At 73.5% G+C, this 230686-nt stretch carries 192 protein-coding genes and 6 tRNA genes (1 of these 198 cut by a window edge); 117 read left to right on the forward strand and 81 right to left on the reverse strand.

Features of this window, described 5'->3' with window-relative positions; translation table 11 throughout:
• Positions 1 to 186: 186 nt before the first annotated feature.
• From K7862_RS08355 to obgE, 5 genes are all read left to right on the forward strand, one after another.
• Positions 187 to 939, forward strand: a complete 753-nt coding sequence (locus tag K7862_RS08355; RefSeq protein ID WP_222961809.1) for a TIGR03936 family radical SAM-associated protein — start codon at positions 187 to 189, stop codon at positions 937 to 939.
• A 215-nt stretch (positions 940 to 1154) separates the two neighbouring features.
• The gene (locus K7862_RS08360) at positions 1155 to 5474 is read left to right on the forward strand and encodes an Rne/Rng family ribonuclease (protein WP_222961810.1); all 4320 of its coding nucleotides are present in this window, start codon (positions 1155 to 1157) and stop codon (positions 5472 to 5474) included.
• A gap of 309 nt (positions 5475 to 5783) precedes the next feature.
• The gene (rplU, locus tag K7862_RS08365) at positions 5784 to 6104 is read left to right on the forward strand and encodes a 50S ribosomal protein L21 (protein WP_069463337.1); all 321 of its coding nucleotides are present in this window, start codon (positions 5784 to 5786) and stop codon (positions 6102 to 6104) included.
• A gap of 14 nt (positions 6105 to 6118) precedes the next feature.
• Entirely contained in the window at positions 6119 to 6373 is a 255-nt protein-coding gene (rpmA, locus tag K7862_RS08370) for a 50S ribosomal protein L27 (protein ID WP_069463338.1), read from the forward strand.
• Positions 6374 to 6523: 150 nt separating this feature from the next.
• Positions 6524 to 7963: a GTPase ObgE gene (gene obgE / locus K7862_RS08375; protein ID WP_222961811.1), complete on the forward strand. Its 1440-nt coding sequence runs from the start codon at positions 6524 to 6526 to the stop codon at positions 7961 to 7963.
• Positions 7964 to 8072: 109 nt separating this feature from the next.
• Here obgE and K7862_RS08380 read toward each other — a convergent pair whose 3' ends face one another.
• Together K7862_RS08380 and K7862_RS08385 are read right to left on the reverse strand one after the other, a co-directional pair.
• The gene (locus K7862_RS08380) at positions 8073 to 8534 is read right to left on the reverse strand and encodes a GtrA family protein (RefSeq protein ID WP_222961812.1); all 462 of its coding nucleotides are present in this window, start codon (positions 8532 to 8534) and stop codon (positions 8073 to 8075) included.
• Positions 8531 to 9529 (reverse strand): glycosyltransferase family 2 protein, encoded by a 999-nt coding sequence (locus K7862_RS08385; RefSeq protein ID WP_222961813.1) that lies wholly within the window; start codon positions 9527 to 9529, stop codon positions 8531 to 8533. Before K7862_RS08385 ends, K7862_RS08380 begins: the two co-directional genes overlap by 4 nt.
• Positions 9530 to 9817: 288 nt before the next feature.
• Between K7862_RS08385 and K7862_RS08390 the strand changes: the two genes are divergently transcribed.
• From K7862_RS08390 to K7862_RS08400, 3 genes are all read left to right on the forward strand, one after another.
• Positions 9818 to 11428, forward strand: coding sequence for a glycosyltransferase family 2 protein (locus K7862_RS08390; protein ID WP_222961814.1), 1611 nt, complete (start codon positions 9818 to 9820; stop codon positions 11426 to 11428).
• 139 nt (positions 11429 to 11567) lie between these two features.
• Positions 11568 to 14441 (forward strand): bifunctional glycosyltransferase/CDP-glycerol:glycerophosphate glycerophosphotransferase, encoded by a 2874-nt coding sequence (locus tag K7862_RS08395; protein ID WP_222961815.1) that lies wholly within the window; start codon positions 11568 to 11570, stop codon positions 14439 to 14441.
• The gene (locus tag K7862_RS08400) at positions 14438 to 15580 is read left to right on the forward strand and encodes a glycosyltransferase (RefSeq protein ID WP_308011902.1); all 1143 of its coding nucleotides are present in this window, start codon (positions 14438 to 14440) and stop codon (positions 15578 to 15580) included. Before K7862_RS08395 ends, K7862_RS08400 begins: the two co-directional genes overlap by 4 nt.
• Here the strand turns inward: K7862_RS08400 and K7862_RS08405 are convergent.
• Entirely contained in the window at positions 15514 to 18132 is a 2619-nt protein-coding gene (locus K7862_RS08405; protein ID WP_222961816.1) for a YfhO family protein, read from the reverse strand. The two genes, K7862_RS08400 and K7862_RS08405, sit on opposite strands and share 67 nt — an antisense overlap.
• The gene (locus K7862_RS08410; RefSeq protein ID WP_222961817.1) at positions 18132 to 20318 is read right to left on the reverse strand and encodes a PIG-L family deacetylase; all 2187 of its coding nucleotides are present in this window, start codon (positions 20316 to 20318) and stop codon (positions 18132 to 18134) included. Before K7862_RS08410 ends, K7862_RS08405 begins: the two co-directional genes overlap by 1 nt.
• Positions 20319 to 20635: 317 nt before the next feature.
• Between K7862_RS08410 and galE the strand changes: the two genes are divergently transcribed.
• The 6 genes from galE (at position 20636) to K7862_RS08440 (ending at position 26526) form a co-directional block, all read left to right on the forward strand.
• Positions 20636 to 21607 (forward strand): UDP-glucose 4-epimerase GalE, encoded by a 972-nt coding sequence (gene galE / locus K7862_RS08415; protein WP_222961818.1) that lies wholly within the window; start codon positions 20636 to 20638, stop codon positions 21605 to 21607.
• A gap of 43 nt (positions 21608 to 21650) precedes the next feature.
• Positions 21651 to 22784 (forward strand): glutamate 5-kinase, encoded by a 1134-nt coding sequence (proB, locus tag K7862_RS08420; RefSeq protein WP_308011903.1) that lies wholly within the window; start codon positions 21651 to 21653, stop codon positions 22782 to 22784.
• 155 nt (positions 22785 to 22939) lie between these two features.
• Positions 22940 to 23434 carry a DUF8830 family protein gene (locus tag K7862_RS08425; protein ID WP_222961819.1) on the forward strand — a complete coding sequence of 165 codons (495 nt, stop codon included), beginning with the start codon at positions 22940 to 22942 and terminating at the stop codon, positions 23432 to 23434.
• Between the two features lie 75 nt (positions 23435 to 23509).
• Positions 23510 to 24796, forward strand: a complete 1287-nt coding sequence (locus K7862_RS08430; RefSeq protein ID WP_222961820.1) for a glutamate-5-semialdehyde dehydrogenase — start codon at positions 23510 to 23512, stop codon at positions 24794 to 24796.
• 106 nt (positions 24797 to 24902) lie between these two features.
• On the forward strand, positions 24903 to 25322 hold the full coding sequence (locus K7862_RS08435) for an SCO2583/SCO2584 N-terminal domain-containing protein (protein WP_222961821.1): 420 nt from the start codon (positions 24903 to 24905) through the stop codon (positions 25320 to 25322).
• Between the two features lie 64 nt (positions 25323 to 25386).
• Positions 25387 to 26526, forward strand: coding sequence for an SCO2583 family membrane protein (locus tag K7862_RS08440; RefSeq protein ID WP_262412854.1), 1140 nt, complete (start codon positions 25387 to 25389; stop codon positions 26524 to 26526).
• Here the strand turns inward: K7862_RS08440 and K7862_RS08445 are convergent.
• Entirely contained in the window at positions 26450 to 27559 is a 1110-nt protein-coding gene (locus tag K7862_RS08445) for a M48 family metallopeptidase (protein WP_222961822.1), read from the reverse strand. The two genes, K7862_RS08440 and K7862_RS08445, sit on opposite strands and share 77 nt — an antisense overlap.
• 140 nt (positions 27560 to 27699) lie before the next feature.
• Here K7862_RS08445 and K7862_RS08450 point away from each other — a divergent pair, with 140 nt between their 5' ends.
• The 8 genes from K7862_RS08450 (at position 27700) to K7862_RS08485 (ending at position 34356) form a co-directional block, all read left to right on the forward strand.
• Positions 27700 to 27852, forward strand: coding sequence for a hypothetical protein (locus tag K7862_RS08450; RefSeq protein ID WP_222961823.1), 153 nt, complete (start codon positions 27700 to 27702; stop codon positions 27850 to 27852).
• 1 nt (position 27853) lies between these two features.
• Positions 27854 to 28456 (forward strand): nicotinate-nucleotide adenylyltransferase, encoded by a 603-nt coding sequence (gene nadD / locus K7862_RS08455; protein WP_222961824.1) that lies wholly within the window; start codon positions 27854 to 27856, stop codon positions 28454 to 28456.
• Positions 28457 to 28485: 29 nt separating this feature from the next.
• A complete protein-coding gene (locus K7862_RS08460; protein ID WP_222961825.1) occupies positions 28486 to 30369 on the forward strand; it encodes an LCP family protein in 1884 nt (627 codons plus the stop codon).
• Positions 30370 to 30517: 148 nt separating this feature from the next.
• Positions 30518 to 30952 (forward strand): ribosome silencing factor, encoded by a 435-nt coding sequence (gene rsfS / locus K7862_RS08465; protein WP_222961826.1) that lies wholly within the window; start codon positions 30518 to 30520, stop codon positions 30950 to 30952.
• Entirely contained in the window at positions 30949 to 31602 is a 654-nt protein-coding gene (locus K7862_RS08470) for a histidine phosphatase family protein (RefSeq protein WP_222961990.1), read from the forward strand. Before rsfS ends, K7862_RS08470 begins: the two co-directional genes overlap by 4 nt.
• A 147-nt stretch (positions 31603 to 31749) precedes the next feature.
• A tRNA-Ala gene (locus K7862_RS08475) sits at positions 31750 to 31822 on the forward strand.
• Positions 31823 to 32058: 236 nt separating this feature from the next.
• Positions 32059 to 32697, forward strand: coding sequence for a TetR/AcrR family transcriptional regulator (locus K7862_RS08480; RefSeq protein WP_222961827.1), 639 nt, complete (start codon positions 32059 to 32061; stop codon positions 32695 to 32697).
• A 105-nt stretch (positions 32698 to 32802) separates the two neighbouring features.
• Positions 32803 to 34356 carry an MFS transporter gene (locus K7862_RS08485; RefSeq protein ID WP_222961828.1) on the forward strand — a complete coding sequence of 518 codons (1554 nt, stop codon included), beginning with the start codon at positions 32803 to 32805 and terminating at the stop codon, positions 34354 to 34356.
• 167 nt (positions 34357 to 34523) lie between these two features.
• Here K7862_RS08485 and K7862_RS08490 read toward each other — a convergent pair whose 3' ends face one another.
• On the reverse strand, positions 34524 to 35471 hold the full coding sequence (locus K7862_RS08490) for a helix-turn-helix transcriptional regulator (protein WP_222961829.1): 948 nt from the start codon (positions 35469 to 35471) through the stop codon (positions 34524 to 34526).
• 102 nt (positions 35472 to 35573) lie between these two features.
• Here K7862_RS08490 and K7862_RS08495 point away from each other — a divergent pair, with 102 nt between their 5' ends.
• Positions 35574 to 37058, forward strand: coding sequence for an MFS transporter (locus tag K7862_RS08495; RefSeq protein WP_222961830.1), 1485 nt, complete (start codon positions 35574 to 35576; stop codon positions 37056 to 37058).
• Here the strand turns inward: K7862_RS08495 and K7862_RS08500 are convergent.
• Both K7862_RS08500 and K7862_RS08505 read right to left on the reverse strand, forming a co-directional pair.
• Complete coding sequence (locus K7862_RS08500) at positions 37037 to 38107, reverse strand: alkene reductase (protein WP_222961831.1); 1071 nt, start codon at positions 38105 to 38107, stop codon at positions 37037 to 37039. The two genes, K7862_RS08495 and K7862_RS08500, sit on opposite strands and share 22 nt — an antisense overlap.
• A gap of 118 nt (positions 38108 to 38225) precedes the next feature.
• Entirely contained in the window at positions 38226 to 39473 is a 1248-nt protein-coding gene (locus K7862_RS08505; protein WP_308011904.1) for a glycosyltransferase 87 family protein, read from the reverse strand.
• Between the two features lie 128 nt (positions 39474 to 39601).
• Here K7862_RS08505 and K7862_RS08510 point away from each other — a divergent pair.
• The 9 genes from K7862_RS08510 to K7862_RS08550 all read left to right on the forward strand — a co-directional run bounded on the left by K7862_RS08510 (position 39602) and on the right by K7862_RS08550 (position 53190).
• Positions 39602 to 39674 (forward strand) — tRNA-Ala (locus K7862_RS08510).
• Between the two features lie 490 nt (positions 39675 to 40164).
• The gene (locus tag K7862_RS08515) at positions 40165 to 42105 is read left to right on the forward strand and encodes a S53 family peptidase (protein ID WP_222961832.1); all 1941 of its coding nucleotides are present in this window, start codon (positions 40165 to 40167) and stop codon (positions 42103 to 42105) included.
• A 253-nt stretch (positions 42106 to 42358) separates the two neighbouring features.
• Positions 42359 to 45241 carry a leucine--tRNA ligase gene (leuS, locus tag K7862_RS08520; RefSeq protein WP_222961833.1) on the forward strand — a complete coding sequence of 961 codons (2883 nt, stop codon included), beginning with the start codon at positions 42359 to 42361 and terminating at the stop codon, positions 45239 to 45241.
• A 203-nt stretch (positions 45242 to 45444) separates the two neighbouring features.
• Positions 45445 to 46041, forward strand: coding sequence for a hypothetical protein (locus K7862_RS08525; RefSeq protein WP_222961834.1), 597 nt, complete (start codon positions 45445 to 45447; stop codon positions 46039 to 46041).
• A 281-nt stretch (positions 46042 to 46322) separates the two neighbouring features.
• Positions 46323 to 47168 (forward strand): DegV family protein, encoded by an 846-nt coding sequence (locus K7862_RS08530; RefSeq protein ID WP_222961835.1) that lies wholly within the window; start codon positions 46323 to 46325, stop codon positions 47166 to 47168.
• Positions 47169 to 47351: 183 nt separating this feature from the next.
• On the forward strand, positions 47352 to 48227 hold the full coding sequence (locus K7862_RS08535; RefSeq protein ID WP_262412855.1) for a ComEA family DNA-binding protein: 876 nt from the start codon (positions 47352 to 47354) through the stop codon (positions 48225 to 48227).
• A 533-nt stretch (positions 48228 to 48760) separates the two neighbouring features.
• On the forward strand, positions 48761 to 51103 hold the full coding sequence (locus K7862_RS08540; RefSeq protein ID WP_262412856.1) for a ComEC/Rec2 family competence protein: 2343 nt from the start codon (positions 48761 to 48763) through the stop codon (positions 51101 to 51103).
• Positions 51104 to 51175: 72 nt separating this feature from the next.
• Complete coding sequence (locus K7862_RS08545; protein ID WP_222961837.1) at positions 51176 to 51790, forward strand: winged helix-turn-helix domain-containing protein; 615 nt, start codon at positions 51176 to 51178, stop codon at positions 51788 to 51790.
• A complete protein-coding gene (locus K7862_RS08550) occupies positions 51790 to 53190 on the forward strand; it encodes an MFS transporter (RefSeq protein ID WP_222961838.1) in 1401 nt (466 codons plus the stop codon). The genes K7862_RS08545 and K7862_RS08550 overlap by 1 nt, the downstream gene beginning before the upstream one ends.
• 3 nt (positions 53191 to 53193) lie before the next feature.
• On the opposite strand, the gene K7862_RS08555 is transcribed toward K7862_RS08550, so the two are convergent.
• Complete coding sequence (locus K7862_RS08555) at positions 53194 to 53409, reverse strand: hypothetical protein (RefSeq protein WP_222961993.1); 216 nt, start codon at positions 53407 to 53409, stop codon at positions 53194 to 53196.
• Between the two features lie 132 nt (positions 53410 to 53541).
• Between K7862_RS08555 and holA the strand changes: the two genes are divergently transcribed.
• The gene (gene holA / locus K7862_RS08560; RefSeq protein WP_222961839.1) at positions 53542 to 54528 is read left to right on the forward strand and encodes a DNA polymerase III subunit delta; all 987 of its coding nucleotides are present in this window, start codon (positions 53542 to 53544) and stop codon (positions 54526 to 54528) included.
• 326 nt (positions 54529 to 54854) lie between these two features.
• Here the strand turns inward: holA and rpsT are convergent, their stop codons facing one another.
• Positions 54855 to 55121, reverse strand: a complete 267-nt coding sequence (rpsT, locus tag K7862_RS08565; protein WP_222961840.1) for a 30S ribosomal protein S20 — start codon at positions 55119 to 55121, stop codon at positions 54855 to 54857.
• A 193-nt stretch (positions 55122 to 55314) separates the two neighbouring features.
• Between rpsT and lepA the strand changes: the two genes are divergently transcribed.
• The 4 genes from lepA to hemW all read left to right on the forward strand — a co-directional run bounded on the left by lepA (position 55315) and on the right by hemW (position 63161).
• Positions 55315 to 57198: a translation elongation factor 4 gene (gene lepA, locus K7862_RS08570; protein WP_222961841.1), complete on the forward strand. Its 1884-nt coding sequence runs from the start codon at positions 55315 to 55317 to the stop codon at positions 57196 to 57198.
• Between the two features lie 129 nt (positions 57199 to 57327).
• Positions 57328 to 59211, forward strand: a complete 1884-nt coding sequence (locus tag K7862_RS08575; protein WP_222961842.1) for an AMP-dependent synthetase/ligase — start codon at positions 57328 to 57330, stop codon at positions 59209 to 59211.
• Between the two features lie 230 nt (positions 59212 to 59441).
• Positions 59442 to 61232 carry a SpoIIE family protein phosphatase gene (locus K7862_RS08580; protein WP_222961843.1) on the forward strand — a complete coding sequence of 597 codons (1791 nt, stop codon included), beginning with the start codon at positions 59442 to 59444 and terminating at the stop codon, positions 61230 to 61232.
• Between the two features lie 696 nt (positions 61233 to 61928).
• Entirely contained in the window at positions 61929 to 63161 is a 1233-nt protein-coding gene (hemW, locus tag K7862_RS08585; RefSeq protein ID WP_222961844.1) for a radical SAM family heme chaperone HemW, read from the forward strand.
• Positions 63162 to 63226: 65 nt separating this feature from the next.
• Here hemW and K7862_RS08590 read toward each other — a convergent pair whose 3' ends face one another.
• Both K7862_RS08590 and K7862_RS08595 read right to left on the reverse strand, forming a co-directional pair.
• On the reverse strand, positions 63227 to 64066 hold the full coding sequence (locus tag K7862_RS08590) for a DUF3097 domain-containing protein (RefSeq protein ID WP_222961845.1): 840 nt from the start codon (positions 64064 to 64066) through the stop codon (positions 63227 to 63229).
• A gap of 94 nt (positions 64067 to 64160) precedes the next feature.
• A complete protein-coding gene (locus K7862_RS08595; protein ID WP_308011905.1) occupies positions 64161 to 64916 on the reverse strand; it encodes an MBL fold metallo-hydrolase in 756 nt (251 codons plus the stop codon).
• Between the two features lie 182 nt (positions 64917 to 65098).
• On the opposite strand from K7862_RS08595, the gene hrcA reads away from it, so the two are divergent.
• The 9 genes from hrcA (at position 65099) to K7862_RS08640 (ending at position 74981) form a co-directional block, all read left to right on the forward strand.
• Positions 65099 to 66115 (forward strand): heat-inducible transcriptional repressor HrcA, encoded by a 1017-nt coding sequence (hrcA, locus tag K7862_RS08600; protein ID WP_222961846.1) that lies wholly within the window; start codon positions 65099 to 65101, stop codon positions 66113 to 66115.
• A complete protein-coding gene (gene dnaJ / locus K7862_RS08605; RefSeq protein ID WP_222961847.1) occupies positions 66116 to 67252 on the forward strand; it encodes a molecular chaperone DnaJ in 1137 nt (378 codons plus the stop codon).
• Between the two features lie 196 nt (positions 67253 to 67448).
• On the forward strand, positions 67449 to 68510 hold the full coding sequence (locus K7862_RS08610; protein ID WP_222961848.1) for a nitronate monooxygenase: 1062 nt from the start codon (positions 67449 to 67451) through the stop codon (positions 68508 to 68510).
• On the forward strand, positions 68507 to 69250 hold the full coding sequence (locus K7862_RS08615; protein ID WP_222961849.1) for a 16S rRNA (uracil(1498)-N(3))-methyltransferase: 744 nt from the start codon (positions 68507 to 68509) through the stop codon (positions 69248 to 69250). Before K7862_RS08610 ends, K7862_RS08615 begins: the two co-directional genes overlap by 4 nt.
• A 35-nt stretch (positions 69251 to 69285) precedes the next feature.
• Positions 69286 to 69729 (forward strand): NUDIX domain-containing protein, encoded by a 444-nt coding sequence (locus K7862_RS08620; protein WP_222961995.1) that lies wholly within the window; start codon positions 69286 to 69288, stop codon positions 69727 to 69729.
• A 135-nt stretch (positions 69730 to 69864) separates the two neighbouring features.
• A complete protein-coding gene (locus K7862_RS08625) occupies positions 69865 to 70248 on the forward strand; it encodes a hypothetical protein (protein WP_222961850.1) in 384 nt (127 codons plus the stop codon).
• A 19-nt stretch (positions 70249 to 70267) separates the two neighbouring features.
• Positions 70268 to 73588, forward strand: coding sequence for a S41 family peptidase (locus tag K7862_RS08630; RefSeq protein ID WP_372461521.1), 3321 nt, complete (start codon positions 70268 to 70270; stop codon positions 73586 to 73588).
• Between the two features lie 112 nt (positions 73589 to 73700).
• Complete coding sequence (locus K7862_RS08635) at positions 73701 to 74057, forward strand: histidine triad nucleotide-binding protein (protein ID WP_222961851.1); 357 nt, start codon at positions 73701 to 73703, stop codon at positions 74055 to 74057.
• Between the two features lie 18 nt (positions 74058 to 74075).
• Positions 74076 to 74981: a ribonuclease Z gene (locus K7862_RS08640; RefSeq protein ID WP_222961852.1), complete on the forward strand. Its 906-nt coding sequence runs from the start codon at positions 74076 to 74078 to the stop codon at positions 74979 to 74981.
• A 70-nt stretch (positions 74982 to 75051) separates the two neighbouring features.
• On the opposite strand, the gene K7862_RS08645 is transcribed toward K7862_RS08640, so the two are convergent.
• Positions 75052 to 75831 carry an HAD family acid phosphatase gene (locus tag K7862_RS08645; protein ID WP_222961853.1) on the reverse strand — a complete coding sequence of 260 codons (780 nt, stop codon included), beginning with the start codon at positions 75829 to 75831 and terminating at the stop codon, positions 75052 to 75054.
• 141 nt (positions 75832 to 75972) lie between these two features.
• Entirely contained in the window at positions 75973 to 77322 is a 1350-nt protein-coding gene (locus K7862_RS08650) for a family 4 glycosyl hydrolase (RefSeq protein WP_222961854.1), read from the reverse strand.
• Between the two features lie 58 nt (positions 77323 to 77380).
• Between K7862_RS08650 and K7862_RS08655 the strand changes: the two genes are divergently transcribed.
• From K7862_RS08655 to K7862_RS08670, 4 genes are all read left to right on the forward strand, one after another.
• Positions 77381 to 78490, forward strand: coding sequence for a carbohydrate kinase family protein (locus K7862_RS08655; RefSeq protein ID WP_222961855.1), 1110 nt, complete (start codon positions 77381 to 77383; stop codon positions 78488 to 78490).
• A 219-nt stretch (positions 78491 to 78709) separates the two neighbouring features.
• On the forward strand, positions 78710 to 79753 hold the full coding sequence (locus tag K7862_RS08660) for a PhoH family protein (RefSeq protein ID WP_222961856.1): 1044 nt from the start codon (positions 78710 to 78712) through the stop codon (positions 79751 to 79753).
• A gap of 13 nt (positions 79754 to 79766) precedes the next feature.
• Positions 79767 to 80261, forward strand: coding sequence for an rRNA maturation RNase YbeY (ybeY, locus tag K7862_RS08665; protein ID WP_222961857.1), 495 nt, complete (start codon positions 79767 to 79769; stop codon positions 80259 to 80261).
• A 40-nt stretch (positions 80262 to 80301) separates the two neighbouring features.
• Positions 80302 to 81594, forward strand: a complete 1293-nt coding sequence (locus tag K7862_RS08670) for a hemolysin family protein (protein WP_222961858.1) — start codon at positions 80302 to 80304, stop codon at positions 81592 to 81594.
• A gap of 220 nt (positions 81595 to 81814) precedes the next feature.
• On the opposite strand, the gene K7862_RS08675 is transcribed toward K7862_RS08670, so the two are convergent.
• Complete coding sequence (locus K7862_RS08675) at positions 81815 to 82741, reverse strand: LysR family transcriptional regulator (protein ID WP_222961859.1); 927 nt, start codon at positions 82739 to 82741, stop codon at positions 81815 to 81817.
• 100 nt (positions 82742 to 82841) lie between these two features.
• Between K7862_RS08675 and K7862_RS08680 the strand changes: the two genes are divergently transcribed.
• The gene (locus K7862_RS08680; protein ID WP_222961860.1) at positions 82842 to 83195 is read left to right on the forward strand and encodes a YybH family protein; all 354 of its coding nucleotides are present in this window, start codon (positions 82842 to 82844) and stop codon (positions 83193 to 83195) included.
• Positions 83196 to 83239: 44 nt separating this feature from the next.
• Here K7862_RS08680 and K7862_RS08685 read toward each other — a convergent pair whose 3' ends face one another.
• Positions 83240 to 83434 (reverse strand): hypothetical protein, encoded by a 195-nt coding sequence (locus K7862_RS08685; RefSeq protein WP_222961861.1) that lies wholly within the window; start codon positions 83432 to 83434, stop codon positions 83240 to 83242.
• A gap of 116 nt (positions 83435 to 83550) precedes the next feature.
• On the opposite strand from K7862_RS08685, the gene K7862_RS08690 reads away from it, so the two are divergent.
• On the forward strand, positions 83551 to 83907 hold the full coding sequence (locus K7862_RS08690; protein ID WP_222961862.1) for a cytidine deaminase-like protein: 357 nt from the start codon (positions 83551 to 83553) through the stop codon (positions 83905 to 83907).
• A 134-nt stretch (positions 83908 to 84041) separates the two neighbouring features.
• Here K7862_RS08690 and K7862_RS08695 read toward each other — a convergent pair whose 3' ends face one another.
• Together K7862_RS08695 and K7862_RS08700 are read right to left on the reverse strand one after the other, a co-directional pair.
• Entirely contained in the window at positions 84042 to 84380 is a 339-nt protein-coding gene (locus K7862_RS08695; RefSeq protein WP_222961863.1) for a P-II family nitrogen regulator, read from the reverse strand.
• Positions 84377 to 85642, reverse strand: a complete 1266-nt coding sequence (locus tag K7862_RS08700; protein WP_262412877.1) for an ammonium transporter — start codon at positions 85640 to 85642, stop codon at positions 84377 to 84379. The genes K7862_RS08695 and K7862_RS08700 overlap by 4 nt, the downstream gene beginning before the upstream one ends.
• A gap of 414 nt (positions 85643 to 86056) precedes the next feature.
• Between K7862_RS08700 and era the strand changes: the two genes are divergently transcribed.
• Positions 86057 to 87004 carry a GTPase Era gene (era, locus tag K7862_RS08705; protein WP_372461523.1) on the forward strand — a complete coding sequence of 316 codons (948 nt, stop codon included), beginning with the start codon at positions 86057 to 86059 and terminating at the stop codon, positions 87002 to 87004.
• 53 nt (positions 87005 to 87057) lie between these two features.
• Here era and K7862_RS08710 read toward each other — a convergent pair whose 3' ends face one another.
• Entirely contained in the window at positions 87058 to 88086 is a 1029-nt protein-coding gene (locus tag K7862_RS08710) for an Lrp/AsnC family transcriptional regulator (protein ID WP_222961866.1), read from the reverse strand.
• A gap of 253 nt (positions 88087 to 88339) precedes the next feature.
• Between K7862_RS08710 and K7862_RS08715 the strand changes: the two genes are divergently transcribed.
• On the forward strand, positions 88340 to 89764 hold the full coding sequence (locus tag K7862_RS08715) for an MFS transporter (RefSeq protein ID WP_222961867.1): 1425 nt from the start codon (positions 88340 to 88342) through the stop codon (positions 89762 to 89764).
• Between the two features lie 95 nt (positions 89765 to 89859).
• Here K7862_RS08715 and K7862_RS08720 read toward each other — a convergent pair whose 3' ends face one another.
• Positions 89860 to 90129: a hypothetical protein gene (locus K7862_RS08720; protein ID WP_222961868.1), complete on the reverse strand. Its 270-nt coding sequence runs from the start codon at positions 90127 to 90129 to the stop codon at positions 89860 to 89862.
• 195 nt (positions 90130 to 90324) lie between these two features.
• On the opposite strand from K7862_RS08720, the gene K7862_RS08725 reads away from it, so the two are divergent.
• On the forward strand, positions 90325 to 91278 hold the full coding sequence (locus K7862_RS08725) for a DUF2797 domain-containing protein (RefSeq protein WP_222961869.1): 954 nt from the start codon (positions 90325 to 90327) through the stop codon (positions 91276 to 91278).
• Positions 91279 to 91298: 20 nt separating this feature from the next.
• On the opposite strand, the gene K7862_RS08730 is transcribed toward K7862_RS08725, so the two are convergent.
• Positions 91299 to 92978: an alpha/beta hydrolase gene (locus K7862_RS08730; RefSeq protein ID WP_372461525.1), complete on the reverse strand. Its 1680-nt coding sequence runs from the start codon at positions 92976 to 92978 to the stop codon at positions 91299 to 91301.
• Between the two features lie 96 nt (positions 92979 to 93074).
• On the opposite strand from K7862_RS08730, the gene K7862_RS08735 reads away from it, so the two are divergent.
• Together K7862_RS08735 and K7862_RS08740 are read left to right on the forward strand one after the other, a co-directional pair.
• The gene (locus K7862_RS08735; RefSeq protein ID WP_222961871.1) at positions 93075 to 93995 is read left to right on the forward strand and encodes a helix-turn-helix domain-containing protein; all 921 of its coding nucleotides are present in this window, start codon (positions 93075 to 93077) and stop codon (positions 93993 to 93995) included.
• A 191-nt stretch (positions 93996 to 94186) separates the two neighbouring features.
• Positions 94187 to 95281, forward strand: a complete 1095-nt coding sequence (locus K7862_RS08740; RefSeq protein WP_222961872.1) for an extracellular catalytic domain type 2 short-chain-length polyhydroxyalkanoate depolymerase — start codon at positions 94187 to 94189, stop codon at positions 95279 to 95281.
• Between the two features lie 69 nt (positions 95282 to 95350).
• Here K7862_RS08740 and K7862_RS08745 read toward each other — a convergent pair whose 3' ends face one another.
• Together K7862_RS08745 and K7862_RS08750 are read right to left on the reverse strand one after the other, a co-directional pair.
• A complete protein-coding gene (locus K7862_RS08745) occupies positions 95351 to 95611 on the reverse strand; it encodes a protealysin inhibitor emfourin (RefSeq protein WP_222961873.1) in 261 nt (86 codons plus the stop codon).
• Between the two features lie 7 nt (positions 95612 to 95618).
• A complete protein-coding gene (locus tag K7862_RS08750) occupies positions 95619 to 96737 on the reverse strand; it encodes a M4 family metallopeptidase (RefSeq protein WP_222961874.1) in 1119 nt (372 codons plus the stop codon).
• A 300-nt stretch (positions 96738 to 97037) separates the two neighbouring features.
• On the opposite strand from K7862_RS08750, the gene leuA reads away from it, so the two are divergent.
• The 7 genes from leuA to K7862_RS08785 all read left to right on the forward strand — a co-directional run bounded on the left by leuA (position 97038) and on the right by K7862_RS08785 (position 106559).
• Positions 97038 to 98801 carry a 2-isopropylmalate synthase gene (leuA, locus tag K7862_RS08755; RefSeq protein WP_222961875.1) on the forward strand — a complete coding sequence of 588 codons (1764 nt, stop codon included), beginning with the start codon at positions 97038 to 97040 and terminating at the stop codon, positions 98799 to 98801.
• Positions 98802 to 99056: 255 nt separating this feature from the next.
• Complete coding sequence (locus K7862_RS08760) at positions 99057 to 99764, forward strand: TerB family tellurite resistance protein (protein ID WP_222961876.1); 708 nt, start codon at positions 99057 to 99059, stop codon at positions 99762 to 99764.
• Between the two features lie 193 nt (positions 99765 to 99957).
• A complete protein-coding gene (locus K7862_RS08765) occupies positions 99958 to 102036 on the forward strand; it encodes an MMPL family transporter (protein WP_222961877.1) in 2079 nt (692 codons plus the stop codon).
• A gap of 794 nt (positions 102037 to 102830) precedes the next feature.
• Positions 102831 to 104135, forward strand: coding sequence for a sensor histidine kinase (locus K7862_RS08770; protein WP_222961878.1), 1305 nt, complete (start codon positions 102831 to 102833; stop codon positions 104133 to 104135).
• Complete coding sequence (locus K7862_RS08775; protein ID WP_222961879.1) at positions 104132 to 104824, forward strand: response regulator transcription factor; 693 nt, start codon at positions 104132 to 104134, stop codon at positions 104822 to 104824. Before K7862_RS08770 ends, K7862_RS08775 begins: the two co-directional genes overlap by 4 nt.
• A gap of 103 nt (positions 104825 to 104927) precedes the next feature.
• Positions 104928 to 105674 (forward strand): DNA repair protein RecO, encoded by a 747-nt coding sequence (gene recO, locus K7862_RS08780; protein ID WP_222961880.1) that lies wholly within the window; start codon positions 104928 to 104930, stop codon positions 105672 to 105674.
• Positions 105675 to 105701: 27 nt separating this feature from the next.
• The gene (locus K7862_RS08785; protein WP_222961881.1) at positions 105702 to 106559 is read left to right on the forward strand and encodes an isoprenyl transferase; all 858 of its coding nucleotides are present in this window, start codon (positions 105702 to 105704) and stop codon (positions 106557 to 106559) included.
• Positions 106560 to 106604: 45 nt separating this feature from the next.
• Here K7862_RS08785 and K7862_RS08790 read toward each other — a convergent pair whose 3' ends face one another.
• Complete coding sequence (locus K7862_RS08790) at positions 106605 to 107075, reverse strand: Fur family transcriptional regulator (protein ID WP_222961882.1); 471 nt, start codon at positions 107073 to 107075, stop codon at positions 106605 to 106607.
• 227 nt (positions 107076 to 107302) lie between these two features.
• On the opposite strand from K7862_RS08790, the gene K7862_RS08795 reads away from it, so the two are divergent.
• Entirely contained in the window at positions 107303 to 108685 is a 1383-nt protein-coding gene (locus K7862_RS08795; protein WP_222961883.1) for a glycine--tRNA ligase, read from the forward strand.
• Positions 108686 to 108748: 63 nt separating this feature from the next.
• Here the strand turns inward: K7862_RS08795 and K7862_RS08800 are convergent, their stop codons facing one another.
• The 3 genes from K7862_RS08800 to K7862_RS08810 form a co-directional block, all read right to left on the reverse strand.
• The gene (locus tag K7862_RS08800) at positions 108749 to 109321 is read right to left on the reverse strand and encodes a hypothetical protein (protein ID WP_222961884.1); all 573 of its coding nucleotides are present in this window, start codon (positions 109319 to 109321) and stop codon (positions 108749 to 108751) included.
• A gap of 314 nt (positions 109322 to 109635) precedes the next feature.
• Entirely contained in the window at positions 109636 to 110649 is a 1014-nt protein-coding gene (locus K7862_RS08805; protein WP_222961885.1) for an aldo/keto reductase, read from the reverse strand.
• A gap of 390 nt (positions 110650 to 111039) precedes the next feature.
• A complete protein-coding gene (locus K7862_RS08810; protein ID WP_262412857.1) occupies positions 111040 to 112509 on the reverse strand; it encodes an MFS transporter in 1470 nt (489 codons plus the stop codon).
• Positions 112510 to 112634: 125 nt separating this feature from the next.
• Between K7862_RS08810 and K7862_RS08815 the strand changes: the two genes are divergently transcribed.
• Positions 112635 to 113573 carry a helix-turn-helix transcriptional regulator gene (locus tag K7862_RS08815; protein WP_222961886.1) on the forward strand — a complete coding sequence of 313 codons (939 nt, stop codon included), beginning with the start codon at positions 112635 to 112637 and terminating at the stop codon, positions 113571 to 113573.
• A gap of 33 nt (positions 113574 to 113606) precedes the next feature.
• On the opposite strand, the gene K7862_RS08820 is transcribed toward K7862_RS08815, so the two are convergent.
• Positions 113607 to 114098, reverse strand: a complete 492-nt coding sequence (locus K7862_RS08820; RefSeq protein ID WP_222961887.1) for a MarR family winged helix-turn-helix transcriptional regulator — start codon at positions 114096 to 114098, stop codon at positions 113607 to 113609.
• Complete coding sequence (locus K7862_RS08825; protein ID WP_222961888.1) at positions 114095 to 115525, reverse strand: MFS transporter; 1431 nt, start codon at positions 115523 to 115525, stop codon at positions 114095 to 114097. Before K7862_RS08825 ends, K7862_RS08820 begins: the two co-directional genes overlap by 4 nt.
• Positions 115526 to 115631: 106 nt before the next feature.
• Between K7862_RS08825 and dusB the strand changes: the two genes are divergently transcribed.
• The gene (gene dusB, locus K7862_RS08830) at positions 115632 to 116810 is read left to right on the forward strand and encodes a tRNA dihydrouridine synthase DusB (protein ID WP_222961889.1); all 1179 of its coding nucleotides are present in this window, start codon (positions 115632 to 115634) and stop codon (positions 116808 to 116810) included.
• A 435-nt stretch (positions 116811 to 117245) separates the two neighbouring features.
• The gene (ppdK, locus tag K7862_RS08835; RefSeq protein ID WP_222961890.1) at positions 117246 to 119984 is read left to right on the forward strand and encodes a pyruvate, phosphate dikinase; all 2739 of its coding nucleotides are present in this window, start codon (positions 117246 to 117248) and stop codon (positions 119982 to 119984) included.
• Between the two features lie 170 nt (positions 119985 to 120154).
• Here ppdK and K7862_RS08840 read toward each other — a convergent pair whose 3' ends face one another.
• Positions 120155 to 120799 carry a PhzF family phenazine biosynthesis protein gene (locus K7862_RS08840; RefSeq protein WP_222961891.1) on the reverse strand — a complete coding sequence of 215 codons (645 nt, stop codon included), beginning with the start codon at positions 120797 to 120799 and terminating at the stop codon, positions 120155 to 120157.
• A gap of 145 nt (positions 120800 to 120944) precedes the next feature.
• Between K7862_RS08840 and K7862_RS08845 the strand changes: the two genes are divergently transcribed.
• Entirely contained in the window at positions 120945 to 122006 is a 1062-nt protein-coding gene (locus tag K7862_RS08845; RefSeq protein ID WP_222961892.1) for a LacI family DNA-binding transcriptional regulator, read from the forward strand.
• Between the two features lie 316 nt (positions 122007 to 122322).
• Positions 122323 to 123765, forward strand: a complete 1443-nt coding sequence (locus K7862_RS08850; RefSeq protein ID WP_222961893.1) for a glycoside hydrolase family 10 protein — start codon at positions 122323 to 122325, stop codon at positions 123763 to 123765.
• A gap of 101 nt (positions 123766 to 123866) precedes the next feature.
• Here K7862_RS08850 and nirD read toward each other — a convergent pair whose 3' ends face one another.
• From nirD to K7862_RS08865, 3 genes are read right to left on the reverse strand one after another with little or no spacing between them, the layout of a single operon-like run.
• Positions 123867 to 124259 carry a nitrite reductase small subunit NirD gene (gene nirD, locus K7862_RS08855; protein ID WP_222961894.1) on the reverse strand — a complete coding sequence of 131 codons (393 nt, stop codon included), beginning with the start codon at positions 124257 to 124259 and terminating at the stop codon, positions 123867 to 123869.
• On the reverse strand, positions 124256 to 126922 hold the full coding sequence (gene nirB / locus K7862_RS08860; protein WP_222961895.1) for a nitrite reductase large subunit NirB: 2667 nt from the start codon (positions 126920 to 126922) through the stop codon (positions 124256 to 124258). The genes nirD and nirB overlap by 4 nt, the downstream gene beginning before the upstream one ends.
• A gap of 2 nt (positions 126923 to 126924) precedes the next feature.
• On the reverse strand, positions 126925 to 128199 hold the full coding sequence (locus K7862_RS08865) for an NAD(P)/FAD-dependent oxidoreductase (RefSeq protein ID WP_222961896.1): 1275 nt from the start codon (positions 128197 to 128199) through the stop codon (positions 126925 to 126927).
• 203 nt (positions 128200 to 128402) lie between these two features.
• On the opposite strand from K7862_RS08865, the gene K7862_RS08870 reads away from it, so the two are divergent.
• Positions 128403 to 129101, forward strand: a complete 699-nt coding sequence (locus tag K7862_RS08870; RefSeq protein WP_222961897.1) for a cysteine hydrolase family protein — start codon at positions 128403 to 128405, stop codon at positions 129099 to 129101.
• Entirely contained in the window at positions 129098 to 130018 is a 921-nt protein-coding gene (locus tag K7862_RS08875) for a GlxA family transcriptional regulator (protein WP_222961898.1), read from the forward strand. Before K7862_RS08870 ends, K7862_RS08875 begins: the two co-directional genes overlap by 4 nt.
• 60 nt (positions 130019 to 130078) lie before the next feature.
• Here the strand turns inward: K7862_RS08875 and K7862_RS08880 are convergent, their stop codons facing one another.
• From K7862_RS08880 to K7862_RS37425, 5 genes are all read right to left on the reverse strand, one after another.
• Entirely contained in the window at positions 130079 to 131614 is a 1536-nt protein-coding gene (locus K7862_RS08880; RefSeq protein ID WP_222961899.1) for an alkaline phosphatase family protein, read from the reverse strand.
• 224 nt (positions 131615 to 131838) lie between these two features.
• Complete coding sequence (locus K7862_RS08885) at positions 131839 to 132321, reverse strand: OsmC family protein (protein WP_222961900.1); 483 nt, start codon at positions 132319 to 132321, stop codon at positions 131839 to 131841.
• Position 132322: 1 nt separating this feature from the next.
• A complete protein-coding gene (locus K7862_RS08890) occupies positions 132323 to 132967 on the reverse strand; it encodes a GntR family transcriptional regulator (RefSeq protein WP_222961901.1) in 645 nt (214 codons plus the stop codon).
• 66 nt (positions 132968 to 133033) lie between these two features.
• Entirely contained in the window at positions 133034 to 135139 is a 2106-nt protein-coding gene (locus K7862_RS08895; protein WP_372461532.1) for a molybdopterin oxidoreductase family protein, read from the reverse strand.
• A 187-nt stretch (positions 135140 to 135326) separates the two neighbouring features.
• Positions 135327 to 136055, reverse strand: coding sequence for a SanA/YdcF family protein (locus K7862_RS37425; RefSeq protein ID WP_308011907.1), 729 nt, complete (start codon positions 136053 to 136055; stop codon positions 135327 to 135329).
• Between the two features lie 615 nt (positions 136056 to 136670).
• Here K7862_RS37425 and K7862_RS08905 point away from each other — a divergent pair.
• The 4 genes from K7862_RS08905 (at position 136671) to K7862_RS08920 (ending at position 141059) form a co-directional block, all read left to right on the forward strand.
• Positions 136671 to 137090, forward strand: coding sequence for a gamma-glutamylcyclotransferase family protein (locus K7862_RS08905; protein WP_308011908.1), 420 nt, complete (start codon positions 136671 to 136673; stop codon positions 137088 to 137090).
• Between the two features lie 116 nt (positions 137091 to 137206).
• On the forward strand, positions 137207 to 138130 hold the full coding sequence (locus K7862_RS08910) for a sirohydrochlorin chelatase (RefSeq protein WP_222961905.1): 924 nt from the start codon (positions 137207 to 137209) through the stop codon (positions 138128 to 138130).
• Between the two features lie 143 nt (positions 138131 to 138273).
• Positions 138274 to 139587: a deoxyguanosinetriphosphate triphosphohydrolase gene (locus K7862_RS08915; protein ID WP_222961906.1), complete on the forward strand. Its 1314-nt coding sequence runs from the start codon at positions 138274 to 138276 to the stop codon at positions 139585 to 139587.
• A 209-nt stretch (positions 139588 to 139796) separates the two neighbouring features.
• Positions 139797 to 141059: an NAD(P)/FAD-dependent oxidoreductase gene (locus K7862_RS08920; RefSeq protein WP_222961907.1), complete on the forward strand. Its 1263-nt coding sequence runs from the start codon at positions 139797 to 139799 to the stop codon at positions 141057 to 141059.
• 33 nt (positions 141060 to 141092) lie between these two features.
• On the opposite strand, the gene K7862_RS08925 is transcribed toward K7862_RS08920, so the two are convergent.
• Positions 141093 to 143021 carry a glycoside hydrolase family 9 protein gene (locus tag K7862_RS08925; RefSeq protein WP_222961908.1) on the reverse strand — a complete coding sequence of 643 codons (1929 nt, stop codon included), beginning with the start codon at positions 143019 to 143021 and terminating at the stop codon, positions 141093 to 141095.
• 180 nt (positions 143022 to 143201) lie between these two features.
• Between K7862_RS08925 and dnaG the strand changes: the two genes are divergently transcribed.
• Together dnaG and K7862_RS08935 are read left to right on the forward strand one after the other, a co-directional pair.
• Entirely contained in the window at positions 143202 to 145115 is a 1914-nt protein-coding gene (gene dnaG, locus K7862_RS08930) for a DNA primase (RefSeq protein WP_222961909.1), read from the forward strand.
• Positions 145116 to 145283: 168 nt separating this feature from the next.
• Positions 145284 to 146465, forward strand: coding sequence for a sigma-70 family RNA polymerase sigma factor (locus K7862_RS08935; protein WP_308011909.1), 1182 nt, complete (start codon positions 145284 to 145286; stop codon positions 146463 to 146465).
• Positions 146466 to 146507: 42 nt separating this feature from the next.
• On the opposite strand, the gene K7862_RS08940 is transcribed toward K7862_RS08935, so the two are convergent.
• A complete protein-coding gene (locus tag K7862_RS08940) occupies positions 146508 to 147200 on the reverse strand; it encodes a response regulator (RefSeq protein WP_222961910.1) in 693 nt (230 codons plus the stop codon).
• Complete coding sequence (locus K7862_RS08945) at positions 147197 to 148822, reverse strand: sensor histidine kinase (protein WP_222961999.1); 1626 nt, start codon at positions 148820 to 148822, stop codon at positions 147197 to 147199. Before K7862_RS08945 ends, K7862_RS08940 begins: the two co-directional genes overlap by 4 nt.
• Positions 148823 to 149010: 188 nt before the next feature.
• Here K7862_RS08945 and K7862_RS08950 point away from each other — a divergent pair, with 188 nt between their 5' ends.
• A complete protein-coding gene (locus K7862_RS08950) occupies positions 149011 to 150531 on the forward strand; it encodes a cation:dicarboxylate symporter family transporter (RefSeq protein WP_222961911.1) in 1521 nt (506 codons plus the stop codon).
• Between the two features lie 43 nt (positions 150532 to 150574).
• Here K7862_RS08950 and K7862_RS08955 read toward each other — a convergent pair whose 3' ends face one another.
• The 5 genes from K7862_RS08955 to K7862_RS08975 form a co-directional block, all read right to left on the reverse strand.
• Positions 150575 to 152395, reverse strand: a complete 1821-nt coding sequence (locus K7862_RS08955) for a phosphatidylglycerol lysyltransferase domain-containing protein (RefSeq protein WP_222961912.1) — start codon at positions 152393 to 152395, stop codon at positions 150575 to 150577.
• Positions 152396 to 152532: 137 nt separating this feature from the next.
• Positions 152533 to 154449: an ABC transporter ATP-binding protein gene (locus tag K7862_RS08960; protein WP_222962000.1), complete on the reverse strand. Its 1917-nt coding sequence runs from the start codon at positions 154447 to 154449 to the stop codon at positions 152533 to 152535.
• Between the two features lie 47 nt (positions 154450 to 154496).
• On the reverse strand, positions 154497 to 156233 hold the full coding sequence (locus K7862_RS08965) for an ABC transporter ATP-binding protein (protein ID WP_222961913.1): 1737 nt from the start codon (positions 156231 to 156233) through the stop codon (positions 154497 to 154499).
• Between the two features lie 297 nt (positions 156234 to 156530).
• Complete coding sequence (locus K7862_RS08970) at positions 156531 to 157982, reverse strand: FGGY family carbohydrate kinase (RefSeq protein WP_222961914.1); 1452 nt, start codon at positions 157980 to 157982, stop codon at positions 156531 to 156533.
• Positions 157983 to 158063: 81 nt separating this feature from the next.
• A complete protein-coding gene (locus K7862_RS08975; RefSeq protein WP_222961915.1) occupies positions 158064 to 158360 on the reverse strand; it encodes a YtxH domain-containing protein in 297 nt (98 codons plus the stop codon).
• 177 nt (positions 158361 to 158537) lie between these two features.
• Between K7862_RS08975 and K7862_RS08980 the strand changes: the two genes are divergently transcribed.
• The 3 genes from K7862_RS08980 to K7862_RS08990 all read left to right on the forward strand — a co-directional run bounded on the left by K7862_RS08980 (position 158538) and on the right by K7862_RS08990 (position 158930).
• Positions 158538 to 158610 (forward strand) — tRNA-Asn (locus K7862_RS08980).
• A gap of 5 nt (positions 158611 to 158615) precedes the next feature.
• Positions 158616 to 158688, forward strand: a tRNA-Asn gene (locus K7862_RS08985).
• 168 nt (positions 158689 to 158856) lie between these two features.
• Positions 158857 to 158930: transfer RNA gene (locus K7862_RS08990), tRNA-Ile, on the forward strand.
• A 113-nt stretch (positions 158931 to 159043) separates the two neighbouring features.
• Here the strand turns inward: K7862_RS08990 and K7862_RS08995 are convergent.
• Positions 159044 to 159994 (reverse strand): esterase/lipase family protein, encoded by a 951-nt coding sequence (locus K7862_RS08995; RefSeq protein WP_222961916.1) that lies wholly within the window; start codon positions 159992 to 159994, stop codon positions 159044 to 159046.
• A gap of 330 nt (positions 159995 to 160324) precedes the next feature.
• Between K7862_RS08995 and K7862_RS09000 the strand changes: the two genes are divergently transcribed.
• The 4 genes from K7862_RS09000 to K7862_RS09015 all read left to right on the forward strand — a co-directional run bounded on the left by K7862_RS09000 (position 160325) and on the right by K7862_RS09015 (position 166082).
• The gene (locus tag K7862_RS09000; protein WP_222961917.1) at positions 160325 to 161515 is read left to right on the forward strand and encodes a PucR family transcriptional regulator; all 1191 of its coding nucleotides are present in this window, start codon (positions 160325 to 160327) and stop codon (positions 161513 to 161515) included.
• 139 nt (positions 161516 to 161654) lie between these two features.
• Positions 161655 to 163859 (forward strand): iron uptake transporter permease EfeU, encoded by a 2205-nt coding sequence (efeU, locus tag K7862_RS09005; protein WP_222961918.1) that lies wholly within the window; start codon positions 161655 to 161657, stop codon positions 163857 to 163859.
• Positions 163860 to 163960: 101 nt separating this feature from the next.
• Positions 163961 to 165268, forward strand: a complete 1308-nt coding sequence (gene efeB / locus K7862_RS09010) for an iron uptake transporter deferrochelatase/peroxidase subunit (RefSeq protein WP_222961919.1) — start codon at positions 163961 to 163963, stop codon at positions 165266 to 165268.
• Between the two features lie 160 nt (positions 165269 to 165428).
• Positions 165429 to 166082, forward strand: coding sequence for an SCO2400 family protein (locus K7862_RS09015; protein ID WP_222961920.1), 654 nt, complete (start codon positions 165429 to 165431; stop codon positions 166080 to 166082).
• Between the two features lie 89 nt (positions 166083 to 166171).
• Here K7862_RS09015 and K7862_RS09020 read toward each other — a convergent pair whose 3' ends face one another.
• Entirely contained in the window at positions 166172 to 166660 is a 489-nt protein-coding gene (locus tag K7862_RS09020; RefSeq protein ID WP_222961921.1) for a MarR family winged helix-turn-helix transcriptional regulator, read from the reverse strand.
• Between the two features lie 176 nt (positions 166661 to 166836).
• Here K7862_RS09020 and K7862_RS09025 point away from each other — a divergent pair, with 176 nt between their 5' ends.
• Together K7862_RS09025 and K7862_RS09030 are read left to right on the forward strand one after the other, a co-directional pair.
• Positions 166837 to 167844, forward strand: a complete 1008-nt coding sequence (locus tag K7862_RS09025; protein WP_222961922.1) for an NADP-dependent oxidoreductase — start codon at positions 166837 to 166839, stop codon at positions 167842 to 167844.
• A gap of 83 nt (positions 167845 to 167927) precedes the next feature.
• Complete coding sequence (locus K7862_RS09030; RefSeq protein ID WP_222961923.1) at positions 167928 to 168356, forward strand: organic hydroperoxide resistance protein; 429 nt, start codon at positions 167928 to 167930, stop codon at positions 168354 to 168356.
• A gap of 49 nt (positions 168357 to 168405) precedes the next feature.
• Here the strand turns inward: K7862_RS09030 and K7862_RS09035 are convergent, their stop codons facing one another.
• A complete protein-coding gene (locus K7862_RS09035; RefSeq protein ID WP_222961924.1) occupies positions 168406 to 169068 on the reverse strand; it encodes a TetR/AcrR family transcriptional regulator in 663 nt (220 codons plus the stop codon).
• Between the two features lie 99 nt (positions 169069 to 169167).
• Here K7862_RS09035 and K7862_RS09040 point away from each other — a divergent pair, with 99 nt between their 5' ends.
• Complete coding sequence (locus K7862_RS09040; protein WP_222961925.1) at positions 169168 to 171732, forward strand: beta-glucosidase family protein; 2565 nt, start codon at positions 169168 to 169170, stop codon at positions 171730 to 171732.
• Between the two features lie 114 nt (positions 171733 to 171846).
• Here the strand turns inward: K7862_RS09040 and K7862_RS09045 are convergent, their stop codons facing one another.
• The gene (locus K7862_RS09045) at positions 171847 to 172779 is read right to left on the reverse strand and encodes a GDSL-type esterase/lipase family protein (RefSeq protein ID WP_222961926.1); all 933 of its coding nucleotides are present in this window, start codon (positions 172777 to 172779) and stop codon (positions 171847 to 171849) included.
• 268 nt (positions 172780 to 173047) lie between these two features.
• Here K7862_RS09045 and K7862_RS09050 point away from each other — a divergent pair, with 268 nt between their 5' ends.
• A complete protein-coding gene (locus K7862_RS09050) occupies positions 173048 to 173542 on the forward strand; it encodes a DUF3145 domain-containing protein (RefSeq protein ID WP_222961927.1) in 495 nt (164 codons plus the stop codon).
• A gap of 117 nt (positions 173543 to 173659) precedes the next feature.
• The gene (locus tag K7862_RS09055) at positions 173660 to 174616 is read left to right on the forward strand and encodes an NAD(P)-dependent oxidoreductase (protein WP_222961928.1); all 957 of its coding nucleotides are present in this window, start codon (positions 173660 to 173662) and stop codon (positions 174614 to 174616) included.
• Between the two features lie 55 nt (positions 174617 to 174671).
• Here the strand turns inward: K7862_RS09055 and K7862_RS09060 are convergent, their stop codons facing one another.
• Positions 174672 to 175277, reverse strand: a complete 606-nt coding sequence (locus tag K7862_RS09060; RefSeq protein WP_222961929.1) for a TetR/AcrR family transcriptional regulator — start codon at positions 175275 to 175277, stop codon at positions 174672 to 174674.
• 89 nt (positions 175278 to 175366) lie between these two features.
• Here K7862_RS09060 and K7862_RS09065 point away from each other — a divergent pair, with 89 nt between their 5' ends.
• Positions 175367 to 176308 (forward strand): beta-ketoacyl-ACP synthase III, encoded by a 942-nt coding sequence (locus K7862_RS09065; protein ID WP_222961930.1) that lies wholly within the window; start codon positions 175367 to 175369, stop codon positions 176306 to 176308.
• A 113-nt stretch (positions 176309 to 176421) separates the two neighbouring features.
• Here K7862_RS09065 and fabF read toward each other — a convergent pair whose 3' ends face one another.
• From fabF to K7862_RS09090, 5 genes are all read right to left on the reverse strand, one after another.
• The gene (fabF, locus tag K7862_RS09070) at positions 176422 to 177690 is read right to left on the reverse strand and encodes a beta-ketoacyl-ACP synthase II (protein WP_222961931.1); all 1269 of its coding nucleotides are present in this window, start codon (positions 177688 to 177690) and stop codon (positions 176422 to 176424) included.
• Between the two features lie 95 nt (positions 177691 to 177785).
• Entirely contained in the window at positions 177786 to 178031 is a 246-nt protein-coding gene (locus K7862_RS09075; RefSeq protein ID WP_069464013.1) for an acyl carrier protein, read from the reverse strand.
• A 65-nt stretch (positions 178032 to 178096) separates the two neighbouring features.
• Positions 178097 to 179131 carry a ketoacyl-ACP synthase III gene (locus tag K7862_RS09080; protein WP_222961932.1) on the reverse strand — a complete coding sequence of 345 codons (1035 nt, stop codon included), beginning with the start codon at positions 179129 to 179131 and terminating at the stop codon, positions 178097 to 178099.
• A gap of 24 nt (positions 179132 to 179155) precedes the next feature.
• The gene (locus K7862_RS09085) at positions 179156 to 180076 is read right to left on the reverse strand and encodes an ACP S-malonyltransferase (protein ID WP_222961933.1); all 921 of its coding nucleotides are present in this window, start codon (positions 180074 to 180076) and stop codon (positions 179156 to 179158) included.
• 89 nt (positions 180077 to 180165) lie between these two features.
• Positions 180166 to 181371 carry a PucR family transcriptional regulator gene (locus tag K7862_RS09090; RefSeq protein ID WP_222961934.1) on the reverse strand — a complete coding sequence of 402 codons (1206 nt, stop codon included), beginning with the start codon at positions 181369 to 181371 and terminating at the stop codon, positions 180166 to 180168.
• Positions 181372 to 181551: 180 nt separating this feature from the next.
• Between K7862_RS09090 and K7862_RS09095 the strand changes: the two genes are divergently transcribed.
• Positions 181552 to 182262 carry a pirin family protein gene (locus tag K7862_RS09095; protein ID WP_372461528.1) on the forward strand — a complete coding sequence of 237 codons (711 nt, stop codon included), beginning with the start codon at positions 181552 to 181554 and terminating at the stop codon, positions 182260 to 182262.
• Between the two features lie 48 nt (positions 182263 to 182310).
• Here the strand turns inward: K7862_RS09095 and K7862_RS09100 are convergent, their stop codons facing one another.
• A complete protein-coding gene (locus K7862_RS09100) occupies positions 182311 to 183126 on the reverse strand; it encodes a serine hydrolase domain-containing protein (RefSeq protein ID WP_222961935.1) in 816 nt (271 codons plus the stop codon).
• Between the two features lie 101 nt (positions 183127 to 183227).
• On the opposite strand from K7862_RS09100, the gene K7862_RS09105 reads away from it, so the two are divergent.
• Both K7862_RS09105 and K7862_RS09110 read left to right on the forward strand, forming a co-directional pair.
• Positions 183228 to 183704, forward strand: a complete 477-nt coding sequence (locus K7862_RS09105; RefSeq protein WP_222961936.1) for a MerR family transcriptional regulator — start codon at positions 183228 to 183230, stop codon at positions 183702 to 183704.
• Positions 183704 to 184717, forward strand: coding sequence for an aldo/keto reductase (locus K7862_RS09110; protein WP_222961937.1), 1014 nt, complete (start codon positions 183704 to 183706; stop codon positions 184715 to 184717). Before K7862_RS09105 ends, K7862_RS09110 begins: the two co-directional genes overlap by 1 nt.
• Before the next feature lie 102 nt (positions 184718 to 184819).
• On the opposite strand, the gene K7862_RS09115 is transcribed toward K7862_RS09110, so the two are convergent.
• From K7862_RS09115 to aceE, 4 genes are all read right to left on the reverse strand, one after another.
• Positions 184820 to 185572, reverse strand: a complete 753-nt coding sequence (locus K7862_RS09115) for a DUF4429 domain-containing protein (protein WP_222961938.1) — start codon at positions 185570 to 185572, stop codon at positions 184820 to 184822.
• 45 nt (positions 185573 to 185617) lie between these two features.
• Positions 185618 to 186004, reverse strand: a complete 387-nt coding sequence (locus K7862_RS09120) for an MmcQ/YjbR family DNA-binding protein (RefSeq protein ID WP_222961939.1) — start codon at positions 186002 to 186004, stop codon at positions 185618 to 185620.
• A gap of 110 nt (positions 186005 to 186114) precedes the next feature.
• Complete coding sequence (locus tag K7862_RS09125) at positions 186115 to 187236, reverse strand: alpha/beta hydrolase (RefSeq protein ID WP_222962002.1); 1122 nt, start codon at positions 187234 to 187236, stop codon at positions 186115 to 186117.
• A gap of 326 nt (positions 187237 to 187562) precedes the next feature.
• A complete protein-coding gene (gene aceE / locus K7862_RS09130) occupies positions 187563 to 190310 on the reverse strand; it encodes a pyruvate dehydrogenase (acetyl-transferring), homodimeric type (protein ID WP_222961940.1) in 2748 nt (915 codons plus the stop codon).
• A gap of 411 nt (positions 190311 to 190721) precedes the next feature.
• Here aceE and K7862_RS09135 point away from each other — a divergent pair, with 411 nt between their 5' ends.
• From K7862_RS09135 to K7862_RS09160, 6 genes are all read left to right on the forward strand, one after another.
• Positions 190722 to 191162 carry a DUF3052 domain-containing protein gene (locus K7862_RS09135; protein ID WP_222961941.1) on the forward strand — a complete coding sequence of 147 codons (441 nt, stop codon included), beginning with the start codon at positions 190722 to 190724 and terminating at the stop codon, positions 191160 to 191162.
• A gap of 186 nt (positions 191163 to 191348) precedes the next feature.
• The gene (locus K7862_RS09140; protein WP_222961942.1) at positions 191349 to 191807 is read left to right on the forward strand and encodes a peroxiredoxin; all 459 of its coding nucleotides are present in this window, start codon (positions 191349 to 191351) and stop codon (positions 191805 to 191807) included.
• 112 nt (positions 191808 to 191919) lie between these two features.
• Positions 191920 to 192495, forward strand: a complete 576-nt coding sequence (locus K7862_RS09145) for a TerD family protein (protein WP_222961943.1) — start codon at positions 191920 to 191922, stop codon at positions 192493 to 192495.
• A 49-nt stretch (positions 192496 to 192544) separates the two neighbouring features.
• A complete protein-coding gene (locus tag K7862_RS09150; RefSeq protein WP_222961944.1) occupies positions 192545 to 193120 on the forward strand; it encodes a TerD family protein in 576 nt (191 codons plus the stop codon).
• Between the two features lie 60 nt (positions 193121 to 193180).
• Positions 193181 to 194362 (forward strand): DUF475 domain-containing protein, encoded by a 1182-nt coding sequence (locus tag K7862_RS09155; RefSeq protein ID WP_222961945.1) that lies wholly within the window; start codon positions 193181 to 193183, stop codon positions 194360 to 194362.
• Positions 194363 to 194460: 98 nt separating this feature from the next.
• Complete coding sequence (locus K7862_RS09160) at positions 194461 to 195192, forward strand: Tellurium resistance (RefSeq protein WP_222961946.1); 732 nt, start codon at positions 194461 to 194463, stop codon at positions 195190 to 195192.
• Positions 195193 to 195246: 54 nt separating this feature from the next.
• Here the strand turns inward: K7862_RS09160 and K7862_RS09165 are convergent, their stop codons facing one another.
• On the reverse strand, positions 195247 to 196206 hold the full coding sequence (locus K7862_RS09165; protein WP_222961947.1) for a TerD family protein: 960 nt from the start codon (positions 196204 to 196206) through the stop codon (positions 195247 to 195249).
• Between the two features lie 181 nt (positions 196207 to 196387).
• Here K7862_RS09165 and K7862_RS09170 point away from each other — a divergent pair, with 181 nt between their 5' ends.
• The 3 genes from K7862_RS09170 to K7862_RS09180 all read left to right on the forward strand — a co-directional run bounded on the left by K7862_RS09170 (position 196388) and on the right by K7862_RS09180 (position 201004).
• Positions 196388 to 197560 (forward strand): HpcH/HpaI aldolase/citrate lyase family protein, encoded by a 1173-nt coding sequence (locus K7862_RS09170; RefSeq protein ID WP_222961948.1) that lies wholly within the window; start codon positions 196388 to 196390, stop codon positions 197558 to 197560.
• Between the two features lie 70 nt (positions 197561 to 197630).
• The gene (locus tag K7862_RS09175) at positions 197631 to 200156 is read left to right on the forward strand and encodes a phosphoribosyltransferase (protein WP_222961949.1); all 2526 of its coding nucleotides are present in this window, start codon (positions 197631 to 197633) and stop codon (positions 200154 to 200156) included.
• Entirely contained in the window at positions 200156 to 201004 is an 849-nt protein-coding gene (locus K7862_RS09180; RefSeq protein ID WP_222961950.1) for an HAD family hydrolase, read from the forward strand. The genes K7862_RS09175 and K7862_RS09180 overlap by 1 nt, the downstream gene beginning before the upstream one ends.
• Before the next feature lie 117 nt (positions 201005 to 201121).
• Here the strand turns inward: K7862_RS09180 and K7862_RS09185 are convergent, their stop codons facing one another.
• Positions 201122 to 201754, reverse strand: coding sequence for a nucleoside/nucleotide kinase family protein (locus K7862_RS09185; RefSeq protein ID WP_222961951.1), 633 nt, complete (start codon positions 201752 to 201754; stop codon positions 201122 to 201124).
• A 47-nt stretch (positions 201755 to 201801) separates the two neighbouring features.
• On the opposite strand from K7862_RS09185, the gene K7862_RS09190 reads away from it, so the two are divergent.
• Positions 201802 to 202461 (forward strand): O-methyltransferase, encoded by a 660-nt coding sequence (locus K7862_RS09190; RefSeq protein ID WP_222961952.1) that lies wholly within the window; start codon positions 201802 to 201804, stop codon positions 202459 to 202461.
• A 35-nt stretch (positions 202462 to 202496) separates the two neighbouring features.
• Complete coding sequence (locus K7862_RS09195) at positions 202497 to 202715, forward strand: FmdB family zinc ribbon protein (protein ID WP_222961953.1); 219 nt, start codon at positions 202497 to 202499, stop codon at positions 202713 to 202715.
• Between the two features lie 119 nt (positions 202716 to 202834).
• Here the strand turns inward: K7862_RS09195 and K7862_RS09200 are convergent, their stop codons facing one another.
• Positions 202835 to 204076: a hypothetical protein gene (locus K7862_RS09200; protein WP_222961954.1), complete on the reverse strand. Its 1242-nt coding sequence runs from the start codon at positions 204074 to 204076 to the stop codon at positions 202835 to 202837.
• Positions 204077 to 204186: 110 nt separating this feature from the next.
• Here K7862_RS09200 and K7862_RS09205 point away from each other — a divergent pair.
• From K7862_RS09205 to K7862_RS09215, 3 genes are all read left to right on the forward strand, one after another.
• Positions 204187 to 204258, forward strand: a tRNA-Val gene (locus K7862_RS09205).
• 132 nt (positions 204259 to 204390) lie between these two features.
• Complete coding sequence (locus K7862_RS09210; RefSeq protein WP_222961955.1) at positions 204391 to 204924, forward strand: DinB family protein; 534 nt, start codon at positions 204391 to 204393, stop codon at positions 204922 to 204924.
• A 355-nt stretch (positions 204925 to 205279) separates the two neighbouring features.
• Complete coding sequence (locus K7862_RS09215; RefSeq protein ID WP_262412861.1) at positions 205280 to 205618, forward strand: hypothetical protein; 339 nt, start codon at positions 205280 to 205282, stop codon at positions 205616 to 205618.
• Between the two features lie 1065 nt (positions 205619 to 206683).
• Here K7862_RS09215 and K7862_RS09220 read toward each other — a convergent pair.
• Positions 206684 to 207019, reverse strand: a complete 336-nt coding sequence (locus K7862_RS09220; RefSeq protein ID WP_222961956.1) for a hypothetical protein — start codon at positions 207017 to 207019, stop codon at positions 206684 to 206686.
• 108 nt (positions 207020 to 207127) lie between these two features.
• Here K7862_RS09220 and K7862_RS09225 point away from each other — a divergent pair, with 108 nt between their 5' ends.
• Positions 207128 to 207877 carry a bestrophin-like domain gene (locus K7862_RS09225; RefSeq protein WP_222961957.1) on the forward strand — a complete coding sequence of 250 codons (750 nt, stop codon included), beginning with the start codon at positions 207128 to 207130 and terminating at the stop codon, positions 207875 to 207877.
• A gap of 115 nt (positions 207878 to 207992) precedes the next feature.
• Here K7862_RS09225 and K7862_RS09230 read toward each other — a convergent pair whose 3' ends face one another.
• Both K7862_RS09230 and K7862_RS09235 read right to left on the reverse strand, forming a co-directional pair.
• The gene (locus K7862_RS09230) at positions 207993 to 209414 is read right to left on the reverse strand and encodes a family 2B encapsulin nanocompartment shell protein (protein WP_222961958.1); all 1422 of its coding nucleotides are present in this window, start codon (positions 209412 to 209414) and stop codon (positions 207993 to 207995) included.
• 168 nt (positions 209415 to 209582) lie between these two features.
• Complete coding sequence (locus tag K7862_RS09235; RefSeq protein WP_222961959.1) at positions 209583 to 210263, reverse strand: DedA family protein; 681 nt, start codon at positions 210261 to 210263, stop codon at positions 209583 to 209585.
• A 356-nt stretch (positions 210264 to 210619) separates the two neighbouring features.
• Between K7862_RS09235 and K7862_RS09240 the strand changes: the two genes are divergently transcribed.
• Both K7862_RS09240 and K7862_RS09245 read left to right on the forward strand, forming a co-directional pair.
• Positions 210620 to 211402 carry an ABC transporter permease gene (locus K7862_RS09240; protein WP_222962003.1) on the forward strand — a complete coding sequence of 261 codons (783 nt, stop codon included), beginning with the start codon at positions 210620 to 210622 and terminating at the stop codon, positions 211400 to 211402.
• Between the two features lie 224 nt (positions 211403 to 211626).
• On the forward strand, positions 211627 to 212208 hold the full coding sequence (locus K7862_RS09245) for a TMEM165/GDT1 family protein (RefSeq protein WP_222961960.1): 582 nt from the start codon (positions 211627 to 211629) through the stop codon (positions 212206 to 212208).
• A gap of 138 nt (positions 212209 to 212346) precedes the next feature.
• Here K7862_RS09245 and K7862_RS09250 read toward each other — a convergent pair whose 3' ends face one another.
• From K7862_RS09250 to K7862_RS38190, 3 genes are all read right to left on the reverse strand, one after another.
• Entirely contained in the window at positions 212347 to 213000 is a 654-nt protein-coding gene (locus K7862_RS09250) for an HAD-IA family hydrolase (RefSeq protein ID WP_222961961.1), read from the reverse strand.
• Between the two features lie 84 nt (positions 213001 to 213084).
• Entirely contained in the window at positions 213085 to 213636 is a 552-nt protein-coding gene (locus K7862_RS09255; RefSeq protein WP_262412862.1) for a hypothetical protein, read from the reverse strand.
• 53 nt (positions 213637 to 213689) lie between these two features.
• Entirely contained in the window at positions 213690 to 214823 is a 1134-nt protein-coding gene (locus K7862_RS38190; protein ID WP_222961962.1) for a peptidoglycan-binding domain-containing protein, read from the reverse strand.
• Positions 214824 to 215031: 208 nt separating this feature from the next.
• Here K7862_RS38190 and K7862_RS09265 point away from each other — a divergent pair, with 208 nt between their 5' ends.
• Positions 215032 to 217107: an MDR family MFS transporter gene (locus tag K7862_RS09265; RefSeq protein ID WP_222961963.1), complete on the forward strand. Its 2076-nt coding sequence runs from the start codon at positions 215032 to 215034 to the stop codon at positions 217105 to 217107.
• 60 nt (positions 217108 to 217167) lie between these two features.
• On the opposite strand, the gene K7862_RS09270 is transcribed toward K7862_RS09265, so the two are convergent.
• From K7862_RS09270 to K7862_RS09305, 8 genes are all read right to left on the reverse strand, one after another.
• Positions 217168 to 218049 carry an ECF transporter S component gene (locus K7862_RS09270; RefSeq protein WP_222961964.1) on the reverse strand — a complete coding sequence of 294 codons (882 nt, stop codon included), beginning with the start codon at positions 218047 to 218049 and terminating at the stop codon, positions 217168 to 217170.
• A complete protein-coding gene (locus K7862_RS09275) occupies positions 218046 to 219659 on the reverse strand; it encodes an ABC transporter ATP-binding protein (RefSeq protein WP_222961965.1) in 1614 nt (537 codons plus the stop codon). The genes K7862_RS09270 and K7862_RS09275 overlap by 4 nt, the downstream gene beginning before the upstream one ends.
• Positions 219656 to 220912 (reverse strand): CbiQ family ECF transporter T component, encoded by a 1257-nt coding sequence (locus K7862_RS09280; RefSeq protein WP_222961966.1) that lies wholly within the window; start codon positions 220910 to 220912, stop codon positions 219656 to 219658. The genes K7862_RS09275 and K7862_RS09280 overlap by 4 nt, the downstream gene beginning before the upstream one ends.
• Positions 220909 to 221556, reverse strand: a complete 648-nt coding sequence (locus tag K7862_RS09285; protein ID WP_222961967.1) for an SCO2322 family protein — start codon at positions 221554 to 221556, stop codon at positions 220909 to 220911. Before K7862_RS09285 ends, K7862_RS09280 begins: the two co-directional genes overlap by 4 nt.
• Positions 221556 to 222800 (reverse strand): SCO2321 family membrane protein, encoded by a 1245-nt coding sequence (locus tag K7862_RS09290; RefSeq protein ID WP_222961968.1) that lies wholly within the window; start codon positions 222798 to 222800, stop codon positions 221556 to 221558. The genes K7862_RS09285 and K7862_RS09290 overlap by 1 nt, the downstream gene beginning before the upstream one ends.
• A gap of 64 nt (positions 222801 to 222864) precedes the next feature.
• Positions 222865 to 223068: a DUF397 domain-containing protein gene (locus K7862_RS09295; protein WP_222961969.1), complete on the reverse strand. Its 204-nt coding sequence runs from the start codon at positions 223066 to 223068 to the stop codon at positions 222865 to 222867.
• Between the two features lie 12 nt (positions 223069 to 223080).
• Positions 223081 to 223935 (reverse strand): helix-turn-helix domain-containing protein, encoded by an 855-nt coding sequence (locus tag K7862_RS09300; protein WP_222961970.1) that lies wholly within the window; start codon positions 223933 to 223935, stop codon positions 223081 to 223083.
• A 378-nt stretch (positions 223936 to 224313) separates the two neighbouring features.
• A complete protein-coding gene (locus K7862_RS09305; RefSeq protein ID WP_222961971.1) occupies positions 224314 to 224904 on the reverse strand; it encodes a TetR family transcriptional regulator in 591 nt (196 codons plus the stop codon).
• A 259-nt stretch (positions 224905 to 225163) separates the two neighbouring features.
• Between K7862_RS09305 and K7862_RS09310 the strand changes: the two genes are divergently transcribed.
• From K7862_RS09310 to K7862_RS09320, 3 genes are read left to right on the forward strand one after another with little or no spacing between them, the layout of a single operon-like run.
• Complete coding sequence (locus tag K7862_RS09310) at positions 225164 to 226615, forward strand: glycosyltransferase family 4 protein (RefSeq protein ID WP_222961972.1); 1452 nt, start codon at positions 225164 to 225166, stop codon at positions 226613 to 226615.
• Complete coding sequence (locus tag K7862_RS09315) at positions 226615 to 227373, forward strand: class I SAM-dependent methyltransferase (protein ID WP_222961973.1); 759 nt, start codon at positions 226615 to 226617, stop codon at positions 227371 to 227373. Before K7862_RS09310 ends, K7862_RS09315 begins: the two co-directional genes overlap by 1 nt.
• Positions 227370 to 228467 (forward strand): prenyltransferase/squalene oxidase repeat-containing protein, encoded by a 1098-nt coding sequence (locus K7862_RS09320; protein WP_222961974.1) that lies wholly within the window; start codon positions 227370 to 227372, stop codon positions 228465 to 228467. The genes K7862_RS09315 and K7862_RS09320 overlap by 4 nt, the downstream gene beginning before the upstream one ends.
• 55 nt (positions 228468 to 228522) lie before the next feature.
• Here K7862_RS09320 and K7862_RS09325 read toward each other — a convergent pair whose 3' ends face one another.
• Complete coding sequence (locus K7862_RS09325) at positions 228523 to 228810, reverse strand: hypothetical protein (protein ID WP_222961975.1); 288 nt, start codon at positions 228808 to 228810, stop codon at positions 228523 to 228525.
• Between the two features lie 207 nt (positions 228811 to 229017).
• Between K7862_RS09325 and K7862_RS09330 the strand changes: the two genes are divergently transcribed.
• Positions 229018 to 229587, forward strand: coding sequence for a hypothetical protein (locus tag K7862_RS09330; RefSeq protein WP_222961976.1), 570 nt, complete (start codon positions 229018 to 229020; stop codon positions 229585 to 229587).
• A gap of 151 nt (positions 229588 to 229738) precedes the next feature.
• On the opposite strand, the gene K7862_RS09335 is transcribed toward K7862_RS09330, so the two are convergent.
• Together K7862_RS09335 and K7862_RS09340 are read right to left on the reverse strand one after the other, a co-directional pair.
• Positions 229739 to 230539 carry a DUF5336 domain-containing protein gene (locus K7862_RS09335; protein ID WP_308011912.1) on the reverse strand — a complete coding sequence of 267 codons (801 nt, stop codon included), beginning with the start codon at positions 230537 to 230539 and terminating at the stop codon, positions 229739 to 229741.
• A 138-nt stretch (positions 230540 to 230677) separates the two neighbouring features.
• Positions 230678 to 230686: the 3' end of an N-acetylmuramoyl-L-alanine amidase gene (locus K7862_RS09340; RefSeq protein ID WP_308011913.1), read on the reverse strand. It continues 927 nt past the right edge of the window; 9 of the gene's 936 nt are visible here — the last part of the coding sequence; its start codon lies beyond the right edge, outside the window; its stop codon occupies positions 230678 to 230680.

A 230686-nucleotide genomic window follows, 5' to 3' on the forward strand; every position in this document is an offset into this window, starting at 1 on the left:
ATGTTCGTCCACAAGCCGTGGCAGCGCGGCACGGAAGACCGGCGACGCGGCGTAACCTTGGACATGCGGTACGGACGACGTGCCGCACCTGTACGCGGCGCGCACGCGCGTCTCGCCGGACACATCACGAGGGACTGAACGACTCTGGGCAAGCGACAGCCCGAAGGCCCGCCGCCCGCACCCGCGGTGCAGCGCATCCGACTGCGCTACACCAAGCGCGGCCGCCTCCGGTTCACCAGCCACCGCGACTTCCAGCGTGCCTTCGAGCGGGCGCTGCGCCGCGCCGACGTGCCCATGGCGTACTCGGCCGGCTTCACCCCGCACCCGAAGGTGTCGTACGCGGGCGCCGCACCCACCGGCGTCGGCAGCGAAGCGGAGTACCTGGAGATCGCCCTCGCCCAGTCCCGTGACCCCGAGCAGCTCCGGCTGGTCCTCGACGAGTCGCTGCCCCCCGGCCTCGACGTCGTCGAGGCGGTCGAGGCCCACACCTCCGGCCTCGCCGAGCGCCTCGAGGCCTCGGTCTGGCAGCTGCGGCTCGACGGCGTCGAGCCCGAAACGGCCCGCAGGGCCGTCGCGGCGTTCCTCGCCGCGGACAGCGTGGAAGTACAGCGCAACACCAAGAACGGCATCCGCACCTTCGACTGCCGGGCCGCGGTCACGCGACTCGACGTCGTGGACACGGACGCCACCCGACAGGGTGCCGATGGGCCGGACGACCATGCTTGTGCGATACTGCGGCTGGTTGTGCGGCACCTGACACCTGCCGTACGACCCGACGACGTACTGTCCGGCCTCCATGCGACGGCCGACCTCGCGCCGCCGGTCCCCGCAGCGGTGACCAGGCTGGCACAGGGGCCGCTCGACGAGGAGACCGGCACGGTCACCGACCCGCTCGCGCCTGATCGCGACGCTGTGGCGGTACCTGCCGGTTCAGCCTAAGTACGCCGTCACGCGTCGCCGACGCACCAGGGAGCCACCCGGGTCCGGCGGCGCTGACCACACGAGACTTTCGTCAGTCCGCCGAGGAGGCGGGCCGACGAGCGACACAGCAGCTCCCGTGCGGCGCCCACGCCCCGGAGGCCGGCCCCCGACCAGGCGGCCACCGGCCCCGAACACGGCGCGGCGCCCGGGAGCATGACGGGAGCACTGCCCGAATGCCCGACCAGACCGACCCGACCACGCCCTCCACCTCCCAGGAACCCGCGGAAGCCGCGCCCAAGCGCCGCCGTCGCGCGGCCTCCCGCCCGGCGGGCTCGCCGGGTTCCGCCGCCGACGCGGCCGCGCCGGCCCCGGCCGACGAGAGCGCCTCCGGCGCCGGCGCCGAGGAGACCCCGGCCCCCGCCCGCACACGGCGCAGGGCCACCCGCAAGACCGCGGCCGCCGCGGAGACCACCGAGACGACCCCCGAGGCCGCGCCCGCTGAGGCCGAGGCTGCTCCGGCGCCTGCTCGTACGCGTCGCCGTGCGGCGTCCCGCCCGGCGGGTTCGCCGACTGCCGCCGAGACGCCGGCCGCCGAGCCCGAGGCCGCGCCCGCTGAGGCCGAGGCTGCTCCGGCGCCTGCTCGTACGCGTCGCCGTGCGGCGTCCCGCCCGGCGGGCTCTCCCGCCGCCGCGGAAACCCCGGCTGCCGAGCCCGAGGCCGCGCCCGCTGACGCCGAGGCCGCTCCGGCCCCTGCCCGTACGCGTCGCCGTGCGGCGTCCCGCCCGGCGGGTTCGCCGACTGCCGCCGAGACGCCGGCTGCCGAGCCCGAGGCCGCGCCCGCCGAGGCCGAGGCCGCTCCGGCCCCTGCCCGTACGCGTCGCCGCGCCGCGTCCCGCCCGGCGGGCTCTCCCGCCGCCGCGGAAACCCCGGCTGCCGAGCCCGAGGCCGCGCCCGCTGAGGCCGCCGCCGAGGCCGAGGCTGCTCCGGCGCCTGCTCGTACGCGTCGCCGCGCCGCGTCCCGCCCGGCGGGTTCGCCCGCCGCTGCGGAGACCACCGAGGCGACCCCCGAGGCCGCCGCCGAGCCCGAGGCCGCGCCTGCCCCCGCTCGTACCCGTCGCCGCGCCGCGTCCCGCCCCGCGGGTTCCCCGGCCGCCGCCGAGGGCGTCGAGGAGACGTCCGCCGGCGTCGAGGCGGTTGCCGAGGCCGCGGCCGACGTCGCGGAGGGCGAGGAGACGGCCGCCCCCGCGCGCACCCGCCGTCGCGCCACCCGCAAGAGCGCCGCGCCCGCCCCCGCCGAGCCGGCCGGGACGACCGCCGCTGCCCCGGCCGAGCCGACCAGGACCGAGCCCGCCGAGACCCCGGCCGAGCCCCGCCGCCGTGGCGGCCGGAGCCGCAGGGGCGAGGTCGCCGCGACCTTCTCCGCCGCGGACGGCTCGCGCCGCCTGAAGCCCGGAGCGCTCGCGCCCAAGGAGTCCAAGGACTCCAAGGAGCCCAAGGAGGGGGCCGCCGATCAGGCCGCCGCCGGGACCGCCTCGGCCGCCTACACCGGCCAGGCCCAGCGCGAAGGTGACGGATGGGTCGTCGAGATCGACGACGCCTACGAGATCCGCGGCTACGGCGAGACCCTCGAGGAGGCCACCGCCGAGGCGGCCGGCCACCTCGCCGAGGCCTTCGACCTCGCCGCCGGCACCGTGACCATCGACGTCCGCACCGAGGAGCCCGCCGAGCCCGCCCGCGGCGGCCGTCGCCGTGCCACGCGCCCGGCCGTGGCCGTCTTCCAGCAGCCGGTGTTCCAGGCCCCGCAGGCGACGCCCGCCGTCGCCGAGCCGGCCGAGGAGGAGACGGCAGCGGAGGAGGAGGGCGACGAGCGCACCTCGCGTCGCCGCCGTCGCCGCCGTGGCGCCGCCGCCGAACAGGCCACGGTGACCGTGGCCGACGAGCCCGAGGTCGAGTCCGCGGAGGACGCCGAGGGCGACGAGGAGGCCGAATCGGCCGCCGACGAGGGCGACGAGCGCCCGTCGCGCCGCCGCCGTCGCGGTGGCCGCCGCCGTCGCCGGGGCGAGTCCGCCGAGCACGAGGACGGCGGGTCCGACGAGGACGCCGAGTCCCACGACGAGGACGAGGACGAGGAAGGCGCCGAGGCCGACGAGCACGGCGACGAGGGCCCGGCGTCCAGCGCCGGCAGCCGTCGCCGTCGCCGTCGCCGCCGTCGCGGTTCCGACGGGGCCGGTGACGAGGGCGCGGCCGACGACCCGGAGCGGACCGTCGTCAAGGTGCGCGAGCCGCGTCCCCGGACCGAGGGCGGCACGGGCGCCGACGAGGTGCAGTCCATCAAGGGCTCGACCCGTCTGGAGGCCAAGAAGCAGCGCCGCCGCGAGGGGCGCGAGCAGGGCCGCCGTCGCGTGCCGATCATCACCGAGGCCGAGTTCCTGGCCCGCCGTGAGGCCGTCGAGCGCGTCATGGTCGTCCGGCAGAACGGCGACCGCACGCAGATCGGCGTGCTGGAGGACAACGTCCTCGTCGAGCACTACGTCAACAAGGAGCAGGCCACCAGCTACGTCGGCAACGTGTACCTGGGCAAGGTCCAGAACGTGCTGCCGTCGATGGAGGCCGCGTTCGTCGACATCGGCAAGGGGCGCAACGCCGTCCTGTACGCCGGTGAGGTCAACTTCGAGGCGCTCGGCCTGTCCAACGGGCCGCGCCGCATCGAGTCGGCGCTCAAGTCCGGCCAGTCCGTGCTGGTGCAGGTCACCAAGGACCCGATCGGCCACAAGGGCGCCCGCCTGACCAGCCAGGTCTCGCTGCCCGGCCGCTACCTGGTCTACGTGCCCGAGGGCTCGATGACCGGCATCAGCCGCAAGCTGCCGGACACCGAGCGGGCCCGGCTGAAGACCATCCTGAAGAAGATCGTCCCCGAGGACGCCGGTGTCATCGTGCGCACCGCCGCCGAGGGCGCCAGCGAGGACGAGCTGCGCCGCGACGTCGAGCGGCTGCAGTCGCAGTGGGAGGACATCCAGAAGAAGGCGAAGAGCGGTGGCGGCGGCAACGCGCCGACGCTCCTCTACGGCGAGCCGGACATGACCGTCCGCGTGGTCCGCGACATCTTCAACGAGGACTTCTCCAAGGTCATCGTGAGCGGTGACGAAGGGTGGGAGACGATCCACGACTACGTCACCAACGTCGCCCCCGACCTCGCCGACCGGCTGTCGCGGTGGACCTCCGAGGTGGACGTCTTCGCGACGTACCGCATCGACGAGCAGCTGCTGAAGGCGCTGGACCGCAAGGTGTGGCTGCCGTCCGGCGGCTCGCTGGTGATCGACAAGACCGAGGCCATGGTGGTCATCGACGTCAACACCGGCAAGTTCACCGGGCAGGGCGGCAACCTCGAGGAGACCGTCACCCGCAACAACCTGGAGGCGGCCGAGGAGATCGTCCGTCAGCTGCGGCTGCGGGACCTCGGCGGCATCGTGGTGATCGACTTCATCGACATGGTGCTGGAGTCCAACCGCGACCTGGTCATGCGGCGGCTGCTGGAGTGCCTGGGCCGGGACCGGACCAAGCACCAGGTCGCCGAGGTGACCTCGCTGGGCCTGGTGCAGATGACCCGCAAGCGGGTCGGCCAGGGCCTGCTGGAGTCGTTCTCCGAGACCTGCGTGCACTGCAACGGCCGCGGCGTCATCGTCCACATGGACCAGGCGACGACGTCCGGCGGCGGTGGCAAGCGCAAGCGCCGCGGTGGCCGCGGCGCCGGTGCCGGCGAGCACGAGCACGTGCACGAGGTGGAGCCCGCCGCCGGGGCAGAGGCCGAGGAGGCCGTCGCGGAGGCGGAGGAGCTGCCCGAGCTGGAGCCGATCGAGGTCGGCGAGTCGGACCTGGTGCCGGCCGTGGGCGACCCCGAGGAGGAGTGGTTCGGCAGCGCCGCCGAGGCCGAGGCCGCCGCGAGCGCCTCTCGGGGCCGCGGCCGCCGCCGGGGGAGCCGCAAGGCCACCGCGCCCGAGGGCGCGCCGGCCGCCGCGGCCGCCGAGCCGGAGCCGGCCGTCGTGGTCGTGCCGGTCAGCGAGCCGGTCGTGGAGCCGGTGGCCGAGCCCGTCCCGGTCCCGGAGGTCTCCACCGAGCCCCCGGCCCGTACCCGGCGCCGTGCCACCCGCAAGGTGACGGCCCCGGCCGGCTCGCCGGCCGCCGCCGAGGACGCGATCGTCGTCGTCGCGACGGAGCCGCACACCGGTTCCGCCGAGACCGAGCCGGTCCCGGTCCCGGAGGTCTCCACCGAGCCCCCGGCCCGCACCCGGCGGCGCGCCACCCGCAAGGTGACGGCCCCGGCCGGCTCGCCGGACTCCGCGGGCGCGGAGGACGCGGCGGTCGTGGTCGTGCCCGCCGGCGGCGCCGCCGGCGCGGACGAGCCCGACGGCGCGGAGCCCGCGGCGAAGCGCACGGCTCGCAAGACGGCCAAGAAGGCGGCCGCGAAGAAGACCGCGAAGAAGGCGGCGGCCAAGAAGGCCACCACCAAGAAGGCGGCCTCGGCCGCCAAGAAGTCGGCCGCCGCGGCGGAGTGACCGCCCCCGGACCGAGCGACCGGACCCATCCGGTCCGGTCGCTCGGTCTCGCCCATCGGGCGATCGCCGCCTTCCCGGGGCGCCCTCTCCACCGAGCGGGCGCCCCGGAACCGTGTGCGGTTCGTCCCGGCCCGGGGCGGATTTGACCCGGCCGGAGGCACTCCGTAACCTTGACCTTCGGCGTTTCTGCGCCCATTCCTGAGCAACTTCCTCTCCGAAGGTCCGTCGGGCCCAGGGGAGAGGCCGCCCGGCGCACCATGGGGACGGCTGGCATCAGGGGTCCGAATCGAGCGAGAGAGTGAGTTCCGCGTGTACGCGATCGTGCGTAGCGGTGGCCGCCAGCACAAGGTTGCTGTCGGCGACATCGTCGAGGTTGACAAGATTTCCACCGGCAAGGTGGGCGACGCGGTCGAGCTCTCGACGCTGCTCGTCGTGGACGGCGACGCCGTCACCAGCGACCCGTGGGTGCTGGCCGGGATCAAGGTCGAGGCCGAGATCGTGGACCACCACAAGGGCCAGAAGATCGACATTCTGCGCTACAAGAACAAGACCGGTTACCGCCGGCGTCAGGGTCACCGCCAGCAGTACACGGCGCTGAAGATCACCGGCATCCCCACGGCTGCGAAGTAAGGGACTGAGAACACATGGCACACAAGAAGGGCGCATCGTCCACCCGGAACGGTCGCGACTCCAACGCTCAGCGGCTCGGCGTCAAGCGCTTCGGCGGCCAGGTCGTCAACGCCGGTGAGATCATCGTCCGCCAGCGCGGCACCCACTTCCACCCGGGCGCGGGCGTCGGCATCGGCAAGGACGACACGCTGTTCGCCCTCGCCGCCGGCGCGGTCGAGTTCGGCACGAAGCGCGGTCGTCGCGTCGTGAACATCGTTCCGGCCGCCTGAGTCCCGCAAGGGACCCGGCAGCCGAGCACTTCGAGGGCGGACTTCGCTCCCGGCAACGGGACGCGGGGCCGCCCTCGGTGTTTGTCACCACCCCCGGACACCGGTCGGACCGGTCCGGGGACATCCCGTCAGCAACTGGAGGAAGCACCGATGACCACCTTCGTGGACCGCGTCGAGCTGCACGTCGCCGCGGGTAACGGAGGCCACGGCTGTGCCTCCGTGCACCGGGAGAAGTTCAAGCCGCTGGGCGGCCCGGACGGCGGCAACGGCGGCCGTGGCGGTGACGTGATCCTGGTCGTGGACCAGAGCGTCACCACGCTGCTGGAGTACCACCACAGCCCGCACCGCAAGGCCACCAACGGCAAGCCCGGCGAGGGCGGCAACCGGTCCGGCAAGGACGGCACCGACCTGGTGCTGACGGTGCCGGACGGCACGGTGGTGCTCGACAGGCACGGCAACGTGCTCGCCGACCTCGTCGGCCAGGGCACCACCTTCGTCGCGGCCCAGGGCGGCCGCGGCGGCCTGGGCAACGCCGCGCTGGCCTCGGCCCGCCGCAAGGCCCCCGGCTTCGCGCTGCTCGGCGTGCCCGGCGTCGACCGGGACGTCGTGCTGGAGCTGAAGACCGTCGCCGACGTGGCGCTGGTCGGCTACCCCAGCGCCGGCAAGTCCTCGCTGATCTCGGTGCTGTCGGCCGCCAAGCCGAAGATCGCCGACTACCCGTTCACCACACTGGTGCCCAACCTCGGTGTGGTGACGGCCGGTTCGACCGTCTACACGATCGCGGACGTGCCCGGGCTGATCCCGGGGGCGAGCGAGGGCCGCGGCCTGGGCCTGGAGTTCCTGAGGCACGTCGAGCGCTGCAAGGTGCTGGTGCACGTGCTGGACACCGCGACGCTGGAGTCGGACCGGGACCCGGTGAGCGACCTCGACGTCATCGAGGCGGAGCTGCGGGCGTACGGCGCCGGTCTGGAGGACCGGCCGCGGCTGGTGGCCCTCAACAAGGTCGACGTGCCCGACGGCCGGGACCTGGCCGAGATGATCCGCCCGGAGCTCGAGGCGCGCGGCTACCAGGTGTTCGAGGTGTCCGCGGTCGCCCACGAGGGCCTGCGGGAGCTGTCGTTCGCGCTGGCGAAGATCGTCGCGGAGACCCGGGCCGCCGAGCCGGTCCAGGAGTCCACGCGGGTCGTCATCCGGCCGCAGGCGGTCGACGACGCCGGTTTCACCGTCACCCACGAGGGCGACCTCTTCCGGGTCCGCGGCGAGAAGCCCGAGCGCTGGGTCCGGCAGACCGACTTCGCCAACGACGAGGCCGTCGGCTACCTCGCCGACCGGCTCAACCGCCTCGGCGTCGAGGACCAGCTGGTCAAGGCAGGCGCCAAGGCCGGCGACGGCGTGGCGATCGGCCCGGACGAGGACGCGGTCGTCTTCGACTGGGAGCCCAGCATGGCGGCCGGCGCCGAGATGCTCGGCCGGCGCGGCGAGGACCACCGCTTCGACGCCCCGCGTCCCGCCGCCTCGCGCCGCCGTGACCGGCAGGCCGAGCGCGACGACGCCGACGAGGAGTTCCGGGGCTTCGACCCCTTCGCCTGACCGTCCCCTGCCTGATCCCCTGGCTCAGGCGTGCCCCACGTTCCCGGCCCGGCGCGATGATCGCGCCGGGCCGCGGTGTTCCCCGGGCCGTGGACGGGGCGGGCCGCCGTCAGCCGCGACCGGCGGGAGCGGCGTAGTCCTGGGCCGGCGCGGAGGGCTGCTCCGGGAGCACGGCCTCGTCCTGCGCCCCGCCGCGGGTGAGGATGCGGCGGGAGAGCAGGTAGGTGAAGGGGATGGCCGCGGCGGCGGCGACCAAGGGTGCGATCTTGTCGTTCATGTGCGCCCACTCGACGAAGACGTAGACGCCGACGCTGGTCACCACGTAGTTGGTGAGGTTGGTCAGCGGGAAGAGCAGGAACTTCCGCCAGGTGGGCCGCGTGCGGTAGGTGAAGTACGTGTTGAGGAAGAACGAGCCGATCATGCTCAGCACGAACGCGACCGTGTAGGCGAGGAAGTACGGCATCCACGGGTGCAGGGCGAGGTAGAAGCCGTAGAAGGTGCCGGTGTTGACCACGCCGACCAGGGCGAACCGCACGATCTGCCGGAGCTGGGAGGAGCGGAGCAGGGTCAACGCATCTCCAGCCGGGACGGCACGGGGTGGTCGCCGGCGCTCGCGGTGGCCTGCACGCCGACCCCGAACGAGCGTGGGGTGTTGGTCTCCTTGACGAGGAAGTGGGGGCGCTGCTTGGTCTCGTAGTAGATGCGGCCGATGTACTCGCCGATGAGGCCGAGCATGAGCATCTGGAGTCCGCCGAGGCCGACGATGGCGACGAGGAGGGTGACATAGCCGGGGACGTCGGGGCCTTCGATCATGGCGAGGGCGGTGACGACGACGGCGTAGGCGGCCGCTATGGCGGCCATGAGCATGCCGAGGTAGATGGCCAGGCGCAGGGGGCGGTTGTTGAAGGAGATCAGGCCGTCCATGCCGTAGTTGACCAGCGCGCCGAAGCGCCACTTGGTCTCGCCTGCTTCGCGGGCGGCGTTGCGGTAGTCGAAGGTGACCGTGTCGAAGCCGATCCAGGAGAACAGGCCCTTGGAGAAGCGGTTGTACTCGGGCATGGACAGCAGGGCGTCGACGGCGCGGCGGGAGAGCAGACGGAAGTCGCCGACGCCGTCGGTGAGTTCGACGTCGACGAAGTTGTTGATGAGGCGGTAGTACAGGCGGCTGACGGCTGAGCGGAGGGGTTTGTCGCCTTCGCGGGTGCGGCGGGCGATGATCTGGTCGTGGCCGTTGCGGTGGAGGTCCAGCATGGTGCCGATGAGCTCGGGGGGGTGCTGGAGGTCGGCGTCCATGATGACGACGGCGTCGCCGGTGGTCTCGCGCAGGCCGGCCAGGATCCCGGCTTCCTTGCCGAAGTTGCGGCTGAAGGAGACGTAGCGCGTGCTGGCTTCGCGGCCGGTGGCCAGTGCCCGGAGCTTGTCCAGGGTGGCGTCCTTGCTGCCGTCGTCGACGTAGCAGAGTTCGTAGTCGACGTTCAGGGCGTCCAGGGTCTCGCGAATGCGCACGTCGAAGAGGTCGATGACCGCTTCTTCGTTGTAGCAGGGAACCACGATCGACAGTCGCATGAAAGTCACTTTCCGCGCAGGTGGCCACGATGGCCGAGTGCTCCGGCGGCGAGGCTAGGAGCCGTGGATGAACGGGCTGAAAACCTCGTTTCGTCTAGGGGGATAACGTTCGATGGCCATGAGTTGTCTGATGTGACACAGATCACAGTGGGGAGATGGCGGGCCTCCCGGGGTCATCCTGCTGCCGAATGTCCGGTTCCGGGGCGATGACCTGGCGGGATGCCCCGGGGCGCCCGCCGGATATGATCCGAAAGGCGGATTCGAGGGCATCACGGGAATGAGGACCGCATGGCACGCGTCACCGTCGTGGTGATCGTCTTCAACGACGCGGACCGGCTGCCGGTCGCGGTGCGCTCCGTGCTCGCGCAGTCACTGGCGGACGTCGACGTGGTGATCGTCGACGACCACAGCCCGGACCGCAGTTACGAGGTGGCCCGGGAGCTGGCCGCCGCGCATCCGGGACGCGTCCGCGCGGTGCGGCTGGACGAGAACAGCGGCTCGGGCGGCGAGCCGCGCAACCGCGGCATCGCCGAGGCCACCGGTGAGTTCGTGATGTTCCTGGACAGCGACGACGTGCTGGAGCCCGACGCCGCCGAACTGCTCGTGGCCGCCGCCCGCCGGCACGACGCCGACGTGGCCAGCGGCACCTGCCTGCGGGTGGAACTGCCCGGCGGCCGCACCAGCGTGTGGGCCCCGCAGCTGTACGACGTGGCCGCCGGCGCCAAACTGCCCGGCACCGTCCTGGACGGCATCGGCGGCCACCCGGAGATGCTCTGGGACACCCTGGTGGTCAACAAGCTCTACCGGCGTGACTTCCTCACCCGCACCGGCCTGCGCTTCCCCAGCGGACTGCTCTACGAGGACTTCGTGTTCACCGGCCGGCTCTACGCCGCGCGCCCGCGGATCGCGGTCATCGGCGCGCCCGTCTACCGGTGGCACGTACGCCGCGACGCGGCCAGCCTGTCGGTGTCGCTGCACCGCTCGGTGGTGGAGAACTGGCAGGACCGGGTCACCGCCCACAGCATGGTGGTCTCCGACCTCACCGACGCGGGCCTGACCCGGCTCGCCGACCAGGCCCGGGCGAAGTTCCTCGACTACGACCTGCCGATGTACCTGCGGGAGCTGCCGCAGCGCAGCGCCTCCTACCGGGCCGCCTGGTGGCAGATCACCCGCACCCACCTCGCCGGCTTCCCCGCCGCGGCCGTCGAGCGCGCCCGCCCGGTCTCCCGCTGGCTGGCCGCGGCGGTCGGGCAGTTGTCCGCCGTGCCCTCGGGACCGGAGCTGGGGCGGCTGGTGGAGCTGTCCGCGGTGCCGCCGCGGCTCGTCCCGCCCTACCAGGGCGACGCCCAGGCGCCCGTGCTGGAGGTGGGAACCGCCTCCGTCCCGCTGGACGGTCTCACGGACCTGCCCGCCGATCTGCTGCCGGTCGCCGTCGAGGGCACCGTCACCGTCGGCTCGACGGTCCGCGTCACGGTGCTGGTACGCGAGTTGTACGGCCGGCTGGCCGCGTTCGGGCCGCAGAGCGTGCGGCTGGAGCTCGCCGAACGGTCGGGCCTGCGCCCGTCCATCACCGCCGAGGGCGACCTGCGGCAGGTGCCCGGCGGCTGGGCGGCGCACGTGTCGTTCGCCGCACGGGACCTGTCGATGCCCGGGCGGCTCACCTCGTGGTCGGTGTGGGCCCGCGTCGCCTACGCCGACGGCTCCGCGACCGAGACCGAGGTGCGCGCCGGCGCGGGCCAGCGCACCCGGCGCGACGCGGTGTTGCTGCGCCCCGGGCGGGTACTCCTGGTACAGACGCACGTCACACCCCGCCGGGCGCTGCTCTTCCGCGGCGCCAGCGGTATGGACGGGGTGCGCCGGGCGGTCGGGTCCGCGCGGCGGAGGCTGATAAGCCGCTGATCCGGCGGGTGATCCGGCGGGTGATCCGGGGGTGATCGCCCGCTGTCCTTCGGGCCCGGAAGCACCTGTCGAACATGGGTCCGACGGGTTGACAGTGGGCAAACAGTGGGGCAACGCCGCTCTTGTAGGATGACGCCTGATGAGCGAGAACATTGATCCTGTCGTCAGCGTCGTGGTCATCGTCTACAACGATGCCGAGCGCCTTCCGACCGCGGTGCAGTCCGTCCTGGACCAGACCCTGCACAGCGTCGAAGTGGTGATCGTCGACGACCACAGCCCCGACCGCAGTTTCGAGGTCGCCCAGGAACTGGCGGCGGCGCACCCCGGCAGGGTCCGCGCCTACCAGCTGCCCGAGAACAGCGGCGCCGGCGGTGAGCCCCGCAACCTCGGCATCACCAAGTGCGCCGGCCGGTACGTGATGTTCCTCGACAGCGACGACGTCCTGGAGCTGAACGCCTGCCGCAACATGCTGGAGGCCGCGCAGCGCACCGGCGCCGACATGGTGTCCGGGCTGTGCGTGCGCACCTTCCTCGACAGCCGCAACGGCAAGATCGACAAGTGGTACGAGTGGCTGTACCGCAGCACCCGGGTGCTGGACTCCGTTCTGGAGCTGCCCGACCTGTTCGTGTTCGACACCCTGTCCACGAACAAGTGCTACCGGCTGGAGTTCCTGCGCGAGAACGATCTGCGCTTCCCCAAGGGCCTGCTCTACGAGGACCTGTTGTTCGCGGCGCGCGCCTACCTGGCGGCGCAGCGGATCACGCTCATCCCCAACGAGGTCTACTACTGGCACGTCCGGGAGAAGGCCAAGGAGAAGTCGGTCACCAACCGCCGCCACGAGCTGACCAACTTCACCGACCGGATCGAGATCCACCGGCGGATCGACGGCCTGCTGCGCGACGGCGGCCACGACGAGCTGCGGCTCGCCAAGGACATCAAGTTCCTCAAGCACGACCTGGTCCTGCACCTGCGCGACCTGCCGTTCCGCGACCAGGGCTTCCGGCACCAGTTCGCCGAACTGGCCCGCGCCTACATGTCCGGCATGGACGACGCGGCCTACGACGCGCTGCTGCCGATCCACCGCATCTGCGCCTACCTGCTGATGCAGGAGGACTGGCCGAACCTGATCACCGCGGTCGACACGCTCATCAACCGCAGCAAGGTCTCCTCCACGCTCACCGAGCGCGACGGCCGCGTCTACTGGTGCGCCGAGCACCTGGACGACCCGCGCGCCCGGGAGATCCTGGACGTCACCGAACTCGGCTACCACGCCGCGACCGTCGACGCGATGGTGCTGCGCAACGCCCTCACCGCGTACGACCAGGACGCCAAGGGCATCCGGCTGGCCGGGCGGATCGTCAACCCGCTGGGCGTCATCCCGCCCGACGCGCGGCTCAGCGCCCAGCTGGAGTTCAAGGCGCGGCGCAAGTCGCTGCAGCAGTTCTCCTTCCCGGTGGACACGCTGCAGCACGAGGGCGACTTCATCGGCTGGTCCGCCCAGGCGGAACTCGCCAGCAAGCTGCGGCCGCTCGGCTTCATCGACGCCGTGTGGGACGTCCGTCTGGTGCTCAGCGTCAACGGCAAGAAGACCACCACGCGGCTCACCGTCGGCGACACCTCGCTGGAGGGCCGCGACCGCCTGCGGTCCCGGCCGCGGCTGACCCGGCTGGTGTCCGACACCCTGGAGCCGGAGATCTCGGCCAAGGGGCACCTGGCGTTCCAGCTCGTCGCGGCCGGTTCGATGAGCCGCCGCAGCCGCAAGGCCATCGACCAGGCGCTGCAGGGCGCGCCGGGCGCGGTGGCGCGGGCCGGCCTGCGCAAGGCCAAGCAGGTCCGCAAGGACCTGAAGTCCGGCGTCACCAAGATCCGCGCCTACCACGAGGTGTTCCTCAAGCTCCCGGTCCGCAAGGGCACGGTGGTCTTCGAGAGCCACCTGGGCAAGCAGTACAGCGACAGCCCGCGCGCGATCTACGAGGAGATGCGCCGCCAGGGCATCAAGTTCACCCCGATCTGGTCCTACGCGGGCAAGCCCGACGACTTCCCCAAGGACGCCGAACTCGTCAAGCGCTGGTCCTGGCAGTACCTGCGGGCCCTGGCCCAGGCCGAGTTCTGGGTGGACAACCAGAGCTACCCGATCAAGCTCGCCAAGCGTCCGGAGACCACGTACATCCAGACCTGGCACGGCTCGGCGCTGAAGAAGATGGGCTTCGACAGCCCCGAGTTCCGGACCAAGACCAAGGACCAGCAGGCGTCGCAGCAGGAGATCCTGGACCGCTTCGACCACTTCCTGGTCCGCACCGAGCACGACGTGCGCACCCTGGTCCCGGCGTTCCGGCTGCCGGAGTCCAAGGTCGTGCGCACCGGCTACCCGCGCAACGACGCACTGGTCGCCGCCTGGAAGGCGGAGACCGAGGGCGGCTCCCGGGTGCGCGGGCCGCTCGCCGAGGAACTCGGCATCCCCGAGGACCGCAAGGTGCTGCTCTACGCGCCGACCTTCCGCAGCGGCCCCGACGGACGGGTGCGGCGCTTCGAACCGCCCTTCGACGTCGAGGAGTTCGCCGACCGCTTCGGCGACCGGTACGTGCTGCTGATGCGGTCGCACTACCTCAACAACGTGGTACTGCCGCCGTCCGTCCGCGGCCGCGTGATCGACGTCAGCCGCATACACGACGTGACCCCGCTCTACCTGATGGCCGACGCGCTGATCACGGACTACTCGTCGGTGATGTTCGACTACGCGCTGCTCGACCGGCCGATACTGTTCTTCGCCTACGACCTCGACGAGTACGTCAACAGCCTGCGCGGCACGTACTTCGACCTGACGAAACACGCGCCCGGTCCGGTGCTGCAGGAGAAGGACGAGCTGTACGCGGCGCTGGACGACCTGTCCGGGACCGACATCGCCTGGGCGGACGCCCGCAAGCGCTTCGTCGCCGAGTACGGCGAGTACGACCGCGGCGACGCCGCGCGCCAGATCGTCGACCAGTTCTTCCGCCGCGGGAGCAAGAAGTGAACCGGGACATCTTCATCGTCTGCAACAGCGTGGACGAACTCGGCGGCATCACCACCTGGTCGCACCAGATGGCGGGGCTCTTCGCGGCCCGCGGCCACCGGGTGCACCTGGTCGGGATCACGCCGTCGACCGTGCGCCACAAGCTCGCCGACGACCTGCCGTACGACACCACCACGCTCTACGACGAGCACCCGCCGCAGGCGTGGTCGCCGCGGACCTTCAAGGACAAGGCCAACGTCAAGGCCCGCCGGATGCAGCAGAAGCGCCGGCAGGGCATGCAGGAGCAGGCCGACAAGATGTCGGCGATGTTCCGGGGCGCGGGTCAGGGCGCCGTCGTCATCGTCACCCAGGTCTGGGCGATGGAGTGGGTCAACCTCTCCGACACCTCCGGCCTGAAGGTGATCGGCATGAGCCACGAGTCGTTCGAGGCGTGCCGGCAGTCGTCGCGTTTCGCGCGCGTGCAGCGGCACTACAAGGACGTCGACCGTCTGCTGCCGCTGACCGCCGAGGACGCGGACCTGTGGATCCGGCAGGGCATGAACAACGTGGACTTCATGCCCAACCCGCTGCCGTGGGTGCCCGAGCGCACCTCGCCGCGCAGCGAGAAGGTCGTCACCACGGTGGCCCGGCTCGCGCAGGAGAAGGGCATCGACATGCTGCTCGACGCCTGGGCGATGGTCTCCCCGAAGCACCCCGGCTGGACGCTGCGGATCTACGGCGCCGGTGAGGACGAGCAGCTGCTGAAGCAGCAGGCGCACCGGCTCGACATCGACGGCACGGTGGAGTGGATGGGACGTACCGGCGACGTCCCCGGCGCGCTCTACGGCGCGTCCGTGTTCGCCCAGCCGTCCCGTGCCGAGGGCTTCCCGCTGACGCTGCTGGAGGCCATGGTCACCGGGCTGCCCTGTGTGGCCTTCGACGTCGCCCCCGGCGTCCGGGAGATCATCCAGGACGGCGAGGACGGCCTGCTCGCCCAGCCCGGCAACATCCAGGCGTTCGCCCGGCAGCTGGGCGTCCTGATGGGCGACCAGCAGCTGCGGGACACCATGGGCGAGCGTGCCGTCGTCAACATTCAGCGGTTCTCGGCGGACACCATCGTCAACCGCTGGGAAGAGCTCTTCGCCTTCCTGGAGCTCTGAACCCGGGTCCACACCGGGCGGCCCGCCACCCCGAGCAGTGCCAGCAGCCCCACCCCGCCGAGCGCCAGTCCCCTGGACAGGCCCGGCGGGGTGAAGCCGCACGAGACACGGGAGGCCCCGGCGCCGAGCGGCACCCCGATCAGCCCGCCGTAGGACACCGGCCGGTGGGCCCGGCCGCCGTCCGCGGAACAGCTCCAGCCGTCCACCGCCGGGGTGGTGATCACCGCGAACCCCCGGCTGCCGCGCGGCAGTTCGGCGCCGACCTGGTGCCCGCCGACGTGGATCGAGGTGGCGGCGGCGGCCCGGAGACGAGCGACCGCCGTGGCCAGTCGTGAGGTGCTGAGGCAGCCGAGCGCCTGCCGGGGGATCTCCTGCGGGCCGAGCCGTCCGGCCACCGCGATGTCGATGCGACCGCCTGCCGGGGTCACCCCGAGCGGCATCAGCGCGCTGCTGGTCACCGGACGGATGGCGTGCGAGGTGAGCTGCCGGCCCAGTCCCAGCACCCACCCGCGCAGCCACGGCGTGCTCACCCACACCTGGGTGCCCGGGGCGCAGGTCGCGGAGAAGTGCGTCCACGGCTGGCCCTTGCGGGCCTGCGGGACCAGCCAGGTCGAGCCGTCCGCGACCGGTGGGGCGCCGGCGGCCGGACGCAGGACCGGCACCTGGTAGACGCGTGAGCCCAGCAGTCGCTCCTGCCGGGCGAAGACGGAGTCGCCGGGCGATCCGCCGGCGGCCGGCAGCGCCGGGCGGACGGTGACCAGGGGTGCGGCGCCGCCGGTGGAGCGCACGGCGTTCGTGGTGCTCGGCAGGTAGGAGCCGATGCTCATCACGGCCCTGCTCACCGGGTCGCCGGGACTGATGGTGTGGCGGCCCTGGATGTACCAGCCCATGCCGAGCGACTGCATCAGCCGTGCGGTGACGGCGGGCACGTAACTGCTGTAGTAGGCGCCGCCCTCGGCGTCCACCAGCATGGGGTCGTTGTTCGCGAAGCGCTGCTGCCCGGGGTCGGTACGTGCGACCGGCCACGTGGCAGCCGTCCGCAACTGCCGGTACTCCGCCGCCGCCTGGGCGTTCATGGTGAGCTTCGGGGTGAACCAGGGGCTCTTGTCGCGGATGACGGTCGAGGCCCACACCGACTGCACCGAGCCGAGCAGGACGCCCGCCGCCAGCGCGGCCCCCAGCGTCCGGCGGACCCAGGGGGAGTGCCGGCGTCCGCGCACCCGCGTCAGCAGCAGCAGACCGGCGAGGAAGAACAGTCCGCCGCCGGCGACCGCCGGCCAGGTCTGGCCGTGCACCGCGGGCCGGCCGTGGACCAGCAGCACCAGGACGGCGAGCAGTCCGGCGCCGGGCAGCAGCGCGCGCGCTCCCGGCCGGGCGGCCAGGCACACCCACGCGGCCATCACGAGGATCCCGCTGAGCACGAACGCCGCCCGGTAGGGGCTGCCGTTGGGGACGGCCATGCCGTGCCAGAGCAGCACCGTCGGCTTCCAGACGAACGACAGCGCCACCAGCGCGGCCAGCACGTACCAGCCGACGCGTTCGCGCAGGGCCACCGCGCGGTGGAAGGGCAGCGCGGCGACCAGCAGCAGCACGAGCATGCCCGCGGCGATGTTCGGGGCGTTGAACGGCGCGCGCCCGGCGGGCAGGAGCTGCGCCAGGTAGTCCAGCGGCCCGAACGCCCGGGTGTACGGCATCGTCGGCGCGGGCTGCGCCGACCGGGTCGCCGCCAGGCTCACCGTCAGGACGGGCGCGGCGAGCAGGACGCCCACCCCTGCCATCGTGGCAGCCCGCAGCAGGACCCGCCCGGCCACCCGCGGGGGAGCGGCCGCGACGGTCAGCCGCAGCACCAGGACGAGCGCGGCGGCGAGCGTGGCCATCGCGCCGGTGTAGAAGTTGCCCACCCACACCGCCGCCACCAGCAGCACGCCGACCGCCCAGCGGCGCTCGCGCAGGCACCAGTCGGAGGCGATCACCAGCAGCGGCAGCCCGACCAGCCCCCACATCCACATCGGGTCCGGCGAGGCGTCGTTCACCGCCCAGGCGCACAGCGCGTACCCCACCGACAGCAGCGCCCGCAGCCACGGCGAGCCCGGGCGCAGGCAGCGCAGCGCCGCCGTCATGACGGCGGCGGCGAGCCCGGCGCTCAGCAGGGTCACCAGGAACACCGGGAAGTCGACCATGTGCCGGGGGAACAGGCCGGTCAGCCAGGAGAACGGGTTGCACAGGTAGGCGAAGAAGTCGGGCAGGAACGGCGTGCCGAACGCGCTGTTCCAGTTGAAGAACAGGTCGCCCGAGCCGGTGCCGTGCTGGAGGTCCCACAGGTGCGCGTGGAACGGCACGAACTGGTTGCCCAGGTCGTTGACCGCCCGCGAGCGCGGCCCGAAGGGGTACATGCCGTGCACGGCCATCGCCAGGCAGTACGCCGCCATGGTGAGCACGGCCGAGCCGAGCGCCGCCGCGGTCTCCGAGGTGCGCAGCGGCCGCAGGCCGATCCGCGGGACGCCGCGCGGGCGCGTGGTCACGGGGTGGGCCGTCGCCTCGGCGATCGCCATCACGCCGTCCTTCCGGTGCTGTGCGGTCCGGACGAGCCGGCCGCCCTGGTGACCGCGGTGCCGCCGCGGGCGTTCGGGACGGCCGGGGCCCAGCGGGCGGTGCCGCCCCCGGTGCCGCCGTCGTCGGGGCGCACCGTCCACAGCGCGCCGTCCGCGCCGACGGCCAGGGCAACCATGCGCCCCTGGGCGTCCTCGGCCAGCGCGGGTGCGTGGACGTGCGGGGCCGAACCGTGGGACCACGGGCCGAGCGCGGGTCCCGCGGTGGCGACCGAGACGCAGCCCGCCGAGTTGCGGGTGGCCAGCGCCACCGCGCCGGGCGCGGCCTGAGCCGGTCCGGAGTGCGCCATCGCCACCCGCCCGAAGCCGCCGCCCGGCTCGCTGAGGGCCAGCGGCCGCGCGGTGCCGCCGGACGCGGGCAGTTCGGCGAGCGTCACCAGGGCCGAGCGTGGCTCGCGGTAGGCCAGCCGCACCGAACCGTCGTGCATCGCCAGAGCGCTTATCGGACCGGAGGAACCGGACAGCCCGGTGGGCCGGGCGAGCGCGAACGGCCGCCCCCGGCCCGGGGAGGTCCAGTGCAGGATGCTGCGCTGGCCGGGCGCGAACACATGGGCCCGGCCGGCCGAGTCCACGGCCACCCCCAGCCCGTCCAGCACCCGCACGCCCGACTCGGCGGCCTTCGGCAGCCGCGCCCAGTGCGACCACACGCCGTGCGGTGACTGGACGCGCACGCTGACGCCGCCCGCCTGGTCGCGGACGGCCAGATACACCGAACCGTCGGGGCCGGCGGCCGCCTCGGGGAAGCCCATCTCCATGGAGGCCACCGGGTTCACCTCGCTGGTGCCCAGGCTCACCCAGGCCGAGAACAGCGGCCGGCCGTCCCGGGCGGTGCCGGTCTGCACCGCGGTGACCACCTCGCGGTGGTGGACACCCGTCCCGCGGGTGTCGGGCAGATGGGTCCTGACAGAGAAGAGCTGCAGTGCGCCGCCCTCGCGGACGACCACCGAGACCTGGCCCTCCAGGCCCCGGCCCTCCAGCGGGACCGGCCCGGCCCACTGCCCGCCGCCCGCCGTCGTCTCGTACCAGACCACGGCCTGGCCGCTGAGCAGCGCGAAGCCGGCGAGCCTGCCGTCGGTGGTGCGGGCGGCCCACGAGGAGGCGCCGGGCGCGCGGTAGCGGGTGCTCTGCACCCACGCGCCGTGCAGCGCGCCGCCGCCCACCTTCAGGTCGCCGCACCCCGACGGGTCGCCGCAGCTTCCGTGGTCGCTCCAGCCGTAGACGTCCAGCAGACGGGCCTTGTGGCGGACGGCCGTGCCGTCGAGGTTCCACGGCAGGTGGGCGTTGACGTACCCCAGGTAGTGCTCGACCGACATCTGCGGCCGGGCCTGCGTCGCCCAGTGGGCGGCGAGCGCCTGCTGCACGAAGTAGGTGGCGTGGGTGTGGTCCTGGTGGTCGTAGTACGCCAGGCCGTGACCGGGCGCGTAGCCGCGGTGGCCGGTGTGCACCGGGTCGTGCTCCGGGTTGGGGTCGAGGGTGCGGACCACAGTCGGCCGGTACTCGCGCAGTATGGCCTGCAGGCACGCCACCAGCCGGGTCCGGGTGACGTGGGTCGCCTGCCGCATCGGCGAGTGCGCGGGCAGCAGTTGGGGGAGTGAGAGCACCGCGTTCTGCCACAGGCCCTTGAGGCTCTGCGGCCGCCAGGCCGCCACCCCGCGGGCCTCGACCAGCGCCAGGAACAGCAGCTGGACGTGCGGCGCCGCGCGCAGGCTGTGGAGTTCGGCCTCCCAGCCGCTTATCGGCCGGACGACCCGCACGTCCCAGGGGCTCGTCTCGTCGCCGGTGGCCATCACCGCGTGCGCGCGCCGCAGCCCGTTCATCCGGGCGCGGACGAAGCCCGGACGGTCGGGCCTGGCGTGGCGGGCACGCGGGTCGTGCGGGGCGAAGTTGCGGCCGTCGGCCTCGCCGCCGGTCAGACAGACCGTCAGCACCGTGTGCCCGGCGGCGATCTCCTGCTCGGCGTCGGGGTTCATGAAGTACAGCCCGTCGTCCGGGTGGGCGACGAACTGCACGACCGTGACCGGCGACCCGCCGGTGGCCACGGGGAGCTGGACACCCTCACCCGGCACCGGGACGATCCGGCCGCCACCGCTTCCCGTGCCACCGCCGCTCCAGCGGTGCAGAGTGGCCACGGCGGCTCCTGACATCCCGGCGACTCCTGCGGCGAGCACCCCCCGCCTGGCGATCCGCGAGGATCGCCCCCCATGCCGCGACATGCTCTCATGACCTCCGATAAGGCGCATACATCCCTGTTCACGACATGCGCCACGATGAGTGATCATTCGCCGGAACAGGGGATGTCGACCGTTCACACACGACTTCCGATCTGTTTGACGGACATTCACTGAGGCGCGTTGTCCGGAGGTGGGTCATGGTTCGGTAACGGCCGTCACGCCAGCCCCAGCAGGCGCCAGGGAGGGCGGTCCGGGGCGGCGGATAGACTGGCCGAATGACCTGGATGATCACTGGCGGCGCCGGCTACATCGGCTCGCACGTCGCGAAGGCACTGGCCGACAGCGGACACCGGGTCGTCGTGTTCGACGACCTGAGCACCGGCGACCCGGCGCGGCTGCCCGAGGGCGTGCCGCTGGAGCGCGGGAGCGTCCTCGACCGCGCCGCGCTGGACCGCGTGCTGCGCGAGCACGAGGTCGAGGGCGTGGTGCACGTCGCGGCCAAGAAGCAGGTCGGCGAGTCCGTCGAGCGTCCCCTCTGGTACTACCGGGAGAACGTCGAGGGGCTGCGCACCGTCCTGGAGGCCGCCGCCGACGCCGGGGTGCGCCGGTTCGTGTTCTCCTCGTCCGCGGCCGTCTACGGGATGCCGGACGTGGACCTGGTGACCGAGCAGACCCCGTGCGAGCCGATGAGCCCGTACGGCGAGACCAAGCTCGCGGGGGAGTGGCTGGTCGGCGCGACCGGCCGGGCCCACGGCATGGCCACCGCGAGCCTGCGCTACTTCAACGTGGCCGGCGCCGCCCGCCCCGAACTCGGCGACCCCGGCGTGTTCAACCTGGTCCCGATGGTCTTCGAGCGGCTCACCCAGGGGAAGGCGCCGCTGATCTTCGGCACCGACTACCCGACCCCCGACGGCACCTGCGTGCGCGACTACATCCACGTCGAGGACGTCGCCGCCGCCCATGTCGCCGCCGTCCGCCGGCTCACCGAGGACCCGCAGGCCCGCCTGGTGCTGAACATCGGCACCGGCCAGGGCGTCTCGGTTGCCGAGATGGTCGCGCTCATCGCGGAGGTTTCCGGCCACACTGATCTCGAACCCGAGGTGGCGCCGCGCCGCCCCGGCGACCCGGCCCGGGTCGTCGCCTCGGCCGAGGCGATCACCAAGGAACTCGACTGGACGGCACAGCACGACGTCCGCTCGATGGTGACCTCGGCCTGGGCGGGCTGGCGGCTGCGGCACCCCGCGTAGGGCGGAGGTCGGGGCGGCAGACGGCGACACGAGGACGGCGCAGGTGACACCGGCGGCACGGCAGGACGTGGCGGAGGCCCGCAGGATTGTGGTGAAGGTCGGGTCGTCGTCACTGACTACGGCCTCCGGCGGGCTCGACGCCGACCGGGTGGACGCCCTGGTCGACGTGCTGGCCAAGGCCCGCGACGGCCGGGAGGTGGTGCTGGTCTCCTCCGGGGCCATCGCCGCCGGCCTCGCGCCGCTGGGCCTCGACCGCCGGCCGCGCGACCTCGCCCGGCAGCAGGCCGCGGCCAGCGTCGGCCAGGGACTGCTCGTCGCCCGCTACACCGCCTCCTTCGCCCGCTACGGGCTGCGCGTCGGCCAGGTGCTGCTCACCTCCGACGACGTCAGCCGCCGCACCCACTACCGCAACGCCTTCCGCACCCTGGAACAACTGCTGAGCATGGGCGCGCTGCCGGTCGTCAACGAGAACGACACGGTCGCCACCGACGAGATCCGCTTCGGCGACAACGACCGGCTCGCCGCGCTCGTCGCCCACCTCGTCCGCGCCGACCTCCTGGTCCTGCTCTCCGACGTCGACGGCCTGTACGACGGCGACCCCAGCACCCCGGGCACCAGCCGCATCGACGAGGTCACCGGTCCCGCGGACCTCGAAGGGATCTCCATCGGCAGCGCCGGCCGCGCGGGCGTCGGCACCGGCGGGATGGTCACCAAGGTCGAGGCGGCCGGGATCGCCACCGGCGCCGGGGTGCCCGTCGTGCTCACCTCGGCGGTGCACGCCGCCGACGCGCTGGCCGGGCGTCCCACCGGCACCTACTTCCACCCCACCGGCAAGCGCTCGGCCGGCCGCCTGCTCTGGCTGGCGCACGCCTCCGCACCGCGCGGTGCGCTGCGCCTGGACGCGGGTGCGGTCCGCGCGGTGACCGAACGCGGCAGTTCGCTGCTGCCGGCCGGACTGACCGCGGTCGAGGGCGAGTTCACCGCGGGCGACCCGGTCGACCTGCTCGACGAGACGGGCCGCGCGGTCGCCCGCGGGCTGGTCAACTTCGACGCCAGGGAACTGCCGCGGCTGCTCGGGCGCTCGACCCGGGACCTCGCCAGAGAACTCGGTCCCGCGTACGAACGCGAGGTCGTGCACCGCGACGACCTGGTGCTCCTGCGGGCCGCGCGCCGCTGATCGCCGGAGCCGGGCGCTCCTTCGGGGCTTCTTGGGGAAAACCGCCCCGCGGCCCCCGTGGGCCTGGTCAACTGGGGGGTGGATTCGATGCGCAGGGGCCGCCCGCACCGCCAGGCGGACGGTCCCGGGAACGTCACCCCCCAGGGAGGCCGCCGGTGAAACGAGGGCGTCCAGGGCCGTCGTCCAGGAGTGCCGCGGAGCGGGCGCTGGTCAGCGTCGACAGCGGTATCCCGGCACAGACGCGGCACGCACAGCACGGGCAGCAGGGGAACCACGAACCCTCCGGGCAGCAGGAGCCGGAGCAGCCGGCCACCCGGCTGTGGCACGTCACCCTCAGCGTCTCGGGCCCGATGGCGCCGCTGCCCGAGGTCAGACGGGGGCTGGAACAGCTCGCCCACGACCACCCCTTCCTGCTGACCAGCCGCTACGCCGGCGACCACGCCGAGATCCGGTACTGGGAAGAGGCCCGCGACCTGCACGACGCCGCCGCGCTGGCCCTGCGCCTGTGGGGCGAGCACCGGTCCACCGCGGGTCTGCCGCCGTGGGAGACGGTCGGCCTGGAGGTGATCGACCGCGAGACCTACCACCAGCGCCTCGCGGAGGGCTACGGTCCCGCGCCGGCCGTCCCGGTGGGCGTCCACCCGTTCTGAGCCGGGCCCCGGCAGGCCCGTCCCCCTGGTGGACAGCGGCGGCACGGCGGTCCGCCCACGCACTACCCTGCACTCATGGACCTGCCCTCGCCGCTGCCGAAGTCCCCCGTGATGCTCGCCGCCTACCGCGCCCGTGCCGCCGCGGGCGAGCTCGGGCCGCTGCCGCGGTCGGCCAAGGACGACGCCCTGGAGGCCATCGCCGACGCCCTGATCGTCCGCACCCAGGAGATCGTGGCCGCCAACGCCGAGGACGTGGCGCGCGGCGAGGAGGCCGGCACCAGCCCGGCGATCATCGACCGGCTGACGCTCACCCGCGAGCGGATCGCCGCCATCGCCGCCGACGTGCGGCACGTGGCGACGCTGCCCGACCCGGTCGGCGAGGTGCTGCGCGGCTCCACCCTGCCCAACGGCCTGGACCTGCGCCAGGTGCGGGTCCCGCTCGGCGTCGTCGGCATCATCTACGAGGCGCGGCCCAACGTGACGGTGGACGCCGCCGCGCTGTGCCTGAAATCGGGCAACGCGGTGCTGCTCCGCGGCTCCTCCTCGGCGTACTCCTCCAACACCGCCCTGGTGACGGTGCTGCGCGACGCGGTGGGCGGCGCCGGCCTGCCCGCCGACGCGGTGCAGCTGGTGCCGGGCGAGGGCCGTGAGTCGGTCACCGAGCTGATGCGGGCCCGCGGCATGGTCGACGTGCTCATCCCGCGCGGCGGCGCCTCGCTGATCCGGACCGTGGTCGAGGGTTCCACCGTCCCGGTGATCGAGACCGGCACCGGCAACTGCCACGTGTACGTGGACGCCGCGGCCGACATCGACATGGCCGTGGAGATCCTCGTCAACTCCAAGGCCCAGCGGCCCAGCGTCTGCAACGCCGCGGAGACCCTGCTGGTGCACCGCGACATCGCCGAGAGCTTCCTGCCGCGCGCCCTGGACGCCCTGGCCGACGCCGGGGTGACGGTGCACGGCGACGCCCGGATCGCGGCCGTCGCCGAGGCCTGCGGCAGCAAGGCCACCGTGGTCCCGGTCACCGCCGAGGACTGGGAGACCGAGTACCTGTCGTACGACATCGCGGCCGGGGTGGTGGACTCGCTGGACGAGGCCGTCGCGCACATCCGGCTGTGGTCGTCCGGGCACACCGAGGCCATCGTCACCGGCTCCCAGCCCGCCGCCCGCCGGTTCAGCCAGCAGGTGGACGCCGCCGCGGTCATGGTCAACGCCTCCACCCGGTTCACCGACGGCGGCCAGTTCGGCTTCGGCGCCGAGATCGGCATCTCCACCCAGAAGCTGCACGCCCGCGGGCCCATGGGACTGCCGGAACTGACCTCCACCAAGTACGTCGTCACCGGCGACGGTCACATCCGCTGACCGGCGGCTCGTCCCGTCCCACCCGCCCCACGGCCCTCGGTCGGGACCTGCGCGGGAGCTGGAATTCCCCTGCCCAAACAGCCAACTTCGGCACTACTCTGGACAGATGCCGGACGATGACGAGTTCGCCTCCGTAGTCCTCGACGAAGAATTCGTACGGTCTGCGCTGTTCCACGAGCCCACGGCCAGGGAACGGATGCTCGCCGTCGCCGAAGGTCCAGCGCTACCGCCCGCCAGGCCGGGACGGCACAGAAGCGAGTCCCGTCTCGTCCCGGAACTGGACGACACGGTGACCGGGACCGATGAGCTGTACGCCGCCGGTCATCCGTACCGGGGGAGCTCCACCCGGTGGCACCGGCCGGTCGCCTGGGCTCTGGCGGTCGTCATGGGCATCGGGGTGGTCGCACTCACCTTCGCCGCGGTCTACCGCGGGGCGGGCGGCACCCGGCAGCCCAGCGCGCCCTCCACGACCAGCCCGGTGGGCACCAGGACCATGCCGCCGGTGGCCACCACGCCACTGCCCTGATCCGGTGTCAAGTTGACCGGTACCGAGGCGTTTATTCGCACGCTCAGAGACTTAACCTTGTGATATGAGCGGGCCCGGAAATCCTCCCGAGGGCGCCCCCGAGGGCGCTCCGGGCGGCGACGACGAGTACAGATCCGTCGTGTTCGACGAGTCGTTCGTCCGGGCTGCCCGGATCCAGGAGTACTCCGCCCGTGAGCGGCTGGACGGCGCGGCCCGTGCGGTGCGGATCCGGCACGCGCTCCCGCGCTCGCTCGCCCGGCAGGCGTTCGCGCTGATCCTGCTGCTCGCGGTCGCCTTCGGCTTCGCCATCTACATGGGCGTCCGCCACCCCTACCACGCCGACTCCGGCGGCCCGCCCCCGCCGCTCGCGGTCTCCGTCACCCCGCTTGTCCCGGCCGGCACGGTGGCGGCGGTGTCCGCCGCCGATCCGTTCGCGGGGAGCCCGGCCGCGGCGTACCGCGTGGGGACGGACGGCATCCAGTTCCAGGGGGCCGAGCGGGTGGGCGGTTTCGCGGAGAGCGAGGTCATGCAGGCCTTCGCGACCATCAAGGACTACATCGGTGAGTCGTCGCTCGACCCCAAGGCGGTCACCGGCGGCGACGTGGGCGCGGTGCGCAACCTGCTCGACCCCGGGCAGCTCGACCAGTTCGAGGCCAGCGTCACCCGGCCGAGCGGTGACGGCAGCCATGAGGCCACCGGCTGGCTGGTGCGCTTCGACCCGGCCGAGCACCTCCAGCTCGTCGGCGGCGAGAACGGCGTGCGGGTCGACGGCTATGTGACCACCGGCCAGGTCAAGGACAGCGCGCTCGAGATCACCGCCGACCACACCTTCGTCTACGCGCTGCGCGGCCCGGGCAAGCCCGCGACGCCCGTCTCGCTGTTCACCGTGCGGCGGCGGATGCTGTTCCGGTTCAGCCACCAGGACCTGCAGCAGCGGCACATCCAGGTGGTCGACGCGCAGGTGGCCGCCGGGCCGCTGTCCTGCGGGGAGGGCGCGGAGGGCTACTTCCGTCCGATCCTGGCCGGCGGGCACGCCGTCGGCGGCATCGGCGGCGTGAACCCCTTCGCCAAGGACAGCCCGGTCGGGCCGGTGTGCGCGCCGCTGACCACCGCGGGCAGCGCGAGCCTCAGCCCGCAGGATCCGGCTCGGGCGACGGCCCTGACCCCGCCTCCGACGGCCCCTGGTTCCCGTTCGAGCCTGTGAACCGGTCGCGCAGCTTGCCGCCGAACTCGCCGGCGCCGTTCGACAAGTCGCGGATCAGTCCCATCAGCGGGTCCTTGCTCTGCTTCACCGTGTCGGCGTAGTGGGCCGCGGACTCCTTGAAGGCGTCGGAGACCGAGGTGTCCTTGTCCTCGGTGCGGCGGGCGTAGTGGCCGTCCATCAGCCGCTGGTAGTCGCGGGAGGCGGCCCACGTGCGCAGCTCGGCCGCGCGCACGGTGGTGAACGGGTGGCTGCGCGGCAGCACGTTGAGGATCTTCAGCACCGAGTCGCGCAGATCGCCCGCGGCCTCGTACTCGTCGGCCTGCTTGAGGAAGGCGTCCACGTTCATCTCGTGGAGGTGGTTGCCGCCGGCGATCTTCATCAGGCCGCGCATGGACGCCTGCAGGTCCTGGCCGACCAGCAGGCCCGCCCGGTCGGCGGACAGTTCGGACTTGCGGAACCACTCGCGCAGGGCGGTCACCAGGGCCAGCACCGCCAGGTTCCCCAGCGGGATCCAGGCGACGCGCAGCGCCAGGTTGGTCAGGAAGAGCAGTATCGTCCGGTAGACCGAGTGGCCGGACAACGCGTGGCCCACCTCGTGGCCGACGACCGCCCGCATCTCCTCCTCGTCCAGCAGCTCGACGAGGCCGGTGGTCACCACGATGATCGGCTCGTCCATGCCGATGCACATCGCGTTCGGCTTCGGGTCCTGAGTGACGTACATCAGCGGGACCTTCTCCAGGTCCAGGATGTAACAGGCGTCCCGCAGCATCGCGTTGAGGTGGGCGAACTGCTCGTCACTGACCCGCACGGAGTCGGAGAGGAAGAGCAGCCGCAGGCTCCGCTCGGGGAGCAGGCCGCTCAACGCCTTGAAGACGGTGTCGAATCCGCTGAGCTTGCGCAGCGCGACGAGCGCCGAGCGGTCGGCGGGGTGTTCGTACGCCCGTGAGGAGATGTCGGGGAACCGCCTGCGGGTGCGTCCAGGCAGCTTCTCGGTGCTGACCCGCCGCTCGTTCCGTTCGTTCGGCTCGGACATACTGGCCCAACCCCCTGATAGCCAACCGGTACATACTCTGGACGCGCGGTGCCGACGCGAAGTTCCCCCGGCGCCGCCCGTACGATGTGCCGAAGAGTGTCCCCCGTCCGTCCCCGAGTCCGCAAAGGGTCCCGTCGATCATGTCGAACGTCGCAGCCACCGCCCTGACCCCCCTGACCACCCTCGCGGAGGGCGGGCAGCACAACAGCCTCAGCCCCTACCTGACCGGGTTCGGCGCACTGGGTGTCCTGCTGATCCTCCTGTGGATCACCACCCGCTTCAACCGGGACTGACATGCCCCCCGGCAAGAAGCGCATCGGTGTGATGGGCGGTACCTTCGACCCCATCCATCACGGGCACCTGGTGGCCGCGAGCGAGGTCGTCAGCCTTTTCCACCTCGACGAGGTGGTGTTCGTGCCCACCGGGCAGCCCTGGCAGAAGGACGACCGCAAGGTGTCGCCGGCCGAGGACCGCTACCTGATGACGGTGATCGCCACCGCGTCCAACCCCCAGTTCTCGGTCAGCCGCAGCGACATCGAGCGCGGCGGCAACACGTACACCATCGACACCCTGCGTGACCTGCGGGCCGAGCACCCTGATGCCGACCTCTTCTTCATCACGGGCGCCGACGCGCTGTCGCAGATCTTCTCCTGGCGGAACGCCGAGGAACTGTTCTCTCTGGCACATTTCATCGGCGTCACACGTCCAGGGCATACGCTGTCGGACCCGGGCTTCCCCGAGGGGGGAGTGTCCCTGGTGGAAGTCCCGGCGCTGGCGATCTCCTCGACGGACTGCCGCCAGCGGGTGGCCAAGGGGGATCCGGTCTGGTACTTGGTTCCGGACGGTGTGGTGCGCTACATCGACAAACGCGCGCTGTACCGGGACGCGACCGGGTAGCGGCGACGAAACACACGAAGGGGTTCCTCGTGAACGACGCAAACCCCCACTGGCAACCTGCCGAGGGCGGTCCCGACGACGAGAGAGACCCTTACGCGCGAGAGCGTTACTACCAGCAGCAGCACTACGGTTACGACGCGTACGGACGCCCCCTCCAGGCCCCCCCGCAGCAGCAGGGCCAGGCGCCGCAGGGCAGGCAGCAGACCCAGCAGCCCCCGCAGACGTACAACGACCCGTACCAGGATCCGTCACCGTCCTCCTACGGCGGCCGCCAGCAGGGCTGGATCCCGCAGCAGCCCCAGCAGCCCTACTACGAGCAGCCCCAGCAGCAGGGGTACGACACCGGACAGCAGCCGGTGTACCCGCCCGGCGGGCAGCCCGGATACGACACCGGCCAGCACGCCGTTTACGACACCGGTCAGCACGCGGTCTACGACACCGGCCAGCAGCAGCTCTACGACACCGGGCAGCAGCCGGCGTACGACACGGGCGCGCACCCGGTGTACGACACCGGCCGGCAGGCGGCCTACGACACCGGGCAGCAGCCGGTGTACGACACCGGCCAGCACGCCGTGTACGAGACCGGACAGCACCAGGTGCCGCTCCAGGAGACCCGCGGCGGGCCCGCGCAGCACGAGCGGGAGGACTACCACACCGGGCAGTTCGCCTTCGTCGACGAGGAGTCGGACGACTCCGAGGAAGTCATCGACTGGCTGAAGTTCTCCGAGTCGCGCACCGAACGCCGCGAAGAGGCCCGCAGGCGCGGCCGCAACCGCAAGGTCGGCCTGGTGCTCGTGCTGGTGCTCGCCCTGCTGGGCGGCGCCGGCTACCTGTGGAAGGCCGGGAAGATCCCGGGCCTGGCCAAGGACAGGACCACCGCGGCGGCCCCCGGCGGCGCCCAGAAACGCGACGTCATCGTGGTCCACCTGCTGCCGGTCAACGGCGGCCCCAGCGACACCGCGCTGCTCGTCGACAACACCACCAAGGGCCGCGGCACCACCGTGCTCATCCCCAACTCCCTCCAGCTCACCGGGGACGACGGTTCCGGCACCACCCTCGACAAGTCCGTCGCGGACGGCGTCGGCCCGACCAGGGACTCGCTGAACGCCCTGCTCGGCACCGACATCAAGGGCAGCTGGCGGCTGGACTCGCCCTATCTGGAACTGCTGGTCGACTCCCTCGGCGACGTGTTCGTCGACACCAACGCCACCGTGAAGGGCACCGGCAAGGACAGCGGCCGCACGCTGGTCCAGCAGGGCAAGCAGACCGAGCTCACCGGCCAGGCCGCGGTGGCGTACGCCACCTACAAGGGTCCCGGTGAGTCGCAGACCGACCAGCTCAGCCGGTTCGGCCAGGTCATGCAGGCGGTGCTGAAGAAGATGCCGAGCGACGCCGCGGACGCCACCAAGACGATCCAGGGGCTCGCCCAGATCCTCGACCCGTCGCTGTCCGACCGGGAGCTCGGCGCCTCGCTCGCCGGTCTCGCGGAGCTGGCCAAGACGGGTGCCTACGACACGGCGATGCTGCCGGTGCAGAAGGACGGCTCGCTCAGCTCGCAGGCCACCGAGAGCGTCGTGAAGGACGTGCTCGGCGGCACGGTCAAGGAGTCCTCCGGCAGCTCGGCCCAGCCGCGCGTGCTGATCAGGGACGCCACCGGCACCTCCAAGTCCGCGCCGCTGGCCCAGGCCGCCATCGTCAACGGCGGCACCTACGCCTACGTGCCCGGCGGCAAGGCGAGCAGCTCGCAGGCCGCGTCGCAGGTGCTGTACGCCGACCCGGCCCGGCTCGCCGCGGCGAAGGACGTGGCGTCCACCCTCGGGCTGCCGGCCGGAGCGGTGAAGAAGGGCGCGGTCCCGTCGAACGCGGACGTCGTGGTGGTGCTGGGCAAGGACTACAAGCCCAGCGCGGACTGAGCGGACCCGGCCGCCGGCCGGGACGAGGCCCGCGGCACCCCTCCTCGGGGGGTGTGCCGCGGGCATATCCGTCCGGAAACCGGTCGGGCACTGTCCGAGGGGCGTGAGACCCTGGAAATGACGAGTCCCCGACCGGAAAGCCGCACCTGTGACCGCCACTGACCGTTCCATCGAGCTGACCCGCGCCGCAGCGCAGGCCGCGGCCGACAAGCTCGCGCACGACATCATCGCCTACGACGTCAGCGACGTGCTCTCCATCACCGACGCGTTCCTGGTCGCCTCGGCGCCCAACGACCGGCAGGTCAGGGCCATTGTCGACGCGATCGAGGACTATCTGCTCAAGGAGCTCGGCGCCAAACCGGTACGGCGTGAGGGCGAGCGGGACGGCCGCTGGGTGCTGCTGGACTACGTCGACATCGTCGTGCACGTCCAGCACTCCGAGGAGCGGGTGTTCTACGCCCTGGAGCGCCTGTGGAAGGACTGCCCGGAGATCGAGCTGCCGCCGGACGCGGTCGCCACCCGGGGCAAGGCCGCCGAGCACGCCCAGGCGATGGCGGCCGACGCCGAAGGGGACCTGCGCTGAACGCGGCCAGGACCGGCCGGGGCCGCCGCATCGTCCTGTGGCGGCACGGCCAGACCCAGTGGAACCTGGAGCAGCGCTTCCAGGGCACCACGGACATCGCGCTCACCGAGACCGGCATCGCCCAGGCGCGGCGTGCGGCCCGGCTGCTGGCCGCGCTGAACCCCGACGCGATCGTCTCGTCCGACCTCAGCCGGGCGGCGAGCACCGCCGCCGAACTGGCCGCAATCACCGGCCTTCCGGTCACCCACTACGAGGGCCTGCGGGAGACCTACGCGGGCGTGTGGCAGGGCCTGACCCACACCGAGATCAACGAACGCTACGGCGACCAGTACGCGGCCTGGAAGCGCGGGGAGCCGGTGCGGCGCGGCGGCGGGGAGCTGGAGACCGAGGTCGCCGACCGGGCCGCTCCGGTGGTCCTGGCGGCCGTGGACAAGCTGTCCGACGACGGGGTGCTGGTCGTGGTCAGCCACGGCGGCACGATCCGCACCACCATCGGCCGGCTCATCGGCCTGGACCCGGTCAGCTGGGAGTCCCTCGGCGGGCTCTCGAACTGCTGCTGGTCGGTGCTCGGCGAGGGCGTCCGCGGCTGGCGGCTGACCGAGCACAATGCGGGCACGCTGCCCGAGCCGGTCCTCGGCGACGACACCTGATCCCTCGCGAACGGTCCGGCACGGGCGCCGGACCGCTCGCGGCCGGGTGCCGGGAGGCTCCCCCGACCGGCCGGAGCGGGCCGATTTCGTTTCCGGTCCGTGCACCGGCTATGCTTCTTCCCGTCGCCCGGGGAACGGGATCGGCAAGGGGCTGTAGCTCAGTTGGTAGAGCGCTTGCATGGCATGCAAGAGGTCCGGGGTTCAATTCCCCGTAGCTCCACAATCATCACGGCGTCACCCGAACGGGTGGCGCCGTTCTCGTTGTGCGGGGCGTGTGGCCGTCGGCCCGCCCCGCTCCTCCCAGCCTCCCAGGCGTATGGCGCAGGTCACATCGGACGCGTGAAATATCCGGGGACTGCTTCCCCGTTACATGCACGTGAATGAAAATCCGGGGGCTTCGTCCCCGGTTACCTGACCAACCACCACCGCACCACCCTGTCGAGAGGAGGACCCGCCATGACCATCACCGCCGACACGACGGAGACGGCACCGCGCCGGGCCCCTCGTATGCGTACGGACGCGGCGCGCAACCGGGAGCGGATCCTGGCCGCGGCCCGCGAGATGCTCGTGGAGCAGGGACCGGACGTCCCCTTCGACGACATCGCGCGTCGGGCCGGCGTCGGCAACGCGACGCTCTACCGGCACTTCCCCGACCGGCACGCACTGCTGCGCGCCGTGCTCCTCTTCGTCATGAGCCGGACGGCGGACACGGCCGAGGCCGTCGCCGCCCGGGAGACCGACCCCTTCACCGCGCTGAGCGGCTTCGCCCACGCGGCGGTCGACGAGCGCGCCGCGGCGTTCTGCGGCATGTTCCCCGCCGGGGAGCGCCCGGAGGTCACGCCCGAGATGTACGCCGAGTACGCACGGTTCCAGACCGCCCTGGAAGGGCTGATGGAACGGGCCCGCGAGGCGGGGCGTCTGCGCCCGGACATCACCCAGACCGACTTCATGATCGCCGTGTCGCAGCTCAGCCGCCCGCTGCCGGGCCTGGAATGCGAGGGCGCCGACTGCCACCGGCGTCTGGACCTGTTCCTGGACGGACTGCGCCCGCGGTCCGCCGACTCCGGATCCGGCCCCTCGAACCCCTCCTCGTAGACCACCCGCGGCCCCTGGCCGCGCGGCGTCGCCCCTTGACCTTGAACGACCGAATAACGACCGAACCTCACCCGTGCCCGCGGGCACACCTAGGTGGATATCCCCATGTCTCAAACCGCCGCACACCGGCTTCAGGGCGCCGGCGCCAACAACCGCTGGAAAGCCCTGGTCTTCATCTCCCTCGCCCAGTTGATGGTCGTCCTCGACTCGACGATCGTGAACATCGCCCTGCCGAGCGCCCAGCACGCGCTGGGCATCTCCGACGCCAACAAGCAGTGGGTCATCACCGCCTACGCACTGGCCTTCGGCGGGCTCCTGCTCTTCGGCGGCCGGCTCGCCGACCTGTGGGGGCGCAAGCGCACCTTCGTGGTCGGCCTGACCGGCTTCGCCCTCGCGTCCGCCGTCGGCGGCGCCGCGGCCAACGAGGCGATGCTGCTCAGCTCGCGTGCCGCGCAGGGCCTGTTCGGCGCGCTGCTCGCGCCCTCCGCGCTCTCGCTGCTCGCGGTGACCTTCACCGACGCCAAGGAACGCGCCAAGGCGTTCGGCATCTTCGGCGCGATCGCGGGCGGCGGCGGCGCCGTCGGCCTGCTGCTCGGCGGCGTGCTCACCGAGTACCTCAACTGGCGCTGGACCTTCTTCGTCAACGTGCCCTTCGCGGTGATCGCCGCCCTCGGCGCGTACTTCGTGATCCGTGAGCCCGAGGGCACCCGGAACCGGTCCTCGCTCGACATCCCCGGTGTCGTGCTGGCCACCCTGGGCCTGGTCTCGCTGGTCTACGGCTTCACCCGCGCCGAGACGGCCGGCTGGTCCGCGACCTCGACCATCGGCCTGTTCGTCGCGGCCGGCGTCCTGCTGGTCTCCTTCGCCCTGGTCGAGTCCCGGGTCAAGGCGCCGCTGCTGCCGCTGCGCGTGGTCAGCGAGCGCAACCGCGGCGGCACGTACCTGTCGCTCGGCCTGGCCATCATCGGCCTGTTCGGCGTGTTCCTGTTCCTGACCTACTACCTGCAGGTCGTCCAGGGATACTCGGCGATCAAGACCGGCTTCGCCTTCCTGCCGATGGTGGTGGCCTTCGTGGTCGGCTCCACGCAGATCGGCGCCCGGCTGGTCACCCGCCTTCCGGCACGCGCGCTGATGGCGCCCGGCTTCGCGCTCGCCGCGGTGGCCATGCTGCTGCTGACGCGCCTCCAGGTCGGCTCGTCCTACCCGGGCGTGATCCTGCCGGGTCTGGTGCTGCTGGGCCTGGGCATGGGCTCGGCCTTCATGCCGGCCATGTCCCTGGCCACGCAGGGCGTCCAGCCGCGTGACGCGGGTGTCGCCTCCGCGATGGTGAACACCTCGCAGCAGGTCGGCGGGGCCATCGGCACTGCGCTGCTCAACACGGTCGCCGCCTCGGCGACGACCACGTACCTGGCCGCCCACGCTACGCACGCGGCGGGCTCGGCGGGCGCCCAGCGGCTGCTGCAGTCGCAGTCCCTGGTGCACGGATACACCCACGCGATCTGGTGGGCCGTCGCCATCGAGGCCGTGGCCTCGCTCATCGCGCTGACCTTCGTCAACGCCCCCCGCCCCAGCACCACGATCGTGGCGTCCAGCAGCGGGACCGGCACCGGCGCCAAGGACGCGCAGGACGAGGTGCAGCTCCCGGCGGCGATGCACTGAACCGCCCGGCCCGGCCGTCTGCGGACGGCCGGGGCGACGACGACGCGGGTGGGGCAGGAGCCGAGCGGCTCCCGCCCCACCCGCGTCCTCGTGCGGTGTGCGTGGCGGTCCGGCGGCGGTCCGGCGGGGACAGTCCCAGGAAAGGACCGGCCCGGGAGGAGGCCGGGTCAGGACGACGCGGTGACCGGCGCCGCCCCGGCGCCCCGCTGCTCGCGGGCGGCCTTCTCGGCCAGGACCACCGACAGCGGGCGGCCGTGCACCGAGCAGCCGATGACCGGGTCGTCGATGGCCCGCAGGCGCTCGATCCTCTCGCGGTCCTCCTCGCCGACCGGCGTGTAGGCGATGATGCGGTGCTCGGCCATCCCGTCGATGGACAGCGAGTTCGACGACAGGTGGATCAGACCCACGGCGTCGTGCCGGAACAGCTTCACCCGGCTTCCCGGCGCCGCCACGTCCCCGCTCGCCCAGAGCTGGGCGAACCGCGGGCTCTCCTCGACCATCATCGCGATGAACCCCTCCCAGGCCGGCTCGCCGACGTGGCGTCCGTAGGAGTGCCGCAGCTGCGCCACCATCCACGGCAGCTCCACGCCGCTGTTGACGAAGGTCGAGCAGCACTCGGGGATGACGCACAGCTTGTAGAGGACGTTGCGCTCCCGCCGCGCCACCAGGCTCGTCATCGGCCACATCACCCGGTAGGCGGCGTTGGACGCCTGCACGTCGTAGCGCGCGTTGTAGACGGCCGCCGGCAGCGGGTCCAGCGCGTCCAGGATCGCCAGGACCTCCTTGCCGACGACCTCCTCGTCGGAGACCGGCTCGCGTACGAAGGGGATGCCGGCCAGCCGGTACAGGTGCTCGCGCTCGGTCGCGTCGAACTGCAGCACCCGGGCCACCGCGTCCAGCACCTGCACACTGGCGTTGATGGGACGGCCCTGTTCCAGCCACGTGTACCAGGTCACCCCGACCCCGGCGAGCTGGGCCACCTCCTCCCGGCGCAGGCCCGGGGTGCGGCGCCGCAGGCCGGGCGGCATGCCGACGTCCTCCGGCGAGATCCGGGCACGGCGGCTGCGCAGGAACCCGGCGAGCTCGGTCCGGCGGGCTGTCTGGGAATGCGGCATGTGTTCCATGGTCGCCGGGCGGGCGGTCCCGTGCCAGGTGCTGGCAGTACCAGGATCAGTGGGCTCTCGTTACCGGTACTCGGCCGCCAGCACGCTGGTCCCATGACCGACACCGCAGTGACCGCAGCACCGTCCACCCGGAGGGCGGCCGTCCCCGGCGGGCCCGCCGCCGGCCGGTCCGGGCCGCGGCCCGGACTGCTGCTCGCCATCATCCTCGCGGGGCAGTTCATGGCCCTGCTCGACGTCTTCATCGTCAACGTCGCCGCTCCCACCATCCGCACCGATCTGCACGCCTCGGGCGCCGGGCTGCAACTGGTGATCGCCGGCTACACCATCGCCTACGCCGTGCTGCTGATCACCGGGGCGCGGCTGGGCGACCTGCTCGGCCACCGGCGGCTGTTCCTCGCCGGGCTGGCCCTGTTCACCGTCTCCTCGCTGGCCTGCGGTCTCGCGCAGAACACCGGCGAGCTGATCGGCTTCCGGTTCGCGCAGGGCACCGGCTCGGCACTGATGATCCCGCAGGTGCTGAGCCTGCTCCAGATCACGTTCGTCGGCGAGGCGCGGACCCGCGCGATGAGCGTGTACTCCGCCGTGCTGGCCTCCGGCGCCGCGCTCGGCCAGTCGCTCGGCGGCGTGCTGGTCAGCGCGGACCTGTTCGGCACCGGCTGGCGGCCGGTGTTCCTGGTCAACGTCCCGATCGGCGTGCTGATGCTGGTGGTGGCGCCGCGCGTGCTGCCCCGCGACACCCGCAGCGCCCCGGAGCGGCGGCGCGGCCTCGACCTGCCGGGCCTGCTGGTGCTGGCCGCCGCGGTGACGTTGTTCACCGTGCCGCTGGTGCTCGGCCAGGAGGAGGGCTGGCCGGCCTGGGGCTGGGTGTGCCTGGCCCTGAGCGTGGTGCTCTTCGCGGTCTTCACCGTGCTGGAGACGCGGCTGGCCCGGCGCGGCGGCGCCCCGCTGGTGTCGGTGCGGGTGCTGCGCGCCCCGGGCATGACGCGGCTCATCGCCGTCGTCGTGCTGACGATGGCGGTCAACGCGGGCTTCCTGTTCGCGGTGGCCCTGCACCTGCAGTCCGGCCTCGGCTTCAGCGCGCTGCGCACCGGCCTGACCTTCGCCACCTGCGCGGTGACCTTCGGCGGCATCGGCCTCACCTGGCGCCGCCTGCCCGTCGGCTGGCGGCGGTGGATGGGCGCGGCCGGCATGGCCGTCGCGGCGGTCTGCCTGGCCGTGCTGGGACTGGCCCTGCGCGGCGGCGGCGACGGCGGCCCCTGGCTGTACGTGGCGCTGCTGGGCCTGGGGCTCGGCCTGGGGCTGAGCTTCAGCCCCAGCTTCACCCTGGCGCTGGCCACCGTGGCGCCGCAGGACGCGGCCGACGCCAGCGGTCTGCTGGCCACCATGACGCAGCTCGGCCAGCTGATCGGCGTCGCGACCCTGGGCACCCTGTTCCTGAACCGGCTGCAGGGGCCCGGCGTGCACGCCTCGGCCCACGCCTTCGCGGTCACCTCGGTGGCGCTGGTGGCGGTGTGCGCGGCCGGTGTGCTGGTCGCGGCGCTCCGGCGGCGTCCGGGTCAGGCGCCGAGCGCCGGATAGTCGGTGTAGCCGCGCTCGCCGCCGCCGTAGTAGGTGGCGCGGTCGGGGGTGTTGAACGGCCCCCCGGCCCGCAGCCGGCGCGGCAGGTCGGGGTTGGCCAGGAACAGCGTGCCGTAGGACACCAGGTCGGCGGTGCCGTCCTCGACGAGTGCCAGCTCCTGCGGGCCCGAAGGGCGGCCCACTGTGCGGGCGTTGAGGATCAGCACCCCGCCGAACCGCTTGCGCAGCTCCAGGGTCAGGTTCCGCTCCCCGGTCTCCATGATGTGCAGGTAGGCGGGACCGACCGGCTCCAGCGCGCGCAGCAGCGCCAGATACGTGGGCGCGGGGTCCGGCTCGTCGATGTCGCCCAGGGTGTTGCCGGGGGACAGCCGCAGACCCGTGCGATGGGCGCCGACGGCGGCGGCCACGGCCGTCACCACCTCGGCGGCGAAGCGGGCCCGGGACTCGGGGTCCCCGCCCCAGGCGTCGGTGCGGGTGTTGGCGTTGGGGGCGAGGAACTGGTGGAGGAGATAGCCGTTGGCGCCGTGCACCTCCACCCCGTCGAAGCCGGCCGCGATCGCGTTGCGGGCGGCGCTGACGTGGTCGGCGACGGTCTGCCGGATGCCGTCCTCGTCGAGCGGTTCGGGCACCACGAACTGCCGCGGCCCGTCCGCGGTGTACACCTGCCCGCGGGCGGCCACGGCGGAGGGACCGACCGGGGTGAGGCCGCCGGGCAGCAGCGAGGGGTGGCCGATCCGGCCGGTGTGCATGAGCTGGGCGAAGATCCGGCCGCCCGCGGCGTGCACCGCCTCGGTGACCGCCCGCCAGGCGGCGACCTGGCCGTCGCTGTGCAGGCCAGGGGTGTCGGGGTAGCCCTGCCCGACGGCCGAGGGCTGGATCCCCTCGGTGACGATCAGCCCGGCCGAGGCCCGCTGGGCGTAGTACACGGCGGTGGCCGCGGTCGGGCTGAGGCCGGGGCCGTGCGCGCGGCTGCGGGTCATCGGCGCCATGGCTATCCGGTTGGCCAGACGCAGGCCGCCCAGGTCGATCGGGTCGAACGCGGTGGTCACGGCGGTCTCCAGGCTCGTCCGGCGGCCGGCCGGGCCGGCTCCGGTGCGGGTGTTCCTCGGGCCGTTCGCCACCGTAACCCGGCCGCGGCTCCGCAACGCCGCCCGGATCATTGAGAGTTCATGAACTCCGCACCCGGCGGACCGGCCGGCCGCTGCCGCGGTCGTGTGCGGGGGTGCGCAGCGCGCGGGCGGCCACCACGCCCGTCAGCGCCAGGAAGGCCAGCCCGCCCAGCGGGTAGGCGGCCGCGACCAGCATCTCCCCGGCGTTCTCGTGCAGTTCCGGCCGGGTGGAGTCATGCGGGACGTACCAGACCACATAGCTGCAGAAGACCAGGACGGCCGCCAGCGCGGCGCACGCCCAGCGCCCGTCACGCCGGCGCAGCGTCTCGGAGACGAGCAGCACGATCATCGGCACCGCCCAGACCCAGTGGTGCGTCCAGGACACCGGGCTGATCAGCAGTGCCGTCACCCCGACGGCCACCGCCGCCCAGGCCGCCGAGAGCGGCAGCCGGTCCGCGGCGCGCGCCGCCGCCACGGCCACGGCCAGGCCGAGCACCCCGGCGGCCAGTGCGGCCAGCACCCAGGCCGGGCCGGGGGTGCCCGTGTGCTCCAGCCGCGCGACGACCCCGCGCACCGACTGGTTCGCCGCGTTCTCCGCGCGGCCCGGCCGGTCCGGGGTGAAGACCACCCGGGTCCAGAAGGCGCGGGAGTCGTGCGGCAGCGCGGCCACCCCGACCAGTACCGTCGCCACGAAGGTGGCCGCGGCCGTCAGGGCGCGCCGCAGGTACCGGGCGCGGTCGGTGGCGACCAGCACGGTCGCCAGGGCGAGGAAGACCACGAAGAGCGCCGGGGTCAGCTTGATCCCCGCGGCGATCCCGATGCCGACGCCCGCCCACCGGCTCTCCGCGCGGCGGGTCACGTCCCACAGCACCAGGACCGCGACCAGCAGGTTCACCTGTCCGTACCGCAGGGTCGCCCAGACCGGTTCGGACCACACGGCCAGGCCCGCGATCAGTATCACCGCGGGCACCCGGACCGGCCGGGCGACCAGTCGCAGCGACAGCGCCGCCAGCACGACCGTGAGCAGCAGATTGAGCGCGGTGACCGCCGTACGCATGGTGCCGACGGCCACCCACGTCAACGGGACGAAGAGCAGCCCGGCGAACGGCGGATAGGTCATCGGCAGCCGGGCGTCCCCGAACCGCATCGCGTACAGGTCGCCTCCCGTGCGCACGGTCCAGCCGGCCGCGCGGTAGACCATCACGTCGACCATCGACACGTGGACCGCCCGCTGTGCGACCCAGACGCCGGCGAAGGACACGGCGCACCCCAGTACGGCCCAGGCGGCCAGCCGCCGATCGCCCACGCGTGCGACTCCTCCCGACGCGGAACCCCGAGGTCGGAGCCCCTGGCACCCGGGAAATCGATTTGGCGGAGCAGGCCCGGGGCCGTGTAATGTATCCCGAGTCGCCGGGCCTTCCGCCCGGTACACGCGGGGCTATAGCTCAGTTGGTAGAGCGCTTGCATGGCATGCAAGAGGTCCGGGGTTCGAATCCCCGTAGCTCCACTCCCGACGGCCGCAGGGCCGTCCGTCCGCCAGGCGCCGCGCATCCCCGATGCGCGGCGCTTTCGCGTGCGGAGGTGCGGACCGGTGCAAGGTCCGGCCGTGATCACGCGTCGCCCACCACTGTCACTCCTGTGACGGGTGCGCTTCACACGCGTGGCCCGCGCCGCCACCCGCTCGCCGCGGCCGCCGGCACCCGCCCGGCGGAAAGCGCTGGTCCGGGCGACGGACCGTCATGGGCCGTTCGCGCGAAGGTGCTTGGGAGCCGGGCGCGGCCCCCTGTCCGGGGCGGTGGCCCGCTGCTAGCCTGCGGCCCGCTGTGCAACAGGATCTGACGGTTCCTTGACCTGCTCTTGGGGAAACCTTGTCCCTGGCATGAACGGATCAGCGAAAGAGTATCGCTCTGCGGTGCCGGCCGTACGCATAACGGCCATCGCTGCGACACATGAGCGACTCACCGCACCAAGCGACAACTCGCTTCTATGGGGGTTCCATGAGATTTGAGCGCAGAAGGACGCGCGCCGGACTGGCGGCCGCCGCGGCGCTGCCCCTGGTCGTCAGCGCACTCGCGCTCGGCGCCCAGTCCGCCACGGCCGACCAGCCCGGTGGACGGCAGCTTCTGAGCGGCACCAAGCCGGCCTGGGCGACCGCCCACGCCGACAAGGGCGCCACCGCGGACTCCAGCCGGCTGACCCTGCGGGTCTACCTGGCGGGCCGGGACGCGAAGGGCCTGGCCGCGTACGCGCAGGCCGTGTCCGACCCGAAGTCCTCGCTCTACGCGCACTACCTGACGGCCGGTCAGACCCAGGCCCGCTTCGGCGCCACCAAGGCGCAGATCGCGGCCGTCACCGCGTGGCTGAAGTCCTCCGGGCTCAAGGTCACCGCCAGCAACCAGCACTACGTCACCGTCACCGGTGATGTGGCCGCCGCCGAGAAGGCGTTCGGCACCCAGCTGCACAACTACACCAGCGACGGCAAGACCTACCACGCCCCGACGACGACGGCCTCCGCGCCGGCGTCGCTGAACGGCGCGGTGCTCACCGTCACCGGTCTGGACAACGCGCCGAAGAAGGCGACCCACGACGACACGCTGCCGCCCCCCGGAGCCGCGTTCGTCAACGCCGGCCCCTTCTCGTCGTACTACGGCTCGAACACCAACCGCAGCCTGCCGTCGGCGTTCGGCATCCAGGCGCCGTACGCGATCAAGGGCTACACCGGCGAGCAGCTGCGCGCCGCATACGGTGCGGGCAAGTACACCGGCAAGGGCGTGACGGTGGCCATCACCGACGCCTACGCCTCGCCGACCATCGCGGGCGACGCGGCCACCTACGCCGGCCGCAACGGCGACAAGAACTACAAGAAGGGCCAGCTCACCCAGGTCCTGCCCGGCGACTACAACTCCACCGAGGACTGCGACGCCTCCGGCTGGTACGGCGAGGAGACCCTCGACGTCGAGGCCGTGCACGCGGTCGCCCCGGACGCGAACATCGTGTACGTGGCCGGCGCCTCCTGCAACGACGACGACCTGCTCGACGCGCTCAACAAGGTCGTCGACCACCACCTCGCCGACATCGTCTCCAACTCGTGGGGCGACATCGAGGAGCACGAGACCCCGGACATCGCGGCCGCCTACGACCAGGTCTTCCTGAGCGGCGCCGTGCAGGGCATCGGCTTCTACTTCTCCTCCGGCGACAACGGCGACAACGTCGCCTCGTCCGGGAAGAAGCAGGTCGACACCCCCGGGAACTCGCCGTGGGCCACCTCCGTCGGCGGCACGTCGCTGGCGGTCGGCAAGCACGACAGCTACCAGTTCGAGACCGGCTGGGGCACCGAGAAGGGCGTGCTGTCCGCGGACGGCAAGTCCTGGAACACCCCGGCGTACACCTCGGGCGCGGGCGGCGGCACCAGCAGCCTGTACGGGCAGCCGTTCTACCAGCGCGGCGTCGTTCCCAACGCGCTCTCGCAGGCCAATGGCGGCAGCGCCAAGATGCGGGTCGAGCCGGACATCGCGGCCGTCGCCGACCCGAACACCGGCTTCCTGGTCGGCCAGACCCAGACGTTCCTCGACGGCTCGGTGAAGTACGGCGAGTACCGCATCGGCGGCACCTCGCTGGCCGCACCGGTCATCGCCGGCGTCCAGGCCCTGACCACCCAGGCCCGCCACGGGATCCCGATCGGCTTCGCGAACCCGCTGATCTACTCCCTGTACGGCACGTCCGCCTACCACGACGTGACCGACCACCCGTTCGGCCCGCAGACGCTGTCCGAGGTCCGGGTGGACTTCGCCAACGGTGAGAACGCCTCCGACGGCACGATCACCTCGCTGCGCGTGCTCGGCCGTGACGCGTCGCTGGCCGCCACCCGCGGCTACGACGACGTCACCGGCGTCGGCACGCCGACGAGCCACTACGTGGACGTCTTCGGCCGCCACTGACACGGCAGCCTGGGCACCCGAGTGACAACGGGGCCCGCACCGGGGGCAACCTCGGTGCGGGCCCCGCGCCCGCTGCGGTAACCTGAGGCCATGCGAGCTGTGAGCCTCCTGCTTAGCGAGCCGCGCTGACCACGAACCACGTCAGTGCGGCACCCCTCCTGCGTGAGGGGCTTTTTTGTTTCCGCCGCCGGCAGAGACGGGCAGCAGGCTCCACGGCCGCAGCCGTCAAGACTTCGATGGAGTACCGAGGACGATGAGCGACACCACCCCGGCCGCCGAGACGGCTGCGCCCCACCGCTACACGGCCGAGCTGGCCGCGGAGATCGAGGGCCGCTGGCAGGACTACTGGGAGGCCGACGGCACCTTCGCCGCGCCCAACCCCAGCGGTGACCTGGACAGCGACCCCGAGCTGGTGGCCCGTCCCAAGAAGTACATCATGGACATGTTCCCGTACCCCTCGGGCGCGGGACTGCACGTCGGCCACCCGCTGGGCTACATCGCCACCGACGTCTTCGCCCGCCACCAGCGGATGACCGGCCACAACGTGCTGCACACCCTGGGCTTCGACGCCTTCGGCCTGCCCGCCGAGCAGTACGCGGTGCAGACCGGCACCCACCCGCGGGTGTCCACCGAGGCCAACATCGTCACCATGCAGCGGCAGCTGCGCCGCCTGGGCCTGGGCCACGACCGCCGCCGCTCCTTCGCCACCATCGACCCCGCCTACTACCGCTGGACGCAGTGGATCTTCCTGCAGATCTACAACTCCTGGTACGACGAGGAGGCCGGCCGCGCCCGGCCCATCGCCGAGCTGGAGGCGGCGTTCGCCGACGGCAGCCGCCGCACCCCCGACGGCCGCCCCTGGGACGCGCTGACCGGCCCCGAGCGGGCCGAGGTGCTGGGCGGGTACCGCCTGGCCTACTCCGCGGAGTCCCCGGTCAATTGGTGCCCCGGCCTGGGCACCGTGCTGGCGAACGAGGAGGTCACCGCCGAGGGCCGCTCCGAACGCGGCAACTACCCGGTCTTCAAGACCAGCCTGCGGCAGTGGATGATGCGCATCACCGCCTACGCCGACCGGCTGCTGGACGACCTGGACCTGCTGGACTGGCCCGAGGCGATCAAGCTGCAGCAGCGCAACTGGATCGGCCGCAGCGAGGGCGCCCGCGTCGACTTCCCCGTGCACGAGGCGTCCGGCAGCCACGCCGAGCACGCCGTCACCATCTTCACCACGCGTCAGGACACCCTGTTCGGCGCCACCTACATGGTCCTGGCGCCCGAGCACGAGCTGGTCGAGTCGATCGTCCCGGACGCCTGGCCGGAGGGCACCCACGAGGTGTGGACCGGCGGCCACGCCACGCCCACCGAGGCCGTCGCCGCCTACCGCAAGCAGGCCGCGTCGAAGTCCGACGTCGAGCGGCAGGCCGAGGCCAAGGACAAGACCGGTGTCTTCACCGGCGCCTTCGCCGTCAACCCGGTCAGCGGCGACCCCGTCCCGGTCTTCATCGCCGACTACGTGCTGATGGGCTACGGCACCGGCGCCATCATGGCCGTGCCCGCCCACGACTCCCGCGACTTCGCCTTCGCCCGCGCCTTCGAGCTGCCGATGCGCTGCGTCGTCGAGCCCACCGACGGCCGCGGCACCGACCCGGCCGAGTGGGACGACGCGTTCGCCTCCTACGACGCGCGGATCATCAACTCCAGCGGCGCGGGCATCTCGCTGGACGGCATGAGCGTGACCGAGGCCAAGGCCGCGATCACCACCTGGCTGTCCGAGCGCGGCATCGGCGAGGGCACCGTCAACTACCGTCTGCGGGACTGGCTGTTCAGCCGCCAGCGGTACTGGGGCGAGCCGTTCCCGATCGTCTACGACGAGGAGGGCACCGCCCACGCGCTGCCCGCCTCGATGCTGCCGGTCGAACTGCCCGAGGTCGACGACTACAGCCCGCGCACCTTCGACCCCGACGACGCGGACACCTCCCCGGAGACCCCGCTGTCGCGCAACGAGGACTGGGTCACCGTCGAGCTGGACCTGGGCGACGGCGTCCGCACCTACCGGCGCGAGACCAACACCATGCCCAACTGGGCCGGCTCCTGCTGGTACGAGCTGCGCTACCTGGACCCGCACAACGCCGAGCGCCTGGTCGCCCCGGACGCCGAGGCGTACTGGATGGGCCCGCGCGAGGGCGAGCCGGCCGGCGGCGTCGACCTGTACGTGGGCGGCGCCGAGCACGCGGTGCTGCACCTGCTGTACGCCCGCTTCTGGCACAAGGTGCTGTTCGACCTGGGCCACATCTCGTCCTTCGAGCCGTTCCACAAGCTGTTCAACCAGGGCATGATCCAGGCGTTCGTCTACCGCGACGCGCGCGGCATCGCCGTGCCCGCCGCCGAGGTCGAGGAGCGCGACGGCCGGTTCTACCACCAGGGCGAGCAGGTCTCGCGGCTGCTGGGCAAGATGGGCAAGTCGCTGAAGAACGCGGTCACGCCTGACGAGATCTGCGCCGAGTACGGCGCCGACACCCTGCGCCTGTACGAGATGGCGATGGGCCCGCTGGACGTCTCCCGGCCGTGGGACACCCGCGCGGTCGTCGGCCAGTACCGGCTGTTGCAGCGGCTGTGGCGCAACGTCGTCGACGAGACGACCGGCGAGGTCACGGTGGCCGACACCGAGCCCGACGAGGAGACCCTGCGCGCGCTGCACAAGGCGATCGACGGGGTCACCGGCGACATGGCGGGCCTGCGGTTCAACACCGCCATCGCCAAGATCACCGAGCTGAACAACCACCTGACCAAGACCGGCCGCCCGGTCCCGCGCACGGTGGCCGAGTCGCTGGTGCTGATGATCGCGCCGCTGGCGCCGCACGTCGCCGAGGAACTGTGGTCCCGTCTGGGCCACACCTCCTCGCTGGCCCACGCGCCCTTCCCGGTCGCCGACCCGGCGCTGGTCCAGGACGAGGCCGTGGTGTGCGTCGTCCAGATCAAGGGCAAGGTCAAGGCCCGGCTGGAAGTGCCGCCCACCATCTCCGAGACCGAGCTGGAGGCCGCCGCGCTGGCCGACCCGGCGGTGGTCGCGGCCCTGGGCGGCGCGCAGGTCCGCAAGGTCATCGTGCGGGCGCCGAAGCTGGTCAACATCGTCGTCTGAGCGGGTCGGGCAACCGGCCCGGGGGACTTTCGCGGGTCGGGCGACCGGCCCGGGACGTTCGCGGGCGGGTCCCCTAAGGGGCGCGCGGGGCAGGTTCGGGGATCCACCGGATCCCGGGACCTGCCCTTTCCCGTTACGGTGGAGACGGGCCGGTACCAGGCCCCCGCGGCCATGCCGCGGCACCAGGCCGGGAGGAGTGACCGGTGGAGACCGCAGGCATCATCGCCCTCCTGTTCTTCCTGATCTTCGCGACCCTCGCGACCGTGGCGACGGTCCGCACCGTCCGCGCGGTCAAACGCCAGGTCGCCAGGAGCACCACGCAGGCCCGGCGGGTCGTCGAGGACAGCCGTATCCGGGCCCGCCGCTACACCATGACCGGCACCGCCGGCGAGCTGGCCAAGCTGCGCCTGCAACTGCGCACCTCCCTCGACAGCACGACCCGCGCCCTGGAGGAGGGCCGGGCGAGCGACGCGTCGCTGTCGGAGGCCGCGGCCCTGCTCAAGCGCCTGGACGAGCACGCCCGCATCCTCGACGGCGAACTGCGGATGCTGGAACGCGAACCCGACCGCGACCGGGTGGCCGCGCGCCTCCCCGACCTCGCCGAGCGCACCCACCGCGTCGCGCACTCCGCGGACACCCTGCGCTGGGCGGCCCAGGACCGCGCCCGCCACTTCGCCGACGACGAGCTCGCCGCGCTCGGCCGTGACATCGCCCTGGAAGCCGGGGCCCTGCGCCACTGGGAGGAGCCCGAGAGCAAGCCCGGGTGGGGACGCGCCCGGCTGGGCACGACCGGGGAGTGAGCGGGACGGGGGCGGGTGACGGGCTGTGCGGGGGAGGGGCCGCGATGCGTGGTGGCCGCGGGTTGTGCAGCGGAGTGCCCGCGGTGGGCGGCGGTCACGGGGCGTGCGGCGGAGTGCCGGTGATGCGTGGTGGCCGCGGGTCGTGCTGCGGAGTGCCCGCGGTGGGCGGCGGTCACGGGGCGTGCGGCGGAGTGCCCGCGACAGGCGGTGGCCGGGGCCCGGCGGCGCCCGGTGGCGGAGCCAAACTGTCCTCCTGTGCGGCACCCCGGTAATCTCCGCACATGCCCCCGCACGTCGCCATCGTCACGGACTCCACCGCCTACCTGGGCCAGGAGGCGCTGACGCGGCACGGCATCTCGGTGGTCCCGCTCACGGTGGTGATCGGCGACGAGGCCTTCGAGGAGGGCACCGAGATCTCCGCCCCGGCCGTCGCCCGGGCCCTGCAGCGGCGCCACCCCGTCACCACTTCGCGGCCCTCGCCCGCCGAGTTCGCCACGACCTACGAGGCCGTGGCCGCCACGGGCGCCGACGCCATCGTCTCGCTGCACCTGTCCGCCGACGTCTCGGGGACCTACGACGCGGCGCGGGTCGCCGCGAAGGACGCGCCGGTGCCGGTGCGGGTGGTCGACACCGGCATGGTCGCGATGGCGCTGGGCTTCACGGTGCTGGCCGCGGCCGAGGCGGCCGAGGCCGGTGCGACGCCGGACGAAGTGGTGGCCGCGGCTGAGAAGCGGGCCGCCGACACCTCCGCCTACTTCTACGTCGACACCCTCGACTATCTGCGGCGCGGCGGCCGGATCGGTGCGGCACAGGCGCTGCTGGGTTCCGCGCTCGCCGTCAAACCCCTGCTGCGGCTGGCGGACGGCCGGATCGAGCTGCTGGAGAAGGTGCGGACGGCCTCCAAGGCGATCAGCCGGCTGGAGGAGATCGTCGTCGAGCGGGCCGGCAGCCGTCGGGTGGCGCTGGCCGTCCACCACCTCGCGGCGGGGGACCGGGCCGCGACGCTCGCGGACCGGCTGCGCGAGCGGGTGCCGGGCCTGGATGACCTGGTGGTCAGCGAGGTGGGCGCGGTGATCGGCGCGCACGCGGGGCCGGGGTTGCTGGGGGTTGTGGTCTCGCCGCGGTGACGGGGGGCCCGTGCGGGCGGCTGAGTGGGGGCCGGGCGGGCGGCGGGCGGGTCGCGATGAGGAGCGGGCCGGCCTGCGCGTGGGTCGCCCACACGAGTGGCGGAGTTTTCCACAAGTGGGGGTTCGTCCACAGAAAACGAGCAAGATCATCTTTGGGTGGCGGTTCGGTTCAGCATCAGGTGCATGAACCGACAGAACGTCATCGACGCCCGTGACAAGACGATTTCAGGGCCGCCGGTACCTGATCCCGCCACGATGACGCGGGAGCGGGCGGCGGCGATGTTCGCCCGGCCGGGCGGGCGCAAGCCCGACCCGGTCGGCAGCTCCGGGGCTGCCCAACTTCGTCCGGATGGGCAGGACTTCGGGCTCGGCGGGCACGAGCCGCGGCTGGCCGAGCCGCTGCCGGGTGTGCCGGTCTTCGGGGAAGGGCCGGTCGGCCGGCTGCGTGCGTGGCTCTTCGTGCGGTGCGGGCTGGAGTTCAGAACGGTGCTGGCTCTGGCGGTGGTGCTGCTGGTGGCCCTCGGGCTGGCCGTCCAGCACTACTGGGCCGGGCGCCCGCATGCCGTGGGGGTCCCGCCTCCGGCCGCGGCGGCGGCCGCCCTTCCGCGGGTGCAGAGCGTCCGCCCGGCCGCCGCGCCGCCGAAGCTAACGGTCGATGTCGCCGGGAAGGTCGCCCGGCCGGGACTGCGGCAACTGCCCAAGGGGGCACGCGTGGCTGACGCGCTGGCCGCCGCGGGCGGCCCGCTGCCCGGTGCCGACACCACCGCTCTCAACCTGGCCCGGCCCCTGAGCGACGGCGAACAGATCCTGGTCGGGCTCCCCGCGCCACCCGCCGCGGCCTCCTCTCCGGGCGACGCGACCGCGACCGCCCCCCTCAGCCTCAACTCCGCCACCCCCGCGCAGCTCGACGCACTCCCGGGCGTGGGCCCGGTCCTCGCCCAGCACATCATCGACTTCCGCACCCAGCACGGCGGCTTCACCTCCCTCCAGCAGCTCCGCCAGATCCCCGGCATCGGCCCCCGCAAATTCACCACCCTCCAGCCCCTGGTCCACCCATGAACCGCCCCAAGCCAGCCCGGGTGCGCGATGAGACGGCTGCGGGCGCGGGGACTGGCGCAGGCGGCCGTGGTGGCGGGTCGGTTCGTCCCCGGGCGGGAGAGCGCGGCCACGCGGTGGCAGCCAAGTCAGCCCGGGTGTTCGGGCAGGGCGCGGGCTATGCAGGGGCCGGGCCCGTCGGGGGCGCGGGGAACGGCGCGAGAGGCCACGGTGGCGGGTCGGTTCGTCCCCGGGTGGAAGGGGCAGGCGGGGGCGGGCGCGGCCACGCGGAGGCGGCCAAGTCAGCCCCGGTGTTCGGGCAGGGCGCGGGCCACGCGGTGGAGGTCGAGGCCATTGAAGGCGGGGGGCACGGCAACGACGGCGGGGCAGCCCGTCACCGGGCGGAAGGGGCACCAGGGGACGGCGACGGGCATGGGGGCGGCGGTCACGGTGCGGGCCAGGGCGCCTCGCGGGGAGAGCGAGCGGCGGTTCACGCCGCGGCGGCTTCACCGTTGGGTGCGGCGGAGCCGCGGCAGGAAGGGCCGCCGGACCTGCGGATGGTGGGGCCGGCACTCGCGGCCTGGGGCGCCGCCGCCCTCGCCCCGGCGGCCGGCGTGGGGTGGACCCTGGCCGCCGTCATCGCCGCGCCGGCCGCCTGCGTGGGCCTCGGCCTGGCCCTCCGCGCACGCCACCGCAGGGCCCCCCTGGCGATGGCCGCCCTCGCCTGCGCCCTCTGCGCCACCGCCGCGATCGTCACCTCCGCCCTGTCCGCGGCCGACCGCCACCGCGGCCCGATCCCCGCCCTGGCCAAGGCCCGGGCCACCGCCGAGGTGACCGTGCGGGTGACGGGTGACCCCTTCGTGCCCAAGGCCGCCCTGGCGACCTCGGCCCGCGGCGCCCCGCCCTTCGTGGTCGTCCCGGCGGTCGCCGAGGAGGTCGCCGGCACCCGGATCCGCACACCGGTCGTGGTGATGGCCGGCGGCTCGGCCGGACCCTGGCTGCGGCTGATCCCGTCCACCCGGATCACCGTGACGGCTCGGCTCGCCCCGCCGGACGTGCTCCGCGCGCACGGGCCGCCGCGCATCGTCAGCGGGCCCAGCACGCCGCAGCGCGTCGCCGCCTCGCTGCGCGCCGGGCTGCGCGAGGCCGCCGCGCCGCTGCCCGGGGACGTCCGGGCCCTGCTGCCCGGGCTGGTGGTGGGGGACACCTCGGGGATCTCGCCGGAGCTGGCCGAGGCGTTCAAGGCCACGGACCTCGCGCATCTCACCGCCGTCTCGGGCGCCAACCTGACCATCGTGCTGTGCCTGCTGATCGGCCCGCCGGGTGTCGCGATCCGGGCCGAACGGCGTGGCGCGGCGGCCAGACTCGGGCTTCCGCTGCGCTGGACGGCCGGGGTGGGTGCCGCCCTCACGCTGGCCTTCGTGCTGGTGTGCCGGCCGAGCCCGAGCGTGCTGCGCGCGGCGGTCTGCGGGCTGATCACGTTGCTCGCCATCGGCACCGGCCGCCGCCGTTCCCTGCTGCCCGCGCTGGCCACCGCGGTTCTGCTGCTCGTGCTCTACGACCCGGACCTCGCCCGGTCCTACGGCTTCGTCCTGTCCGTGCTGGCGACCGGTTCGCTGCTGACGCTGGCGCCGCGGTGGACGTCGGCACTGCGGACCCACGGAGTGCCGCCGCGTCCGGCCGCGGCCCTCGGCGCGGCCGGTGCCGCCCAGGCGGTGTGCGGGCCGGTACTGGTACTGCTCACCAGTCATGTGAGCCTGGTGGCCGTCCCCTGCAACCTGCTCGCCGAGCCGGCGGTGGGCGCCGCGACCGTCCTCGGGTTCGCCGCGCTCGCCATCCATCCGCTCGCGCCGTCCGCGGCCGTGGCGGTGGCCTGGCTCGCGGGGTGGCCGACCCGCTGGATCGTCGCGGTCGCCCGGTACGCCGCGGCGCTTCCGGGCGCGGAGATCGCCTGGCCCGAGGGGATGACGGGAGCGGCGCTGCTCGCGGTGGTCACGGTCGCCGCCGTCTACTGCGGCCGCCCGCTGCTGCGGCGCCCCTGGCTGTGCGCGGCGGGCGCACTCCTGCTGCTGGGTGCCCTGCTGCGCCCGGTTCCGCTGCCCGGGCAGGTCGCCGCGTGGCCGCCGGCCGACTGGCGGTTCGCGATGTGCGACGTGGGACAGGGCGACGCGCTGGCGCTGGCCGCGGGCCCGGGCAGCGCGGTCGTCGTCGACACCGGCCCCGACCCGGCACTGGCCGACCGGTGCCTGCGCGCGCTGCGGGTCACCACGATCCCGCTGCTGATCCTCACGCACTTCCACGCCGACCACGTCGACGGCCTGCCCGGGGTGCTGCGCGGGCGGCGGGTCGGCGCGATCGAGACGAGCATGCTGGACGCCCCCGCCGGGCAGGCCGCCCGGGTGCGCCGGGAGGCGGCCGCCGCGCATGTGCGGGAGGTCCGGGCGGAGGCGGGGGAGGAGCAGCGCCTCGGTCCGCTGGAGTGGCGGGTGCTGTGGCCGCCGCCCGTGGCCGCGGACCTGCCGGACGACAACCCGAACGACGCCAGCGTGGCCCTGCTGGTGCGCACCGCCGGACTGACGCTGCTGCTCATGGGCGACCTGGAGCCGTCCGCGCAGGAGGAGCTGCTGACGGAGACGCCGGACCTGCCGCGGGTCGACGTGCTGAAGGTCGCGCACCACGGGTCGGCGTACCAGGATCCGGCGCTGTTCACCCGGGTGCGGCCGCGGCTGGCGCTGATCTCGGTCGGCGCGGGCAATCCCTACGGCCATCCGAGCGTCCGCACGGTCACCGTGCTGCGGGCCCTCGGCGCGGTGGTGCTGCGCACGGACACCGACGGGCCGGTGGCGGTGAGCGGTGACGGCCCGGCGGACCTGCGAGTCGTCACGGGAAGGGGTAGCTGACAGCCTGAAGATCAAGGCTTCTTTCTAAAGAAATGCTTGTAAGCACTTCTTTAGAAAGATACCTTGATGAGCATGGCGGAGAAAAAGCAGAGCCGGTCCAAGGTCGAGCTCACCGATCCCCGGGCGCTGCGCGCCTACGCCCACCCCACCCGGATGACGCTGGCCGGGCTGCTGCGCCGCGAAGGCCCGCTCACCGCGACCCGCGCCGCCGAACTCACCGGCGAATCGGTCGCGAGCTGCTCGTACCACCTGCGGATCCTGGCCAAGTACGGGCTGGTGGAGGAGGACGACCCGGGCGGCCCGGGGCGCGAGAAGCCGTGGCGGGCCACCGCCGAGTACACGGGCTGGCCCGGCTACTCCGAGGACCCGGCCGTCGCCGAGGCCGCCAACGCGCTGACGCTCGCCGTCGCCGAGAACCACTTCCACCGCATGACCCGCGCGCTGGAGGCGCGCCGGGAGCTGCCCCCGGAGTGGCAGGAGGCGGAGCGGTTCACCGACGTCACGCTCTATCTCACCCCGCAGGAACTCACCGAGCTGGGGGAGCGGATCGACGCCCTGGTGGCCCGGTACGCCGACCGCGGGAGCGACCCGTCGCTGCGGCCGGAGGGGGCCCGCCGCGTGCCCTACCTGCAGATCGCGTACGTCGCCCCCGAACCCGAACCGCCCGCCCGGGAGGAGGAGCCGTGATGAGCGCCGCCACCGCTGTACGGGGCCTCGGCCGCCGGGTTCCGGCGCTGCTGCACGACCGGCCGTTCCGCCGCTACTGGACCGGGCAGACCGTCTCGTTCCTGGGTGACGAGATCACCTTCCTCGCCCTCCCGCTGGCCGCCGTGCTCGTCCTCCACGCCGACCCCGCCCAGATGGGCTGGCTGTCGATGGCCGGGCTGCTGCCCGCGCTGCTCTTCTCGATGGCGGCCGGAGCCTGGGCGGACCGCCGGGGGCGGCGGCGCGCGGTGATGATCGCCGCGGACCTCGGCCGGGCGGCGCTGATGGTCTCGGTCCCGGTCGCGTACGCGCTCGGCGTGCTCGGGCTGCCGCAGCTCTACGTGGTGGCCTTCGCGGTGGGCGTGCTGGCCGTGGTCTTCGACGTCTGCAACGCCACGCTGTTCGTGTCGCTGGTGAAACCCGAGCAGTACGTCGAGGGGAACGCGCTGGGCAACGGCAGCAGGGCGTTCTCGTTCGTGGCCGGGCCGAGCGCCGGCGGGCTGCTCGTCCAGGTGCTCGCCGCGCCCCTGGCGCTGCTCGCCGACGCCGTGTCCTACCTGGTCTCGGCGGTCACCCTGAGCCGGATCGCGCCCGACGAGCCGCCCCCGGCCACCCCGGTCAAGGGCCACTTCTCCGCCGGGCTCCGCTTCATCTTCCGCAGCCCCGTGCTGCGGGCCCTGGTGACGTCCGCGGCCACGGTGAACTTCTTCAACTTCATCTTCCACACCCTGGTCGTCCTCTACGCCGTCGACCGGCTCGGGCTGAGCGCCGGCACGCTGGGCGTGGTGGTCGGCGCGGGAGCGGTCGGCGGTCTGGCGGGCGCCGTGCTGACCGGCCGGATCGTGCGCCGGGTCGGCATCGGGCCGACGATCGTCCTCGGCTGCGTCGGCTTCCCCGCGCCGCTGATGCTGGTGCCGCTGGCCGGCGGGCCCGAGCCCGCCGTGCTGGCGCTGCTGTTCACCTCGGAGTTCCTGTCCGGGATCGGCCTGATGCTGCTCGACATCGGCAGCGGCTCACTCCAGGCCGCGGTCATACCTGACGCGTTGCGGTCGCGGGTCTCGGGCGCGTTCCGCACGGTCAACTACGGCATGCGCCCGCTCGGCGCGCTGGTCGGCGGCCTGCTGGGCAGCACCCTCGGCGTGCGGCCGACGCTGTGGATCGCCACGGCGGGCGGCGTGCTCTGCGTGCTGTGGCTGCTCCCGTCCCCGGTGCCGGGGTTGCGCGAGCTGCCCGAGAAGGCCGTCCTGGCCGACGCCGGCCCGGACTCCGTCACCACCCCGGCCGCAGACTCCGCCGGGGCCGGGGCCGGGGCCGGGGCCGGGGCCGGGGCCGGGGCACCGCGGGCAGCCGAGGCGTCCCGGGCGGAGGCGACGCGGCGGTAGCCGCTACTCCAGCCAGCCCTCGAACTCCTCGGCCAGGGAGTCCAGTTCGGCGGTGTCCAGCGCTCCCGCCGGGTCCTCGACCACGACCAGCCACTGGGCGTCCTCCGCGTCGTCCTCCCCGGCGAGCGCGTCCCGGACCAGGCGCGGCTCCGCGGACAGCGCGAAGCGGGAGGTCAGCAGCTCCGCCACCTCCTCGGCGGCGTCGCGGTCGGGCAGCACGAGAACGTGCGGGCCGTGCGGGCCGTCTGGGTCGTGGGGGCCGTCGGGGCCGCGGTGGTCGGGGGTCTCAGCGCTCACCCCGGTATTGTCCCCGGGCCCGGTTGTCGGCGGGCCGTGGGATGCTGGTCGGCGATGGCCAGGAAGACCGCACCCGACGACGTCCTCGCTCCGCTCACCCTCGCCGTGGGCCAGGAGGACCTGCTGCTCGACCGCGCCGTGCGCGAGGTGGTGACGGCCGCCCGCGCCGCCGATCCGGACACCGACGTGCGCGACCTGACGTCCGACGCCCTGCAGCCCGGGACGCTCGCCGAGCTGACCAGCCCGTCGCTGTTCGCCGAGCGCAAGGTCATCGTCGTCAGGAACGCCCAGGACCTCTCGGCCGACAGCGTCAAGGAGGTCAGGGCCTACATCGGCGCGCCCGTCGAGGAGGTCGTGCTGGTGCTGCTGCACGCCGGCGGCGCCAAGGGCAAGGCGCTGCTCGACGCCGCGCGCAAGGCCGGCGCCCGCGAGGTGGCCTGCCCGAAGATGACCAAGCCCGCCGACCGGCTGGCGTTCGTCCGCGGCGAGTTCCGCACCCTGGGCCGTTCCGCGACGCCCGAGGCCGCCCAGGCGCTGGTCGACGCCCTGGGCAGCGACCTGCGCGAGCTCGCCAGCGCCTGCGCCCAGCTGGTGGCCGACACCGACGGCACGGTGGACGTCGCGGTGGTCGCCCGGTACTACACCGGCCGCGCGGAGGCGACCGGCTTCGAGGTCGCCGACCTCGCGGTCACCGGCCGGACCGCCGAGGCGCTGGAGCGCCTGCGCTGGGCGGTGTCCGTCGGCCAGCCGCTGCCCGGCATCACCTTCGCCCTGGCCTCCGGCGTGCGCGCCATCGGCAAGCTCGCCTCCGCCCCCCGCGGGGCCAACCCCGGCCAGCTCGCCCGTGATCTGGGCATGCCGCCGTGGAAGATCGACCGCGTCCGGCAGCAGATGCGCAGCTGGAGCGCGGACGGTGTCTCGGTCGCGCTGCGCGCGGTCGCCGAGGCCGACGCCGCCGTCAAGGGCGGGGGTGCCGACCCCGCCTACGCGCTGGAGAAGGCAGTCGTCACCATCGCCCGCGCCGCCCGCTCCCGCGGCTAGCGGCACCCGGCGCTCACACCTCGCGGCTCACCAGCGCCTCACACCTCTCGCTCCACCGGTGTGACCGAGTGACCGATGCCCTCCGACGGCCTGACCCGACAGCACCCGCCGCACACGACAGCACCGCCCGCCCGGGAAGTCCGGGCGGGCGGTGCTGTGTGCTTCCGATCGGGTGCGATCAGGCTTCCGCGCCCAGCACCGCAGCAACGTGGCGAACGTCCGAGTGCGGTGCGATGGTCCGAGCGATGCGGGTCCGGGCGGTAGAGGGGCCGCTGGTTCCGGTTGTCCGCGGTGCCGTGGACCGCTGGGTCGTCGGAAGCCGGTGATCAGCCCTCGAGCGCGGAGACCGACTGAGCCAGCGCCGACTTCTTGTTGGCGGCCTGGTTCTTGTGGATGACGCCCTTGCTGACGGCCTTGTCGAGCTTGCGGGCGGCGGAGCGCGCGGCCTCGTTGGCCTTCTCCGCGTCACCGGCGGCCACGGCCTCGCGGGTACGGCGGATCGCGGTCTTCAGCTCGGACTTGACGGCCTTGTTGCGCTGGCGCGCCTTCTCGTTGGTCTTGTTGCGCTTGATCTGGGACTTGATGTTCGCCACGAAAGAGCCTTCTCAGGTTCGTACTGCTCGGGTACCTACTGGTGAGCGCCTCGGGTAGAGGGCACGAGGCGCAGCGCCCCAGATTAACAGCAGCCCGCTCCGGCTCCCAAACCGGAGCAGGGCCCGGCTCATGGGACTATGGACAGCAACGTACAGGTAGCAACGTGCCGCGTCTCAAGAAAATGGACCCTGCGTGCCCGCCATCCCTTCCCATGTGCCGCACAACGTGCCGGAGCCCAGCCGTACCGATCCGGCGCTGATCCGCAATTTCTGCATCATCGCCCACATCGACCACGGCAAGTCGACGCTGGCCGACCGGATGCTGCAGCTCACCGGCGTCGTCGACCAGCGGCAGATGCGCGCCCAGTACCTCGACCGCATGGACATCGAGCGTGAGCGGGGCATCACGATCAAGTCCCAGGCGGTCCGGCTGCCGTGGGCGCCGACCGCCGGGGAGCAGGCGGGCCGGACCCACATCCTCAACATGATCGACACCCCGGGCCACGTGGACTTCACCTACGAGGTCTCCCGCTCGCTGGCCGCCTGCGAGGGCACGGTCCTGCTGGTGGACGCCGCACAGGGCATCGAGGCGCAGACGCTGGCCAACCTCTACCTGGCGATGGAGAACGACCTCACCATCGTGCCGGTGCTGAACAAGATCGACCTGCCGGCCGCCCAGCCGGAGAAGTTCGCCGAGGAGCTGGCCAACCTCATCGGCTGCGACCCCGACGACGTGCTGCGGGTGTCGGCCAAGACCGGCGTCGGCGTGGACGCGCTGCTGGACCGCGTGGTGCGGGACGTGCCGGCCCCGGTGGGCGTCAAGGACGCCCCCGCCCGCGCGATGATCTTCGACTCGGTCTACGACTCCTACCGGGGCGTCGTCACCTACGTCCGGGTCGTCGACGGCCAGCTCAACAAGCGCGAGCGGATCCGGATGATGTCCACCGGCGCCACGCACGAGCTGCTGGAGATCGGCACCAACTCGCCCGAGATGCTCCCGGCCGACGGTCTGGGCGTCGGCGAGGTGGGCTACCTGATCACCGGTGTGAAGGACGTCCGGCAGTCCAAGGTCGGTGACACCATCACCAGCCAGAGCGCCGGCGCCACCGTGCCGCTGGGCGGCTACAAGGACCCCAAGCCGATGGTGTTCTCCGGCCTGTACCCGCTGGACGGCTCGGACTACCCGGAGCTGCGCGAGGCCCTGGACAAGCTGCAGCTCAACGACGCGGCGCTGGTCTACGAGCCGGAGACGTCCGCCGCGCTCGGCTTCGGCTTCCGCGTCGGCTTCCTGGGCCTGCTGCACCTGGACGTGATCCGGGAGCGCCTGGAGCGCGAGTTCGGCCTCGACCTGATCGCGACCGCGCCCAACGTGGTCTACCGGGTGATCATGGAGGACGGCTCGGAGCACGTCGTCACCAACCCCAGCGAGTTCCCCGAGGGCAAGCTCGCCGAGGTGTACGAGCCGGTGGTGCGCGCCACCGTCCTGGCGCCCACCGAGTTCATCGGCGCGATCATGGAACTCTGCCAGAACCGGCGCGGCTCGCTGCTCGGCATGGACTACCTGTCCGAGGACCGGGTCGAGATCCGCTACACCCTGCCGCTGGCCGAGATCGTCTTCGACTTCTTCGACCAGCTGAAGTCCAAGACCCGCGGCTACGCCTCGCTGGACTACGAGCCCACCGGCGAGCAGAGCGCCGACCTGGTCAAGGTCGACATCCTGCTGCACGGCGACAAGGTCGACGCGTTCTCCGCGATCACCCACAAGGAGAAGGCGTACGCCTACGGCGTGCGGCTGGTGGCCAAGCTCCGGGAGCTCATCCCGCGGCAGAACTTCGAGGTGCCCATCCAGGCGGCCATCGGCTCGCGGGTCATCGCCCGTGAGACGGTGCGCGCCATCCGCAAGGACGTGCTCGCCAAGTGCTATGGCGGAGACATCTCCCGTAAGCGCAAGCTGCTGGAGAAGCAGAAGGAAGGCAAGAAGCGGATGAAGATGGTGGGCAGCGTGGAGGTCCCGCAGGAGGCGTTCATCGCGGTGCTGTCCACCGACTCGGACGGGGACGGCAAAGCGAAGAAGTGAAGAGAGCTTCACGATTACAAGCCGACGGCCTTTTCCCCTTACGCGCAGGCCGTCGGCGCTCTACCCTGATCCGACCGACTAGGTTACTGGTGAGTTAACAAGGCCCGGAACGGCCCGGAGGTAGTAGTCGTGACCGACACCCAGACGTTGCTCGAGACTCGGCCGCCCTCCGTGGCCACGCTCTTCCTGGAGCGGGTCGCCGCCACCCCGGACGCCGAGGCCTACCGCTACCCCGTTCCCCCGGACAGCGGACAGGGCCCCGACGGATGGAAGTCACTCACCTGGAGCCAGGCCGCGACGCGGGTGTACGCGATCGCGGCCGGCCTCATGGACCTCGGGGTGCGGGCCGAGGAACGGGTCGCGATCGCCGCCAACACCAGCGTCGACTGGATCCTCTCGGACCTCGGCGTGCTCTGTGCGGGCGCGGCCACCACCACGGTCTATCCGAGCACCAACGCCGACGAGACCGCCTTCATCCTCGCCGACTCCGGCAGCCGGGTGCTGATCGCCGAGGACGCCGGGCAGCTCGCCAAGGCCCGTGCCCGCAGGGCCGAGCTGCCCGACCTCGCCCACGTCGTGGTGATCGACCCGGCCGGCGCCACCGACACCGAGGGCGACGGCTGGGTGCTGTCCCTCGAACAGCTGGAGAAGCGCGGCGCCGCCTACCTGGAGGCGCACCCCGCGGCGGTCACCGACGCGATCGCCCGCATCACCAGCGACCAGCTCGCCACGCTCATCTACACCTCCGGCACCACCGGCCGCCCCAAGGGCGTGCGGCTGCCGCACGACGCCTGGGCGTACATGGCCCGGGCCATCCAGTCGATCGGCCTGCTCGACGAGAACGACGTGCAGTACCTGTGGCTGCCGCTCGCCCACGTCTTCGGCAAGGTGCTCACCGCCGGGCACATCACCGTCGGGCACGTCACCGCCGTCGACGGACGGGTCGACAAGATCATCGAGAACCTGCCGGTCGTCCAGCCCACCTACATGGCGGCCGTCCCGCGCATCTTCGAGAAGGTCTACAACGGCGTCGCGGCCAAGGCCCGGGCGGGCGGCCCCGCGAAGTACAAGATCTTCCAGTGGGCCGCCGAGGTCGCCCGCGAGTACGCCAGGACGACCCAGGACAACCTGCGGCTGACCGGCACGCCGAGCGCCCCGGTGGGCCTGCGGGCCAAGCACGCGCTGGCCGACAAGCTCGTGTACGCCAAGCTGCGCGAGGCGTTCGGCGGCCGGCTGCGGGCCTGTGTGTCCGGCTCGGCCGCACTCGCCCCCGACATCGGCTACTTCTTCTCCGGGGCCGGCATCCACATCCTGGAGGGCTACGGCCTCACCGAGTCCAGCGCCGCCAGCTTCGTCAACCCCGGCGAGTCCTACCGCACCGGCACCGTCGGCAAGGCGCTGCCCGGGCTCGAGGTCCGGATCGCCGAGGACGGCGAGATCCTGCTGCGCGGCCCCGGCATCATGCAGGGCTACCACGGCCTGCCGGAGAAGACCTCCGAGGTGCTGGAGCCCGACGGCTGGTTCCACACCGGGGACATCGGCGAGCTCTCGCCCGACGGCTTCCTCAAGATCACCGACCGCAAGAAGGACCTGATCAAGACCTCCGGCGGCAAGTACATCGCGCCCGCCGAGGTCGAGGGCCAGTTCAAGGCGGTCTGCCCCTACGTCAGCAACGTCCTCGTCGTCGGCGGCGGCCGCAACTTCTGCACCGCGCTGCTCGCCCTCGACGAGCCGACCATCCTCGACTGGGCCAAGGAGAACGGCCTGGAGGGCCGCGGCTACGCCGAGGTGGTCGGCAGCGACCAGGTCCGCGAACTGATCCAGGGCTACGTGGACCAGCTCAACGACGGGCTGCAGCGCTGGCAGCAGATCCGCAAGTTCCGCCTGCTGCCGCGCGACCTCGACGTCGAGCACGGCGACCTCACCCCGAGCCTGAAGCTGAAGCGGCCCGTGGTGGAGCGGGAGTTCGCGCCGCTCATCGAGGAGATGTACGCCGGGGCCCGCGAGTCCTGAGGGGCGCCGGCCGGCTGGAGACGGCGGGCTGGAGTCGGCGGGCTGGAGTCGGCGGGCTGGAGACGGCGGGCTGGAGTCGGCGGGCTGGAGACGGTCGGGCGGCGGGCGGTCGCGCGGAGGGTAGTCGATGACACGCCCCCGCACGGGCGAATGCGCGTCAACGGCGCACGAAGGAGGGAGACGGCCCCGGCTTCGGGGACCTGACCCCCTTCCGGTGCCAGGCTGAGCGCGTGAGCCCCACCGCAGCGGTGGCCCGAGCGCACGGCCGGGCCACCGGCACCAGCCTCCCGGGCAACGAGCTCGCCGCAGGCGCGGCCCGCAGATTCCTGCGCGCCGCGCTCGCGGAGTGGGCCGACCCGTTCTTCGCCGACCGCGTCGTGGACGACGGCACCCTCCTGGTCAGCGAGCTGGTCACGAACGCCGTGGTCCACGCCGGAACCGCCGTGGAGCTCGTCTGCCGGCTCGATCCGGCCGAGTCCGCGCTCGTCCTGGAGGTCACCGACCACCACCCCGCCCGCGCGCTGCGGGCCGACGCCGACCACGCGGAGCCCGGTCGCGGGAACGAGCGTGCCGAGGCAATCCGCGCCGGCGCCGACCGGTCCGAGGCGGGCCGCGGGCTCCACCTCGTCGCGGCGCTCTCCGACACCTGGGGCGTCACCTACCGCCGCGACCGCAAGACCGTCTGGTGCGCCATCGCCCTGACGGCCCCGCCCGAGCCGGCCGTGCGCATCCCCGCGCAGCTTCTCGCGCCCAGCCTGCCGGCCCAGCCGCGGCGGACCGAGCCGGGCTGGAGCGACCACGGTTCGCTGTCGTTCCTGGCCGAGGCGTCGGACCTGCTCGCCGGGCAGCTCGACGAGGACAACGTCGCCTCGCTCGCCGGGCAGCTGCTGGTGCCGCGGCTCGCTGACTGGTGCGCGGTCTGGCTCTACCCCGGCGGCGCCGCCCCCCGCCTCGCGCACGTCTGGCACAGCGCGGAGCAGCGCATCGACGGCCTGCGGGAGGTCCTGGAGCGGACCCCGGTCCCGCCCGGCGACCGGCCCGGCGCCAGGGTCCACCCCTGGCCCGGAGGCGACGCCACCCCCTGCGGCCCCGGCACCGCGCTCGCCGTCCCGCTGATCGCCGCCGGCCGCTGCCACGGCACCCTGCTGCTGGGCTCCGCCGCCCCGCGGGGCCTGCCCGACGGCGGGCTCGGCCTGGTCGAGGACTTCGCCCGCCGGGTCGCCCTCGCCCTCGGCACCGCCCGGCAGTACGCCCGCCAGGCGATGATCAGCACCGTGCTGCAGCGGGGCCTGCTGCCGCCGGCCTCCGGACGCATCCCCGGCGTCGACCACGCCGTCGTCTACGAGCCGACGGCCGGCGACTGGGTCGGCGGGGACTTCTACGACCTGTTCCCGGCCGGTGACGGCCGCTGGTGCTTCGCACTGGGCGACGTGTGCGGGAGCGGCCCGGAGGCCGCGTCGCTGGCCGGGATCGCCCGGCCGGTGCTGCGGCTGCTGGCGCGCGAGGGGTGCGGGGTCGCGGACGTCCTCGACCGCCTCAACAGGGCGCTCGCCGACGAGGCCGCGACGGCGCTGCTCGCGGAGAACACCGCGTGGGACGGGCACGCGCGGTTCCTCTCCCTGCTGTACGGGGAGATCCGGCCGGGCCGGCCGGGGCGCGGCGCCCGGGTGAACCTGGCCTCGGCCGGCCACCCGCTGCCGCTGGTGCTCGCGCCCGACGGCACGGTGCGGCCCGCGGCCACCCCGCAGATGCTGCTGGGGATCTCGGACGACGCCCGCTACACCGGGGAGAGCTTCGAGCTGGCGCCCGGTGACACCCTGCTGTGCGTGACGGACGGGGTGACCGAGCGGCGGCACGGGGACCGCCAGTTCGACGACGAGGACGGCCTGGCGGCCGCGCTCAGCCGCTGCACGGGGTTGCCTGCGGCAGGCGTGGCGGAGCGGCTGCGCAAGGCCGTCCACGAGTACGACGAGACGCCGCCCGCGGACGACCTCGCCCTCCTCGTCCTCCAAGCCCTCTGACCTCCGGCCCGGTCGCCCGTCCCCGCTCGGGCAGCACTAAGCCCTGCGCGGGCCGCGGTCCGCCTGGGAACGGTGTGCGGTAAGCCCTGCGCGGGCCGCGGTTCGCCTACGAACGGTGTGCGCCAAGCCCTGCGCGGGCTGCGGTCCGCCTGGGAACGGTGTGCGTTGGGCCCCGACAGGGGCGCGGGGAACTGCGCGGTCAGCCACGACGCGTGCCGCAGTCCGTCACCGTCCTGGAGGGGCTGTTCGGTCCGTTCCGGACCACCGGCCGGCGGCCGGTTGCCCTGCGCGGGCTGGGTCCGCCTGCGTACGGTGTGCGGTAAGCCCTGCGCGGGCCGCGGTCCGCCTGGGAACGGTGTGCGTTGGGCCCCGGCAGGGGCGCGGGGAACTGCGCGACCGGCCACGACGCGTGCCGCAGTCCGTCACCGTCCTGGAGGGGCTGTTCGGTCCGTTCCGGACCACCGGCCGGCGGCCGGTTGCTCGCGCTGGGGGCGCCTCCCGGGCGAAGAATGGGGGACCTCGCACCCCCTGATGGTTGCCGTTCGCCCGCACAGGGCGAGCCGCTCTCCTCGCGCGGGAGAGACCCCTTGCCCGGGAGAGGGCGAACCCGGGTCAGGGCGGGCCCTGGAGTGGGGCGAGGTGGGGGGCGCGGGCCGCACAGGGCGCGTACCGTGCAGGCGGGGGATACTGGAGGGCATGCCTTCCGTACTCCCCGAGGGGGAACCCGTGCCGGCGGACGGCGCCCTACCGCGCCACGCCCTGGACGGGGCCGCCACCCGCCCCCTCGGCTTCTACCTGCACGTGCCCTACTGCGCGACCCGCTGCGGCTACTGCGACTTCAACACCTACACCGCCTCCGAGCTTCGCGGCTCCGGCGGCGCCCTGGCCTCCCGCGAGAACTACGCGGACGTGCTGATCGAGGAGGTCCGCCGGGCCCGCAAGGTGCTGGGCGACGACCCGCGCCAGGTCGAGACCGTCTTCGTGGGGGGCGGCACCCCCACCCTGCTGCCCGCCGCCGACCTCGGCCGGATGCTCGCCGCGATCCGCGACGAGTTCGGCCTCGCGCCGGGCGCGGAGGTGACCACCGAGGCCAACCCCGAGTCCGTCGACCCGGCCTACCTGGCCGGACTGCGGGAGAGCGGCTTCACCCGGATGTCGTTCGGGATGCAGAGCGCCCGGCAGCACGTCCTGAAGGTGCTCGACCGCACCCACACCCCCGGCCGGCCCGAGGCCTGCGTGGCCGAGGCCCGCGCGGCCGGGTTCGACCACGTCAACCTCGACCTGATCTACGGCACCCCGGGCGAGACCGACGCGGACTGGCTGGCCTCCCTGGACGCGGCGATCGGCGCCGGCCCCGACCACGTCTCGGCCTACGCCCTGATCGTGGAGGAGGGCACCCAGCTCGCCCGGCGGATCCGCCGCGGCGAGGTGCCGATGACCGACGACGACGTGCACGCCGACCGCTACCTGCTGGCCGAGGAGCGCCTCGCCGCGGCCGGTTTCTCCTGGTACGAGGTCTCCAACTGGGCGACCACCGAGGCCGGGCGCTGCCGGCACAACGAGCTGTACTGGACGGGTGCGGACTGGTGGGGCGCGGGCCCGGGGGCGCACAGCCACGTCGGCGGCGTGCGCTGGTGGAACGTCAAGCACCCCGGCGCGTACGCGCAGGCTCTGGCGGAGGGCCGTACGCCCGGCGCGGGGCGCGAGGTGCTGAGCGACGAGGACCGGCGGGTCGAGCGGATCCTGCTGGAACTGCGGCTGTCGCAGGGCTGCCCGCTGGACCTGCTCGCCGAGCGGGGCGCGGCCGCGGCGGCCCGTGCCGTTACGGACGGCCTCCTGGAGCCCGGCCCCTACGGCGACGGCCGGGCCGTCCTCACTCTGCGCGGCCGGCTGCTGGCCGACGCCGTCGTCCGGGACCTGGTCGACTGAGGAAGGCGCCCCCCGTCCGGCGGACTGCCCTCCCGGCGGACCGACCGCCGGGTCGGCGCCCCACGTCAGGCGTCCGGCCCGGCCGGCTCCGTCACGAAGTCGATGAGGTGCTCGACGGAGCCGAGGAGCTCCGGCTGCAGGTCGCGGTAGGAGGAGACGGACGCCAGGATCCGCTGCCACGCCTCGCCCGTCGTCATCCGCCACCCGAGGGCCCGGCACACGCCCGTCTTCCAGTCCTCGCCGCGCGGCACCCGCGGCCACCCCGGGATGCCCACCGAGGACGGCTTCACGGCCTCCCAGACGTCGATGAAGGGGTGGCCGACGACCAGCACGTCCGAGCCGGTCACGGACGCGGCGATCCGCGACTCCTTCGAGCCGGGCACCAGGTGGTCGACCAGCACGCCGAGCCGTGCGCCGGGAGCGGGGGAGAAGGCCGCGACGATGGCGGGAAGGTCGTCCACGCCCTCCAGGTACTCCACGGCCACGCCCTCGACCCGCAGGTCGTGGCCCCACACCCGTTCCACCAGCTCGGCGTCGTGGCGGCCCTCGACGTAGATCCGGCCCGCCCTGGCCACCCGCGCCTTCGCCCCGGTGACCGCGATCGAGCCGGACGCCGAGAGCAGCGGGCCGCGGGGCCGGGGCGCGGCCTGCGGCCGGACCAGGGTGACGGGACGGCCGTCGATCAGGAAGCCGCCCGGCGTCATGGGGAAGACCCGGTGCTTGCCGAACCGGTCCTCCAGGGTGACGGTCAGGCCCTCCGCGGTCTTCTCCACGCGCACCACCGCGCCGCAGAAGCCCGTCGCGGGGTCCTCGACGACCAGGTCCGGCTCCGCCGGGACCTCCGGCGGCGGCGCGGACTTCTTCCACGGCGGCGTCAGATCGGGGTCGTAACTCCTGCTGCGCATGCAGGAGATCGTAGCCACGCCGCCTGCCGGCGGCGGCGAACCGGGCCGCCGCGCCCCCGGCGGACCGTGCTCACGCCTCCGCGGCGGACCGTGCTCACGCCTCCGCGGCGAACCGTTCGGCCAGGGCGTCCCGCTGGGCCCGCACGAAGCGCGCGTCGACCACCGCGCCGTGCCCCGGCACGTACCGCGCCGTCTCGCCGCCGAGCGCGAGCAGCGCGTCCAGGGTGTCCGCCCACTTCGCGGTGACCGCGTCGTCGCCGGCCTGCGGCTCGCCGGACTCCTCGACGAGATCGCCGCAGAACACCACCGCCGGGTCGCTGGCCGTCGAGCCGGGCACCAGCACCACCAGGTCGTGCCCGGTGTGTCCCGGGCCCAGGTGCACCAGCCGCACCGGGCGCTCCCCGAGGTCGAGCGCCAGCTCGCCCAGCACCGGCCGGTCGGGGTGCACCAGGAACCGTACGGCCTCCGCCGTCTCCAGCCGGTCCGCGCCGTGCTCCGCCGCGACGATCGGCATCCGCAGCTGCTCACGGCGCAGGTAGGCGCCCAGCGACTGCTCGCCGTACACCTCGGCGCCCGGGAACTCGCCGGTGCCCAGGACGTGGTCGAAGTGGCCGTGGGTGAGGACGACGTGCGTGACCTCCCGCCCGGTCAGCGCCTCGACCTGCTCGCGCAGCTCGGCGCCCTCGCGCAGACTGGAACCGGTGTCGACCAGCAGCACCCCCTCGGCGCCCACCACCAGGCCGATCGTCACGTCCAGGAAGGGCAGCCGGCGCCGCGCCACTCCTGGCGCGAGCTGCTCCCACACCGAAGCTCCGGTGTCCGGCTCCTCCGCGTTCCGCTCAGAATCCACAGGGCGACGCTATCGCCGCGACCCGCTCCGCGCGCATCCGCGGGGCGTTCACGGCCAGTCGTTCGGCTGCCGGTCTTGCAGAGCCCTTGTGGCCTCGCCGTACACTGGCTGCGGGAAAGCTGGCACTCGAAACAGCGGAGTGCCAGGCAGGACGGGTCAGACCCCGGGGCTGGAGGTGCGCGATGCTGAGCGAACGCCGACTCGAAGTGCTGCGTGCCATCGTTCAGGACTACGTCGGCACCGAGGAGCCGGTCGGGTCCAAGGCGCTCACCGAGCGCCACCGGCTCGGCGTGTCCCCCGCCACGGTGCGCAACGACATGGCCGTGCTGGAGGAGGAGGGCTACATCGCCCAGCCCCATACCAGCGCGGGCCGGATCCCGACCGACAAGGGCTACCGGCTCTTCGTCGACAAGCTGGCGGGCGTCAAGCCGCTGTCGGTGGCCGAGCGCCGCGCGATCCAGAACTTCCTCGACGGCGCCGTCGACCTCGACGACGTGGTCGGCCGCACGGTACGGCTGCTCGCGCAGCTCACCCGGCAGGTCGCCGTCGTGCAGTACCCGTCGCTGACCCGGTCCTCGGTCCGGCACGTGGAACTGCTGTCGCTGGCGCCGGCCCGCATCATGCTGGTGCTGATCACCGACACCGGCCGGGTCGAGCAGCGGCTGATCGACTGCGTGGCGCCGGTCGGCGAGACGGTGCTGGCCGACCTGCGCGCGCGGCTCAACAGCCGCGTCGTCGGCCGCCGCTTCACCGACGTGCCGCCGCTGGTGCAGGACCTGCCGGAGAGCTTCGAGGCCGACGACCGCCCGGCCGTCGCCGGTGTGCTCGCCACACTCCTCGAAACCCTCGTCGAGGAGAAGGAAGAGCGCATCATGCTGGGCGGGGCCGCGAACCTCACCCGCTTCAACCACGACTTCCCGCTGACGATCCGCCCGGTCCTGGAGGCCCTGGAGGAGCAGATGGTGCTCCTGAAGCTCCTCGGCGAGGCCACGGACTCGACCATGACGGTCCGGATCGGGCATGAGAATTTTCACGAGGGCCTCAATTCCACCTCCGTGGTGGCGGTCGGCTACGGTTCGGGCGACGAGGCAGTCGCCAAACTCGGCGTGGTCGGACCGACCCGCATGGACTACCCCGGAACGATGGGAGCGGTACGCGCAGTGGCACGTTACGTCGGACAGATCCTGGCGGAGTCGTAAGTGGCCACGGACTACTACGCCGTACTGGGCGTACGCCGCGACGCAGGGCCGGACGAGATCAAGAAGGCGTTCCGCCGCCTCGCCCGTGAACTGCACCCGGACGTCAATCCGGACCCCAAGACGCAGGAGCGGTTCAAGGAGATCAACGCCGCCTACGAGGTGCTCTCCGACCCGCAGAAGAAGCAGGTCTACGACCTCGGCGGCGACCCGCTGTCCGCGGCCGGCGGGGCCGGCGGCGCGGGCGGCTTCGGCGCGGGCTTCGGCAACTTCAGCGACATCATGGACGCGTTCTTCGGGCAGTCGTCGCAGCGCGGGCCGCGCTCGCGCACGCGCCGCGGCCAGGACGCCATGATCCGCCTGGAGGTCGAGCTCGACGAGGCGGCCTTCGGCACCACCAAGGACATCCAGGTCGACACCGCGGTCACCTGCGGGACCTGCAACGGCGAGGGGGCGGCGCCGGGCACCTCGGCGCAGACCTGCGACATGTGCCGCGGCCGCGGCGAGGTGTCCCAGGTCACCCGGTCCTTCCTCGGCCAGGTCATGACGTCCCGGCCGTGCCCGCAGTGCCAGGGGTTCGGCACGGTCGTGCCCACGCCGTGCCCGGAGTGCGCGGGTGACGGACGCGTACGGTCGCGCCGCACGCTGACGGTGAAGATCCCGGCGGGCGTCGACAACGGCACGCGGATCCAGCTCGCCGGCGAGGGCGAGGTCGGGCCCGGCGGCGGGCCGGCCGGCGACCTGTACGTGGAGATCCGCGAGGTTCCGCACCCGGTGTTCCAGCGGCGCGGGGACGACCTGCACTGCACGGTCACCATCCCCATGACGGCGGCCGCGCTCGGTACGAAGTGCCCGCTGGAGACGCTGGACGGGCTGGAGGAGGTCGACATCCGGCCCGGCACCCAGTCCGGGCAGTCGATCCCGCTGCACCAGCGGGGCGTCACGCACCTGCGCGGCGGGGGGCGCGGGGACCTGATCGTCCACGTCGAGGTGGTCACCCCGAACAAGCTCGACCCCGACCAGGAGGAGCTGCTGCGGCGGCTCGCCAAGCTCCGCGGTGAGGAGCGGCCCACCGGGCAGTTCGCGCCGGGGCAGCAGGGGTTGTTCTCGCGGCTCAAGGATGCCTTCAACGGCCGCTAGAGCGGCCTCCTCCGTCCTCAGCGAGTACCCGCGCTCGGGTGGGGCCCTCCCCCCAGCGCGACAAGCCACAGCGAACCGGTGGACGGCGACGGCGGCCCGGGGGCAGCCCCGGAGGGGGGCGGGTATGGCCGAGGGGTGGGGGCAGGGGGACGCCCCTTACGGGGGTGAACTGTGAGGGGCATGGCACCATGACGGCATGCCCGTGACCGACCTCTCCTCCTTCTCGGCGTTCCCGATCATCCAGGCGCCGATGGCCGGGGGCGCCTCCAACCCCCGGCTCGCCGCTGCGGTCGCCGCGGCCGGCGGCCTCGGGTTCCTCGCGGCCGGGTACAAGACCTCGGAGGCGATGTACGAGGAGATCCGCCAGCTCCGGGATCTGACCTCGCAGCCCTTCGGTGTCAACCTGTTCATGCCCCAGCCCGCCACCGCGGACCGCTCCGCCGTCGCCGTGTACGCCGAGCAGCTCGCCGGCGAGGCGGCCTGGTACGGCACGGAGCTGGGCGACCCGGACAGCGGCGGTGACGACGCGTACGACGCGAAGGTCGCGGTGCTGCTGGAGGACCCCGTGCCGATGGTGAGCTTCACCTTCGGCTGCCCGGAGCGCGCGGTGCTGGACGCCTTCGCGAAGGCCGGCACGTACACCGTGGTCACCGTCACCTCCGCGGCCGAGGCGCTGACCGCCCAGTGGGCCGGCGCGGACGCGGTGTGCGTGCAGGGTGTGGAGGCGGGCGGCCACCAGGGCACGCACCGCGACGACCCGCAGCTCGACCACGCCGGCCTCGGCCTGCTCTCGCTGATCCCGCAGGTGCGCGAGGCCGTGCAGCTCCCGCTGATCGCCGCCGGGGGCCTGATGCGCGGCAGCCAGATCGCCGCGGCGATGACGGCGGGGGCGGACGCGGCGGCGCTGGGCACGGCGTTCCTGCTCTGCCCGGAGTCCGGCGCCAGCCCCGTGCACAAGCGCGCGGTCACCGACCCCGTCTTCGCCCGCACCGAGCTGACCCGGGCGTTCTCCGGGCGCCCGGCCCGCGGCCTGGTCAACCGCTTCATGCGCGAGCATGGCGCGTACGCCCCGCCCGGCTACCCGCAGGTCCACTACCTGACCTCGCCGCTGCGCAAGGCGGCGGCGGACGCGGGCGACGCCCAGGGGATGGCGCTGTGGGCGGGACAGGGCCACCGGCTGGCCCGCGAGCTGTCGGCGGGCGCCCTCGTGGAGATCCTCGCCGCCGAGCTGCAGGCCGCCCGGGGGGTGCGGGTATGACCGCGCCGGTCTTCCTCGTCGAGCCGGCCGTCCTCGACGGCGCACCGTCCCGGCTGACCCTGGACGGCCCGGAGGGGCGGCACGCGGTGTCGGTGCGTCGGCTGACCGCGGGTGAGGAGGTCGTGCTCACCGACGGCGAGGGCCGCGGGGCGTTCGGCACGGTGGCCGCGGCCGAGGGCAAGGACCTGCTGCACGTCGACGTCACCGAGGTGCGGACCGAGACCGCGCCGGCCGCCCGGATCACCGTGGTCCAGGCGCTGCCCAAGGGCGACCGCGGCGAGCTGGCCGTGGAGACGATGACGGAGGCCGGCGTCGACGTCGTGGTGCCGTGGGCGGCGTCGCGCTGCGTCACCCAGTGGCGCGGCGAGCGGGGCGCGAAGTCGCTGGCGAAGTGGCGTTCCACCGCGCGGGAGGCGGCCAAGCAGTCGCGCCGGCTGCGGTTCCCCACCGTGACCGATCTGATGACGACCCGTCAGGTCGCCGCGCTGCTGGGCGAGGCCGCGTTCGCGGGCGTCCTGCACGAGGAGGGCTCGGCGCCGCTGGCCGCCGTCCCGCTGCCCGCCGAGGGCTCGCTGGTGCTCGTGGTCGGCCCGGAGGGTGGTGTCTCGCCGGAGGAGATCGGGCTGTTCCGCGAGGCGGGCGCGCCGCCGTACCGGCTGGGCCCGACGGTGCTGCGCACCTCCACCGCGGGGGTGGCGGCGACGGCGCTGCTGCTGACCCGTACCGGCCGCTGGTCGTGACCGGCGGTCCGCGGGCCGGCGACGCGTCGGGCTCGATGACCGTGCTCGTCGCGGCGGTGATCGTGCACGACACGGCGCGGGACCGCATCGTGCTGCTGCGGCGCGGTGCGGGCAGTCCGTTCGGGCACGGGCTGTGGGATCTGCCGGCCGGCAAGTGCGAGCCGGCGGAGCCGGTCACGCACGCCGCGGTGCGCGAACTCCGCGAGGAGACCGGCCTGGTGGTGGACCCGCAGGCACTCACCTTGGCGCACGTCCTGCACGCGGGCACCGGCGTCGGCGCGCCGAACGGCTACCTCACCGTGGCGTTCGCCGCCCGCGCCTGGTCCGGTGAGCCGGAGAACCGGGAGCCCGGCAAGCACGACCACGTGGGCTGGGTACGACTCGACGCGCTGCCGCGGGAGTTGGTGCCGAGCGCGGACAAGGTGCTGCGGGGCTGGCGGGCCGGCCTGCCCGGCCCCACCCTGCACCGCTGGGACTGACGCCCGCGCCGCAGCACCGATGCCGACGCCGGCTCGGACGCCGATCGTTCCCCGCGCCCGCGCGTCAGACCCGTAGGGGCAGCGTCGACCCTGCGGGGGATGGACCGGTCCCAACGCGCGGAGGAGCGTGGGGGGATGGGACGCAAGGGGAAGGTCTGGCCGGCCGTTGCCGTGTGCGCGGTCGCCGTCGCCGTGGTCAGCGGGTGCGATCCCGCGGACGGCCTGGGGGCGAGCGCCGTGTCCGCCACCACCGACCAACTGGCCACGCACGCGCTGAAACACGACCACGTCAAGGTGCAGTGGCTCTCGTGCAGCGCCTCCACCGGCGCGAGGTCGGCGAAGGTGGACTGCCTGGGACGCACCGACGACCAGCAGAAGATCACCGTGAAGGGCACCGTCACCGAGCAGTTGGACGACACCTGCGTGCGCGGGAGGCTGGTCGCCGTCGTGGGCGGCCGGACCGTCTTCGACGTGCGGGGACTCGGCGACTGTGACCGGCCCAGCCCGGTGCGGAGTTGATCGAAGTTAGGGTGGCCCGGTGAGCAACCAGCCGACGCAGCCCGCGCAGCCATCGCAGCCGCAGCAGGCGGCCCTGCCGCCGTCGTATCTCAGGAACCCGCACCCGCACGGTGACCTGATCGCCTTCACCGCCGAGGACGACGTCTGGCTGGCGCCTCTCGACGGCGGCCGGGCGTGGCGGGTCAGCGCCGACAACGTGCCTGTCGGCCGGCCCCGGATCAGTCCGGACGGCGAGCTGATCGCCTGGACGTCCACCCGCGACGGCGCCCCCGAGGTGCACCTGGCGCCGCTCGGCGGCGGGCCGTCCGCCCGCCTGACGTACTGGGGCAACGCCCGTACGGCCGTGCGGACCTGGACCCCGGACGGCGAGCTCGTGGTGATCAGCGCGCACGGCCAGGCGTCGCCGCGCCGCACCTGGGCGCGGCGGCTGCCGCTGGACGGCGGGCCGGCCGCGCGGCTGCCCTACGGGCCGGTCGGCGACGTGGCCCACGGGCCCGGCGGCGCGGTGCTGCTGCAGACCGTGACGATGGGCCGGGAGGCCGCGTACTGGAAGGGCTACCGCGGCGGGACCGCCGGCAAGCTGTGGCTGGACCCGGACGGCGGCGGCGCGTTCCACCGGGTGCACGAGGGGATCGACGGCAACATCGAGTGCCCGCTGTGGATCGGCGGCCGGATCGCGTTCCTCTCCGACCACGAGGGCGAGGGCGCGCTGTACTCCAGCCTCCCCGACGGCGGCGACCTGCGCCGCCACACCCCGCTGGGCACCGGCTTCTACGCCCGGCACGCCGCGACCGACGGCACCCGGATCGCCTACGTCAGCGCGGGCCGCATCCACCTGCTGGACGATCTGGAGGCCGAGCCGCGCCCGCTGGACGTCCGTCTCGGCGGCCAGCGCACCGACCTGCAGCCGCGCCCGGTGCGGGCCGCCCAGCACCTCGGCGACGCCCGTCCCGACCACACCGGCCGCGGCAGCGCGGTCGAGATCCGCGGCACCACCCACTGGGTGACGCACCGCGGCGGTCCGGCCCGGGCCCTGGCCGCGCGGCCGGGCGTGCGTACCCGCCACCCGCGGGTGTTCCAGCAGGGCACCGACCAGCACGTGGTGTGGGTCACCGACGCGGAGGGCGACGACGCGCTGGAGATCGCGCCCGCCACCGGCCTGCCCGCCGGGACCGCGCCGCGCCGGCTGGCCGCCGGACGGCTGGGCCGGGTCCACGAGATCGAGGTCTCACCCGACGGCCACCGCATCGCCGTCGCCGCCCACGACGGCCGGGTGCTGCTGGTCGAGGCACAGACCGGCGAGGTCCGCGAGGTGATCGCGGGCGACGCCGGCGACGCCACCGACCTGGCCTTCTCGCCCGACTCCGGATGGCTGGCGTGGTCCCACCCCGGCCCCGGCTCGCTGCGGCAGATCAAGCTCGCCGCCACCGCGGACCTGACCGTCCTCGACGCGACGCCGCTGCGCTTCCAGGACTTCGCGCCCGCCTTCACCGCCGACGGCCGCCACCTGGCCTTCCTGTCCGAGCGGGCCTTCGACCCGGTCTACGACGCGCACGTCTTCGACCTGTCGTTCCCCAACGCCTGCCGCCCCTACCTGCTCACCCTCGCCGCCGCCACGCCGTCGCCGTTCGGCCCGCAGCGCCACGGCCGCCCGTACGACGACGCCGACGACGGCCACGACGACACCCACGGTGACGGCGACGGCGCCGGCCGCCCCGCCGACGACGCCGACCAGGGCGACGGGGACACCGGCTCCGGCGGGGACCGGCCGCGTCCGACCGTGGTCGACGCCGAGGGGCTGGCCGACCGCATCGTGCCCTTCCCCGTCGAGGCCGGACGCTACTCCGGGCTGCGGGCCGCCAAGGGCGGTGTGCTGTGGCTGCGGCACCCGTTGCTCGGCGCGCTCGGCTCGGCCCTGGCCACACCGGAGGCGCAGCCGCCCGGCACCCTGCTGGAGCGCTACGACCTGACGCGCCTGCACCTGGACGAGATCACCGACGACGCCGACGACTTCGCGGTCACCGGCGACGGCAGCAAGGTCCTGGTCGCCTCCGGCGGGCGCCTGCGGATCACACCCGCCGACAGCAAGGCCGACTCCTCCGACGACTCCGACAGCAGCGCCACCGTCGACCTCAGCCGGGTGCGGGTGACCGTCCGCCCGGCGGACGAGTGGCGGCAGATGTTCGACGAGACGCACCGGCTGATGCGGGACAACTTCTGGCGGGCCGACATGGACGGCCGGGACTGGGACGCCGGCGCCGCCCGGTACCGGCCGCTGCTGGCGGGGGTGGCCACCCACGACGATTTGGTGGACCTGCTGTGGGAGCTGCACGGCGACCTGCGCACCTCGCACGCCTACGTCAGCCCGCCCGGCGGCTACCGCGACCCGCTGCGCCGCCAGGGACTGCTCGGCGCGGACCTCTCCCGTGCCGAGGACGGCAGCTGGCGGGTCGACCGGGTGCTGCCCGGCGAGTCCTCCGACCCGCACGCGCGCTCGCCGCTGGCGGCGCCGGGTGTCGGGGTCCGCGCGGGCGACACGCTGCTCGCGGTGGACGGCCACCCGGTGGACCCGGCGGCCGGGCCCGGTCCGCTGCTGGTCGGCACCGCGGGCAAGCCCGTGGAGCTGACCGTGGCCCCGGCCGGCGGCGGCCCGGTCCGGCACGTGGTGGCCGTGCCGCTCGCCGACGAGGAGGCGCTGCGGTACCACGACTGGGTGGCCGGGCGGCGCGCCCACGTGCACGCGGCCTCCGGCGGCCGGCTCGGCTACCTGCACGTGCCCGACATGGTCGGCAGCGGCTGGGCGCAGCTCCACCGCGACCTGCGGGTGGAGGTGGCCCGCGAGGGCCTGGTGGTGGACGTGCGGGAGAACCGCGGCGGCCACACCTCGCAGCTCGTCGTGGAGAAGCTGGCCCGCCGCATCATCGGCTGGGACGTGCCGCGCCACGGCCACCCGTTCAGCTACCCGCAGGACGCGCCGCGCGGCCCGGTCGTCGCGGTCGCCAACGAGTTCTCCGGCTCGGACGGCGACATCGTGACCGCGGCACTGAAGGCGCTGGGGATCGGGCCGGTGGTCGGCACCCGCACCTGGGGCGGCGTCATCGGGATCGACAGCCGCTACCAGCTCGTCGACGGGACGGGGGTCACCCAGCCGAAGTACGCGATCTGGCTGGAGGGTTACGGATGGGGGCTGGAGAACCACGGCGCCGACCCCGACGTCGAGGTCGTCCCCACGCCGCAGGACTGGGCCGAGGACCGGGACCCCCAGCTCGACAAGGCCGTCGCCCTGGCCCTTGCCGCCCTGGAGGCCGCCCCCGCCAAACTGCCGCCGTCCCTTCCCTGACCAGGGCGCGCGCCCGGCCGGTGGCGGCCGGGCGCGGGTACGGGGGCGGGAGGCCGCCAGCCGGTAGCATCGGCGCAGCCGAAGCGTCACGAGAACCCGAGGGGGAGCCGACATGGCGGGAGAACCTCAGCCCGACTGCCTGTTCTGCAAGATCGTCACGGGCGAGATCCCGGCCACCGTCGTCCGCGAGACCGACACCACCGTCGCGTTCCGGGACATCCACCCGCAGGCCCCGACGCACGTCCTCGTCATCCCGCGCGTGCACTACCCGGACGCCGCCTCCCTCGCCGCGGGCGACCCGGCCGCGACCGCGGACGTGCTGCGCGAGGCCGGCCAGGTCGCCGCGCAGGAGAAGGTCGACGGCACGGGCTACCGCATCGTCTTCAACACCGGCGAGGGCGCGGGCCAGACCGTCTTCCACGCGCACGCGCACGTTCTCGGCGGCCGCGACCTGCACCGGCTGATCTGACCGCCGGGCCCCGCACACGTGTCCGCCCGCGAACTCGTCGTCCTCGGCACCGCCAGTCAGGTCCCCACCCGGCAGCGCAACCACAACGGCTACGTGCTGCGCTGGGACGACGAGGGCATCCTCTTCGACCCGGGAGAGGGCAGCCAGCGCCAGATGCTGTACGCCGGGGTGTCCGCGCACGACCTGACGCGGATCTGCGTGACCCACTTCCACGGCGACCACGCGCTGGGCCTGGCCGGGGTGATCCAGCGGATCAACCTGGACCGGGTGCCGCACCCGGTCACCGCGCACTACCCGGCCGGCGGACAGGGCTACTTCGACCGCCTGCGGTACGCGTCCGCGTACTACGAGACCGCGGACCTGCGGGAGCAACCCGTCGCCGGGGACGGGGACCTGGCCGTCACCCCGGCGTTCACCCTGTCGGCGGCGCGCCTGTCGCACCCCGTCGAGTCGTTCGGCTACCGGCTGACCGAGCCGGACGGACGCCGGCTGCTGCCCGAGCGGCTGGCCGCGCACGGCATCACCGGCCCGGACATCGGGCGCCTGCAACGCGAGGGCACCCTCGGCGGGGTGAGCCTGGACGAGGTCAGCGCCACACGGCGCGGCCAGCGGTTCGCGTTCGTGATGGACACCCGGCTGTGCGACGCCGTCCACGAACTCGCCGCGGACTGTGACCTGCTGGTGGTGGAGTCCACGTTCCTCGACGAGGACGCCCGGCTGGCCGCCGAGCACGGCCATCTGACCGCGGGCCAGGCCGGGGCGGTCGCCCGCGACGGCGGGGTGCGGCACCTGGTGCTCACGCACTTCTCGCAGCGCTACACCGACCCGGACCTGTTCGCCGCGGAGGCCCGGGCGGCCGGGTTCACCGGTGAACTGACCGTCGCCGAGGACCTGATGCGCATCCCGGTCCCCAAGCGCCGCTGACGCCGGCGTCACGACCGCGTACGCGGCCGCGGCGCCGGCGGGCGCCCGGGGACCCGGAACGCGCCGCGCCTTACGGCAGGTAGTACATCGGGTTGGGGAGCTTGTAGGACTTCAGCGCGTGGCCGCCCGACAGGTCGCTGTACTGGTCGCCGAAGTTGGCGACGATGGTGTAGCCCAGCGACTCGATGTGCGCGCGGGTCCCGGACTTGTAGTCGATCGTCGTGCAGGTCGACCCGCACGGCAGGTACGCGGGCGGGTTCGCCGAGTTCTTCAGGTACAGGTGCGCTGTGTCGACGGGCGCGGTGTAGCCGACGGCCGTCAGGTTGCGGACGGTGTCCGCGCGCTGGGCCTCGGGCCGGCCGGTGATCCAGAACACCGTGTAGCCGTGGTCCGCGGCCCAGTTGGCCAGGGTGTCCATGCCGAAGACCGGCTCCATGTTCTTGTTGTCCAGGTACGCCTGGTTGCTCGCCGGGGTGTAGTTGAAGCCCACCTCCAGCTCGTAGTTGTAGGTGAGCAGGGAGGTGTCGTCGACGTCGAGCACGATGGCCGGCTTCGCGCTGTGCCGTCCGGCGTGCGCGAGGTAGGACTCGGCCTTGGCCTCGATGCCCTTGAGCTGCTCGGCGTAGTTGCTGGTGGCCGAGGCGTGGTGCTCGCCCGCGGCGTCCACCGTGTCGCCGTAGTAGGCCTTGATGTCGGAGACCACGTTGGTGAGGTTGGGGATCTCCTTGTCGCTGCGCGGCACGGAGTTGTCCGCGCTGGCCGCGCCCACGCCGTAGAAGGTGGCGCCCAGCGTGACCGCTGCGGCGGTCACGGCCAGGGAGCGGCGGACGGACAGACGTGCACGGGGCATGGCGGTGCTCCTTCAACGCTCGTTGGTGCGGCGAAACTTAGACCCCGTGATCTGGGCAGGTCAAGGAGTGTCTACGCGCGTTGGGGATCGCTGACGTACCGTCAGTGTTCGGGACCTGTTAATCCGCTGTTCAGAGTGGGTTCACCAGCCGGCCGCCGTGAGAATCCGGTCGGCGACCGCCGCCGAGTCCACCAGCGGGTGGACGGCCAGCGCCCGCAGTGCCGCGGTCCGCGACCCCGTGGTGGCCGCCTCGATCGCCGCGCGCTCCACCGCCTTCAGCGCCAGCATCAGCCCCGCCTGGTGCTCGTCCGGCGGTGCCACCGGCAGCGGCCGGGCCCCGAACGCGCCCACCGAGCACGGCACTTCGACCACCGCGTCGGCGTCGAGCAGCGGCACGGTGCCGCCGCCGGGGACGTTGAGGACCAGCGTGGTCCGCTCGTCGCGTGCCACGGCCCGCATCAGGGCCAGCGCCACCCGGTCGTAACCGCCGCCGTCGAGGTCGTGCGGATCGCGTTCCCAGCCGCCGGTCGCCGCCCGGTTCTCCGCCATGTAGGTCTCCTCGCGCTCCCGCCGGGCCGCCTCCCACAGCGCGTACGCCGAGCCGGGCGTCCCGTCGGCCGCGGCCAGGAACGCCTCCTGCCGGCCGTCCAGGAACTCCCCCCGGGTCGCGGCGGCCGACCGCACCGCCTCCAGCGCCTCCCGCGCGAAGTAGTAGTAGTGCAGGTACTCGTTGGGCAGCGAACCCAGCGCGGACAGCCACGTGGGGCCGAACAGCCGGCCCTCCTCGAAGCCGCCGAGCGCCTCCGGGTCGGCCAGCAGGCCCGGCAGCAGGTCGGGGCCGTCCGGCGTGGCCGACATCCGCCGCAGCCAGCCGAGATGGTTCAGCCCCAGGTAGTCATAGGTGAAGCCCGGCGCGTCCGGGTCCGCGCGCGCCGCCCGCGCCGCCCGCCGCACCAGGCCCACCGGCGAGTCGCAGATCCCGATCACCCGGGGTCCCAGCACCCGGGACATCGCCTCGGTGACCATGCCCGCCGGGTTGGTGAAGTTGATCACCCAGGCCGACGGCGCCACCGCCCGCACCCGCTCGGCGATCCGCAGCGCCACCGGCAGCGTCCGCAGCCCGTACAGCACCCCGCCCGCGCCGACGGTCTCCTGCCCCAGCACGCCCTCGGCCAGCGGGATCCGCTCGTCCCGCACCCGGCCGGCGGTGCCGCCCACCCGGATCGCCGAGAAGACGAAGTCCGCGCCGCGCAGCGCGTCGTCCAGGTCGCCGGTCAGCCGCACCGCGGGTCCAGGACCGTCCGGCAGCGGCATCGACGCCAGCACCGCGGCCACCACCCGCAGCCGCCGCGCGTCGGTGTCGTACAGGACCACCTCGCTCACGTCCGTGCCGCCGGCCTCCCCGGTGCCGCCGGCACCGCCGGCGCCCGCCAGCGCCCGGTAGACCAGCGGCACGCGGAAACCGCCGCCGCCCAGAACCGTGAGCCTCATCCCACTCCGTCCCCGAGCTTCCTGGGCACTGTCCGTGCCGTCAGGCACAGTGTGAACCATGGACGACCAGCCCGTTCTCGACCCACTGGGGGCGCTGCGCGCCCCCGGGGACCCGGCGGCCGACGTCTACCTGACCGGCACCGTGTTCCTCGACATCATCTTCACCGGCCTGGACAGCGCCCCTGTGCGCGGCACCGAGTCCTGGGCCCGCGGCATGGGCTCCAGCCCCGGCGGCGTCGCCAACATGGCCACCGCGCTGGCCCGGCTCGGCCTGCGCACCACGCTCGCCGCCGCCTTCGGGGACGACGTCTACGGCGACTACTGCTGGGACAGCCTGGAGAGCGGCGAGGGCATCGACCTCGGCCCGTCCCGCCGCGTCTCCGGCTGGCACTCCCCGGTCACCGTGTCCATGGCGTACGAGGGCGAGCGCACCATGGTCAGCCACGGCCACCGGGCGCCGCCGCCCGAGGACGCCGTGCCCGTCTGCCCGGTGCCGGCCCGCGCCGCCGTGGCCTCCCTCGGGCACGGCGGCGAGGCCGGGGAGAGCGACGAGGCGTGGATCGGCCGCGCCGCCGCCTCCGGCACCCGGATCTTCGCCGACGTCGGCTGGGACGACACCGGCCGCTGGGACCCCGCCGACCTGGAGGGCCTGCGGCACTGCGCGGCGTTCCTGCCGAACGCCGAGGAGGCCATGCGCTACACCCGCACCACCTGCCCGCGCGAGGCCGCCCGGCGGCTCGCCGACCTCGTGCCGCTCGCGGTCGTCACCATGGGGTCCGAGGGCGCCTGCGCCGTGGACTCGGCGACGGGCCGGACCGCCGAGGTACCGGCCCTGCTCGTCGAGGCGCTGGACCCCACCGGCGCCGGCGACGTGTTCGTGGCCGGCTTCGTCACCGGCACCCTGGCCGGCTGGCCGCTCGCCGACCGGCTCGCCTTCGCGTCGCTGTCCGCGGCCCTGTCGGTCCAGGAGTTCGGCGGCTCGCTGTCCGCCCCCGGCTGGATCGAGATCGCCGCGTGGTGGGAGCAGGTGAAGGCGCTGGCCGGCCAGGCCCGCGCCGACGACGAGGCGCTGCGCCGCTACGCCTTCCTCGACGGCCTCCTGCCGCCCGGCCTGCGCCGCGGCCCGCTGCGCCGGGCCGTCCCCACCATCGGCTTCCGCCCGGCCTGAGGCGGGCCGCGGCCGTGTGGGTGGCGGGCGGCGGCGGGGCGGCGGCCGTGCCGCGGATTCGGCCGGACGGTGCACGCGGCCCGACCGGACGGCCGGTCAGGGGGAGCGGGCTAAACCTCTCGGCGGCGGACCGCTCTCGTCGTACCCTTGGAACCCTCAGGGCCCCCTGGGAACCCTCGAACAGCAGAAGGCGGGATGAGCAGGCCCTAGAGCCGGCCCATGACTCAGACACCGACAAAGCACCAGTCGCAGCCGCCGCAGCAGGCGCGCGCCCACTTCGTCGTTCCGGCCAAGCACCCCATGGTCACCGTCCTGGGGTCGGGAGACTCGCTCCTCCGCGTGATCGAGCAGGCGTTCCCGGACGTCGACATCCATGTGCGGGGCAACGAGATCAGCGCCGTCGGCGACGCTCCCGAGGTGGCACTGGTCCAGCGGCTGTTCGACGAGATGATGCTGGTCCTGCGGACAGGGCAGCCGATGACCGAGGACGCCGTGGAGCGCTCCATCGCGATGCTGCGGGCCAACGGCACCGCCGCCGCGGAGGGCGCCGAGACCCCCGCGCAGGTCCTCACCCAGAACATCCTGTCCAGCCGCGGGCGCACCATCCGCCCGAAGACGCTCAACCAGAAGCGGTACGTCGACGCGATCGACAAGCACACCATCGTCTTCGGCATCGGCCCGGCCGGTACCGGCAAGACCTACCTGGCGATGGCCAAGGCGGTGCAGGCCCTGCAGTCCAAGCAGGTCAACCGGATCATCCTGACCCGGCCCGCGGTCGAGGCCGGCGAGCGGCTCGGCTTCCTGCCCGGCACCCTGTACGAGAAGATCGACCCGTACCTGCGGCCGCTGTACGACGCCCTGCACGACATGATCGACCCGGACTCGATCCCGCGGCTGATGGCGGCCGGCACCATCGAGGTCGCCCCGCTGGCCTACATGCGGGGCCGCACCCTCAACGACGCCTTCATCATCCTCGACGAGGCGCAGAACACCAGCGCCGAGCAGATGAAGATGTTCCTCACCCGGCTGGGCTTCGACTCCAAGATCGTCGTCACCGGCGACATCACCCAGGTCGACCTGCCGGGCGGTACCAAGAGCGGGCTGCGCCAGGTCCAGGACATCCTGCAGGGTGTGGAGGACGTCCACTTCTCCCGGCTCACCAGCACCGACGTCGTACGCCATAAGCTGGTCGGACGCATCGTGGACGCCTATGAGCGGTTCGACAACGCCAACGGCTCCGCACCGGGACCCCACGGAAAGTAACCGAACGACCACCATGGCGATCGACGTCAACAACGAGTCCGGCTGGGACATCGACGAGGAGGCCGTCCTCGACGCCGCCCGCCATGCCCTGCACCGCATGCGGATCCACCCGCTCTCCGAGCTCTCGGTGATCGTGGTGGACGCCGCGGCGATGGAGCAGCTCCACCTGCAGTGGATGGACCTGCCGGGGCCGACGGACGTGATGTCCTTCCCGATGGACGAGCTGCGTCCCGGCAAGGAGGACGACGAGTCCCCGCAGGGCCTGCTCGGGGACATCGTGCTGTGCCCGGAAGTGGCCAAGAAGCAGGGTGAGGAGGCGCCGACGAAGCACTCCATGGACGAGGAGCTGCAGCTGCTCACCGTCCACGGCGTCCTCCACCTGCTCGGCTACGACCACGAGGAGCCGGACGAGAAGGCCGAGATGTTCGGCCTGCAGAAGGCGATCCTGGACGACTGGCGGGCCGAGCGCGGACTGCAGGGGCCCTCGCCCGCCCCCACCACCCACTGAGCGGCGGCGGGGTCGGGAAGCCAGGGGAGCGGTACCTCTAATGATCGTTTCTGCTGTCCTGCTGGTCATCGTCGCGTGGCTGGCCGCCTGCGCCGAGGCCGGCATCGCCAGGATCTCCCGGTTCCGGGCCGAGGACGCGGTGCGCTCGGGCCGCCGCGGCGCGGCGAACCTGCTGGCCGTGGCCTCCGACCCGACGCGCTATCTCAACGTGGCGCTGCTGGTCCGGGTGGGCTGCGAGACCGCGGCCGCGGTGCTCATCACCGTCGTCTGCGACCGGCACTTCGAGCAGACCTGGCAGGTGCTGGCGGTCGCCATCGGCGTGATGGTGCTGGTGTCGTACGTGGCCGTGGGCGTCTCGCCGCGCACCATCGGCCGCCAGCACCCGATGAACACCGCCACGGTCGCCTCGTACGTGCTGCTGCCGCTGGCCCGCGTCATGGGCCCGGTGCCGGGCCTGCTGATCCTGCTGGGCAACGCGCTCACCCCCGGCAAGGGCTTCAAACGCGGCCCGTTCGCGAGTGAGGCGGAGCTGCGGGCCATGGTGGACCTGGCCGAGTCGGAGTCGCTGATCGAGGACGAGGAGCGCCGCATGGTGCACTCGGTCTTCGCGCTGGGCGACACGATCGTGCGCGAGGTGATGGTGCCGCGCACCGAGCTGATCATGATCGAACGGTTCAAGACCGTCCGCCAGGCGATGACGCTGGCGCTGCGCAGCGGGTTCTCCAGGATCCCGGTCACCGGGGAGAGCGAGGACGACGTGGTCGGCTTCGTCTACCTCAAGGACCTCGCGCGCCGGGTGCACATCAACCGCGACGCGGAGTCGGACCTGGTCACGTCGGTCATGCGGCCGGCGGCGTTCGTGCCCGACACCAAGAACGCGGGCGACCTGCTGCGGGAGATGCAGCAGCAGCGCAACCACGTGGCCGTGGTCATCGACGAGTACGGCGGCACCGCGGGCATCGTGACCATCGAGGACATCCTCGAGGAGATCGTCGGCGAGATCACCGACGAGTACGACCGGGAGACCCCGCCCGTCGAGGAGTTGGGCGAGGGCCGCTACCGGGTCACGGCGCGGCTGGACATCGGTGATCTCGGGGAGCTGTACGGGGTGCTGCTGGACGACGACGACGTGGAGACGGTCGGCGGCCTGCTGGCGAAGTCGCTGGGGCGGGTGCCGATCCCCGGGGCGACGGCTCTGGTGCCGCTGCCCGAGGACGCGTCCGGGGAGCGCGAGGCGCTGGCGCTGCGGCTCACCGCGGAGACGCAGGCGGGCCGGCGCAACCGCATCGGCACGATCCTGGTCGAGCCGGTGGGGGAGCCGGCGCCCTCCTGATCCGGTGATGCGGCCGGGGCCGGCCGGCCCGGCCGCCGGAGCCGCACCGGTCCGTCGGGCTAGTTGCTGCGGATCGCGAAGATCACCCCGATGATGAAGATCACCGCGATGATGCAGTACCAGATGATGTCCTGCTGCGCGTCCTCGGTCAGAGCGAGCTGCACGAAATCGCTGCGCACGGGGCAACTCCTCTCGCGGGGCGTGGCGTCCTCTCACCGTTCTACCCGCGAGGGGCCTGCTCACTCGGGCCTGATCGGGTGACGCCGTCCGCGGCGAGGAAGGCCCGGGCGTGGCGGGTGAAGGCGCGGGCGGCGGGCGCGGCGGGAGCCGTGCGCCAGGCCAGGACCAGCCGGGACCGCAGCGCCGGGCGGGTGAGGGCGACCACTGCCAGCCGGGGACGGGACTCCGCGAGACCGGCCGGCAGCAGGGCCACCCCGAGCCCCTGCTCGGCGAGCAGCGCCAGCACCTCGGGGTTGCCCGCCTCAAAGGCGATCCGCGGCCGGATCCCCGCCGCCGCGCACCCCGCGTCGACCGCCGCCCGCAGGCCCGTGCCGTGCGGCAGCACGATCAGCGGCCGGTCGGCCAGGGCCCGCACGGGTACGGACCTGCGCCGCGCCAGCGGGTCGCCGGGGGCGACCGCGGCCACCAGCGCGCTGTCGACGACGGTCTGGGTGCCGATCCCCGGCGGCGCCGCGCCCGCCAGCCCGGCGAACGCCAGGTCGTAGCGCCCGTCCAGCACCCCCTGCAGCAGCCGGTCCGAGGTGTCCTCGGTCAGGGTGATCTCCACGCCGGGGTGCTCGGTGTGGAACGCGGCCAGCAGGCCCGGCACGTTCATGTCGCTGCCCAGCGAGGTGACCGTGCCGATCGCCACCCGCCCGCGCAGCAGCCCGGTCAGCTCCTGGACCGCCAGCCGCGCGCCGGCCACCGCCTCCAGGGCGGCCCGCGCGTACGGCAGCACGGCCTCGCCCGCCTCGGTGAGCCGCACGGCCCGCGCCGACCGGTCGAACAGCGGCTGCCCCAGCTCCCGTTCGAGCTGTCTGATCTGGGCGCTGACCCCCGGCTGCGCGACGTGCAGCGCGGTCGCGGCGCGGGTGAAGCCGCCCTCGTCGGCGACGGCGACCAGGTACTCCAGCTGGCGCAGTTCCATAACCGTTCATGCTAGTCCGCAGAAGATCCAGATCTTGGACTTATGGGACGCGCGCCACCATCCTGGAAAGCGGAAGGAACGCGAGAACGAGGAGGCCGACATGACGGAGAACCGCGAGCGCGCGCTGCATCCCGAGGACGTCGCCCGGCTGTTCGTGGCCCGGGTCAACTCCGGTGATCTGGAGGGCATTCTGGAGCTCTTCGAGCCGGACGCGGTGGTGGCCTACCCCGTCGACCGGCCGTCGCAGGGCACGGCTGCCCTGCGGGAGCTGTACGCGGGACTGCTGGCCGCCAAGCCGGTCTTCCCGGTGGAGGAGCCCCTGCCCACCCTGATCTGCGGCGAGTTGGCGCTGACGTCCACCAGGCCGCAGGACGGCACCGGCGGCCGGGTGCAGGTCTGCCGCCGCCAACCGGACGGCAGTTGGCGGCGGGTCATCGACCGTCCGGAGTCCTGACGGAGCGTCGGCAACGCTGGCCGGGTGGTCCCCTGGCCGTCCCGTCAGAGCGTGAACTGGCCGAGCATGCCGAGGAGGTTGGCGCTCGCCGAGTGGATCGACCCGGACAGACTCGTGTCCGACAGGTAGAAGCCGAAGGCTCCGCAGGCCAGCGCGTGGCTGACCTTGAGGGCGCCCTTGCGGCTGAGGAAGAAGGTGATCAGCGCGAGCGCGACCACCAGGGGCATGTGCAGCAGCATGTCGCATCACCTCAAAAAGGGACATTGCTCACCTCAGGCTAGGGTGAGTTGGCTCTCCGCGCATCTTCGATCGCACAGCGTGACGCACGCGGGACGAGCGTCCGGCGGCGGCCCGTATGATCACGCCTATGAGCGACGAGAACCCCGAAGACCGCAAGCTCATCACGCTGGCCAGGTCGGCCCGCGCCCGCAACGGTGTGCCCGAGGGCGCGGCCGTGCGCGACGAGACCGGCCGCACCTACGTCGCCGGAACCGTGGCCCTGGAGTCTTTGCGGCTCACCGCTCTGCAGACGGCCGTCGCCATGGCCGTCGCCAGCGGCGCCCGCTCGCTGGAGGCCGCGGCGGTCGTCACGGTGGCCGAGACCCCCGTCGAGGCGGACCGCGCGGCCGTGCGCGACCTCGGCGGCCCGGAGACCCCGGTGATCCTCGCCGCCCCGGACGGCACGGTCGTCACCACCGTCAGCGCGGGCTGACCAACGGGCCGGCGCCCGTCGCGGGGGTGGAAGCATGTCGGGCCCCTGTTCGGGCCCCACTCAGGCCCCGCTCAGACCCGGCGTTCAGGCCCTGGTCCGGGCCGGCGTCCGGGCCGGCGTTCGGGAACAGGCCTTCAGACCGCGTCGGGGCCGCGCTCCCCGGTGCGGACCCGCACCGCGGTGTCCACCGGCACCGCCCACACCTTGCCGTCGCCGATCTTCCCGGTCCGGGCGGCGGCCACCACCGCGTCGATGACGGCGTCGGCCTCGGCGTCCTCGACCAGCACCTCGATGCGGGCCTTCGGCACCAGGTCGACGCGGTACTCCGCGCCCCGGTAGACCTCGGTGTGCCCGCGCTGCCGTCCGTACCCGCTCGCCTCGGTGACGGTCAGGCCCTGCACGCCCATCTCCTGCAGAGCCGTCTTCACGTCATCCAGCTTGTACGGCTTGATGACGGCGGTGACCAGCTTCATCCCTGGGGGCTCCTGTCATGGGCGGGCGCGGTGAACGGCGAGGCCGCCGCCGCTCCCGAGTGCAGCAGGCCGTGCGACGTGCCGTGCGTGAGTACGCCGTGATCGTAGGCGGTCTCGGCGTGCACGGTCAGATCCAGGCCGGTCCTTTCCTCGTCCTCGCTCGCCCGGAAGCCCATCAGGCGGTCGATGCCCTTGCCGAGGCCGTACGTGACCGCGAACGCGTACGTCCCCACGGCGGCCACCGCCACCGCCTGCCGGCCGAGCTGCCCCAGGCCGCCGCCGTAGAACAGTCCCTCGGGGCCGCCGGTCATCGTGGCCGTCGCCAGCAGGCCGATCAGCAGCGTGCCGACGATCCCGCCCATCAGGTGCACGCCGACGACGTCCAGGGAGTCGTCCACGCCCCAGCGGAACTTCCAGCTCACCGCATACGAGCACAGCACCCCCGCGGCCAGGCCCACCACGACCGCGCCCAGCAGGTCGACGCTGCCGCACGACGGAGTGATCGCCACCAGGCCGGCGACCGAGCCCGAGGCGGCGCCCAGCGTCGTCGCGTGCCCGTCCCTGCGCTTCTCCACCACCAGCCAGCCCAGCAGGCCCGCGCACCCCGCCGCCTGGGTGTTGAGGAAGGCCGCCGCGGCCAGCCCGTTCGCGCCGAGGGCGGAACCCGCGTTGAAACCGAACCAGCCGAACCACAGCAGGCCCGCGCCCAGCAGCACCAGCGGCAGGTTGTGCGGACGCATGGCGTCCTTGCGGAAGCCCAGCCGCGGGCCCAGCACGATCGCCAGGGCCAGCCCGGAGGCGCCCGAGCAGACCTCGACGACCGTGCCGCCGGCGAAGTCCAGCGCGTGCAGCTTGGCGGTGATCCAGCCGCCCGTTCCGAACACCCAGTGCGCCACCGGGACGTATACGGCCAGCGTCCACATCAGCACGAACACCACCCAGGCCCCGAACCGCGCCCGGTCGGCCACCGCGCCGCTGATCAGGGCGGCCGTGATGATCGCGAAGGAGAGCTGGAACGCGGCGAAGAGCAGCGTCGGCACGTGCCCGGTGACCGCGGTCGGCCCGATGCCGTGCATCCCCACGTGCGACAGATTGCCGATCAGCCCCAGGCCGCCCGCGTCGTGGCCGAACGCCAGCGCGTACCCGGCGACCAGCCACACGACGGTGACCAGGGCGATCGACACGAAGCTCATCATGAACATGTTGAGGACGCTCTTGCTGCGCACCATGCCGCCGTAGAACAGCGCCAGGCCGGGGGTCATCAGGAGGACGAGCGCGGTGGCGGCGAGCAGCCACGCGGTGTCGCCCGCGTCGACGGCGGACGGGCCGGCGGACAGCAGCACGAGGGGATCCCTTCGGTCGGCGGCGCGGGCGGGCGGTGTGCCGGGCGGGCCGGTCCGAACGAGCCCGCCGCGGCGACGGGCGGACCGGTCCGAACCAGCACGCCGGTGTGACGAGCGTCGGGCGTGCGCGTTACCGGACGTGGGCGGGCGTGTTTCCGCCGTGTTTCACGTTGCGCCGGCGTTTCCGGCGGCTCACCTGGTGTGACGGCGACCACGTGACGGGCGGTCCGGCGGGCTCCGACGGGCTCCGGCGGGGATCGGCGCGGGGAACGGGGTGCCGGTCACGCGCGGACGCGTCCGCGGGCGCCTCCCGCGTCAGGGAGAATGAAGCACATGAGCGCTCGCACCCCCTCCACCGCCGGGTCCCCGGCCCACCGGTCCGGATTCGCCTGCTTCGTCGGCCGGCCCAACGCCGGCAAGTCGACCCTGACGAACGCTCTGGTCGGCCAGAAGGTGGCGATCACCTCCAACCGGCCGCAGACCACCCGGCACACCGTGCGCGGCATCGTCCACCGGCCCGAGGCCCAACTGGTCCTCGTCGACACCCCCGGGCTGCACAAGCCCCGCACCCTGCTCGGCGAGCGCCTCAACGACGTGGTCCGCACCACCTGGGCCGAGGTCGACGTGATCGGCTTCTGCCTGCCCGCCGACCAGAAGCTCGGCCCCGGCGACACCTACATCGCGCGCGAGCTGGCCGGGATCAAGAAGACGCCGAAGGTCGCCATCGTCACCAAGACCGACCTGGTGGACGCCCGGCAGCTCGCCGCACAGCTCATCGCGGTCGACAAGCTCGGCCGGGACCTGGGCCTGGAGTGGGCCGAGATCGTGCCGGTCTCCGCGGTCGGCGGCAAGCAGGTGGAGCTGCTGGCCGACCTGCTGGTCCCGCTGCTCCCCGAGGGCCCGCAGCTGTACGCCGAGGGCGACCTCACGGACGAGCCCGAGCAGGTCATGGTCGCCGAACTGATCCGCGAGGCCGCGCTGGAGGGCGTGCGGGACGAACTGCCGCACTCCATCGCGGTCGTCGTCGAGGAGATGAACCCGCGGCCGAACCGGCCGGCCGACAAGCCGCTGCTCGACGTGCACGCCAACCTCTACATCGAGCGGCCGAGCCAGAAGGGCATCATCATCGGCCCCAAGGGCGCCCGCCTGAAGGAGGTCGGCACCAAGTCCCGCCAGCAGATCGAGGCGCTGCTGGGCACGCCGGTCTTCCTCGACCTGCACGTGAAGGTGGCCAAGGACTGGCAGCGCGACCCCAAGCAGCTGCGCAGGCTCGGCTTCTGACCCGGAGACCGCGGGCGGCCGCGTGGACCGGTCGCTGATCGCGCCGTCCCCGTTCAGGAGGGCGAGCGGGTGCGCCGCGGGTCGTAGAGCGGGCCGGGCCCCTTGAGCATCCGGTGCACCGGAGCCGTCTCCGTCCTGCGGATACCGGGGAGCCGCGCGACCGGCCCGGTCAGGTAGCGGTAGAGCGCGGCGGGATTGCGGCAGTTGATCGCGGCGTAGATGTTCGCCGAGCCCGTCGTGGCCGAGGCGAAGGCCACCTCCTCGTGCTGGGCCAGTGCCTCGCCGACCTCGGCGAGCCGTGCGGGTTCGACCTCCAGCCAGAGGGCCGAGCGCATAGCCGTGTCGTGGGTGTCGCCGTCGAAGGCCAGGTCGTAGTAGAGCGCGCCGGCCGCGCGCAGCTCCGACATCCGGCGCCGCACCGTGGACTGCGACCAGCCGGTGGCGGCGGCCAGTTCGGCCACCGGGGCCCGGCCGTCCTCCGCCAGCACGTCCAGCAGCCGCCGGTCCGCCGGGCCGAGCAGGAACGGGTCGGTCACCGCCACCGCCGGGCGTTCCGGCGCGTCGGCCGGGGACAGGGCCGCCACCTGCGCCGCGTCGAGCGGGCCGCTGCGGCTGACCGGACTCAGGTCCTGGCCGAAGAACACGTGCACCAGGGCGTGCGCGACCACCTCCAGCACCCGCGGGGTGCGCGGCAGCTTCTGCAGCAGCAGCTCGTCGTGGCCGGGCCCGGCCGGCTGAACCAGACAGAAGATCTCGGTGCCGCCGGAGATCAGCGAGACCCAGCGGGTGTCCAGGCGCCGGGCCAGCGCCTCGCCCACCGAGGCCGCCGCGTCCGGGGTGCAGCGCACCCGGACGAACCACGGAGTGACCCCGATCCGCAGCGGGTCCACCAGCCCCAGCACCCGCAGCGTCCCCGAGCCGCGCAGCCGCCCGTAGCGCCGGGCGACCGTCTGGTCCGAGACGCCCAGCACCTCGGCGATCCTGCTGAACGCGGCCCGGCCGTCGATCTGCAGCGCGTGCACGATCCCCCGGTCCAGCTCGTCGAGGTCGCTCAGCGGCACCCACGCGGTGTCGGATTTCATCTCGCCAACGTAACCGATGTCGGATTCCGCCAGGAGGGACGCTGTGGCTGGGAGCGTGGCGCTCCCGCACCCGATCGTGGAGTCACCGGCGCCCGCCGGACAGCCCGGCGGTCCTCCGCGGGGCATCTCGGCGGACCCCCGCCGGACAGCCCGGCGGCATCCGTCGCCGCCCACCCCGGCGGCACCTCCGCCGCGCACCTCGCCGGCACCGTCGCCGGCCACCTCACCGAATCGGGGAAACGGAGTTCCACCCATGCGCAAGTGGCTGCCCCTCGTGGCGATCTGCCTGGGCGCCTTCATCCTGCTGGTCGACGTCACCATCGTGAACGTCGCCCTGCCGCGGATGGCCGACGACCTGCACGCCTCGTTCACCTCACTGCAGTGGGTCATCGACGTCTACGCCCTGGCGCTGGCGGCCCTGCTGATGGTCACCGGGTCGCTCGCCGACCTCTTCGGCCACCGCCGGCTCTACGCGGCCGGCCTCACCGTCTTCGCGCTGGCCTCGCTGGCCTGCGCCCTCGCGCCGAACGCGGCGGTGCTCATCACCGCGCGCGGCGTCCAGGGCGCGGGCGGCGCCGCGATGTTCGCGACCTCGGCCGCCCTGGTGTCGATGACCTACCACGGCCGGGACCGCGGCATCGCGTTCGGCGTGTGGGGAGCGGTCAACGGCGCCGCGGCCGCGGCCGGACCCATCCTGGGCGGCCTGCTCACCGAGGGCTTCGGCTGGCAGGCGATCTTCCTGGTGAACCTGCCGATCGCGGTCGCCGCGGTGGCCCTGACCCTGCGGGTGCTGCCGGCCGGACGGCGCGGCGCGGGCCGCCTCGACGTGCCCGGCGCCCTGGTCTTCACCCTCGCCGCCGCCTCGCTGACGTACGCGCTGATCCGCGGCGGCGAACACGGCTGGAGCGACGGCCTGACGGTGGCGGCGTTCGTCGTCGCCGGGGCCGCCGCGGTGGCCTTCGTCCCGGTCGAACTGCGCTCGCCGCACCCGATGCTGGACATGGCCCTGCTGCGCCGCCCGGCCTTCGCGGGGCTGCTGACCGGCGCGCTGCTCTACCAGATGGCGGCGTTCAGCGGCCTGGTCTTCGTCTCGCTGTGGCTGCAGAACGTCCTGGGGCTCAGCCCGGTGCGCAGCGGCCTGGCGCTGATGCCGCTGGCCGGCACGTCCTTCGTGGTGGCGGCGGCAGCCGGCCGCCACATGCACAAGCTGGCGCCGCGCATCCCGATCGGCGTGGGGCTGCTCGTCATCGCGGCCGGCTCGCTGCTGCTGTGGGGCTCGGTGCACACCGGGTCCGGGCAGTCCGCGCTCTTCGCGGGCCTCGCGATCACGGGCGCCGGGGTCGGGCTCGCCACGCCCGTGCTGGTCTCCGCCGCCGTCGACGCCGTCCCGGCCGCGCGGGCGGGCATGGCGGGCGCGGCCGTCAACACCTTCAGGCAGCTGGGCCTGACGCTGGGGATCGCGTTGTTCGGCGCGGTGTTCACGGCACGGCTGCGGTCGGCCCCCTCCGTCCGGGCGGGCTACGCGTCGGGCATCGACCGCATCTCGCTGCTGGCCGCGGCGGCCGCGCTGGCCGGCGGCGTCGCCGTCCTGCTGGCCGTGCGCCCGTCCCACCCTCACGCCCAGGCCGACACCCCCACCGCGTCGTCGGCCCCCCGGACCCCGACGGTGACGCGCTGACCGGTTTGAGCCTGAGCCTTCCGCGGGGGTCTGCGACTCCGCCCGAGCCCGAACCCGGGCGCCGGGGAGGGGGCCTGGGGGCGGGCGGGCGGAGGTCAGGCGTCGGGGATGTCCTGCTTCGCCGCGGCGAGCATGTCCCCCGGGATGACGGCGAGCCGCTCGTCCGGGCCGAGCCGGACGCTCTCCGGAAGGCGCCCGGCGTAGCCGGCCGTGAGGTCCCGTCCGATCACGGCGATGTCGCCGTTGCTCAACTCCCAGATGTCCGGGCACTTGTTGTCGTCGTCGGAGTGGCCGGGTCCGGCGGCGGACTTTCCGAGCCGGCGCGCGAAGCCGGCCGACGGATCAGGGCTCCAGGCGCGCGTCACGACTGACTCCCGGCGGCGAGGACGTTGCGGACCGTGCCCGTCGATGCTACTCAGGGTCGCACCGGGCCCAAGGGCCCGGGACCGGCCATTGCCGTGCGGCGGGAGACGGACACGAGCGGGTGGTCGGGGTGCGCCCGGAGGGCGGCCCTCGGCGATGCGACGGGGTTGTCGGACCCCCGCAGTAGCGTGGGGGCGATGAGCGGGAACGGGCAGCAGGGGCAGGCCGGGCGGAGGGAGACGGGCGCGGGGTGGCGGGCCGGGGGGATGGGGTGGCGGGACGGCGAGGCGGTCATGGAGTGGGTCACCGACGGTCGCGTGCGGCGGTCGCGGGCGAGCGGCCTGCTCCTCGGCGCCGAGCCGGCCTTCCGGGTCGGCGAGGACCGGCGCTGCCTCGGCGTGTGGCGGGCCGGGCGGCGCGTCCGGTGCGTCCAGGGCGCCGTGCTGCCGCCGCAGGCCCGGTCCGGCCAGTGCGCGGAGTGCGCCGTGCTCGACCGCTCGAACTCGATCGCCGCGGACACCCGGCCTGACGACCCGCGCACGTTCGCCGTGTACCTGGCCCACCACGGCAGTGCCGTGAAGGTCGGCATCACGGGGGCGGGACGCGGCAGCACCCGCCTTCTCGAACAGGGCGCGCTGGCCTCGCTGTTCCTGTCCTCCGGCACCCTGATGTCCGCCCGCCGCAGCGAACACGTGCTGGGCGCCGCGCTCGGTCTTCCGGACCGGGTCGCCACCGAGCGCAAACGGGACGCCCGTCGCCGGCCCGGCACCGCGGACGGCCGCGCCGCCGAACTGCGGTCGCTCGCCGCACGCGTCCGGGCCCTCTCCGACTGGCCCCCGGCCGGCCAGCAGCCCCGCGACCCGCAGGTCACCGATCACGCGGCCGCGTACGGCCTGCCCGGCGACGGCCTGCACCCGCGCGCCGCCGTCGCACCGCTGAGCCCGGGCGCCGTCGTCGCGGGCCGGATCGCCTGCCGGATCGGCACCGACCTCTACCTGGAGGACGCGGGCGACGCCCCAGGGCTCGTCCTGCTCGACACCCGCAGGCTCACCGGCTGGTCCCTGGAGCCGTCCCCGCCCGGCGCCCGCCGCACCGCGCGACTCGACGCCCTGCCCAACCGCCCGCAGCACGACGCCGAGCCGCTCTTCTGACCCGGGCGCGGGCCCGGGGCTCAGCGCTCTCCGGACCCGCCGTGCGGCTCCAGCCGGCGGAGCACCGAGGTCATCGCCCGCCGCAGGGCGGCCCGTGTCCCGTCGGTGTGGTCGAGCGTCTCGAACCCGTGACGGGCGTCCGGCACGTCGACGACCTCGACGTCGGCGGCGCACTCCTTCGCGGCGGTCAGGAACTCCTCGACGGTGGCGGCGATCTCGGGGAGCTCCTGCCCCACCCTGGTGAGTACGACGGGCAGGGAGCCCGCGCCGCGCAGGGCTTCCGCGGGGCGGAACCGGTCGGCGGCCAGCCCCCAGTTCGGCAGCGGTGCGAGGACGGGGTACGTCAGTGCCACGCAGCGCAGCCACTTCGGCGGCGCCGCGAGCCACTCCGCCGACAGCACGCCGCCGCCCGACAGGAACCACAGGGCGACGCGGTCGGCGTCGACCCGCGGATGCCCGCGGACGAGGTCGACGGCCGCCGCGACGTCCTCGGCCGCCCGCTCGAATCCGGACAGGTCGTGCAGCCGGTGGTCCAGTGTCACGCCGACCGCGCCCAGCGACGCCGCGTACCGGGCGTAGCCGAGGAAGGTCGACGAGTCCCGGGGCGTCGGCCGGCCGTCCGCCGGAACGGGTCCGCCGTGCACGAACACCACGGCGGGGACGGGCTGTTCGTCCTCCGGCAGATGCAGGTCCACGCGGCCGTGCCGCTCCCGCGGGCGTTCGGCAACGTCCAGCGGGAACGTACCGGGCGGCGCGGCGGCCCCTTCCGCGCGCGGCGTCAGGCGCTGCCCGCCACCCTCGGCCGCCTCCAGCAGCACGGCGGCGAGTTCGGCGGGACGGGAGAGCATCGGCCAGTGCCCGGTGGCGAGTTCGAAGAACCGGACGCGGCGGTCGACCAGTGGCAGCACCCGCGGATCGCCCATGCCGACCAGCAGTTCGACCAGCGCGATGCTGGTCCCGTTCGCCGTGCAGAGCACTCCGGTCGAGGGCACGCCCGCCGCCGCGCCGGTCAGCCGCAGCGGCTGGGTGAGCGTGGCCGTGGGCTGCGGGACGGCCCGGCTGGTCAGCAGGGCCAGCGCGTCCGCCGGGACGCCGTCGAGACTGCCCCACCGCTGCAGGTCACCGGCCGCGGGCGGCGGTAGGTGGGGGCCGGTCAGCCGCTCGCGCAGCGTCTGGTCGGCGCCGAGGGCGAGGGGCGGGTCGCCGTCCTGCGGACTGCCGGTGTCCAGATGGACGATCCGGGCCACGCGGCCGGGACGGCGGTCGGCCGCACCGAGGGCCGGGTGGATGCCGTAGCCGTGCCCGACCAGGACGAGGTACTGGTCCGGGCCGGCCGCGTCCCCGTCGCCGGGCGGGGTGAGGGCGTCGACGGCCGCGAGCACGTCGGCGATGTGGGTTTCCAGGTCCACAGGGGTGGTGGCGGCTGCGTCGGCAGTCCGGGTGCTGCCTGCGACGAACGTGCTGCCCGCATCGCCATCCGCGGCTCCCGTCCCGCTGAGCTCGACCGCCCACACCCCCGCCCCCGACTCGCGAAGCCGGACGGCCAGTTCGTCCCACACCCAGGCGCCGGTGTGGATCTCCGGGACCAGCACGAACACCGTCGGGGCTGCGCTGCCCCGGGCACCAGCCGCAGCCCCGGCCCGGTCACCAGCCGCTGTCCCGGCCCGGCCTTCTGCCGCTGCCCCTGTCGACGACGTCATCAGCGTCTCCTCGCACCTCGTGGCTCCGCGGGACGGCACGTCCGCCGCCCGCGCTCGCCGGTACGGTAGGAACTCCCCCTGAGGGAGGTTCAAGCCGTGACCGCTGACCGCTCGTGGAGCATCGGGGAGCTCGCCGCGCTGGCGGGCGTCACCGTCAAGACGGTCCGTTTCTACTCGGACCTGGGACTGCTGCCGGAGGCGTCACGCAGTGCGGGCGGCCACCGGCGGTACGGGCCCGAGGCGCTGGACCGGCTGAGGATGATCCGCTCGCTGCGCGCGCTGGACCTGCCGGTCCCCGAGGTGCGCCGGGTCCTGGACCGCGAGGACGGGCTGGACGGCGCTCTGGAGGACGCCGTGGTGCGGCAGTTGGGTGAGGTGGGGTCCCAACTGGCCGCCCTGCGGTGGCGGGAGGCCGCGCTGCAGCTGCTCACCGAGTGCACGCCGGCCCAACGGGCGGAGAGGCTGAGGCTGGTGGGCGCGGTGCCGACGCCGCCCAGCACGGCGGTGATCGCGCGGTTCTGGCGGCGGTGGCTGCCGGCGCGGCTGCCCGCCGAGGTCGTCTCGCTGGTGGTGGAACGGTCGGTGCCGCCGATCCCCGACGACCCGACGCCCGGCCAGGTGCTGGCCTTCGCCCGGCTGCACGCCATGACGCAGGGGGAGTGCCGGGACGCCGACCGCGGGCAGCCCGCGGCGCACCGGACCGACCGGGGGTTCCGGCCGGCCGTGCTGTACCACGGGCTCGACGAGGCGTACGCGCTGGCGGCGCCGCACGTGCGGGCGGGCCGGGCGCCGGAGGCCGGCGAGGCGCTGGACTGCTTCGTCGCGGCGTACGCGTTGGCGGGCGGGTCGCGGGACACGGCGGACTTCCGGCGGCGGCTCGGGCCGGTCCTCGCGTCGGACCCGCGGATCGATCGCTACTGGTCGCTGGTGGCCGAGTTGGCCGGCCCGGCCCACACGACGCCGGGCGCGGCGCACGCCTGGCTGCTCTCGGCCCTCCACGCGCCGCCCGCCGCCTGACGGCCGGAGCTCCTGCGCGACGACGACCCCGGGCGGAGCGGTGAGCCATGCGGCCGGGTGTGTCTCCGGGCGGACTGGTGGGCGGCGACATGAGCGGGCCTCCCGGGGTGGGGGTCGCGCCCATCGTGCCGCAGGGTGGGCGGGCCTACCGTGCTCAGAGTCCTGCGAGGACCGGCGATGCGGAGGCTGCGATGAACGTGCCGTCAGCGAGATCCCCCAAGACGAGGTTCCGGACCGCGGCCCTGGCGCTCGCCGCCGCGGCCTTCCTGCTACCGGCGACCGCCCAGGCCGCGCCCGTCCCCGCGGCACCAGCGGCGGCGACTCCTGCGGCCACCCCGACGCTGTACACCGTGCCGCCCACCGCCGGCGGGCTGAGCCGGCACACCGTCTCCGGGGTGTACGTCGCCGGCGTCTCGTCCGGCGGGTACATGGCCGGGCAGCTCCAGGTGGCCTACTCCCGTACGGTCAAGGGCACCGCGGTGTTCGGCGCTGGGCCCTACTACTGCGCGCAGAACAACGCCGCGCAGGCCCTCTACGGCTGCGGCGACGACGTGTACCCGGACCACCTCGGCACGCTGGAGGCCGACGCGTCGCTGTGGTCGTCGTACGGCTGGACCGACCCCGTTTCCAGCCTGTCCGGGCGCCCGGTGTACGTCTTCCACGGCGGCAACGACACCACGGTCAAGGCGCCGGTCAGCGACGACGGCGTGGCGTTCTACCGGCACTTCGGCGCGAACGTCACCTACGACAGCGGCTCCACCGCCGGCCACGGCTGGGTCACGCCCTACGGCACCCTGGGCTGCACGGCGACCGCCTCGCCGTACCTCGACAACTGCGGCACCGACCCGCAGAACACGCTCCTGCGCACCCTGTTCGGCTCGGTGACCGCGCCCAACACCGGCCCGCTCACCGGAACGCTGGTCGCGTTCAGCCAGGACGACTACGCCGTGAACGGCCTGGCCGGCGGCCTGAGCATGGACTCCACCGGCTTCGCCTACGTGCCCGCCGCCTGCACGCCAGGCCAGAGCTGCCGGCTGATGGTGGCGCTGCACGGCTGCGCGCAGGACCACAGCGACGTCGGCACCGCGTTCGTCGACCGCGCCAACCTCGACCAGTACGCGGACACCAACCATATGATCGTCCTGTATCCGCAGGCGATCCCGACCGGCGCCAACCCGTACGGCTGCTGGGACTGGTGGGGGTACCTGGGCGCGACCAACTACCCGATCAAGGGCGGCGCCCAGATCGAGACCATCATGAACATGGTCCGGGCGCTGGGCGGCTGACGCCGGGCAGCACCGGCACGTCCGGCAACCCGGGCACCCCGGCCGCCGGGTGATGCGGCGGCGGTGCGGTCAGGCGCCCTCGCCCAGCACCAGGCTGATCAACTCCCGCTGGGCGTCGCTGAGATGGGGATCCCGGCAGTGCACCGTGCGGGAGTCGACGGTGATGTCGTAGCCGAAGCTGTCGGGGTTCACCGCCTGCGGCATCCCGGGGGCGAGGGCGGCCTCGGCCAGAGCGTGGAGGTGGCCCGCGTCCGGGCGGCCTGTGGTGTCGAGCGCGGCGTGGCGGCGGATGCCGGCCAGGCCGCCGGAGCGGACCACCTCGATGCGCATGGGCTGCTCACGCCTCCTGGGTCTGCTCGCCGGGCTGCTGGCGGGGGACCGCCGATCCGGCGGCCGCCTGGACGACGCCGACCTCCTGCCAGGCCGCGGTGACCGCTCGGGACTGCTCCCCTTCACCGTAGCGCGCGATGGCCGACGCGACCGTGGCCGCCGCGAAGTCGGCGAACTGGGCGTGCGAGGAGAGCGAGCCGCCGGTCAGCGTGTCGTACCAGATCTGGCCGGCCTGCTCCCAGGCGTGGCCGCCGAGCGCGGCCGCGGCCAGGTAGAAGGCCCGGTTGGGGATGCCGGAGTTGATGTGGACGCCGCCGTTGTCCTCGGAGGTGGAGACGTAGCCGCTCATCGATCCGGGCTGCGGGTCCCTGCCGAGGTTCGGGTCGTCGTAGGCGGTGCCGGGCTCCTTCATCGAGCGCAGGGCGTGGCCGTGCACGGCGGGGGCGAGCAGCCCGGCGCCGATCAGCCAGTCGGCCTGGTCGGCGGTCTGCCCGAGGGCGTACTGCTTGATCAGGCTGCCGAAGACGTCCGAGACCGACTCGTTGAGGGCGCCGGACTGCCCGTAGTAGTCGAGGTTGGCGCTGTACTGGGTGACGCCGTGGGTCAGTTCGTGGCCGATGACGTCCAGCGGGATGGTGAAGTCCAGGAAGATCCGGCCGTCCCCGTCGCCGAACACCATCTGCTCGCCGTTCCAGAACGCGTTGTTGTAGTCCTGCAGGTAGTGGACGCTGGCCACCAGCGGTAGCCCGCGCCCGTCGATGGAGTGGCGGCCGTACGCCTTGAGGTAGGTCTCGAAGGTCGCCCCCAGGGCGTCGTACGCACGGTTGACACTGCCGTCCTTCGACGGCTTCGCGCCCTCGGCGCGGACGGTTCTCCCGGGCAGCCTGTCCTTGTGCCGGGCGTCGTGGACGGTGCGCTGCGGCTCCCCGGAGAGGCCGGTCGCCGGCCCGCCGGAGGCCGCATCCGTGGCGCCGGCGGCGCCGATCACGGTGTTCAGCCGCCGCCGGGTGCGCTCGCGTGCGTCGTGCTCCAGGGTGCGGCGCGCGGTGCCGGACAGCGCGGCGTCGTCGGAGCGGGCGAGGGCGTCGAGGACGTGCGGCGGCACGATCGTGCAGAAAACTCCCATGTGCGCAATGTGGCACTTTCCCTACGTACTGTCACGAGTCGCGGTCATGATCCACGAAAAGGAGGGAATGATCACCCTTTCCCTGGACGCGTCCCTCCGTCTTGCATACTGAGAGGACACCCGCATCGGCTGTGTGATCCCGCGGCGAGCGGCTATGGTCGACCCATCATGTGTTTCGGGCTGCTTCTCCTTAGCTGCCGCGGCGAGGGCCTGTAGTCGTAGGCCGACCCCCTCCCCGCGGAGTTCGGCGTTTCCAGCCGTCGGCCGTCCCCAGCGGACCTCCGAGGAGCCAGAGCCCCCATGACCACACCGAACCGCGTCGGCCGCGCCACGCCCATCACCGCCGCCTCCGTGCGCCAGCGTCCCACCGCGATGCCGATCCACAAGTACGGCCGGTACGAGCAGGTGGACATCCCCGACCGCACCTGGCCGGACGCCCGGATCACCAAGGCCCCGCGGTGGCTGTCCACCGACCTGCGGGACGGCAACCAGGCGCTGATCGACCCGATGTCCCCGGCACGCAAGCGGGAGATGTTCGACCTGCTGGTGCGGATGGGCTACAAGGAGATCGAGGTCGGCTTCCCGTCGTCCGGCCAGACCGACTTCGACTTCGTCCGCTCCATCATCGAGCAGGACGCGATCCCCGAGGACGTGACGATCTCCGTCCTGACGCAGGCCCGCGAGGAACTGATCGAGCGGACCGTCGAGTCGCTGCGCGGCGCGCGCCAGGCCACCGTGCACCTGTACAACGCCACCGCGCCGGTGTTCCGCCGGGTCGTCTTCCGGGGCAGCCGTGAGCAGGTCCGGCAGATCGCGGTGGACGGCACCCGGCTGGTGATGGAGTACGCGGACAAGATCCTCGGCGACGAGACGGTCTTCGGCTACCAGTACAGTCCGGAGATCTTCACCGACACCGAGCTGGACTTCGCGCTGGAGGTCTGCGAGGGCGTGATGGACGTCTGGCAGCCCGAGGAGGGCCGCGAGATCATCCTCAACCTGCCCGCCACGGTGGAGCGTTCGACGCCGTCGACGCACGCCGACCGGTTCGAGTGGATGTCCCGCAACCTGTCCCGCCGCGAGCACGTGTGCCTGTCGGTCCACCCGCACAACGACCGGGGCACCGCGGTGGCCGCCGCCGAGCTGGCGATCATGGCCGGCGCGGACCGCATCGAGGGCTGCCTGTTCGGCCAGGGCGAGCGGACCGGCAACGTCGACCTGGTGACCCTGGGCATGAACCTGTTCAGCCAGGGCGTGGACCCGCAGATCGACTTCTCGGAGATCGACGAGATCCGCCGCACCGCCGAGTACTGCAACCAGATGGAGGTCCACCCGCGCCACCCCTACGCGGGCGACCTCGTCTACACCGCCTTCTCCGGCTCCCACCAGGACGCCATCAAGAAGGGCTTCGAGGCGATGGAGGCCGACGCGGCCGCCGCCGGCCGGACCGTCGACGAGATCACCTGGGCCGTGCCGTACCTGCCCATCGACCCCAAGGACGTGGGCCGCTCCTACGAGGCGGTCATCCGCGTCAACTCGCAGTCCGGCAAGGGCGGTATCGCCTACGTGCTGAAGAACGACCACAAGCTGGACCTGCCGCGCCGGATGCAGATCGAGTTCTCCCGGATCATCCAGGCCAAGACCGACAGCGAGGGCGGCGAGGTCACCCCCGCGCAGATCTGGTCGACGTTCCAGGACGAGTACCTGCCCACCCCGGACAACCCGTGGGGCCGGATCACGCTGCGCTCCGCCCAGGCCTCGACCTCCAGCGACGGCACCGACGCGCTCACCGTCGAGGCCGTGGTGGACGGCGCGGAGACGACGCTGACCGGTACCGGCAACGGCCCGATCTCCGCGTTCTTCGACGCGCTGGCGGCGGTAGGCGTCGACGCCCGGCTGCTGGACTACTCCGAGCACACCCTGAGCGAGGGCGCGTCCGCGCAGGCCGCCTCCTACATCGAGTGCGCCATCGACGGACGCGTGCTGTGGGGGATCGGCATCGACCCCAACACCACGCGCGCCTCGCTGAAGGCGGTCGTCTCCGCCGTCAACCGCGCGTTCCGCTGATCGCCCGGGCCTTTCGCGGGGCGCACACCGCCCCGCGAAAGGCCCGTCGTGCCCCCGCGCGCCGCGCCGGCGCGCCCCGGCGGCAGCGCGTCCGGGTACCCGTCCGGTGAATTGCCCCCGTACGCGGTACTGACCGGGCGCCGGATGTGTGGCTAACATCACGGCAGTACGGCACCGTTGCCGGGGGCGCTTCGCGCGTGTGCGGCCGCAGCAGGGGTGCGTACCGGGACGAAGCCGGCCGGAGGGTGCAGCGACATGAAGCTGGGGCTGTGTATCTGGGGTGTGCGTACGGCATGGCGCACCGAGGACGACGGTGAGTTCTACTGCCCCGACTGCGGCGGCGACCGCGCCTACCACCGCAGATCCGGCACCCGCAGGCTGACCGTGCTCAACGTCCCGCTGCTCGCCCGCGGCCCGGCCGGCACCGTCATCGAGTGCACCGCCTGCCACCGGCAGTTCGGCGCCGAGGTGCTGCTGCGGCCCACCACCACCCGCTTCTCGGCGATGCTCAGGGACGCCGTCCACACCATCGCGCTCGCCGTGCTCACCGCCGGCGGCGCGTCCGGCCGGGCGTCCCGCGAGGCCGCGGTCGGCGCGGTGCGGGCCGCCGGGTTCAGCGACTGCACCGAGGACCAGCTCCTCGGCCTGCTCGCCGCGATCGTCGCCGACGAGGGCCGCTTCCGCCGCTCCGAGGAACTCGGCCCCGACTCCTTCGCCGAGGCCGTCGACGGCTGCGGGAGCTGGCTGTCCATCGAACTGCACGAGGCCCTGGAGCCGCTCGCCGACCACCTGCTCCCGCAGGGCCGCGAACGCGTCCTGCTCCAGGGCGCGCACATCGCCCTCGCCGACGGCCCCTACCTGCCCGCCGAACGCGAGGTGCTGGAGGCCATCGGCCGCTGCCTGTCGCTGCACACCGACGAGATCGAGCGGCTGCTGACGGCCGCCGCTGCGACCGCCTCCTGACCCGGGGCGCCCGGACGCCTCGGAGACCCGGCCGCCGCCGGTCCTGCGGCCTCCCGCTACTCCCCGGGGAGTACCGCGCCCCCGGTGAGCCGGGCGGAGTACCACGCTTCTCGGCCGTCCGCGCGACGCGAACACCCCGCATCCGCGGGGACGCTGGTGCACGTCTCACCAGCCGATCCCGAGGAGCCCTGCGATGCGGGCCGAGCCGACTTCCCCGCCCTCCCCACCCACCCGGCCGTCCCCGGCGCCGGCCGCCGCCCGCACCCGGCGGCGCGCCCTGCCCTGGGCGGTCATCGCCCTGTGGATCGCCGTCCTCGCCGTCGCCGGAGTGTTCGCCGGCAGGCTCGGCGGGGTCAAGCACGACGAGAACATCGACTACCTGCCCGCGAGCGCCCAGTCCACCCAGGTCGCCCGGATCCAGCAGACGATGCCGGGCGGCGGCGCCACCGACCTCGTCCTGGTCTACCGGCGCGCCGGCGGGCTGACCGCCGCCGACCTGACCGCGGTCCAGCGGCAGACCGCCGCACTGGCCGCCGCGTACCCCGTCGCCGGCGCCGCACCGCACACCGTCACCGCGAAGGACGGCCGCACCGCGATGGTGCCGGTGGCCATCGCGCAGGGCGCGGGCAAGCCGGAGGACGTGGTCGAGCGGGTCCGCGCCCGGCTCGCCGACGGACGGCCGGCGGGGCTGACCGTGCTGGTCGGCGGCCCGGGAGGGGCCGACGCCGACGCCAAGGGGGTGTTCGCCAGCATCGACGGCACCCTGCTGCTCTCCACCGCCGCGGTCGTCGCCCTGCTGCTGATCCTGACCTACCGCAGCCCGTTCCTGTGGCTGGTGCCGCTGGCCGTCGTGGGTGTCGCCGCGGGCACCGCGATGGCCATCACCTACGGCCTGGTCGAGGGCTTCGGGCTGACCGTCTCCAGCATGAGCTCCTCGGTGATGACCGTGCTGATCTTCGGCGCCGGTACCGACTACGCCCTGCTGCTGATCTCCCGTTACCGCGACGAACTGCGGCGCACCGCCGAGCCGTACGCGGCGATGGCGGCGGCGCTGCGGAAGGTCGGACCCGCCGTGCTCACCTCGGCCGCGACCGTCGTCGCCGGGCTGCTGTGCCTGCTGGCCGCCGACCTCAACAGCAGCCGCGGACTCGGGCCGGTCGGCGCGGTCGGCATCCTGTGCTCTCTCGCCGCGATGACGACGCTGCTGCCCGCGGTGCTCGTGCTGCTCGGTCGGCGGGTGTTCTGGCCGCTGATCCCCGCGTACGGGAGCCCGTCGCGAACCGGGCGCGGGCTGTACCACCGGATCGGCGCGGTCGTCACCCGGCGGCCGGTGGCCGTACTGGCCGCGTCCCTCGCGGCGGTCGGCGCCCTCGCCCTGGGCCTCGGCAACCTCCCGGGCGCGCTCGGGCAGGACGACGCCTTCACCACCACGCCCGACTCGGTCGCCGCCGACCGGATCCTGCACGACGCCTTCCCCGGGCGCAGCACCCAGGCGGTGACGGTCGTCATCCCCACCGCGAAGGCCGCGGCGGCCACCGACGCGGTACGGACGACGGCCGGCGTCGCCGGCACCGCGCCCGGACGCAGCGCGGGCGGCTGGACGGAGATCGCCGTCTACCCCTCCGCCATCCCCGACAGCGCGGCCGAACACGGGACCATCCGGCGACTGCGGGCGGTCACCGCGGCCGACCACGGACTCGTCGGCGGGGCCAGCGCGCAGCGGATGGACACCGCGTCCACGTCGTCGCGGGACCGCGCACTCGTCGTCCCGCTGGTGCTGGGCGCGGTGTTCCTGCTGCTGGCCGGGTTGCTGCGCAGCCTCGTCGCGCCCCTGCTGCTGACCGCGGCGATGGTCGCGGTGTGGGCCGCCGCGCTCGGCATCGGCGGCCTGCTGTTCGGGCCCGTGCTGGGCCTGCACGGCATGGACCCCGGGCTGCCGCTGCTCAGCTTCGTCTTCCTGGTCGCCCTCGGCGTGGACTACGGCATCTTCCTGATGCACCGCATGCGGGAGGAGAGGCTCGGGGGCGCGGAGCCGCGCCGCGCGACGGTCACCGCGCTGGAGGCCACCGGCGGGGTGATCGCGTCCGCGGGCATCGTGCTGGCCGCGACCTTCACGGTGCTGGCGTCGCTGCCGCTGGTGATGATGGTGGAGATGGGGGTGGTGATCGCGCTCGGCGTGCTGCTCGACACGTTCGTGGTACGCACGCTGGTGGTGCCCGCCGCGGCGGTCCTCCTCGGGCCCCGCCTCTGGTGGCCCAACCGCCCCGAGTAATGGGCTGCCCCCGGCTTCCCCTGTTCGGCTCCCGGGGTGCCCCGCGGGGGTGCGTTCCGGGCCTCCGCCCGGTGGTGGGTTGCTCGCGCTGGGGGCACCTCCCGGACGAAGTCTGGGGGACCCCGCGCCCCTTTCGGGGCTCGTCCTGCCCCTTGCGGTGCGTTGCCGTCTACTGCGCCGTCGTGGCTGTTCGCGCAGTTCCCCGCGCCCCTGAATCACGTGCCGTTCGTCCACTTGCCGGGGGCAGTCCGGAAGCGTCTCCTCGGACTTGTGCGTGACCGTTCTTTTGTCCGGCTGGGCGGGTGGGTGCACAAGTCCTTGCGGGGAGCGCTTCCTCCCCACCCCCTTGGTGGTCCATGGGACCGCCTGGGCAGGACCGGGGTACCCCGGTAACACCCCCTGCGGCCACTTTCACTGCCAGGGGGTGGGGAGGAAGCGCTCCCCGCAGGAATGTGCATCCGCCCGGGTCAAGGTGTGGAAGAACCCGTCATGCACAGTCCGAGGAGACGCTTCCGGACTGCCCCCAACAGACGAACGAACGGCAAGCGATAACAGGGGCGCGGGGAACTGCGCGACAAGCCACGACGGCGCAGCAGTCGGCAACGCACCGCAAGGGGCAGGGCAAGCCCCGAGTGCCCGAGCCCAGCGGCAGGCGGGAACGCACCGCAAGGGGCAGGGCGTGGCCCGGGTAGGTTCGGGGCAGCCCGGAGGCGGGGGAAGGGCGAGCCGTCGCCCGGGGAGGGAGGGAAAGGGTGAACGTGGTGGTGCGCCAGGGCGCAGCCCGACCCGTTGGGATGCGCGACGCAACAATCGCCGGAACCGTCTTCCTCGCCGAGGCGGCCCAAGCCCTGCTCCTGCCGGAGGGCGACGTCAGCCACCGCCCGGACGCCCTCGGCTGGCTCCTGCTGGCCGGCAGCGCCGCCGTCCTGCTGTGGCGGCGCCGCGCACCGATGTGGTGCCTGCTGGGCATGGTCGCGTGCGTCGCGCCGTACCACTACCTGCAGTACGTCCAGCAGGCGCCGATCCTCTCCAGCATGGTCGCCCTGTACGCGCTGGCCGTCGCGGGGCCGCCGCGCCGCACGTTCCTGGTCGTCCCGACCGTCGTCCTCGCGATGGCCTCGGTGATGCTGGCCATCGGCAAGCCCGACGCCGGAACGGAGATGCTGCAGAGCGCCGGCTGGATCGTGGCCGTCGCGGTCGCGGGGGAGGTCGTCCGCATCCACCGCAACTACGTGGCGGCCATCACGGAACGCGCCGAGCGGGCGGAACGCACCCGGGAGGAGGAGGCGGCGCGGCGGGTCGCGGAGGAGCGGCTGCGGATCGCCCGCGACCTGCACGACCTGCTCGCCCACAGCATCACGCTGATCGGTGTGCAGACCTCCGTCGCCGCACACATCCTGGTCGCCGACCCGGAACGCCTGGACCGCGCCGCCGTCGCCTCCGCGCTGGACGCCATCGCGGACACCTGCCGCGAGGCCCGCGCCGAACTGCGTACGACGCTGCGGGTGCTGCGCGCCGACGGCGACGGGCCGCTGCCGGATCTCGCGGGTCTGCCGTCCCTGGCCCGGGCGGCGGAGGCGGCCGGCGCACAGGTCGCGCTGACGGTGGACACCGGCACCCAACCGGTGCCGCCCGCGGTCGGCGCGGCCGCCTACCGGATCGTCCAGGAGTCCCTCACCAACGCCGTGCGGCACGCCGGACCGGCCGACCCGCACGTGACCGTCACCATCGGCGTGAGCGGGGAGGGCGGCGGCCTGCGCCTGGAGATCACCGACGACGGCGGCCGGCCCCCGCGCGTCCCCGCCCAGCGCCCCCAGCAGGTGCCGGGCGCCGCCCCGCACGAGACCTCCGCGGGCATCAGCTCCGGAGCCGGCCCGCGCGGCGACCGGGCGGAGCCCGAGCCCGTTCCCAGCGGTCCGGAGGACTCCGAGCGGCCCCCGGCCGGCGGGCGGCCCGCGGGATACGGCATCGCGGGGATGCGCGAGCGGGCCCGCAGCGTCGGCGGCAGCCTCACCGCCGGGCCGCGGGCGGACGCGCCGGGCTTCGCCGTGACCGCGGACCTGCCGTTCACCACCGACACCCACGGAGAACCGCGATGACCTCGCCGCAGCCCATCCGGGTGCTGCTCGCCGACGACCAGACGCTGGTGCGGGCCGCGTTCGCGATGCTCGTGGAGTCCGCCCGCGACATGGAGGTCGTCGGGCAGGCCGCCAACGGCCTGGAGGCCATCGACCTGGCCCGCAGCGAGCGCGCCGACGTGATCGTCATGGACATCCGGATGCCCGAGCTCGACGGCATCGCGGCCACCCGGCGGATCGCCGCGGACGACGACCTCGCCGGGGTCCGCATCCTGGTGCTCACCACCTACGACGACGACGCGAACGTGCTGGCGGCGCTGCGCGCGGGCGCGTCCGGCTTCCTGGTCAAGGACACCCGGCCCGCGGACCTGCTGGACGCCATCCGCACGGTCGCGGCGGGCGACGCGCTGCTGTCGCCGGGGCCCACCGCCCGGCTGATCGCCCGGGTGCTGCGGCTGCCCGACCGCCCCCCGGCCGCGGCCCCGGCGCCGGCCGCGCTGGCCTGCCTGTCGGAGCGGGAGCGCCAGGTGTTGACGCTGGTCGCCCGTGGCCTGAACAACGCCGAGACCGGTGAGGCGCTCGGGCTGAGCCCGCTCACCGCCAAGACCCACGTCAGCCGGATCATGGGCAAGCTCGGCGCCCGCGACCGGGCCCAACTGGTCATCGTCGCCTACGAGTCGGGCCTGGTGGCGCCGGGCACGGACCGCTGAGCGCGACGCCGCGGTCGCACGTGGCGGCGGGCGGGCCGCCCGGAGCCGGACCCGTTCTCCGGGCCCGGCCCCCATCGCTCCCGCCGTACGGGAGAATGGGCGCATGAGTCTGTTCCGCGACGACGGCATCGTGCTGCGCACCCAGAAGCTGGGCGAGGCGGACCGGATCATCACGCTGCTCACCCGGCGCAACGGCCGGGTGCGGGCGGTCGCGCGGGGCGTGCGCCGCACCAAGTCGAAGTTCGGGGCGCGGCTGGAGCCGTTCAGCCACGTCGACGTGCAGTTCTTCGCCCGCGGCGGGGAGCTGATCGGCCGCGGCCTGCCGCTGTGCACCCAGGGCGAGACGATCGCCCCGTACGGCAGCGCCATCGTCAGCGACTACGAGCGGTACACCGCGGGCACCGCGATGCTGGAGACCGCCGAGCGCTTCACCGACCACGAGGGCGAGCCGGCGGTGCAGCAGTACCTGCTGCTGGTCGGCGGCCTGCGCACGCTCGCCGCGGGTGAGCACGACCCGCGGCTGGTGCTGGACGCCTTCCTGCTGCGCTCGCTGGCCGTCAACGGTTACGCGCCCAGCTTCGACGACTGTGCGAAGTGCGGCATGACCGGGCCGAACCGGTTCTTTTCGGTCGGCGCGGGAGGAGTCGTCTGCGGCGACTGCCGGGTGCCGGGAAGCGTCGTACCCTCCAGGGAGTCACTGGAACTGCTCGGCGCGCTGCTGGGCGGCGACTGGGAGACCGCGGACGCCTGCGAGCCGCGCCACTGCCGTGAGGGCAGCGGGCTGGTCGCGGCCTACCTGCAGTGGCACCTGGAGCGCGGACTGCGGTCGCTGCGGTTCGTGGAGAAGTAGCTCATACCCGTCAGGAGAAGCACGACCATGGCACGTCGCGGGATTCTGGCCCGTTCCCGACCCTCGTACCGGACGCCCGACCCGCACCCCTCCGGCGCGCAGCCGCCGAAGATCCCCGGTGAGCTGGTGCCCAAGCACGTCGCGGTCGTGATGGACGGCAACGGCCGCTGGGCCAAGGAGCGCGGGCTGCCCCGCACCGAGGGCCACAAGGTCGGCGAGGGCGTCGTTCTGGACGTGCTCAAGGGCTGCCTGGAGATCGGCGTGAAGAACCTGTCGCTGTACGCGTTCTCCACCGAGAACTGGAAGCGCTCGCCGGAGGAGGTGCGCTTCCTGATGAACTTCAACCGGGACGTGATCCGCCGCCGCCGCGACGAGATGGACGAACTGGGCATCCGCATCCGCTGGGTCGGCCGGATGCCGAAGATGTGGAAGTCCGTCGTCCAGGAGCTCCAGGTCGCCCAGGAGCAGACGGTCGGCAACGACGCGATGACCCTGTACTTCTGCGTGAACTACGGCGGCCGGGCGGAGATCGCGGACGCCGCCCAGGCCATCGCGCGGGACGTCGCCGAGGGCCGGCTGGATCCGTCCAAGGTCAACGAGAAGACCTTCGCGAAGTACCTGTACTACCCGGACATGCCGGACGTGGACCTGTTCCTGCGCCCGAGCGGCGAGCAGCGCACCTCGAACTACCTGATCTGGCAGAGCAGCTACGCCGAGATGGTGTTCCAGGACGTGCTGTGGCCTGACTTCGACCGGCGCGACCTGTGGCGGGCCTGCCTGGAGTACGCGCGCCGCGACCGCCGGTTCGGCGGGGCGCTGCCCAACGGCGGCCGGGACGGGGAGCCCGGGGACGGCGCCGGGGCCGCTGCCGAGGGCACGGCGTAGGCGGCTGAGGGGCAGGGCGTTCGGCGGCCCGGCCGGGGGCGGGGGCTACGTCCCCGCCGGAGTCGCCGCGGCCGTCGAGCACTCCGCGCAGGTCCCGAAGATCTCCAGGGTGTGCGCCACGTCGACGAAGCCGTGCTCGGCGGCCACCGCGCCGGCCCAGTTCTCGACCGCGGGCCCGGCCACCTCGACGGCCTTGCCGCACGACCGGCAGACCAGGTGGTGGTGGTGCCCGCCGCCCGAGCAGCGCCGGTAGACCGACTCGCCGTCGCCGGTGCGCAGCACGTCGATCTCGCCCGCGTCGGCCAGCGACTGCAGGGTGCGGTAGACCGTCGTCAGCCCGACGGAGTCACCGCGGTGCTTGAGGATGTCGTGCAGGTCCTGGGCGCTGCGGAACTCGTCCACCTCGTCGAGGGCGGCCGCCACCGCGGCCCGCTGCCGCGTCGAACGGCCGGGCACGGTGTGCTTGGTGGTGCTCACCGGGTTCTCCTCTCGTCCGGGCGAACGGGCCGCAGGCATCGCGGTTCCGGGCGCGTCCGGCGACGGGGGTCGCGCAGGTGTCCGGGTGCCTGTCATTGTGCCAGGTGCGCGGCGCCGCGGGGCGGACGCCCCGAGCCCTGTTGTATATGATAGTCGTTTTCATTTCGTGTCGCGTCCTTGCTGGTGGAGGATTGGATTTGATACGCGCCCCGCACCCGCCGGTAATCTGGGACAACTGACCGCTTCGTCGTACTGAAGAGAGCACCGTGGCCGCCGACAAGATCGACACCATCGTCAGCCTGAGCAAGCGCCGTGGCTTCGTTTTCCCGAGCAGCGAGATCTACGGCGGCTCCAAGGCCGCCTGGGACTACGGACCGCTCGGCGTCGAGCTCAAGGAGAACATCAAGCGCCAGTGGTGGCGTGCCATGGTCACCTCGCGCGACGACGTGGTGGGCATCGACTCGTCGGTGATCCTCGCCCCCGAGGTGTGGGTGGCCTCCGGTCACGTCGCGACCTTCTCCGACCCGCTGACCGAGTGCACCTCCTGCCACAAGCGCTACCGCGCGGACCACCTGGAGGAGGCGTACGAGGCCAAGCACGGCAAGCTTCCGGCGAACGGCCTGGCGGACGTCAACTGCCCCAACTGCGGCACCAAGGGCGCCTTCACCGAGCCCAAGCAGTTCTCCGGCATGCTGTCGACCCACCTCGGCCCGACGCAGGACGCCGGCTCGCTGGCCTACCTGCGGCCGGAGACCGCGCAGGGCATCTTCGTGAGCTTCGCCCAGGTGCAGATCACCTCGCGCAAGAAGCCGCCGTTCGGCATCGCCCAGATGGGCAAGTCGTTCCGCAACGAGATCACGCCCGGCAACTTCATCTTCCGCACCCGTGAGTTCGAGCAGATGGAGATGGAGTTCTTCGTCAAGCCGGGCGAGGACGAGAAGTGGCACGAGTACTGGATGCAGGAGCGCTGGAACTGGTACACCGACTTGGGCCTGCGTGAGGAGAACATCCGCTGGTACGAGCACCCGGCGGAGAAGCGCTCGCACTACTCCAAGCGCACCGTCGACATCGAGTACCGCTTCAAGTTCGGCGGCCAGGAGTTCAGCGAGCTCGAGGGTCTCGCCAACCGCACCGACTACGACCTGTCCGCGCACTCCAAGGCGTCCGGCCAGGACCTGTCGTACTTCGACCAGGAGGCGGGCGAGAAGTGGTTCCCGTACGTGATCGAGCCGGCCGCGGGCGTCAACCGCGCCATGCTGGCCTTCATGCTCGACGCGTACAGCGAGGATGAGGCGCCGAACGCCAAGGGCGTGATGGAGAAGCGCACGGTCATGCGGCTCGACCCGCGGCTGGCGCCGGTCAAGGTGGCCGTGCTGCCGCTGTCCCGCAACCCCGAGCTGTCCCCGAAGGCCAGGGGTCTGGCCGCCGCGCTGCGCAAGCACTGGAACATCGAGTTCGACGACGCGGGCGCCATCGGCCGCCGCTACCGCCGCCAGGACGAGATCGGCACGCCGTTCTGCGTCACGGTGGACTTCGACACCCTCGAGGACAACGCGGTCACCGTGCGCGAGCGCGACTCGATGAAGCAGGAGCGGGTCTCGCTCGACCAGGTCGAGAGCTACCTCGGCTCCCGTCTGCTCGGCTGCTAGGGCCGGCTCCGCAGGACGTCCGGAGCCCGGTGGGAACGCTCTCCCACCGGGCTCCGTGCCGTCTCAGCGCCGGTCGCCGGCGCGTTCCTCCACCGCGGTGGCCCCGGAGACCCGGGCCACCGAGGTCGAGGAACGGACGGCGAGCAGGGCGCAGACGGCGGCCAGCGGAAGTTCGGCGGTGCCGGCCATGATCAGGGCGACCGTCAGGTCGCCGCCCGTGGAGGTTGCGACGTCGAACCACGCGTCGACCACCAGCAGCATCGCGGTGGCGGCCGCGGCCACCACCCGCAGCGGGTGCCGCCGCAGCGTCAGCACGCCGGTGGTGACCAGCCCGGCCGCCTCCATCGTGTCCAGCCCGACCCAGGCCGCCATCCAGTGCGGCGCGGTCGCCGTCGCCGGCAGCGTGGTGGCCAGTACCACCAGCCACGGCACCAGGGCGATGCCGCAGGCCACCAGCACGTAGGCGGGCCAGCGCGGGCAGGGCCGCTCAGGCCGCTCCTGGGCGGGGCTCGTGCCGGCCGGCACGCGGGGCGCGGGGAGCGAGACGGGCGGGGCGGGTGCGGCGTGCGCGCCATGGGCCACAGGCAGCTCGATCACGTCCGCCGTCCCCGGCGTGGACACTTCGCTCACCGACATCGTCCGACTCCTTCCAGCCCCCGCCACGAGGCGACAACAGCGACGCCCCCCATGAGTCTTCCTTCGCCCCGATGTGACCGCAGTAACGTCCCACTTGCCACAGCCTCCGCACGGCCCCCGACAAGTGGACGAACGGCAAGCGATACCAGGGGCGCGGGGGCCGCCAGGCTTCGCCCGGCAGGTGCCCGCAGCGCGAGCGACCCGCCACCGGGCGGCGGACGGCGACGGCGGGCCGGGGCAGCCCGGAAGCCGATGGGGGACGGGGAGCCCCGGGGCCTGAAGCGTGTGCGGGTGCCGCTGGGGAGGGGCGAACCCTAGCGGGAGGCGGACCGTTCACTGTCGAGGTGCGCCATCTGCCCCGCGTCGTACCGCGTCCCGGCCACCGCCCCGGCGGGCACCGCCTGCCCGATCGCCGCCAAGTCCTCCTCGGAGAGGGTGACGTCCAGCGCCCCGAGCGACTCCGCGAGCCGGTCCCTGCGGCGGGCGCCAATCAGCGGCACGATGTCCTCGCCCCGCGACAGCACCCAGGCGATGGCGGCCTGCGCGACCGTCACGCCCTGGCCCTCGGCCACCGCCCGCAGTGCCTCGACCAGCACGAGGTTGCGGTCCAGGTTCTCCCCGGAGAACCGCGGGCTGCGACTGCGGAAGTCGTCCGCCCCGGTGCTGCGTTCCCGGCTCCAGTGCCCGCTGAGCAGCCCGCGCGACAGCACCCCGTACGCCGTGATGCCGATGCCCAGCTCCCGCGCGGTCGGCAGGATCTCGTCCTCGATGCCGCGGGAGAACAGGCTGTACTCGATCTGCAGGTCGCTGATCGGCGCGGTGGACGCGGCCCGCCGCAGCGTCTCCGCGCCGACCTCGGACAGGCCGATGTGCCGGACCCGTCCCGCCTGCACCTCCTCGGCGATCGCGCCGACCGTCTCCTCGATCGGCACGGCCGGGTCGACCCGGGCGATCCGGTAGACGTCGACGTGGTCGGTGCCGAGCCGGTTCAGGGAGTACGCGAGGAAGTTCTTCACCGCGCCGGGCCGGCCGTCGTACCCGTGCCAGGCCCCGTCCGCGTCCCGCAGCGCCCCGAACTTGACGCTGATCAGCGCCTGTTCGCGACTGCCGGGCCGGGCGCCCAGGGCGTCGCGGATGAGCAGCTCGTTCAGGCCCATGGCGTAGAAGTCGCCGGTGTCCAGCAGGGTGACGCCCGCGTCCAGGGCGGCGTGGATGGTCGCGATCGACTCGGCGTCGTCGGCCTCGCCGTACACGGCCGACATGCCCATGCAGCCGAGCCCGATCGCCGAGACGGCCGGTCCGGTGGTGCCGAGAGTGCGGGTACGCATGCGGGTCCATACCTTTCTTCGTGGGGATGCTCTGGTCGTTCGTAGGATCGGAGCACCCAGGGGTGCTGGGTGTGGCTGACATGCGGGAGCCGTTGAGATGGCTCAAGGAGATTGGCCGCCCAGCACCCGCGACGACTCGACCGCTCATTGGGATACGCGAACTGAATCTCCTTCAGGCGGTCGTACGGGAGTGGGGCCGGGAGAACGTGCGGGCCGGACGGCGGGTGCGGGCCGGGCCGCCCCAGGAGCCACCCTGGCACACGGCCCGGCGCTTCCCCCGCCCCGGCGCCCGGCCCGCCGGGTACGTGTCCCGGCCGGGGCCCGACACCCGGGCGAAGGTGCGGCCCCGTGCCCGGGTGGAGCGACCTGCCCCGGGCCCCGAGTGGAGCCTCACTTCACGGTGCGCGGCAGCCGATACGTCATCGCCGTGGTGAGGACGACCGCTCCGACCTGGGCCAGCAGGGCCCACACCAGGGCGTCCCGGACGCCGATCGACGAGGACAGCGTCAGGAACAGCGTGCCGAGGGTGGCGACGCCCAGCGCGAGGCTGGACTGCTGGGTGGTGGCCATCGCGCCGCCGCCGACACCGGCCTGGGCCGGCGGGATCTCGCTGAGCACGATCCGGAAGATCACCGGGAGGACGAAGCCCTGGCCGAAGCCGGCGAGCGCCATGCCCGGTGCGAGCGCCCAGATGCCCAGGTGCGGCCAGCCCCAGAAGAAGGTGCCGGCGAGGACCAGCAGGCCGATGCCCTGGATGACCGAGCCGCCGGTCACCGTCAGGCGGCCGAAGCGCGCCACGGCCCGCGGGCCGAGCAGCGAGGCGGCGAAGAACGCCGCGCACAGCGGGACCAGCGCCGCGCCCGCGGCCAGCGCCCCGAAGTGCAGGCCGTTCTGCATGGCCACGGCGAGGACGAACATGAAGCCGCCGAAGCCGAGGCAGAACGGGACGATGAGCAGCAGGCCGCTGCGGACGCTGTGCAGCCGTACCAGGGAGGGCGGCAGCAGCGGGTTGCCGCCGGTGCGTTCGCCGCGCATCTCGACCGCGGTGAACGCGGCGGCCAGCAGCGGCGACAGGGCCAGCAGCACCCAGGACCACAGCGGCCAGCCGGCCGCGCGGCCCTCGGTGAGCGGGAGCAGCAGGGTGATCAGGGTCGCGCCGAGCAGCACCGTGCCCGGGCGGTCGATGCGGGCCGGGTGCTGCGAGCGCGTCTCGGGCACCGCCTTGAGGGCCAGCACCAGCGCGACCGCCGCGACCGGCACGTTCACCAGGAAGATCGCGCGCCAGCCGCTGCCCGCGATGTCCGCGGAGACGAGCACACCGCCCAGCACCTGGCCGACGACGCTGGCCACGCCCGCGGTCGCACCGTAGTAGCTGAGCGCCTTGCCGCGCCGGCTGCCGGAGGTGGCGGCCTGGATGGTGGCCAGGGCCTGGGGCAGCAGCAGCGCGGAGGCCGCGCCCTGGGCCACGCGGGCACCCACCAGGGTCCAGGCGTTGGGCGCGATGCCGCAGGCCAGCGAGGTCAGGGCGAAGGTCGCCAGGCCCCACAGGAAGAGGGTCCGGCGGCCGAACATGTCACCGAGCCGGCCACCGAGCACCAGCAGCACGGCGTAGGCGACGCCGTACCCGGCCACCACCATCTCCAGCACGGCGGGGCCGGCGTTCAGGTCGCGGTCGATGGTCGGCAGGGCGACGTTGACGATGAAGAAGTCCACCATCGGCAGCGCGGCGCCCAGCAGGATCGTCAGCAGGCCCAGGGTGCTGAGCGCCGGGGCCGGGGGGTGCGCGGCGGCGGACGGGGTTGTTCCGGCGGGGGCTCCGATGCGGGTCACGCGGGGCAGCACCTGAGCCCGGGACGTCATGGTCTGTTCCATTCGGTCGTTCACGTGATCCACACTGGACCCCATCTCAGGGGGGTACCAGAGACCGTTTATCCAGGTATAGAGACCACCTGGCAACCGGCTGCCCGATGCCGCACCCTGGGAACATGAGCGGGAACACGAGTGTTTTGCCCCCCACGGCCGGAGCCGCCCCCGCCCCGGCCGCGGACGTCCCGGTGGCCGCGGCCGCCGAGAGCCGCCGCCGTGAACTGGCGTCGTTCCTGCGCAGCAGGCGCGAGCGGATCGCGCCGGAGCAGGTGGGGCTGCCGCCCGGGCGCCGGCGCCGCACACCGGGGCTGCGCCGCGAGGAGGTCGCGCAGCTCGCCGCGGTGGGGGTGACCTGGTACACGTGGCTGGAGCAGGCCCGCGACATCCAGGTGTCCGGGCAGGTCGCCGACGCGATCGCCCGGGCGCTGATGCTCGACAACACCGAGCGCCGGCACCTGTTCACCCTGGCCGGGGCCCCGGACCCGCATCCGCACCAGGACTGCCCGGGTATGTCGTCCGCGGTGCGGTTGATGCTGGACCGGCTCGAGCCGCTGCCGTCCGCGGTGGTCAACGGGCGGTACGACGTCGTCGCGTACAACCGCACGTACGGGCGGCTGGTCACCGACCTGGACGCGCTGCCGCCGGAGGACCGGAACCTGATGTGGCTGGCCTTCACCGACCCGCTGTGGCGGGAGCGGATGGTCGACCGGGAGGAGAACATCCGGCTGATGGCCGCGAAGTTCCGCGCGTCGATGGCGCAGCACCTGGCCGAACCGGCGTGGAAGGCGCTGCTCAAGCGGCTGCAGCAGGGGTCGCCGGACTTCTGCGAGATGTGGGAGCGGCACGAGGTGCTGCAGCCGGACAGCCACATCAAGCGCTACCTCAACCCCGAAGTGGGTCTGCTGGCGTTCGACTTCACCCACCTGTGGCTGGGGCCGGGCCCCGGCCCGCGGCTGGTCACCTACACCCCGGCGGACGACACCACGCGGGAGCGTCTCGACCGGCTGCACGCCCTGGTGACGGCCGGCGCCCCGGCGCCCGTTCCGTCGTCCCGGTGACGCCCCCAGCGCCCCCGGTCGCCCCCGGGGCCGTCAGCCCTCGCCGGAGGCCGTCAGCGCCGCGGTGATGCGGTCCAGGGCCGCGAGGTCGTCGGCGGCCAGGTCCCGCAGCACCGGCGGCGGGGTGCCCAGGATCGCGTCGGCCCGCGCGGCGGCCGCCGCGCCCTCCGGCGTGGCCGTGACGATCTTGCAGCGGCGGTCGGTGGGGTGCGGGTGGCGCTCGACGAGCCCGCGCTTGGCCAGGTCGTCGACGACGACCGTCAGGTACGGGCGGTCGCTGCCGAGCTCGGCGGCCAGCTCGCTCATCCGGGAGGGCCGGGCGGCGATCCGCCGCAGCGCCTTCACGCGGAAGAAGCTCATGCCGAGCGCGTCGGCGGTCTCCTTGCGGCGCTCGTTCTGCTCCAGCACCAGGGTCCGCAGCCTGCGCCACACCCGCTCGGCGGTCTCACCGGCGGTGCCCGTCTGCCCGGTCCCCGCGACCGCGCCCGTGGCGTCGGTCCTCGTGGCGTCCGTCTCGGTCGTCATGATGCGCCCACGGTAGCGCGGGATTCCGCGGCCCGGTCGGCCTCGGGCGTCATCAGCGCCGCCGCCGTGCGCTCGGCCGTGCCGCGCGCCCAGCGGCCGGTGGTCAGCAGGCCGAGCACCAGCACGGACAGGCCGCAGCCGGTGATGATCCACCACGCGCCCTCGTGCAGACCCGCGGCCAGCGCGGCGCCCAGCACCGCGACGCCCAGCGACTGGCCGACCTGGCGGCTGGTGGAGGCGACCGCGGCCGCCACACCGGCCTGGGCCCGCGGCATGCCGGAGACCGCGGTGTTGGTGATCGGCGCGTTCACCAGGCCGAAGCCGATGCCGAACAGCACGTACGAGGTGAACAGCAGGGCGTCGGAGGACTGGGCGTCCAGCGCCGCGAAGAGCACACCGCTGGCCGTCATGGCGGCGCCGGCCAGCGCCAGCGACAGCCGCGGGCCGCGGCTGCCGACGATGCGCCCGGACAGCGGCGCGAAGGTCAGGCACATCAGGGCCATCGGCACCATGTACAGGCCGGCGTCCAGGGCGGACAGGCCGCGCTGGTCCTGGAGGTACAGGGTGTTGAGGAAGAGGAAGCCGCCGAGCGCGGCGAAGGCGCTCACCGCGATGACCGTCGCGCCGCTGAAGGGCGCGCTGGCGAAGAACCGGGTGTCGATCAGCGGGTCCTTGCGCCGCGGCTCATAGACCGCGAGGGCGGCCACGGCCAGCGCTGCGACGACGAAGCAGCCGATGATCAGCGGCGACGTCCAGCCGGCGTCGGCGCCCTCGATGATGCCGTAGGTCAGGGTGCCGAGCAGGGCGATGACCAGCAGTTGGCCGACCGGGTCCACCCGGCGGGCGCGCGGCGCGCGGGACTCGGGGACGAAACGGGCGGTGAGCAGCAGCGCGGCCAGGCCCACCGGCAGGTTGATCCAGAAGATGGAGCGCCAGCCGACGGACTCCACCAGCGCGCCGCCGACGATCGGCCCGGCCGCCATGCTGATGCCGACGACGCCGCCCCACACGCCGATGGCGCGGGCCCGCTCACGCGGGTCGGAGAAGGTGTTGGTGATGATCGACATGGCCACCGGGTTGAGCATCGAGCCGCCCACCGCCTGGACCATGCGGAAGGCGATCAGCCAGCCGAGGCTCGGCGCGAGGCTGCACAGCAGCGAACCGACGGTGAAGACGACGAGCCCGCTCTGGAAGACGCGCTTGCGCCCGATCCGGTCGGCGGTCGACCCGGACAGCAGCAGCAGGGAGGCGATCACCACCAGGTAGGCGTCGATCGTCCACTGCAGCCCGGAGACGCCGGAGTGGAAGTCCCTCTGCAGCGACGGCAGAGCCACGTTCAGGATCGTGTTGTCCAGGCTCACGATCAGCAGGCTCATGCAGCAGATCCCCAGGACGAGAAGGCGCTGCCGGTAGGTCAGGTCGGGCATGGGGCGCGGTTCCTCGGAGTTCCTCAGATTGTTTGTACGCGTGTAATCATTACTACCGTACAACCGACTGACGGGCTGCCGTGCCCGGTACGCGACAATGGTCGGCATGACCGTTGACGCCACCTTGAGCCGCCCTGCCGCGGGCACCCTGGAGATCGGCCCGCACACCGTGTCGCCGCCGGTGGTGCTCGCGCCCATGGCGGGCATCACCAACGCGCCCTTCCGCACGCTGTGCCGCGAGTTCTCCGGCGGCAAGGGCCTGTTCGTCAGCGAGATGATCACCACCCGCGCGCTGGTCGAGCGCAACGAGAAGACCATGCAGCTGATCCACTTCGACGCGACGGAGACCCCGCGCTCGATCCAGCTCTACGGCGTCGACCCGGTCACCGTCGGCAAGGCCGTCCGGATGATCGTGGACGAGGACCTCGCCGACCACATCGACCTCAACTTCGGCTGCCCGGTGCCCAAGGTCACCCGCAAGGGCGGCGGTTCCGCGCTGCCGTTCAAGCGCAACCTGCTGCGGGCGATCCTGCGCGAGGCGGTCGGCAACGCGGGCCGGCTGCCGGTCACCATCAAGATGCGCAAGGGCATCGACGACGACCATCTGACGTATCTGGACGCGGGCCGGATCGCCGTGGACGAGGGCGTCACGGCGATGGCCCTGCACGGCCGCACGGCCGCCCAGCACTACGGCGGCACCGCCGACTGGGACGCCATCGCGCGGCTGAAGGAGCACGTCCCGGAGATCCCGGTGCTCGGCAACGGCGACATCTGGTGCGCCGAGGACGCGGTGCGGATGATGCGCCGGACCGGCTGCGACGGCGTGGTCGTCGGACGCGGCTGCCTGGGGCGGCCGTGGCTGTTCGGCGACCTCGTGGCGGCCTTCGAGAAGGGACCGGACGGCACGCCGGTGTCCGGCCCGGCGGCCCCGCACTTCGGCCAGGTCGCGGTCGTGATGCGGCGGCACGCGGAACTGCTCGGCCAGTGGCTGGGCGACGAGTCGCGCGGCGTCGTCGACTTCCGCAAGCACGTGCCCTGGTACACCAAGGGCTTCTCGGTCGGCTCCGAGCTGCGCCGGTCGCTGGCCACCGCCTCGTCACTGGCCGAACTGGACGACCTGCTGGGGCAGCTCGACCACGAGCAGCCGTGGCCCGCCCACGCCGACGGCCCGCGCGGCCGTACCGCCCCCGGCAAGCGCGTGGTGCTGCCGGACGGCTGGCTGGACGACCCGTACGCGTGCGCGGTGCTGGGCGAGGACGCGGAGGCGGACACCTCCGGCGGCTGATCCGCCCCGGCGGTCCGCCGCCCCGGCCCGCTCCTGCGGGTGATCTGCGTAGGTTCGCTACGTCCGCGATATGAGACGCGCTGTCCAGGCGGCACGTGATTCGCGCCACGCCTGATCATGCATTCGCTCAGATGAGCGCACATGTGAGCCGTCCATCTCTCGAATGCCGAGCCCTCCCGCGGTGACCGCTGTCTCCATCCGGCAGCGGTCATCGTCACTCAGCGTGTGCAGATGCCGCTCGCGATCTCGCTCAGCGCCGCAATGCGTTCGAGTTGTGAACGCGCGCTAACCACGGTCGGGTGACTCGCCGACTTTCGATCTGTCGGCAGACGGGCGGTTACACCCGTGTGTCGTGGTGATGGACGTACTTCAGAGCCTTCGAGATGGGTACGCTCCCCGCCGTCAGGGCATCCAGCACGCGAGGAGTCGAGGCCCGTGCCGTCGCGACCGAAGCAGCAGAAGTTCGTCTACGACTTCACTGAGGGCAACAAGGACCTGAAGGACCTGCTCGGCGGGAAAGGTGCGAACCTCGCCGAGATGACCAACCTCGGTCTGCCCGTTCCTCCCGGGTTCACCATCACCACCGAGGCCTGCAAGGAGTACCTGGAGTCGGGACGCGAGCCGGCCGGCCTGCGCGACGAGGTGAGTGCGCACCTCGACGCCCTGGAGCAGCGGATGGGCAAGAAGCTCGGCCAGGCCGACGACCCGCTGCTGGTGTCGGTGCGCTCGGGCGCGAAGTTCTCCATGCCCGGCATGATGGACACCGTCCTCAACATCGGCCTGTCCGACGCCTCCGTGGCCGGTCTGGCCGCGCAACTGGGTGACGAGCGCTTCGCCTGGGACTCCTACCGCCGCCTGGTCCAGATGTTCGGCAAGACCGTGCTGGGCGTGGACGGCGACCTGTTCGAGGAGGCCCTGGAGAACGCCAAGCGCGCCAAGGGCGCCGACAGCGACCTCGGCCTGGACGCCGCCGACCTGCGGCAGCTCGTCGACGACTTCAAGGCGATCGTCGCCAAGGAGGCCGGCCGGGAGTTCCCGCAGGAGCCGCGCGAGCAGATGGACCTCGCGGTCTGCGCGGTCTTCGACTCCTGGAACACCGAACGCGCCAAGCTCTACCGCCGCCAGGAGCGCATCCCCGGCGACCTGGGCACCGCCGTCAACATCTGCTCGATGGTCTTCGGCAACCTCGGCCCCGACTCCGGCACCGGCGTCGCCTTCACCCGCGACCCGGCCAGCGGCCAGCAGGGCGTCTACGGCGACTACCTGCAGAACGCCCAGGGCGAGGACGTCGTCGCCGGCATCCGCAACACCGTGCCGCTCGCGGAGCTGGAGACCATCGACAAGACGTCGTACGACCAGCTCATGCGGATCATGGAGACCCTCGAGACGCACTACAAGGACCTGTGCGACATCGAGTTCACCATCGAGCGCGGGCACCTGTGGATGCTGCAGACCCGGGTGGGCAAGCGCACGGCGGCCGCCGCGTTCCGGATCGCCACGCAGCTCGTCGACCAGGGCCTGATCGACGAGGCGGAGGCGCTGCGCCGGGTCAACGGCGCGCAGCTCGCCCAGCTGATGTTCCCCCGGTTCGACCACGAGGCCACCGACAGCGGGCAGATCAAGCGCATCGGCTGGGGCATCGCCGCCTCGCCCGGCGCGGCCGTCGGCAAGGCGGTCTTCGACTCCTACACGGCGGTCAAGTGGTCGCGCTCGGGGGAGAAGGTCATCCTGATCCGCCGCGAGACCAACCCCGACGACCTCAACGGCATGATCGCCGCCGAGGGCATCCTCACCTCCCGCGGCGGCAAGACCTCGCACGCCGCCGTCGTCGCCCGCGGCATGGGCAAGACCTGCGTGTGCGGCGCGGAGGAACTGGAGGTCGACACCAAGCGGCGCCGGCTGACCGCCACCGGCCCCGACGGCAAGCCCGTGGTGATAGAGGAGGGCGACCTGGTCTCCATCGACGGCTCCTCCGGCAAGGTGTACCTCGGCGAGGTCCCCGTGGTGCCGTCGCCGGTCGTGGAGTACTTCGAGGGCCGCATGCACGCGGGCGCCGACGAGGCCGACGAACTCGTGCGGGCCGTGCACCGGATCATGGCCTACGCCGACCGGGTCCGCCGGCTGCGGGTGCGGGCCAACGCCGACAACGCCGAGGACGCCTCGCGGGCCCGGCGCTTCGGGGCCCAGGGCATCGGACTGTGCCGCACCGAGCACATGTTCCTCGGCGAGCGCCGGGAGATGGTCGAGCGGCTCATCCTCGCCGACACCGACACCGAGCGCGACCAGGCGCTCGGCGCCCTCCTGCCGCTGCAGCGCGACGACTTCGTCGAGCTCTTCGAGGCGATGGACGGACTGCCGGTCACCGTACGGCTGCTGGACCCGCCGCTGCACGAGTTCCTGCCCGACATCACCGAGTTGTCGGTGCGGGTGGCGCTCGCCGAGTCCCGCAAGGACGCCAACGAGAACGACCTGCGGCTGCTGCAGGCGGTGCACAAGCTGCACGAGGCCAACCCGATGCTGGGCCTGCGCGGGGTGCGCCTCGGCCTGGTGATCCCCGGGCTGTTCGCCATGCAGGTCCGGGCGATCGCGGAGGCGGCCGCGCACCGGATGGCGGCCAAGGGCGACCCGCGGGCGGAGATCATGATCCCGCTGGTCGGCACCGTGCAGGAGCTGGAGATCGTGCGGGACGAGGCCGACCAGGTCATCGCCGAGGTGGAGGCCGCGACGGGAACGCGGCTGCGGCTGGCCATCGGCACGATGATCGAGCTGCCCAGGGCGGCGCTGACCGCCGGGCAGATCGCGGAGGCCGCGGAGTTCTTCTCCTTCGGCACCAACGACCTGACCCAGACGGTGTGGGGCTTCTCGCGCGACGACGTGGAGGCGTCCTTCTTCACCGCGTACCTGGAGAAGGGGATTTTCGGGGTTTCGCCCTTCGAGACCATCGACAAGGACGGCGTGGGCTCACTGGTCCGCGCTGCTGCCGCAGACGGCCGGGCGACCCGACCCGACCTGAAGCTCGGCGTCTGCGGCGAGCACGGCGGTGACCCGGAGTCGGTGCACTTCTTCCACGAAGTGGGCCTGGACTACGTGTCCTGCTCCCCGTTCCGCATCCCGGTCGCCCGCCTGGAGGCCGGGCGGGCGGCGGCGAAGTCCGCACCGGCGGACACCCGTTGACCATCTGACCGGGCCGGGCCCGGACCGCCGGCGGAGGCCCTTGCCCTGGGGCCGACCCTCACCGGCCGGCGGCCAGGGACCCGGCCCTCCACCGCCGGGGGCGGCGTTTCGTGCGGAGACGCCGCCCCCGGCTCCTCGTGCCCGGACCTTGCCGGCCGGGCGCGATGCGGTCAGGCGGGGAGGACGTGGCCGCCGACGTCGACGGTGGCGTCCGGGCCGGGGCGGGTCAGGATGCGGGACGCGGCGCCCTGGTGGATGGTCAGGGGGCGGCCGAGGAGGGCGGTGAGGACCGTGGCGGCGGCCCCCGTCGCCTCGTCCTCCACGATGGCGTCCCCGCGCCGCGGGAAGGCGCGGGCGCGCACCGCACCGGCGGCCTCGTCGGACCACGCCCAGGCGTAGAGCCAGCCCTCGCCGGGCGGCGGCGCGGGCAGGGCGTCCACGGCGGCGGGGGAGTCGTACCGCTCCATCAGGCGCCCGGGGGCCCAGGCGGCGCGGCCACGGATCCACACCACACCGTCGGCGCCGGTCCAGGTGGGCACCTCGCCGGCCGGCGGCCGCAGCACGCTCACGCCGAGCAGCGAGGCGACGCCCACCAGCGGGTGCCCGGCGAACGGCAGTTCCACGCTGGGGGTGAAGATCCGCACACGCCCCTGTCCCGGATCGTCGACGAACACCGTCTCGCTGTAGCCGAGCTCGGCCGCCAGGGCCTGCCGGTCCGCGGGCGGCACCGAGGCGCCGTCGCGCACGACGCCCAGCAGGTTGCCCCCGGCTCCGCCGGGACCGGTGAACACGCGCAACACCTCGACGTCGGTCATGGCGGCATTCAACCACCCGCTCCGTGTTGACTCTCGGTCGCGAATGTTTCGCTCAGGTTGCCGAATGGTAGAAAGTCGCTGATGGACACCCTCCGGGCCTTACCGGCATCGGACAGAACCCGCCGCTGCGGCTACGATCGCAGGCATGAGTGCCCCCAGCGTGCAGCAGCCCCGCGATGACCAGCCGGAAATCCCGACCGATGGCACGGCCACGCTTGCCGAGATCGCCCGGGCCGCCGGCGTCTCGGCACCGACTGTTTCGAAGGTCCTCAACGGCCGCGGCGACGTCGCCCCCGCGACCCGCAGCCGGGTCGAGGAGCTGCTCCGCGCCCACGGCTACCAGCGGCGACGCGGCAGCGTGCAGCCTGCGCCCCTGCTCGACCTGGTCTTCCACGAGCTGGAGAGCTCCTGGGCGATGGAGGTCATCCGCGGTGTGGAGAACGTGGCCCGGCAGGAGGGCCTGAGCGTGGTGCTCTCGGAGTCCGCGGGCCGGCTGAGCCCCGGCCAGACCTGGGTGGACGGCGTGCTGGCCCGCAGGCCGACCGGCGTGATCCTCGTGCTGTCCGGCCTCGACCCGGCCCAGCGCGCCCAACTCACCAGCCGGGACATCCCGTTCGTGGTGCTCGACCCCGCGGGCGACCCCGGCGAGGACGTGCCCGCGATCGGCGCCACCAACTGGCAGGGCGGTCTCGCCGCCACCCGGCACCTGCTCGAACTCGGGCACCGCAGGATCGGCGTCATCGGCGGCCCGGCCGGCATCATGTGCAGCCGCGCCCGCATCGACGGCTACCGCGCCGCCCTGGAGACCGCGGGCGTCGCCTACGACCCCGCACTGGTCAAGGCCGGCGACTTCCACCACGAGGCCGGCTACACCAAGGGCCTGGAACTGCTGCGGATGCCGGACCGCCCCACCGCCGTCTTCACGGGCAACGACCTCCAGGCCCTCGGCCTGTACGAGGCGGCCCGCGAACTCGGCCTGCGCATTCCGCGCGACCTGAGCGTGGTCGGCTTCGACGACCTGCCGCTGGCCCGCTGGATCAGCCCGCCGCTGACCACGGTGCGCCAGCCGCTGACGGAAATGGCCGAGGCCGCCGCCCAGCTCGTGCTCGACCTCAGCCGTGGCCACCAGCCGAGCACGCTGCGGGTGGACCTGGCGACCCGGCTCGTGGAGCGGGCCAGCAGCGCGGCGCCCCGGCAGGACGGCTGACCTACCCCTTCCGGCCCGGCCCGGCCCGGCCCGCACGCGGACCCGGACCGCGTCTGGTCCGTGTCCGGTCCGTGTCCGGTCCGCCCGGTTCATGGGAGCGCTCCCGCGCCCTGGCCTGCACTGTCTGTCGAAACTGTTGACGCTCGGGAGGGGTGACACTAGGGTCTCGCCGCTGATCGGAACGACCCGCGAAACGTTCGACGACCGCTCCCCGGTGGCGCCCCTCCGGCCCCGCGGGCCGGCCCGCTCGCCCCCGCATCTCCCGCTCGGCCGAACTGCCCGATCCAATCCCCCACTTGGAGAGAGGTACTTCCCGATGTTCTCGAAGCGCACCCTGAGATCCGCCCTCGGCGGGTCCGGCGTCGCCCTGCTGGCCGCCGCGGCCGCGGTCGTGTCGCTGACCATCCCCTCCGCGCAGGCGGCGGGCACCCCGCTGCGGGACCTGGCCGCCGCCAAGGGCGTCTACATGGGCACGGCCCTGATGCAGAACGAACTCACCGGCACCTCGGGGTCCATCGCCGCCGCCCAGTTCGACTCGGTCACCCCCGGCAACGAGATGAAGTGGGAGTCGGTCGAGCCGACCCGCGGCACCTACAACTGGGGACCGGCCGACCAGATCGTCGCCTTCGCCCAGGCCCACGACATGCAGGTCCGCGGCCACAACCTGGTGTGGCACAGCCAGCTGCCCAACTGGCTGACCTCGGGCAGCTTCAGCAACGGCGACCTGCACGCCATCATGATCAAGCACGTGACCGACGAGGTCACGCACTTCAAGGGCGAGGTCGTCCACTGGGACGTCGTCAACGAGCCGTTCAACGAGGACGGCACCTTCCGCTCCGACCTCTGGTACAACCAGCTCGGTTCGTCGTACATCGCCGACGCCCTCACCGCCGCGCACGCCGCCGACCCGGGCGCCAAGCTCTACATCAACGACTACAACATCGAGGGCCAGAACGCGAAGAGCAACGCGATGTACAACCTGGTCAAGTCGCTGAAGGCGCAGGGCGTGCCGATCGACGGCGTGGGCTTCCAGGCGCACTTCATCCTCGGCCAGGTGCCGTCCGACTTCAAGGCGAACCTGCAGCGCTTCGCCGACCTCGGCGTGGACGTCGCGGTCACCGAGCTCGACGTGCGGATGCAGCTGCCGTCCGACGCGACCAAGCTCCAGCAGCAGGCGGCCGACTACACCACGGTGATGAACGACTGCCTGGGCGTCTCCCGCTGCAAGGGCGTCACGGTCTGGGGCTTCACCGACGCCACCTCCTGGGTGCCCAGCACCTTCCCCGGGCAGGGCGCGGCCACCCCGTACGACGAGAACTACCAGCCGAAGCCGGCGTACACCGCGATCCAGACGGCGCTCGGCGGCACCACCACGACGCCTCCGACCACACCTCCCACCACGCCTCCGACCACACCGCCCACCACGCCGCCCGGCGGTTCCGGCTGCGCGGTGACCTACGGCGTCAACCAGTGGAACACCGGCTTCACCGCGAACATCACCGTCAGGAACGGCGGTTCGGCCGCGGTCGACGGCTGGACCCTGAAGTGGACGCAGTCCTCGGGCACCCAGACCGTGACCCAGGCGTGGAACGCGACGGTGACCAGGTCCGGCACCGGCTACACGGCGACAAACCTCTCCTACAACGCCGCCATCCCGGCGGGCGGTTCGACGAGCTTCGGGTTCAACGCCGACTGGTCGGGAGCCAATCCCGCTCCGGCCGGTTTCACGCTGAACGGGGCCGCCTGCAGCGTCAGTTGATCCGGCGGCCCGCCCCCGACGCGCCTGCCGGGACATCGGAGGGGATGTCCCGGCAGGCGCCCCCGCAGCGGTGGGCGGCCCGCGACGGGGGCGGTGCCGTCTCAGCGGACCCGCAGCGGATAGCTGGCGACGGTCACCTCGTCGTCGTCCAGGCACCGCCCGTCCGCCAGCGCGAACCGCTGCTTGAGCAGCGGCGAGGCGACGTACGGCTCCCCGCCCGCCGAACCCGTCAGGCCGTGGCACAGGACGCCCGCGCCGGTGAACGGGTCCACGTTGCCGATCGCGTACAGCCGTCCGGTGCTGTCCTTGAAGACCGCGGCCTGCGCGCCACCGGGCAGCAGCGCGGCCACCCCGTGCCCGGGTTGCAGGGCATCGGTCCCGCACACCGCGAACCAGCCTGCGGGCGTGAGGAGTTCGACCGTCCCGGCGCGGGTCTCGGGAGCGGTCCGCGCGGCGACCGGAGAGGCGGGCGCGAGGTCAGTGATGGCGGTCATGCGGTCACCGTTTCTGTGCGGGCCGGCAGCGGCTCCGGCCGGATCTGGTCACGTTCGGGAACGAAGCGGACGGTGGGGTCGGGGGTGCCGGGCGCGTTGACGAAGGACACGAAGCGGCTCAGCCGCTCGGGGTCGCCGAGGGTGTCCGCCCACTCGTCGCGGTAGCCGGCGACGTGCGCGGCCATCAGGGCCTCCAGCTCGTCGCAGATGCCCAGGCTGTCGTGCACGACCACGTCCCGGACGTGCTCCAGGCCGCCCGCGATCCGCTCCAGCCACACGCTGGTGCGCTCCAGCCGGTCGGCGGTGCGGATGTAGAACATCAGGAACCGGTCGATCAGCCGCACCAGTTCGGCGTCCGAGAGGTCCTTGGCCAGCAGGTCGCCGTGGCGCGGCGTGGCCCCGCCGTTGCCGCCGACGTACAGGTTCCAGCCGCTCGCGGTCGCGATCACCCCGAAGTCCTTGCTCTGCGCCTCGGCGCACTCCCGGGCGCAGCCGGAGACCGCCGACTTCAGCTTGTGCGGCGCGCGCAGGCCCCGGTAGCGCAGCTCCAGGTCGATGGCCATCCGCACGCTGTCCTGCACGCCGAACCGGCACCAGGTCGACCCCACACAGGACTTCACGGTCCGCAGCGCCTTGCCGTAGGCGTGCCCGGACTCGAAGCCGGCGTCGACCAGCCGGGCCCAGATCACCGGGAGCTGTTCCACCCGCGCGCCGAACAGGTCGATCCGCTGCCCGCCGGTGATCTTCGTGTAGAGGCCGAAGTCACGGGCCACCTCGCCGATCACGATGAGCTTCTCCGGGGTGATCTCCCCGCCGGGGATCCGCGGCACGATCGAATAGGAGCCGTTCTTCTGCATGTTGGCGAGGAAACGGTCGTTGGTGTCCTGCAGCGCGGCCTGTTCGCCGTCCAGCACGTGCACGCTGCCGCCGATCGCCGGGGCCAGCGACGCCAGGATCGAGGCCACCGCGGGCTTGCACACCTCGCAGCCCTCGCCGCCGCGGGCTTCGGGCCGCCCGTGGGCGTCCAGCAGTTCACGGTAGGACGTCAGCCGCAGCGCCAGCACGATCTCGTAGAGCTCCGCGCGGGTCTGCGCGAAGCAGGCGCACAGTCCCTTGTCGACCGCGACGCCACCGGCCTCCAGCTCCGCGTCCACGAGCTGCCCCAGCACCTTCAGGCAACTGCCGCAGCCCGTCCCGGCCTTGGTGCACTTCTTCACCTCGGCCACGCCGGTGCACGCGTGGTCGGTGACCGCGCCGCGGATCGCGCCCTTGGTGACGTTGTGGCAGCTGCAGATCACCGCGTCGTCCGGCAGCGCGGTGGGGCCCAGGGAGACCGGCGCGCCCGCGCCGGCCGGCAGCACCAGGTGCTCGGGCGCGACCGGGGGCACCGTGCCGGTCAGCGGGCGCAGCACCCCGTACGACTCGACGTCGCCGACCAGCACACCGCCCAGCAGCGTGCCGTCCGCGCCCACCACCAGCTTGCGGTACACGCCCGAGCGCGAGTCGGAGTACAGCACGTCCAGGGCGCCGTCGGCGGTGCCGTGGGCGTCGCCGAAGCTGGCCACGTCCACACCCAGCAGCTTCAGCTTCGTGGAGGTGTCGGCGCCGGTGAAGCCGCCGTCCTGGCCGCCGGGGCCCGCGATGGTCCGCGCGGCGGTCTCGGCCATCTCGTTGCCCGGCGCCACGAGGCCGTACACCCGGCCGTCGGCGGCCAGCGCGCACTCGCCGATCGCGAAGACCGCGGGGTCGGAGGTGCGGCAGGACGCGTCGACCACGATGCCGCCGCGCTCGCCGACGTCCAGGCCGCAGGCCCTTGCCAGGTCGTCCCGGGGCCGGACGCCCGCCGAGAACACCACCATGCCGGCGGGCAGGTGCGAGCCGTCCGACAGCGCCATGCCGTCGACCCGGCCGGCGCCGTCGGTGGTGATCTCCTGCGTCCCGACGCCGGTGTGCACGGTGACGCCCAGGCCCTCGACGCTGCGCCGCAGCGCCGCGCCGCCGCCCTCGTCGACCTGCACCGGCATCAGCCGGGGCGCGAACTCCACGACGTGCGTGTCGAGTCCGAGGCCCCGGAGCGCACCGGCCGCCTCCAGCCCGAGCAGCCCGCCGCCGACCACCGCGCCGGTGCCGACGCCCCGGGCGTACCTCTCGATCGCCAGCACGTCCTCGATCGTGCGGTAGACGAAGCAGCCCTCGGCGTCCTTGCCGGGCACCGGCGGCACGAACGGGTAGGAGCCGGTGGCCAGCACCAGGACGTCGTACCGGACGCTCAGGCCCGAACGGGCTGTCACCGTGCGGGAGTCGCGGTCCACCGCCACGGCCGGGTCGCCGACGTGCAGCTCGACGCCGTGCCGCGCCATGAAGCCGTCCCCGACCAGCGACAGCGACTCGGGGCTCGCGCCCTCCGAGAAGTACGAGGTCAGGTGCACCCGGTCGTACGCGGGCCGCGGTTCCTCGCACAGGACGACGACCCGGGCCCGTTCGGTCACCCCGTGCTCGGCCAGCGCCTCCAGGAAGCGCTGGCCGACCATGCCGTGGCCGACGAGCACGATCACCGGGCGCGGGACGGCCGGGTGATCGGCCGGGCACAGGACCGGCCCGGGCTGGGGCTGCTCGGCGGTCAGGTCGAAGGCACTGGTACTGGCGGGGGTTGGCGTCGTCATGCTCAGAGACCTCCGTCGTTGGTGAGCAGATGGATCAGGGGGGCGGCGGGCAGCGCCTCGTCGCCCTCCCAGGTGCGGGCGACCGCGCCGACGGCGGCGAGGTCGCCGAGCAGGATGCCGCCGACCAGCCGGTCGCCGCGGACCACGACCTTGCGGTACGCGCCCCGGGTGGCGTCGGCGAGTTGCAGCACGTCGTCGCCGGCGGCCGGGACGGGATCGCCGAAGGCCGCCAGGTCGAAGGGCCCGCGCGGCCCGGCGCCCGGGGCGGCCCGCCCGCCGTGCAGGGTCAGCCGGGTCAGCGCCCGGGTGCCGTCGTAGCGTGGCGGCTCGTCCGCCGGGGCGCCGGCGGCCTCGGCGGCGAGCACCCGTGCCAGGACGTCCGCCTGGTCGCGGGCCGCGCCCGCCAGGCCGTGCACCACGCCGTCGTGCTGCGCGCAGTCGCCGATCGCGAAGACGGCCGGGTCGCCGGTGCGCAGCCGGTCGTCGACGACGATCCCGCGGTCCACGGTGAGCCCCGCGGCCAGCGCCAGGCCGACACGGGGACGCACGCCGCAGGCCAGCACCACCAGATCGGCCTCCAGGCGGTAGCCGTCGGCCAGTTCCACCGCCCGCACGCGTCGGCCCGCGGTTCCGTCGTCCGGCTGCGTGCGTATCCCGCGCACCCGGCACGCGGTGTGCACCTCCACGCCCTGGCTCTCCAGATGCTGGTGCAGCAACCGCGCGGCCGCCGCGTCGAGATGGCGTTCCATGAGGTGCTCGGCCTGCTGGGCGAGCACCACCTGGCTGCCGCGTGCCGCCAGCGCCTGCGCCGCGGACACCCCGAGCAGGCCGCCGCCGACGACCACGGCACGCGTGCCGGGACCCGCCGCCGCTGCCAGAGCCAGGCAGTCGTCCATCGTGCGGAACGCGTGCACGCCGGTGGGCAGTTCGCCGGACTCCACGGTGAACAGGCCGCGCAGCGGCGGCAGGACGGGGTTGGAGCCGGTTGCCAGGACCAGCCGGTCGTACGCCGTCTCGTGCCCGTCGTCGCAGACGACCCGCCGCCGCGCCCGGTCCAGCCGCACCGCCCGGCGGGGCGGTCCCGGCACGGCGCCGCCGCCCGGCAGGGCGATCAGCTCGGGCCCGTACCGCCCGGCCAGCACCTCGGCGAGCAGCACGCGGTTGTACGGCGCGTGGCTCTCCTCGCCGATCACGGTGACCCGCACGGCGTCGCAGGGCGCGAGCTGCTGGGCCAGGCGCGTCCCCGCCATCCCGCCGCCGATCACCACGATGTCCATGCCCACGAGGGTGCGCGGCCGCTGTTACCCGGCCGGATCACCGCCGTTTCCCGCGGGCAACGCTGCGCTCATCACCGCACAGCGCGCGCTGTGAGCGCGTGCGGGCTCCCGCCGTGCGGTCGCCTGGTCGGTGACCGGATCGTTCCGCTGCCGGGCACGATCATGTCTACCCTGGGCGGGTGCCGCCCAGCCAGGATCGGACCATGACCTCACCGCAGCAGACGGCCGAACGGGCCGACGGACAGACCCCCGAGCAGACCGCCGCGACCCACGCCGCACCCGCCGCCCAGGCCGGGCCGGGCGACCCCGCAGCGGGAACGGACACCGCGCTCGTCGTCATCGACGTCCAGGAGTCGTTCCGGCAGCGGGAGAGCTGGCAGGCCGCGTCCGACCCCGAGGTGGCCGTCCAGGTCGCGCGGCTCGTGGACCACGCCCGCGCCCACGGCCACCTCGTGGTGTGGGTCCTGCACGCCGAGCCCGGCAGCGGCACCGTCTTCGACCCGGCGGGCGGCCACGTCCGCTACATCGCGCCGCTCGCCCCCGCCGACGGGGAGCCGCAGCTCACCAAGACCTCGCACAACGCCTTCACCACCACGAACCTGCAGCAGATCCTCACCGAACGCGGCATCCGCTCCCTCATCACCTGCGGCATCCGCACCGAGCAGTGCGTGGAGACCACCACCCGGCTCGCCTCCGACCTCGGCTACCGCGTCACCTTCGTCGAGGACGCCACGGCGACCGAGCCCATCGCGCACCCCGACGCCCCGGCCGGCCGGCCGCTCGCCGAGGTCCTCGCCGACCCCGCCACCCTGATGCCCGCCGACATCATCGCCCGCACCCGGTACGCGCTCGCCGGGCGCTTCGCCACCGTCACCACCGTCAAGGAGCTGACCGGATCGTGACCCACGTCGTCTTCCTGCTCGTCCCGCGCCTGCACCTGCTCGACCTCGCTGGCCCCGCCCAGGTGTTCTCCACCGCGGAGGACCAGGGCCTCGGCTACACGCTGTCGTACGTGGCCGAGCAGGAGGACGTGCCCACCGCCCAGGGCCTGCCGCTGCGGGCCGGGGCCGAGTGGCCCCGGCTCACCCGCGACGACCTCGTCGTCGTGCCGGGCTGGCGGTCCCCGACCCTGGCGGGCACCGGGCCGCTCACCGACGCCACCCTGGAACGCCTGCGGGCACACCACGCTGCGGGCGGCACCGTCGCCAGCGTCTGCGCGGGGGCCGACGCCCTGGGCCGGGCCGGCCTGCTCGACGGACGGCGCTGCACCACCCACCACGACGTCCAGGACGAACTCGCCCGCCGCTACCCGCGGGCCGCCGTCGTCCGGGACGTGCTCTACGTGGTCGACGGCCCGGTGATCACCTCCGCGGGCATCGCCAGCGGCATCGACCTCGCCCTGCACCTGGTGGCCGTGCGCCACGGGCCGGGCGCCGCGGCACGCGTCGCCCGGCAGATGGTGGTGTACGCGCGGCGCAACGGGGACGAGCGGCAGGCGAGCGCGATGATGCGGCACCGCGGGCACGTCAGCGACGCGGTGCACCGCGCCCAGGACGTCATCGACGCGCGCTTCACCGACCGCCTCGCCCTGGCCGAACTGGCCGCCGGCGCCGGGCTCAGCGAGCGGACGCTGACCCGGCGCTTCGCCGCCGCGACGGGGCTGACGCCGCTGCGCTACCAGCAGGAGCTGCGCACCGAGCGGGCCGAGCATCTGATCGCCCAGGGCGTGACGGTCGAGTCCGCGGCCCGCGCGGTGGGGTTCCAGGACGCGCGCATGCTGCGTCGCCTCCGCTCGCGCGCGGGCTCCCTCTCTTCCTAGGCGCCTCCCGGGCGAAGCCTGGGGGACCCCGCGCCCCTGATCAGTGGGGGTCGGGCGGGGTCAGGGGGTGGGGAGGGTGGAGGCGGTGACGGCGACGTCGACGGTCTGCCAGCCCACGCTGCCGTCGGGGCCCTCCGCCTTGATCCGGTAGAAGCCGGGACGGCTGAAGGTCGTGGTGAAGGAGGCCCAGCCGCCGGTGAGGGTGACCGTGCCGGGGAAGTTCGCCGGCACCGCGACGCCCTTCGGGGGGATCATCGTCAGGGTCACCGGCCCCTGGGCGGCCGCGTCCAGGGTGAGCCCGCTCCCGTTCGCCTCCAGGTAGAAGGTCGCCGGCGCGTTCTGCTTGGGGATGGGGGCGTGCGAGGTGTCCATGCCGCCGCGGAAGGCGAGGGTGTCCTTCGGTGCGACCGGCATCCGCGGCGCGGGCAGCGGCGCCTGGCCGAAGTCGAACGCGTCGCCGAGGTCGTTCTGCTGGGCGTTGAGGTGGTTCAGCGGCGGCAGGCCCCACTGCTTCTGCATGAACGACAGGATCGACATGTTCGTCGTCTCCTGGTGGAAGACGCCCGGGCGCACGTACGGGGAGACGATCAGCGTGGGGGTGCGCTCGCCGTAGCCGAACGGGTGGACCGGCCGCGGCGGGACGTGGTCCCAGAAGCCGCCGCCCTCGTCGTAGGTGACGAACACCGCCGTGGAGTCCCAGTACGGGCTCTTGGCCACCGCGTCCACGATCTGCCCGATCCACGCGTCGGGGTTGCCGAGGTCCTCCTCCGGCTCGCCGCTGTAGTCGACGCCGGGGCGCACGAACGAGAAGTCCGGCAGGCTGCCCGACGCGACGTCGCCGAAGAACCGGTCAGCGGTGGACAGGTCGTTCAGGTCCGGCGGGACGATCTTCTCCCAGATGGTGCCCGTCAGGTGGGACCGCGGCACGCCGTAGTACACCTTGCCGGTGCGGCCGTGGTCGGCGAGTTCGTCGAAGATCGAGTTCCAGGGCCGGGTGTCGTCCGGGTCGAGGTTGTTGTACATCCAGCCGTGCGCGTCGGCGTTGAGCGCGTACATCACGTTGGGCTGGGTCGGCGCGACGGCCGGCTGGAAGTTGTGGTCCTCCAGCGCGTAGTTCCCGGCGAGGTACTGCTGGTTCGGGGTGAACTGCGGCCCGAACTCGGTGATGGACGCCATGCCGTTGGCCGGGACCATCGTGTAGTGGTCCATGAGGTAGCCCTGGTGGGGCGCGTAATCCATGGACATCTGCACGGCGGCACGGCTGTTGTCGATGCCCGCGTAGACGTCGCCCTCGTTCGGCGAGGCCCAGACCGGGCTGACGCCGGGGGCGGAGTCGTACGTGGCCTTGGGGTTCTGCAGCGTGGTGCCGGCCGGGATGCCGTCGGCCCCCGGGAAGGAGCCGAAGAGGTTGTCGAACGAGTGGTTCTCCAGCATGACTTCGACGACGTGCTTGATCTTCGACGGGCCGCCGTGGGCGGCGGCCGCCGGCGCGCCGGCCGGTGGCGGCGCGGCGGCGATCTGCGTGGTCAGGCCGACGAGCGCGGCGATCGTCCCGGCGGCCGTCACGAGCCGGGTGCGGGTGAGAGGCAGGCGCATCCACTTCTCCCTGGAACATCGGGGTGCGGGGCCCTGACTCCGTCCGGCCCCGGCGCGAACCGGCCCAGGCTCCACCCTCGACGCGAACAGGGCCAGGCCGCGGTCCGGCGAAGCCGGGGAGGCTTCGTGAACCGGATCGTCGCCAGTGGCCCGACCTCTGCCGCCGCGCCCTCGTGAATGCCGATGTTCCCTGCCAGGGCGGGAGTCGGGGGCGCGGGTGGCGGTCAGCCCTCGGCGACGGTCACCGTGGGCTCGTGCTCCACCGGGAAGTTGACGGAGTTCGCGATGAAGCAGAGGTGGTGGGCCTCGGCGTGGAGGGTGCGGGCCTTGTCGGCCATGTCGGGGGAGGCGACCTCGACATGGGGGTGCAGGAGCGCGCGGGTGAAGTGGCCGGCGCCGCCGCCCGTCTCCTCCATCGTGCCGGTCGCGCGGTCGGTGTAGGCGGTCACCACGACGCCGTTGACCGCGCACACGTGCAGGTACGACAGCATGTGGCACTGGGAGAGCGCGGCCAGCAGCAGCTGTTCGGGGTTCCAGCGGTCGGCGTCCCCGCGGAAGTGCGGGTCGGCCGAGCCGGCGATCGCGGGCAGCCCGGCCGCCGCGACGTCGTGGGTCCTGCGGTAGGACCGGTAGGAGTCGGTGCCGGTGCCGAGGTTGCCGGTCCAGACGACCTCGGTCTCGTACGTGTGCTGCCGGGCGGAGGGCATCTCAGTCGCTTCCTTCCCCGAGGGTGTCCATGACGTGGGCGCGGGCCGTCGCGGCGGCGTCGGCCGCCCGGCCCTCGCGGATGGCGGCCAGCAGTTCGCGGTGCTGGGCGTTGACGTGCGCCGGGCGGTGCGGCGGCTCCAGGGACGCGCGGGTGGAGACCACGATCTGGTCCCACAGGCGGTCCAGCGCGGCCGAGGCGACCGGGTTGGCGGCGAGCTCCGCTATCCGCGTGTGGAACCGGCGGTTGTGGCCGACGGCCCGCTCGAACTCGCCGGCCAGCGTCGCCGACTCGGCCTCCTCGGCGTCACCGACCAGCGCGGCCAGGTCGGCCGGCGCAATGCGGCCCTGGGCCTGGCGGACGGCGGCGAGCTCCGCGGTGAGCGCCTCCAGTGCCGCCCGCACCTGATAGGCGTCCCGCAGCGCCGCGGCGTCCAGCGCCACGACCTGCACGCCGCGCCCGGCGGACCGCACCAGCCCGTCGGAGACCAGCGCGCGGAACGCCTCCCGCACGGGCGTACGGCTCATCTCCAATGACTCGGCGACCTCGGTCTCGGTCAGCCGCTGGCCGGGCGCGTAGGCGCCCGCGACGATCAGGTTCCGCAGGCGCGCGCGGGCGGAGTCGGTGTGTGAGTCGGTCTGCCGCACACCGCCAGCCTACGTCGCCGTATGCATTGCATGCAATGTATGCAGAGTGCGGAACCGCGGCCGCCCTCAGCTGGGGTCGTCCCGGGCCCCGTCCCCGACTTCGGCCCCGACTTCGGCCCCGACTTCGGCCCCCACTTCGCCTGAGGCGGCGCTCCCCTCCGCCTCGACCCGCACCGCGCACACCTTGAACTCCGGCATCCGCGACGCCGGATCCAGCGCGGGATTGGTCAGCGTGTTCGCCCGCCCCTCGCCCGGCCAGTGGAACGGCATGAACACGGTGTCCTGCCGGATCGCCGCCGAGATCCGGGCCGGCGCCACCGCCCGCCCGCGCCTGCTGGTCACCGCCAGCAGTTCGCCGTCCGCGACTCCCAGGCGGGCCGCGAGCCGCGGGTGGAGCTGGACGAACGGCCCCGGCTCCGCCGCGTTCAGCTCCCGCACCCGCCGGGTCTGCGCCCCGGACTGGTACTGCGCGAGGACGCGGCCGGTCGTCAGGTAGTACGGGTACTCCGGCGACGGTTCCTCCGCGGACGGCCGATGCTGGACCGGGGTGAACCGGGCCCGCCCGTCGGGCGTCGCGAACCGGTCGAGGAAGAGCCGCGGCGTCCCCGGCGCGTCCTCGGCGGGACACGGCCAGAACACCCCGTCCTCGGCGGCGATCCGCGCGTAGGAGATCCCGGCGTAGTCGGCGGGGCCGGCCGCCGAGGCGCGCCGCAGCTCGGCGAACACCTCTTCCGGATCGGTGGGGAAGCCGTCGTCCCGGCCCAACCGCCGGGCGAGCTCCGCCAGCACCTCCAGGTCCGACCGCACACCGGGCGGCGGGTCGACGGCCCTGCGCCGCAGGATCACCCGCCCCTCCAGATTCGTCGTCGTGCCCGTCTCCTCGGCCCACTGCGTCACCGGCAGCACCACGTCGGCCAGCGCCGCGGTCTCCGACAGCACGACGTCGCACACCGCCAGGAAGTCCAGCGCCCGCAGGCGTTCGGTCACATGGGCTGCGCGCGGCGCGGAGACCACCGGATTGGAGCCCATCAGCAGCAGAGCGCGGACGTCCCGGCCGAGCGCGTCCAGCAGTTCGTACGCGCTGCGGCCCGGCCCCGGCAGGTCGTCCGGGCCGACGCCCCACACCGCGGCGACGTGGGCGCGGGCCGCCGGGTCGTCGAGCTTGCGGTAACCGGGCAACTGGTCGGCCTTCTGGCCGTGTTCGCGGCCGCCCTGCCCGTTTCCCTGCCCGGTCAGGCAACCGTAGCCGGACCGGGGACGGCCCGAACGGCCGGTCGCCAGGCACAGGTTGATCCAGGCGCTGACGGTGTCCGTGCCCTTCGCCTGCTGCTCGGGTCCCCGCGCTGTCAGCACCATGGAGTCGGCCGCGTCGCAGAACATCGCGACGGCTTCCCGCAGTTGGGGCACGGGTACGCCGGTGATCCGCTCGACCAGCTCCGGCCAGTGCGCCATCACCCCGGGCAGGGTTCGCTGCCAGCCCGAGGTGCGGGACGCGATGAACTCCTCGTCCAGTCGCCCCTCGGCCACCACCAGGTGCAGCAGGCCCAGGGCCAGCGCCAGGTCGGTGCCCGGACGCGGCTGCAGGTGCAGGTCGGCCTGCTCGGCGGTGCGGGTCCTGCGCGGGTCGACCACGATCAACCGGCCGCCGTTCTCCCGCAGTTCGGTCAGATAGCGCAGGGCCGGCGGCATGGTGTCTGCCAGGTTCGAGCCGACGAGGATCACGCAGCCCGTGCGGGCCACGTCCTCCAGCGGGAACGGCAGCCCGCGGTCCAGCCCGAACGCGCGCTGGTGCGCGACGGCCGCCGACGCCATGCAGAACCGGCCGTTGTAGTCGATCTGCGAGGTCCGCAGCACCACCCGGGCGAACTTGCCCAGCGCGTACGCCTTTTCGTTGGTCAGGCCGCCGCCGCCGAAGACGCCGACCGCGTCCCGGCCGTACGCCGCGCCGGCCCGCAGCAGACCGTCGGCCACCCGGTCCAGCGCCTCGGACCACTCGGCGGGACGCAGCACGCCGTCCGTGCCCCGCACCAGGGGAGAGGTGAGCCGCGCGGCGGGCGACAGCACCTCGGCGGCGGTGCGGCCCTTTCCGCACAACGCCCCCTGGTTCACCGGGAAGTCCGGGCGCTCCAGCACCTCGGCGGGGGCGCCGGCGCCGCCCGGGCGGACACGCATCCCGCACTGCAGGGAGCAGTACGGGCAGTGGGTGTCCACGGCCTGGCGGCGGGCCGGACCGGCCGGTTCGCCGGGGGCCGCGGGACTCGTGGAGGGGCCGGTGGCCGGGGGCGCGCTCATGCGCCCAGCCTGCGGGGACGGTGTTTCGCTCCGCCCTCCCGCCGGTTACACCGCGGGCACGCGGGCCTCAGCGCCGTCCGTCGGGCGTTGTGAGGGCCCGCGCCACGCCGTTCTCGTGCGGCCCGAGGAACCGGGGGTCGGGCCTGACGGTCATGTCCAGCACCGCCTTGCCGTCGGCCAGCATCTCCCGCGCGCCGCCGGCCAGCCAGGTCACGTCGTGCGGCTCGTCGACGCCGACGCCGTACGCGTCGATCCCGGCGGCCGCGCACAGCGCCAGGGCCCGGCGGATGTGGAAGCCCTGGCTGACCAGGACCGCACGGTCCACGCCGAAGACGCGCCGCGCCCTGCTGCACGAGTCCCAGGTGTCGAACCCGGCGTCGTCCACCACGATCCGGTCGCGCGGGACCCCGTGCGCCGTGAGGTAGGCGCGCATGGCGCCCGGTTCGTCGTACGACGTGCGGCTGTTGTCGCCGGTGACGAGCAGCACGCGGACCTTGCCCGCCGCGTACAGCCGGGCCGCGGCGTCCAGGCGGTGCGCCAGGTAGGGGGACGGCCGCCCCTGCCACAGACCCGCGCCGAACACCACGGCCACCGGCTCGGCCGGCACGTCCGCCTCCGACCGCACGCGCGGATCGCCTGCCAGCCGCACCCAGGTCGCGGGCAGCAGCGCGAGCACCGCGGCGGCGACCAGCAGCCGCACCGCCCGGCGCCGCCCGGCCCGGGTCCGGGGAAGACGCACGCGGGACCGCAGCCGGGCGGCCGCCGCGGAGAGCCAGTCCGTACGGGGACGTCGCACGGGTCCGCCTTTCGCCGGGGACGCGGGTGTCACGATGATCGACGCGGGGGCGCGGGCCGTGGTTGCGGGGCGCTCGCGCGCGGCGAGTCCGGGTGGGCGACCTGGGGGCGTCCCCGGGCCCGCGGGCCTGGTACGGCAGCAATCCCGCCGGGCGGACGGCGCCCGGCACCCCGGCGGTACTCCCGGACGTTGCCAAGTGGGCCACTGGCGGCTGCCGTTCACCTGGTCTCGGCGGGCCGCCGATGGTGCCGGCGGTGGATTCCCGGCCGGTTGCGGCGAGGTTCCGACGGCAACGGCGGCGGGGCCGCGGTTCTGTTGCGGGTGGACGCGCCGACTGGGGCGGTGCGCCGCCGCACGAGAGCAAGACGGCGGAAGCCCGCCTCGGCCGAAGGACGTCGCCCGCGGGGCCGCCCCAGGACGGGACCCTCTGGCGGGTGCCGTCCGCCTGGTTGAGGCGGGCAGCCGATGGTGCCGGCGGCAGCGCCTCAGCATGCCGCCGGCAGGCACACGTGCGGAGCGGGTCCCGCGCCGCCCCCTCCGCGGCGCGCGACCCAGCGGTGGATCACAGTAGGGGGGACCTCTGACAACGCCCCGACCCCGCACCCGGAGGCCCGAGTGACCGAACGCCACCTGCCGTTCTTCGTGTACGGCACCCTGCGCGCCGGTGAGCGCAACCACGCGCTGCTGGCCGGCAGGACCGCGTCCTGGACGCCCGCCACGCTGCCGGGCACGCTGCTCTTCGAAGGGCCCGGCTATCCCTTCGCCGTCGCCGATCCGGCCGGGGCGGCCGTGGTGCACGGGGACGTCGTGGACATCCCGCCGGAACACTTCGCCCGGGTGCTCGCGGACCTGGACCGCCTGGAGTCGTACGCGCCGGACGACCCCGGCAGCCTCTACCTCCGCGTGGTCCGCGACGTCCACACCGCCCGGGGCCCGCGTGCCGCCTGGCTCTACCTGGCCGGTCCCTCCCTCGCCGCCGACCTCCTCGACTCCGCGCACCCCATCCCGACCGGCACCTGGCCCCTCCCCGGGTAGGGCGCCCTCCGCCCCGACCGGGCCTCACCGGCGCGGGACCCTGGAGGTGATTTGGGTGAAAGCCGTGCTTACCCGGGGGCAATCGGGGGGTAACACGGGGGCCGCAGCATAGGGGGATGGCGGAAGCGACAGCGCCCCTCGACGCAGGGGGAGGACCCGGCGGCCCGGCCGACCTGGTGGGCCAGGTCTCCCGGCAGCTCACCCGCGGCCTCGCCCGCCTCGCACAGTCCGCACGGCTCCCGGCGGGAGGCCGCCCGCCCCGGCCGGTCCTCGTCGCCGTCGCCCACGGCAGCCGCGACCCGCGCGCGGTGACGACGGTGCGCGCCCTGCTGGAGCGGGTCCGGGCCCTCCGCCCGGACCTCGACGTGCGCCTCGGCCACATCGAGCTGAACGAGCCGCTGCTCTCCGGCACCCTCGACGCCCTCGCCACCCTGACCGACCGGCAGCACCCCACCGCCCACGCCGTCCTCGTCCCGCTGCTCCTCAGCCGCGGCCACCACGTCAAGCACGACCTGCCCGCCGCGCTCGCGGCGGCGCCCCACGTCCGCGGCGCCGTCGCCGGCTCGCTCGGCCCGCATCCGCTGCTCGCTGAGGCCCTGCACACCCGGCTCACGGAGGCCGGCTGGGACCGCCCGGGGTCCGGCAGCGCCGGAGGCCCCGGTAAGGCGGTCGTTCTGGCCGCGGCCGGGTCCCGCGATCCCGACGCGGCCGTCGACACCGCCCGTACCGCCGCCCTGCTGTCCGCCCGGCTCGGCGGCGTCCCGGTCGTACCGGCCTTCGCGTCCGTCGCCGCGCCGACCGTGGCCGAGGCCGTCGCCGCGCTCACCGTGCGCGGCCTGCGGCGGGTCGCCGTCGCCGCCTGCTTCACCGCGCCGGGACGGTTCGCCACGCAGACCGCGGCCGCCGCGCCCTGGATCGCCGCGGCACCGCTCGGCGCGCAGGACGCCATGGCACGGCTGGTCGTCCACCGCTACGAGCAGGCCGCCGCCGGGCTCGCCGCCGGTTGGCAGGGACCGCTCGCGGCCGCCACCCCGCGCTGAGCCGCACCCCGCCGGACACCGCTCGCGGCCGCCACCCCGCGCTGAGCCGTACGCCGCCCAGCACCGCTACGTACGCCACCCCGCACTGACACGTACGCCGCCGCGCCACCGCACCGTCGGTACGTCCGGTTACCGTCGTGCCTATGGACCCGAACGAGGCGGTGGACCGGTATCCGCACGTGGAGCCGTACGACGGGTACGGCCCGTACTCCGGGGCGGACCTGGAGCGGTACGTGCCCGAGCCGGACAAGCGGCCGGGGCGCACCGCGTTCCAGCGGGACCGCGCGCGGGTGCTGCACTCCGCGGCGCTGCGCCGGCTGGCCGGCAAGACCCAGGTCGTCGATCCCGGAGGCCCCGGCAACGCGGTGACGGACACCAGCCCGCGGACCCGGCTCACGCACTCGCTGGAGTGCGCCCAGGTCGGGCGGGAGCTGGGCGCGGCGCTGGGCTGCGACCCCGACCTGGTCGAGACGGCATGCCTCGCGCACGATCTCGGGCACCCGCCGTTCGGCCACAACGGCGAGCTGGTGCTGGCGGAGTTCGCCGCCGACTGCGGGGGCTTCGAGGGCAACGCGCAGAGCCTGCGCCTGCTGACCCGGATCGAGCCCAAACGCTTCGCCTCGCCGGAGGTGAGCGTCGGGCTCAATCTGACCAGGGCCGCGCTGGACGCCGCCACCAAGTACCCCTGGCCGCGCGGCGGCCACCCGGACGACCCGGACAGCCCGAAGTTCGGGGTGTACCAGGACGACCTGCCGGTGTTCCGCTGGCTGCGGGCGGGCGCCCCGCTGGGCCGCCGCTGCTTCGAGGCGCAGGTCATGGACTGGTCGGACGACGTCGCGTACTCGGTGCACGACGTCGAGGACGGGCTGCAGGCCGGGCACATCGACCCCCGGGTGCTGCTGTCCGGGCCGGAGCGCGCGGAGGTCTTCGCCTGCGCGGCGGCCCGGTACGCGCCGGAGGGCGCCGGTCCCGACGAGCTCGGCGAGGCGCTGGACCGGCTGCTGGCCCAGCCGTGGTGGCCGCGGCGGTACGACGGCTCGGCGCTGGACCAGGCCTGTCTGAAGGACGCCGCCTCCCAGCTCATCGGCCGGTTCTGCCTGGCCGCGGAGGGGGCGACGCGGGAGCGGTACGGCAGCGCGCGGCTGACCCGGTACGCGGCGGAACTGGTCGTGCCGCGGGAGCAGCGGATGGAGTGCGCGGTGCTGAAGGCGGTGGCGGACTGCTACGTGATGCAGCGGGACGCGCAGGCGCGGCGGCGGGCCGAGCAGCGAGTGGTCGTCGGGGAGCTGGCGCAGACGCTGCTGGAGCGGGCTCCCGAGGGCCTCGACCCGCAGTTCCGCGCGGTGTTCGAGGCGGCGCGGGACGAGGCGGGACGGCGGCGGGCGATCGTGGACCAGATCGCCTCCCTGACGGACGCCGCGGCCACCGCCCTGCACGCCCGTCTCGCCCCCGCCTGACCGGATGACGGCGGTACGTCCGGCTCGTCGCCGATCGGCGGGATCGGGGCCCCGCGCCCGCCTCGCCCCCGGCTGACCGGACTGCGCCGGTGGACCCCCGCGGCCTGGGAGGGGAAACGGCGCGGCGCTCTTCCGGTGGCGCGCGCCGTGCGGGACGCTCGTGGCAAGCCCGGCCGCGGGCACCGGACGACCCGCCGGGGAGGCACACTGTGGTGGACGCGCACCAGACCTTCGTGATCGTCGGAGCTGGGCTGGCGGGGGCGAAAGCCGCCGAGACGCTCCGTTCCGAGGGTTTCACCGGCCGGGTGATACTGATCGGCGACGAGCGCGACCACCCCTACGAACGTCCACCCCTGTCCAAGGGCTTCCTGATCGGCAGCGCCGAGCGCGACTCGGTCTTCGTGCAGCGGACCGCCTGGTACGCCGAGCACGACATCGAGCTGCACCTCGGCCAGCCGGTCGTCCACCTGGACCGGGTGGCCCGCACCGTGCGCCTGGGCGACGGCACCACCCTGCAGTACGACAAGCTGCTGCTGGCCACCGGCTCCGAGCCGCGCCGGCTCGATATCCCCGGCACCGAGCTGGTCGGCGTGCACCACCTGCGCCGGCTCGCGCACGCCGAACGCCTCAAGAACGTGCTGGCCGGGCTCGGCCGGGAGAACGGGCACCTGGTGATCGCCGGCGCCGGCTGGATCGGCCTCGAGGTGGCGGCCGCGGCCCGCGGCTACGGCGCCGAGGTGACCGTGGTGGAGCCGGAACCGACGCCGCTGCACGGCGTGCTCGGCCCCGAACTGGGCGCCGTCTTCACCGACCTGCACTCCGAGCACGGCGTGCGGTTCCGCTTCGGCACCCGGCTCACCGAGATCACCGGCCAGGACGGCGTGGTGCTCTCGGTGATGACCGACGACGGCGAGGAGCACCCCGCCCACGCCGTGCTCGCCGCGATCGGCGCGGCGCCGCGCACCGCCCTGGCCGAGACCGCCGGGCTGACGACGGCCGGGCGCGAACAGGGCGGCGGCGTGGCGGTGGACGCCGCGCTGCGCACCTCGGACCCGGACATCTTCGCGGCCGGCGACGTCGCCAACGCCGAACACCCGCTGATGGGCGGCCGGTTGCGGACGGAGCACTGGGCGAACGCGCTGAACGGCGGCCCGGCGGCAGCCCGTTCGATGCTCGGCCGCCCGGTGTCGTACGACCGGATCCCGTACTTCTTCTCCGACCAGTACGACCTGGGCATGGAGTTCTCCGGCCATGCCGCACCGGGCAGCTACGACCAGGTGGTGGCCCGCGGGGACGTCGGCAAGCGGCAGTTCATCGCCTTCTGGCTGCGGGAGGGGCGGGTGCTGGCGGGGATGAACGTCAACGTCTGGGACGTCACCGACCCCGTCCAGCAGCTGATCCGCTCGGGCCGGGAGGTGGACCCGGAGGCGCTGTCCGACCCGAGCGTGCCGCTGGGCTCCTTCCTGGAGTGAGGGCCATCGGCGGGAGGGGGGGACCCGCCGCGGTCAGCGGGACAGGAAGAAGGCCAGCAGGCCCGACGCGTCCATGTCCAGGGCGGGTTCTGAACTCTGCCAGGACCGGACGTCGTCGGTGTAGCGGCTGCCGTGGCCGGTGAAGGCGGCGTACGGGTCACCGCTCGCCGGGCAGTGCCGCATGCCGTCGAGGTAGTCGCCGAGGCCGCCGTCGAACTGCCCGGATCCGTTCGGCCCGTTGACGATCGCGCCGATCTCCAGCGGGGCCGAGCCGTCGAGGCTGCCCGCGAGGTTGCCGAGCTGACCCGCCGTGCACTCGGGGAAGCTCGCCCCCTCGCCGACCATGAACGAGGTGCCCCAGGCGTTGGCGCCGAGCAGCCAGTCGAGCTGCTGGACGCCGAACCGGTCGGCGCCGGTGTCGCCGGTGACCGTGCGGTAGAGGCGGACGGTCGCCGCGAGCCCCAGCGTGTGGGAGTCCGCGTCGAAGTCGTCGTAGACCGCGCCCGCGTGGAAGGGATCGGCCTCGGCGCGGGCCCGGCCGGTGGCGATCTGGGCCTTCACATAGCCGATCAGGCCGTCGTAGCCGACCGCGAGCCCCGACGGGCCGCCGGCCGCCCTGATCGCGCGGGCGAGGTCCAGGTCGGCGAGCGCGCTGGTGTCGTACATGTTGAGGGTGTCGGCGTCCGCCTCGCTCTGGTGGCCCTTGGCCCAGGCCGCGGCCTGCGACAGCCACCCGGCGGCCCGTCCGTCGCCCAGTCTCTGCGCGGCCAGGGCCAGTTCGGCGCCGCCGAAGGCCAGGTCGTCCTTCCAGGTGGTCTCGGGGTAGTACGCGTAGGGCACGGTGGTGACGAGGGTGCCGGGGCTGGTGTCGGCCAGGGCGTAGATCTGGGCCGCGGTGTTCAGGTACGACCTCGCCCGGGCGGTGTCGCTCGCCGCGTACCGCTGGGCGACGAGGGCGAAGTCGGCGGCGAGCCGGCCGGCCTGGTTGGGGCTGATCCGGGAACCCGGAGCGGCGGCACGGAAGACCGGGCGGTTCTTCAGGAAGGGGTGGGCGGTGTCGGTGTCGTCCTTCTCCGGCAGCCGCCACACGTCGTGGTCGCCGACGACGCTGCCGCTGTCGGTGCCCGAGCCGAGGCCGACCTGGATGTAGAGGGTCCTGGTGGAGCCGTCCCACATCTTGCCCAGCCAGTCCAGGCCGTGCTGGGCCTCCGCGCCGAGCGCGGAGTGGGGACTCGCGCCCTTCTCCCGGGCGGCGATCTCCAGGGCGGCGACGGCGTAGGAGGTGGTCTCGGTGAACTTCAGGTAGTCGCCGGCGTCGAACCAGCCGCCGGAGACGTCGACCTGGCCGCCGATCTTGCGGGGCGCGGCCGCGATGGTGTCGCCGTCGTCGGAGGTGAAGGCCGGCCAGTCGTAGACCGCCGCCCTGGCGTCGTCGAGATGCGCGGGCTTGCGGCCGAGCTGTCCGGGGACGGTCGCGGCGCCGTCGCGCTGGGCCTGGAAGAAGGCCGTGGCGTCGTCGGCGGGCTTGGCGAACACCGCGGACGCGCTGCCGATGGTGAAGGCGGGGGAGCTGCCGGTGGCGGCGCCGCCGACCACGAGGTGGTAGCGGCCGGCGGCCTTCACGGCGGTGAAGTCGATGAGGTACACGGCCGGATAGGCGGTGTTCCAGCGGCCCAGGCTGGTCCGGGTGGTGCCGGACGCGGCCGTCCTGCCGGAGGCGTCCAGGAGCTGCCAGGTCGCGCCCTTGACGGCCGACTCGGTGAGCAGGAACGCCTCCTTGGCCCCGGAGCCGGCGTATCCCACCTGGTTGACCCGGACCAGTCCGGCCGTGGCGGCGGCCTGCGCGGTGCCCGCGCCGCCGGCCAGGGCAGCGGCGGCGAGCAGGGCGGTGGCGGTCATCCCGGTGGCGGCGGTCGTGGCGACGCGGCGGACGCGGGACGGGCGCGTGTCGGTGGAGGGCATGCGGCGGCTTCTCCTCACATCAACGACGGGAACGGAATCCCCGCGCATCGACGACGGGATCGGAATCCCGACGACGGGACAGCGATAGGAAAGGTTCCTAACGAATCCCGCACGCTAGTCCCGTGATCATGCTCCGGTCAATGTCCCGGACACCCCCGGACCGCGCCGTAGAATTCCCCCGTGGCCGGCAGGATCAGGGACGAGGACGTGAAAGCGGTGCGGGACGCCGTCCCGATCGACGCCGTCGTCTCCGAGTACCTGCAGCTCCGCAACGCCGGCGGCGGCAATCTCAAGGGACTCTGCCCCTTCCACGACGAGAAGTCGCCCTCCTTCCAGGTCAGCCCCTCCAAGGGCCTCTTCCACTGCTTCGGCTGCGGTGAGGGCGGCGACACCCTCGCGTTCGTAATGAAGGTCGACCACCTGTCCTTCACCGAGGCGGTGGAGCGGCTCGCCGGGCAGGCCGGCATCACCCTCCGGTACGAGGAGGGCAGCCACGTCCCCGGCCGGCAGCAGGGCGAGCGCATCCGGCTGGTCGAGGCGCACCGGGCGGCCGCTCAGTTCTACGTCGAGCAACTCGGCGGCGCCGAGGCGGAGATCGGCCGGGTCTTCCTGGCCCGCCGCGGGTTCGACCAGGCCGCGGCCGAGCACTTCGGCGTCGGGTACGCGCCGGCCGGCTGGGACCACCTGGTCCGCTACCTGCGCGGCAAGGGCTTCTCCGACAAGGAGCTGATCCTCGCCGGACTGGCCTCCGAGAGCCGCCGCGGCGGCGCCATCGACCGCTTCCGCGGGCGGCTGATCTGGCCGATCCGGGACATCACCGGCGAGGTGATCGGGTTCGGCGCGCGCAAGCTGCGCGACGACGACCAGGGCCCGAAGTACCTCAACACCGCCGAGACGCCGCTGTACCGCAAGTCCCAGGTGCTGTACGGCATCGACCTGGCGAAGAAGGAGATCGCCAGGACCGGCCGCGCGGTCGTCGTCGAGGGCTACACCGACGTCATGGCCTGCCACCTGGCCGGGGTGACCACCGCGATCGCCACCTGCGGCACCTCCTTCGGCGGCGACCACATCAAGATCCTTCGCCGGCTGCTGATGGACAACTCCACCGCCGAGGTGGTGTTCACCTTCGACGGCGACGAGGCCGGGCAGAAGGCCGCGCTGCGGGCCTTCGAGGACGACCAGAAGTTCGCCGCCGAGACCTCGATCGCCATCACGCCCGGCGGCATGGACCCCTGCGAACTGCGGCTGGCCGAGGGCGACGCGGCCGTGCAGCGGCTGATCGACGGCCGCACGCCGCTGTTCGCGTTCGCACTGCGCTCGATCGTGAGCCGCTACAACCTGGACACCGACGAGGGCCGGGTCGCAGCGGTGGACGCCGCCGTACCGGTGGTCGCGGCGATCAAGAACCAGGCGCTGCGCGACCGTTACGCGATCCGGCTGGTCGGCATGGCGGGCATCGCCTCGCAGGCCGAGGAGCAGTCGATGATCCGCCGGGTGCGGGCGATGGCCCGCGCCCGGGCGGCCGGGGCCCCGGCGCCCCCTGAGCGCGGGCGGCAGGACCGGTCCGCGTACGCCCAGGCCGCCGCGCCGCAGGCGCAGCAGCGCGGGCCCCGGCTGGACCTGCGCAGCCCCGCCCACCGGGTGGAGCGCGAGCTGCTGAAGCTGGCCCTGCAGCACCCCAGGCTGGTCGCGCCGGCCTTCGACGCCTACGGCGAGGACGAGTTCACCGCGCCGCCCTACGTCGCGGTGCGCCGCGCGATCGCGGAGGCCGGCGGCGTGGAGGCGGCCGGCGAGGACTACCTCGCGCGGGTGCGCGACATCGCGCCCGACGACACCGTGCGGATGATGGTCACCGAACTCGCCGTGGAACCGGTGATGCACAAGGTCCCGGAGATCTACGCGGGCGAGGTGCTGGTCCGGGTCAGGATGAACGCGGTGGAGCGGCGGGTGGCCCAGGTGCTCGCCGCCCAGGCCAGGCTCGCCGCTCAGGGAGTGCCGTCGGGGGCCGCCGAAATGACGTCCGTGCAGGGCGAGTTGTGGGCGCTTCAGCAGTACGGCCAGCGGCTGCGGGTCCAGGGCGCGGCGGGGCTGTAGCCGGCCCCGGCGGTAGCGCGGCGAACGCGAAGCGTCACGGAAAGCGAAAAAGCCGCCGCACGACCCTCGTAGCGGAGGTGTGTCGTGGGCCACACTGGGTGACGGCCCCGGGGGCCGTCAGGAGCCCTCTCAGAGCCCACCGTCGCGCTCACCGCGGAGGTCACTTCCGTGCAGACGCAAACCCAGTCCGAGATCCTGCCCGAACTTCCGCCGTTGCCCGGGGCGTCCGAGGTGCCTGGCGCGGCCGCCGAGGCCGCGTTCGACCAGGAGCCGCCGGAATCGGGGCTGCCACCCCGGGTGCCGGAGCAGCGCAGGGACGGCCCCGACGACCTGCCACGCACGGTGCCCGACGAGACCGCGTTCGACCGGGAGCCGCCGGAACCGGGCGCGGTGCCGGAGCCGGAGCCGGACCCGCGGCCGCTGCGCGAGGACGCGGCCGGGCCGTCCGCCGACCTGTTCCGGCAGTACCTGCGCGAGATCGGCCGGATCCCGCTGCTGACCGCGGCCGAGGAGGTGGACCTGGCGCGCAAGGTCGAGGCCGGCCTGTTCGCGGAGGAGAAGCTCGCCGCGTTCCCCGACGTGGACTCCCAGCTCGCCTCGGACCTGGACCGGCTGGTCGTCATCGGCCGGACGGCCAAGCGCCGGCTCATCGAGGCCAACCTGCGGCTGGTGGTCTCGGTGGCGAAACGGTACATCGGCCGCGGCCTGACGATGCTCGACCTGGTGCAGGAGGGCAACCTCGGGCTGATCCGCGCGGTCGAGAAGTTCGACTACGCCCGCGGCTACAAGTTCTCCACCTACGCGACCTGGTGGATCCGCCAGGCGATGTCGCGGGCGCTGGCCGACCAGGCCCGCACCATCCGGGTGCCGGTGCACGTCGTCGAGCTGATCAACCGGGTGGTCCGGGTGCAGCGGCGGCTGCTGCAGGAACGCGGCTGCGAACCCGGCATCGAGGAGGTCGCCGCGCAGCTCGACCTGACCGAGGACCGGGTCAGCGAGGTGCTGCGGCTGGCGCAGGAGCCGGTGTCGCTGCACGCCCCGGTCGGCGAGGAGGAGGACGTCGCGCTCGGCGACCTCATCGAGGACGGCGACGCCACCTCGCCGGTGGAGTCCGCGGCGTTCCTGCTGCTGCGCGAGCACCTGGAAGCCGTGCTGTCCACGCTCGGCGAGCGCGAACGCAAGGTCGTGCAGCTCCGCTACGGCCTGGTCGACGGCCGCCCGCGCACCCTGGAGGACATCGGCCGGATCTTCGGGGTCACCCGCGAGCGCATCCGCCAGATCGAGTCCAAGACCCTCGGCAAGCTCCGCGACCACGCCTTCGCCGACCAGTTGCGCGGCTATCTGGACTGACGCCGGCGCGGCCCGGGGAACACCGCGGCCGCGCCGGCCCGGCTACTCCCTGGCCGACCAGCGGTAGCAGAGTTCGGGCCGTCCCACCTGGCCGTACTGCGGAGTGCGCACCGCGCGGCCGGTGTCGACCAGGTGCTCCAGGTAGCGGCGGGCGGTGATCCGGGAGACACCCGCGTCCCGGGCCGCCGCCGTCGCGGTGAGCCCGTCGTCCGCCGCGCCGCGCAGGGCGGCCGTCACCGCCGCCAGCGTCGGCGCGCTCAGGCCCTTGGGCAGCGCCGCCGCGTTCTCCGGGCTGCGCAGCGCCGACAGCGCGCGGTCCACCTCGTCCTGACCCGACGCCTGGCCGCCGGACAGCTCGCTGCGGTAGCGGGACCAGCGCTCCAGCCGGTCGCGCAGCGCGGGGAAGGTGAACGGCTTCAGCAGGTACTGCACCACGCCCATCGACACCGCGTGCCGCACCACCTCCAGATCGCGGGCCGAGGTCACCGCGATGACGTCCGCGGTGACCCCGGCCGCCCGCATCCGCCCCACCAGACGCAGCCCGTGGCCGTCGGGCAGGTGCAGGTCCAGCAGCACCAGGTCCACCCCGGCGCGGTCGCGCCGCTCCAGCAGCCGCAGGGCGGCGGTGCCGGTGTGGACCACGCCGGCCACCTCGAAACCCGGCATCCGCTCGACGTACAGGCGGTGCGCGTCGGCCGCCACCGGGTCGTCCTCGACCACCAGCACCCTGATCACGCGTGCGCCTCCTGCCCGGCGGGCCGCAGCGGCAGCCGCACCGTGAACTCGGCGCCGCCGCCGTCGGCCCGGCGCAGTCCCACCGTGCCGCCGCCGCGCCGGGCCGCCTGCTCGACCAGGGCCAGGCCCAGACCCCGGCCCTGGCTCTTGGTGGTCCAGCCGCGCCGGAAGACCTCGCTGATGGTCGCCGGATCCACGCCCGGCCCCGAGTCCGTGACCCGCAGCAGCAGTTCGCCGTCCAGGGCGCGGGCCGTCACGGTCACCGCCGGACGCGCCCCGCCGGGGCCGGCGCCCTCGATCGCCGCGTCGACGGCGTTGTCCAGCAGGTTGCCGAGCACCGTCACCAGGTCGCGGGCGGCCAGTTCCGGCGGCAGCACGCCGTCGTCGATCCGGCTGTCCTCGGTCACCGTCAGCTCCACGCCGCGCTCGTGCGCCTCGGCCGCCTTGCCCAGCAGCAGGGCGGCCAGCACCGGTTCGCCCACGGCCGTGACGACCCGGTCGGTCAGCGCCTGAGCAAGGCGCAGTTCGGAGGTGGCGAAGTCCACCGCCTCCTCGGTGCGGCCCAGTTCGATCAGCGACACCACGGTGTGCAGCCGGTTGGACGCCTCGTGCGCCTGCGAGCGCAGCGCCTCCGCGAAGCCGCGCACCGAGTCCAGCTCCCCGGTGAGGGCCTGCAGGTCGGTGTGGTCCCGCAGGGTCACCACCGTGCCGCGGTGCTCCGCGCCGCGCACCGGCGAGGTGTTGACGACGACCACCCGCTCGGCGGTCAGGTGCACCTCGTCGACGCGCGGCTCCGCGGACAGCAGCGCGCCGGTGAGCGAGGGCGGCAGCCCCAGTTCCGCGCAGGACCGGCCGACCACCTCGCCCCGCAGGCCCAGGAGTTCGCGGGCCGCGTCGTTGCACAGCACCACCCGGCGGGCGGAGTCCAGCAGCACCAGGCCCTCGCGCAGCGCGTGCAGCGTCGCCTGGTGGTAGTCGTACATGCCGCTCAGCCCGGCGGCGGTCATCCCGTGGGTGTGCCGGCGCAGCCGCCGGTTGACCACGTACGTGCCGAGGCCGCCGAGGGCCAGCGCGGCGGAGGCGACGGCGAGCAGCACGCTGAGCTGGCCGCGGACCTGCCGGCTGATCCGGTCGACCTCGATGCCGACGCTGACCAGCCCGACGATCCGCGTCCCGTCCCGGATCGGGGTCACCACCCGTACCGAGGGGCCCAGGGTGCCGGTGTAGGTCTCGGTGAACGTCCGCCCCTCCAGAGCCGGCGCGATGTGCCCGAGGAAGGGCTTGCCGATCAGGCTCGGGTCGACGTGCGTCCAGCGGATGCCGTGCGGGTCCATGATCGTCACGAAGTCCACGCCGGCGTCCCCGACCACCCGCTGGGCGTAGGGCTGGAGGGCCGCCGTCGGGTCGGTGGAGACCGCGGCCCGCACGACGGCGGGGGAGTCCGCGATCGCGCCGGCCGTCGAGACGACCCGGTTGCGGGCCGCGGCCTCGGCCCGGTCGCGGGCGTTGACATAGGCGAGCACCGCGCCCCCGGCGACCACGACGGCCACGATCACGACCTGCATCGCGAACAGCTGACCGGCCAGGCTGCGCGGGCGCGACGGGGTGCGGGGGCCTCGTATCGCGCTGAGCATGCCCACCAGTGTGCACGCCGTCCAGGGACGCGCCCCCGCCCCGGCCTGCCGCGAACTCAATGAACGCAAACGTGACCTGGCTCACGCCGCACGCGCATAGTCACCGGGACCCGTCCGCGTGCGGGCGCCCGGGACGGCGCCCGCGGACCCGGAGCCCGAACAACCGAGGGAGCCGCATGCCCGCCCAGCCAGCCCCGTCCGTCCAGCCGGCCACCGGTGCCGGCGGCGGCGACGGTGCGCGCCGCCGCCGTGAAGCCACCCACTACCTGTATCTGGCCGTGATCGTGGCCGCCGTCGCCGGCGCGGTCCTGGGACTCGTCGCGCCCGGCACGGCCACCAGCCTCAAACCGCTCGGCACCGGATTCGTCAACCTGATCAAGATGATGATCTCGCCGGTCATCTTCTGCACCCTGGTGCTGGGCATCGGCTCGGTCCGCAAGGCCGCGAAGGTCGGCAAGGTCGGCGGCCTGGCGCTGGGCTACTTCGTGGTGATGTCGTTCGTGGCGCTCGCCATCGGCCTGCTGGTCGGCAACATCCTGCATCCCGGCAGCGGACTGCACCTGACGAAGGCGCTGGCCGGCGCCGGCCACGCGCAGGCGGCCAACGCCCCTGCCGAGGGCGTGGACTTCGTCCTGGGCATCATCCCCACCACCTTCGTGTCGGCCTTCACGGAGGGCCAGGTGCTCCAGACGCTGCTGATCGCGCTGCTCACCGGCTTCGCGCTGCAGGCCCTCGGCCCGGTCGGCGCCCCGGTGCTGCGCGGCATCGGGCACCTGCAGAAGCTGCTGTTCAAGGTGCTGTCCATGATCATGTGGGCGGCGCCGCTGGGCGCGTTCGGCGCGCTCGCCGCGGTCGTCGGCTCGGCCGGGGTGGACGCGCTGAAGGCGCTGGCCACGATCATGCTCGGCTTCTACGCGTCCTGCCTGCTCTTCGTGGTCGTGGTGCTCGGCCTGCTGCTGCGGCTGTGCACCGGCGTGAACCTGTTCGCGCTGCTGCGGTACCTGGCGCGGGAGTTCCTGCTGATCGTCTCCACCTCGTCGTCGGAGTCCGCGCTGCCGCTGCTGATGGCGAAGATGGAGCACCTCGGCGTCAGCCGGCCGGTCGTCGGCATCACCGTGCCGACCGGCTACTCCTTCAACCTCGACGGCACGATGATCTATCTGACGATGGCCTCGCTGTTCATCGCCGACGCGATGAACACCCCGCTGGGCTTCGGCGAGCAGGTCTCGCTGCTGCTGTTCATGATGGTCGCCTCCAAGGGCGCCGCCGGGGTGTCCGGTTCGGGCCTTGCCTCGCTGGCCACCGGACTGCAGTCGCACAAGCCCGCGCTGGTCGACGGCATCGGGCTGATCGTGGGCATCGACCGCTTCATGAGCGAGGCCCGCGCGGTCACCAACTTCGCCGGCAACGCGGTCGCGACGGTCCTGGTCGGCACCTGGACCGGCGAGTTCGACCGGGCCCGCGCCGCCCTCGTCCTCTCCGGCGAGCTGCCGTTCGACGCCGTGGCGCTCGCCGACGCCGACGCGGCGGGGGACGACGAGCACGAGCCGTCCGCTAGGCCGGGGAGCGCAGCCGGGACCGAGAGCAAAACCGAGACCGGTACGGGGACCGGGAGTGAAGCCGGGACCGGGACCGGGACGTCGGCCGAGCCGGCCCCCGCGCCCTCGTCCGTCCCGGCTCAGCCCGCCGCCGGCTGACCGCCCGGGAGGGGCCGCGGCCTACCCGGCCGCGGCCCCTTCCTCACGCCCCGCGGCGCAGCCGCGCCAGCGGCCTGGGCGTGACGATGAAGCCCTCGGCGCGGGCGCTGGCCAGACCGATGCGCGGCAGATGCGCGCTCTTGGCGAAGAGCAGGAACCGCGGCTCCCAGATCGGGCGGTACTTGGCGTTCGCGCGGTACAGCGACTCCAGCTGCCACCAGCGCGAGAAGAACATCAGCGCGGACCGCCACATCCGCAGCACCGGCCCGGCGCCGAGCCGGGCCCCGCCCTCGAACACCGAGCGGAACATCGCGAAGTTCAGTGACAGTCGCTCCACACCGACCTCGCGGGACCGCTCGATCAGGTCCAGGACCATGAACTCGACCAGACCGTTCTCGCCGTCCCGGTCACGTCGCATCAGGTCCAGCGACAGCCCCTCGTCGCCCCACGGCACGAAGCTCAGCAGGGCCCGCAGCTCGCCGTCCGCGTCGTGGCACTCGATCATCACGCAGCCGCCGTCGGCGGGGTCGCCGAGGCGCCCGAGCGCCATGGAGAAGCCGCGTTCGGTCTGCCCGTCCCGCCACCGGTCGGCGGCGTCGACCAGCGCGGCCATCTCCGCGGCGGGGATGTCGCGGTGGCGGCGGATCCGGGTGGTGTAGCCGGCCCGCCGGACCCGGTTGTAGGCCTGCCGCACGCCGCGCATCGCCCGGCCGTCGAGGCTGAACTCGTCGGTCTCCACGATCGCCTCGTCGCCCAGCTCCAGCGCGTCCAGGCCGTGCCGGGCGTACACCGTGCCGCCCTCCTCGCTGGCGCCCATCACCGCGGGGATCCACGCGTGGTCGCGGGCCGTCACCAACCAGGCGTCGATCGCGCCGGGCCACGCCTCGACGTCGCCGATCGGGTCGCCCGCGGCCAGCGCCACGCCGCCCACCACCCGGTAGGCGATCGCGGCCTTGCCGCTGGGGGAGAAGACCACGGACTTGTCGCGGCGCAGCGCGAAGTAGCCCAGCGAGTCGCGGCGGCCGTGCCGGTCCAGCAGGGCGCGCAGCCGGTCCTCGTCGTCCCGGCTCTGCGCCTCCTGCCCGCGCGGCGAGCGGAACAGCGCGTACAGCACGGCCAGCAGCAGGACCAGCCCGGCCAGGTTGATGCCCGCGTTGACCAGCGGGTTGACGTGCAGGTTCGGCGCGATGTCGTCGTCCCGGCTGAGGGTCGCCAGCCGCAGCGCGACGTACCAGACGCGGTCGCCGACGCTCGCCCCGTCCGGGCCGACCGCGGTCACCAGGGTGGTGCCGACCAGCACCGACAGCAGGGCGCCGACGCCGAGGACGGCGAGCGCGAGCTGCGGGTTGGTCCGGTCGCCCTTGCCGAAGAACTCGCGGCGGCCCAGTACGGCGAAGGCCAGTACCGCCAGCGTCAGGGCGGTGGAGACCCAGTTGAACGGGTGCCGGCGGAAGTCGGAGTACACCAGGCCCCACACCGACAGCGCCGCGTAGCCGCCGCACAGGGTGACGAACACCAGCCACGCCATGCGCTTGTGGCGGGCCAGCATCATGCCCATGAAGCCGGCGGCCGCGGCCGAGCCGAAGCCCGCGAAGAGCATGAACGGCGTGAACAGCTCACCGGTGTTGTGCTCGGCGACCTCCTGCCGGACGGTCAGCGACACCGCCGTCGCCAGGTTCAGCAGCGCGATCACCCGCAGGTACCAGATGGGCACCAGGGCACTGCGCCGCGACAGCGCGCTCCCGCCCCGCGGGCAGCGCCCGCCGGTCGTCTGCGGATGCGGTGACGGCGACGGGGTGACGGTGCCTCGTGGTGGTGCGGTCCGCGTACCGGCGCGCGGAGGCGCGCTGACGGCACTGCTCATGATGTTCGCCTCCCGGGCGACAGCCCTGAATCGTTCCCGGGGCCCTGACCGCCCGAACGGGAACGAGGGCACAGGCTACCAACGCCGTGTGCCCTCGCAACCCCTTGCGTACGGGTGTTCACCCACGCTTTGCGGTTTCAGTCGACCTCGGCCACCGCCTGCGCGAACTGGGCGGCGTACAGGCGGGCGTAGGCGCCCTCGGCGGCCAGCAGTTCGTCGTGCGTGCCCTGCTCGACGATGGACCCGGACTCCATGACCAGGATGACGTCCGCGTCGCGGATCGTGGACAGCCGGTGCGCGATGACGAAGCTGGTGCGGCCGTGGCTGAGCTTGGCCATCGCGCGCTGGATCAGCACCTCGGTGCGGGTGTCGACCGAGCTGGTGGCCTCGTCCAGCACCAGGATCACCGGGTCGGACAGGAACGCCCGGGCGATGGTGATGAGCTGCTTCTCGCCCGCGCTGACGCCGGTGCCCTCGTCGTCGATGACCGTGTCGTAGCCGTCGGGCAGCGTGCGGATGAAGCGGTCGGCGTGCGCGGCCCTGGCCGCCGCCTCGATCTGCTCCCGGGTGGCCTTCGCGCTGCCGTACCCGATGTTGTCGGCGATGGTCCCGCCGAACAGCCAGGTGTCCTGGAGCACCATGCCGATCGCCGCGCGCAGTTCCTCACGGGACATCGCCGCGACATCGACGCCGTCCAGGGTGATCCGGCCGCCGTCGACCTCGTAGAACCGCATCAGCAGGTTCACCAGCGTGGTCTTGCCCGCGCCGGTCGGGCCGACGATCGCCACCGTGTTGCCCGGCTCGACGGTCAGCGACAGGCCGTCGATGAGCGGCTTCTCCGGCTGGTAGCGGAAGCTGACGTCCTCCAGGGCCACCCGGCCGCGCAGCTCCAGCGGGCGGACCGGCTCGGCCGGGTCCGCCGACTGCTCGTCGGCGTCGAGGAGTTCGAAGACCCGCTCGGCCGAGGCGACCCCGGACTGGATCAGGTTCGACATGCTCGCGACCTGCGTCAGCGGCTGGCTGAACTGCCGCGAGTACTGGATGAACGCCTGCACGTCGCCGATCGACAGCGCGCCCGACGCCACCCGCAGTCCGCCGACCACCGCGACCAGCACGTAGTTGAGGTTGCCGATGAACATCATCAGCGGCTGGATCGTGCCGGAGATGAACTGGGCACGGAATCCCGAGCGGAACAGCTCCTCGTTCTCCCGCTCGAAGGTCTCCGCGGACTCCTTGGCCCGGCCGAAGACCTTCACCAGCGAGTGCCCGGTGTACATCTCCTCGATGTGCGCGTTGAGCGTGCCGGTGGTCTTCCACTGCTTCACGAACTGCGGTTGCGCCCGCTTGCCGACGCGGGTGGCCACCAGCAGCGTCACCGGCACGGTGATCAGCGCCACCAGGGCCAGCAGCCAGGAGATCCAGAACATCATGGCCAGCACACCGACGATGGTCAGCACCGAGTTGATGAGCTGACCCATGGTCTGCTGCATCGTCTGGCCGATGTTGTCGATGTCGTTGGTGGCGCGGCTGAGCACCTCGCCGCGCGGCTGCTGGTCGAAGTACGACAGCGGCAGCCGGGCCAGCTTGTGCTCGACCTCCCGGCGCAGCCGGTAGACCGCCCGGTTGATGACCTTCGTCGCGGTCCGCATCTGCAGCACGCTGAGCAGCGCGGCGACCACGTACACGGCGAGCGCCAGCAGCAGCACGTCGCCGATCGCGCCGAAGTCCATGCCCTTGCCCGGCGTGAAGTCGATACCCGAGAGCATGTCGGCGACGCCGCCCTTGCCGTGCGCCCGCAGGTAGTCCAGGGCCTCCTGCTTGGAGCCGCCGTGGACCTGCCGGCCGATGACGCCGGCGAAGATCAGGTCGGTGGCGTGGCCCAGGATCCGCGGGCCGGTCACCGTCAGCGCCACGCTCAGCGTGCCCAGCGCCAGGACCGTGCAGAGGAAGTAGCGGTCGGGCCGCATCAGGCCGACGAGCCGCTTGAGCGACCCCTTGAAGTCCATCGACCGCTCGATGGGTCCGCCGCTCATGAAGCGGGCCGGGCCCGCCATCGGCCCAGGCCCGCGGCGCACCGCGGGCTTCTTCGGGTCTCCGCCGCTCATGCCGCCGCCTCCTCTTCGGTGAGCTGCGACAACACGATCTCCCGGTAGGTCTTGTCGTCCGCCATCAGTTCCGCGTGGGTTCCGGTGCCGACGACCCGGCCCTCGTCGAGGACCACGATCCGGTCGGCCTCACGGATGGTGGAGACGCGCTGGGCGACGATCACCACCGTGGCGTCGGCCGTCTCCTGCGACAGCGCGCGGCGCAGCGCCGCGTCCGTGGCGTAGTCCAGCGCGGAGAAGGAGTCGTCGAACAGGTAGATCTCCGGGCGGCGGACCAGCACCCGGGCGATGGCCAGGCGCTGCCGCTGGCCGCCGGAGACGTTGCTGCCGCCCTGCGCGATCGGCGCGTCCAGGCCGCCGTCCAGCTTCTCGACGAAGTCCTTGGCCTGCGCCACCTCCAGCGCGTGCCACAGCTCCTCGTCGGTCGCGTCCGGCTTGCCGTAGCGCAGGTTCGAGGCCACCGTGCCGGAGAACAGGTAGGGCTTCTGCGGGACCAGGCCGACCGTCTCGGAGAGCAGCGCCGGGTCGATGGTCGCGACGTCCTCGCCGTCGATCAGCACCTGGCCGCCGGTCGCGTCGTACAGGCGGGGGATCAGGCCGAGCAGGGTGGACTTGCCGCTGCCGGTCGAACCGATCACCGCGGTGGTCTCGCCCGGCCGGGCCACCAGGTCGATGCCGCGCAGCACCGCCGCCTCGGCGCCCGGGTAGGCGAAGTCGACGTCGAACAGCTCGAGTTCGCCGTGCCGCCGCAGCGAGGTGACCGGCGCGACGGGATGGACGACACTGGACTCGGTGCCCAGCACCTCCTCGATGCGCTCGGCGCAGACCTCGGCGCGCGGCACCATCATGAACATGAAGGTGGCCATCATCACCGACATCAGGATCTGCATCAGATAGCTGAGGAACGCGGTCAGCGCGCCGACCTGCATGCCGCCGCTGTCGATCCGGTGGGCGCCGAACCACAGCACGGCCACGCTGGAGGTGTTCACGATCGCCATGACCGTCGGGAACATCAGCGCCATCAGCCGGCCGGTGGCCAGCGAGACCGCCGTCACCTCGTCGTTGGCCACGCCGAAACGTTGCTGCTCGTAGCCGTCCTTGACGAAGGCCCGGATCACCCGGATGCCGGTGATCTGCTCACGCAGCACGCGGTTGACGGTGTCCACCCGCTTCTGCATGGTCCGGAACAGCGGGCGCATCCTCCGCACGATCAGGCTCACCGCGATGCCCAGCACCGGCACCACGGCCAGCAGCAGCGAGGACAGCGGCACGTCCTGGCCGAGCGCCATGATGATGCCGCCGAAGCACATGATCGGCGCGGAGACCATCAGCGTGAAGGTCATCAGCACCAGCATCTGGACCTGCTGGACGTCGTTGGTGGTGCGGGTGATCAGCGAAGGGGCGCCGAACTGGCCGACCTCGCGGGCGGAGAAGCTCTGCACCTTGTCGAAGACCGACTTGCGGATGTCACGGCCCACGGACATGGCCGTCCTGGCGCCGAAGTAGACGGCGCCGATCGAGCACACCACCTGGGCGAGGGTCACGGCGATCATGGTGCCGCCCATCCCCAGGATGTAGCCGCTGTCGCCCTTGACCACGCCGTTGTCGATGATGTCGGCGTTGAGGGTGGGCAGGAAGAGGGCTGCGATCGTCGACACGAGCTGCAGCACCACGAGCAGCCCGATGGGGCGCTTGTACGGTCCGAGATGGGACCGCAGGAGTCGGATCAGCACACTGGTTACCTCGGTGTCGGGCGAAGAGCCAGATCGGGGGTGGACGCCGGCATCCCGGAAGGACGCATGGGCCCCCTGGAGGGTTGAGCGGGGCGCCCGCCGTTCGGCCGGCGGGCAACCCTATCTTCCGGCATCCCTGCGACGCATGGGATTTACCCGGGCGGAGGCCCGGCGTACCCGGGTGAACGGGGGAGTGCCCCGGGGAGCCGCGCGCTGTCCCGGGGGAACCGAAGGGCCGTCACCCGGGGCGAGGGAGCGGAGGGGCCGTCACCCCGGGGAACGGGAACGGAGGGCGCGTCAGGAGTGCAGGATGTCGAACGCCCCCGGATGGGTGTTCTCGCGCACCGCCCGGTACTGCTGCCGCACCGCGGAGCCGACCGCGGCCTCGTCGCCCGGGTCGAGCAGCCGGGCCTGGGCGGTCTGCCACTGCGGCGGCTCGTGCTGCGGCTGGGAGCCCATCACCGCGCCCAGCGACCAGGCCGCCTGCCGGGCCGCGCCCAGCGCCGCGTACTCCGCGGCGGGCGGGACGACCACCAGCGCACCGAACAGCGCGGGGGCGATCGCCTGCACCGCGGGCAGCTCGGCCGCCGCGCCCAGCAGGAACACCCGGTGCACCTGCACGCCCTTGGTGCGCAGCACGTCGAGCGCGTCCACCAGCCCGCACAGCATGCCCTCGAACGCGGCCCTGGCCAGGTGCTCCGGCTTCATCGACTCGCGGCGCAGCCCGGTCAGCGTGCCGGCGGTGTGCGGCAGGTCCGGCGTCCGCTCGCCCTCCAGATAGGGGAGCATCACCAGTCCGTACGAGCCCGGCGTGGACGTCAGCGCCAGCTCGGAGAGCCCGGCGAGATCGGTGCCGAGCAGATCGGCGGTGCCGCGCAGCGTGCGCACCGCGTTCCGCACCTGCACCAGCGGCAGATGGCGACCGGTCGCGTCGGCGTAGCCGGTGACCGTGCCGGTCGGGTCCTTGACCGCCTCGTGGTGCACGACGAAGACGGTGCCGGCCGCGCCCAGCGAGACCACCGCGTCCCCCGGCCGCAGGCCCAGCCCGAGCGCCGCGGCCATCGTGTCGCCGGTGCCGGCCGAGATCAGCAGGCCCTCCGGGGTCTGCCCGGCGGGCTCGGCGGGGGCCAGCACCTCGGGGAGCTGGACCTGGTGGCCCAGCGCCAGCTCCAGCAGATCCGTGCGGTAGGCGCCGGTGGCCGCGGACCAGTAGCCGGTGCCGGAGGCGTCGCCGCGGTCGGTGGTGCGCCGCGGGGGCTGTCCCAGGAGCTGCCAGACCAACCAGTCGTGGGGGAGGAGCACCTGGGCGACGCGTTTGGCGGCGGCCGGTTCGTGCTGCGCGAGCCAGCGCAGCTTGGCGACCGGGTGGGCGGCCTGCGGGACGGCGCCCACCGCCTCCGCCCAGCCGCCGGGGCCGCCGAGTTCCTCGGTGAGGTCGGCGGCCTGGACCTGGGCCCGCAGGTCGCCGCGGAGCAGCGCCGGGCGGACGGTGACCCCGCCGGCGTCCAGCGCCAGCAGGCCGTGCTGCTGCCCGGAGATGCCGATGGCCTGGACGCCCTCCAGGACGCCGCCGGTGGCGGCTTCGCCCAGCGAGAGCAGCCAGGCCTGCGGATCGATCTCGGTCGGCTTCTCGCCGTCCTCCAGCGGATGCGGGGCATGCCCCTGCCGGAGCACCTCCCCGGTGTCGCTGTCGCAGACGACGATGGTGGTGCCTGTGGTCGAGCTGTCTATGCCCGCGACTTTCCCCATGCCGCCGATGATGCCGCACCGGAGCGGTGCGGCGGCGCACTGCGGTGGATCAGCCGGGGATCTGCGGTGATCTGCCGCGGATCAGGTGTTGGAGGTGCCCCAGTCGTCCTCGGGCGCGTTGCCGTTGTGCAGCGCCCGCACCTTCTGCGCCAGGGAGTCGGGGAGGTGGTCCCCGACCGTCGAGGTGACCTTGCCCGCGGTCTTCGAGGCCGCCTGGCGGCCCTGCAGCACCGCCGCCTCGGCCGTGTTGCGCACGGCGGGATTCTGGGCGAGCTTCTGCGCCTGGGCGCGCAGCTGCTCGTACCGCTCGCGGCCGGCGCGCGTGCCGAGCACGTACCCGACCAGGGCTCCGGTGATGAACGTCAGCCGGTACCGCATGGCTCCACCCTTCTTCGTACCCTCGGGGCTGTTCGGCGCCTACCCTGCGCACCCGGGCGGCAACCCCGGCGCAAGCGGTTGGCGGAGCACCCCCCCACTTGCGCTAATGTATGTGTCGCACCGAGTGCGCGCCCTCCGGGACCATCCCGGCGGGTGCATTCGGCGCACGCAGAGCGATCCTCCGTAGCTCAATTGGCAGAGCAGCCGGCTGTTAACCGGCAGGTTACTGGTTCGAGTCCAGTCGGGGGAGCTCGGTCCTCCGTAGCTCAATTGGCAGAGCAGCCGGCTGTTAACCGGCAGGTTACTGGTTCGAGTCCAGTCGGGGGAGCGCTTGGATCAGGACCCCCTCCGGGGTCCTTTTTCGTGGGTTTCCCGCTCCTGAGGAACCGGGCGTCCGCGGCCGCGAGTCCACCTGGTGATGTGTGTGTGACCCGTGCGGGCGACACATCGTATGAGCAGCTATGCTGCGGCAGACGATGCGCGCGGCGCACCGTACGGGGCGGTAGCTCAGCCGGTTAGAGCAGCGGACTCATAATCCGCCGGTCGTGGGTTCGAGTCCCACCCGCCCCACCCTGCACTCCTGTGCGAAGCGTCGGGCGCCACCTCGCCGATGGTCCTCCGAATGGACCGCAGCAAGGCAGCGCCCTTCGCGCACGGCACCCGGCACGGCCGGGGGCGGCGGTTCAGCCGATGACGGGCCCGGTGACGGGCAGCACCACCTGACAGGGCACCGGCCGCGGATGCGCCGGATCCAGCGCGTTCAGGACGTCCGTCAGCGCGATCGGGTCGTAGGCGATCTCCAGGTGGTCACTGGCGTCCAGCGGGCACTGGTCCTGCACCGTGATGTCGGTGACGTTCGGCGCCGCCGGCAGGAAGGCGCTGGTGTACGGGGTGACCACCTCGTCGCCGGTCGTCGTGATGACGGTGTAGCCGACACCGGGCACCGTCTCGCCGCCCGCGTTGAGCCCGGTCAGGAAGTCCGAGCCGACCTCCTGCTCCACGCACGCCGCGCAGGCCGGCCCGACCAGGAACCGGTTCGCCGGTTCCAGCAGGCCCAGTTGGCGGGCGAACTCGGTGAGGCCGTCGAGCGTCGTGCCGTTGTTGCTCGGGGACAGCGCCACGAGCCGGTCGGTCCTGGCCGCGCCGCCCAGGTACTTCAGGTAGTAGCGCGGCATCATGCCGCCCTGGGAGTGGCCGACCAGGTCGACCTTGGAGCTCCCGGTGGCGGCCAGCACCTGGTCGACGAACGACGACAGCCGGGCCGCGCCCGCCTCGACCGACCCGGTGCCCTGGATCGGCGAACCGGCGGACGGCCCGCCGTAGTCGAAGGCGAAGACGCAGTAGCCGTTGTCCGCCAGCAGCGGCGAGGCGCCGCCCCAGTTGTCGTTCATGTTCTCGAACGTGCCGTGCACCAGCACCACCGGATAGGGGTGCGCGGCGCTCGGCCGGCACGACCCGTCGCCGGCGCCCGGCGGCGGGGTCTGCGGCTGCAGGAAGCCGGCCACGAAGCCGCTGCCGAAGTGGTAGTTCACCGGCAGCGGCCAGGACGCGGCGGACGCGCCCCGGCCGCCGGCGAGGGCGAGGCCGAACGCCGCCACGGCAGCCGCGGCGACGCTGAGAAAGGTCCGTTTCATACTCCGGTACCGTCCCTTGCTCGGGAATGGGGGGGGAGAATTCCAGGCAGTGAGTGGCGCGATGCTAGGAACCGCGCACAGGGCGGTCAACGGCGGTCACGGCGCCGCGGAAAAGCCCGTCGGAAGATGCCAGGAACCGCCTTCCGCGCAATCCGGGAACTGTCACCGGCGGCACAGGAATCCGGCGGACCACCCGGTCCCGGCCTCGGCGGGACCGGGCGCCGGCACTGCCCCGCCGGTCACGGCGGCGGCGTCAACTCCCCTGTCCCATCTATTGACTCACCAGTAACATCGCCGCATACTCGCGGCGTGGAGGGTCCCTGGTCGCGAATGCCGCCGCGATTCGCCGCGGAAGTGAGAAAGGAACGGTCCTCACTCGCGGCGGAGATCATCACCGAGATACGGCGTCATGTCCCGGATTTCTCCCGGCCGCTCGCCGGGCAATTCGGCGCGGGAATCCAGCAGGGTGTGGAGACCGCGCTGGAGCAATTCGCCGATCTGCTGGAGGGGACCGGCGAGAGCGCCGCGGGCGAGGAGCGGCTGCGGGTCCACCGGGCGCTGGGTCGCGGTGAGTTCGCCGAGGGCCGCAGCCTCGACGCGCTCCAGGCCGCCTACCGCGTCGGCGCCCGCGTGGCCTGGCGGCGCTACGCCCGGGTCGCCCGCGGCACCGGTCTGGGCGCCGACCGCATGGTGCTGCTGGCCGAGGCGATCTTCGCGCACATCGACGAACTGGCCGCCGCGGCCGTCGCCGGATACGCCTCCGCCCGCGCCGACGAGGCCGGCACCTTCGGCCGCCGGCGCCACCGGCTGCTGGAACTGATGGTCTCCGGAGCCGCGCCTGGGGCCGTCCGCGACGCCGCCGGACCGGCCGACTGGCCGCTGCCCGCGACCGTCGCCTGTGTGGCCCTGGGTCCGGCCGCCCCGGGCGACGCCCCCCGCGCCCTCACCCTGCGGATGCCCGACCTGGTGCTGGCCGACCTCGACGGGGCGGAGCCGTGCCTGCTCGTGCCCGAGCCCGCCCTCTATCTGAGGGACGGCCAGGTGCAGCGCGTCATGCAGGGCAGGGGAGCGGTGATCGGCCCCACCGTGCCACCGGACGCGGCCGCGCACTCGCTGCGCTGGGCGCGGGCGATCCGCGCCTGCCTGCCCGGCCCGCACGAGGCCCGCGCCCCGGTGGACTGCGAACGCTGCCTGCCCGAACTGCTGCTGCTCGGCGACCCCGCGCTGGTGGAGCTCATCGCCGGCCGCCGGCTCAGCCCGCTCGCCGGCCTCACGCCCAAGCGGGGCGAGCGGCTGGCCGCGACCCTGCTGGCGTGGCTGCAGACCAACCGCGGCAGCGCACCCGACGTCGCCGCCCGGCTCGGCATCCACCCGCAGACCGCCCGGCAGCGCCTGCACCAGGTGCAACGGCTGTTCGGGCCCGCGCTGGCCGATCCGGACGCGCGGTTCGAACTGGAGGTGGCGCTGCGCAGCCGTCTGATGGCCAGTGCCTTCGGAGCGCCGCCGCGTCTCGGAGTGTGAGATCCGTCCCACCCGCCCGTCCTGCCCGGAATGACCCCGCCGGGGGGATGAAGATTAGGTACGCCTAAGCTAAGTTGTCGCCCGCAGTGCAACCGCGCACAGCCGACCACCGGGGCGGGCCCGGGGAGGAAGAGAACCCATGTGGGACGACGCGTTTCCGAGCTTCCTGATCGGGCTCAGGGAAGGCCTTGAGGCGGGACTGATCGTCTCGATCCTCGTCGCCACGCTGGTCCGTGCCGAGGCCAAGTCGCGGCTGCCGCAGGTCTGGACGGGTGTCCTGGCCGCGACAGCCCTGTCGATGAGCTTCGGCGCCGTCCTCACCTTCACCGCGGCCAACCTCTCCGCGACGGCCCAGGAGGCCTTTGGCGGCACCCTGAGCGTCGTCGCCGTCGCGTTCGTCACCGCGATGGTCTTCTGGATGCGCCGCTCGGCCCGGCACCTCTCCGGCGAGATCAAGCAGAAGGTCACCGCCGCGCTCGCGATGGGCGGCGGGATGCTGGTGCTCACCTCCTTCCTCGCCGTCGGCCGCGAGGGCCTGGAGACCGCGCTCTTCCTGTGGACCACCGGGCGGGCCGCGGGCGAGTCCGCGGGCCCGCTGGCCGGCGCCGCGATCGGGCTGGTCCTCGCGTCGGGCCTGTGCTGGGGCCTGTACAAACGGGTGCTGAAGATCAACCTCACCCGGTTCTTCACCGTCACCGGCATCGTCCTGATCGTCATCGCCTCCGGAGTCCTCGGCTACGGCCTGCGGGACCTCCAGGAGGGCGGCGTGCTGCCGGGCAACACCGCGTACGCCTTCGACCTGAGCGCGCACATCGACGCCGGCTCCTGGTACGCGGCGCTGCTGCAGGGCGTCTTCAACCTCCCCCCCGCCATGACCTGGCTGCAGGTGGCCGCGTACGTCGTCTACCTCGTGACCGTCATGACGCTGTTCGTGCACGGCGTCCGCAAGCCGGCCGCCGCACCGCGGGCGGCAGCTCCCGCGCCCGCCCCCGCCAAGACTGCGGAGCCCGCAGCCGTCCAAGCTGCGTCCGCGGCGGCGCAGTCCGCGCCCGCCCGGACGGAATCCGCGCCCGCCACGAAGGACCCCGCCCCGGCCGGGCCCGCCGCGACGGCGCCCGCCCCCGCGGCCCCGTCCGGCACGGACGGTCCGTCGGATCCGTCGGGCGAGCGGCGCGGGCCCTCCCGGCTCCGGCCCGTCTGGCTGGTGCCCGCCGCGGTCGTGGCGGTGCCCGCCGTCATCGCCGGGCTGGTCGTCGCCTTCAGCGACGCCAAGCCCGCCGCCGGGCAGACGGTCGCCGTCTCCGAGACGGACTGCGGCAAGGGCTTCAAGGCCCCGCAGCCCGGCCGCCAGACCTTCCAGATGCACAACACCGGCAACAAGGCGTCCGAGGTCTACCTCATCGACCCGGCGAGCAACGCCGTGTACGGCGAGATCGAGGGACTGGCCCCCGGCACCACCCGGGACCTGGTCGCCACCGTCGGCAGCGGCGAGTACGCCTGGCGCTGCGTGCCCACCGGCGGCAAGGCCGTCACCTCGGCGTCGGTGCGGGTCAGCGGCGGCGGCTCGGCCAAGGCCGTGCTGCCCCTCGCCGAGTCCGAACTCCAGGCGCCGCTGACCGCGTACAAGGCCTACGTCGACGCCGGGCTCGCCAAGCTGCAGCCGCAGACCGCGAAGCTGCAGGCGGACCTGAGGGCCGGCGACCTGAACGCGGCCCGCGCCGACTGGCTGACCGCGCACCTGACCTACTCCTCGCTCGGCGCGGCCTACGGCACCTTCGCCGACTTCGACGCGAAGATCAACGGCCGCAAGGACGGACTGCCCGGCGGCGTGGACGACCCGGCCTTCACCGGCTTCCACCGGATCGAGTACGGGCTGTGGCACCAGCGGTCCGCGTCGTCGCTGCTGCCCTACGCGGACCGCCTGGCGTCCGACGTGACGGGGTTGCGCACGGCGTTCCCCACCCAGGACTTCGACCCCTCGGACCTGCCGCTGCGCACCCACGAGATCCTGGAGAACACGCTGCAGTTCGAGCTGACCGGCGACACCGACCAGGGCAGCGGCACCAACCTGGCGACCGCCGACGCCAACCTGGCCGGCACCCGGGAACTGCTGGGCGTGCTGCGGCCGCTGATCGTCCGCCGCGCCCCCCAGCAGCTCGCCGTCATCGACGCCGACATCGCGCGTCTGCAGGGCCTGCTGGACGCCGCGCACCACGGCGCCGCCTGGACGCCGGTCGGCCGGCTCGACGCCGCGGCGCGCCAGAAGATCGACGGCGCGACCGGTCAGCTCCTGGAGGACCTGGCCCCGGTCCCGGACCTGCTCGAGATCCGGAAGTCCGCCTGATGGGCGCCCACGTCCCCGATGCCGCCGGTCCGCAGCGCCCGGACCGCCCGCACCGCCCCGACCGCCCGCACCGCACCCCGCACTCCGAAGGGAACCCGCCGATGTCCGCCGACTCCCCCCGTCCCGAGGGCCACGAGGGACTCCAGGGCACCTGCCCGATGGGCGCAGGACGCCGGTCCTTCGTGAAGACCGCGCTCGGCGCCGGCGCGGGAGCCGCCGCACTCGCCGGCGGCGGCTTCGCCCTGACCTCGGCGGCCGGCGGCAGCACCGCGCACGCCTCGGACTCCGCCGAGCCGGGCCGGGCCCCCGCCGTGCCCTTCCACGGCGCGCACCAGGCGGGCATCACCACCCCGGCGCCTTCCGCGGCCACCTTCGTGTCGCTGAACGTCGTCGCCGACACCAAGGCCGAACTCGCCGACCTGCTGAGGACCATCACCGAGCGGGCCCGCTTCCTGACGGCCGGCGGCACCCCCGTCGACCTCGGCGTCGGCGCCCCGCCGTCGGACAACGGCATCCTCGGCCCGACGGTGCCCGCCGACGCGCTCACCGTCACCGTCGGCGTCGGCGCGTCGCTCTTCGACGACCGGTACGGGCTGGCCGCCGCCAAGCCGCGCCGGCTGGCGCCGATGCGGGTCTTCCCCAACGACAACCTCCAGGACGCGCAGTGCCACGGCGACCTGTCCCTGCAGATCTGCGGGGGCAGCACCGACACCGTGCTGCACGCGCTGCGCGACATCGCCCGGCACACGCGCGGCGGGATGCAGATCAAGTGGCGCGTCGACGGCTTCCAGAACGCGCCGCGCCCGGCCGGCGCGCAGCGCAACCTGCTCGGCTTCAAGGACGGCATCGTCAACCCCGACGTGTCCTCCTCGCGGGAGATGGACCGGCTGGTGTGGGTCACCGACAGCCTCGGGGAGCCCTCCTGGGCCACCGGCGGCAGCTACCAGGTGATCCGGGTCATCCGCATGCTCGTGGAGTTCTGGGACCGCGTCTCGCTGACCGAGCAGGAGAAGATGTTCGGCCGCCGCAAGGACACCGGCGCCCCGCTGGACGGCGCCAAGGAGACCGACGCCCCGAACTACGCCAAGGACCCGCAGGGCAACGCGATCCCGCTGGACGCCCACATCCGGATGGCGAACCCGCGGACCGCGAAGACCGAGGACTCCCGCATCCTGCGCCGCGGCTTCAACTTCGACCGCGGCATCGACGACGTCGGCAACCTCGACATGGGCCTGGTGTTCTGCTGCTACCAGCAGGACGTGGTGCGGCAGTTCGAGGCGACCCAGACCCGGCTGATCGACGAACCGCTCGTCGACTACATCTCCCCGGTCGGCGGCGGCTACTTCTTCGTCCTGCCGGGCGTGCGCGACGCGCGCGACTGGCTCGGACGGAGCCTGCTCTCCGCCTAGGGCCTGCCCGGGACCGCCTGCAGGAACGGCGGGTGACGGAACCTCCGAAACGGTCTCTACCTGCAAGAACCCGGACTCCGGGCGTTTGCGGGCAAAGCCGTGGGAAGCGGGGTGCGGGGGTTCCGTTCCGCCACAGCGGTCCCATAGGGTCCCTTCCGCCATGGATTACTGCTACGCGTGCCGTCGCCACCTCAACGGCGCGTACTCCTGCCCGGGATGCGGCACCCCCGCCGACCGGCTCACGCTGCCCCCGGTCGCCGACACCGCGACCCTGCCACCCGTCCGTGACGACGACGAGACCGAGCCGTTCGGCGGCCGCGCCGCCCGGCGGGCCGAACGGCGGCGCGGCGCCACCCGCGGCACCCGGCTCGGAGGCCGGCGCGCGGCCGTCTACGGAGTGGGCGCGGTCGCGGTGGTCGGCGCTCTGGCCATGTTCTCGATGGCCGCGCTCTCCGGCGGTTCGGGGGGCGCCGGAAGCCCCGGCACCGGCATCAGCCCGATGCTGCCCGGCGCCGCCAGCGGGAACGCCTCGCCCGACGACGCGGGTCTGTTCCCCTCGTCACCCGGCACGTCGCCGGGGCACCGCACGACGGCGCCGACGTCGTCCTCCGCGTCGCCGACCGGGTCCAAGAGCGCCACGCCCACCACGAGCGCGCCGCACACCACCGCTCCGCCGACCGGGTCCGAGAGTGCTCCGCCGCCCACCACCCCGGCCACCGGCAGTCCGACGCCGAGCCCGACCAAGACGCATCCCGGCGGCAAGCCGACGCCGACCAGGACACCCTGCAAGCGGGTGCTGTGGTGGTGCCAGTAGGACCGGGCGTGCCGCAGCTTCTGACGGCTGTATCCGGCCGGTGAGCGGGCAGGGCCCGCCGGTTGAACGCCCAGGGCTCCGCCGGGATGTCAGCCGGCCGGGCGCGCGTCCCGCTGAGAGCCCGTGTTCGGGTCCGCGGTGAGCGCTCCCGCCGCCTCCTCGCCCAGCATCCGCTGGAGCAGGTCCCGCAGGGTCGTGCGCTCGGCGACGGAGAGCGCGCCGAGCGGCTCGCGGGCGAAGTCCAGCGAGGAGCGCAGGCGTTCCGCGGTGTCCCGTCCCCGGTCCGTGGCGGCGGCCAGCTTGACCCGTCGGTCGGCGGGGTCCGCGCGCCGCTCGGCGAGCCCCTGCGCCTCCAGGCGGTCGACGATGCCCGTGACGTTGGACGGCTCGCACTTCAGCCGCTGGGCGATCTGCCGCATGGGCATCGGCCCGGTGGACAGCAGCGCCAGCACGCGGGCCTGCGCGCCCGTCAGACGGTGCTCGGCGGCGGCCGCGTCGTACTCCTGGTAGTAGCGCGCCACGATCGTGCCGATCAGGTCGACGACCTCGGCTGTCAGGGGGTCCATGCGGCGTGTCATGGGTCCAGGATATCCATGTGCTTGACAAGCTGAAACATCAAGGTCCAAAGTTAATTAAGAACCTCAATCTTTGTCGTGGTGAACTGCCTCGCCGGGGTCGTCGTACCCCGTCCCATGCCGGGCGGCGGGGCGGCCCGGGCGGAGGCGGGACGCCGTGGCGGAAGGAGTCCCGTCCCATGCCCACGAGCCGCGAATGGCACCTGGTCGCCCGTCCCCAGGGCTGGCCGGAGCCCGCAGACTTCGCCCTGGTCGAGACCGAGGTGCCCGAGCCGGGCCCGGGTCAGATCCTGGTCCGCAACAGCTTCCTGTCGGTGGATCCTTATATGCGCGGCCGCATGAACGATGTGAAGTCCTACGCGCCGCCGTACGAGCTGGGCAAGCCGATGCTCGGCGGCGCGGTGGGCCGGGTGGTGGCCTCCGCCGCAGACGGGATCGCGGTCGGCGACCACGTCCTGCACGGGCTCGCCTGGCGCGAGTACGCGCTGCTGGACGCCGCCCACGCGGTCGTGGTGGACCCGGAGGCCGCCCCGCTGCCGGCCTACCTCGGCGTGCTCGGCATGACCGGCCTGACCGCCTACGCGGGACTGCTGCGGGTGGCGCGCTTCGCCGAGGGCGAGACGGTGTTCGTCTCCGGCGCCGCCGGGGCGGTCGGCAGCCAGGTGGGGCAGATCGCCCGGCTGAAGGGCGCCGCGCGCGTCGTCGGCAGCGCCGGCTCCGACGAGAAGGCCGCCCTGCTGGTCGACGAGTACGGCTTCGACGCCGCCTTCAACTACAAGAAGGCCCCGGTCGCCGAGCAGTTGCGCGCGGCGGCGCCGGACGGCATCGACGTGTACTTCGACAACGTCGGGGGCGAGCACCTGGAGGCGGCCATCGGCGCGCTGCGGGTGCACGGGCGGGCCGCGCTGTGCGGGGCCATCGCGCAGTACAACGCCACCGAGCCGCCGCCCGGGCCGCGCAACCTCGGCCTGCTCATCGGCAAGCGGCTCACCCTCGCCGGCTTCCTGGTCACCGACCACCAGGACCTGCAGCCGGAGTTCGTCCGCGAGGTGGGCGGCTGGCTGCGGGAGGGCAGGCTGCGCTACCGCGAGACCGTGGTCACGGGAATCGAGCACACGCTGGACGCGTTCCTGGGACTGCTGCGCGGTGAGAACACCGGGAAGATGGTCGTCGCCCTCCCGGAGTGACGGCCGTGCGGGGCCGGCGCCGGCCCCGCGTTTCAACAAGATGTCGCACGCGCGACGTTCACGTCCCTCAGGAGGACCTGCTCATGACCATCCAGTCCGTAGACGTCCTGTACACCGCTGTCGCCACGGCGGAGAACGGCCGCGACGGCCGGGTCGCCAGCGACGACGGCAAGCTGGACGTCGTCGTCAACCCGCCCAAGGAGCTGGGCGGGAGCGGCGCGGGCACCAACCCGGAGCAGCTCTTCGCGGCCGGCTACAGCGCCTGCTTCCAGAGCGCGCTCGGCGTGGTCGCGCGGCGGTCCGGCGCCGACATCACCGGCTCCCGGGTGACCGCGCGCGTCGGCCTGGGCAAGACCGCCGAGGGCGGCTTCGGCCTCACCGTCGAACTCGCCGTGTCCATACCCGCGGTGGACGCCGCCACGGCCCAGGACCTGGTGGAGAAGGCCCACCAGGTCTGCCCCTACTCCAACGCCACGCGGGGCAACATCGCGGTCGAGCTGACCGTCGTCTGAGGCGCGGTCCCGTCGCGCGTAAGGGCCGCACTCCCAAGGGGCGCGGTCCTTACGCGTGTTCGGCCCGCGTCCCGGCCTCCGGTGGCGCTTCCGCGCCTGTTTCGGTGTCCCCGCCCGCCTCCGCGGGCTTAAGCGGCGGGGGTGCCAGCAGGGCCAGGAAGTCGCGGAAGGCGGCCGGCATGTCGACCGCCGCCGGGTCGAGGAGCCACTGCACCTGCAGTCCGTCGACCACCGCGGCCAGCAGCGTGGCCGCCCGCTCCGGCGACAGGCCGCCGGGCAGCCGGTCGCCGTACGCGGCCCGCAGCGCCTCCGCCCCGCCGTCGCGCACGCCCGCGTACCGGGCCCTGAACCAGTCCTGCGCCGGGTGGCCCTCGGTGACGCTGTCGCCGGCCAGCACGGTGAACGCCTGCACGATGCCGGGCCGGGTGGCGTTGTACTCGACGAGGTTCGCCACCACCTCCAGCGGCCACGCGCGGCCGTGCAGCGCCGCCGAGGCCATGTCCCACTGGTCGCGGGCCTCCAGCACGGCCACCAGGAGTGCCTCCTTGGTGGGGAAGTAGTGCATCAGGCCCTGCTGGGTGAGCCCGACGCGCTCCGCGACCGCGGCCATCGTCGCGCCCCGGTAGCCGCGTTCGGCGATCACCTCGGTCGCGGCCTGGATGATCTCCGCGCGCCGTGCCCCGCGTTCTGCTCTGCCTCGGCTCACCGCCATCAGCCCCTTCCCCTGCGCCGACCCTACAAGATCACGGAATGGTAACCATCCCTACCGGGCGACAGGCAACCCGCCCGCGCGCGGGCCAGGATGACGGCCATGACACCCGAGACGGCGCAGACACCGCCGGGCACCGCGCGGCGCCCGGAAGAGGAACGGGAACGGGCCGTCGAGGCGGCGCTGGCGGCCCTCGACCTCGACGCGAAGACCCGGCTGCTGGCCGGCCAGGACATGTGGACGCTGCCCGCGCTCGGCGAGATCGCGCTCGGCTCGCTGGTGATGTCCGACGGCCCGGTCGGCGTCCGCGGCCGCCACTGGACCGACGTCGACCCCTCCGTCGCCCTGCCCAGTCCGACCGCGCTCGCCGCCACCTGGGACCCGGTCCTGGCCCGCCGGGCCGGCCGGCTGCTCGCGCAGGAGGCGCACCGCAAGGGCGTCCACGTCCTGCTGGCCCCCACCGTCAACCTGCACCGCAGCCCGCTGGGCGGACGGCACTTCGAGGCGTACAGCGAGGACCCGTACCTGACGGGCGCGATCGGCACCGGGTACGTGCTCGGCGTCCAGGACGGCGGCGTCGGCGTCACCGTCAAGCACTTCGTCGGCAACGACGCGGAGACCGACCGCTTCACCGTCGACAACCGCATCCCCGAACGGGCACTGCGCGAGCTGTACCTGGCGCCGTTCGAGGCGATCGTCGCCGACGCCCGGCCGTGGGGCGTGATGGCCGCCTACAACGCCGTCAACGGCGCGACGATGACCGAGCACGCCGCGCTGGTGAACGGCGTACTGCGCGGCGAGTGGGGCTTCGACGGCGTGGTGGTCTCCGACTGGTTCGCGGCCCGCGGCACCGCGGCCGCGCTCCGCGGCGGCCTGGACCTGGCCATGCCGGGTCCGGTGACCGTCTACGGCCCCGCGCTGGCCGCCGCGGTACGGGCGGGCGAGGTCGAGGAGACGCTGGTCGACGCGGCGGTGCGGAGGGTGCTGCGGCTCGCCGCGCGGGCCGGGCTGCTGGCCGGCACCCCGGCCGCGGTGGCGGTCGCCGACCGCCCGCCGGGCGTCGACGGCGAGGCGCTGGCCCGGGAGATCGCCGCCACCGCCTGCGTGCTGCTGCGCAACGAGGTGCGCGGGCAGGCGCCGGTCCTGCCGCTGGACCCGGCCGCGCCGGTCGCGGGCGAGCCGGGCGCGGGGACGGCGGCGGGGGAGCCGCGCGGTGTCGCGCTGATCGGGACCGCGGCCCGCCACGCGCGGATCCTGGGCGGCGGCTCGGCGCAGGTCTTCCCCGACCACGTCGTCACGCCGCTCGACGGACTGCGTGCCGCCCTGCCGCCGGAGATCCCGCTGACCTGGGCGGCAGGCGCCGATCCGAACGAGGAACTGGCCGCCGCCGGGACCGGGTTCACCCTGCGGGCGGTCGCCCGCGACGCGGCGGGCCGGGAGCTGGGCGGGGAGCCGCTCGCGAGCGGGCAGGTGCTGTGGCTCGGCGACCTGCCCGAGGGCGTCGCCCACGAGGACGTCCACACCGTGGAGGTGTGCGGCGCGTTCGTCCCGTCGACCGGCGGCGCGCACCGCTTCGGCACCCGGGGCCTCGGCGGTTTCCGCCTCACCGTCGGCGGCACCGTGCTCTTCGACGGCCTCCAGGCCGACGAGAACAGCGACCCCTTCGAGGCGTTCTTCGGCGTCCCGACCGAACGCGGGACCGTGGACCTGACCGAGGGCAGGGCGGTCGAGGTCAGCCTGGTGCACACCCTGCCCGGGGACCTGGGACTGCCCGTGGCGGCCGTCGGGTTCGCCCTGCTGCACGGTGAACCGGAGCGGGACCCGGAGGAGTTGCTCGACGAGGCGGTGGCGGCCGCCCGGGCCGCGCACACGGCGGTGGTGGTGGTCGCCACCACCGAACGCGTCGAGTCCGAGGGCTTCGACCGCACGAGCCTGCGACTGCCCGGACGGCAGGACGACCTGGTCGCCCGGGTCGCGGCGGTCAACCCCCGCACGGTGGTGGTGGTCAACGCCGGGGCGCCGGTGGAGATGCCGTGGCGCGAGGAGGTGGCCGCCGTGCTGCTCGCCTGGTTCCCCGGGCAGGAGGGCGGCGCGGCCCTCGCGGACGTGCTGTTCGGGGTCCGCGAGCCCGGCGGACGGCTGCCCACCACCTGGCCCGCCCGCCTCGCGGACGCGCCGGTCTCCCGCGTCACGCCCGAGGACGGCCGGCTGGTCTACGACGAGGGCCTGTTCATCGGCTACCGGGCCTGGGACCGGGGAACGGCGGAACCGGCGTACCCCTTCGGGCACGGCCTCGGCTACACCGACTGGGCCTACGAGTCGCTCGTCGTGGAGCCGGCGCCGGGCCGCGACGACACGCTCGCCGCCGTCCGGGTGGAGCTGCGGAACACCGGCGCGCGGCACGGCCGGGAGGTCGTGCAGCTCTACCTGCGGCCCGCGGAGCCGGGCCCGCTGGAGCGGCCGCGCCGCCGGCTCGCCGGGTTCGCGGTGGTCGAGGCGGCGCCCGGCGAGACGGTGGAGGCCCGGATGGCGCTCCCGGTCCGGGCGGCCCAGTGCTGGGACCCGGAGCGGTCCGGCTGGCGCCTGCTGCCGGGCGGCTACGCGGTGGACGCGGCCCACTCGCTGGCCGACGTCCGGCTCAGCGCGTCCCTGACCGTCGAGGGCTGAGCCGCCCCGGTGCCGGCCCCCTGCTCCGTCCCCGTCCCGGACCCCGCGCTCGTTCCGGCCCCGGCCCCGGCCCCGTCCCCGGCCCGGTCGCCGTTCCTGGCCGGGGACGGGGCCTCACAGGCTCGCGGCGGCGGCGACGCCGGCGAGGATCCTCGCGAGCTGGGCCTGCCCGTTCTGGTTGGGGTGGAACCAGTCCCACTTGCTGAGCTCGCCGGTGCCGAACGGGTAGCGGAAGACCGCGCCCCCGTCGAACCGGCAGCGGTCGTAGTGCTGGCACACCTGGGCGAGCGCGGTGTTGTAGGCGATGACCCGGTTGCGCACCTCGGTCCGCCGGGCCTTGGCGGCCGCGGTCTGCGCGGTGGGGTCCTCGAGCATGCTCGGGCACAGACCGAGCCGCCACACCTCCCGGCCGATCGCGTTGGTGTGGCCGACCGACCACAGGCGCTCCAGGTCGGGGATGCTCGCCACCAGGACCTGGGTGGCCGGCAGCACCCGGTGCAGATAGGCCAGGGTCCCGTTGAAGGCGGTGCGGAAGTCCGCCACCGCGGTCATCTGCCCGGTGCTCGCCGTGCAGGCGTCGTTGGCGCCGATCAGCACGGTGACCATCGCCGGGCGGTGGGCGGCCGCCGCGCGTGCCTGCGCGGGCAGGTCGGCGACCCGCGCGCCGGACCGGGCGAGGTTCCAGCTGCTCGGCCCGGCGGCCAGGCGGGAGCTCAGGCTGTTCACCGCGGCCCTGGTGCCGGTGGCCCAGGACACCTCGGGGCAGTCCGAGAACGGGTCGCAGGCGTCGAACCCGCGGGTGATGGAGTCGCCGAGCGACGCCACCGAGGCCGGTCGGGTGTTCCACGGCCGCTGCGGGTCCGGCGCGGCCTTCGGCCCGCTGCCCGGCGCGTCCTCACGCTCCGTGCCCGTGGAATGCGAGATCTGTGCGGTGGGTGTCACCCTCGCGGTGGCGCCGTGGCCGGCCGCCGGCCGGCCGGTGCTGCATCCACCCAGCAGAAGCGCGGCGACGGCCAAGGCCAGGCCGCCGCGCGGCAGCGTACGCATCCGGTTGCTCCCCTCCGACGAGTGGGTGACATCTGGTATCAGCCCGACCGTACGTGACGCTCTCCAGGACGCCGCACGGTAGCTTTTTCCCTGACACCCGCAGGAACTGACGGGAGATCGGAGCTTATCGGGTGTCAGAAGGGCTTCTTGTCCTGATTGTGATGAATAGTGCACAATGTTGTAGAACGTCTCATGGTGTCCCGGTTTCATCCGGTTCGGGTGTGAGGCCGCTGGGGAAGGCGAACCTCGTCCCACACTGGAGGTACCGGTGACGACACGTGGTGTTCTGTACGTGCACGCCGCACCGCGCGCGCTGTGCCCGCACGTCGAGTGGGCCGTCGCGGGCGTCCTCGGCGTGCGCGTGAGCCTCGACTGGATCCGGCAGCCGGCCGCTCCAGGGACCTGGCGTGCCGAGTTCTCCTGGCAGGGCGAGCCCGGTACCGCCTCGAAGCTCGCCTCCGCGCTGCGCGGCTGGCACATGCTGCGCTTCGAGGTGACCGCGGAACCCTGCTCCACCGCCGAGGGCGAGCGCTACAGCGCCACCCCCGAGCTGGGCATCTTCCACGCCGTCATCGGCATGCACGGCGACATCCTGATCCCCGAGGACCGGCTGCGCGCCGCCATGCTGCGGGCCGGCCGCGGTGAGACCGACCTGGAGGCCGAACTCTGCCGTCTGCTGGGCAAGCCCTGGGACGACGAGCTGGAGCCGTTCCGCTACGCCGGTGAGGGCGCGCCCGTCCGTTGGCTCCATCAGGTGGTCTGAGCGGCACCAGGGTGACGCCGCGTCAGACACGCCGCTGACACCCGTTCAGTCCATTGTCCGCACCGGCGGGTTGTGCCCCCGGCGCGCTCCGCGGCCGCCCGGGCATAGCCTGCTGGTATGTCCAGTGACTTCTCCGGATCCTCCGGTCCCCTGTCCGTCGCGGTCCTCGGCACCGGCATCATGGGTGCCGGCATGGCCCGCAACCTCGCCGCCGCCGGGCACGAGGTCCGCGCCTGGAACCGCACCGTCGACCGCGCCCGGCCGCTGGCCGACGACGGGGTGCGGGTCCTCGCCGACCCCGAGGCCGCCGTCCGCGGCGCCGACGCGGTGATCACCATGCTGCTCGACGGCTCCGCCGTGCTCGACGTGATGCACCGGGCGGCCGACGGCCTCAAGGAGGGCGCCGTCTGGGTGCAGAGCAGCACCGTCGGCCCGACCGCCCAGGGCGAACTCGCCGCGCTGGCCCGCGAGCACGGTCTGCTCTTCCTCGACGCGCCGGTGCTCGGCACCCGGCAGGTCGCCGACTCCGGGCAGCTCACCGTGCTCGCGGCCGGCCCCGATGCCGCCCGTCCGGTCGCCGAGCGCGTCTTCCAGGCCATCGGCAGCCGGACCATCTGGCTGGGCCAGGACGGCACCGAGGGCGCCGCGAGCAGCCTCAAGCTGGTGCTCAACAGCTGGGTGCTGGCGGTCACCGGCGCGGCCGCGGAGACCATGGCCCTCGCCGAGGCCCTGGGCGTCGACCCGGACCGCTTCTTCGAGGCGATCGACGGCGGGGCGCTCGACATGCCGTACCTGCGGGCCAAGGCCGCCGCCATCCGATCCGGCGACTACGCGCCCAACTTCACCGTCGAGGGCGCGTGGAAGGACCTGCGGCTGATCGTGGCCGCGGGGGAGCGCAACGGCGCCCGGATGGACATCGCGCAGGCCGGCGCGGAGCGGTTCCGCCGGGCCTCCGAGCAGGGCCACGGCGGCGAGGACATGGCGGCCTCGTACTTCGCCAGTTTCGACAAGGGCGCCGGCACGGCCCCATCCGAGCCGGACGGCACGCCCGCCGACGGGCCGCGGCAGGACTGAACCGCGGGGCCCCCGGGCCGCCCCGGGCCGTCCTCGCGGCCGCTGCGGCCCGTGCTCAGCCCAGCAGCCGGGCGACCGCGCGGCGGGTGCGGTCGGGGGCCGTGGGGTCCCCGAAGAGCTGCACGGCGTGGTTGAGGCTCAGGAACGCCCCGTTCAGCTCGAACACCAGCTGCTCCGGGTCGGTGGCGGCGGGCAGCTCGCCCGCCGCCACCGCCGTCCTGATGTCGGCGAGCAGCCGGTGCCGCCAGGTCCGGTGCAGCCGCGCCACGGCGTCGCGCACCGGCCCCGGCTCGCGCGCGTCGAACTCCACCGCCGACGTGGTGAACAGGCAGCCGCCCGGGAAGGTGTCCCGCTCGCGGTCCAGGTAGGTCGTCCACGCCTCGCACACCGCGCGGAGCCGGGTGAGCCCGGCCGGCAGGTCGCGGGCGGGCTCCCAGACGGCCCGTGAGAACACCGCGGACGCCCGGCGCAGGGCGGCGAGCTGCAGCTCCTCCTTGGTGCCGAAGTGGCCGAGCAGGCCGGACTTGCTCATGCCCAGCTCCCCGGCCAGACGGCCGATGGTGAGCCCCTCCAGGCCCTCCACGGAGGCCATCGCCACGCTGCGCTCGATGATCCGCTCGCGGGTGCGGCGCGCCTCCGCGGCGGACTTCCTGGGGCTCATGGCGCCCATGGTAGCGGCCACGGCTCTTTAGAGTCCGACCGTTCGGTCGCTATAGTCGCGGCACGACCCTCTCGACCAAGGAGACCGCCGTGCCCGACACCCGTATCGCCGCCCTCGGCCACTACCAGCCCGAGCGCGTCCTCACCAACGACGACCTGGCCGCGCTGGTCGACACCAGCGACGCGTGGATCCGGCAGCGCACCGGCATCGCCACCCGCAGGATCGCCGCGGACGACGAGACGGTGACCGACATGGCGGCCGCGGCCGGCGGCAAGGCGCTGGCCGCCGCGGGACTGCGGCCCGCGGAGATCGGCCTGCTGATCGTGGCGACGTCCAGCGCGATGGACCGCTGCCCGAGCATCGCCGCGCAGACCGCCGCCCGGCTGGGCATACCCGCGCCCGCCGCCTTCGACCTCAACAACGCCTGCGCCGGCTTCACCACCGCGCTGGCCGTCGCCGACCACTCGGTGCGGGCCGGGGCCGCCGGGCACGCCCTGGTCGTCGGCGCGGAGAAGATGTCCGACGTCACGGACTGGACCGACCGCACCACCTGTGTGCTGCTCGGGGACGGCGCGGGCGCCGCAGTGGTCTCGCCGTCCGGACGCCCCGGCATCGGACCGGTGGCGTGGGGCTCGGACCCGGCGCGGGCCGACGCGGTGCGGCTCGCGGGGGCGTGGCAGCCGAGGTTCGCCCAGGAGGGGCAGACGGTCTTCCGCTGGGCGACCACGATGCTGGCGCCGCTGGCCGAGGAGGCGTGCCGCAGGGCCGGGATCGCGCCCGCCGAGCTCGGCGGGATCGTCACCCACCAGGCCAACCTGCGGATCATCGAGGCCGTGGTGGCGCGGCTGGGCGCCGAGCGGGCGGTCGTGGCCCGCGACGTCGTGGAGTCCGGCAACACCTCGGCGGCCAGCGTGCCGCTCGCCTTCTCCAAGCTCGTCGAACGCGGCGAGCTGCCCTCCGGGGAGCCGGTCCTGCTGCTCGGCTTCGGCGGCGGCATGTCCTGGGCCGCCCAGGTCGTCACCTGCCCGTGAGCGGACACGCCGAAGGGGCGCGGGAGGTGTCCCGCGCCCCTTCGGGGGCCGTTCTCCGGCGCGCCCGGTGCGGGCGGCCGGAGGCGGCGGAGTCGGACCGGCGCCGGGCGCCGTCAGACCGAGGTGGTGCGCAGCGCCAGCACCACGTTGTGGCCGCCGAAGCCGAACGAGTTGTTCAGCGCGGCGATCGTGCCGGCCGGCAGCGGCCGCGGCTCGCCGTGGACGATGTCCGCGACGACCTCGGGGTCCTGGTGGTCCAGGTTGATCGTCGGCGGGGCGAGCCGGTTGTACAGCGCCAGCACCGTCGCCACCGTCTCGATGCCGCCCGCGCCGCCCAGCAGGTGGCCGGTCATGGACTTGGTGGCGGACACCGCCATGTGGTCCACGTCGTCGCCGAAGATGTTCCGCAGCGCCTTGATCTCCGCCACGTCACCCTGCGGGGTGGACGTCGCGTGCGCGTTGACGTGCACGATCTCGGCCGGCTTGAGGTCGGTCCCGTCCAGCAGGTTCTGCAGCGCGGCCGCGATGCCGCGGCCCGTGGGCTCGGGCTGGGTGATGTGGTGCGCGTCCGCCGAGATGCCCTGGCCGACGACCTCCACGTACACCCGCGCGCCGCGCGCCGCCGCGTGCTCCGCGGACTCCAGGACGACCACGCCGGCGCCCTCGCCCAGCACGAAGCCGTTGCGGTCCGCGTCGTAGGGGCGGGAGGCGCCCTGCGGGTCGTCGTTGTTCTTCGACATGGCCATCATGTTGCCGAAGGCCACGATCGGCAGCGGGTGGATCGCCGCCTCGGTGCCGCCCGCAACCACCACGTCGGCCCGGCCGGTGCGGATCATCTCGACCGCGTAGCCGATGGCCTCGGCGCCGGACGCACAGGCGCTGACCGGGGTGTGGACGCCGGCCCGGGCGTTGACGTCGATGCCGACGTTCGCCGCGGGGCTGTTGGGCATGAGCATGGGCACGGTGTGCGGGGACACCTTGCGCACGCCCTGGTTCTTCAGAACGTCGTACTGGTCGAGCAGCGTCGTCACGCCACCGATGCCGGAGGCGACGACCGCGCCCAGACGGTCGGGGTCGACCGCCGGGTCCTCGCCGGCCTTGGCGGTGAAGCCGGCGTCGGCCCACGCCTCACGGGCGGCGATCAGCGCGAACTGCGCGCTGCGGTCCAGCTTGCGGGCGAGCGGGCGGGGCAGCACTTCGCCGGGCTCGACCGCGATCTGCGCGGCGATGCGTACCGGCAGCTCGGCTGCCCACTCCTGCTCGAGCGTCCGCACGCCGGAACGTCCGGCGAGCAGTGCCTCCCAGGTCGACGCGCTGTCGCCACCCAGCGGTGTGGTTGCTCCGATACCGGTGACGACCACAGTGCGATTGGTCGGGCTCACAGGAATTGTCTCTCCACGTCTAGAAGGGCGGGCGACAGGCGCGTCGTCCGGAGGTCGGTCCCGGTGCGGGACCGGAGGTCACGGCTGCGGCCTGCTCAGCCCTGGGCCTTGAGGATGTAGTCGACCGCGTCGCCGACCGTCTTGAGGTTCTTCACGTCGTCGTCCGGGATCTTGACGCCGAACTGCTCCTCGGCGGCCACGACCACCTCGACCATGGACAGCGAGTCGACGTCCAGGTCGTCGGTGAAGGACTTGTCCAGCTGGACGTCCTCGGTCGGGATACCGGCGATCTCGTTCACGATGTCGGCGAGACCGGCGACGATCTCTTCCTTGGTGGCCATGACGGCGCTCCTTGATGTGTACCGATGGTGCGGCGGGCGGGACTGCGGCGCCGCGGTGGATATGCCTAGGGGAGAGTAACGACAGTCGCCGCGTAGACGAGACCCGCCCCGAACCCGATGACCAGGGCGGTGTCGCCGCTCTTGGCCGCGCCGGTGGCGAGCAGCCGCTCCATCGCCAGCGGAATGGAGGCGGCGGAGGTGTTGCCGGTGGTCTCGATGTCGCGGGCGACCGCGACGTGCTCGGGGAGCTTCAGTGCCTTGATCATCGAGTCGATGATCCGCATGTTCGCCTGGTGCGGGATGAACGCGTCGAGCTGGTCGGCGGTGATCCCGGCGGCGTCGAGCGCCTGCTGGGCCACCTTGGCCATCTCGAAAACGGCCCAGCGGAAGACGGCCTGGCCCTCCTGGGTGATCGCAGGGAACTTGACGTTGCCCTGCGAGTCGAGCGGAAGCCCGGTGACGTCGCCGCTCCGGAACCGGTCCCAGGGGACCGTCTGCTTGATCGTTTCCGCCTTGTCACCCTCGGAGCCCCACACCGTCGGGCCTATGGCCGGGACCTGCGAGGGGCCGACGATGACCGCGCCGGCGCCGTCGCCGAACAGGAAGGCCGTGGCGCGGTCCTCCTTGTCGGTGAGGTCGCTCAGCCGCTCCACGCCGATCACCAGCACGTGGTTCGCGCTGCCGTCGGTGATCATGCTCTTGGCGAGCGTCAGGCCGTAGGTGAAGCCCGCGCAGCCCGCTGAGATGTCGAAAGCCGGCGGCTTGCCCGCGCCGATCCGGTGGGCGATGTCGGTGGCGATGGCGGGGGTCTGCGCGAAGTGCGAGACGGTCGCGACGATCACCGCGTCGATGTCGGACGCGGAGATCCCGGCGTCGGCGATGGCCTTGCCACCGGCCGCCAGCGACATCTCCGCCACGGTCTCCTCGGGCCCGGCCCAGTGCCGGCTGGCGATGCCGGACCGGGACCTGATCCACTCGTCGCTGGACTCGATGTGCTCCAGGATCACCTCGTTGGGCACCACGCGGCTCGGGCGGTAGCCGCCCACGCCCATGATCCGCGCGTAGGGCGCGCCCTTGCTGGGGTTGATCTTCGCTGTCATCTCTGCGAGGACTCCTCTTCGGCTTCAGGCCCCCGCCGAGCCGCCGAGTTCGGCGATCAGCGTGCGAGCCGCGTCCAGGTCGTCGGGCTTCTTCAGCGCGAGCGTGCGGACCCCGGGCAGAGCCCGCTTGGCCAGGCCGACCAGTGTTCCGCCCGGCGACACCTCGATGATGCCGGTGACCCCGCGCTCCTTGAACGTCTCCATGCACAGGTCCCAGCGGACCGGGTTGGACACCTGGGCGACCAGCCGGCGCACGACCTCGGCGCCGTCGGCCACCTGCTGCCCGTCGGTGTTGGACACGTAGGGGAGCTTCGGGTCGGACACGGCCAGGGAGGGGGCCAGTGCTTCCAGTGTGGCCACCGCGGGCGCCATGTGCGTGGTGTGGAACGCGCCGGCCACCTTCAGCGGCATCACGCGGGCGCCCTCGGGACGGTTCTCCGCCAGCGCGGCGAGCTGGGCGGCCGTGCCGGCGGCCACGATCTGGCCGGCGCCGTTGATGTTCGCCGGGGTCAGGCCCAGGGCGGTCAGGTGAGCCACGACCGCCTCCGGGTCGCCGCCGAGCACGGCGGACATGCCGGTCTCGGTGACGGCGGCGGCCTCCGCCATGGCGCGGCCGCGGGCGGCCACGAAGGTCATCGCGTCGGAGTCGGGCAGCACGCCGGCCAGCACGGCCGCGGTGATCTCGCCGACGCTGTGGCCGGCGACCGCGTCGGGCGTGACGTCCAGGGCGGCCGCGGACAGCAGTCCGGCGGCGACCAGCAGCGGCTGGGCGACCTTGGTGTCGCGGATCTCGTCCGCGTCCGCCTGGGTGCCGAGGCGGGCCAGGTCGAGGCCGGCCGTTTCGGACCAGGCGGCCAACCGCTCAGCGGCGCCGGGCAGTTCGAGCCAGGGGGCGAGGAAGCCGGGCGTCTGGGCGCCCTGGCCGGGAGCTACGAGTACGAGCACCCTCACACTCTCTCTCGCGAGCGGGCCCGACCGCCCGTGAGGACAGGGACCAAGAAGTCCCGGGCGATTTGTGGGTGTCGGACAAAAACTCAGAGTGAGCGGTCGGAATCGGACAGCCTGCCCAGGATCAGGGCGATGCGGAGGGTGAAGGCGGAACGCACGTCGCTGGGTGACCACCCGGTGACATCAGTCACACGTCGGAGCCGGTAGCGGACGGTGTTGGGGTGGACGAAGAGCATCCTGGCGGCCCCTTCGAGGGACGAGGCCTGCTCCAGGTAGACACTCAGCGTCTCCAGCAGCGCCGAGCCCGCTTCCTCCAGCGGCCTGTAGATCTCCTCCACCAGCTGGTCGCGGGCGAAGCGGTCGCCGGCCATCGCGCGCTCGGGCAGCAGATCGTCGGAGAGCACGGGGCGCGGGGCGTCCGGCCAGGCCGCGCAGGCCTTCAGCCCGGCCGCGGCGGCCTGGGCCGACCGCGTCGCGCTCAGCAGGTCGCCGACCACCGGCCCGGCCACCACCGGCCCCGGCGCGAACGGCCCGATCAGCGCCTTCGCCACCCGGATCGGGTCGTCGTCGCCGCCGGCGACCACCACCAGCCGCTCACCGAGCACCCCGGTCAGCACCTGGAGCTTGGCGTGCCGCGAGGCCCGGCGGATCGCCTCCACGGTCAGCTCGCTGTCGCCGTTGGGCGCGGTGCCCAGCACCACGACGATCTTGTCGGGGGAGTTCCAGCCCAGCGCGGCGGCCCGCGACAGCACGCCCTCGTCGGCCTCGCCGGAGAGCACCGCGTTGACCACCAGCGACTCCAGGCGCGCGTCCCAGGCGCCGCGGGCCTCGGCCGCCTGGGCGTACACCTGGGCGGTGGCGAACGCGATCTCCCGCGCGTAGACCAGCAGGGCCTCGCGCAGCACCGCCTCGTCGCCGGGGGCGGCGACGTCGTCGATCGCGGCCTCCATGACCTCGATCGTGGTGCGGACCATCTCGACGGTCTGGCGCAGCGAGATCGCCCGGGTCAGCTCGCGCGGGGCGGTGCCGAACACGTCGGTGCTGATCGCCTGCGGCGCCTCGGGCTGCCGGAACCACTCGGTGAACGCGGCGATGCCGGCCTGCGCGACCAGGCCGATCCACGAGCGGTTCTCGGGCGGCATCGCCCGGTACCACGGCAGCTGCTCGTCCATCCGCGCGATGGCGTGCGCGGCCAGCCGGCCCGCCGACTTCTCCAGCCGCTTCAGCGTGGCGGAGTGGTCCCCCCGGGCGGTCTCTGCGGGGGCCTGCGGCGTTTGCGAAGGTTCTGGCACGTACCCAAGCCTGCCTTATCGCTCCCGGGGCGTGTCCCCGGGTGTCCCATTCCCGCCCCACCGGCTTTGCCCCCGGGTCGCGGCCGCCGCGCGCCCGTTCCGGCCGGTCGGCGCCGGTCAGCGCCCGTCAGGGGGCGAGCCGTGACGGAAGCTCCGGGCGGAGGGCCTAGGTTGGGAGGCGTGATGGAGGTATGGGCCGGGGAGGGGCGGTACCGCGGCGGGGACCCGGACGCCGGGGTCACGACGCTGCACGCCTTCTCGTTCGGATCGCACTACGACCCGGACAACGTCGGGTTCGGGCTGCTCATGGCGTGCAACGAGGAACTCCTCGCGCCGGGCGCCGGATTCGGCGAACACCCGCACCGGGACACCGAGATCGTCACCTGGGTGCTGGAGGGCACCCTGGAGCACCGCGACGACCAGGGCAGGACCGCCCGGCTGGGCGCGGGCGACCTCCAGCTGCTCAGCGCGGGCACCGGCGTCCGCCACGTCGAGCGCAACGGCGGCACGCATCCGCTGCGGTTCCTGCAGATGTGGCTGCGCCCCGACCCGTTCGGCGGGCCGCCGCAGTACACCGCGGTCACCGCGCCGGTGCCGCCCGGGCCGGGGCTGCGCCTGCTCGCCGCGGGCGCGCCGGACGCCTGCCCGCCGGTGCTGCTGCGGCAGCCCGCCGCGGCGCTGTGGGCGGCCCGGCCCGCCGGGCACGACAGCAGCACGCTGCCGGCCGCCGCCTACCGCTATGTGCACGTGGTGCGCGGCACCGTGCACCTGAACGGCACGACCCGGCTCTGCCCCGGCGACGCGGCCCGGATCACCGGCCGGGAACCCGTCGAGGCGCGGACCGACGGCCCGGCGGAGTACCTGGTCTGGGCGATGGACCCGAGGCCGTAGGGGCGCCGGGCGCCCGGTGGCCCGGCGGCCTCGCCCCGAACGCCGTGCTCAGCCCGCGAGTTCGGCCAGCACCGCGTCCGTCAGAGCGGGCCACAGCGGCAGTGCCCACTCGCCGAAGTCCCGGTCGGTGAGCACCACGCAGGCGGCGCCGACGGCCGGGTCGACCCACAGGAACGTGCCCGACTGGCCGAAGTGCCCGAACGTGGCCGGCGAGGAGTGCGAACCGGTCCAGTGCGGGGACTTGCCGTCGCGGATCTCGAAACCGAGGCCCCAGTCGTTGGGGTTCTGGAGACCGTAGCCCGGCAGTACGCCCTTGAGCCCCGGGAACGCCACGGAGGTCGCGGCGGCCACCGTCGAGGGGTGCAGCAGCCGGGGCGCCTGGAGCTCCGCGGCGAACCGCGCCAGGTCGGCCGCGGTCGAGACGCCGCCCGCCGCCGGCGACCCGGGCAGCGACGTGCCGGTCATGCCGAGCGGCTCCAGCACCGCCTGCCGCAGGTACTCGGCGAACGGCATCCCCGCCGCCTTCGCCAGGGTCTCGCCCAGCACCTCGAACCCGGCGTTGGAGTACAGCCGGCGGGTGCCGGGAGGGGACGTCACCCGGTGCTCGTCGAAGGCGAGCCCGGAGGTGTGCGCCAGCAGGTGCCGGACGGTGGAGCCCTCGGGGCCCGCCGGGTCGTCCAGTTCGAAGACGCCCTCCTCGTAGGCCACCAGCACGGCGTAGGCGGCCAGCGGCTTGGTCACCGACGCCAACGGGAACTCCCGGTCCACCGGCCCCGTCGTGCCGGCCACCGTGCCGTCCTGCCGCACCACCGCGGCAGCGGCGTTCGGCACCGGCCACCGCGCGATCATCCCCAGGCTCTCCATGCAGGCGAGCCTAGAGGCGACGGCGACCGTGGCGCGCAACGGCCCCCGCTGTGCCGTTCGTGCTTGCCTGGAGTGCACTCCAAGGTCTTAGCGTGGACGCCATGACGGTCGTGCAGGTGGCGAAGAGCAGTCGGCGGGTCGGATCGGCGGGCGTGGCGGCCTGCGAGGCGGAGGACGGGCACCTGCGGCCCGACGGGCAGGACCAGTACACGATCAGCGAGGTCGCGGGCTTCACCGGCCTCAGCGCGCACACGCTGCGCTGGTACGAGCGGATCGGGCTGATGCCGCACGTGGACCGCTCGCACACCGGCCAGCGCCGGTTCAGCAACCGGGACCTGGACTGGCTGGCCTTCGTCGGCAAGCTGCGGCTGACCGGGATGCCGGTCGCCGACATGGTCACCTACGCCGAGCTCGTGCGCGAGGGCGACCACACCTTCGCGCAACGGCGGGCGATGCTGGAGTCCACCCGGTGCGACGTCCTGCAGCGCATCGCCGAACTCCAGGACACCCTGACGATCCTCGACCACAAGATCAGTACCTACGCGGGTGCGCAGTGCGCCCCGGAGAGGACCGCCTGATGACCTCCCAGAACCGCATCGGAACCGCCCGGCTGGGCGAGAACGGCCCGCTGGTCGGCGTCCAGGGCCTGGGCTGCATGGGCATGAGCGACTTCTACGGCGCCACCGACGAGGCGGCGGCGCGCGAGACCCTGGAGACCGCGCTGGACTCCGGCGTCACCCTGTTCGACACCGCCGACATGTACGGCATGGGCGCCAACGAGGAGTTCCTGGCGCCGTTCCTGAAGGCGCACCGCGACGAGGTCGTGCTCGCCACCAAGTTCGCCATCCACCGGACGCCGGACGGCGGCCGGGAGATCCGCAACGACGCCGCCTGGATCAAGGAGGCGGTGGAGGGCAGCCTGCGGCGGCTGGGCATCGACACCATCGACCTGTACTACATGCACCGCCGCGACCCGCGGGTCCCGCTGAGCGAGTCGGTCGGCGCGATGGCCGAGCTGGTCGCCGAGGGCAAGGTGCGGCAGCTCGGGCTCTCCGAGGTGACCGGCGCCGAGCTGCGCGAGGCGCACGCCGTCCACCCGATCGCCGCCGTGCAGTCCGAGTGGTCGCTGTTCAGCCGGGACGTGGAGATCTCGGTGGTCGGCGCGGCGGCCGAGCTCGGCGTGACGTTCGTGCCGTACTCGCCGCTGGGCCGCGGCTTCCTCACCGGCGCCTTCCAGGACGCCTCGGCCGAGCTGAGCGAGGGCGACTTCCGCCGCAGCCAGCCGCGGTTCACCGGTGACAACGCCCGGCACAACGCCAATCTGCTGGACCCGGTCCGCAAGGCGGCCAAGGCGCACGACGCCACGCTCGGCCAGATCGCCCTGGCCTGGGTGCACCAGCGCGCCGAGGTGCACGGCCTGCCGGTGGTCCCGATCCCGGGCACCCGCAAGCCCTCCCGGGTGCTGGAGAACGTCGCGGCCTCGCACATCACGCTGGACGAGGTCGAGCTGGAGTGGCTGGAGCCGATCGCCGGTGCCGTGGTGGGCGACCGCTACGCGGACATGGCCGGCACCTCGGCCGCGCGCGAGTAGTCCGGATCGGTCCGCGCGAGTAGTCCGGATCGGTCCGCGCGCGAGCAGGCCGGCTCAGGACCGCGCGGGCAGCCCGGGTCCGGGCCGCGCGAGTAGCCCGGATCAGGCGCGGGCGCGGGCCGCGCGGATCGCCGCCAGCACCGCCGCGGCGAACGGCAGCGACTCGTGGACCGGCCCGTAGCCCAGGCCGAAGACCACGGCGGCCGGGTCCTGGTCCGCCTCCCCCGGGGGCGTCCCGGCGCCCGGCCCGCCCCCCGGGCCGCCGGGGGAGGCGTCCCGGCGCAGCAGCCGCAGATGGCCGTGGAGCAGTTCGGGGGAGCGCCAGTCGAGCCCGCTCAGCTCCTCGACCGGGAACACCTGGTCGCCGGCCTTCCACTTGGCGGACGACGCGCCGGTCCAGAACCAGCGGAAGGCCACGGTCCGGCCGTCGAAGAACGCCTTCGCGTCGTAGGCCTTGAAGGAGCGGGGCGCTGGGGGCGGCTCCACCAGGAACCGGGCGGGCGGCTCCAGCCCGTCGTGGCCGGCGATCGCGGCCCGCAGCTCGTCGCGGTAGTACTCGGCGAGCGTGCGGTTCTGGTCGGGCAGCACCAGCCGGTACGGGTCGGCGGCCTCCTTGAGCTGGCCGCCGGCGGCCTCGATCAGCGGGTCGGCGCCGTGCCGGGGCACCGCCCGCAGCACGGCCGTCCCGCGCCGGCCGTCGAGCAGTTCCACGCTCTCCAGGGCGGCGTGCGGGATCCGCCGTTCGGCGAGTGCCTGGAGCAGCCGCGAGCCACGCACGCCCCGGCTGTACCGGATCACCACAGCGTCGGGCTCGAACTCCCACACGGCGTTGTTCCCGGTCAGCACATCACCCATAAGGGTCAGCCTATGACCGGGCCCGCACAACGGTCCCCGCGTGCGCTACGCGCGTCGCTTCCCTTTCGGCCCGTCGGCCACCTGCGTCCCACCCGCCCCGTCGAAGGCCTTCACCGCGCGTTTCGGCGCCGTTCGCCGCCAGGCCTCGGTGAGGAGTTCGGCGAGTTCCCCGGCGTCGGCGCGGGCCAGCGCGACCCGCACCCAGCCGAACCGGCCGACGTACGGCGCGGACGAGAAGGTCTCCGGGTCCGCGGCCATCAGCTCGCTCTGGTCCTCCAGGGACGCCTTGAGTGAGACGTGCGCGGACTCCGGGGCCCCCATCGCGAAGATCTTCTCGCCCACCCGGAAGGTGTGCTCGCTGCCCCAGGTGATCCGCTCGTGCGCCTGCGGCAGCGCCAGCGCGAGCCCCGCGAACTCCTCGAAGGTCACCATGCGGTCAGCCTAGGCCGCGGGTCCGACAGCCCGCCGTCCGCCGGCGGCCGTTTTCGGCCGGGAACCCGCTGTCCGCCGGAGGTGCGCTGTCCGCCGGAGGCCCGCTGTCCTCAGAGGCCCGAGGTGCAGCCGGTGCTGCCGTCCTTGCAGGCCACCGCCTGGTAGTCGCCCAGCGCGATCTCCGCGAAGTTGGCCAGGCTGGTGGTGCCGGGGGCGAAGTAGCCCGGATGGCCGCTGGCGCCGGCCGCGCTGATCACCCGGGCGCCGAACGAGGCCGAGACGGGGTCGGCGCCGTGGCCGAGCCCGGCGAACTCCACGTGCGGCACGTCGCTGATCCAGTCGCTGCCGTCCCGGGCCGCCCACACGTGCGCGGTGGTGCGCAGGTCGGCCGCGCGCCGCACGCGCATGCCGGGGCTGCCGAAGACGGTGATGTCGTCGATCCGGCCGTGCGGCAGGTCCGGCGCGGCCACCCCGCACAGCACCGAGCCGTACGAGTGGCAGAACAGCGAGACGTCGGCCTGCCGCGGCAGCGCGCCGACCAGGCCCTCCAGCCGGACCGCGCCGCGCTCGGCGAGGGCGCCGGTGGAGGCGTCCAGGCCGACGCCGGACGGCGTGGTGTAGTCGGCCCAGGCGATGACCGCGGTGCGCGCGCCCGGCACGTCCTTCTGCTCGGCGTCGTACAGGGCGCCGGCCATGCCGACCGGGGCCGCGTAGGGCTTGACGGTGCGCTCGAAGGTGAGCATGTCCGTGTCGACGCCCGGCACCACGACGGCGATCCGGCGGGCGGTCGTGAGGTCGCCGAAGACCTCGGCGACCCGGCCGTCGCCGGTCGGGTCGAAGGAGAGGATCTGGCGCTTGTCCGCGAGCAGTGAGGCGTACCGCTGCGAGAGGCGGCCGGCGACCTTGCGGCCGGCGGGTGTGAGCTTGTCGCTGACCGAGCGGGCCGCCTCACTGGCGCGGAAGCGGGCCAGCGACAGCCGGTTGGCGCGGTAGCGCAGGGCCGGCGGGGCGCCGTTGAGGTTGCCGACCACCAGCGAGTAGCGGCGGGTCAGCAGCAGGCTCTGGGCGCCGCTCAGCGAGGCGAAGAAGCGGGCGATGGTGCCGGGGGCCGCGTTCGGGTCCGGCAGCTTGCGGTGGCCGATGGTGCCGTGCATCCACGCCGTCAGGGCGACGGCCCGCGCGCTGGTCGCGGTATGGGGGCGGATCGCCGTCCAGCCGGTGGTGCCCAGCATGACGAAGACGACCGCCAGGGCCAGCAGGGCGCGGACGGTGGTGGGGCTCAGTCGTGCGTAGAGAAGGGTCAAATCGCTGCTGCCTCGCGAATACGCCCCGCGGAGCGGGACGGCGGCCGGGTGGGGATCCGGAGCGGACCGGGGGCAGGGACCGCCGTCGGGGACGGCCGTTCCTGGCCCCAGCGTAGACAGTCAGCAGGCCCGCTCGGTTGCAGGCGTGACCCGGATCACGTTTCGCAAAGGAATATTCCGGCAAAGAGATGACGCCCCGTCGGGCATGGCGACGGGGGCCCCGGACGTGTCCGGGACCCCCGTTCGAGGGTGCGTCAGGCGTCGCCGCCGGCCGCTCCCGGGTCGGCCGCGGCCACGTCGAGCAGCTGGTAGCGGTCCACCGCCTGCTTCAGCGCCGAGCGGTCGATCTTGCCGTCACGCGCCAGCTCGGTGAGCACCGCGAGCACGATCGACTGCGCGTCGATGTGGAAGAACCGGCGCGCCGCCCCGCGCGTGTCGGCGAAGCCGAAGCCGTCCGCGCCGAGCGAGGTGTAGCGGCCCGGCACCCAGCGGGCGATCTGGTCCGGCACCGACCGCATCCAGTCGGAGACGGCCACGAACGGGCCCTCCGCGCCGGAGAGCTTGCGCGTCACCCACGGGACGCCCTGCTCCTCCTCCGGGTGCAGCAGGTTGTGCTCCTCGACGGCCACGGCCTCGCGGCGCAGCTCGTTCCAGGAGGTCGCGGACCACACGTCAGCCTTGACGCCCCAGTCCTCGGCGAGGATGCGCTGGGCCTCCATCGCCCACGGCACTGCGACACCGGACGCCATGATCTGCGCCGGGACGGTGCCCGCCTGGGCCGGGCTGATCCGGTGGACGCCTTTGAGGATGCCCTCCACGTCCACGTCCGCCGGCTCGGCCGGGTGCTGGATCGGCTCGTTGTAGACGGTCAGGTAGTAGAAGACGTCCTCGCCCGGCTTGCCGTCGGCGGTCTCGCCGTACATCCGGCGCAGGCCGTCCTGGACGATGTACGCGATCTCGTACGCGTACGCCGGGTCGTAGGCCACACAGGCCGGGTTGCTGGACGCCAGGAGCTGCGAGTGGCCGTCGGCGTGCTGCAGGCCCTCACCGGTCAGCGTGGTGCGGCCCGCGGTGGCGCCGAGCACGAAGCCGCGCGAGAGCTGGTCGGCCATCTGCCAGAACTGGTCGCCGGTGCGCTGGAACCCGAACATCGAGTAGAAGACGTACACCGGGATGAGCGGCTCGTTGTGCGTGGCGTACGCCGAGCCCGCGGCGATCAGCGAGGCGGTGCAGCCCGCCTCGGAGATGCCGTCGTGCAGCATCTGGCCGGTCGGCGACTCCTTGTAGGCCAGGAGCAGCTCGCGGTCCACCGACTCGTACTGCTGGCCGAGCGGGTTGTAGATCTTCGCGCTCGGGAAGAACGCGTCCATGCCGAAGGTGCGGTACTCGTCGGGGGCGATCAGCACGAACCGCTTGCCGATCTCCTTGTCCCGCATCAGGTCCTTCAGGACGCGGACGAACGCCATGGTCGTGGCGATCGACTGCGCGCCCGAGCCCTTCTTGGCCGCCGCGTAGGCGTTGTCGCCCGGCAGCGGCAGCGGCTTGGCACGGACCAGCCGGGTCGGCACGTAGCCACCGCAGGCGATGCGGTGGTCGTGCATGTACTGGATCTCCTCGGAGTTCCGGCCCGGGTGGTAGTACGGCGGCAGGCCCTGGTCGAGCTGCGCGTCGGTGATCGGCAGGTGCAGCCGGTCGCGGAAGCGCTTGAGGTCGTCGACCGTCAGCTTCTTCATCTGGTGGGTCGCGTTGCGGCCCTCGAAGTTCGGGCCCAGCGTCCAGCCCTTGATGGTCTGGGCGAGGATGACCGTCGGCTGGCCCTTGTGCGCCAGCGCGGCGGTGTAGGCCGCGAAGATCTTGCGGTGGTCGTGGCCGCCGCGCCCGAGGTGCAGGATCTGCTCGTCGGTGAGGTTCTCGACCATCTTGCGCAGGCGCTGGTCGTCGCCGAAGAAGTGGTCGCGGATGTACGCGCCCGTCTCGGTGGCGTACGTCTGGAACTGGCCGTCCGGCGTGGTGTTCAGCTTGTTGACCAGCACGCCGTCGCGGTCCTGGGCCAGCAGCGGGTCCCAGGTGCGGTCCCAGATCAGCTTGATGACGTTCCAGCCCGCGCCGCGGAACTGCGACTCGAGCTCCTGGATGATCTTGCCGTTGCCGCGCACCGGGCCGTCGAGCCGCTGCAGGTTGCAGTTGACGACGAAGGTCAGGTTGTCCAGGCCCTCACGGGCGGCGATGGAGAGCTGGCCGAGCGACTCGGGCTCGTCCATCTCGCCGTCGCCGAGGAACGCCCACACGTGCGACTTGGAGGTGTCGGCGATGCCGCGCGCCTCCATGTAGCGGTTCATCCGGGCCTGGTAGATCGCGCCCAGCGGGCCGAGGCCCATGGAGACGGTCGGGAACTCCCAGAAGTCGGGCATCGACCGCGGGTGCGGGTAGCTCGACAGGCCGTTCGGCGCCTTGGAGTGCTCCTGGCGGAAGCCGTCGAGCTGCGCCTCGGAGAGCCGGTCGAGCAGGAAGGCGCGGGCGTAGATGCCCGGCGAGGCGTGGCCCTGGAAGAAGACCTGGTCGCCGCCGAGGCCGTCGTCCTTGCCCCGGAAGAAGTGGTTGAAGCCCACGTCGTAGAGCGAGGCGGAGGAGGCGAAGGTGGCGATGTGGCCGCCGACGCCGATGCCGGGACGCTGTGCGCGGGACACCATCACCGCGGCATTCCACCGGGTGGCGTTGAGGACGCGCCGCTCGATCTCCTCGTTGCCGGGGAAGAACGGCTCGTCCTTGGTCGCGATGGTGTTGACGTAGTCGCTGCTGCGCATCTCGGGCACCGCGACACGCTTCTCGCGGGCGCGCTCGATGAGGCGGAGCATCAGGTAACGGGCCCGCTCCCGGCCGCGCTCGTCGATGGCCGCGTCGAGCGAGTCGAGCCATTCCGCCGTCTCCTCGGGATCGAAATCCGGGACCTGGCTGGGAAGGCCGCCAATGATGATCGGGTTGCGATCGGATCCGGAAGCCACGCTGTTCCTTCACTGCTCGTTGAGTTTTCGGTGCTCTGCTGGGGTCGCGCCGCCTCCATCGTGTACCGCGTGGTTGGATACGTCATCTCTACCGAGCGGTAACCACGGGGTCGGCGGGACGCGTGCCACCTGGGCGCGCGGGGGCCGGCGGGCCAAACCCGAACTCTACGCCCAGTCGGACGTACGACCGACTCGTGCCGCCAATCACGCACAACACCGGCAAACCGGCGTGATGTGCGTCACCATGGAGGGTGCGGGTTGCGACGATGACGGTCGAATCATCACCGTTTCGGCGGTCTCGTACGCCGGGTACTTGCGCGATCCGCCGCGCCCGTGTGGACTACCGCCAATAAGCCCGCACCGGAGCGGGCACACAGAGCACAGGACAGTCCCCATGACAGGAGGCAAAGCGTGAGCGCGACCGCGGACCACGCGGAGGAGCGGACCAACCCGGCGAGCCGGCTTGGTTTCGAGCCCGGACAGGTGGTCCAGGAGCTCGGGTACGACGAGGATTGCGACCAGGAGCTCCGTGAGGGTATCGAGGAGCTCACGGGCGAGGAGCTCGCCGACGAGGAGTACGACGACGTGCCCGACGCCGTCCTGCTGTGGTTCCGCGAGGATGACGGCGACCTCACCGACGCGCTCGTCGACGCCACGTCGACGATCGATCCGGGCGCCCCGATCTGGCTCATGACCCCGAAGACCGGGCGCGACGGCCACGTCGAGCCCAGTGAGATCGGCGAGGCGGCCCAGACCGCGGGTCTGGCCCAGACCAGCAGCGTCAACGCGGCGAAGGACTGGACGGGCAGCCGTCTGGTCACGCCCAAGGCCGTCCGCGCCGGCAAGCGGTAACGCCGCCCGCCCGCGGGCCCGCCCCGGGTCCTCCCGGGCACGCCGTCGTGCGGCCGGCCGCCGCACGGGTCGCGCAGCGTTCCCGGCCGCCCCTGCCACGGGCTGGGCGCGGCCGGGTGACGGCTGCCGCCCCGCGGTGGGCCGGCGGTGCGGCGGGCCGCCGTACCGAACGAGCTGAGAGCTGCCATGCCCCTCCCCGAAGGCGCCCCCGCGAAGGACTTCGCCCTGCCCGACCAGCACGGCCGGACGGTGCGGCTCGCCGACTTCGCCGGGGCCAAGCACGTCGTCCTGATGTTCTTCCCGTTCGCCTTCACCAGTGTCTGCACCGGTGAACTGCAGGCCGTGCAGGCCGAGTTGCCGTCCTTCCAGAACGACGACGTCCAGCTGCTCGCGGTCTCCTGCGACTCCATGCACGCCCTGCGGGCCTTCTCCGACGCCCAGGGCCTGGACTTCCCCCTGCTGTCGGACTTCTGGCCGCATGGAACCGCCTCGCGGGCCTACGGAGTCTTCGCCGAGGACAAGGGTTGCGCGGTGCGCGGCACCTTCGTCATCGACAAGCACGGCACGATCCGCTGGACCGTCGTCAACGGCCTGCCCGACGCCCGGGACCTGCAGGACTACGCAAAGGCCCTCCAGGCCCTGTAGTCCGCGGGAACCGGTCACTAAGCTCGGCACGTTGATCCATCGGACGGCGTGCCGCGCACGTCGGACGGACCGCTTGACACCGCTGGACACAGCTCGATCGGACGGAGGACTCGTGGGAGTCAGCCTCAGCAAGGGTGGCAACGTCTCGCTGACCAAGGAGGCGCCGAACCTCACGGCGGTCGTCGTGGGGCTGGGCTGGGACGCCCGGACCACCACGGGAGCGGACTTCGACCTGGACGCGAGCGCGCTGCTCACGAACGACCAGGGCAAGGTCCTCTCCGACCAGCACTTCGTGTTCTTCAACAACCTCCGCAGCCCCGACGGCTCCGTGGAGCACACCGGCGACAACCTCACCGGTGAGGGTGAGGGCGACGACGAGGTGATCAACGTCAACCTGGCCGGGGTGCCGGCCGACGTCTCCAAGATCGTCTTCCCGGTCTCGATCTACGACGCCGAGAGCCGCCAGCAGAGCTTCGGCCAGGTGCGCAACGCCTACATCCGGGTGGTCAACGCGGCGGACAGCCGCGAGCTGGCCCGCTACGACCTGACCGAGGACGCCTCGACGGAGACCGCGATGGTCTTCGGCGAGCTCTACCGGCACGGCGGGGAGTGGAAGTTCCGTGCCATCGGCCAGGGCTACGCGTCGGGTCTGCGCGGCATCGCGCAGGACTTCGGCGTCAACGTCTGACCCGATCCAGGGCAGCCCAGAACCGCGATACGGGGAGGAACGAACCACGATGGGCGTCACGCTCGCCAAGGGAGGCAATGTCTCCCTTTCCAAGGCCGCGCCGAATCTCACCCAGGTGCAGATCGGCCTGGGCTGGAGGGCCCGCTCGACCACCGGCGCCGATTTCGACCTGGACGCCAGCGCCCTGCTGTGCGCCAACGGCCGGGTGCTGGGGGACGAGTACTTCGTCTTCTACAACAACCTCACGAGCCCGGAGGGCTCCGTCGAACACACCGGCGACGAGCTGGTCGGCGGCAGCGGCGGTGACGACGAGACCATCCTGGTCGACCTGTCCAAGGTCCCGGTCGCCGTCGACAAGATCGTCTTCCCGGTCTCGATCTACGACGCCGACTCCCGCGTCCAGACCTTCGGGCAGGTCAGCGACGCGTACATCCGCGTGCTGAACCAGTCCGACGGCAGCGAGCTGGCCCGCTACGACCTGACCGAGGACGCCTCGACCGAGACCGCGATGATCTTCGGCGAGCTGTACCGCTACGGCGGCGAATGGAAGTTCCGGGCCGTGGGTCAGGGGTACGCGTCCGGTCTTCGCGGGATCGCCCTAGACTTCGGGGTCAACGTTTCGTAAAGCCGCGTACCGCGCGGGGGACCTCGTGGTCACAGGTCACAAGGATTGGGTGGGAAGCACGTGCTCCTCAGAACATTCGGCTGGTCGCTCGGCATCACGGTCGCCGGCCTCGCCCTCGCCTTCAGCGTCTGGGGGGTGAAGGGACTCGCGATCGTCGCGATCCTGTCCGTCCTTGAGATCTCGCTGTCGTTCGACAACGCCGTGATCAACGCGGGCATCCTGCGGAAGATGAACGCCTTCTGGCAGAAGATGTTCCTCACCGTGGGCGTGCTGATCGCGGTCTTCGGCATGCGGCTGATCTTCCCGGTGATCATCGTCGCGATCACCGCGAAGCTCAGCCCGTGGGAAGCGGTCAACGTCGCGATCAACGACCACAACCGCTACGAGACGCTGGTCACCAACGCCCACCCGGCGATCGCCGCCTTCGGTGGCATGTTCCTGCTGATGATCTTCCTCGACTTCATCTTCGAGGAGCGGGAGATCACCTGGCTGAGCTGGCTGGAGAAGCCGCTGGCCAAGCTCGGCAAGCTGGACATGCTCTCCGTGGTGATCGCCATGGTCACCCTGGTCGTCTTCGCCACCACGGTGGCCACCGGCGTCCCGGTCCACGGCGGCCACGGCACCATCGACAAGGGCGAGACCGTCCTGCTGGCCGGCGTCGGCGGCCTGATCACCTACCTGGTGGTCGGCGGCATCTCCGGCTACTTCGAGGAGCGCCTGGAGGACGACGAGGACGGCGACGAGGACGAGGACGAGGGGGCGGCCGGCGACGGCGCGGAGCCGAAGGCCGCCGCGCGCGGCAACGGCGCGAGCGTGGCCCGGGTCGCCGGTCTGGCCGGCAAGGCCGCGTTCTTCATGTTCCTCTACCTGGAGGTCATCGACGCGTCGTTCTCCTTCGACGGTGTCGTCGGCGCCTTCGCCATCAGCAACGACATCTTCCAGATCGCCCTGGGCCTGGGCATCGGCGCCATGTACATCCGGTCGCTGACCGTCTTCCTGGTCCGCAAGGGCACCCTGGACGACTACGTCTACCTGGAGCACGGCGCCCACTACGCGATCGGCGCGCTGGCGTTCATCCTGCTGTTCACGATCAAGTACGACGTGAGCGAACTCGTCACGGGTCTGGTCGGCGTTGTCCTGATCGCGGCGTCCTACTGGTCGTCGGTGGTACGCAACCGCAGGCTCGGGGAAGAATCCGAGCAGTCGGACGACGACAAGGCAGAAGTGACGTCCGGGGTCTGACCCCGGCCGCACAGCTATGGCTGCCCCCGCCGTCCGGCGGGGGCAGCCGCATGTCAGGACCGGTCACGTGGGGACATCGGGAAAGGGTGGAGGGGCACATGGCCTGGTGGAGCTTTCTGCGGCCCAGCGGGGCCCAGCAGTTCGACGTCGCGAACGCGCACTCCGTGGAGCTCACCCGGCGGCGTCCCGAGCTGTCGCTGACCAAACAGGGCGCCGCGGTCGGCAACATGCGGGTCAACCTCTCCTGGCAGATGCGGGCGTCGGACACCGGCGGCTGGAACGCCGACCGCGGCAGCTTCCTCCGCCGCCAGCTGGAGATCTTCAAGCCGCGGGTGGTGCAGGCGGCAGGACCGGCCATGGTCAACGTCGACCTGGATCTGGCCTGCATGTACGAACTGGCCGACGGCACCAAGGGCGTGGTCCAGCCGCTCGGCAACTTCCTCGGCGACCTCGACGGGCCGCCGTGGATCCAGATGAGCGGCGACGACCGGTTCGGCGGCACCTCCGGTGAGACGCTCTACATCAACTTCGACAAGCGGGACGAGTTCAAGCGGCTGCTGGTCTTCGTCTACATCTACGACGGCACGCCCGCGTTCGACCGCACCCACGCCAAGGTCGAGATCTTCCCCGGCTCCGGCCCCCGCATCGAGATCCCGCTCAGCGAGCGGGAGCCGCAGGCGCGTTCATGCGCGGTGGTGCTGATCGAGAACCGCAAGGGCGAGCTGATCGTGCGCCGCGAGGTGAAGTACGTCTACGGCTTCCAGGCCGAGATCGACCGCCTCTACGGCTGGGGACTCCAGTGGGGGCGCGGCTACAAGACCAAGGTCTGACGTCCCGCGGCGGCCGCGAGAGCGAGCCGGGGGCGTGGGGCGTTCCCGGCCGTCCTACCGGCCGGGCTGGAACTGCGGGCCCTGCGGGGGCAGCGTGAAGCCGCCGTCGCCGTGCGCGCCGTTCGGCGACGCCGCGGGCGGGACGGCCGGCGGCGCTGCGGGCGGCGGGGGCGCGGCCGCCGCGGCGACCGGCTGCGGGTAGCCGTAGGAGGGGTAGCCCTGCTGGGGCTGCTGGTGGACCTGCGGGGACGCGGGCGGCGGCGCCGACGCGCCGGCCGGCTGCGGGTAGCCGTAGGCGGGCTGCGCCGGCACGTGCGCGGGTGAGGGCGCCTGCAGCGGGTAGCCGTAGGCGCTGGCGCCCTCGGGGTCCCGCGTGGGCGGGGTCGGGGAGGCGTTGAGCGGGGTGGTGGGCACCGACGCGGGCCGGCCGGGCGTGGCGGGCCCCTGCGCGGCGGCGGCCCCGGGCTCGCCGTCGTCCACGGCGATGCCGTACTCGGTGGCCAGGCCCACCAGGCCGGAGGCGTACCCCTGGGCCAGCGCGCGGAACTTCCAGCCCGGCCCCTTGCGGTAGACCTCGCCGCAGATCAGCGCCATCTCGTGGCCGGTGTCGGGGACGATCTCGAAGCTGACGACGGGCGCGGCGTGCTGCGGGCCCGCGGTGTCGTAGAGCGTGAGGCTGAGGTCGCGGACGGTGCGGAACGGCCCGCCGTCGCAGGACGCGGCGATCACCACGCGGTCCACGGTGGCGTCCAGCGCCGTGAGGTCGACCTCGACGGTGTCGGTCAGGCCCTCGGGGACCCGTTTCTTGGGCAGGTGGCGGGCGAGGCCGGAGGGATGACGCGGCTCGTTGTAGAAGACGAAGTCGGCGTCGGACCGGACCCGGCCGTCGGGGCCCAGCAGCAGCACGGAGGCGTCCACGTCGGGCGCGCCGGGCCCGGGCGTCCAGCGCAGCACCGCCCGCACCCCGGTGACGTCCAGCGGGGTGTTCGAGCCCTTCACCATCACGTGCGTCATACCGGTCATCCTGCCCTTCCGGCGGGGCGTGCCACAACGCCGGGGGCGCCCGTCGGGACGGTCACCGGGTGGACCCGCTGCGGTTACCTGCTTTTCACACACGAAGGGAACGGGTACCCCATGCTCACACGTACGATAATCGGCCAGATGTTGTCAGGTTCTTCATCCTGAAAGGGGGCGTATGCGACACTTCGGACACCTCTCCGGTGATCTCAGGAGTGAACTGTTTCACCGTGAGCCACAGGAATTCACTGCTGATTCGCCGGCCCGCACGCTCGCGGTCGCCCTCGGGGCCACCCTGTACAGCCCCGCCACCCGCCCCCGGCTCGCCGACGACATCGTCAAGCAGGCCGAGCGGGGCGTGGTCTCCATGGTGCTGTGCCTGGAGGACTCCATCGACGACCGGGACGTCGTCGCAGGTGAGGCCAACCTGGTCCGCCAGTTCGCCGAGCTGGCCGGCCGGCCGGAGCGCGCCCACGAGCTGCCGCTGCTCTTCATCCGGGTCCGCACGCCCGGCCAGATCACCGACCTCGTGGCGCGGCTCGGCGCCACCGTCGCCCTGCTGTCCGGATTCGTGCTGCCCAAGTTCACCGAGGAGAGCGGCGTCCCCTTCCTGGAGGCGCTGGCACAGGCCGAGGCCGCGAGCGGGCGGCGGCTGTTCGCCATGCCCGTCCTCGAGTCGCCGCAACTGCTGCACCTCGAGAGCCGGGTGGAGACGCTGACCGGCATATCCCGGGCCGTGGACAAGTACCGCGACCGCGTGCTCGCCCTGCGCCTGGGCGTGACCGACTTCTGCTCCTCCTACGGGCTGCGCCGGGCCCCCGAGATGACCGCCTACGACGTGCAGATCGTCGCCGCGGTCATCGCCGACGTGGTCAACGTCTTCGGCCGCGCGGACGGCAGCGGCTTCACCGTCACCGGACCCGTCTGGGAGTACTTCCGCCACCACGAGCGGATGTTCAAGCCCCAGCTGCGGCTCAGCCCCTTCCGGCCCGAGGCCGAGGACCTGCGCGACGCGCTGATCGAGCGGGACATGGACGGGCTGCTGCGCGAGATCGAACTCGACCGCGCCAACGGCCTCCAGGGCAAGACCTGCATCCACCCCACCCACGTGCCGGTGGTGCACGCGCTGAACGTCGTCACCCACGAGGAGTTCTGCGACGCCGCCGACATCCTCCACGAGGACCGCAGCGGCGGCGGGGTGCTGCGCAGCGCCTACACGAACAAGATGAACGAGGTGAAGCCGCACCGCGCCTGGGCGGAGCGGACCCTGCGCCGCGCCGAGGTCTTCGGCGTCGCCCGCGAGGACATCGGGTTCGTCGAACTGCTCGCGGCCAGCCTGCCGCAGTCCTGACCGGCCGCCCCCGCGGAACCCTCGCCGGCACGAGGCACCACGAGGCACCACTCTGAAGGAATCACCGCTGATGGCAACGAACACGCCCTGGACCGGCCAGTGGGTCGCCGACCGGCTGGGCGTCGCGCTCCACGGCGAGGGCGTCACCGACCTGCTCGGCCTGGCCCTGCGCCGTAACCCCAAGCGGGCGCACCTGCTGGTCTCCCACGTGCTGGGCAAGCACGTGCCGCAGCGGCCGCACGTCGTCTACGGGCACGCCTTCGCCCTCGGGCAGCGCGTCCGCGCCCTGCTCGGGGACGGCCCGGACGGGGCCGCCGGCGCCGTCGTCCTCGGCTACGCCGAGACCGCCACCGGACTCGGCCACGCCGTCGCCGACGGCATCGGCGGCGTGCCCTACCTGCACTCCACCCGGCGGGCGGTGCCCGGGGTCACCCCCGGCGGCGGCTTCGAGGAGGAGCACAGCCACGCCACCGGCCACCTGCTGCTCCCCGAGGACCCGGCCCTGCTCGGGGGCCACGGCCCGCTGGTGCTCGTCGACGACGAGTTCTCCACCGGCCGGACGATCCTCAACACCATCGGCGACCTGCACGCCCGCAACCCGCGGCCGCGCTACGTCGTCGTGGCGCTGACCGACATGCGCGGGCCGGCCGACCGGGCCGCCCTGGCGGAATTCGCCGCCCGCCTCGGCGTCACCGTCGACGTCGTCGCGCTCGCCGAGGGCACGGTGACGCTGCCGGACGGCGTGCTGGAGAAGGGGCAGGCGCTCGTCGCGGAGCACGAGGGCGCCGGACCGTCGGGACGGTCGGGGGCAGCGGGCGGTGCCGCCGGCGGCGTCGGGAGCCTCGTTCGGCGCGTCGGGCTGGGCTGGCCCGCGGGGCTGCCGGACGGCGGCCGGCACGGCTTCCTGCCCGAGCACGGCGACCGGCTGGCCGCCGCACTGCCCGCCATGGGACGGCGGCTGGCCGACGCGCTGCCGCCCGGCGCCGCCCGCGTCCTCGTCCTCGGCAACGAGGAGCTGATGTACGCCCCGCTGCGGCTCGCCCAGGCGCTGGAGGACACCCTCGCCGCCGACGCGCGGGAGGCCGCGCAGACGGGCGCCGAGGCGCCTGCGGCGGCCGCCGCGGACCCCGTGCGCACCGCCGCCCCGGAGGTCCGGTACTCGACCACCACGCGCTCGCCCGTGCTTGCCGTGGACGACCCCGGGTACGCGATCCGCAGCCGGATCGTGTTCGACGCGCACGACGACCCGGACGACGGCGGACCGGCCGACCGCTACGCCTACAACGTCGCGGGCGCCGGCTTCGACGCCGTGGTGTGCGTCGTGGACTCGGCCGGCGACACGCCCGTCCTGCACCAGGACGGCGGGCTGCTCGCCCAGCTCGCCCTGCACACGCCGGCCGTTCTGCTCGCCGTCGTACCCACCTACCGACCCGACCCAGAGGGGCACCCCCCGAGCATGAGCGAGCCGCTGCGCGGACCCGACTTCTCCTCCTACCAGCCGCAGGAGGTGGGCTGGCTGCTGAAGGACCTCTCGGACGTGGAGCTGGAGGCGCCCACCGAGGAGCGCGAGGAGGCCATCCAGAGCGGCGGGGCGCACTACGCCGAGTCACTGCCCGTGGAGTACCAGCCCACCGAGGCGTACCAGGAGCTCTTCCGCTCGGCCCTGGCCGACAGCGCGCCGCGGATCGCGCGCGCGGTCGGCGCCGTCACCGAACTCGTCCTCGCCGAGCGCGGCCGGAACGTGGTGCTGGCCTCGCTGGCCCGGGCCGGCACCCCCGTCGGCGTGCTGATGCGCCGCTGGGCCGAGCACGCCCACGGCCTCGAACTGCCGCACTACGCCGTGTCGATCGTCCGCGGCCGCGGCATCGACCGCAACGCGCTGCGCTGGCTCGCCGACCACCACGATCCGGCCGACGTCGTGTTCGTCGACGGCTGGACCGGCAAGGGCGCGATCACCCGTGAACTCGCCGAAGCCGTCAAGGACTTCGGCGGCTTCAACCCGGACATCGCGGTCCTCGCCGACCCCGGCGGCTGCGTGTCCACCTACGGCACCCGCGACGACTTCCTCATCCCGTCGGCGTGCCTCAACTCCACCGTCTCCGGCCTGATCTCGCGGACGGTGCTGCGCGACGGCCTGATCGGGCCGGACGACTTCCACGGCGCCAAGTTCTACCGCGAGTTGCAGGGCGCGGACGTCTCCGGGCTGTTCCTGGACACCGTGACCGACGCCTTCCCCCAGGTCCGCTCGGCCACGGTCGCCGCGGACCTGGCGGCCCTGCGGTCCCAGGACCGCGCGCCGACCTGGGTGGGCTGGGCGGCGGTCGAGCGGATCAGCGAGGAGTACGGCATCGGCGACGTCAACCTGGTCAAGCCCGGCGTCGGCGAGACCACCCGGGTGCTGCTGCGCCGCGTGCCGTGGCGCATCCTCGCGCGGCGCGGCGCGGGCGCCGACCTGGACCACGTGCGCCTGCTCGCCGACCAGCGCGGCGTGCCGGTCGAGGAGGTCGGTGACCTGCCGTACTCGTGCGTCGGCCTGATCCACCCGCGCTTCACCCGCGGCGCGACCGGCACCGACGGCCGGGCGGTGCAGAACTGATGAGCCGTCACGCGTTCCCGCCCAACACCCGCGCGCTGGTCGCCAGCGACCTGGACCGCACCCTGATCTACTCCACGGCCGCCCTCGCGCTGTCGATGGCCGACGAGCACGCGCCCCGGCTGCTGTGCGTCGAGGTGCACGAGTCCAAGCCGCTGTCGTACATGACGGAGTCCGCGAGCCGGCTGCTGACCGAACTCGCCGACACCGTGCGGTTCGTGCCCACCACCACCCGCACCCGCAAGCAGTACCGGCGGATCAGCCTGCCCGGCCGGCCGCCGCGGTACGCGATCTGCGCCAACGGCGGTCACCTGCTGGTCGACGGACGCACCGACCACGACTGGAACCACGAGATGCGGCGCCGCCTGTCCGACGGCTGCGCGCCGCTGGAGGAGGTGGTCGCGCACCTGGCGGCCACCTCCGACCCGGACTGGCTGCGCAAGGAGCGGATCGCCGAGGACCTGTTCGCGTACCTGGTGGTGGACCGCGAGCGGCTGCCCTCGGGCTGGGTCAAGGAACTCGGCGAGTGGGCCGAGCCGCGCGGCTGGACGGTGTCCCTGCAGGGCCGCAAGATCTACGCGGTGCCCAAGCCGCTGAGCAAGAGCGCCGCGCTCGCCGAGGTGGTCCGCCGCACCGGCGTGGACCAGGTGCTGGCCGCCGGGGACTCGCTGCTCGACGTGGACCTGCTGATGGCCGCGGACACCGGCTGGACGCCCGGCCACGGCGAACTCGCCGACAGCGGCTGGAGCGCCCCGCACGTCACCGCGCTCGGCACGGTCGGCGTCGCGGCCGGCGAGGAGATCCTGCGGCGGATGCTGGTGCGGGTCACGGGGGAGGGCATCACGCGGTAGGACCGCTGGAGCAAGGCCGCTGGAACGGGCGGTTGCGGGGGCAGGCGGGGCAGGCGGGGCAGGCGGCGCAGGCCCGGTGGGCAGGGCCGCCGGACACGGCCGGGACACGCCGGGCGCTCAGCTGTGGCGTCCGGGCACCACGGTCCGGGTCGCGCGTTCCCGGCCGCGCTCCACCCGGCGGGCGTTGGGCCGTTCGCTGGCCGCTATGAAGGCCCGCGCCTCGGACTCGGTCCGCCCGCCGCGCACATGCCGGCGCAGCAACCGCCGCTCCCGCAGCGACCGGGGCGTGTCGACGTACCACAACTCGTCGAGCAGACCGCGGACCTGCTCCCAGCCGGGGCCGTCGTCCGCCAGGTAGTTGCCCTCCGTCACGACCAGCAGGGCCTGCGGCGGCACCACCAGCCCGGCCGCCACCGGCTCCTCCAGCCGGCGGTCGAAGTCCGGTGCGTACACGGGCCGATCCAGCGTCTCGCGCACCCGCCGCAGCAGATGGACGTAGCCGTCGACGTCGAACGTCTCCGGTGCGCCCTTGCGCCCGCGCAGCCCCAGCCGGTCCAACTGGGCGTTGGACAGGTGGAATCCGTCCATCGGCAGATACGCGGCGGTGCCCGCGCCCAGCCGGTCGTCGACGCCGGTGACCAGCCGCCTGGCCAGCGTGGACTTGCCCGCCGCCGGGGCGCCCGCCAGGCCCAGGACGGCACGGCGGCCTGGAATGCTGGGCACGAGGGCGACCGCGTCATCGACGAGCATCTCGTCAGCCTAGGCCAGGCCGCCGCCACGAACCACGGGAGCCAACGGTGCACGAAACGAAGAACCCCCAGCTCACGCCCGAGCTGTACCAGTACGTCCTCGACCACAACCCGCCGCTGGACCCCGTGCAGCGCGACCTGGTGACGGCCACCCACGAGCGGTTCGCCGACGTCGCGGGCCTGCAGACCGCCCACGAGCAGGCACCGCTGCTGTCCTTCCTGGTCACCCTCACCGGCGCCCGCGAGATCGTGGAGGTCGGCACGTTCACCGGCTTCTCCACGCTGGCCCTGGCCAGGGCGCTGCCCGACGGCGGCCGGGTGATCGCCTGCGACATCTCCGAGGAGTGGACGTCGCTGGGCCGCCAGGCCTGGGCGAAGGCCGGCGTCGCGGACCGGATCGACCTGCGCATCGCGCCCGCCCTCGACACCCTGCGCTCCCTGCCCGCCGAGCCGTGGATCGACCTGGCGTTCCTGGACGCCGACAAGGGCGGCTACCTCGGCTACTGGGAGGAACTGGTCCCGCGGCTGCGCCCCGGCGGGCTGCTGGTGGTCGACAACACCCTGTTCCACGGCGACGTCGTGGACCCCGAGGCCTCCGGCGGCGCCGCGGCCATCCGGGAGTTCAACGACCGGGTGGCCGCCGACGACCGCGTCGACCATGTGCTGCTCACCGTCGCGGACGGCCTGACACTGGCCCGCAAGCGCTGATCGCCGCCGCGGGGGGCGTCGACTAACCTGAGTCCATGCCTCGCTACGAGTACCGCTGCCGGACCTGCGGCGCGACCTTCGAACTCCGCCGTCCGATGTCGCAGGCCAACGCCCCGACGCCCTGCCCGCAGGGGCACGACGACACGGTGAAGCTGCTCTCCACGGTGTCCGTCGGCGGCGCCGCGTCCGCCGCGCCGGCCCCCGCGGCCGGTGGCGGTGGCGGCGGCTGCTGCGGTGGCGGCTGCTGCGGCTGACGGCTCACGGCTGACCGCTCACGGCTGACCGCTCACGGCGGGGCGCGCCCGGTCTCGCGGGTCCCGCGGGCCGGGTCCCCGCCTGGCGTGTGGCCAGCGGGTCACTCCCGGACGCGTGCTCAGCGGTGCTGGGCGCGCTCCTCACGGATGTTCGCCACCACGCGGTTCGCGGTCTCGCGGACCGCGGCCGTCTCCGTCAGGAACGCCCAGTAGTCCGGGTGGCGGCCCTCCAGCGCGGCCAGCGCCCGGTCCAGCCGGGCCACCGCCTCGTCCAGCGGCCGGGCGTGCCGCGGCTCCGGCGTGCTCCTGCCCTGCATCGCCAGACGCTGGGCGTCCCGGATCACGAAGCGGGTCTTCTCGACCTCGGCCTTCGGGTCCTTGCTGACCTCGTTGAGGCGGCGCAGCCGGTCGCCGGCCGCACCCACCGCGCCGTCCACGTCGTCCATCAGCGCCCGGACCGTGGCCAGCCGGGCCTGTGCGTCCGCCCACCGCTGGTCCGCGCGCGCCTGCCGGGCCTCGGTGAGCGCCGCCTCGGCCTGCCGGACCGCCTGCTGGGCCTGCTCGGGCACGTGCTGGAGGTCCTGCCAGCACGCGGCGGAGAAACGGCGCCGCAGCTCGCTCAGCACCGGCGCCACGCCCTCCGCCCGGGTCCCGAGCGCCTGCACCCTCGTCCGCAGCGACACCAGCCGGGTGTCGATCTCCTGGGCGAGCTGCGGCAGCCGCTCGGCCTCCGCCCGCACCGCCTCCGCGGTCCTGCGCATCTCGTCGGCCCGCTGGACCGTCTCCTGCACGCCGTGCTTGGAGGCGCCCTCGTTGAGCTTGGTCAGCTCGGGGGAGAGGGCCGCCAGCCGGGCGGCGAGATCGTCCGCCCGCAGACCGGCCGCCCGGACCGCGTCCAGCGCATTGCCGGCGGCCACCAGGGACTGCTTGGCGCGCTCGCGGGCCGGGGCGAGCCGGGCGAGCTGCGTCTCGGCCTTGCCCAGCAGCGGTCCGAGGCCCGACTGGAACCGCTCCAGCTCCGCCCGCACGTTGACCAGCTCGTCCTTGGAGCGGGTCAGCTCGGCGCGGGCCCGCGAGGCGGCCGCGTGGTCCAGCTCGTCGCGGTCGATGTCATGCGCGTCGACGGTGGCGATGTAGGCGCCGCTGACCTGGTCGATCCGCTCGCCCAGGGCCCGGAACGCGGCCAGCGCGCGGCGCGCCTCCGGGGAGTCGTCCACCGCGGAGATCGTCTCGATGGAGATCTCGAGGTCGCGCTGGGCGGTGTCGAGCTCGTAGAACGCCTGGGCGGCGGCGTCCTTGGCCGCCTGCGCCTCCGCACGCTGATTGTCGCCGCGCCGCCACCACGAACGTGCCGTCGTCACAGTGACTCTCTCTCCCCGCGCTCGCGCCGTCTGTCCCGTCCATCCTCCCACCCCCACGACGGTTGCTGACCAGCCCCCGCGGCAAGGTAACCTGTGTCGTCGCATGGCCTGGGCGTGTAGCTCAGCGGTAGAGCGCCGCCCTTACAAGGCGGATGTCGGCGGTTCGAAACCGTCCACGCCCACACCGGTCAGAGCCCCGTCCGCGCAGCGCGCCGATGGGGCTCTCGCACGTTCCGGGACGCGTTCACGGGGAGTCGCCGCGGGCCCCGGGCGGCCTCCGTGCCGTCGCCCGCCGCGCCGCGTACCCTTCGGGCATGCCGCAGCCTCCCGGACCGGTCCCCGCGCCCCTCGACGGGCCCGGCGTGGACGTCACCGACGCGCGCGAGCTCCTGGTCGGCTATCTGGCGTGGTACCGCGCGGCGCTGCTGCGGAAGATCGCCGGGCTGTCCGACGAGCGGCTCCGCGCTCCCGTCGAACCGCTCGGCTGGTCGCCGCTCGGCCTGGTCCAGCACCTGGGGTGGGTCGAACGCCGCTGGATGCGGTGGGGCTTCGCGGGCGAACAGCTCGTCGCCTACCCGGAGGGCGGGGACGCGGAGGAGTGGGGCATCCCCGCCGCACGCTCGACCGAGGAGGTCATGGCCGCCTACCGCGTCGAGGTGGCCGCGGCGGACGCCCTGGTGGCGGCCGCCGGCCTGGACGACCGGGCGCGCACCGGCGGCCGCTTCCCGTCGCCCGACCAGGCCCCTTCTCTCGGGCGGATCCTCTTCCACCTGCTGCAGGAGTACGCGCGCCACGTCGGCCAGCTCGACGTCGCCCGGGAGCTGATCGACGGGACCACGGGCGAGTAGCCGCCGCCAGCGGTCGGCAACGGGGCCTCGGGGTGCAGGAGTTGAGGCGGCCGATGTGTCAGGCCGCCCGTATCGGACAGGTTGTCCCTGAATGCCGCGAGGGGGAGCCATGCGTACACGCCTCACCGTGACCGCCGCCGAGCTCGCCGCCGCCCTGCTGCTGCCCGCCAGGCCACCCGGACGGCGTCGGCGCCGGCGGGCTCCAGCGCGTCGCCGGGGAAGGTGCCCTCGGTCGTCGGCAAGGGGGGGAGCAGAGCGCCCAGGGCGCCGCCGAGGCCGCGGGGTTCCACCACCTCACGTCGCACGACTCCGCCGGGCGTGAGCGCCACCAACTCCTCGACCGGGGCTGGAAGGTGTGCTCGCAGACGCCGCGGGCCGGTGCCGTCGTCCCCGCGGCACCACGCTCGACTTCGGGGCGGTGAAGCTCGCCGAGACCTGTCCCTCCGCGGACGTCGAACCCCCGCCGAAGACGGGGAGGACGATGCCGGACTTCGTGGGCAAGGGCCTCGCCGCCGCCCGCGACAGCCTGCCGCGGGACGCGTCCGTGACGAACAAGGACGCGTCCGGCCGGGGACGGATCGTCATCCTGGAGTCCGACTGGACCGTCTGCGCCCAGACCCCGCGCCCGGGTGCGGCGTACCACGGGCAGCCGGTGACCTTCAGCGCGGTCAAGATCGGGGAGCGGTGCCCCTGAGGCTCCTGCTCGAACTGATGGAGATGGTGGGGTTTAGCGTACGAATCCCCCAATAGGGGGAACGCCCGGCTTCGTTCGGGCGCGTCGCGCGGGGGCTCCTGACGATGATCAGGTGAGCACTTCGTGGGGGAAGCGCGGCCTGTTATGGGCCGCGCTTGTCATCGTCATCGTCATGGCGGGAAGTTGGGGGCTCGCGGGACCGGCCTCGGCCGACCCCGGCGGGGCACACGGCGGGCACCCCGCCGGCCCCGGCTCCGCGCGGGAGCAGGCCCCCGACCAGGGGCATGCCCCGGAGCCCGCCCTCAGTCCCGGGCGCAGCCCGGGCCGCCATCCGTCCCAGAATCCGCCAACCGACACCGGCCAGGACCACGTGTCCGGCCAGAGCCGCCACCCGGCTCCCGACCCCGACCCCGACCGGGGCAAGAGCCCCGGCCACCAGCACGACCCCGTATCCGGCCCCGGCCACGGGCGGAAGCCCGGCCATGGGCATCAGCCGGCACCGGACCCGGGCCACGGGCGACAACCCGGCCGGGGCCACGATCCGGGCCCGGGCGCAGGCGGCGGGCAGAGCCCGAGCCCGACGCCCGACCCCGGGCACGGACAGAGCCCGGGCCCAGGACGCGGCTCTCATCAGGGCCGCGACCCCGGCCATGACCCCGGCCATGACCCCGGTCAGGGACAGAGCCCCAGCCCGAGCGTGAACCCGAGCCCGGGTCCGGGCGTGAGTCCGAGTCCGGCCCCTGACCCGGCGCCCGATCCCGGGCAGGGACAGAGCCCAGGCCCGGGCCAGGGCACTCAGCAGGGCCAGGACCCCGGCCACGACCCCGGGCACAGTCACGACCCCGGGCGCGATCCAGGTAACGACCCCGACCCCGGCCACGGGCACGATCCCGGACGCGGGCACAGTCACGACCCCGGGCACGACCACGGCCACGACCCGGGCCACGGCCACGACCCGGGCCCCGTCAGCGGCTGCCACTGGGGGTGGGAGCCATGGGCCCCGTGGGCTCCGTGGTCGCCCTGGGGTCCGTGGTGGGGGACCTGCCACCACCACCATCACCACCATCACCGGTGTCCGCCGACCAGCCCGCCGCCGCCGACGCACACGCCCGTTCCCTCGCCGCCGGCGCCCAGCCCGCGGCCGACTCCGTCACCCGCGCCCAAACCCGTACCGACACCCGTACCGACACCCGCGCCCAGGCCGGCCCCCAGGCCGCAGCCCGCGCCGATCCCCGTCCGCATCCCGCCGCCCGCCCCGACGCCCCGGCCGCCCGCGCCGAGTCCTCGGCCGAGTCCGACCGTCACTCCGACATCACCCGCACCCGTACCCGCCGCCGTGCGCTGGCCCGCGCGCAGGCCCGCGCCCGTCGCGGCGCCGCACCCGCACAAGCGGCCGCTCATGATCACGATGATGCTGACCACCGTGCCGGCCCTGCTCGCCGTGGCGGTGCTGCGGCCGGGCTCCGGGACGTACCGCAGGAACCGTTAGCGAACGAGGGGGAGTTGGCAATGACGCAATGGGTTGTCCTGCTGATCGCGATGATCGCCGTGTGCGCCGTCGTGCTCAGCGTCGTCGTCCTGCGGCAGCGCAGGATCGGCGACGACGACGATCCGACGGAGACTCCGGACGTCATCGAGTACATGGTCATGATGATCGGCGTGGTCTACGCGATCGTCCTCGGGCTGGCGATCGCCGGCGTCTGGGAGGCGCGCGGGAGCGCCCAGGCCGACGTGCTGGCCGAGGCGCAGGCCCTGCACGAGGTGAAGGCCCGGGTGCAGGTCTACCCGGCGGACGTGCGCGACAAGGTGCGCGCGGACGTCGACGGCTACGCCCGGTTCGTCGCCGAGAAGGAGTGGCCGTACATGCGGGACCACGGCGCGCTGTCCCCACAGGGCACCACGCTGCTCGACCGGATCCGCACCGACGTCACGCAGTTCGACCCCAAGTCCGACCTGGGCGCACAGGCGTACCAGCCGGTCGTGGACGAGGTGGCGGCGGTGGACCAGGCGCGTACGGCCCGCGGGCAGAGCGCGGGCGCGACCATGCCGGGCATGGTGTGGTTCGGCCTGATCGGCGGCGGGCTGGTCACCGTGGGGCTGATCTTCACCCTGCAGATCCGGCGGTCGGCACGGGAGTTGCTGCTGGCCGGCCTGTTCAGCGCGCTGATCGCGTTCCTGCTGTTCCTCATCTGGGACCTGGACGCGCCCTTCGGCAGCGGGATGTCGGTCTCGGCCGACGTCTTCCGCTCGCTGCTGTAGGGGCCGGCCACGACCGCGGCCGTCGCCGCGGTCGTGGCCGTCACGCACGAGGAGGCGGCCCCCCTGCCCGGCCGGGCAGGGGGGCCGCCTCCTCGTACTCGCTTGTACCCGCTCCTCACCGCCAGTTGGACACGTTCACGTTCTCCAGCACGCCGAGCGCGTCGGGGACCAGGACCGCCGCGGAGAAGTACGTGCTGACCAGGTAGTTGATGACGGCCTTGTCGTCGATGCCCATGAAGCGGACGTTGAGCCCCGGCTCGTACTCGTCGGGCAGGCCGGTCTGGTTGAGGCCGATCACGCCCTGGTTGTCCTCGCCGGTACGCACGGCGATGATCGAGCTGGTGCGCTCCGGGCTGACCGGGATCTTGTTGCAGCTCAGGATGGGCACGCCGCGCCAGGCCGGGACGCTGGAGCCCATCACCTCCACCGGGTCCGGGTAGATGCCGGCCCGGCTCCACTCGCGGCCGATCGCCGCGATGGTCTTGGGGTGCGCGAACAGGAAGCGGGTGCCCCGGCGGCGGCTGATCAGCTCGTCGAGGTCGTCCGGCAGCGGCGGACCGGCGTGCGGCTGGATGCGCTGGTCGTACTCGGCGTTGTTGAGCAGCCCGAAGTCCGGGTTGTTGATCAGCTCGTGCTCCTGGCGTTCCCGCAACGCCTCGACCGTGAGCTTGAGTTGCTCCTCGGTCTGGTTCATCGGCTCGTTGTAGAGGTCGGCCACCCGGCTGTGCACGCGCAGAACGGTCTGCGCGACGCTCAGTTCGTACTCGCGCGGCTTGACCTCGTAGTCGACGAACGTGGCCGGCAGCGCGGCCTCGCCCTTGTGGCCCGAGGCGAGTTCGATGTCGGCCTCGCCCTTCCTGTTGGACCGCTGCCTGGGCAGTGACCGGTGGGCCTCCAGGTGTTCGCGCAGCGGGTCGGAGACCCCGAGCAGCGACGTCAGGGCCGAGCGCGGCAGTGCCAGCACGGTGGTGGCGGTCGCGGCCTTGGCGGTGAACTGCCAGGTCCCGTCGTCGCTCAGCAGGGCCTGCTCGCCGAAGTGGTCGCCGTCGGCCAGGACCCCGAGCCGGGTCTGCTCGCCGTACGAGCCCTCGCCGAGTTTCTCGATCTTGCCGTGGGCGACGAGATAGACCGTGTCGGCAGGCCGCCCGGCCTCGGCGATGACCTCGCCGGGCTCGAACTCGCGCTGGACGAAGCGGTCGGCCAGCGCCGTGAGCGCGCCTTCGTCGCCGAAGGTGCGCAGGGCGGCGATCTCGCCGAGCTCCTGCGGGATGACCCGGACCTCCGACCCCGTCTTCACGAAGGTGACCCGGCCGTCACCCACCGCGTAGCTGAGCCGCCGGTTGACCCGGTAGGTGCCGGCGGTGACCTGTACCCAGGGCAGTACGCGCAGCAGCCAGCGGGACGAGATGCCCGCCATCTGCGGTGCGGACTTGGTGGTGGTCGCCAGATTCCGGGCTGCGGCGGTGTCGAGACTCGTTCGGGGCTGGGCGTTGTCCGGAGTGCCGTGTGCGGTGTCCTGGCCCGCATCAACCGACATGGGCTGTCCTTCCCGTAAGGGGGTGATACGGCCCTGATTCTGTCCGTGACATTGAGTGATTGCTATTGCCGGATCGAGTGAGAATACTTCCCGTACTTCCGGGTCACCGGACGGCGGGGGAGTGCGCGCGTACCCGGCGGCCGAGCGGGGCGGCGCCGGAGCGGCAGGTCAGAGGGCTTCGACGACCGAGCCGCGGTCGGGCGACGTGCCCTGGCTGGGCAGTGCCAGCTCCACCGCCGCATATGCCGCTGCCACGGCCAGTCGGCGCTCGCGGCGGAAGACGTACGCCGCGAACGCGCCGGCGCCCACGAGCGCGCCGAAGGACATCGCGGTGCCGAACCAGCTCGAGCCCAGCCACTTGCCGCCGACCCAGCCGAGACCGACGCTGTAGGTCGCCCAGCACACGCCGGCCAGGGCCGACCAGGGCAGGAACTCCTTGGGGCGGCGGCGGGCCGCGCCGGCGCCCAGGCTCACCACGCTGCGGCCGGCCGGCGCGAAGCGGGCCAGCACGACCAGGGCGCCGCCGCCGCCGGTCAGCACCTGCCCGAGGCGCTCGTGAGCGGTGGCCAGGCGTCGGGAGTTGGCCATCCTGCGGTGGAACCAGTCGCCGCCGCGGAAGGCCAGCCGGTAGGCCAGCAGGTCGCCGAGGCAGGAGGCCGCGGCCGCGCAGGCCAGCAGGGCCAGGATGTCGAGGACGCCGTCACCGGCGCTGGAGGAGCCCGCGGTGGCCGCGCTGATCACCAGCACGCCGCTGGGCAGCACCGGCAGGAAGACGTCGAGGAGCACCGACAGCGACACGAGCGCGTAGATCCACGGCCAGTCGAAGAGCGAGCCCACGCCATGCAGCACGTTCGCCTCCTCGTCCTCTCCGGTTCCGGCCCGGGTCGTGTCCTGGTCCTGCGAATACGGTGGTGCGGTGGTGCTGTGTGCCGGGCGGATCGTCCGCCCTGTCTGTCGTGTGCGGGTGCCTAACGGATCTTCATGCACCGTCAGCCGTACAGCGTACGCCAGTACCGCCGTCCGGTTCCGCCGGGATCACGTGACGTACTCCACCATCACGGCGTCATCACTTGAGGAATACATTCCCACGCCGTGTAGTAGGCACTCGGCCGCGCGCCCTCCGGTCGCCCTAGAGTGACGCCGTGATCCCCGCGACCGCACCGCCCGGCCCGCCGACCGCGCCGCCACCCACCGGACCCTGGCGGATCGCGTCCTCGTCGCTGCTGCCGGTGGACCGCACCCTCGGGGTGGTCCTCGTGGTGCTGCTCGTCGCGGCCACGGGTATCGCGGCGTACGCCCGGCTCGCGGACGAGGACGAGAAGTACTCCCGCGGCATCGCGACCGCCGGGGTGCGCGCCGCCGTCCAGCTCGCCGCGGTCTCCTTCCTCATCGGCTGGGTGGTCAAGCACCAGGCGGCGCTGCTGGCGTTCGTGGCCCTGATGTACGGCGTGGCGTCCCGGACCGCGGGGCGGCGCATCACCCGGAACGCGACCTGGCGCTGGGCGGCGGTGCCGGTCGGCGCGGGCGCGCTGCCGGTGGTGGTCCTGCTGGTCCTCACCGGACTGCTGCCGCTGAACGGCATCGCGCTGATCCCGGTCGCGGGCATCCTCATCGGCGGCGGCCTGACCGCGACGGTGCTGGGCGGCCGGCGGGCGCTGGAGGAGCTGGCCGTGCGGGCCGGTGAGGTGGAGGCCGCGCTGGCCCTGGGCTTCACCGACCGGGAGGCCCGGATGGAGATCGCCCGGCCCGCGGCCTCCGGCGCCCTGGTGCCCGGTCTCGACCAGACCAGGACGGTGGGCCTGGTGACGCTGCCCGGCGCCTTCGTGGGTGTGCTGCTCGGCGGCGCGAGCCCGGTGACGGCGGGCGCGGTGCAGCTCTTCGTGCTGATCGCGCTGATGGCGGTGCAGGCCATGTCGGTCGCCGTCGTGCTGGAGCTCGTCGCCCGCGGGGTGATCACCCGCACGGTCCCGGCCGGGACCGTGTCGTAGACTGGCGGGCAGCAGAAGGGGAGTAGCTCTTCGCCGGACCGTCGACACACTGCCGGAACCGTTCGCCCAGCGGACGCGCCCGGCCGGCGCCCGGAGGCGGCACACCGCGCGTGTGCCCGCCAGCGAGACCTTCGGCCGCAGTGTTCCCGCTGCCGTGCCGAAGCGACCCCGAAATCCCCGAGGTTCTCCGGCGCGACAGCCCGACCGAACGAGGACCCGCCTCCGTGCTCAGCTTCACCGTCATCGCCGTCGTGTTCGGCGTGATCTTCCTTGCCGAACTGCCCGACAAGACAGCGCTCGCCTCGCTGATGCTGGGCACCCGCTACCGCGCGTCGTACGTCTTCGCCGGGGTCGCGGCCGCCTTCGTCGTCCACGTCGCCCTCGCCATCGCCGCGGGCAGCCTGCTCACCCTCCTCCCGCACCGCCTGGTGCAGGGCGTGGTGGGCCTGCTCTTCCTGGGCGGCGCGGCGATGCTGCTGCTCTCCAAGGGCGAGGAGGAGGAGGACGTCAAGCCGCCCGCCGACCAGAGCTTCTGGAAGGTCGCCGGGGCCGGCTTCACGCTCATCCTGGTGGCAGAGTTCGGCGATCTGACCCAGATCATGACCGCCAACCTCGCGGCCCGGTACAGCGATCCGGTGTCGGTGGCCATCGGCGCCGTGCTGGGGCTGTGGGCCGTCGCGGCGCTCGGGATCTTCGGCGGGCAGCTGCTGATGAAGCGGGTGCCGCTGCACCTCATCACCCGGGTCGCCGCGGGCGTGATGATCGTCCTCGCCGGGTTCAGCCTCTACGAGGCCATCGCCGGCTGATCCGGCGCGGCCCGGCGGACGCCGGGCCGCGACCCGCCACGCACGACGAAGACGACGAAGACGCCCGGTGCGTCCGGGCGGCTTCGTCGTCTTCGTCGTCTTCGTCCTGCGCGGGGTGGCTTCCGTGGCGGGCCCGGCTCAGTCGATGGTCACGACGAGGCCGCCGTCCGGGGCCGCCTCGACGCGGACCGCCTCCAGCGTGGCCGCGTGCGCGGTCGGGGCGTGCGCGGCGGCACGCGGGCCCACGCCCACCACGCGCATCCCGGCGGTCCTGGCGGCCGCGATGCCGACCTCGGCGTCTTCGAACACCAGGCAGTCCGCCGGGGCGAACCCCAGCTCGGCGGCGCCTTTGAGGAAGCCCTCGGGGTCGGGCTTGCTGGCGCTGACGCGCTCGGCGGTGACCATGACCGGCGGGAGCGTCAGCCCGGCCGCGCGCATGCGGGTCGTGGCCAGCTCCTCGGTCGCGGACGTCACCAGGGCGTGCGGCCGGTTCGCGAGTGCGGCGAGGAACGCGGGAGCGCCCGCGACCGGCACGACGCCGTCGGTGTCGGCGGTCTCCTCGGCGAGCATCACCGCGTTCTCGGCGTGGTTCTGGGCCATCGGCCGGTCGGGGAGCAGGGCCGCCATGGTCGCGTGCCCCTGCCGGCCGTGCACGACCTTCAGCACCGACTCGGGATCCAGGCCGTGGCGCACCGCCCACCGGCGCCAGCACCGTTCGACGACGGCGTCGCTGTTCACCAGGGTGCCGTCCATGTCGAGCAGGAGGGCGCGGGCGTGCAAGGAGGTTGCCATGGGGCTCCCTGTTTCATCTGTGTGCGGGGTACTCAGTGGCTCCGCCCGCCGGTCAGGGGGTGCGGGCGGAACCACTTTGTTCCCTCACGGTACAAAAGAATCCCGCGGTCCGCCAGTTCGCCCAGCCTGCTGCGGCGTCACGTACTGCAGGAGACCCCAGGTGAAATGCGCCGTGAACGCCTCGCCGCTCGCCGGATCGGCCAGTCCCACGCGGGCCCGCGAGGGCGCGTCCCCGACCAGCGGGACGGCCGACGGGTAGCCGCGCAGCACCTCCTCGACCGTGCAGCCCCACACGGGAAGGTCCGCCACCGCGCCGAGCCGCGGTCCCGGATCGCCCGGCGCCCGGACCAGCCACTCGTTCCACACCGCGCCGCCGGGCGCCATGAGGATCTCGAACCGCAGCGTCGGCCACAGGGGCACCGGCCACAGCAGGGCCCGGCACGCCAGGTCGCCCACCTGGCGCGCCAGCTCCGCCTCCGGGCGCCCGAGGGCCGTCAGATAGCGCCGCGCCCCGCCGGGAAAGCTGCGCGAGTGGACGCGCGCCTGCCACCGCTTGTGCGCCTCCCGAAGCTGGGTGTGCGTGGCGCCCAGCGTGCGCAGCGCGTCGTCGACCAGCTCCGGCCGGTGGTCGGCCATCCGCCGCAGCAGGACCAGCTGGAAGTCGTCGATGCCGAACCGTTCCGCGATGCTCAGATCCCCGATGTCTGCCGTTCCAGTGCGGCCCGGGTGTTCGGGCCGTAGACACCATCATGGCTGCCGTCCGGCTCGTCGCTCACCTGGTACCAGAGCTGGAAGGTGGCGACGGCCCGCCGCACCTGCTGGTCGAAGATCCCGTCGACGGGTCCGTGGTAGATCCACATCTGGGCCAGCCGGTGCTGCAGGTCCTCCACGGCGGGGCCGGAGTCGCCCATCTGCAGGACCTGCGCGGCCGGTGTGACGGCGGGGGTGCCGGGCGGCTGCGGCGAGGAGGAGACCGGCGGCGCGGACGGCGTCTGCGGGGTGCCGCTCGCGGGCGTCCCGGTGGCCGGCGTGCCCGGCGCGGTGGTGCCCGCCGACGGCGCCGGCGTCGTGGAGGCCGGGGCGGAGGGCGTGGGCCGCGTCGGGGTGCCGGCACGGCCGCTCTCCTGGGTCAGGGGCGCCGCGGCCTTGGCGGCGGCGGGCGAGGCGTCCGGCGGCAGCGTCACGTCGGGGACGGAGGAGGAGCCGAGATCGGGCAGGGCCTGACCGTTCGCTCCGTGCTCGTCACTCATGACCTGGCCGGTCACCGCCACGGCCCCGGCGGCGAGCGCGGAGGCGGCGACGGCCGCGGCCGCGACCACGAGTCTGCGTCTGCGTCTGCGATGCCGGCCGCGGCGGGCGGCGGCGTACGCCGCCGCCTCCTCGCGGCTGAGCCCGGCCCCGGCCGCGAGGCCCTCGTGGTCTGCGAGGTCTGCGGCGTCTTCGAGGTCTCCCAGGTCGTCGAGGTCGTCGGCGGGGTACTCCAGGCCGGAGTAGATCTCGCGTGACATCCCCGGCGGGCTCCCGGCGGACGCGTCGTGCGCGGTCTCGGTGAACAGCCCCAGGTCCGCGGCGTCCGGGCCCCCGGCCTCGCCCTCGGCGTGCAGCAGACGGCGGACGGTGCTCTCGCCCTGCTCGGCGCCCGGCTCCGCCACGTAGGGGCGCAGGCGCAGCGGGTGGAAGCCCTCGGTCGCGGCGACATCCGCCGCGCGTGCGGCGGAACGTTCCGTCGCGCGCTCCTCGCCGCCGTCCTGGACGGCGGTCTCCGGCTCCTGGCCGGGCGCACAGGACGGCGTGTCCGGCTCGTCCCGGTGTTGCGGTGCCACTGGGTCCCCTCCCCGCCCCCGTGCACAAGTTCGGCGGTGTTCGCCGGATCAGGGTGATTATGCCGATCCCGTTTGCCCCGCGCAGCCGCACCCCACACGTGCCGGTTCGTACCGCAGGCCATACCTGGACAAAGGGTGGGAACATGGAGAGTCGATTGTCGACAACGGACCGAGCCGGCCGTCGGGGGAAGACGGGAGGAGCCGTTCCATGGCCCAGGACACCAGCACCGCCGCCGGACCCGCGGCGGCCGCGCCGGGCGGGGGGCAGGACCGGCGATCGGTCCGCATCGCGATCGGCGCGCTGGCGCTGGGGCTGCTGCTGGCGGCCCTGGACCAGACCATCGTGTCCACCGCGCTGCCCACCATCGTCAGCGAACTCGGCGGCATCGACCACCTGTCGTGGGTCGTGACGGCCTACCTGCTGGCGTCCACCGCGGCCACACCGCTGTGGGGCAAACTCGGCGACATGTACGGCCGCAAACGGCTGTACCAGGCGGTCATCGTCCTCTTCCTGATCGGCTCGGTGCTGTGCGGGATCGCCCAGAACATGGGCGAGTTGATCGCCTTCCGGGCGCTGCAGGGCCTGGGCGGCGGCGGGTTGATCGTGCTGTCCATGGCGATCGTCGGCGACATCGTGCCGCCGCGCGAACGCGGCCGCTACCAGGGCGTGTTCGGCGCGGTGTTCGGCGCGGCGAGCGTACTCGGGCCGCTGCTGGGCGGGGTGTTCACCGAACAGCTCTCCTGGCGCTGGGTGTTCTACATCAACCTGCCGATCGGGGTGATCGCGCTCGCGGTCATCGCCGCGGTGCTGCACATCCCGGCGCGCCGCACCGAACACCGCATCGACTACGTGGGCATGGCGATCGTCGCGGCCGCCGCGACCTGCCTGGTGCTGGTCACCTCGCTCGGCGGCACGACCTGGGCGTGGAGCTCGCCCGGCATCATCGGCCTCGCGGTGGCCGGCGTGCTGCTCATCGCGCTGTTCGTCCGCATCGAGCGGCGGGCGGAGGAACCGGTGCTGCCGCCGGGGCTGTTCCGCAACCGCACCTTCGTGCTGTGCTCGGTGATCTCCTTCGTCATCGGGTTCGCGATGTTCGGCGCGATGACGTTCCTGCCGACGTTCCTGCAGGTGGTGCACGGCTACTCGCCGACGCTGTCCGGCGTGCACATGATCCCGATGGTGATCGGGATGCTGGTGTCCTCCACCGGCTCGGGCCAGATCGTCAGCCGTACCGGGCACTACCGGATCTTCCCGATCCTGGGCACCGCGGTCACCGCGGTCGGGCTGGTCCTGCTGCACCAGCTCGGGCCGTCCACCTCGACCTGGGTGATGAGCCTGTACTTCCTGATCTTCGGGCTCGGACTCGGCCTGGTCATGCAGGTGCTGGTGCTGGCCGTGCAGAACGCGGTGGACTACCGGAACCTGGGCTCCGCGACGTCCGGGGCGACCTTCTTCCGCTCGATCGGCGCGTCCTTCGGCGTGTCCGTCTTCGGCACGGTCTTCGCCAACCAGCTCCAGGGCAAGCTCAGCGCCGCCCTGCGCGGAGTGCCGCTGCCGCCCGGCTTCGCCCCCGGGCAGCTCCAGGCCGATCCCACGGCCGTCGGCCGCCTGCCGTCCGGGGTCAAGGTGCCCGTGCTGAACGCCTACTCGGACGCCATCACGACGGTGTTCCTGTGGGCGGTACCGGTGGCCGGCGCCGCCTTCGTCGTCTCCTGGTTCCTGAAGGAGCAGCCGCTGCGGGGCACGGTCACGGTGCCCGACGGCAGCGAGACCGTCGGCACCAACCCGGTCGAGCGGTCCTCGCTCGACGAGATCGCCCGCTGCCTGTCGGTGCTCGGCAGCCGCGAGGCCCGCCGCGACCTCTACACCCGGATCACCCGGATCTCCGGTGAGGACATCCATCCGGCCACGAGCTGGCTGGTGCTCAAGCTGTCCCACGAGGGGGAGGACGACCCGGTCGAGCTGGCCCGCCGCACCACCGTGCCCTCCGCGGTCATCGAGCAGGCCGCGGTGGAGGCCGAGAGCCGCGGCTACGCGGTCCGGGACGGCAACCCGCTGACCCTGACCGACTCCGGCCGGACCCTCGCGGTGCGGCTGACCCAGGCCCGGCGCACGGTCCTGTCCGACCTGCTCGGTGACTACGACCCCGCCCGGCACGCCGAACTGGCCGCGCTGGTCAACCGGCTGAGCACGGAACTGTGCGGCGGCGACCACGACCGTCCCGAGGAACGCCACCGCGGGAACGGCACCGGCTCCACCGCCCACGACCGCGCCTCGGCCTGAGGGGTGAGGGGTGAGGGGTGAGGGGCGAGGCGTGAGGCCTCGGCCCCACTCGGCCGCCCGTCAGGAGGGGCGGTCGTCCCCGGGCGGGGCGAACGCGGCCGGGGCGGCGAACGCCGCGCGGCGGGTGGCGCGGCGCAGGGCGCGGAGGATCGGCGGGCCGAGGGTGAAGGCGAGCACGGCCGTGAGCACGGCCCGCGGCAGGTCCCAGCCCATGGACGTGGTGAGGCAGTAGGCGGCGAACCGGGCCAGGTCGGTGGCGAGCGGGGCGTGCGGGTCGTAGGCGATGTCCGAGGCCAGGCCGCCGATGTAGGGCCAGCCCTGGAGGTTCATCACGGTGCCGTAGGCCACCGCCGACACGGCCCCGTACACCGCGAGCAGCGCGAGTTCGGCGCGTCCGCGCAGGGTCCGCGCGCCCGGCAGCAGGCCGGCGCCCATGGTCACCCAGCCCATCGCCAGCATCTGGAACGGCATCCACGGACCGACGCCGCCGGTGAGCAGCGCCGACGCGAACATGGTCAGCGAGCCCAGGGTGAAGCCGAAGCCGGGGCCGAGCACCCGCCCGGACAGCACCATGAGGAAGAACATCGGCTCGATGCCCGCCGTGCCCGCGCCGAGCGGGCGCAGGGCCGCCCCGGCCGCGGCCAGCATGCCGAGCATCGCGACGGCCTTGGCGTCCATGCCGGTGTCCGCGATGGTCGCGATGACGACGGCGACCAGCAGCGGCAGCAGCGCGGCGAACAGCCAGGGCGCGTCGGTGCTGTGCGCGGCCACCGACGAGCCGTGCGCCGCCAGCAGCGGCCAGCAGAAGGCGCCCACGCCGATCAGTGAGACGAGGGCCAGCGCCGCCACCGAGCGCGGCCCCAGCCGCACCGGCGCCGCGACGTCCCGCGGCCCGGCCGCTGCCGTGCCCGGGGCGGCGGCGGGCCCGCCGTCCCGGCTCATGACGCCGGCTCCAGGGCCTTCGCCACCTGGCTCACGGTCAGCCAGGGGGCCGGCGCGAGGATCTTCGCCACCTGCGGGGCGAACGCGGGGGAGGAGACCACGACTTCGGTCGCCGGGCCGTCGGCCACCACCTCGCCGTCGGCCAGGATGACGACACGGTGGGCGAGTTCGGCGGCCAGCTCGACGTCGTGCGTGGCCAGCACGATGGCGTGCCCGTCCGCGGCCAGCTCCCGCAACTGCGTCACCAGGCGGGACTTGGCCGCGTAGTCCAGACCGCGGGTGGGCTCGTCGAGGAGCAGCACGGGCGGCCGGGCGGTCAGCACGACCGCCAGGGCCAGGGCGAGCCGCTGGCCCTCGGACAGGTCGCGGGGGTGCGCGTCGTCCGGAACGCCGGGCAGCAGCCCGGCCACCAGGGCCCGGCAGGTGCCCGGCGCGGCGCCCGCGTCGCCGTCGGCGGCCGCGCACTCGGCGGTGACGGTGTCGGCGTAGAGCAGGTCCCGCGGCTCCTGCGGGACCAGGCCCACGCGGCGCACCAGTTCGGCCGGCCGGGTGCGGTGCGGGACCGCGCCGCCGGTCTCGACGGTGCCGCCCGATGGGTTATGGAGGCCCACCAGCGTCGACAGCAGTGTGGACTTGCCCGCGCCGTTGCGGCCCATCAGCGCGACGGTCTCCCCGGCACGCACCGTCAGGTCCACCCCGCGCAGCACCTCCGCGCGGCCGCGGCGCACCACCAGCCGCTGGGCGCGGACGAGGGGCTCGGGGTCGGGCGCGGCGGCGGGCGGTGGCGGCGCGCACGCCGCGAGCCGCTCGCGCAGCGCGCCCGCGCGGCGGCGGGCGTCGCGCACCGACAGCGGCAGCGGCGACCAGCCCGCGAGCCGGCCGAGGCCGACCACCGGCGGGTGGACCGGCGAGACGGCCATCATCTCCGCGGGTGTCCCGGTGACCGGGGGGACGCCGGGCGCGGCCATGAGCACGACCTGGTCGGCGTACTGCACCACCCGCTCCAGGCGGTGCTCGGCCATCAGCACGGTGGTGCCGAGGTCGTGGACGAGCCGCTGGAGGACCGCCAGCACCTCCTCGGCGGCGCCCGGGTCCAGCGCGGAGGTCGGTTCGTCCAGCACCAGCACCCGGGGGTGCACGGTCAGCACCGAGCCGATCGCGACCCGCTGCTGCTGACCGCCGGACAGCGAGGCGGTGGGTCGGTCCCGCAGCTCGGTCAGGCCCAGCAGGTCCAGGGTCTCCTCGACCCGGCGGCGCATCGTCTCCGGCGGCACCCCGAGCGACTCCATGCCGTAGGCGAGTTCGTCCTCGACGGTGTCGGTGACGAAGTGCGACAGCGGGTCCTGGCCCACCGTGCCGACCACGTCGGCGAGTTCGCGGGGCCGGTGGGTGCGGGTGTCGCGTCCGGCCACGGTGACGCGGCCGCGCAGCAGGCCGCCGGTGAAGTGCGGGACCAGGCCGCTCACCGCGCCCAGCAGCGTCGACTTGCCCACCCCGGAGGGGCCGACCACCAGGCACAACTCGCCTTCGGGGATGTCGAGTCCGACGCCCCGGACGGCGGGCTCGGCGGCGCCCTCGTAGGTCACCGACACGTCCTCGAAGCGGATCACCGCACGTCCTCCTTCGCGGGGGCCCGGCCCACCGCGGGCGCCGGGGCCACGAACGCCGGGAGCAGGCCCAGCAGCAGGCTCGCGGCCGGCCACAGCGGGAGCGTGGGCGCGGTCAGCGGGAAGGCGGGCGGGTCGAGAGCCGCCGGGTCGTACCCGGTGGCCGCGATCATCAGCGCCGCGACAGCCGCACCCGACCCGGCGACCAGCCACGCGCGGGCGCCCCAGCGGTCGGGACGGTACCGGGTGCGCACCGAACGGCGGCCGCCGAGCCGCAGCCCGGCCATCGCGGCGGCCAGCCCGATCAGCAGCACGGGCAGGCCGTAGCGGCCGCCGCTCGCCGACAGCAGCGCGTAGGTCCCGGCGCACACGCCCAGCAGGCCGCCCAGGGTGAGGGCGGCGGTGGCCCGCCGCACACCGGCCGGCACCGCCGCGGTGCGGCCGTAGCCCCGGGCGTCCATGGCGGCGGCCAGCGCCACCGACCGTTCCAGCGCGCCCTCCAGCACCGGCAGCCCGACCTGCAGCAGGGCGCGCACCCCGCGGTCCTCGCGGCCCCGCAGCCGCCGCGCGGCCCGCAACCGGGCGACGTCGGCGACGAGATGGGGCGCGAACGTCATCGCGACGACGACGGCGACCCCGGCCTCGTACAGGGCGCCGGGCAGCGACTTGAGCAGCCGCGCCGGGTTGGCGAGGGCGTTGGCCGCGCCCACGCAGACCAGCAGCGTCGCCAGTTTCATCCCGTCGCGCAGCGCGAACACCAGCCCCTCCGCGGTCACCCGGCCGCCGATCCGCACTCCCTGCGCCCAGTGCGGCAGCGGCACCTGCGGCAGCGTCACGACCACGTGCGTACCCGGGATCGGGGAGCCGAGCAGCACGGCGAACACCAGGCGGATGACGAGCACGGCCAGTCCCAGGCGCAGGAACGCTCCGTAGGAGCGGGCCCAGGGCGCGTCCGTGCGGCGCGCGGCCACCACGTAGCCGGCGACCGCCACGACGAGGGCCAGCAGCAGCATGTTCGTGGTCCGGGAGGCCGCGGTCGCCAGGCCGAGCGCCCACACCCACCACGCCCCGGCGTGCACGGCGTTGGCGCGTCCGGCTTGCGGTGCCCGCCACCAGGCGCGTGCCCGGCCGGGCGCCGCGGGAGCGCCCGCCGTACCGGGGAGGCCGGCCGCCGCGTCCGCCGTGCGGCGGGCCGCGGTCGGGTCCGCCCGGCCGGAGGTGCGGGGGGTGCGCCGGGGGAAGGGGAGGGCGGTCATGGCCGGCCGCGGCGGCGCCGGGCCTGCCAGACGGCGGCGCCCCCGAGGACGGCGACGGCGGCGATGCCCGCGTACAGGCCGGCGGACGGGCCGCCGCCGTGGTGGGCGGCGGGCCGGGGCGCCGCGCCGGACGCCACCGTCTCGCCGCACCCGGTGCTCGGATAGCCGGCGATGGCGCAGAGGATGCCGGCCGAGTCGTAGCGCAGCGGGCGGGCGACGGCGGCGACGGCGTCCGCGGAGGACGCGTCCGCGGGAATGCGGGCGCAGGCGGTGCGCTGCCGCGGCGGCGTCGCCCCGCCGGGGGCGTCGGAGGCGGTGCCCGGGTCGAGCACCAGGGCCACCCGCTTGCTGCCCTTCACCGCCGGGGTGCCCGCGCAGATGGCCGCGAATCCGGCCGCGCCGCGCGGCTGGACGGCCTTGTCCGCGGCGTCGCGGCTGACGGCGAAGCGCCAGCCCTCGACGTCGCCGTCGGCGGGTATGTGCATCGCGGGACCGGTCTGGGCGTACGTCCAACTGCCGTGCGAGCGCAGCCAGTACGACCAGTAGCGGTATCCGGTGGCCTGCGCGGGCGCGGCCGCGGCCAGCAGCACGCCGAGTGCGGCGACCGCCGCGGCGAGCGCCGGGACCGTGGTGCGCCGGCGCATCAGAGCTGCCGCCGCTTCCGGGTGCTGAGCAGGATGCCGAAGCCGACGCTGGCGACGAAGACCACGGCGACGATGATCCAGGTGGTCGCACCCGAACCGCCGCTCTTGTGGTGGTCCTTCGGGGCGGTGGAGGACGACGGCGTCGCCGGGGCCGACGCGGCGGCCGGGGCGGGGCCGAGGTTGGTGAGCTGCTGCACCAGGTCCGCGCCGCCCGCGTGCCGCGGGTCGGCGCCGGTGGCGTGGGCGGCGAGGACGAGCTGCGCGAGGGCCGCGGGGTTGCCGTGCGCCCAGGCCGCGGAGTTGGCGGCCAGCCACGTCCAGGTGGCCTTGGCGGCGGACTGCTGCCCGCCGGCCGCGAGGGCGACGACCGCGTCGGCGGTGGTGCCGTAGTCGGGGGTCGGCTTGTCCGCGCCGGGGGTGACCGCGGTGAGGTGGTGGCCGCCCGCGGTGAGCTGGGCGGTCAGCCACGCGGCACCGGCCGTGCCGGACGCTTTGGGCGTCAGCGCGGTGTACGGGTCGGCGCCCGAGCCGGAGCAGGCGGGCGCGGTGGCGGGGGCGTCGGCACCGGGGGCGGCCACCACGAAGGAGGCGCCCTGCGAGGCGCGCACGGCGTCGGCGGTGGCCTTGGCGTTGACCGCCCGCTTGCCGTTCATCGGGTAGGTGAACGCGCCGCGGTCGGCGGTCTTCGCCGAGCAGCCCGACTGGAAGCCGTGCAGGGCGTCGTAGGGGGTCTTGCCGCTCGCCGCGCGGACGGACCGCGGGTCGGTGCCCGCGGCGGCGAACGCGCCGAGCACGACGGCCGTGGAGTCCGGGTCGGAGGCGCCCTTGGGGTTGTACGACCAGCCGCCGTCGCTGTTCTGCACCTGCTTCAGCCACGCGGTGGCCTTGCCGACCACGGCGCTCTGTCCGCCGAGCGCGGTGAGCGCCTGCACGGCTATGCCGGTCGCGTTGGTGTCCTCCGTCGCGGGCGCGCAGCTCTTGGCGGTGTCGGCCCGGTAGGAGGCGAAGCCGCCGTCCGCGCACTGCTGGCCGGCCAGCCAGGTGACGGCGCTCGCGGCCGGGGTGACGCCCTCGGTGTGCAGGGCCAGCAGCGCGTAGGACTGCCGCCACACGCCGTCGTACGTCGGGTCTCCGGAGCCGTACAGCCCGGCCGGGGGCGCGGTGGCGAGCGCCGCGGGCGCCGTCAGGGCGGTGAGGGCGGTGGCGGCGGCCAGGACGGTCGCGGCGCGGCGGCGCAGGGGCATGAGGGTGCGGGCCTTTCCGGGTTGGGGGAAGGGCCTCACCTTAACGTGCGGGGCGGACCGCCCATCAGGGGCCGGGCGTGCCGGGGCCGGCCGCCCCGACCTTGATGACCTGCAGGAAGCGGGCCAGGTCCTGGCGGGTTGTCGTCAAAATCACCGTGGGGTTGTCGCTCTCCCGCATGAGGACCGCGCCCCCGTTTGCGGTCAGCTCGACGCACTCGCCCTGCTCCTGCGAGTACGTGGACTTCTGCCAAATCAGGGGCGCGGTCATGGCCAGTGCCTTTCAGAGGTCTCGGGAGATGGTGTGGATGAAGTCGCGCGACCGGGCGCGATCGAGGGCCACCGCCGCGAGGGTGTCGTACAGGATGCGGTAGTTGGCCAGGTGCGGGGCCGCGTGCAGGAAGCTGATGCCGTGGGCGGAGTCGATCTGCACCGTGTCGAGCGCCTGCACCGGGCCGCTGGCGTAGAGCATCGCGTGTCCCGACCCTATGTGGCCGTCGGCCGCGAACGGGATGACGCGGACGCTGATGTGCGGCAGGTGGCTGAGCTCCTGGATGTGCTCGAGCTGGGCGCGCGCCACCTTGCCGCCGCCGAACCGCATGCGCAGCGCGGCCTCGTGGACGAGCGCCTCGTAGGGCGGAGCGGCGTCGCGGTAGAGGACGCCGGAGCGTTCCAGGCGCTGTGCCACCCGGGCCTCCAGCTCGTTCTCCGGCAGCGGCGGGATGGCGTAGCCGAAGACCGTCCGGGTGTAGTCCTCGGTCTGGAAGACGCCCGGGATGTGGGTGATCTGGATCGTCCGCAGGTGGACGGCGTGGTGTTCCAGCTCGGCCACGTCGAGCAGGGCCGCGGGGACCACTCCCCGGTAGGCCTCCCACCAGCCTTTGCGGCCCTGCCCGTTGGCCATGGCCACGAGCGCGTCGATGAGCGCGGTGTCCCCGCATTCGTAGAACGCCGCGAGGCGCCGTAACCGCTCCTCGCTGACGCCGAGGCGGCCCGCCTCGATGTGACTCACCTTCGCGGGATCGGTGCCGAGCAGCCGCGCGGTGTCGCGGGCGGTGGTGCCGGCGGCTTCCCGCATTTTCCGCAGCTCCGCACCGAGGCGCTCCTGGCGGGCGGTTGCGGTGCTCCTGAGCGGCATGGTGTCCCTTCTTGATGCTGTTCCGAGTGTGCCGTTCCGCATCCGCGGGGTCCAGATCGTTTCTGGAAAATTCGGCGACAAGGTTGCAGAGGTGCAGTATTGCCCCATAACGGATTCCGGTCAGTGCGTTGTGGCACAGTCAACTCCCTTGCACAGTACGGGTGTTGACTGGGTCCGGGTGCCACCCGCCGCGGGCGTGTGCGATGGGGCGGGGGAGGGTCTGTGAGCGTTTGTGTGATGAATGGGGCGGCCGGAAGCGATCAGTGCCGCCCAGGAACGGTCGAGCCCGGGCGGATTCCGGTGACCCCCGGGAGCCGTTCGGGAGCCGTTCGGGAGCCGTCCGGGATCCGTCGGGGGGCGGTTCGCACCCCCTTCCGCTCAGCGGTCGAGCAGCCCGCACACCGTACGGATGTCCTCGGTGACCTGCCCGACCGTGGCGCGGCCGGACAGCCAGGTCACGAGCGCCGCGTGCCAGGTGTGTTCGATCACCCGGACGGCCGATTCCCGGTTGCCGGTCTCCGCGCCCGGGCCCATCGCGTCGACGATGATCGTCGTGGTCAGCCGGGAGACGGCGTCCACCTCGGCGCTCACCGAGCGGTCGGCGAAGATCACCGCGCGGACCATCGCGTCGGCCAGCAGCGGTTCGCGCTGCAGTGCCCGGAACGCCCGCAGCAGCGTCTCGGCGACCCGCTCCGAGGGTGCGGTGGCGGCCGGCGGGCGCTTGCGCAGCGCCTCGTGCAACTGGCCGAGCTGGTCCTGCATGGTGGCCGCCAGCAGGTGGATCTTGGAGGGGAAGTAGCGGTACAGGGTGCCCAGGGCCACGCCCGAGGACTCCGCGACCTCGCGCATCTGCACCGCGTCGAAGCCGCCGCCGCAGGCCAGCCGGGTGCTGGCGTCCAGGATCCGGCGCCGGCGCGCCTCCTGCCGCTCGGTCAGCGGAAGGGGCGACGGCTTGGGGTCCGTGCTCATGTGTCCCATCGGGTGCCGTCCGTCCGCCGTCGTTCGCCGTTCACCGGGTGTGCGGCGTGCGGCCGCCCGCCGCGCGCCCCCCGGCCCGCCCTGCGTGCATGATGGCAGGCGGGCGCCGTGGTGCGAATCACCCGGTGCGCGGCTCCGGTGCCGCGCGTGGCCGGGTAGATTCACGGCCTGTACCCTCAAGTCTGAAACTTGTTCTAGATTAGCGCGACCGGTTACGCTCCGGCTCAATCGCAGGGAGAAGGGGGCCGGAGTGACCTCTCAGGCCAGGCCGCTACGGATCGCGCTGCTCACCTACAAGGGCAACCCCTTCTGCGGCGGCCAGGGCGTGTACGTCCGGCACCTGTCCCGGGAGCTGGCCGCGCTCGGCCACCGCGTCGAGGTGATCGGCGCCCAGCCCTACCCCGTACTGGACTCCGTCGGCGAGGGCGTCACCCTCACCGAACTGCCGAGCCTGGACCTCTACCGCCAGCCGGACCCCTTCCGCACCCCCGGCCGCGGCGAGTACCGCGACTGGGTCGACCTCCTGGAGGTCGGCACGATGTGGACCGGCGGCTTCCCCGAGCCGCTCACCTTCAGCCTGCGGGCCCGGCGCCATCTGGCCGCCCGCCGAGCCGAGTTCGACGTCGTCCACGACAACCAGACCCTCGGCTACGGCCTGCTCGGCCTGGGCGTGCCGCTGGTCACCACCATCCACCACCCGATCACGGTGGACCGCCGCCTGGAACTGGCCGCGGCGCAGGACTGGCGGCGCCGGCTGTCGGTCCGCCGCTGGTACGGCTTCACCCGCATGCAGAAGCGGGTCGCCCGGCGGCTGCCGTCGGTGCTCACCGTCTCCGGCTCCTCCAAGGCCGAGATCGTCGAGGACCTGGGCGTGCGGCCGGGACGCGTCCACACCGTGCCGATCGGCGCCGACACCCGGCTGTTCGCGCCGGACCCGGCCGTGCCCGAGGTGCCCGGACGGATCGTCACCACCTCCAGCGCCGACGTCCCGCTCAAGGGCCTGGTCTTCCTCGTCGAGGCGCTGGCCAAGCTCCGCGCCGGACGGCCCGAGGCGCACCTGGTGGTGGTCGGCAAACGCCCGCAGAAGGGGCCGGTGGCCGAGGCCGTCGCCGCCCTCGGGCTCGGCGACGCCGTCGAGTTCGTCAAGGGCATCTCCGACGAGGAACTCGTCGACCTGCTGCGCGGCGCCGAAGTGGCCTGCGTGCCCTCGCTCTACGAGGGCTTCTCGCTGCCCGCCGCCGAGGCCATGGCCACCGGCACCGCGCTCGTCGCCACCACCGGCGGCGCCATCCCGGAGGTCGCGGGACCCGACGGCGAGACCTGTCTGGCGGTCCCGCCGGGCGACGCGGACGCCCTGTGCCAGGCCCTGGACCGGATGCTCGGCGACCGTGAACTGCGCCGCCGGCTGGCTGCGGCCGGCCGGGCCCGCGTGCTCGCCCGGTTCACCTGGAGCCGGGCCGCCGAGGCCACGGCCGAGCAGTACCGCGCCGCGATCCGCGCCCAGGCCCGCCGCGGTCCCGGACTCGGCGACGCCGCGGGCCGGCAGCCGTCCGCGGGCTCCGGCACGTCCGCCGGCCGCCCCGGCGGCGCGGGCGAGGTCCCGGTCGGCGCCGGGCGGGGCGCTGCGCCCGGCGGCGCGGCCGGGGCCGACCAGACCGTTGAGGCACCCGGCGCAGCCGGAACCGTGGGGAGCAATCGCTGATGCTGACCGTCGACTTCACCCGCTTCCCGCTGGCCGCGGGCGACCGCGTGCTGGACCTCGGCTGCGGGGCCGGCCGGCACGCCTTCGAGTGCTACCGGCGCGGCGCGCGCGTCGTCGCGCTCGACCGCAACGCCGAGGAGATCCGCGAGGTCGCCAAGTGGTTCGCCGCCATGAAGGAGGCGGGGGAGGCGCCCGCCGGCTCGTCCGCCGTCGCCATGGAGGGCGACGCGCTCCAACTGCCCTTCCCCGACGAGAGCTTCGACGTCGTCATCATCTCCGAGGTGATGGAGCACATCCCCGACGACAAGGGCGTGCTCGCCGAGATGGTCCGGGTGCTGCGGCCGGGCGGGCGGATCGCGGTGACCGTGCCCCGCTACGGCCCGGAGAAGGTCTGCTGGGCGCTCTCCGACGCCTACCACGAGGTCGAGGGCGGCCACATCCGCATCTACAAGGCGGACGAACTCCTCGGCCGGATGCGGGAGGCGGGCCTCAAGCCGTACGGCACGCACCACGCGCACGGCCTGCACGCGCCCTACTGGTGGCTCAAGTGCGCGGTCGGCGTGGACAACGACGCCGCGCTGCCGGTGAAGCTGTACCACAAGCTGCTGGTCTGGGACATCATGAAGAAGCCGCTGGCCACCCGGCTCGCCGAGCAGGCGCTCAACCCGCTGATCGGCAAGAGCTTCGTGGCGTACGCGACCAAGCCGCACCTGCCCGGCGACCCGCTCGACGGCCGGACCGCGGACGCCGCCGCGTGACGTCACCCGGCCGCGGCCAGGACAGCACCGAGCGGCTGGTGCTGCCCGGCGTGCTCACCGTGGAGCAGGCCGCCGCGACGGCCGCCGGGATCGCCGCGATCCAGCGGCCGGACGGCGCGATCCCCTGGTTCCCCGGCCACCACCTGGACCCGTGGGACCACGTCGAGGCCGCGATGGCCCTGGACGCGGCCGGTGAGCACGACCGCGCCGAGGCCGCCTACGCCTGGCTGGCCCGCCACCAGAACCCCGACGGATCCTGGTATGCCGCATACCAGGACGGCGACCCGCAGCGGCCGACCGACCTGGGCCGCGAGTCCAACTTCTGCGCCTACGTGGCCGTCGGCGTCTGGCACCACTATCTGTCCACCGGCGACGACGCGTTCATCGAGCGGATGTGGACCTGCGTGAGCGCGGCCGTGGAGTTCGTGCTCGCCCTGCAGCAGCCCGGCGGGCAGATCGGCTGGAAGCGCGAGGCCGACGGAAGGGCGGTGGCGGACGCGCTGCTCACCGGCTCGGCCTCGGTGCACCAGGCGCTGCGCTGCGCCCTGGCGATCGCCGAGCACCGCGAAGAGCCGCAGCCCGACTGGGAGTTGGCCACCGGGTCGCTCGGCCACGCGATCCGCCGGCACCCCGAGCGGTTCCTCGACAAGAGCCGCTACTCCATGGACTGGTACTACCCGGTGCTGTCCGGCACGCTGCGCGGCCCGCGCGCCACCGCCCGCATCGAGGAGGGCTGGGACCGGTTCGTGGTACCCGGGCTGGGGGTGCGCTGCGTGGTGCCCAACCCCTGGGTCACCGGCGGCGAGAGCGCCGAACTCGCCCTGGCCCTCTGGGCGGTGGGCGAGTCCGACCGTGCGGTGCGGATCCTGGCCGACATCCAGCACCTGAGGGCGGAGGACGGCCTGTACTGGACCGGGTACGTCTTCGACGACGACGCGGTCTGGCCGGCCGAGCGCACCGCGTGGACCGCGGGTGCGCTGCTGCTGGCGGTGGCCGCACTCGGGGGGGACGAGGCGACCACCGCCGTCTTCGGGGCCGAGCGGCTGCCGGCCGGACTCGCTCCGGCCTGCTGCGGCGCCCGGCCCGCGCAGTGACCCGGCAGCGGGGCGAGGGGAACGGGGAGCTGCCGGGCCGTCGGGGGCCGGGCGGTCAGGCCCGGTTCACGCGTCCTGCCACCGCGTGCGCGATGAGCAGGTAGACCACTGCGGGCAGACCGTAGTTCAGCACGGTCCGCCACTTGGCGTTGTCCGGTGTGAACAGGTCCCTGGACCATCCGGCGAGCCAGTTGGCCGAGTGGTGGACCCAGTCGACGAGGTCGTTCGCCCGATTGGCGTCCAGGCAGAAGAACAGGATCCACAGGATCAGGATCAGTGCAGCGATGTCTGCGGCGATGAGGATGATCACCGCGGCGGGGTTGCCGCCATACCGTCTGGCCATGCCCATCGCCTTGCCCGGCTCGGGTGGTTGAAACTTCCCGGACGTCGTACACTGCGCGCCCCGCTGCCGGTGTCTCCCGGCGGGCCGTGATCAGGTCGAATGGCGGGGCTGGACCACCAGGGTGATCCTGTTGGGGATGTGTTCCCTGTGAACTTTTCCGTCCATCGCTCAGCGTCATGCGTTCCCTATGCGAACCGGAGGTGCGATGTGACCACCGGAATCCCGATCCGCAGGGCCTGTGTCGTCCTGCTGCTCGCCGTCGCCCTGCTGGTGGTGCCGCTCAACGCCGGCCACGCCGCCGCGGCGCCGTCGTCGGGCGCGCCGAACCCCAGCCCGACCAGCACGGTCGAGAAGCAGAAACTCGCCAAGACCCGCTTCGTGGCGAACGCCGGCCTGGCGGCCGGGGCCACGTACCAGTGGATCGTGAAACCGGCGAAGGCCGGGAAGTTCAAGAAGGGAGCGCACGGCCGGACGGTCACGTTCATCAAGGCGGGACTGGCCGGCGCCTTCGCCTACAACCGGCTCAAGGCGGCCTCGGACAACGCCAAGGGCGATCCGACGCTGAGCAAGCTGATGGCGCCCGTCAACGCGAGCATCGCCTCGCTCAAGGCCCTGCCCGCCAAACTGCGCAGCGGTGACGGCGCCGACGCGGCCGCCAAGAGCTACGACGACGTCATCAACAAGGTGAAGGACGCCGGCAAGAGCGCGGGCGCCGACGTCACGAACAAGGTGCCCTCACTGTCCGAGCTCAAGTCCGGTGCGGGCAGCGGCCCGTGACCGCCCCGCGGATCGTCCGCCGTCCGGGCCCGTGACGGCGGCCCGCACGCCGAACGGCCGGCGCCCCCGCTGAGGAACGGGGAACGCCGGCCGTCCGGCCGTGCTCGTGTGCGGCAACCGCCCGCGGGAGAACCGCGGTCGGCGCGCGATGTCAGCCGCGCTGAATGCCGCTGCTGTCCTGCAGGACGCCGCGACGGCCGTCCTGCGTCTGCGCGATGAGCGACTGGCCGCGCTGCTCGACGGCCAGGTACCAGGTGCCGGGCGTGAGTTCGGCGATCTGGCCGCCGGCGCCGTCCTCGGAGTACAGCGGACGCGGCACCGGCACCGCGAACCAGAACGCGGTGAAGTCCGCGGCCGGGGCCGCCGCCTGCTGCGGCGCGGCGCCACCGTACGGGGCGGCCTGGTGGGCGCCCTGGCCGAACGACGGGTCGACGGACTGCGCGCCGCCCGGGTAGCCGTAACCCGCCTGCGGCGGCGTGACGCCGTACGGCTGGCCCGCCGCAGCGGCGCCGTAGGGCTGCGCCGGCTTCGGTGCGCCCAGCAGCGGCGCCTGCAGCGCCGGGACACGGTCGCCCAGTACGGCCACGACCGCCATCGCCAGACCGAAGATCAGCGTCAGCCAAGCCCCCGCGCCCTTGCTGACACCGTCGTTGGCGCCGCCCTGGCCGACGTCCGGGATGGCGGTGGAGAACATCGACCACAGCGCCGACCAGCCGACGAGGACCGCCAGCGCGGTGCTCCACTGCTGCAGGGTCAGCCCGATCAGCTTCTTCTCCGCGGGCTGGTTGCGCGCCACCGCCGCGGCCGCGGCGGACGCCAGCGCGCCGAGCGTCACGGTCGGCAGCAGCGGGAACAGGGCCGGGCTCCACGAGCTGACCGACTTGTGGACCTCGTCGATGGAGAAGAACGGCAGGAACGAGGCGATCAGCAGCAGCACCGCTGCTCCGATCACCGCGCCGTCTCCTCGGGTCAGGGAGCGGATATTCACGTCAGGTCCTGTCCTTAGTCAGTTCGGTTCGTTCGTATCGGACGTTGCACGTTCATCGGGCGGTTCCCAACGGGTGCCCCATGGTACGGGGCGGCCCAGGTCTCAGGTGGC

Source organism: Actinacidiphila acidipaludis (assembly GCF_019890725.1).
Classification (GTDB): Bacteria; Actinomycetota; Actinomycetes; order Streptomycetales; family Streptomycetaceae; genus Actinacidiphila; species Actinacidiphila acidipaludis.

Bases quoted from the DNA above. Each gene is read 5' to 3' on its own strand.
- K7862_RS08360 (WP_222961810.1), top strand. From the start codon at position 1,155: ATGCCCGACCAGACCGACCCGACCACGCCCTCCACCTCCCAGGAACCC.
- rpmA (WP_069463338.1), top strand. From the start codon at position 6,119: ATGGCACACAAGAAGGGCGCATCGTCCACCCGGAACGGTCGCGACTCC.
- obgE (WP_222961811.1), top strand. From the start codon at position 6,524: ATGACCACCTTCGTGGACCGCGTCGAGCTGCACGTCGCCGCGGGTAAC.
- K7862_RS08385 (WP_222961813.1), bottom strand. From the start codon at position 9,529: ATGCGACTGTCGATCGTGGTTCCCTGCTACAACGAAGAAGCGGTCATC.
- K7862_RS08390 (WP_222961814.1), top strand. From the start codon at position 9,818: ATGGCACGCGTCACCGTCGTGGTGATCGTCTTCAACGACGCGGACCGG.
- K7862_RS08395 (WP_222961815.1), top strand. From the start codon at position 11,568: ATGAGCGAGAACATTGATCCTGTCGTCAGCGTCGTGGTCATCGTCTAC.
- K7862_RS08405 (WP_222961816.1), bottom strand. From the start codon at position 18,132: ATGGCGATCGCCGAGGCGACGGCCCACCCCGTGACCACGCGCCCGCGC.
- galE (WP_222961818.1), top strand. From the start codon at position 20,636: ATGACCTGGATGATCACTGGCGGCGCCGGCTACATCGGCTCGCACGTC.
- K7862_RS08430 (WP_222961820.1), top strand. From the start codon at position 23,510: ATGGACCTGCCCTCGCCGCTGCCGAAGTCCCCCGTGATGCTCGCCGCC.
- K7862_RS08435 (WP_222961821.1), top strand. From the start codon at position 24,903: ATGCCGGACGATGACGAGTTCGCCTCCGTAGTCCTCGACGAAGAATTC.
- K7862_RS08440 (WP_262412854.1), top strand. From the start codon at position 25,387: ATGAGCGGGCCCGGAAATCCTCCCGAGGGCGCCCCCGAGGGCGCTCCG.
- K7862_RS08445 (WP_222961822.1), bottom strand. From the start codon at position 27,559: ATGTCCGAGCCGAACGAACGGAACGAGCGGCGGGTCAGCACCGAGAAG.
- K7862_RS08450 (WP_222961823.1), top strand. From the start codon at position 27,700: ATGTCGAACGTCGCAGCCACCGCCCTGACCCCCCTGACCACCCTCGCG.
- nadD (WP_222961824.1), top strand. From the start codon at position 27,854: ATGCCCCCCGGCAAGAAGCGCATCGGTGTGATGGGCGGTACCTTCGAC.
- K7862_RS08480 (WP_222961827.1), top strand. From the start codon at position 32,059: ATGACCATCACCGCCGACACGACGGAGACGGCACCGCGCCGGGCCCCT.
- K7862_RS08485 (WP_222961828.1), top strand. From the start codon at position 32,803: ATGTCTCAAACCGCCGCACACCGGCTTCAGGGCGCCGGCGCCAACAAC.
- K7862_RS08490 (WP_222961829.1), bottom strand. From the start codon at position 35,471: ATGCCGCATTCCCAGACAGCCCGCCGGACCGAGCTCGCCGGGTTCCTG.
- K7862_RS08495 (WP_222961830.1), top strand. From the start codon at position 35,574: ATGACCGACACCGCAGTGACCGCAGCACCGTCCACCCGGAGGGCGGCC.
- K7862_RS08515 (WP_222961832.1), top strand. From the start codon at position 40,165: ATGAGATTTGAGCGCAGAAGGACGCGCGCCGGACTGGCGGCCGCCGCG.
- leuS (WP_222961833.1), top strand. From the start codon at position 42,359: ATGAGCGACACCACCCCGGCCGCCGAGACGGCTGCGCCCCACCGCTAC.
- K7862_RS08530 (WP_222961835.1), top strand. From the start codon at position 46,323: ATGCCCCCGCACGTCGCCATCGTCACGGACTCCACCGCCTACCTGGGC.
- K7862_RS08535 (WP_262412855.1), top strand. From the start codon at position 47,352: ATGAACCGACAGAACGTCATCGACGCCCGTGACAAGACGATTTCAGGG.
- K7862_RS08540 (WP_262412856.1), top strand. From the start codon at position 48,761: ATGGTGGGGCCGGCACTCGCGGCCTGGGGCGCCGCCGCCCTCGCCCCG.
- K7862_RS08545 (WP_222961837.1), top strand. From the start codon at position 51,176: ATGGCGGAGAAAAAGCAGAGCCGGTCCAAGGTCGAGCTCACCGATCCC.
- K7862_RS08550 (WP_222961838.1), top strand. From the start codon at position 51,790: ATGAGCGCCGCCACCGCTGTACGGGGCCTCGGCCGCCGGGTTCCGGCG.
- holA (WP_222961839.1), top strand. From the start codon at position 53,542: ATGGCCAGGAAGACCGCACCCGACGACGTCCTCGCTCCGCTCACCCTC.
- hemW (WP_222961844.1), top strand. From the start codon at position 61,929: ATGCCTTCCGTACTCCCCGAGGGGGAACCCGTGCCGGCGGACGGCGCC.
- K7862_RS08590 (WP_222961845.1), bottom strand. From the start codon at position 64,066: ATGCGCAGCAGGAGTTACGACCCCGATCTGACGCCGCCGTGGAAGAAG.
- hrcA (WP_222961846.1), top strand. From the start codon at position 65,099: ATGCTGAGCGAACGCCGACTCGAAGTGCTGCGTGCCATCGTTCAGGAC.
- K7862_RS08610 (WP_222961848.1), top strand. From the start codon at position 67,449: ATGCCCGTGACCGACCTCTCCTCCTTCTCGGCGTTCCCGATCATCCAG.
- K7862_RS08615 (WP_222961849.1), top strand. From the start codon at position 68,507: ATGACCGCGCCGGTCTTCCTCGTCGAGCCGGCCGTCCTCGACGGCGCA.
- K7862_RS08620 (WP_222961995.1), top strand. From the start codon at position 69,286: ATGACCGTGCTCGTCGCGGCGGTGATCGTGCACGACACGGCGCGGGAC.
- K7862_RS08625 (WP_222961850.1), top strand. From the start codon at position 69,865: ATGGGACGCAAGGGGAAGGTCTGGCCGGCCGTTGCCGTGTGCGCGGTC.
- K7862_RS08635 (WP_222961851.1), top strand. From the start codon at position 73,701: ATGGCGGGAGAACCTCAGCCCGACTGCCTGTTCTGCAAGATCGTCACG.
- K7862_RS08645 (WP_222961853.1), bottom strand. From the start codon at position 75,831: ATGCCCCGTGCACGTCTGTCCGTCCGCCGCTCCCTGGCCGTGACCGCC.
- K7862_RS08650 (WP_222961854.1), bottom strand. From the start codon at position 77,322: ATGAGGCTCACGGTTCTGGGCGGCGGCGGTTTCCGCGTGCCGCTGGTC.
- K7862_RS08655 (WP_222961855.1), top strand. From the start codon at position 77,381: ATGGACGACCAGCCCGTTCTCGACCCACTGGGGGCGCTGCGCGCCCCC.
- K7862_RS08660 (WP_222961856.1), top strand. From the start codon at position 78,710: ATGACTCAGACACCGACAAAGCACCAGTCGCAGCCGCCGCAGCAGGCG.
- ybeY (WP_222961857.1), top strand. From the start codon at position 79,767: ATGGCGATCGACGTCAACAACGAGTCCGGCTGGGACATCGACGAGGAG.
- K7862_RS08670 (WP_222961858.1), top strand. From the start codon at position 80,302: ATGATCGTTTCTGCTGTCCTGCTGGTCATCGTCGCGTGGCTGGCCGCC.
- K7862_RS08675 (WP_222961859.1), bottom strand. From the start codon at position 82,741: ATGGAACTGCGCCAGCTGGAGTACCTGGTCGCCGTCGCCGACGAGGGC.
- K7862_RS08680 (WP_222961860.1), top strand. From the start codon at position 82,842: ATGACGGAGAACCGCGAGCGCGCGCTGCATCCCGAGGACGTCGCCCGG.
- K7862_RS08685 (WP_222961861.1), bottom strand. From the start codon at position 83,434: ATGCTGCTGCACATGCCCCTGGTGGTCGCGCTCGCGCTGATCACCTTC.
- K7862_RS08690 (WP_222961862.1), top strand. From the start codon at position 83,551: ATGATCACGCCTATGAGCGACGAGAACCCCGAAGACCGCAAGCTCATC.
- K7862_RS08695 (WP_222961863.1), bottom strand. From the start codon at position 84,380: ATGAAGCTGGTCACCGCCGTCATCAAGCCGTACAAGCTGGATGACGTG.
- K7862_RS08700 (WP_262412877.1), bottom strand. From the start codon at position 85,642: ATGACCCCCGGCCTGGCGCTGTTCTACGGCGGCATGGTGCGCAGCAAG.
- era (WP_372461523.1), top strand. From the start codon at position 86,057: ATGAGCGCTCGCACCCCCTCCACCGCCGGGTCCCCGGCCCACCGGTCC.
- K7862_RS08710 (WP_222961866.1), bottom strand. From the start codon at position 88,086: ATGAAATCCGACACCGCGTGGGTGCCGCTGAGCGACCTCGACGAGCTG.
- K7862_RS08715 (WP_222961867.1), top strand. From the start codon at position 88,340: ATGCGCAAGTGGCTGCCCCTCGTGGCGATCTGCCTGGGCGCCTTCATC.
- K7862_RS08725 (WP_222961869.1), top strand. From the start codon at position 90,325: ATGAGCGGGAACGGGCAGCAGGGGCAGGCCGGGCGGAGGGAGACGGGC.
- K7862_RS08730 (WP_372461525.1), bottom strand. From the start codon at position 92,978: ATGACGTCGTCGACAGGGGCAGCGGCAGAAGGCCGGGCCGGGACAGCG.
- K7862_RS08740 (WP_222961872.1), top strand. From the start codon at position 94,187: ATGAACGTGCCGTCAGCGAGATCCCCCAAGACGAGGTTCCGGACCGCG.
- K7862_RS08745 (WP_222961873.1), bottom strand. From the start codon at position 95,611: ATGCGCATCGAGGTGGTCCGCTCCGGCGGCCTGGCCGGCATCCGCCGC.
- K7862_RS08750 (WP_222961874.1), bottom strand. From the start codon at position 96,737: ATGGGAGTTTTCTGCACGATCGTGCCGCCGCACGTCCTCGACGCCCTC.
- leuA (WP_222961875.1), top strand. From the start codon at position 97,038: ATGACCACACCGAACCGCGTCGGCCGCGCCACGCCCATCACCGCCGCC.
- K7862_RS08760 (WP_222961876.1), top strand. From the start codon at position 99,057: ATGAAGCTGGGGCTGTGTATCTGGGGTGTGCGTACGGCATGGCGCACC.
- K7862_RS08765 (WP_222961877.1), top strand. From the start codon at position 99,958: ATGCGGGCCGAGCCGACTTCCCCGCCCTCCCCACCCACCCGGCCGTCC.
- K7862_RS08770 (WP_222961878.1), top strand. From the start codon at position 102,831: ATGCGCGACGCAACAATCGCCGGAACCGTCTTCCTCGCCGAGGCGGCC.
- K7862_RS08775 (WP_222961879.1), top strand. From the start codon at position 104,132: ATGACCTCGCCGCAGCCCATCCGGGTGCTGCTCGCCGACGACCAGACG.
- recO (WP_222961880.1), top strand. From the start codon at position 104,928: ATGAGTCTGTTCCGCGACGACGGCATCGTGCTGCGCACCCAGAAGCTG.
- K7862_RS08785 (WP_222961881.1), top strand. From the start codon at position 105,702: ATGGCACGTCGCGGGATTCTGGCCCGTTCCCGACCCTCGTACCGGACG.
- K7862_RS08790 (WP_222961882.1), bottom strand. From the start codon at position 107,075: ATGCCTGCGGCCCGTTCGCCCGGACGAGAGGAGAACCCGGTGAGCACC.
- K7862_RS08800 (WP_222961884.1), bottom strand. From the start codon at position 109,321: ATGTCGGTGAGCGAAGTGTCCACGCCGGGGACGGCGGACGTGATCGAG.
- K7862_RS08805 (WP_222961885.1), bottom strand. From the start codon at position 110,649: ATGCGTACCCGCACTCTCGGCACCACCGGACCGGCCGTCTCGGCGATC.
- K7862_RS08810 (WP_262412857.1), bottom strand. From the start codon at position 112,509: ATGACGTCCCGGGCTCAGGTGCTGCCCCGCGTGACCCGCATCGGAGCC.
- K7862_RS08815 (WP_222961886.1), top strand. From the start codon at position 112,635: ATGAGCGGGAACACGAGTGTTTTGCCCCCCACGGCCGGAGCCGCCCCC.
- K7862_RS08820 (WP_222961887.1), bottom strand. From the start codon at position 114,098: ATGACGACCGAGACGGACGCCACGAGGACCGACGCCACGGGCGCGGTC.
- K7862_RS08825 (WP_222961888.1), bottom strand. From the start codon at position 115,525: ATGCCCGACCTGACCTACCGGCAGCGCCTTCTCGTCCTGGGGATCTGC.
- dusB (WP_222961889.1), top strand. From the start codon at position 115,632: ATGACCGTTGACGCCACCTTGAGCCGCCCTGCCGCGGGCACCCTGGAG.
- K7862_RS08840 (WP_222961891.1), bottom strand. From the start codon at position 120,799: ATGACCGACGTCGAGGTGTTGCGCGTGTTCACCGGTCCCGGCGGAGCC.
- K7862_RS08845 (WP_222961892.1), top strand. From the start codon at position 120,945: ATGAGTGCCCCCAGCGTGCAGCAGCCCCGCGATGACCAGCCGGAAATC.
- K7862_RS08850 (WP_222961893.1), top strand. From the start codon at position 122,323: ATGTTCTCGAAGCGCACCCTGAGATCCGCCCTCGGCGGGTCCGGCGTC.
- nirD (WP_222961894.1), bottom strand. From the start codon at position 124,259: ATGACCGCCATCACTGACCTCGCGCCCGCCTCTCCGGTCGCCGCGCGG.
- nirB (WP_222961895.1), bottom strand. From the start codon at position 126,922: ATGACGACGCCAACCCCCGCCAGTACCAGTGCCTTCGACCTGACCGCC.
- K7862_RS08865 (WP_222961896.1), bottom strand. From the start codon at position 128,199: ATGGACATCGTGGTGATCGGCGGCGGGATGGCGGGGACGCGCCTGGCC.
- K7862_RS08870 (WP_222961897.1), top strand. From the start codon at position 128,403: ATGACCTCACCGCAGCAGACGGCCGAACGGGCCGACGGACAGACCCCC.
- K7862_RS08880 (WP_222961899.1), bottom strand. From the start codon at position 131,614: ATGCGCCTGCCTCTCACCCGCACCCGGCTCGTGACGGCCGCCGGGACG.
- K7862_RS08885 (WP_222961900.1), bottom strand. From the start codon at position 132,321: ATGCCCTCCGCCCGGCAGCACACGTACGAGACCGAGGTCGTCTGGACC.
- K7862_RS08895 (WP_372461532.1), bottom strand. From the start codon at position 135,139: ATGCGTGTCCGCCCGGGCGGCGCCGGCGCCCCCGCCGAGGTGCTGGAG.
- K7862_RS08910 (WP_222961905.1), top strand. From the start codon at position 137,207: ATGGCGGAAGCGACAGCGCCCCTCGACGCAGGGGGAGGACCCGGCGGC.
- K7862_RS08915 (WP_222961906.1), top strand. From the start codon at position 138,274: ATGGACCCGAACGAGGCGGTGGACCGGTATCCGCACGTGGAGCCGTAC.
- K7862_RS08925 (WP_222961908.1), bottom strand. From the start codon at position 143,021: ATGCCCTCCACCGACACGCGCCCGTCCCGCGTCCGCCGCGTCGCCACG.
- K7862_RS08950 (WP_222961911.1), top strand. From the start codon at position 149,011: ATGCCCGCCCAGCCAGCCCCGTCCGTCCAGCCGGCCACCGGTGCCGGC.
- K7862_RS08955 (WP_222961912.1), bottom strand. From the start codon at position 152,395: ATGAGCAGTGCCGTCAGCGCGCCTCCGCGCGCCGGTACGCGGACCGCA.
- K7862_RS08960 (WP_222962000.1), bottom strand. From the start codon at position 154,449: ATGGCGGGCCCGGCCCGCTTCATGAGCGGCGGACCCATCGAGCGGTCG.
- K7862_RS08970 (WP_222961914.1), bottom strand. From the start codon at position 157,982: ATGGGGAAAGTCGCGGGCATAGACAGCTCGACCACAGGCACCACCATC.
- K7862_RS08975 (WP_222961915.1), bottom strand. From the start codon at position 158,360: ATGCGGTACCGGCTGACGTTCATCACCGGAGCCCTGGTCGGGTACGTG.
- K7862_RS08995 (WP_222961916.1), bottom strand. From the start codon at position 159,994: ATGAAACGGACCTTTCTCAGCGTCGCCGCGGCTGCCGTGGCGGCGTTC.
- K7862_RS09000 (WP_222961917.1), top strand. From the start codon at position 160,325: ATGCCGCCGCGATTCGCCGCGGAAGTGAGAAAGGAACGGTCCTCACTC.
- efeU (WP_222961918.1), top strand. From the start codon at position 161,655: ATGTGGGACGACGCGTTTCCGAGCTTCCTGATCGGGCTCAGGGAAGGC.
- efeB (WP_222961919.1), top strand. From the start codon at position 163,961: ATGTCCGCCGACTCCCCCCGTCCCGAGGGCCACGAGGGACTCCAGGGC.
- K7862_RS09015 (WP_222961920.1), top strand. From the start codon at position 165,429: ATGGATTACTGCTACGCGTGCCGTCGCCACCTCAACGGCGCGTACTCC.
- K7862_RS09020 (WP_222961921.1), bottom strand. From the start codon at position 166,660: ATGACACGCCGCATGGACCCCCTGACAGCCGAGGTCGTCGACCTGATC.
- K7862_RS09025 (WP_222961922.1), top strand. From the start codon at position 166,837: ATGCCCACGAGCCGCGAATGGCACCTGGTCGCCCGTCCCCAGGGCTGG.
- K7862_RS09030 (WP_222961923.1), top strand. From the start codon at position 167,928: ATGACCATCCAGTCCGTAGACGTCCTGTACACCGCTGTCGCCACGGCG.
- K7862_RS09035 (WP_222961924.1), bottom strand. From the start codon at position 169,068: ATGGCGGTGAGCCGAGGCAGAGCAGAACGCGGGGCACGGCGCGCGGAG.
- K7862_RS09040 (WP_222961925.1), top strand. From the start codon at position 169,168: ATGACACCCGAGACGGCGCAGACACCGCCGGGCACCGCGCGGCGCCCG.
- K7862_RS09045 (WP_222961926.1), bottom strand. From the start codon at position 172,779: ATGCGTACGCTGCCGCGCGGCGGCCTGGCCTTGGCCGTCGCCGCGCTT.
- K7862_RS09055 (WP_222961928.1), top strand. From the start codon at position 173,660: ATGTCCAGTGACTTCTCCGGATCCTCCGGTCCCCTGTCCGTCGCGGTC.
- K7862_RS09060 (WP_222961929.1), bottom strand. From the start codon at position 175,277: ATGAGCCCCAGGAAGTCCGCCGCGGAGGCGCGCCGCACCCGCGAGCGG.
- K7862_RS09075 (WP_069464013.1), bottom strand. From the start codon at position 178,031: ATGGCCACCAAGGAAGAGATCGTCGCCGGTCTCGCCGACATCGTGAAC.
- K7862_RS09080 (WP_222961932.1), bottom strand. From the start codon at position 179,131: ATGACAGCGAAGATCAACCCCAGCAAGGGCGCGCCCTACGCGCGGATC.
- K7862_RS09100 (WP_222961935.1), bottom strand. From the start codon at position 183,126: ATGGAGAGCCTGGGGATGATCGCGCGGTGGCCGGTGCCGAACGCCGCT.
- K7862_RS09105 (WP_222961936.1), top strand. From the start codon at position 183,228: ATGACGGTCGTGCAGGTGGCGAAGAGCAGTCGGCGGGTCGGATCGGCG.
- K7862_RS09110 (WP_222961937.1), top strand. From the start codon at position 183,704: ATGACCTCCCAGAACCGCATCGGAACCGCCCGGCTGGGCGAGAACGGC.
- K7862_RS09115 (WP_222961938.1), bottom strand. From the start codon at position 185,572: ATGGGTGATGTGCTGACCGGGAACAACGCCGTGTGGGAGTTCGAGCCC.
- K7862_RS09120 (WP_222961939.1), bottom strand. From the start codon at position 186,004: ATGGTGACCTTCGAGGAGTTCGCGGGGCTCGCGCTGGCGCTGCCGCAG.
- K7862_RS09125 (WP_222962002.1), bottom strand. From the start codon at position 187,236: ATGCTGGGCACCACCGGCTGGACGGCGATCCGCCCCCATACCGCGACC.
- K7862_RS09140 (WP_222961942.1), top strand. From the start codon at position 191,349: ATGCCCCTCCCCGAAGGCGCCCCCGCGAAGGACTTCGCCCTGCCCGAC.
- K7862_RS09150 (WP_222961944.1), top strand. From the start codon at position 192,545: ATGGGCGTCACGCTCGCCAAGGGAGGCAATGTCTCCCTTTCCAAGGCC.
- K7862_RS09160 (WP_222961946.1), top strand. From the start codon at position 194,461: ATGGCCTGGTGGAGCTTTCTGCGGCCCAGCGGGGCCCAGCAGTTCGAC.
- K7862_RS09165 (WP_222961947.1), bottom strand. From the start codon at position 196,206: ATGACGCACGTGATGGTGAAGGGCTCGAACACCCCGCTGGACGTCACC.
- K7862_RS09170 (WP_222961948.1), top strand. From the start codon at position 196,388: ATGCGACACTTCGGACACCTCTCCGGTGATCTCAGGAGTGAACTGTTT.
- K7862_RS09175 (WP_222961949.1), top strand. From the start codon at position 197,631: ATGGCAACGAACACGCCCTGGACCGGCCAGTGGGTCGCCGACCGGCTG.
- K7862_RS09180 (WP_222961950.1), top strand. From the start codon at position 200,156: ATGAGCCGTCACGCGTTCCCGCCCAACACCCGCGCGCTGGTCGCCAGC.
- K7862_RS09185 (WP_222961951.1), bottom strand. From the start codon at position 201,754: ATGCTCGTCGATGACGCGGTCGCCCTCGTGCCCAGCATTCCAGGCCGC.
- K7862_RS09195 (WP_222961953.1), top strand. From the start codon at position 202,497: ATGCCTCGCTACGAGTACCGCTGCCGGACCTGCGGCGCGACCTTCGAA.
- K7862_RS09210 (WP_222961955.1), top strand. From the start codon at position 204,391: ATGCCGCAGCCTCCCGGACCGGTCCCCGCGCCCCTCGACGGGCCCGGC.
- K7862_RS09220 (WP_222961956.1), bottom strand. From the start codon at position 207,019: ATGAGCGGCCGCTTGTGCGGGTGCGGCGCCGCGACGGGCGCGGGCCTG.
- K7862_RS09225 (WP_222961957.1), top strand. From the start codon at position 207,128: ATGACGCAATGGGTTGTCCTGCTGATCGCGATGATCGCCGTGTGCGCC.
- K7862_RS09230 (WP_222961958.1), bottom strand. From the start codon at position 209,414: ATGTCGGTTGATGCGGGCCAGGACACCGCACACGGCACTCCGGACAAC.
- K7862_RS09250 (WP_222961961.1), bottom strand. From the start codon at position 213,000: ATGGCAACCTCCTTGCACGCCCGCGCCCTCCTGCTCGACATGGACGGC.
- K7862_RS09255 (WP_262412862.1), bottom strand. From the start codon at position 213,636: ATGGCCGACCACCGGCCGGAGCTGGTCGACGACGCGCTGCGCACGCTG.
- K7862_RS09265 (WP_222961963.1), top strand. From the start codon at position 215,032: ATGGCCCAGGACACCAGCACCGCCGCCGGACCCGCGGCGGCCGCGCCG.
- K7862_RS09270 (WP_222961964.1), bottom strand. From the start codon at position 218,049: ATGAGCCGGGACGGCGGGCCCGCCGCCGCCCCGGGCACGGCAGCGGCC.
- K7862_RS09280 (WP_222961966.1), bottom strand. From the start codon at position 220,912: ATGACCGCCCTCCCCTTCCCCCGGCGCACCCCCCGCACCTCCGGCCGG.
- K7862_RS09285 (WP_222961967.1), bottom strand. From the start codon at position 221,556: ATGCGCCGGCGCACCACGGTCCCGGCGCTCGCCGCGGCGGTCGCCGCA.
- K7862_RS09290 (WP_222961968.1), bottom strand. From the start codon at position 222,800: ATGCCCCTGCGCCGCCGCGCCGCGACCGTCCTGGCCGCCGCCACCGCC.
- K7862_RS09295 (WP_222961969.1), bottom strand. From the start codon at position 223,068: ATGACCGCGCCCCTGATTTGGCAGAAGTCCACGTACTCGCAGGAGCAG.
- K7862_RS09300 (WP_222961970.1), bottom strand. From the start codon at position 223,935: ATGCCGCTCAGGAGCACCGCAACCGCCCGCCAGGAGCGCCTCGGTGCG.
- K7862_RS09305 (WP_222961971.1), bottom strand. From the start codon at position 224,904: ATGAGCACGGACCCCAAGCCGTCGCCCCTTCCGCTGACCGAGCGGCAG.
- K7862_RS09315 (WP_222961973.1), top strand. From the start codon at position 226,615: ATGCTGACCGTCGACTTCACCCGCTTCCCGCTGGCCGCGGGCGACCGC.
- K7862_RS09325 (WP_222961975.1), bottom strand. From the start codon at position 228,810: ATGGCCAGACGGTATGGCGGCAACCCCGCCGCGGTGATCATCCTCATC.